We start from the raw sequence: 230,686 nt of genomic DNA, 5'->3' as shown, positions 1-230,686 counted from the left end.
GCCTGGATTGCCGGGTTCTGTTCAAGCAACTGGGGCTCGATTTCGCCGCCCTGGACGATCCTGATGCGCGCTTCCCGCAAGATTCCATGACCCGACTCTGGCAACGGGCGGTCGAGCTGTCGGGCAACCCGGCGATCGGCCTGAACATGGGCAAGGTGGTGCGACCGGCGTCGTTCCATGTCGCCGGTTATGCGCTGATGTCGAGCAACACCCTGGCCGAAGGCTTTCAGCGTCTGGTGCGTTATCAGCGGATCATCGCCGAAAGCGCCGACCTGAGTTTTCGCCTGCTCGAAGAAGGCTATGCGCTGATTCTCACGGTACATGGCGATCACCTGCCGCCGACCCGGCAGAGCGCCGAAGCCTCGCTGGCCTGTGCGCTGGGCCTGTGCGGCTGGTTGACCGGGCGCACCCTGCACCCGGTCAAAATGCTGTTCCAGGGCGACGAGCCCGCGGACCTGCAACCCTACAAACAAGCCTTCCATGCCCCGCTGATGTTCAACGCGCCTTACGATGCGTTGATTTTCGAACGGGCCGACATGGAAGCGCCGCTGCCCACCGCCAACGAAGCCATGGCGCTGTTGCATGACCGGTTTGCCGGAGAATACCTGGCGCGATTCTCTGAAAGTCGCGTGACCCACAAGGCGCGACAAGTGTTGTGCCGCTTGTTGCCCCAGGGTGAACCCAAGCGCGATACCGTGGCGCAGACCCTGCATCTGTCGCAGCGCACCTTGCAGCGGCGCTTGCAGGAGGAGGGCACGAGTTTTCAGCAATTGCTCGATGACACCCGTCGCGAACTGGCCGAACAATACCTGGCGCAGCCAGGCATGACCCTGCTGGAGATTGCTTATCTGCTGGGGTTTGCCGACCCGAGCAACTTCTTCCGCGCGTTCCGCCGCTGGTTCGATACCACGCCCGGCGATTACCGGGCGCGGCTGTTGCAGGCGCCGATCAGTGACGCCAAAAGGCCGGAATACACAGCACAAACACCGTAATGATCTCCAGTCGGCCGAGCAGCATGCCGAACGACAGGATCCACTTGGCCGCATCCGGCAGCGTCGAGAAATTGCCCGCCGGGCCAATGGTCTCGCCCAGCCCCGGGCCGACGCCGGACACGGTACTGGCAGCGCCGGTCAGTGCGGTCATCCAGTCGACGCCGAGCAGCGACAGCAGCAGGGCGATCACGCAGATGGTGATGGCGAAGAAGAACGAAAAGGTCAGGATCGAACGCACGATCTCTTCGTCGAGTCGGTGACCGTTGTACTTCTGCTTGATCACCGCGCGCGGGTGGATCAACTGGTTAAGGTTGGCCTTGAGCAGGATGTAGGCGACCTGGAAGCGAAAGATCTTGATCCCGCCCGCCGTCGAGCCGGAGCAGCCGCCGACAAAACCCAGGTAGAAGAACAGCATCAGCGAGAAGTTGCCCCACAGGCTGTAGTCGCCGAGGGCGAAGCCGGTGGTGGTGACGACCGAGGTCACGTTCAGTGCCACATGCCGCAGCGCGTCCAGCCAATGCAGGTCGGTGGTCCACCAGTACCAGGTGCCGAGTACCAGCCAGGTCACCAGCAACATACCGAGCAGCCCCTGTACCTGCTGATCCTTGATCAGTGCCCGACGGTTGCCGCGCATGGTCGCCACGTACAGCGTGAACGGCAGGCTGCCGAGAATCATCACCACCACCGCGACCCAGTGCACCGCCGGTTGCGTCCACTTCGCCAGGGACTGGTCGGAGGTCGAGAAACCGCCGGTGGAAATCGCCGACATCGCATGATTGATCGCATCGAACGGGCTCATCCCGGCCCACCAGAACGCCAGGCTGCCGAGGATGGTGATGCCGACGTACGCCGCCACGATCAGGCGCGCCACCATGTGCGAGCGCGGCATGACCTTTTCCGAACGGTCGGACGATTCGGTCTGGAACAGGCGCATGCCACCGATACGCAGCAACGGCAGAATCGCCACCGCCATCCCGATGAAGCCGATGCCGCCGAGCCAGTGCAGCAGCGAGCGCCACATCAGAATGCCGGGGGACATGGTGTCCAGACCGCTGAGCACGGTCGAGCCGGTGGCGGTGATGCCGGACATGCTTTCAAAGAACGAGTCGGTGTAGCTGATGTGCTGGGTCAGCAAAAACGGCAGCGCGGCGAAAATGCACACCACCAGCCAACTGCTGACGGTCAGCAGGTACATGTCGCGCGGGCGCAGATGAATGTGTTCGGGGCGACCGGGGATCACCAGCGCGAGGCCGGCGACGAAGGTGATCATGCTCGCCCAGAGGAACGACGGCATATCGCCGGTGCGCTCGAAAATCACCAGGGTGGCCATGGGCACGACCATGGCGATGGCCAGGGTTATCAGGAAGATGCCGATGATGAAACCAATGATCCGTAAGGTCGGCAACGCCATGAAGTCCGCTCGGGCTGATGTAGGAAGGGCGCCATTCTACCCGTGGGGCAGGGCATGTAAACCGGCACCCTGTTGCCGGATACCGCTAGAATAGCCGCACATTTTTCTCTGGAGGTGGCCGATGCAGGCTCTCGACGCTTTGCTCAACCGTGTTTCCGTTCCACGCCTGGTCGAACCGGCCCCTACCGCCGAGCAGCGCGAAGCCCTGTTTGGCGCAGCCCTGCGCGCGCCGGATCACGGCCACTTGCAGCCGTATCGTTTCCTCACCGTCGAAGGTGCGGCGCGCGAGCAGATGGGCGCGTTGCTGGCTGAAGCGGCGCAGATGCAGGAAGGCGAAGTCACTGAAGCGATGATCGACAAGGCGCGCAACGGCCCGCTGCGTGCGCCGCTGGTGGTCGTGGTCATCGCGAAACTGCAGGAACACGTCAAGTATCCGAAGTCCGAGCAGTTGCTGGCGGCGGGTTGTGCGGCGCACGGGATTTTGCTGGCGGCGTATGCGCAGGGAATTGGTGCGGTGTGGCGCACCGGTGATCTGGCGTATTCGGCGCACGTGGCCAAAGGCTTGGGCCTGGTTGAAGGCGAGCAGGTGATTGCCTTCCTGTACCTCGGCACGCCGCAGAAAGAACCGCGCGTGGCGGAGAAGGTTGATCTGGCTGAGTTTGTCAGCGCCTGGCCGGGCAAGGCCTGAGCCTTTGATGTCCATGTGGGAGGGGGCTTGCTCCCGAAAGCGGCGTATCAGACAAAACTATGTTGCCTGACACACTGCCTTCGGGAGCAAGCCCCCTCCCACATTTGTTTTTACGGCTGCACGACGGCGCCCGGCACCAACGGCAATTCCAGACTGGCGACAAACCCGCCGTCTGGATGATTGGCCAGCGTCAGGCTCCCGCCATGCCGCTCTGCCGCGCGCTTGGCAATCGCCAGGCCCAGGCCATGCCCGGCCGCGGTCTGCCCCGGCGCCCGGTAAAAGGGTTCGCCCAACTGGCTCAGATGCTCGGCCTGCACACCCGGCCCGTGGTCGCGCACACTCACCACAATTCGTTCGCCCTGACGCGTGGCTTGCATTTGGATTGCCTGACCCACCGGGTTGAAACGTTGGGCGTTGCGCAGCAAGTTGTCGACGGCGCGCTCGATCATGGTCGGCCAGCCTTTGAGGTTCAGCTGCGGCTCGGCCTCCAGGCGCACCGTCTGCTCTGGCGAGCCAAGCTGCGCATCCTTTTGCAGAGTGCCCAGCAGTGCATTCAGATCCACTTCTTCAGCACTGGCATTGTCGGCATCGACCCGTGCCAGCACCAGAATTTCACTGATCAGCGCTTCCAGGCGATCACATTCGCGGGTCAGGCGTGGCCATAGTTTTTCCCGTTCTTCCGGGTTGGCCCGCTCTGCCAGTGCCAGCGCGATGCGCAGCCGGGCTAAAGGTGAGCGCAATTCGTGGGATACGTCGCGCAGCAACTGGCGCTGACTGCTGATCAGGCTTTGCAGGCGCGCGCCCATGCGGTTGAAGTCGGTGGCCAGTACGCCAAATTCATCGCGACGATTGGCCAGTTTCGCCAGACTGTTCTGCTGATAGGTGGTCTGCCCCAGATCATGCACCGCACCGCGCAAACGGCTGAGCGGGCGGGTGATAGAGAAGGTCACCAGCAGGCTGAACAGGGTCAGCACCACCAGCGCGATGCCCAGTGCACTGAGTGGCCAGAGCAGGCTTTCGCGGTGCCAGGCGTCGAGTTCCGGGTGCGGGATGCGGAAGATGAACAGGTAGGTGTCGCCGGTTTTTTCGCTGGTGAACTCGTCGGTGAGACGACGCCATGGCAGGCGTCGGTCGTCGTTGTTCTGCCGGGCCTCAAATGCCGCGGCGCGACGCGGGAAGGTGCCGCGGACCACCGGGTCGCCGCTTTCGTTGAGTACCTGAACGTCGATGTGATATTGGCGTTTGCGCTGTTCGAGTATGTCCTGCGCGGCGTCTTCGCCCTGTGCTTCGTAGGTTTGCGTCCATTCGGCGGCCAAGGTGTTGAGGCCCGGATGGCGGCTGAGGATCCACGCGTCCTGATTGAGCATGTGCCCGAGCAGAATCGAAAGCCCCGCCACCAGAGCGATGGCCAGCCAGAAACTCGCGAGAATACGCCAGAACAATGAACGCACAGAAAGTCCTCAATCAAACAAAAAACTCAACAATGTGGGAGCGGGCTTGCTCGCGAATGCGGTGTGTCAGTCAACATTTCCTTGTCTGATACACCGCATTCGCGAGCAAGCCCGCTCCCACATTTGGATTGAGTGGCAACAGACCCGACGGCGGTTAGCCGTCGGGTCCGGGTTATCGCATTATTGCGCCTTTTGCGGCTGTTGCGCTTTCCACGCTTTGAACTCGGCCCATTCGGCGCGGCGTTCAGCCTGTTTCTTCTGGATCTCGTCGAATTTCTTCTGTTGATCCGGTTTCAGCAGGTTGCGTACGTCAGCTTCGGCTTTCTTGTGGTTGGCCGCCATCTCGTCCTTCATGGCTTTCTGATCGGCCGGCGAGAGTTTTTCCAGGTACTTCTCGACGACCTGGCGACGCTCATGCATCTGCTCGCCCATGATCTTGCGGATCTGATCACGTTGTTCACGGGACAGGTCGAGTTGGCTGTACGGGCCTTTGCCGTGTTCGCCGTGCATCTGACCGCCGTGGCGTGGGCCGTCGAGCGGGCCACCCATCGGGCCGCCATCCTGTGGCACAGCCATGGCGACGGTTGGCAGAGCGGCAGCGAACATCAGAGCGATAAGAGTCTTGCGCATGGTGTATCTCCTTGTCTCGTTCCCGGTACGTTCCGGATGAGTACAGATTACGGAGATCAAGGTCAGCGGCGGTCAGCGCTGCGTAAAGCTTGGGTAAAGACGCTTCGATCCCGACCTGACAAATATCACTGGCAATCCACCTGTGGCGAGGGAGCTTGCTCCCGCTGGGCAGCGAAGCGGCCCTCGCTTTTCAAATCAAAAACGAGGGACTGCTGCGCAGTCCAGCGGGAGCAAGCTCCCTCGCCACATATAGCATTCAGGCAGGTCTTTCGCGGTTTACAGGCTGTAGTAGTAGCCGCGGCTGCGCAGGGCGACGATGCGTGGGCGGCCGTCGGGGTGCGGGCCGATCTTCTTGCGCAGGTTGCTGACGTGCATGTCGAGGCTGCGGTCGTACAGGGTCAGCTTGCGGCCGAGGGCCAGTTGCGCCAGTTCCTGCTTGTCCAGTGGCTCGCCGGGCTGCTTGAGCAGGGCTTCGAGCAAGCGGCTTTCGGAAACGGTGAGGGTCAGTTCTTTCTCGTCGATGCTGACCACGCCGCGCACCGGGCTGAAGCTCAGGTCGCCAAGCTCGAGTTGGGTCGACACGGCGGCCGGGTGACTGCGGCGCAGCACGGCGCGCAGGCGCGCGGTGAGCTCACGCGGATCGCAGGGTTTGGCCAGATAATCATCGGCGCCCAACTCCAGACCGAGAATGCGATCCAGCGGTTCGCCCCGGGCCGAAAGCATCAGCACCGGCAGATCGGCGTGTTCGCTGCGCAGTTGCTTGAGCAGCTCCAGGCCGCTGCCGTCGGGCAGCATCACGTCCAGCACCACGGCTGCGGGCGCCATCTCGGCCAGCGCCTTGCGCGCACTCTGGCCGTCGTGGCAGGCACGCACCTGGAAGCCTTCCTGGCTCAGCCAGCTACTCAAGAGTTCGCACAACTCCTGGTCATCATCAATCAGTAACAGCTCGCTCATGACTCACTCAATTTAGCCATTGCCGACGTTTTCGGCTTGCTCCACTGGCAAAGATACCGCAGAGCAGCGCCAATAGCGCTACCCCGGCGCCTGTGACGAACCATTGCTGCTGTTCGGTCAACAGACGCGGCAACGGACTGGCCTGGGCTTCCTTGAGTTGCAGCTTCAGGCGCTGATTCTCCTGGCGCAACCGGGCAAGCTGAGCGCTTTCGCGTGCGTTGTCGGCATTTTGCAGTTGTTTGTTCAGTTCTTCTCGCTGCTGCTCACTGGCCTTGAGGCGCTGCTGCAACTCGGTGATCTGGCTGCCGGCACTCAATGACAGCGGCGTGGAATTGCCGCTTTCAGTGGTTTCCTCACCATGGGCGGGCGCCATGATCGACAACGTGACCCACATCAGACACAACGGACCCTTGCGCATCGCGATTCCTGCTTGCAAATGGATATTGGGCAGGTTGTCGGCAGGCAAACGAGAATAATGAGCGATTGAGAGCGGGGAGAAGCGAGAAGGTTCAGTGCCAGAGGCAATGTCGATGGTGAAGGGGGGATATTGGCCCTGTGGCGAGGGAGCTTGCTCCCGCTGGACTGCGTAGCAGTCCCATGCTTTTGAGCTAAAGAGCGGGGCCGCTTCGCACCCCAGCGGGAGCAAGCTCCCTCGCCACAGGGTTGCCTCTTTTTACGGGAGGACTTGCTTGAACGGTTTGACGATCACATTGGCGTACACACCGGCGGCGATGTACGGGTCGGCGTCGGCCCAGGCTTGAGCGGCGCTCAGGGAGTCGAACTCGGCGACGATCAGGCTGCCGGTGAAACCCGCAGCGCCCGGATCATTGCTGTCGACTGCCGGGTGCGGGCCGGCCAGCACGATGCGGCCTTCGCCCTTGAGCACTTGCAGGCGTTCGAGGTGGGCCGGGCGTGCGGCGAGGCGCGCTTCGAGCGAGTTGGCGACGTCGGTGGCAATGATTGCGTAGAGCATGTCAGTCCTCGGTTTTTGGCGTTGTGGTATCGGCGTCGTGCAGGTGGCGGGACAGGTAGATGCCCTGACCGACCAGGAACAGCAAGGTCATGCCCAGGCTGCCGAACACCTTGAAGTCGACCCAGATGCTCTGGAAGGTGAATGCCACGAACAGGTTGGCAGCCCCGCAGAACAGGAAGAAAGCGATCCAGGCGATGTTCAGGCGGGTCCAGACCGGATCCGGCAGGGTCAGCGCGTGGCCCATGATGCGTTTGATCAGCAGGCGGTCACCGATGAAGTGGCTGCCGATGAAGGCCAGGGCGAACAGCCAGTTGACCACCGGGGCTTTCCATTTCAGGAAGGTCTCGCTGTGGAACGCGAGGGTCAGGCTGCCGAAAACCAGACAGGCGATCAGGGTCAGCCACTGGCTCTTTTCCAGCTTGCGCTGTTTGATGAAAAGCGCGCCGTAGACCACCAGGGAGCTGATGATCAGCATCGCGGTGGCGCTGTAAATGCCGCCTACAGTCACTTCATGGCCGGCAACGTCGACGACCCGCGGATCAAGTTTGTAAACGATGAAAAACAGCAGAAGCGGGATGAAATCGATGAATTGTTTCACAGTGAGAGCCAGAAGCTGGATGTGGCGGCATAATAACAAACATATGGGCGCGCGATAGCGCCAGCTGATTTGAGGTTACAACTCCCCGTGAATGTTGATTTGCACTGCCACAGCACGGCCTCCGATGGCGCCCTGGCGCCTGCGGTTCTGGTTGCGCGTGCGTTCGAAAACGGCGTGCGAGTCCTGGCGTTGACCGATCACGACACCCTCGAAGGCCTCGCCGAAGCACGCAGCGCTGCCGAAGAACTGGGCATGCAACTGGTCAATGGTGTCGAACTGTCCTGCACTTGGGGCGGCGCGACCATCCATGTGCTGGGCTACGGTTTCGACGTCAACGCCGCGCCACTGGTCGAGGCCATCGCCCGATTGCACGATGGCCGCTGGCTGCGGTCGGAAGAGATAAGCCGCAAGCTTGGCCTCAAAGGTATGCCCGGTGCCCTCGAAGGCGCCCGGCAGATTCAGCAGGAACTGGGCGACAGCGGCAATGCGCCAGCCCGCCCGCATTTCGCTGACTGGATGGTGCGTGAAGGTTTTGTAAAGGATCGTGCCGAAGCATTCCGCAAATGGCTCGGCGCCGGCAAGCTGGGTGACGTCAAACAGCACTGGCCGACCCTGGAAGACACCGTCGGCACCCTGCGCGCCGCCGGGGCGTGGGTCAGTCTGGCGCATCCGTGGCACTACGATTTCACCCGCAGCAAGCGCCGAAAGCTGATTGCCGACTATATTCAAGCGGGCGGGCATGCAATCGAAGTGGTCAATGGCCATCAGCCCGCGGAACAGGTCGGCAGCCTGGCAATCCTTGCCCGTGAGTTCGGTCTGCTGGTCAGTGCCGGCAGTGATTTCCATGGCCCTGGAGGCTGGTCCGAGATTGGCCAGTACCGGCCGGTTCCCGAGGACCTTCCACCCCTGTGGTGTCGGTTCAAACATGACACAGATATTGCCGCCGTCTGAACAGGTAGAGAATGTGAGTCAATTTTTCCAGATCCATCCGGAAAACCCGCAAGCGCGCCTGATCAAACAGGCGGTCGAGATCATCCGCAAGGGCGGGGTGGTGATTTATCCCACGGACTCTTCCTACGCCATCGGTTGCCAGATCGGCGACAAGACGGCCATCGAGCGTGTGCGACGTCTGCGTCAGCTCGACGAGAAGCACAACTTCGCGCTGATCTGTAGCGACCTGTCGCAACTGGGTAACTACGCCAAGATCGACACCGGCACTTTCCGCATTCTCAAGGCGCATCTGCCGGGGCCTTACACCTTTATTCTCAACGCCACCCGCGAAGTGCCTCGGCTGCTGCTGCACCCGAAAAAACGCACCATCGGCCTGCGGGTGCCGAGCCATCCAATCGCCTTGGCGTTGCTGGCCGAACTCGGCGAGCCGCTGATGAGCGTGACCCTGATCATGCCCGGCGATGAAGACCCGCTGAGCGATCCGTACGAAATGCGCCAATTGCTTGAACATCAGGTCGACCTGATCATCGACGGCGGTTTCGGCGGGATCAAGGCGTCCACCGTGATTGACCTGACCGGCGACGACCCGGAAGTGATCCGCGTCGGTTGCGGCGACCCCGCGCCGTTCATGGTCGAGGCCTGAATGTCCGCAGTGGAAACCGTTGTCGATCCCCAGGCCGGCGCCCAGCAGGAACTGCCGTTTGCCATGGTCTATGGCCAGGCGGTCATGGAAATGCCGCTGGACTTGTACATCCCGCCGGATGCGCTGGAAGTCTTTCTCGAAGCCTTCGAAGGCCCGCTCGACCTGCTGCTGTACCTGATCCGCAAACAGAACATCAACATCCTCGATATTCCGGTGGCGGAAATCACCCGCCAGTACATGGGTTATGTCGAGCTGATGCAGTCGGTGCGCCTGGAGCTGGCCGCCGAATACCTGGTAATGGCCGCGATGCTGGCCGAGATCAAGTCGCGGATGCTCCTGCCGCGCGCCGAAACCGTCGAAGAAGAAGAGGACGACCCGCGCGCCGAGCTGATCCGGCGCTTGCAGGAATACGAGCGCTTCAAGGCTGCCGCCGAAGGTATCGACGGCCTGAGCCGGGTCGGTCGCGACGTGGTGGTGCCCAAGCTTGACGCCCCGGAGGCCCGGGCGCGCAAGCTGTTGCCGGATGTCGCGCTGCAAGAGATCTTGATGTCCATGGCCGAGGTGCTGCGCCGGGGCGACATGTTTGAGAGCCACCAGGTCAGCCGCGAGGCGCTGTCGACCCGCGAGCGCATGAGCGATGTGCTGGAGCGGCTCAAGGGCGGTGGTTTTGTGCCGTTCGTCGAGCTGTTCACTGCCGAGGAAGGTCGCCTCGGTGTGGTGGTGACCTTTATGGCGATCCTTGAACTGGTCAAGGAATCCTTGGTCGAGCTGGTGCAGAATGAGCCGTTCGCCGCGATCCACGTGCGAGCCCGAGCCGAATAACGAGTCGAAACATGAACCTGACTGAACCCCGCGAGCTGGCGCCCCTGCTTGAAGCCTTTCTGTTGGCCTCGGGAAAGCCGCAATCGCTTGAACGCCTTTTCGAACTGTTCGAAGAAGGCGAGCGCCCTGAACCGCCGGTCTTCAAGAAAGCCCTGAGCCTGCTGGCCAAGTCCTGCGAGGGTCGCGCGTTCGAGCTCAAGGAAGTCGCCTCCGGCTACCGCTTGCAGATCCGCGAGAAGTTTTCGCCGTGGGTCGGCCGTCTGTGGGAAGAGCGCCCGCAGCGTTACTCCCGTGCGCTGCTGGAAACCATGGCGCTGATCGCCTATCGCCAGCCGATCACTCGCGGCGAGATCGAAGACGTGCGGGGCGTGGCGGTCAACAGCAACATCGTCAAGACGCTGATCGAGCGCGAGTGGATACGCATCGTCGGATACCGCGACGTGCCGGGCAAACCGGCGATGTTCGCCACCACCAAGGCGTTTCTCGATCACTTCAACCTGAAAAACCTCGAAGACCTGCCACCGCTCGCCGAACTGCGCGAGATGGAAACCGATCCGGTGCTCGAGTTCGACGACGCACCGGTGCCGCAGGGCCTGCAGGAACTGGCCGATGCCAGCGCCGAGCCGGAAGAGCCGAAGGAAGAAACCAGTTTCCACTCGCTGTTGCTGGAACTGGACAGCATGGAGGAGGGGATCAAAACCGACTTCGACGATCTGTTGCGGGATGCCGCGGATGGCGAAGCGCAGCCGCCTGAGCCTGAAACCGAGACCGCCGAGCCGGCGATTGAAGTTGAACTTGAGACCGAGCCTGAAGCCGAACCGCAAGAGGACATTCTTGGCGTTGCCGAAGCCCGGGAAAAGCTCCTGGCCGCCGTCGCCGCCCTCGAACAACCGGCGCCAGAGCCTGAACCCGAGCTGAGCGAAGAAGAAGCCGAGGCCCGCGCGCTGGCGGAAGCCATCGAGGCCGAACGCCGCGAGTTCGAGGACTGATCCCGATCCGCTTAACACCGCCGCCCCCCCTGTAGGAGTGAGCCTGCTCGCGATAGCGGTGTATCTGGCAAAAAGATGTCGACTGACACACCGCTATCGCGAGCAGGCTCACTCCTACAAGGGAGTTGTGTCGTTCTGGAGTAGCTATGAGTTCCACCAAAGACCCCTGCATCAGCCTCTGCAAGTTCACCGACGACATCTGCCTCGGCTGTGGCCGCAGCAAGCGCGAAATCCGCGCCTGGAAGAAACTCGACAAGGAGGACAAGCGCACGGTGCTGGCCGAAGCCGCGCTGCGCCTGATCAAACTTGGTGGCGCCGGTCGGCGGAAAAAGAAATAAGTAGCAAACCATCAGCTAGTCTCTGATGCGCGATGGCGCACATCCGCGTATGATTCGCGACCCTTCGGCGATCCCTTCGCCCGAAAACCAGATTTCAATGCTTCAGGCGCCGCCTGAACAGACCACACCGGGAGGTGCCCAGATGAGTGACATCAATCAGCAAGACGACCAGGAAATCGGCCCAGCAGGCGAAAAACTGCAGAAGGTCCTCGCCCGTATCGGCGTCGGCTCGCGCCGTGACGTCGAAGCCTGGATCAGCCAGGGCCGGATCAAGGTCAATGGCAAAGACGCCACCCTCGGCCTGCGCGTCGACATGCACGACGCGATCACCATCGATGGCAAGGTGATCAAGCGCGAAGAGGCTGCCGAGTCGGTCCGCCGCGTGATCATGTACAACAAGCCCGATGGCGAGATCTGCACCCGTGACGACCCGGAAGGCCGTCCGACCGTGTTCGACAAGCTGCCGCGTCCGAAAGAAGGCCGCTGGATCAACATCGGTCGTCTCGACATCAACACCACCGGTCTGCTGATGTTCACCACCGATGGTGAACTGGCCAACCGTCTGATGCACCCGTCCTACGAGATGGACCGTGAATACGCCGTGCGCGTACGCGGTGAAGTCGACGACGAAATGATCGAGCGCCTGAAGGCGGGCGTGGTGCTGGAAGACGGTCCGGCGCGTTTCACCGATATTCAACAGGCACCGGGCGGCGAAGGCTTCAACCACTGGTATCACTGCGTGGTGATGGAAGGCCGTAACCGTGAGGTTCGTCGTCTGTGGGAATCCCAAGGGCTGGTGGTCAGCCGTCTGAAGCGCGTGCGTTTCGGTCCGGTGTTCCTCAACTCCGACCTGCCGATGGGCCGCTGGCGCGAAATGAGTCAGTACGAAGTCGACGTGCTCAGCGCTGAAGTCGGCCTGACCCCGGTGGCGATGCCGCAACTCAACGCCAAGAGCAAGGACAAGCTGGAGCGGATGCAGCGCAAATCGTCGCGGCCGATGGCCAAGACCGAGCGCGTGCGTACCCTGCGTCCAGCCGCTGGCGCGCCGACCGGTCCGCGTCCGAGCCGTGAGCCGCAGATCGAAGGCGAGCGTCCGGGGCGCAAGCCAGTGGCCCGTGATGGCGAGCGCGCGCCGCGTCCGGCCAACGGTCGCACCGAGCGTGGCGAAGGTCGTGCGCCGGCCGGCCGTGGTACGCCACTGGCGGATCGTCCTGCCGACACCACCAACAAGCGTCCGGCCAAGCCTGCGCCGAAGCGTCCGGGCATCAAGCTGGTCGACGGCGACAAGCCGTCGGGCAAGCGTCGTGGTGCACCGGCCGGTTCCGGTCAGCGTCCGGGTTTCGGTCGCAAGAAGCCGGAGTGATCGGCTTTAGCGCCTGAATGAAAAACGCCAACCGCAGGGTTGGCGTTTTTTTTCGTCTGGCGAAAGTGTTGTGTTGCCTGTGATACCGCCATCGCGAGCAGGCTCACTCCTACAGAGGATCGCATTTCAACTTGTAGGAGTGAGCCTGCTCGCGATAGCGTCGGTGGCCTCAACTCAAATGCTTCAATTTAGAACACAAACCGCCCATCAAACACCGGCTTGTCATCCAGCGCCAACACCCCGCCCGAGAAGATCAGGTCCAGGTGATGACTGCCCTTGGCCCCACCGCCGAGGCCCAGGTGCAGGCCGCAATGGCGTTCCTCGAAACCGGCATTGCGCGCATACAGGTCTTTCACCCCTTCATTGGTACCGATGCCCAACTCCTCGATGCGCCGATTCGACGGGTTGGCGTCCAGGTACTTGTTGAAATCATGCTCCAGCCCCGGCACATCGGTGGCGATGCGGCTGATGGTCGAGTTCTCGATCCACAGTTCCAGCGGCGACTCCAGCACGCCGTACTTGCGCGCAAACGGGATGGTGCTGAGGAACGTGCCCTTGAATTTCACATGACCATTGATCGCTTCGCTGTGGGTGGCGATTTCGCCGGGGGCCAGGTCGAAGTTGCCGACGCCGTTGATGTCGGTCCACTTCTTGATGCTGCTCAGCGGCGTTTCGAACCGCGAGTCATGCTCATCGGTGAAGCTCAGCGTGGTGGCCTGGGACATGCGCTGGATCAAGTGGCTGTTGAGCCCGGCGATGCGCTGCGGGGTGACGCTGAAGGTGTCGTAGAAATAGTCGCCGTAATCCTTGAACAGCAGCGACTTCTTCCAGTTTTCCGCCATCACGCCTTGCAGGGCGCGCACGAACTCCGGGCCGTCGGGGCGCGGGTTGGGCAGGGTGGAAGAGTCGTAGAAGAAAATGTACAGATCGCTGTCGGCGATAGCTGCACTCAGCGTGGCGGTGGATTCCAGATCCAGGCGGCGCGCGCTGAAGTTGAATTTCGGGTGGTCGCCGGCCTGTTCGGCGATGGCGCCGGTCAGGGCTTCGTAATCGGCGGTGTGGCCGAGCAGTACCTTCGCCGAGTCGAGACCGGCAAGGGCAGGGTGATGTTCGAGGTAGTAAAGGAAATGCGAGATCGCGCGGGGCTTATCCATGAGTCCTCCCTGACTGACCGTGAAAAAAGCGGCAGGCACGACCGGCCGGATCGTGCCTGCCCGGGATGTCTTACAGAGGCCACATTGCCGTGCCGAACGGAACCACCGCGTCGGCTTGCATCATTTCCACGGCCGCCTCATGGGTCGGTGCTTCAAACCATTCGTCCAGTTGCAGTTCGGTATCCAAGTCTTTTTCCAGTGCTTGCATGGTCGATCTCCTAGATGACTTTCACGGTTGTGACTGGCCGGTCGAGTTGGCCGACAAGACGTGAAGAACCTAGTTCAGGGTGTTTTGTAATGCAAAAAATTATTTATTTAAAATTTAAATAAACTTTTTATTCTGTTTTTAAAAGACGGTTTTCTTATTTGAAAACAAAAAACTAAACGGCAACTTTCATTAGCAAGCTTGCTACCGTCAATTTGCAGACGTCCTACAGAATTTTCCGAAATGGAAAATATGCGTTACGCATCGTAAAGAAAAGTTTACGAAAACTCCGGTAAAGCCCAGTGGATTTACCCCCTTGCCGACGCTGTAAGGAAAACCTGCCGAAGCCCGGCCACAAAGGCATCGCGCAAGGCTCTGGCGCGCTTGTTTCAGCATCGTTTGCAGGGTGAGATGCGCCTCATGCCTGCCGTGCAGGTGCATAACAAGAAGGAGGCGCAATGAACGCCGTGATTGATCTTCACTTCTCTCCGTGGGGCGATTTTTCGCTCGTCCCCGTCGATGGCCTGCAAAGGCCTGACTCAATTTTTGCAGCCGCCCGAGTCTCTCGAGGCGGACCCACGCAATCCCGGCAAGCGCCACGCTGATCCAGCGGGGTCTGGCAGCAGGGGGTTAGCGGTGTACAATGCGCCGCGTTTTAACTGTGACCCTCTGCGTAATCGCGCAAACCTCAAGGCCATCCGCCTTGTTCACTCCGCCGCGCCACAAGCGTGTCGGGTTCGATTTCGTCACAGATAAAAACAAACAGGTGACGCATGACCGTTGTAAATAAGCTGAACTCCTGGTGCCTGCGCTGGGGTTTGATCGGGGCTGCCTGAAATCGCAACCTTGCAGCAACGTCTACTGAACATCATCAAACCTTGCGTGAGACCTTTTTCATGAGTGGACAACCCTCGCAATCAGGCGAGCTGAAACGCGGCCTGAAAAATCGCCACATTCAACTGATCGCCCTCGGTGGCGCGATCGGTACCGGATTGTTCCTCGGCTCGGCCGGGGTCCTGAAATCCGCCGGCCCGTCGATGATCCTCGGCTACGCCATCTGCGGCTTCATCGCCTTCATGATCATGCGCCAGCTTGGCGAGATGATCGTCGAAGAGCCGGTGGCCGGTTCCTTCAGTCATTTTGCGCACAAGTACTGGGGCGGCTTCGCCGGTTTCCTGTCGGGCTGGAACTGCTGGATTCTGTACATTCTGGTGGGCATGTCGGAGCTGACGGCGGTCGGCAAGTACATCCACTACTGGGCGCCGGACATCCCGACCTGGGTCACCGCCGCTGCATTCTTCGTGCTGATCAATGCGATCAACCTGGCCAACGTCAAGGTCTTCGGTGAAGCCGAATTCTGGTTCGCGATCATCAAGGTCGTGGCGATCGTCGGCATGATCGCGCTGGGCAGCTACCTGCTGGTCAGTGGCCATGGCGGCCCGCAGGCCTCGGTCAGCAACCTGTGGTCGCACGGCGGGTTCTTCCCCAACGGCGTCAGCGGTCTGGTGATGGCGATGGCGATCATCATGTTCTCCTTCGGCGGTCTGGAAATGCTCGGTTTCACCGCCGCTGAAGCGGACAAGCCGAAAACCGTGATCCCGAAAGCGATCAATCAGGTGATCTACCGCATCCTGATTTTCTACATCGGTGCACTGGTGATCCTGCTCTCGCTGACTCCATGGGACAGCCTGCTGGCGACCCTCAATGCTTCTGGCGACTCCTACAGCGGCAGCCCGTTCGTGCAGGTGTTCTCGATGCTCGGCAGCAACACCGCCGCGCACATCCTTAACTTTGTGGTGCTGACCGCGGCGCTGTCGGTGTACAACAGCGGCACCTACTGCAACAGCCGCATGCTGCTGGGCATGGCCGAGCAGGGTGATGCGCCGAAAGGGCTGGCGAAGATCGACAAGCGCGGCGTGCCGGTGCGTTCGATCCTGGCTTCGGCGGCGGTCACTCTGGTGGCGGTGTTGCTCAACTACCTGATCCCGCAACAGGCGCTGGAACTGCTGATGTCGCTGGTGGTGGCAACCCTGGTGATCAACTGGGCGATGATCAGTTTCTCGCACTTCAAGTTCCGCCAGCACATGAACAAGACGCAGCAGACGCCACTGTTCAAGGCGCTGTGGTACCCGTACGGCAACTATGTCTGCCTGGCGTTCGTGGTGTTCATCCTCGGCGTGATGCTGCTGATCCCGGGCATCCAGATCTCGGTGTACGCGATTCCGGTGTGGGTCGTGTTCATGTGGGTCTGCTACTTGATCAAGAACAAGCGCGGTGCGCAGCAGGCGCTGCACGCGGCCAGCGCTTCGAAGTAAGCGCTGAGGCAACAAACGACAAACCCGGCCAATGTGCCGGGTTTGTCGTTTCTGCGGTTTACACAATCCCTTGTAGGAGTGAGCCTGCTCGCGATAGCGGTGTATCAGTCGACGCATATTTATCTGACTTACCGCTATCGCGAGCAGGCTCACTCCTACAGGGGGATCGGAGGTTCGGACAGTTTCGCGGTATCCTGCACCCTCTGAATACGGACGCTTTTCCATGCTGGTGATTTCCAACAACGTGCATCTGCCGGATGCCGAGATCGAACTGACGGCCATCCGCGCGCAAGGCGCCGGTGGGCAGAACGTCAACAAGGTCTCCAGTGCCGTGCACCTGCGTTTCGACATTCCAGCCTCGTCCTTGCCCGAGTTCTACAAGGAACGGCTGCTGGCGCTGCGTGACAGTCGCATCACCATTGATGGCGTGCTGATCATCAAGGCTCAGCAATACCGCACGCAGGAAGCCAACCGTGCCGATGCGCTGGAGCGTCTGACCGAACTGATCCTCAGCGCCACCAAGGTCGAAAAGAAACGCCGCCCGACCAAGCCGACCCTTGGCTCGAAGAAGCGCCGGCTCGAATCCAAGACCAAGCGTGGCAGCATCAAGGCCGGGCGTGGCAAGGTGGATTTCTAGTCTTCGCGGTACTTCGCGGTGTGCTTGTACAGGTACACGCTCAGCGCCAGACCGCTCAGCGAGGCAATGGCGGCAAACAGAAAGATCGAAGCAAAACCGAAGCCCGCGGCAATCGCCCCGGCCAGTGGCCCGGTGATCCCCAGTGACAAGTCGATAAACAGCGAATAGGCGCCGACCGCCGCACCACGGCTGGAGGCTGGCACCAGATTCACCGCTTCCACGCCCAGCGCCGGGAACACCAGCGAGAAACCGAAGCCGCTCAACGCCGCCCCGGCCAGCGCCCAATGTGCATCCGGCGCCAGCCACAGCAGCAACAGGCCGAGGGTTTCCACCGACAGGCAGGCAATCGCTACGCGGAAGCCGCCGAGACGGTTGATCAGGTTGCCGAACAACAGTCGCGCGCCGATGAAGCTGGCGCCGAACAGGCTCAGGCACAACACCGCGTTGTCCCAGTGCCGGGTGGCGTAATACAGGGTGATGAAGGTGGCGATGGTGCCGAACCCGATCGAGCCCAGCGCCAGACCGCAGCCGTGCGGAAACACGCGACCGAGCACATGCATGAACGGCAGGCGCTCACCGGCGACAATCGGCGCAGCGGTTTTCGGCCACGCCAACAGCAGGCCCAGTGCCGCCAGCAGGATGATGCTGACACCCATGCTCCACAGCCCCAGCTGGCCGACCAGCCACACGCCGAACGGCGCGCCGACCGCCAGCGCGCCGTAACTGGCGATGCCATTCCACGAGATCACTTTGGCGGTGTTCGCCGCACCGACGCGACCGATGCCCCAGCCGATCGAACCGGAGCCGACCAGACTTTCCGCGCTGCCCAACACCAGTCGGCCGATCAACAGGCTGATCAGACTGAGCATCGGCAGGTTGGGTGTCCACGCCGAAATCAGCATGAACACACCGCTCAAGCCGCAGCCGGCGAGGCCATACATCACCGCACGTTTGCTGCCCTGGTTGTCGATGATCTTGCCGGCGTATGGACGGCTGAGCAGGGTGGCGAGGTATTGCACGCTGATCACCAGCCCCGCGATCACCGCGCCGAAGCCCAGGTCGCTGTGGACGTAACCCGGCAACACCGCGAGTGGAATGCCGATGTTCAGATAGCCGATGAAGGTGAAGAGGACGATGGAAACGACTTGCAGCGTGACCGCCAGGGGACGCTGGGGTTCTGACATAGAGGACGACATGAGTAACGATCCACGGCAAAGCAGGATTAGATAGGCTGCTTATGATACCGGCGCGAACGAGTCAGGGGCGGGGAAAAGTAAAACTATTTGCCGGGAGGGTGGCTTCAGGGTTTGGCCGGGGCGACTAGTTGTGTAGTGACCAGTGCAGCGAGGGCGTTTTCTTCGCTGCCGAAACGGGCGAGCAGGGCGGCCTGTTTTTCCGGGGAGAGGCGGTTCCAGATCTCGATCATTTTCTCGGTGGCGCCGATCAGGACGGCAGCTTGGCTTTCAGAGAATTCGTCGGTCATGGCGGGCTCGGTTTCAGGCAGTGTGGAAAGCGCATCTTAGCGCTTTCCACACGGTCTGTACGGCGGGTTTTACTCTTCGCTGTCGGCCTGGCGGCTCTCAACGGCTTCTTTCGGCTCGGGCTGTTGGGCACCGGCTTGTTGCGTGGTCGTCTGCTCAGGTACGTGCAGGCTTGGGAAGGGGAGATTAGGAATCTCGTGCATGGTTGCGCTCCTCGCTAAGTCTGTTGATAGATCTGGTAGATCCGCGCTTCTTGAAAGCCTGCGCAGGATACAGCAGGAAAAATGACAATCAGACTTTTAATTCAAATTATTGCGACAAATGGCCGCAGGGGGAGGCGCAATAACAAAGGTCGCCGCAAAAACAACTGTAGTAGTGAGCCTGCTCGCGATGGCGGCGTATCAGTCAACTCATATGCTGGCTGATACGCCGCTATCGCGAGCAGGCTCACTCCTACAGGGGTATTGCGGTGTTACTTGCTGACGTCGGCGATGGCTTGTGCCAGCAGCGCCAGGCGCGTGGCGTCGATCCCGGCGACGTTGGCCCGGCCCGAGCTGACCATGTACACGCTGTGATGCTCACGCAGTTGCTTCACTTGCTCCGGCGATAGCCCGGTGTAAGAGAACATTCCGCGCTGGACGCCAATGTGCGCAAAGCGCTCTCGCAGGCCGTGCGGTTCCAGCGCTTCGACCAGGCCGCTGCGCAATTGGGCGATACGCAAGCGCATGGCTTCCACTTCATCAGCCCAGCGGCTTTTCAGCTCCGGGTCGGCGAGGATGGTCGCGACCACTGCCGCACCGTGATCCGGTGGGGTCGACCACAGGTTGCGGGCGATGTTGGCCAGTTGGCTGCGGATGTCGATCAGCTTGTCGGCGGTTTTCGCGCAGACGATCAGCGCACCGGTACGGTCGCGGTACAGGCCGAAGTTCTTCGAGCAGGAACTGGTGATCAGCAGCTCGGGAACCTCGGCGGCGAACAGCCGGGTCGACCACGCGTCCTGCTCCAGCCCATCGCCAAAGCCTTGGTAGGCAAAGTCGATCAGCGGCAGCAGGTCACGGCGGCGCACCACGTCGAGCACGCGCTGCCAGTCGTCATGATTCAGGTCGAAACCGGTCGGGTTGTGGCAGCACGCATGCAGCAGCACCACGTCGCCGTGCGGCACTTCGTTAAGCACGGCGAGCATCGCATCGACGTCGAGGCGGTTGTCGCTGCCCACGTACGGGTAGTGACTGACCTTGACCCCGGCCGCCGCGAAAATGGTTTCGTGGATCGGCCAGGTCGGGTTGCTCAGCCATACGCCCTTGCCCGGCAGGCACTGAGCGATGAAGTCGGCCGCCAGACGCAGCGCGCCGGTGCCGCCCGGGGTCTGGGTGGCGCCGGCGCGCTGTTCGGTGATCAGCTTCGAGTCGGCGCCAAGCACCAGCTCATTGATGACCTTGCCGAACAGCGGATTGCCGTGACCACCGATGTAGGTCTTGGTGTCCTGGCTTTCGACCAGTCGCGCCTCGGCGATTTTCACCGCTTCGGGGATCGGCGTCAGGCCCTGGGCATCCTTGTAGACGCCAACGCCGAGGTCGAATTTGCGCGGGTTAGTGTCATGCGCATAGGCTTCCATCAAACCGAGGATCGGGTCGCCGGGTACCCGGCCGATGGCGTCGAAGTGCATTACTTGCGTCCTTCTGCGGTCTTGGCCACTTCGTCAGTGCGTGCGGCCATGATGAAGTCGTTGCGGTGCAGCCCCTTGATCGAGTGGCTCCACCAGGTCACGGTGACTTTGCCCCACTCGGTCAGCAGACCCGGGTGGTGACCTTCGGCCTCGGAGATCTCGCCGACGGCGTTGGTGAAGGCCAGCGCATGCTTGAAGTTCTTGAACAGGAAGACCTTCTCCAGCTGCATGATGCTGTCGCGAACTTCGATGTTCCAGTCCGGGATCTGCTTGATCAGGATCGGCAGTTCTTCGTCGCTGACTTGTGGCGCATCGGCACGGCACGCTTCGCAGTGGGCTTGGTTCAAAGTGGACATGGTGTGATTCCTGAAATCGAGTGTGTTTTTTTTATAGAAGCTATCGGCCCGTCAATGCCGTCACGCTAAACCAAAGTGGCGGCGACTGACAGACTCAATTGTCAGTAAAAGACGCGGATCACGCGGCTTTCGGTTTTGGCGGAAACTTCGGAGCGTGCAACCCCAGCTGCATGCCTTGCTTGACCATGGCCATGATGTCTTCATGGGCGACGTCGAACAGGCGCTTGAGATTCGGCAAGACAAAGTACAGCGGCTGCAAAATATCGATGCGATACGGCGTGCGCATCGCTTCCAGCGGATCGAAGGCTTGATGTTCGGGTTCGTCCGACAGCGAGTAAACGGTTTCTTTTGGCGAGGACAGGATGCCGCCGCCGTAGATGCGTTTGCCTTGCGGGGTGTCGACCAGGCCGAACTCGATGGTCATCCAGTACAGACGCGCCAGATACACGCGCTCTTCCTTGGTCGCCTGCAGGCCGAGCTTGCCGTAGGTGTGGGTGAATTCGGCAAACCAGGGGTTGGTCAGCAGCGGGCAGTGACCGAAGATCTCGTGAAAAATGTCCGGCTCTTGCAGGTAGTCCAGTTCTTCGCGGGTGCGAATGAACGTGGCCACCGGAAACTGTTTGCTGGCGAGCAATTCGAAGAACGTTTGAAAGGGGATCAGTGCCGGGACGCGGGCAACCTGCCAACCGGTGGTCTCACCGAGCACCTTGTTGATCTCGCCCAGTTGCGGAATGCGGTCGTGGGGCAGACCGAGTTTTTCGATACCGTCCAGGTACTCCTGGCACGCCCGACCCTCGATCACTTTCAGCTGGCGAGTGATCAGCGTGTTCCACACCGCGTGTTCTTCGGCGGGGTAGTCGATAAAACCTTGCGCATCGGGCTCGCGGGCCACGTACTGCGTCTGCTTCATACTGCTCTCCTGCTAGGGGAATTCGTTCTTGTTATGTCCAGCGATGGGCTCAGGATTACCCGAGTGCGGGGTTGGATGCAGCAGGTTGATCGATCTCTATGTAGGAAAATTCGCCGTATTTCGTAAAAGAATCGTTACGCTTCGGCGGGTATCTCGCATTTGCGGTGATTTGCAGGTTTGAAAAGGGTCGTGGCTGTCACATAATCTTGACAACTATCTGCGCGCCTCGACAGAAAAGTCAGGCCAAACCGCAGCGCAAATCTCTTGTGGGAGCGGGCTTGCTCGCGAAAGCGGTGTGTCAGCTGAATGAATGGCGACTGACACCCCGTCTTCGCGAGCAAGCCCGCTCCCACAGGGATTGTGTTCAACCCCTCATCCTTGTCGGGCCTCTTTATATGCGTATCAAAGTCCACTGCCAAAACCGCATCGGCATCCTGCGCGACATCCTCAACCTGCTGGTGGAGTACGGGATCAACGTTGCACGCGGCGAGGTCGGCGGCGAGCACGGCAACGCGATCTATCTGCACTGCCCGAACCTGATCAACATCCAGTTCCAGGCGCTGCGGCCGAAGTTCGAGGCGATTGCCGGGGTGTTTGGGGTCAAGCGCGTCGGGCTGATGCCCAGCGAGCGGCGGCACATGGAGTTGAACGCGTTGCTCGGCGCGCTGGAGTTCCCGGTGCTATCGATCGACATGGGCGGCTCGATCGTCGCCGCCAACCGCGCGGCGGCGCAGTTGCTCGGGGTGCGGGTGGACGAGGTGCCGGGGATTCCGCTGTCGCGCTATGCCGAGGATTTCGATTTGCCGGAACTGGTGCGCGCCAACAAGTCGCGAATCAACGGCATGCGGGTCAAGGTCAAGGGCGACATCTTCCTCGCCGACATCGCGCCGCTGCAATCGGAGCATGACGACAGTGAAGCCATGGCCGGTGCGGTGCTGACCTTGCACCGCGCCGACCGCGTTGGTGAGCGTATCTATAACGTGCGCAAGCAGGAACTGCGCGGCTTCGACAGTATCTTCCAGAGCTCGAAAGTGATGGCCGCTGTCGTGCGTGAGGCCCGGCGCATGGCGCCGCTGGATGCGCCGCTATTGATAGAAGGCGAAACCGGCACCGGTAAAGAGTTGCTGGCCCGCGCCTGTCACCTCGCCAGCCCGCGCGGGCAGTCGCCGCTGATGGCGCTCAATTGCGCCGGGCTGCCGGAGTCGATGGCCGAGACCGAGCTGTTCGGCTATGGCCCCGGCGCGTTCGAAGGTGCGCGCGCCGAAGGCAAGCTCGGCCTGTTGGAGCTGACGGCGGGCGGTACGCTGTTCCTCGATGGCGTCGGGGAAATGAGCCCGCGCTTGCAGGTGAAACTGCTGCGCTTTCTGCAGGACGGCTGCTTCCGTCGGGTCGGCAGTGATGAAGAGGTGTATCTGGACGTGCGAGTGATCTGCGCGACCCAGGTCGACCTGTCCGAATTGTGCGCGCGCGGCGAGTTTCGTCAGGATCTGTATCACCGCTTGAACGTGCTTTCGCTGCACATCCCGCCGCTGCGCGAATGCCTCGACGGTCTGACCCCGTTGGTCGAGCACTTCCTCGATCAGGCCAGTCGGCAGATCGGCTGTTCGCTGCCGAAACTGGCGCCGGCGGCGATGGATCGGCTCAGTCATTACCACTGGCCGGGCAACGTGCGGCAGCTGGAAAACGTGCTGTTTCAGGCGGTTTCGCTGTGCGAGGGCGGCACGGTCAAGGTCGAACACATTCGCCTGCCGGATTACGGCGTGCGTCAGCCGCTTGGCGATTTCTCGCTGGAGGGCGGGCTGGACGAGATCGTCGGACGCTTCGAGAAAGCGGTGCTGGAACGCCTGTATTCCGAGCACCCGAGCAGTCGGCAACTGGGCAAGCGGTTGGGGGTTTCGCACACCACGATTGCCAATAAGTTGCGTGAGTACGAAGTCGGTAAAGACACAGCCGATTGACCATTGTGGCGAGGGAGCTTGCTCCCGCTGGGTTGCGCAGCAAACCCGAATCCATTCAATAAGGTGAATCAGATATACCGCATTCGCCGGGTTTGCGACTGCTTCGCAGTCGAGCGGGAGCAAGCTCCCTCACCACAGGTTCTTTTTCCATCTGCAACAATCGGGATTGCCGCCTAGCGGCATAACACCGCCGGTTTTTCGACTTCGATACATTTCCAATTTCCCCACAAACCCCCTCAAGTCCTTTGTTTACCGGGCCGCAAGCCGCCAGAAAAAAGTTGGTCTGCAAATTGCTTATGGCTCAGCAGTACAGCGGTGGGCGGCAAACGTCCGGCATGCAGAGGAAAGAGTGTGGACAAGTACCTTTATGTGGCAATGACCGGCGCCAGTCAGAACGCACTGGCGCAAAAGGCCCATGCCAACAACCTGGCGAACATCTCCACCAATGGTTTTCAGCGCGACCTGGAGCAGGCGCGTTCGATGCCGGTGTTCGGTGACAGCTTTCCGGCGCGTGCGTTTGCCATGAGCGAGCGGCCCGCCACCGACTTCACCGCCGGTTCGCTGGTGCAGACCGGGCGTGACCTTGACGTCGCCGTGACCGGCAACGGTTTTATTGCCGTGCAGAACCCCAACGGCGGCGAAAGCTACGTGCGCACCGGCAGCCTCAACATCGACGCCCTCGGCGTATTGCGCGCCGGCAACGGCATGCCGGTATTGGGCAACGGCGGTCCGATCGCCGTGCCGCCGGAGCAGCAGGTCGAAGTCGGTGAAGACGGCACCATCAGTATTCGTGCGATGGGCGAAGGCCCGCGCGTCATGGCGGAAGTCGACCGGATCAAACTGGTCAACCCGGACATCAAGAACCTCAACAAGGGCCTCGATGGCTCGATCTACACCAAGGACGGCCAGCCTGCGCCGGCCGATGCCAACGTCAAACTGGTGTCGGGTTTCCTTGAGTCGAGCAACGTCAATGCCGTGGAAGAAATGACCTCGGTGCTGGCCCTGGCCAAGCAGTTCGAGTTGCACGTCAAGATGATGAACACCGCCAAAGACGACGACCAGGCCATGGCTCGGGTCTTGCAGATCAGCTAATTATCAGAACGTCGCGCCGTAAAACAGGCGCACGAGGAGAATCGAATGCTTCCGGCTCTATGGGTTGCCAAAACCGGTCTGTCCGCCCAGGACACCAACCTGACCACCATTTCCAACAACCTGGCGAACGTCTCGACCACGGGTTTCAAACGTGACCGCGCCGAATTCCAGGACCTGCTGTATCAGATCAAGCGTCAGCCAGGCGCCCAGTCGACCCAGGACAGCGAACTGCCGTCGGGTCTGCAACTGGGTACCGGTGTGCGCATCGTCGGCACGCAGAAAAACTTCACCGCCGGCAGCCTGCAAACCACCGAGCAGCCGCTGGACATGGCCATCGACGGTCGCGGTTTCTTCCAGATCCTGCAGCCGGACGGCACCACGTCCTACACCCGTGACGGTACTTTCCACCTCGACTCCAACGGCCAGATCGTCAACGCCAGCGGTTTCGCCCTGGAGCCGGCCATCGTCATCCCGAACAACGCGCAGAGCTTCACCGTCGGCACCGACGGCACCGTGTCGATCACAGTGCCAGGCAACCCGGCTGCTCAGGTGATCGGCAACCTGCAAACCGCCGACTTCATCAACCCGGCCGGTCTGCAAGCGGTGGGCAACAACCTGTTCCTCGAAACCGCTGCTTCCGGCGCGCCGCAAATCGGCACCCCGGGCCTGAACGGTTTCGGTACCACGCTGCAGAACACCCTGGAAGGTTCCAACGTCAGCACCGTTGAAGAGATGGTCAACATGATCACCACTCAGCGCGCTTACGAGATGAACTCCAAGGTGATCTCCACCGCCGACCAGATGCTCTCGTTCGTAACGCAGAATCTGTAATCAGTCTATGAGGCGGCCATGAGGCCGCCTGCAACACCGTGAGGTAAGGGTCATGAAACGCTTCGTATCTGTTCTGGCATTGGGTGGGGTCGTCTCGCTCGCGGGCTGCGTCGCTCCGCCGCCAAAGCCCAATGACCCTTACTACGCCCCGGTATTGCCGCGTACGCCGTTGCCGGCTGCAGCCAACAATGGCTCGATCTATCAGGCCGGCTTCGAGCAGAACCTCTACAGCGACCGCAAGGCGTTCCGGGTCGGTGACATCATCACCATCACCCTGAACGAGAAGACCCAGGCCAGCAAGAACGCCAACTCCCAAGTGGCCAAGAACAGCAAGACCGGCATCGGCCTGACCTCGCTGTTCGGCGGCAGTGGCACCACCAACAACCCGTTGGGTGGCAATGACCTGAGTCTGGACGTTGGCTACAGCGGCGACCGTGCAACCAAGGGTGACAGCAAGGCGGCGCAGGGCAACACCCTGACCGGTTCGATCACCGTGACCGTGGCCGACGTGCTGCCCAACGGCATCATCGCCGTGCGCGGCGAGAAGTGGATGACCCTCAACACCGGCGACGAGCTGGTGCGGATCGCCGGTCTGGTGCGTGCCGATGACATCGCCACCGACAACACCGTGTCGTCGACCCGTGTCGCCGATGCGCGCATCACCTACTCGGGCACCGGTTCGTTTGCCGATGCGAGTCAGCCAGGCTGGTTCGACCGTTTCTTCCTCAGCCCGCTGTTCCCTTTCTAGGTGGCGACTTTGAACTTCAAACACCTGATGCTGGCTGCGGCATTGATTTCCGCAGCCTTTGGTGCCCACGCCGAGCGGCTGAAAGATATCGCCAGCATTTCCGGCGTGCGCTCCAACCAATTGATCGGTTACGGCCTGGTGGTCGGGCTTAACGGCACCGGCGACCAGACGACGCAAACCCCGTTCACCCTGCAGACCTTCAACAACATGCTCTCGCAGTTCGGCATCAAGGTGCCGCCGGGATCGGGCAACGTGCAGTTGAAAAACGTCGCGGCGGTGTCGGTGAGTGCCGATCTGCCGGCGTTCGCCAAACCGGGGCAGCAGGTCGACATCACCGTGTCTTCGATCGGTAACTCCAAGAGCCTGCGCGGCGGCACCCTGTTGCTGACCCCGCTCAAGGGGATCGACGGCAACGTCTACGCCATCGCTCAGGGCAACCTGGTGGTCGGCGGTTTCGATGCTGAAGGTCGCGACGGTTCGAAGATCACCGTCAACGTTCCGTCGGCCGGTCGCATCCCGGGCGGTGCGTCGGTGGAGCGTTCGGTGCCGAGCGGGTTCAACCAGGGCAACAGCCTGACGCTGAACCTCAACCGTTCCGACTTCACCACCGCCAAGCGCATCGTCGACAAGATCAACGACATGCTCGGCCCTGGCGTGGCGCAAGCCATCGACGGCGGTTCGATTCGTGTGACCGCGCCGCTCGATCCGAGCCAGCGCGTCGACTATCTGTCGATCCTCGAAAACCTCGAAGTCGACCCGGGTCAGGCGGTGGCGAAAGTCATCATCAACTCGCGTACCGGCACCATCGTCATCGGCCAGAACGTGAAAGTCTCGCCGGCCGCCGTGACCCACGGCAGCCTGACCGTGACCATCACCGAAGACCCGATCGTCAGCCAGCCGGGCCCGTTGTCCAATGGGCAGACGGCCGTTGTGCCGCGCTCGCGGGTCAACGCCCAGCAAGAAGCCAAGCCGATGTTCAAATTCGGCCCGGGTACCACCCTCGACGAAATCGTGCGTGCGGTAAACCAGGTTGGCGCGGCACCGGGTGACCTGATGGCAATCCTTGAAGCACTGAAGCAGGCCGGCGCGTTGCAAGCCGACCTGATCGTGATCTGAGGACGGCGACCATGGATATGCGCAAAGGCAGTCTGGTGGGCACTGGCGATTCGGGTTCGTACTCCGACCTCAATCGTCTGAACCAGCTCAAGGTCGGCGACAAGAACAGCGATGCGAACATGCGCAAAGTGGCGCAGGAATTCGAATCGCTGTTCCTCGGCGAAATGCTCAAGTCGATGCGTTCGGCCACTGAGGCGTTGGGTAAAGACAACCCGATGAACACCCCGGCGGCCAAGCAATATCAGGAAATGTACGACCAGCAACTGGCGGTGTCGCTGTCCCGCGAGGGCGGTGGTATCGGTCTGGCCGACGTGCTGATGAAGCAGATGTCGAAGAACAAGCCAATGGCGCCGGGTGAGGCTGCGGCCGCGTCCGCTGCCAAGCAGGAAGCGGCGAAAGCCGCTGCGGTGCAGACGCCGATTGCTGCCGGCACCACCGGCACCGGGCCGCTGTCACGGCTTAATGGCGAGCGCCCGTTGTGGGCCTCGCGTTCGTTGCATGCGCCGAACACTCAATTGGCCCACGCCAACGACATGGAAATGATCAACAAGCGTCGTCTGGCACTGCCGCCGAAACTGGCCGATCGTTTGCTCGCCGGTCTGGTGCCTTCCGCCACGCCGACTGCCGCCAATGCGTTGCCGCAACGTACCGCGACCACGGCCGCTACCGGCGCCGGCCCGCTGTACAACGGCGACTGGCTGAGCCGTGCCGAAGACGCGAAAGCGTCCGGCGGGCAGATGCAGATTTACGGCCGGGCAATGGCGCAGATTCCGCTGGCACCGGCCAAGCGCGCCTTCAGCTCCGCCGACGAATTCGTCAACACCATGCTGCCGATGGCCAAAGAAGCCGCCGCACGTATTGGCGTCGATCCGCGCTACCTGGTGGCGCAAGCCGCACTGGAAACCGGTTGGGGCAAATCGGTCATGCGCGCCCAGGATGGCAGCAGCAGTCACAACCTGTTCGGGATCAAGGCCAGCAGCAACTGGACCGGTGATTCGGCCCGGGCAATTACCAGCGAGTTCCGCAACGGGCAGATGGTCAAGGAGACGGCGCAGTTCCGTTCCTATGCCTCGTACAAGGACAGTTTCCACGATCTGGTGACTTTGTTGCAGACCAACAATCGCTATCAAGATGTGGTGAAGTCGGCCGATAACCCAGAACAGTTTGTACGCGAGTTGCAAAAGGCCGGTTACGCGACCGACCCGAACTACGCGACGAAGATTTCGCAGATAGCCAAGCAGATGAACAGTTTTGAAAACTATGCTGCGGCCGGCGTTTCAACGACGCCTCTATAAACATACGGTAAGGTTTGAATCATGAGTTTGCTCAATATCGGGATGTCGGGGTTGGCCGCGAGTTCTTCCTCTCTGGCGACGACAGGTAACAACATTGCCAACGTCGACACCGCCGGTTATTCACGCCAGCAAACCGTGCAGAGCACCAAGGCCTCGCAGCAGTTCGGCAACGTCTTCATTGGTACGGGTACGACCTTGGCCGACGTGCGCCGGGTCTACAACTCTTACCTCGAAAACCAGCTGCATACCGCCACCTCGCTCAATAGCGAAGCGGCTGCGTACGGTGCCCAGGCCACAGCGCTGGATGCCTCGATGTCCGATACCAACACCGGCCTGACCGGTGTGCTGCAGAAGTTTTTCACCACGATGCAGGGTGTGGCGACCTCGGCCACTGACGACACTTCCCGTCAGTCGGTGCTGACCGGTGCGCAGGCTCTGACTAGCCGTTTCAACGCGCTGGCCAAACAGCTGAACGATCAGAACACCACGATCAACGGCAACCTGGGCGACATGACGTCTCAGGTGAACAAGCTGGCCACTTCGATTGCCAATCTGAACCAGAAGATCGGCGAGATTTCCACCAGCGGCGGCCAGCCGAACGATCTGCTCGACACCCGTAACGAAGCCGTGCGCCAGCTCTCCGAGCTGACCGGTGCACAGGTTGTCGAACGTGGCACCAGTTTTGACGTGTATATCGGTACCGGCCAGCCGCTGGTGATCGGCAACACCACGAACACCCTGAGCACCGTGCCGAGCAAGGATGATCCGACGCGCATGGCCATTCAGCTGGACCGCGGCTCAAGCGTGATCGATATCACGTCGGCCATGAGCGGTGGCGAAATCGGTGGCCTGCTGACCTATCGCAAAGAAGTGCTCGACCCTTCGCTCAATGAGTTGGGGCGTGTCGCGCTGGTAGTGGCCGATCAGGTCAACAGCCAACAAGCCCAGGGCATCGACAAGAACGGTGACTTCGGCGCAGCGATCTTCAACAACATCAACAGTGCCGCTCTGGTCAGTCAGCGCAGCATTGCGCAGTCCACCAATAGCGCCGGCTCGGGCAACCTCGATGTCACCATCAAGGACACCGGCAAGCTGACCACCAGTGATTATCAGGTGACCTTCACCAGCGCCACCAACTATTCGGTCAAGCGCTCCGATGGCACCGACATGGGCTCGTTCAGCACCACGACCACGCCACCGCCGGTGATCGACGGCTTCACCCTGGCCCTCAACGGCGGCGCCCTGAGCGCTGGCGACACCTTCAAGGTGACACCGACCCGTAACGCGGCAAGCACTATTCAGACGGTACTGACCGATCCGAAGAAAATCGCTGCGGCAGCACCGCTGACCGGCGTAGCCAGTGCCAACAATTCCGGCACCTTCACCCAGCCGACCCTGACCGATTCGATCAACATCTACAACCCGGCGTCGCAGACCGAGTTGCAGAATGCGCTCAAATATTCGACGCCGGTCAAATTGGTCTTTGGTGCGGTCGCCAGCGGCAGCCAGTCGTACAACATGGTTGACGCCAAGGGCAACACCATCGGTTCGGGCACCATCGTGCCGGGGCAGGCCAACACCTTGAACCTCAAGGTCGGCATGGTCGACTCCACCGGTGCGCCGGTGATGGACACCACTGTCACGCCGAACGTGCAGAAGACGTTCACCGTACAGACCACCGTGGGCGCGACGCCGAAGTCCGGCGAAACCTTCACCATCAACCTGACCGGCGCGGCCTCTTCGGACAACCGCAACGCACAGGCACTGGTTGGCCTGCAGACCAAGCAGACCGTGGACACCGGCAGCGGCAGCAAAGGCATCAGCCTGACCGACGCCTACAACAAACTGGTGACCAACGTCGGTACCAAGGCTGCGCAGAGCAAGTCCGACAATGACGCCACCTCGGTGATCCTCGATCAGGCCAAGGGCGCGCGCGACTCGTTGTCCCAGGTCAACCTCGATGAAGAGACCGGCAACCTGGTCAAGTATCAGCAGTACTACACAGCGTCTTCGCAGATCATCAAAGCTGCGCAGGAAACTTTCGCCACGCTGATCAACAGTCTTTAAGGAGTCGTAATTCATGCGCATTTCCACCGCCCAGTATTACGCGACGCAAGCTGCTCAATATCAGCGCAACTACAGCAAGACGGTCGCGACCGCCAACGAAGCGAGCAGTCTGCAGCGCATCAACACGGCAGCGGACGATCCGATCGGCGCTGGCCGTCTGCTCAAGCTGGGTCAGCAAAGTGCGATGCTCGACCAGTATCAGGGCAACATCGACACCACCAAGAGTGCGCTGACCGTGCAGGAGTCCACGTTGAACTCCATCACCACGGCTCTGCAGCGCGCCAAGGAAATCGGCCTGGCGGCCAACAACGGTATCGCCACCGACGATAACCGCAAGGCTTATGCCGCGGAGCTGAGCCAGATCCAGCAACAAGTGCTGGGCCTGATGAACTCCAAGGACGCCAACGGCAACTATCTGTTCTCCGGTTCCAAGACCGATACCGCGCCGTACTCGCAAAATGTTGACGGCACCTACACCTACAACGGTGACCAGACCCAGATCAACCTGGGCATTGGCGATGGCATGTCGGTCGCGACCAATACCACCGGTTGGGACGCGTTCCAGCAGACCATCAACACCAGCCGCACCCAGACCACCATGACCGCTCCGGCGGTGGATGACGGTCGTGTAGTGCTGTCCAACGGTACGGTCGGCACCGCGGCGACCTACAACGCCAAGTTCACCGGCGGCCAGCCGTACACCGTCAGCTTTCTCAGCAGCACTCAGTTGAAAATCACTGATGCCCTGGGCAACGACGTGACGTCCGAGGCCAGCCAGAACGGCTTGATCAGCAACAGCAACGGTGCCAACCAGACCGTGAGCTTCCGTGGCGTCGACATGAAGTTGAACATCAACCTCAAGGCCGGCGACACCAACCCGGACGCGGTCATCGCCGGTCACAGCTTCCAGCTGTCGGCCACGCCTGACTCGTTCACCACCGCGCGCAGCCCGGGCAACCCGTCGACCGCGGTTATCACCGGCTCCAGCGTGACCAACCAGGCGGCCTACAGTGCGGCCTTCCCGTCAGGCGGCGGCGCGGTGCTGAAGTTCACCAGCGCCACCGATTTCGACCTGTACGCGGCCCCCGTGACCGCTGACAGCAAGCCAGTGTCGTCGGGCACCATGGTCGGCAGCAACGCCACGGCCGCCGGTGTGACCTTCGCCATTGGCGGTACGCCGGGTGCGGGCGATCAGTTCTCGATTCAGTCCAACAACCACCAGACCCAGAACGTGCTCGACACCCTGGGCCAGATGGTCACCGCGCTGAACCTGCCGGTCGATGGTGATCCGGTGGTCAAACAGCAATTCCAGGGGGCCATGGAGGCGGCGCTGGGCAACATCGACAGCGCCTCCAATCAGATTGGCGCGGCAGTGACCTCGATCGGTGCTCGCGGGCAATCGCTGGATGACCAGGACACCACCAACCAGAGCCTGATCCAGGCCAACACCACGACCCAGGGTTCGATCCGTGATTCGGATCCGGCCGAGGTGATGACCCGCCTGACGTTGCAGCAGACCATGCTGCAAGCCTCGCAACTGGCGTTCAGCAAGATCAGTCAGTTGGGTCTGTTCAACAAGATCTGACGTTGGACGGGCGCCCCGGCGCCCGTTTGTCTCGTCCCTCAGTCATGTTTTTTTGCGGTTTCATGGGCTCGCTTTACCGAGCGGGCTCGTACCGCCTGTGAGCCCGCCGTGAATCCACTTCCTCTCGTCAGTCTGGTCATTCCCGCCTTCAACCCGCGCTTCTTCGAGCGGACCTTGAACAGTGCGGTGAGCCAGACTTATGGCCAACTCGAAATCATTGTGTGCGACGACAGTCGCGGCATCGAGATCGAAGCCATCACAGCGTCTGTGACCGAACAGACGGGTGTGGCCGTACGCTACGTGCGCAATCCACGGACGCTGGGGCTGGTCGACAACCTCAAGGCTTGTCTCGAGCAGGCGCAGGGCGAGTACATCAAGTTTCTGTGCGATGACGATCTGCTCTATTCCGCCTGCATCGAGCAGCAGGCCCATGAGATGCAGCGTGAAGAAGTCAGCCTGGTGGTGGCGCAACGGCTGCTCTGGGACGCAAACGACATCATTCTGCCGGCGCGCATTGAAAACACGCCGTTGTCGCCAGTCAGTGGGTTGCTCAAGGGCGACGACGTACTGGGCATCTTTGAAAAATTCCCGGTCAACGTGCTCGGTGGCTTCAGCAATGCGCTGATGCGTCGTGCCGACGTCGTCGAGCTGTTGCCGGCATTGACCGAGGACGGCGCCTGCTTCGTCGCGACGCTGGATTTTGCCCTGTACGTCTGCCTGCTGCGGCGTGGCAATCTGGCGGTTTCCAACAGCGTACTCAGCGCCGAGCGCCTCTACCCGGAGCGTCTGAGCGCACAGCAACCGATGAAGGATGCTGCGGAAGTCGAACGCGAGTGGATTTCGCAAATGCTCAAGGCGCGCAGCGGTGAATCGGCGCCTGCGCCGGGATGGGTGCGTTATGTTCCGTTGTCCCGGGCGGATGAGTTGCCCCGGGTCTGGCAAGAGTTGCCCCTGAGCCGAACCCTGGGTTCCAAGCAGAGCCGTCAGGAGTGGGGAGTCGGCGTCAACAGCTTCAGCTTCGGCGAACTGTACGCGCAGTGGCTGGCGTGCCGGGTGCTCACCGAGCAGCAGCGCCACTGGTTGCCGGAAACGCTTGCCAGTTGGCCCTGCCAGCCGCGCATTGTGCCGATCATCATTGACGGGCAGGGCAGTCGCGATGGCCTGGAGCGCACATTGGAGGCGCTCGCCGCGCAGGATTATCCGCCAGAGCTGATCCTGGTCCTGTCCGTTTCGTGTGCCGAGGCGCGCCTTGATGGGCGCGTGTTCCACATGCCGTTGCAGGATGACGGGCTGGAGCAGATCAATACGTTGCTGCCGCAGCTCGAAGGGGCCGACTGGTTTTATCTGTTGCAGCCAGGTGATCGTCTGGTGGCGCCGGCGTTGCTGGTCATGGCCGACCGGATCGCGCACACCCCAACCCTGACATGTCTGTACAGCGACGAAGGCAGCCTGCGCAGCGGCGAGTCGGCAGAGCCTGCGTTCAAACCGGATTTCAACCTCGACCTGATGCGCAGTTATCCCTATGTCGGGCGCGCCCTGGCATTCAAGCGCGAGCGATTTCTGGCGCTCGGCGGCTTTGCGCCGACGTTTGCCGAACTGGCACCGCATGATGCGCTGTGGCGGATGGTCGAGAACGACGGCTTGCACGTCGTGGGGCACATCGCTGAAGTGTTGCTGGAGTCCAAATTCGACCTCTCCCAGTGGCTGACCGAGCCAGGTGTCGTGGCGCAAAGCCCGCGGATTCTCGAAGCGCATCTGCAACGCCTGGGGATTGCCCATGACATCCGCCGTGGCGGCAGCGAACTGCTCAATCGCGTGGATTATCTTCATGCTCGACGCCCGCTGGTGTCGGTGGTGATTGTCACTCAAGACCAGACGGCTGCATTGCAGCGCTGTGTTGAAACGCTGCTGGAAAAGACCGCTTACACCGAGTACGAGTTGCTGTTGGTCGACAACGGCAGCGAAAGCGCCGAGGCGCGGGTGTGGCTGGACGGTATGGCGCAACTGGGCAGTGAGCGGATTCGCGTGCTGAGCTATCCGCAAAAGGGCAATGCGGCGGCCGCGCACAACTTTGCGGTCAGCCATGCGCGTGGCGAGTATGTGTTGCTGCTCAATGCTTTCGCGGTGATCACGCAGGCCGACTGGCTCGACGAACTGCTCAATCATGCACAGCGCCCGGAAGTCGGCGTGGTCGGTGCAAAGCTGTTCAATCCGGACGGTGGTGTGTTGCACGCAGGGCTGATTCTCGGGTTGAACGGACCGGTCGGGCTGCCGTTTTATGGCCAGCCCGTGCAATCGGACGGATATATGTTCCGCCTGCAAGCGGTGCATGACCTGAGCGCGGTTGGCGGCGATTGCCTGATGATTCGCAAGTCGGTCTTCGACGTTGCCGGAGGGCTCGACGAACAGGATCTGAAGCAGACGTTGAACGTCGTGGATCTGTGTCTGCGGGTCGGCCGCGAAGGCTATCTGGTGGTGTTGAATCCCTACGCCATGCTTGCAGTGGGCGCACGCCCGAGCGCCGCGGCGACGACTGAAGACGAAGCGCTGTTCGCCGAGGAAAGGGAAACTTTCTACCAGCGCTGGTTGCCGACCATCGCCCGTGATCCGGCCTACAACACTAACCTGACCCTGCAGGGTGTCGGTGCCACCAACTTCAGTCTTGAGCCTGGCCTGCGAACCGGTTGGAGTGCCTTTTCCAAAGCGCAGTTGCCGAATGTGCTGGTGGTGCCGATCAACGCCTCTGCCATCGGCCATTACCGCATGAGTCAGCCGATGATCGAGTTGCAGGCGGCCAACAGAGTCGAGGGGCGCATTTGCTACGGTTTGCCGTCGATCATTGATATCGAGCGCCAGTCGCCTGATGTGATCGTGCTGCAGGGGCGCTATTCGGAACACGCCATCGATGAAATCCCGCCACTGAAAAAATACTTCAATGCGCGACGCATCTTCGAACTCGATGACTACGTCATCGACGTTCCCCATCGCAATGCGCACATCCGCAACATGCCGAGCAAGCAGGACATGGAGCGTATGGTGCGACGTGCCATCGGTCTGTGTGATCGTGTGGTCGTATCGACCCAGCCACTGGCCAACGTGCTGTCCGACATGCACCACGACATTCGTGTCGTACCGAACATGCTGTCCAAGGACTTGTGGAGCCACTTGCGCAGTCAACGCCGCACCTCGAAGAAACCACGGGTCGGTTGGGGCGGCGGGACCAGTCACCACGGTGATCTGGCGGTGATCGCCGATGTGGTGCGCGAACTGGCCAACGAAGTCGATTGGGTCTTCTTCGGCATGTGCCCGGACGATCTGCTGCCGTACATGCATGAGTTCCACGGCGTGATTGATCTGGAGGTCTACCCGGCGAAGCTGGCCAGCCTGAACCTGGACCTGGCCCTGGCGCCGCTGGAGTTCCACGTCTTCAACGACTGCAAGAGCAACCTGCGTCTGCTGGAGTACGGCGCCTGCGGCTATCCGGTGATCTGCACCGACACCGAGGCCTATCGTGGTTATCTGCCGTGCACGCGGATCAAGACCAACAGCACGGACGAGTGGCTGCAAGCGATCCGCATGCACCTGGCCGATCCGGATGCCAGTTACCGCATGGGTGATGAGTTGCGTGAGGTGGTCCTGCGTGACTACGTGTTGCGTGGCGATAACCTGCGGTATTGGGAGTATGGCTGGCTGGCGGATTGATCGATTCGCGCACGGCCCCACTGAAAAAAACAGGCGACTTTCGAGTCGCCTGTTTTTTTTTGCGTGGCGAAAAGTTTTGTATCAAGCCCGATACTTTTTTTGGCGGCGGGCTCAAGCATCGGGATTTTTCTGTCGATACCTTTCCATGCGCTCAATTGGCACGGTCAGCGAAGACCGTCCGGCCAGTGTCTGAGGTGACCGATTTCCGGATTCGACAACAACGCAAGGAAGAAGCAAATGGCAGTAGTAAATGGAACGAGTGAAGCGGATGTCCTGTCGGGCACCGATGGCAATGACGAACTCCATGGACTGGAGTCCGACGATCAACTGCTGGCCAGTGCGGGATCCGACCTGCTCGACGGTGGTGAAGGTTTTGACACGGCGAACTATTACGCAATGGGTTCGGGAGTCAGCGTCGAGTTTGGCACTGGTGCGGCAACGGTCGCAGGGCCTGACGGCAAGGTCGATACGCTGGTGTCGGTGGAGAAGGTGGTCGGCAGTTACCACAACGACACGTTTACCGTTTCGGTGGGCGGGGTGACGCTGGACGGCAGCGGCGGTGATGATCTGTACATCGTCGACGCCGAAGGCGTGACCCTGATTGAAGAAAACTACGGTGGCTACGACGAGCTGCGCACCAGCCTCAACACAATCAAGATGGACCCGTTCATCGAGAAGCTGACCTTCACGGGCACGGGGGATCTCAAGGTTTACGGCAACGCCAGTGATAACGAGATCATCGGCGGCGCGGGCAATGACTGGCTGTGGGGTGGCGCCGGTGCCGACCACTTCGTCGGTGGCGATGGCTACGATACGGTCAGCTACAGCGACAGTCTCGAGGGCGTGCGCGTCGAAGACTTTACCAACTACGACGGACTGACCATTGCCTACGGCGATACCTTTACCGGTATCGAGGCGATTCAGGGCTCGGGGTTCGATGATGTGATTTATCGCCATCAAGGCTCGATGGTCATCGATGGTGCCGACGGTCATGACACCGTGAATTATCGTTACGCGTTCGATGTGGCCAACGTTGTGATCGGCGGTGGCACCAATGCAGCGGGCGATACGTTGCTTGGCGTGGAAGAAGTCATCGGTTCCACCGGTGCTGACCGCTTCACCGTGAACGCCAGCGGTGTGACGGTCGCAGGCGGTCACGGTGATGACGTTTATGTGATCAACAGCGCCGGCGTGACGGTCGAGGAAGACGACGGTTTCATGGGCGGAACCGATCACGTGTTCACCAGCCTTTCGGAACTGAAGCTGAGTGCGTTCGTGGAAAACCTGACCTATACCGGCACTGCCGACTTCACCGGCTACGGTAACGACGAAGCCAACACCATCGTTTCCGGTGCCGGCAATGACGTGTTGCTGGGCGGTGCAGGTGGCGATCGCTTCGAAGGCGGCGCCGGTATCGACACCGTCAGCTACGAAGACAGCACTGAGGGGTTGAGTGTCTCTCTCGGCTGGGGCCCGCAGAGCGGGATCGCTCTTTACGACACGTACATCGACATCGAGAACCTGCGTGGCAGCCATTTCAATGATGTGCTGCAAGGTGATTGGGGCGACAACATTCTGGAGGGCGGTGCGGGCGACGATTTCATTCAGGGTGGCGCAGGTGCGGACATTCTTTATGGAGGCCTGGCATCCGGTCTGGATGGCGAGGCGCCGCAGAACGATACGCTGATTGGTGGCGATGGCGATGACACCTATGTGGTGAATGCCCCAGGCCTGGTATCCATTCAGGATATGGCGAGCAGCTACAACGACACCTTGATCATGAACACCATTGCCAACCTCAGTCAGTTGAGCGTCACGCGCGTCGGCGACGATGCCTACCTGCACGGCGCCAATGACGGCAGCAGTGGTGTGCCGGCCAATGGCGTGAAACTGGTGGACTGGTATGTGGGTGGGTATAACAACATCGAACATCTGCAGACCGCTGACGGCCAGTCCTACGACCTGCCTGCCACGATCGATGGATTCGCGATGTTTGGCTGATCCGTCCGATTCATTGAAGTAGCTGGATGAAAGGGATGATTCCGGAAACGGACTCATCCCTTTTTCATGCCTTGAATTCCCGCCGACGCAGCGCTCGCGGAGCTGGCGCGTTTCCTGCAAGTCCCCCTCAAATCGCCATAAAACGAGCGCTCGCGGTCATCGCAGCGGCGCCGCAGGCGGCAAAAGGGTTAGCCAGACGGCCCGCATCGCTCAAGAAAGCCATGCGCAGCCCGGTGACGAACGAGAGGGGAGACGATGAAGGCAGTTATTTTGGCGGGTGGCCTCGGCACGCGCATCAGTGAAGAGTCGCACCTCAAGCCCAAGCCCATGATCGAGATCGGCGGCAAGCCAATTCTCTGGCACATCATGAAGCAGTATTCCGCTCACGGAATCCACGACTTCGTGATTTGCCTGGGCTACAAGGGCTATGCGATCAAGGACTTCTTCGCCAACTACTTCCTGCACACCTCCGACGTCACTTTCAACATGCGCGAGAACCGCATGGACGTGCATCAGAATTACAGCGAGCCATGGAGCGTCACCCTGATCGACACCGGCGAGGAAACCATGACCGGTGGCCGTCTGCTGCGTGCCGGTCGTTACCTCAAGGATGAAGAGGCGTTCTGCTTCACCTACGGCGACGGCGTTTCCGACATCAACATTGCTCAGCTCGTCGATTACCACAAAGCCCACGGTCGCCTGGCCACCGTCACCGCGGTGCAGCCGCCGGGACGTTACGGCGCCCTCGAGCGCCAGGGCGATCAGGTGCTGGGTTTCACCGAGAAACCGCGCGGCGACGGTGGCTGGATCAACGGCGGCTTTTTCGTGCTGTCGCCCAAAGTCCTGTCCTACATCGCTGGCGATGAAACCACCTGGGAAGCCGAGCCGCTGGCGCGTCTGGCTCAGGAAGAACAGTTGAATGCCTTCGAACACGAAGGCTTCTGGCATCCGATGGACACCCTGCGCGACAAGAACCACCTCGAAGCGCTGTGGCAGAGCGGGGAGGCCCCATGGAAGCAATGGGCCTGAGCGCGGATTTCTGGCGCGGCAAACGTGTGCTGGTCACCGGTCACACCGGTTTCAAGGGCAGTTGGCTGACCCTGTGGCTGCAAAGCCTCGGTGCGCAAGTCAGCGGTTTCTCGCTGGATCCGTCGACCGAACCGAGCCTGTATGAACTGGCGCGGGTTCACGAAGGGATCAACGATCAACGTGGCGATCTGCGCGATCTCGGCGCGTTGCTGGAGATCATCGCCGACACCGAGCCGGAGATCGTCCTGCACCTGGCCGCGCAGCCGCTGGTGCGTGAAGGCTATCGCGATCCGCTGGGCACATACTCCAGCAACGTCATGGGCACGCTGAACCTGCTCGAAGCGATCCGTCAGGTCGGTTGCGTACGCGCCTGCGTGCTGGTGACCACCGACAAGGTTTACGCCAACAAGGAATGGCTGTGGCCGTACCGCGAAGACGAAGCCCTTGGCGGGCACGATCCTTACAGCAGCAGCAAGGCTTGCTGCGAATTGTTGGCACAGTCTTATGCGGCGTCGTTCTTCCCGGCTGACAAGTACGCCGAGCACGGTCTGGCCCTGGCCACCGCGCGCGCGGGCAACGTGCTGGGCGGCGGCGACTTTGCCCCGGAGCGCCTGATTCCCGACGTGCTCAAAGCCTGGACTGCCGACGAGCCGGTGACCCTGCGTTATCCGCAAGCCGTGCGCCCGTGGCAGCACGCGCTGGAACCGCTGGCCGGTTATCTGCAACTGGCGGCGGGGCTCTACGAACAAGGCCCGGAATACGCCGGGGCGTGGAACTTCGGCCCGGGCGAGGCGGACATGTGCAGCGTCGGCGAAGTGGTCGAACTGCTCGCCAGTCGCTGGCCACAGGCACGCGGTTTGCGCATCGAAAAAAGCGAACTGCACGAGGCTGGTCTGTTGCGCCTCGACAGTAGCCGCGCCCGTCAGGTGCTCGGCTGGCAGCCACGCTGGACCTTGCAGCAATGCCTGACCCAGACGCTCGACTGGCATCTGGCGTGGCAGAACGGCGATGACATGCGCAACGTCACTCTCGGTCAACTGAACCTGTACCGAGGCGCGCTGTGAGCGAGTTTTCCTTGAAACAGTTGCCGCTGGCCGGGCTGTTCAGCGTCCAGCACAAACGCTTCGAAGATCAGCGCGGGCATTTCGCCCGGCTGTTCTGCGAAGGCAGCCTGAGCGCGTTCGGCAGCGAATTTCATATCCGCCAGATCAACCATTCCTGCACCCGCGAGAAGGGCAGTGTGCGCGGTCTGCATTATCAAAACGCCAACGCACCGGAAGCCAAGCTGATCACTTGCCTGCGCGGTGAAGTGTGGGACGTGGCGGTGGATCTGCGCCCGGACTCCGAGACTTTTCTGCACTGGCACGCCGAGCATCTGAAGGCCGGCGACGGTCGCAGCCTGTTGATTCCGGCCGGCTTCGCTCATGGCTTTCAGACCCTGACCGACGACGCCGAACTGCTTTATCTGCACAGCGCCGATTACGCGCCGGAGCATGAGGGCGGTCTGTCGGTGAACGATCCACGGCTGGCGATTGCCTGGCCGTTGCCTGTCAATAATTTGTCAGCGCGTGATTCCAGCCATCCCGCGCTCGATCAACACTTTGCCGGAGTGCGTCTATGAACTGCCGTGGGTGCGCCGCACCGCTGAGTCTGCCGCTGATCGACCTCGGCACCTCACCACCGTCCAACGCCTACGTGCACGCCGAGCGCCTGGACCAGGCCGAACAATGGGTGCCGCTGAAGGTCGCTGTGTGCCAGCAATGCTGGCTGGTGCAGACCGAGGATTACACCCGCGCCGACAGCCTGTTCGACGCCGAGTACGCCTACTTCAGTTCGTTCTCCAGCACCTGGCTGGCCCATGCCGAGCGCTATGTCGCCGAGATGGTCGAGCGCTTTGCTCTGAACGCCGACAGCCGTGTGGTCGAAGTGGCGGCCAATGACGGCTATCTGCTGCAGTACGTCGCTGCTCGCGGTATCCCGTGTCTGGGTGTCGAGCCGACCCGCAGCACCGCGCAAGCGGCGCGGGAAAAGGGTCTGCAGATTCGTGAAGTGTTCTTCGGTCGCGACAGTGCAGCACAGTTGAAAGGCGAAGGCTGGGGCGCCGACCTGATGGCCGCCAACAACGTGCTCGCGCATGTGCCGGACATCAATGATTTCCTCGGTGGTTTCGCCACGCTGCTCAAGCCGACCGGCGTCGCCACTTTTGAGTTTCCGCAACTGCTGACGCTGATGGCCGGTGCGCAGTTCGACACGCTGTACCACGAGCACTATTCCTATCTGTCGCTGACCGCTGTGCAGACTCTGTGCGAGCGCAATGGTCTGGAAGTGTTCGACGTCAGCCAACTGCCGACCCACGGCGGTTCGCTGCGGGTGTTCGTGCAACGCCAGGATGGTGAGCGTCGTGCGGTGCAGCCGGCGGTGCAGCAACAGTTGCAGGCCGAGCTCGCTGCCGGGGTGAAAACCCCTGAGTACTACGCGACCCTCGCGCCGGCTGCCGAACGTATCAAGCATGAACTGCTGCGCTTCCTGTTGCAGGCCAAGGCCGACGGCAAGCGTGTGGTCGGTTACGGCGCGGCGGCCAAGGGCAACACTTTGCTCAACTACGCCGGGGTCAAACCGGATCTGCTGGCGTGGGTGGCCGATGCCAACCCGCACAAGCAGGGCAAGTTTCTGCCGGGCAGCCGTATCCCGATTGTCGCGCCGGCGCAGATCGATAGCGAAAAACCGGACTACGTGCTGGTGCTGCCGTGGAACCTGCTGCACGAAGTCAGTCAACAACTGGCGCAGGTGCGTCAGTGGGACGGGCGCTTCGTGATCGCCGTGCCTGAGATGAAAATCCTGTGAAAGTCCTGGTCACCGGGGCCACGGGCTTCGTCGGCCGGCATCTGGTCGCGGCGTTGCTCGCGCGTGGCTGCGCCGTGCGCGCGGTGGCGCGCAATTCAGATACGGCTGCGACCATGCCGTGGATCAACGACGTCGAATTTGTCGCGGCGGATATTCACGCGGCGGATCTGGACATTGCGGCGCTCACCGACGGTATCGACGTCCTCGCGCACCTGGCTTGGCCGGGGTTGCCGAACTATCGGGCGCTGTTCCATTTCGAGCACAACCTGATGGCCGACTACCGCTTTATCAAAGGCACGGTCGAGGCGGGTGTGAAGCAAGTGCTGGTGACTGGCACCTGCTTCGAGTACGGCATGCAAAGCGGCCCGCTCAGCGAAAATGTCGAGCCGAAGCCGAGCAATCCTTACGGTCTGGCCAAACACACGCTGCATCTGTTTTTGCAAAATCTGCAACAGGAAAAACCGTTCACCTTGCAGTGGGCGCGCCTGTTCTACCTGCATGGCGAAGGGCAGAACCCCAACAGTCTGCTGGCGGCGCTGGACCGGGCGATCGATGCCGGGGAGGCGTCGTTCAACATGTCTGGCGGCGAGCAGTTGCGGGACTTTTTGCCGATCGCCAGCGCCGCCGCTTACCTCGCCACGATCGTCCATCAGCGCGATTTCAACGGCGTGATCAATTGCGCCAGCGGTCAGCCGGTATCGGTGCGCGCACTGGTTGAACAACGGCTGCGCGAGCGCGGTGCAGCACTGAATCTGAACCTCGGCCATTACCCGTATCCGAGCCATGAACCGATGGCGTTCTGGGCCGTGACCGAGCGTTTGCAACAGCTACTGGGAGAGCCGCAATGAGGCACGAGTTGTATCGGGTTACCGACCTGCCGGTGTTGCAGAACCGCACCTTCGCCGACTCGGAGTCGGCCAAGGCTTCGGCCAGCGCCGACATGCTGCTGGTGCAGGATGAGCGCAGCGGCCTGATCTTCAACGCCGCGTTCAATGCCGACAAGCTCAGCTATGACGCTGACTATCAGAACGAGCAGGCCCATTCGGGCCAGTTCCAGAAGCACCTGAGCGAGGTCGAAGGCATCATCGCCAGGCACTTCAAGGGCCAGGAGCTGATCGAAGTCGGCTGCGGCAAGGGCTACTTCCTCGAGCTGCTCAAGGGCCTCGGTTATTCGATCACCGGGATCGATCCGGCCTACGAAGGTGAAAACGCCGACGTGATCAAGGCGCCGTTCACCCGTGGCCTCGGCCTGGCGGCGGACGCCATTGTCCTGCGCCATGTGCTGGAACACATCGAAGACCCGGTGAGCTTTCTGGCGGTGATCGCCGAAGCCAATCAGGGCGGGCAGATCTACATCGAAGTGCCGTGCTTCGACTGGATCCTCGAGCACAAGGCCTGGTTCGACCTGTTCTACGAGCACGTCAATTATTTCCGCCTCGATGACCTGCGCCGGATGTTCGGCACCGTACACGAGGCCGGCCACCTGTTCGGTGGCCAGTACCTGTACATCGTCGCCGACCTGTCGACGTTGCGCCTGGCCCCGGAGCAACCGGTGCCACGCCTGTCGCTGCCGGACGGTTTCACGGCGAGCCTTGAGCGCGCGGTGCAGATCATTCAATCCGCACCCGAGCAGGGTTCGGCGATCTGGGGCGCATCGTCCAAAGGCGTGATCTATTCGCTGTTCCTGCAACGCGCGGGTGTCGCGGTGGATCGTGTGGTGGATATCAACCCGGCCAAGCAGGGGCGTTATCTGCCGCTGAGCGGCGCGCGGGTGTCCTCGCCGCAAGAGGCGATGGATGCGCTGCCCGAAGGCGCCAACCTGTTTGTGATGAATTCCAATTACCTCGAAGAAATCAAGCGGATGACCGGTGGACGCTACGTCTATCACGCCGTCGATAGCGCTTCGTTCCAGTGACCATTGAGACTTTGAACATGACCGACAACAGCATCAACCAAGCCTTCGAAGCCGAGTGCCGCGAGCAGATCGCCCAGCAGGGTGACGACCAGAAACTCACTGGCCTGGCCCGTGATTTCTTCAACGAATCGGCCAAACACAAGTACAGCTACCACTTCTCGTGGATGGGCCGCCCGATCATCCAGTTGCCACAAGACATGATGGCGATGCAGGAGATCATCTGGCAGGTCAAGCCGGATCTGGTCATCGAGTGCGGCATCGCCCACGGCGGTTCGATCATCTACTACGCCTCCCTGCTGGAACTGCAAGGTCACGGCGAAGTGCTGGGCATCGACCTCGACATCCGCCCGCACAACCGTGAAGCGATCGAAAGCCACCCGATGGCCAAGCGCATCAAGATGATCGAAGGTTCGAGCATCGACCCGGCCATCGCCGCTCAGGTGCAGGCTGCGGCCAAAGGCAAGAAGGTCATCCTGGTGCTCGACTCCAACCACACCCACGACCACGTACTCGAAGAGCTGCGCCTGTACGCGCCGCTGGTCTCGGTCGACAGCTACTGCGTGGTGATGGACACCGTGGTCGAAGACATGCCGGCCGATTTCTTCCCGGATCGCCCATGGGGCCCGGGTGATAACCCGAAAACAGCGGTGTGGAAGTACCTGGAAGAGAACCAGGATTTCGAGATCGACCAGCAATTGCAGAACAAACTGCTGATCACCGTGGCGCCGGACGGCTATCTGCGTCGCGTTCGTTAATTCGCAACATCACCAAAGCGTTATCTCGGCGAGTCGCCGGTTGTGGAGAGAAGTTATGCAAGGCAAGTACAGTTCTGAACTGGCGCTACCGCTCAACGAGCTGTTGACCGTGGTGCTGATTACTCACAATCGGCCGGCGTTCCTGCGCCGGGCGGTGAAGTATTACAGCAGCTTGCCCTGCCGGATCATGGTGCTCGACTCGACGGTCGAGCGGCCTGAAGGGGATTTTTCCGCCGTCGATTATCACCATGTGCCGCAATTCGCCTACTGGGGCATGCAGGCCAAACTGGCTTACGGTGTGGAGCAGCTGACCACGCCGTATATGGTGCTGGCGGCCGATGATGACTTCATCCTGCACGATTCGCTGACCGAGTCCGTGAACTTCCTGCAGGCGAATCAGGACTACGGCATGTGCCACGGCTATTGCCTGATGTACCTGTCTCTGGCCCATGGCGTGAACTACTACCGTCGTGACAAGAAAGTCCAGGAAGACTATTCGTCCGAGCGGGCGCAGGATCGTGTCATCGATTATATGAGCCAGTACATTCCGCCGTTCTATGCGGTGACCCGTACTGACCTGATGAAAAACTGGCATTCGGTGTTGCCAGCGGGTACCAATTTCCAGTGGCAGGAAATTGGTCACGTCTATTACCTGCTGGCCAGTGCCAAGGCGCGGATCCTGCCGATGCCTTATGTGGTGCGCGAGATCAACTACGGTGTCTCCGAGCACAATACCGATGTGTATCACTCGCTGACCTACGCCGACGGCAAATCGGTCGCCGAGCGAGAAGCCTTTGCCGAGTTTCTTGCCTCCCTGCCAACTGCCATTCAAGGGCTCGACGCCGGACAGCTCAAGGCGTTTGCCCTGCAGAGTTTCGAGGCCATGGCCGACAGCTTGAAGACTGGGCGCGCGCTGACTGCAGAACTGATTTTCGAATCCACCTGGAACCAGAACCTCAGGCATCCTGATCGTCGTTTCGGCCCGTTGCAGTACGTCGAGATGCCGTTTTACAACCAGCCGTTCTTCGATCGTCTGGAGCAGTTCGAATTCATGCTGCACGCCATGCCCGCCGGCCGTATGCAACTGGAAGGACTTGAAGGCATATGGACTCGTCAGGCGCACTTGCTGCAGGCGCGCAACAACGATACCCCGGAAAGTGTGGTGGACCGTTTGTGGCAGGCGCATGACCTCAATGCTTTCAACCGGACCGTCGTCAAACGCCTTGCCGCACATCTCGACACCCTGGGTGAAGACGAAGCCGCCCAGTCGGTGAACGAATGGATTGCTCGACTTGAGGCGCTGACGGTTGAAGATCATCAGGCGGTCTTCGAAAAAATGAAGTCCGGTCGCCTGCTGCAGTGGCTGGCCGCGCGTGAGCCGTCGGCGCAACAGATCGAGTCGATCACTCGACAGCTGTCGGCCCATGACGGTGGCCCGCAGTTCGGCATTTTCCTGCTGGATCTGGATGACCAGATCGACAAGGTGCAGGTCTCGCTCGACAGTCTGCTCGAGGGGCACTGCAAAGCGTTCAAGATTGTGGTGTTCACCACGGGCGAACCGCCGGTAGCGACCACCGCGCAAAACACCCTGCACTTCGTGCGCGTCACCCAGAGCAACTATGTCGACAAGTTGAATCAGAGCGCCCAACAGTCACCGTGCGACTGGCTGCTGCTGGCGCAAGCGGGCGACGAGTTCACCGCTGGCGGCTTGTTGCGGGCCAGTCTGGAACTGATGTCCGCCGAGGGTGTACGCGCTGTTGCCACCGATGAAATCCAGCGCAAGGAAAACGGTGCGCTGGTCGACGTCTTCCGCCCGGGCTTCAATCTGGACCTGCTGCAAAGCATTCCAGCGCTGATGGCGCGTCACTGGTTGATTCGCCGCGAAGTGTTGCTCGAAGCCGGTGGTTATCAAGCGGACTTCAGCAAGGCACTGGAGCTGGATCTGTTGCTGCGCATCATCGAACAGGGCGGCATTGGCGGCCTGGCGCACCTCGACGAGCCACTGCTGATCACCCAGGCCTCGGTGCTGGAAGAGAATGCCCACGAACGTCAGGCGCTGCTGCGTCACCTGACCAATCGCGGATACAAGGCCAGGGTCACCTCGGCGACGCCCGGTACTTATCAGATTGATTACCGTCATGCCGAACAGCCGCTGGTGTCGATCATCGTCCCAGCCATCGACGACCTGCCGGCCCTGCGCCGCTGCCTGGAAGGCGTGTTGCTCAGAACCCGTTACAGCCGTTATGAAGTGCTGATTGCGGCGAATCCGAATCAGTCGGCCGAGGTCAATGACTGGCTGGGCACGCTTCGCAACCCCAAAGTCAATGTGCTGCGTGCCGATCAGCCGCTCGGTGAGACGGCGTTGTACAACGCCGCCAGCGAGCAGGCGCAGGGTGAATATCTGGTGCTGTTGGCGGCTGACAGCGAGGTCGTCAATCCGAACTGGATCGACTCGTTGCTCAATCACGCGCAGCGTCCGGAAGTGGCTATCGTCGGTGCCAAACTCGTCGATCGTGACGGCAAGATCGCTCATGCCGGTTTGATTCTTGGTCTGAACGATGGCGTGGGCTCGCCTTTCATCGGTGAAAAACATGCCGCTGAGGGCTACATGCAACGCCTGGCGGTCGAGCAGAATTATTCCGCGGTGTCGAAAGTGTGCCTGATGATCCGCAAAGAACTGTTCAACGTACTGGGCGGTCTGGACGAAGTGACGTTCGCCGATGGCTTCAGCGATGTCGATCTGTGCCTCAAGGCCGGTGATGCGGGTTACCTCATTGTGTGGACGCCGCTGGTGCAGGTTGTGCATCCGGGCCTCTTGCCGCAAGCGCCATCAGCGCTGGCTGCATTGCGTGAGAAGTGGGGCGGCGCCTTTGCGCAGGACAGTGCCTATAACGCCAACCTGTCCCTCATCGGGAAAGGTTTTGCCTTGGGTGAAAGCACGCCGGTCAACTGGCCACAGTTACTCGCTTGAGTCCGTCGGACAAGGAACAGGAATCAGCACATGTTCAACGGTAAATCGATCTTCATCTCCGGCGGCACCGGGCTGTTCGCCGACACGCCTGCGAAGGGTTCGGAATGATTCCCTACGGTCGGCAAAGCGTCGATGAAGCGGACATCGATGCGGTGGTCGCGCAGCTGCAATCGGACGGGCTGGTCAAGGGTTCGGCGGTGGAGCGTTTCGAGCGGTCGGATATCGATGCTGTGGTTGCAGTGCTGCAGTCGGACTGGTTGACCCAGGGGCCGACCGTCGAGCGTTTCGAGCAGGCAATGGCCGAGCGTTGTCAGGCTGACTTTGCGGTGGCGGTGTGCAATGCCACGGCGGCCCTGCACATCGCCTGCATCGCCGCCGAGCTCGGACCTGGCGATCGCTTGTGGACTACGCCGAATACCTTTCTGGCCTCGGCCAATTGCGGGCGTTATTGCGGTGCCGATGTCGACTTCGTGGACATCGATCCGCTGACCTGGAACCTTGATGCCGAGGTTCTGGCCAGCAAGCTCGAGGCCGCCGAGCAGACGGGAACGTTGCCCAAGGTGCTGGTGGCGGTAGCCTTTTCGGGGCAGAGCTGCGACATGCGGCGAATCGCCGAATTGGCTGAGCGTTACCGCTTCACTGTGATCGAAGATGCCTCACATGCCGTCGGAGCATCCTATGCCGGGCGACCGGTTGGTTGCGGCGAGTTCGCAGCGATGACCGTGTTCAGTTTTCACCCGGTGAAAATCATCACCAGTGCCGAGGGCGGCATGGTTCTGACCAATCGTCCGGAGCTGGCCGAGCGTTTGCAGCGTCTGCGTTGCCATGGCTTGACTCGGGATCCGCAACAGATGATCGGGCCCAGCCATGGCCTTTGGTATTACCAGCAGATCGAGCTGGGTTTCAACTATCGGATCACTGACCTGCAAGCCGCGCTCGGCCTTTCGCAAATGAGCCGGCTGGACGAGTTCGTCAGCCGCCGCCGGGAATTGGCGGCACGCTATGAACGCTTGTTGGCGTATCTGCCGGTGACGCTCCCGAGCGCGCAGGCGGGAGCCGATTCGGCCTGGCACCTGTATGTGATTCGCTTGCAGACCGAGCGTATCGGTCTCAGCCATCGCCAGGTGTTCGAAGGATTGCGCGCGGCCGGTATCGGCGTGAACCTTCACTACATTCCACTGCATTTGCAGCCGTACTATCGCGACCTGGGGTTTGCCGAAGGCGATTTTCCCGAGGCTGAGCGCTATTACGCCGAAGCGATCAGTTTGCCGATGTTTCCGTTGTTGAGTGATGAGCAACAGGATCATGTCGTCGAGCAACTGCGTCGTCTGACCCAATGAATATCGCTGCTATGAATGATGGGAACTTTGCAATGCGTGATCTGAGTGAGCAGGAGAAATTCTGGCAGGGCGAATTCGGCAACCGGTACGTTGACCGTAATGTCGGCCAGCCACTGGTCGCGGCCAACCTGGCGATATTCTCCAGGGTACTGGCGCGTGCCGGGCGGATCGACAGCCTGGTGGAGCTGGGGACCAATGCCGGCAACAATTTGCAGGCGTTGCGTCAATTGCTGCCCGGATGCGAGCTGTTCGGGGTAGAGATCAATGCCAGTGCCTGCGCCAGGGCGCGGGCGCTGGATATCGCGCAGATCTGGCACGGCTCACTGTTCGATTTCCCCCGGGATCGACAATACGACCTGACCCTCAGCAAGGGGGTGCTGATTCACCTGGATCCGTCGTTGCTGCCGATGGCTTATGCGCAGCTGTACGAGTTGAGCAGTCGCTACATCCTGATTGCCGAGTACTACAACCCGGTGCCGGTGGAGGTATCCTATCGCGGTAACAGCGGCAAATTGTTCAAGCGTGATTTCGCCGGTGAGATGCTTGAACGTTATGCTGATCTGCAATTGCTGGATTACGGATTTGTGTACCACCGCGATCCGCAATTTCCGGCGGACGATGTCACTTGGTTCTTACTGGAAAAACGCTCTTGAGCAATGTTGCAATCATCCCTGCGCGCGGTGGCAGCAAACGGATACCGAGCAAGAATCTGAAACTGTTCGACGGTTTGCCGATGATCGTCCACTCGATCCGTACGGCACTCAAATCCGGTTTGTTCGAACAAGTCGTGGTCAGCACCGATGACGCAGAAATTGCCGAAGTGGCGCTGGCGCACGGGGCACAGGTCCCGTTTCTGCGGCCGGCACGTCTAGCCGATGACTTTACCGGCACTGCGGCAGTCATCGTGCATGCGCTGCAACAACTGCCGGACTTCGATTACGCCTGCTGCGTCTACGCCACGGCGCCATTGCTGCAGGCGCGTTTCCTGCGTGAGGGCTTCGAACTGCTCGAGCGTGAACCGGAAAAGTCCTTTACCTTCTCGGTTTGCCGTTTCGGTTTCCCGGTGCAGCGTGCGCTGACGCTGGACGGGCAGGGCGCACTGACCGCGTTGTATCCGGAGTTTCGCAATGCCCGCTCGCAGGATCTGCCCGAGGCCTTTCAGGATGCCGGGCAGTTCTATTGGGGGCGCAGCGCCGCATGGCTCAGAGGTGATGTCCTCTACTCCTCGGCCAGCCTGCCGGTGATTTTGCCGCGGCATCTGGTGCAGGATATTGATAATGCCGAAGACTGGCAGCGTGCCGAATACCTTCACGCTGCACTCAAGGCAGGTGGGGAACTGCAGTGAAAGTCCTGATTCGCGCCGATTCGTCGCCAACCATCGGCAGTGGCCACATTGCTCGTTGCCTGCCGCTGGCGCGGGTGTTGCGCAAGCAGGGCAGTCACGTCGCGTTTGCCTGCCGACGCTTGCCGGGACATCGGCTCGACATGTTGCACGCCGAGGGCTTCGCGACGTTTGCGCTGCCGGATCGCTACGCCGATGAAGATCCGGATCAGGCCATCGAGTCGATGCTGCCGTGGCAGGCGGATATCGATGCACTGGCGACGCAGATGGAAGGACAACCCGGATTTGACTGGGTCATCGTCGATCATTACGGCCTCGACCATCACTGGCAGACCGCTGCCCGACGCTTTGCACCTCGGATTGCCGCCGTCGACGATCTGGCGACCCGGCAGTACAGCGTGGATCTGCTGCTCAATCAGAACCTCTCGGGACTCAGCGAAAACTATCAGCCGCTGCTGCCGGCCGGATGCAGAATGCTGCTCGGTCCACGCTTTGCCATGTTGCGTGAGGAGTTCTGTGGCCCGGCCATCGAGATCAAGCCTGTGGCGCGCCGGGTGCTGGTGAATTTTGGCGGTTTCGATGTGGCGCGCCAGACTCATCACGCGATGCTGGCGCTGGCGGATTTTTCGGCGCTTGAAGTGGATTTCGTCGCCGGTGCCGATAACCCGGCCTGGGCAGAGATGCAGGCACTGGCCGAAACCCGACCCCACTGGCGCCTGCACAGTTTCGTCAGCGATTTCCAGCAACGCATGACTGAGGCCGATCTGTTTATCGGCGCTGGCGGCGGCACCAGTTGGGAGCGTGCAGCCCTCGGCCTGCCGACGATCTGCATTGCGGTATCGAACAATCAGCAGGCCAATGGCGAAGTCATGGCGGCGGCGGGCGCGCATGTGTTCATGGGCGCCCGCGAGCAGGTGAGCGTCGAACAACTGCGCGATGCCGTCGGTTTTGTCGTCGACAATTTTTATCTGCGCCAGAGCCTGGCCGAGCGTTCGCGGCAACTGGTGGATGGGCGCGGTGCGTTGCGCGTGGCGGCGGCGTTGGCCGGTGCGGTGCTCACGCTGCGCGCGGCGACCCTCGATGATGCGCACTTGTTGTTCGACGGGCGCAATGCCGAGGCGGTACGTCGCTGGTCACTGGACACGGCTGCAATCGAGTGGCCGCAGCACCTGAACTGGCTGAATGCGAGCCTGCGCAACCCGCAGCGTCTGCTGCTGATCGCCGAGGCCGATGATGGTCCGGTTGGCGTGTTGCGTTATGACCTGCGCGGCTTTGAGGCCGAAGTGTCGCTGTATCTGCTGGAAGGACGATTCGGTCTGGGGTGGGGCAGGGCGCTGTTGGCGCGAGGCGAGGCGTTCGTTCGCGCGCGCTGGCCGCAGTTGAGCGCGATTACCGCTCAGGTGCTGCCGGACAATCGTCCCTCTTTGAATGTATTTCGTGACGCCGGATTCACCCAGAGTGCCTGCGCGTTCACAAAGGTTTTGAAGGATCACCCTGATGAGTAGTTTCAAGATTGGCGAACGTCTGATCGGCGCCGATGCGCCGCCGTTCATCATCGCCGAAATGAGCGGCAACCATAACCAGTCGCTGGAGGTGGCCCTGCAGATCGTCGAGGCCGCCGCCAAGGCTGGCGCGCATGCCTTGAAGCTGCAGACTTACACCGCGCAGACCATGACCCTCGATCTGGCCGAGGACGAGTTTTTCATCAAGGACCCGAACAGCCTGTGGACCGGGACTTCGCTGTACGACCTGTACGAGAAGGCCCATACCCCGTGGGAGTGGCACGCACCGATTTTCGCCCGGGCCAAAGAGCTGGGCATGCTCGCGTTCTCGACGCCGTTCGATGACACGGCGGTGGACTTTCTCGAAAGCCTCGACGTGCCGGCGTACAAGATCGCCAGTTTCGAAAACACCGATCTGCCGTTGATTCGTCGCGTGGCGGCGACCGGCAAACCGCTGATCATCTCCACCGGCATGGCGAGCATCGCCGAACTCGACGAAACCGTGCGTGCCGCCCGCGAGGCAGGGTGCAAGGATCTGGTGCTGCTCAAATGCACCAGCACTTACCCGGCAACGCCGCTCAACAGCAATCTGCGCACGATTCCGCACCTGCGTGAGCTGTTCGGTTGTGAGGTCGGGCTGTCCGATCACTCCATGGGCGTTGGCGTGTCCGTGGCCGCTGTGGCGCTCGGGGCGACCGTGGTGGAAAAACATTTCACCCTCGACCGTTCGGCAGGTGGGGTGGACGCCAGTTTCTCACTGGAACCTGCGGAGCTGGCCAGTCTGGTGGTCGAAACCGAACGCGCCTGGCAGGCCATGGGCCAGGTGCATTACGGCGTCACCGAAGCCGAGCGCAAGTCGCTGGTTTATCGCCGTTCGCTGTACGTCACCGTCGACATGGCCGCCGGTGAGTCCTTCACCGCCGCCAATCTGCGCGCCATTCGCCCCGGTCTCGGTCTGCCGCCCAAGCACACCGAAGCCGTCCTCGGTCGCTGCGCTCGCCTGGCGATCAAACGCGGCACGCCGCTGGACTGGTCGTTGGTCGAATAACCCGATCTGCACCCGATTCGGCAAAATAGCGTGACCTGCGAGTCATAACGCGCATCTTCACTGTATTGTATTGACCGGGGAGATGGGCGCCTGGCCGTGTATCGGTTCCAGTGATAGCCCTTTGCGCTCCCCGTGGCTGCCCTTTGTGGCGGCCGTTTTCTGTTTGTCGGCGCCCCTCGAATCCTTGCGAGCGGTGGTTTTGGGCTGTTTTTTATTGGGAAGCCGTAATGATTGGCATAAAAAGCATTGCGAGCTACGTTCCTGTAGCCGGCGTGGACAATTACGCACAAGGTGCAAAATTCGAGAAGGATGAAGAATTCATCCTCGGCAAAATCGGTTCGGCCTTCCTGCCGCGCAAAGACGCTGAACAGGAAACCTCCGATCTGTGCGTGGAAGCGGCCAATGCGCTGTTTGCCAGCAACCCTGAACTGAAACGTGAATCGATCGACGCGCTGATCGTCGTCACTCAGAACGGTGACGAAGAAGGCCTGCCGCACACTGCTGCAATCGTCCAGGACAAGCTCGGTCTGCCGACCAATGTCGCGGCGTTCGATATTTCCCTGGGCTGCTCCGGTTACGTCTACGGCATCTACGCGATCAAGGGCTTCATGGAAGCCGCCGGCCTGAAGAACGGTCTGCTGATCACCGCTGACCCGTATTCGAAAATCGTCGACCCCGAAGACCGCAACACCACCATGCTCTTCGGCGATGCCGCCACTGCTACCTGGATGGGCGAAGACCCTTCCTGGGCGCTGGGCAAGGCCAAGTTCGGCACCGACGGTTCCGGCGCACCGCACCTGAAAGTCACCGATGGCGTGTTCTTCATGAACGGGCGTCAGGTGTTCAACTTCGCGCTGCTCAAAGTCCCGGCGCACTTGCACGAATTGCTCGACGACTCCGGTCTGAAGGCTGATGACATCGACGCCTTCTGCATTCACCAGGGCAGTGCGGCGATTGTCGATGCGGTGGCCCGCCGTTTCGAAGGTGAGCCGGAGAAGTTCATCAAGGACATGGTCGAGACCGGCAACACCGTGTCGTCGAGCGTGCCGCTGCTGCTGGAAAAACACGTGCTCGATTCCGACTGGAAGCGCATTGCGATCAGTGGTTTCGGTGTGGGTCTGTCGTGGGGCTCGGCGATCATCTATCGTCCTTGAGTCCGGTCAAAAACGGCGGATACAAAAATAGCGTTCAGGGTTACCCTTGAACGCTATTTTTTTGCCTGAAGGGAGCGCGAGCCGGCATGAGCGAGTTTTTCCAAGCCAACTCCGAGGTTATCCAGCAGCGCTGGCCGGCGTTGTTCGAGCGGCTGATGGCTGAAGACAGTTCAGCGGTTCAAGCCGAGCTGGTGCAGGGTCTGGGTTCAACGCTGAGCGTAAATGGCATTCAACTGACCAGTCGCCATGACCGGGTCCACGAAGCCCGCATTCAGGCCGCCAGTCTGGCGCAAAAGCCGCAGCTGCATGTCTACGGCACTGGCTTGGGTGACCTGCCAACGGTGCTGCTGGAGCGCGCTGGCCTTGAGCGGTTGTACGTGCACATCCTCAATGGCGCGTTGTTCGCTCTGGTGCTGCAGTTGCTGGATCAGCGCCAATGGCTGGAAGACCCGCGCGTGCAGCTGTTCTATGCCGGTGATCTGTCCGACATCTGCACACCGTTTTTCGCCCTGCCGGCCGAGATGCTGCTGGCCGATGACTTCAACGCGAAGATCCGCGATCGACTGGTCAGCGAAGTGCACCTGAGCTTCAACAATCGTGAGTTCGATCCGCAGTTGCCGTTCATCCAGCAGCGTTTGCAGGACTGCTTGCCGGTGCTGTTGGGCGATGACGATGTGGCGCAGCTGTTCGGCACGGTCAGTGACCGGGAAATCTACGTGATTGGCACCGGGCCGACGCTGGAGGGGCATTACCAGCGTCTGGCGGCGGTGTACTCACAGACCGAGCGTCCATTTCTGATGTGCGTCGATACCGCTTACCGGCCACTGCGCGAACACGGGATCGTCCCGGATCTGGTGGTCACGATCGATCAGCGCATCAGCTTTCGGCACTTGCCGTTCGAGGACTCCGATGGCATTGCGCTGGTGTATCTGCCCTTGAGCGATCCAGAGATGCTGCGGGCATGGAAAGGCAAACGCTACGGCGGTTATTCGGCCAGCCCGGTTTATGCCACGTTGCGTGAGCAATACCCGCGCGGACAACTGCATGTGGGCGGCAGTGTGATACATCCGGCGGTGGACCTGGCGGTGAAGATGGGGGCATCGCGCGTTACCCTGTTCGGCGCTGACTTCGCGTTCCCGATGAACAAAACCCATGCCGGCTGGAATGATGGCGATCTGGGGCCCGGCGTCGATCAGGCTCGATATTGGGTACAGAATGGCAACGGCCAGCGGGTCAGCACGCAACTGAATTTTCGTGGCTACCTGTGTGTTCTGGAGCGTTATATCGCCGCACATCCGCAGGTGCAGTTTTTCAACAGCAGTCGGGCAGGCGCACTGATCGCCGGGACGCAGTTCAATCAGGAGTTTGTGCAATGACGACGATTGAGCAGTGCGTCGACGAATGCCGTCAGTGCGCCGGGCTGTTTCGCCTGGGACGTGATGTCGAGGCGGCGCTGGATATGGTCGATGTATTCGAGGGCGCGCAGCAGTTGCTGATCGCTGCGCCTGCGCCGATTCAGCAGGAGTGGGCCTTTGTACTCACGCACATGCTCGACTGTCAGGAGCGTCAGGACTGGTTGGGGCTGGCGGACTGGATGGAGTACGAGCTGATCGAAGTGTTGCAAAAAGCACGATCGGCAAAGTGAGCGACCGCACTGGCCCGCGGCTTTGCTTGAGGGTCGGTTTTATGGCGTCATTTTTTCGCAGGTGGGAGGGCGCTAAGCCCTTGTTTTCTCGGGGGTGGCAGGGTGATGGCAAATTTTTTTCAAAAAGCCCTCAAGCAACTTGCCAACCCGACGATAACTATTACGAAGGTTCTCTAGGCCATTCCAGGCGGTTGCCAGGGCCGGAAGCCGCAGTACCCAACCAACGAGGAATTCGTCATGGCTTTAACAGTAAACACCAACACCACGTCGCTGAACGTTCAAAAGAACCTGAACCGCGCTTCCGACGCTCTGTCGACTTCGATGCAGCGCCTGTCTTCCGGCCTGAAAATCAACAGCGCTAAAGACGACGCTGCTGGCCTGCAGATCTCGAACCGTATGTCTTCGCAGATCCGTGGTAACACCCAAGCCATCCAGAACGCCAACGACGGTATCTCCGTTGCTCAGACCGCTGAAGGCGCTCTGCAAGCTACTACCGACATCCTGCAGCGTATGCGTGAACTGGCTGTTAAAGCACGTAACGGCACCAACGGCACTGCTGACCAGACCGCTACCAACGCTGAATTCGCTCAGATGTCCGACGAGATCACCCGTATCTCGGCTTCGACCAACCTGAACGGCAAAAACCTGCTGGACGGTTCGGCTGGTACTGTGACCCTACAAGTTGGCGCAAACACCGGTTCGGCTAACCACATCGACCTGGTACTGAGCTCCAAGTTCGACGCCGTCAGCCTGTCGGTTGGTAGCGGTACTCTGTCCCTGACCGGTGCTACCGTAACTGGCGCTTCGCAGAACATCGACAACGCGATCACCGCAATCGACGCCGCTATCGCTGCAATCGGTGCAACTCGTGCCAGCCTGGGTGCTTCGCAAAACCGTCTGACCAGCACCATCCAGAACTTGCAGAACATCACCGAGAACACCACTGCTGCACAAGGTCGCGTACAAGATACCGACTTCGCCGCAGAGACTGCTAACCTGACCAAGCAGCAAACCCTGCAACAGGCTTCGACCTCTGTTCTGGCTCAAGCCAACCAACTGCCTTCCGCTGTACTGAAGCTGCTTCAGTAATTTCGGAATGAGTTTGGGCGGGAGGGTGCGCTGGTCGCGCTCTCTCGCTTTTTTACGTTAGGAGGTGATGAGCATGGACATGAGCGTAAAGCTTAACGTGTCTTATCCGGCTCCCAAGCCAGCGACGCCTGTTGCTGATAAGCCGTCGGAGACGCCAAAAGTTGCACCGGCCGACGCTCCGGTCGCTGACAGGAAAAGTCAGCAAACGGATGACGCCAAGTTGAAACTGGCCGTGCAAGAGATCGAGAAGTTCGTTCAATCGATCAAGCGTAACCTGGAGTTCTCGATCGACGAGCACTCTGGCAAGGTCATCGTCAAGGTGATCGCAAGCGAGACGGGTGAGGTCGTACGCCAGATCCCCTCCGCAGAAGCACTCAAGCTCGCAGACAGCCTCGCCAACGCAAGCCATGTGTTGTTCGACGCCAAAGTCTGATAGCTGGCATGAATAGTGTTTGTCTTTCTTGAATGACGCCTGGAAGGGTCAAAAGTCTGGCAACAATCTGAAGGGAGATGCACATGGCAAGTCCAATTCTACCGGGTTCCGGACTGGGTTCCGGCCTGGACATCGGCGCGATCGTGACCGCGCTGGTCAACGCCGACAAGTCGCCGAAGCAGACGCAGATCGATTCCGCGACCAAAACCAATACCCTGAAGATTTCCGGTGTGGGTACGCTCAAGAGTGCGCTGACTGCATTCCAGACCGCGATGACCAACCTGGGCAGCAAGACCAACCCTGCATTTTCCGGTTACACGGCGACCTCGGGCAATCCGACTGTTCTGGGCGTTACTTCGGATAACACCGCGGTCTCGGGTACTTACAGTGTTGTTGTGAATAGTCTGGCTACCGGTTCGAAAGTGGCCAGTTCATCCTTTGCCGGCGGTGCTGCCAGTGCCATTCCGAGTGGTACCCTGAAAATCAGTCAGAATGGCACTGATTACAATGTCACGATCCCGGCCAATGCGACCCTGCAAAGCACGCGTGATGCCATCAACACCGCTCAGGGTGTCAATGGTATTTCTGCCAACATTGTGACGGACAGCACGGGTGCTTCGCGCCTGGTGATCAGTTCGAGCAAGACAGGCGCAGGTTCTGACCTGAGCGTCAGCGGCATTGCCGGTCTGGAAATCGATGGCACCAAAACGATGGGTGCCACGCCGGCGGCGGGTGACTCCGGATCGGTAAATGGACTGGCCAAAGATGCGTCGCTGACCATCGATGGTCTGACAGTGAGCAGCAAGAGCAACACGGTGACCGGCGCCATCAGTGGTTTGACGATGAACCTGCTGACTGTCCCGAATCCGCTGGGCACGCCCGTTGTGGTGAGCGTTGACGCCAACACCAAAGGTCTGCAGACGTCCGTTCAGGCTTTTGTCGATGCCTACAACACTCTGAAGACCACTATCGACACCCTGTCCAAAGCGACGCCGGACGAAGATGGCAAGCTCACCGTTCAGGCCGCTTTCACCGGTGACTCCTTGCCGCGTTCGCTGATTGCCGATATTCGCAGTCAGTTGACCATGCCGAGCGGAAGTTCCACAGGTCCGATGGCCTATCTGTCGCAGTTGGGTGTCATGACCGACAAGCTGACCGGTAACCTGACGTTCGACACCGTTGCATTCAACAAGACCATGTCCACCCCGGGTATGACCGGTCAGGTCCAGCAGATGTTTACCGGTACGAACGATACCAATGGCCTGCTGGCGCGCATGAGCAAGGCGGTGGATCCGTATCTGAAGGCGCCTGCCGGTAGCCCCCCTACTGCCGTTGGCTTGCTCGATCAGCGCATGACCATCCTGAACAACAACACCCGGAATCTGACCAGTCAGCAACTGGCGCTGGATCTGCGTGTTGCCAACCTGACCAAGACGTTGACGGCCAAGTACAACGCCATGGACTTGCTGGTGGGGCAGATGAAAGCGACGGCCAGCAACATCACGTCGTTCTTCAGCTCGCTGAACGCTCAGCAGTCCGCGAAGTAACAGGCAATAACGACAAAAACCCGGCTACGCTTTATCGGCGTGCGCCGGGTTTTTGTCTTTTGATCTAAAGTTCTGTGATTCGTTGGCGATACACTGGTTATACGAGTCATTGTGGCAATGAGGTAGAACATGAACCCAATGTTAGCCCTTCGGCAATATCAGAAAGTCGGCGCGCACGCCCAGACCTCCGAGGCGAGCCCGCACCGTCTGGTGCAAATGCTGATGGAAGGCGGGCTGGCCCGCATCGCTCAGGCCAAGGGTGCCATCGAGCGCAAGGATATTCCTGGCAAGTGCACCTCGATCAGCAAGGCCATTGGCATTGTCAGCGGGCTGCGCGAAGGTCTGGATCTGGAAAAGTGTGCCGATGAATTGGCCGATCTGGACGGGCTGTACATCTACATGATGAAGCGTCTCGCCGAGGCCAACATCAACAGCGATCCGCGCATTCTCGATGAGGTCGCCGGCTTGCTGAGCACGGTAAAAGAAGGCTGGGATGCCATCGCTCCCGAGCCTGCTCCGCAGTTTTAAAGGAGAGCACCATGAGTCTTGTATTGCAGCGAATCGCAGATACCCGTGAAGCGTTGGTCAGCGCGCTGGCCGAACGTAACTGGGAGGCCATTGGCGAGCTGGATCTGGCCTGCCGTTCCTGCATGGAAGACGTCATGGCCGAGGCCTCGCTGGATGAGGAGGCCTTGCGCAATAACCTTGAGGAGCTGCTCCACGTCTACAAGGAGCTTCTTGAGGCGGCGATGGGTGAGCGGCAGGCGATAGCCAACGAGATGTCGCAGATCACCCAAGCGCAGAAGGCGGCAAAGGTTTACCATCTGTTTGGTTAATTAACCTCCAGTTAATCCAGACATGTGCGCCATAAATTTGACTGTGCACGGTTTTTTGACTTAACTAGTGGCTGTTTTCAGATTTCAGGCGTCTACAGGCACAAGGTGTCCTGCAAGCGTCTCGCTTGCCCCATTTTTCGGGCATTGAGTTGACTAGGGAAGTTGCTATTGCATGTGGCGTGAAACCAAAATTCTGCTGATCGATGACGATAGCGTCCGCCGCCGCGACCTGGCGGTGATTTTAAATTTTCTTGGCGAAGAAAATTTACCCTGCGGCAGCCATGACTGGCAGCAGGCCGTCGGCTCTTTGTCATCGAGTCGTGAAGTCATCTGTGTACTGATCGGGACGGTAAATGCTCCGGGTGCACTTTTGGGCCTGTTAAAGACACTCTCGACATGGGATGAGTTCCTTCCGGTTTTGCTGATGGGCGATAATTCTTCCGTCGACCTGCCGGAAGACCAGCGCCGCCGGGTGCTTTCGACCCTTGAAATGCCGCCCAGCTACAGCAAACTGCTCGACTCCCTGCACCGTGCCCAGGTCTATCGCGAGATGTACGACCAGGCCCGCGAGCGCGGCCGTCATCGCGAACCCAATCTGTTCCGCAGCCTCGTCGGCACCAGTCGGGCGATCCAGCACGTCCGGCAGATGATGCAGCAAGTGGCTGATACCGACGCCAGCGTGCTGATCCTCGGCGAGTCCGGCACCGGCAAGGAAGTGGTTGCGCGCAACCTGCATTACCACTCCAAGCGTCGCGACGCGCCATTCGTGCCGGTCAACTGCGGGGCGATCCCGGCAGAGCTGCTGGAAAGCGAACTGTTCGGCCACGAGAAGGGCGCCTTCACCGGTGCGATCACCAGCCGTGCCGGGCGTTTCGAACTGGCCAATGGCGGTACGCTGTTCCTCGACGAAATCGGCGACATGCCGCTGCCGATGCAGGTCAAGCTGCTGCGCGTCCTGCAGGAGCGCACCTTCGAGCGCGTGGGCAGCAACAAGACCCAGAGCGTCGACGTGCGCATCATTGCCGCGACCCACAAGAATCTCGAAAGCATGATCGAGATCGGCACCTTCCGCGAAGACCTCTACTATCGCCTGAACGTGTTCCCGATCGAGATGGCGCCGCTGCGTGAGCGCGTCGAAGACATTCCGCTGCTGATGAACGAACTGATCTCGCGCATGGAACACGAAAAGCGCGGCTCGATCCGTTTCAACTCGGCGGCGATCATGTCGCTGTGCCGTCACGGCTGGCCGGGCAACGTCCGTGAGCTGGCGAACCTGGTCGAGCGCATGGCGATCATGCATCCGTACGGGGTGATCGGCGTGGTCGAGTTGCCGAAGAAATTCCGCTACGTCGACGACGAAGACGAGCAGATGGTCGACAGTCTGCGCAGCGATCTCGAAGAGCGCGTGGCCATCAACGGCCACACCCCGGACTTCACCGCCAACGCGATGCTGCCGCCGGAAGGTCTGGACTTGAAGGACTACCTCGGTGGTCTGGAGCAGGGCCTGATCCAGCAGGCGCTGGACGACGCCAATGGCATCGTGGCGCGTGCCGCCGAACGCCTGCGCATTCGTCGCACCACGCTGGTGGAGAAGATGCGCAAGTACGGCATGAGCCGGCGCGAAGGTGACGAACAGGCGGATGATTGACGCCTGTTTTTCAATGCCTTCATTTATAAGCAGTTTTTTTTAGGCACGGGTATTGCTACATCCCTCGCAACGTTCCGTTTAACTGACGGTCAGCCAAGCGAGAGAACACAATGCCCCACGCCCAGATGTCTTCTGCCTCCAATGCCGAGGGGCAGCCGTCGTCCTTAGAGCAGACGAGCCGCCTGGGTCTTGAGCAGGCGTTCGCGCTGTTCAATCAGATGTCCAGCCAGTTGACCGATTCCTACAGCATGCTTGAAGCCCGGGTCACCGAGCTCAAGGGCGAACTGGCCGTGGTCAGCGCTCAGCGCATGCAGGAGCTGGCAGAAAAAGAACGCTTGGCCAACCGTCTGCAAAACCTCCTTGATCTGTTGCCAGGTGGCGTCATCGTGATTGACGGCCACGGCATGGTTCGCGAAGCCAATCCGGCGGCGATCGACTTGCTCGGGCTGCCACTGGAAGGCGAATTGTGGCGTCACGTCATCGCCCGCTGCTTTGCCCCGCGTGAAGACGACGGTCATGAAATCTCTCTGAAAAACGGTCGACGCCTGTCGATTGCCACGCGCTCGCTGGATGCCGAGCCGGGGCAGTTGGTGTTGCTCAACGACCTGACAGAAACCCGTCATCTGCAGGATCAACTGGCGCGCCATGAGCGTCTGTCGTCGCTGGGGCGGATGGTCGCCTCGCTGGCTCATCAGATCCGTACGCCGCTGTCCGCCGCTTTGCTCTATGCCAGTCATTTGACTGAGCAGGAGCTTCCGGTCGCCACTCAACAGCGCTTTGCCGGCCGCCTCAAAGAGCGCCTGCATGAGCTGGAACATCAGGTGCGCGACATGCTGGTGTTCGCCCGTGGCGAGCTGCCGCTGACCGACCGGATTACTCCGAACGCCCTGATGCAGTCGCTGCAAGCGGCGGCGCTGACCCATGTGCAGGATTTGCCCATTCGTTGGCAGTGCGACAGCCATGCCGGCGAATTGCTGTGCAACCGCGACACGCTGGTCGGGGCGATTCTCAATCTGATCGAAAACGCGATTCAGGCCAGCGATGGCAACGTGCGCCTGAAAGTGCATTGCTACAGCCGCGACAACAGCCTGCGCCTGTGTGTCAGCGACAGTGGCAGCGGTATTGATCCGGCGGTGCTGGAGCGTCTCGGTGAACCATTTTTCACCACCAAAGTGACCGGTACCGGGCTTGGCCTGACCGTGGTCAAGGCCGTGGCGCGGGCACATCAGGGAGAATTGCAGCTGCGCTCGCGAGTCGGGCGCGGCACGTGCGCGCAGGTGATCCTGCCGCTGTTTTCCGCTGTACACGGAGCTGAGTAAACGTCATGGGCATCAAGGTTTTGCTGGTCGAGGATGACCGCTCGTTGCGCGAAGCGCTGGCCGATACGCTGCTGCTGGCGGGGCACGACTACCAGGCGGTCGGCAGTGCCGAAGAGGCGTTGCAGGCGGTCGAGCGCGAGGCGTTCAGTCTGGTGGTCAGCGACGTCAACATGCCTGGCATGGACGGCCATCAACTGCTCGGTTTGCTGCGTGCGCGGCAGCCGCAATTGCCGGTGTTGCTGATGACTGCCCATGGCGCGGTCGAACGCGCCGTGGATGCGATGCGTCAGGGCGCGGCGGATTATCTGGTCAAGCCATTTGAACCCAAGGCCCTGCTGGACCTGGTGTCGCGGCATGCCCTGGGTAGTGTCAGCGTTGCTGACGGTGAAGGTCCGGTGGCGGTCGAGCCGGCCAGTGCGCAGTTGCTCGAACTGGCCGCGCGGGTGGCGCGCAGTGATTCCACGGTGCTGATCTCCGGCGAATCCGGTACAGGCAAAGAAGTGCTGGCGCGCTACATCCACCAGCAATCCCACCGTGCCAGCCAGCCGTTCATTGCGATCAACTGCGCGGCGATTCCCGACAACATGCTTGAAGCGACGCTGTTCGGTCACGAGAAGGGCTCGTTCACCGGCGCCATCGCGGCGCAGGCCGGCAAGTTCGAGCAGGCCGATGGCGGCACCATTCTGCTCGACGAGATTTCCGAAATGCCCTTGGGCCTGCAAGCCAAGTTGCTGCGGGTGTTGCAGGAGCGCGAAGTCGAGCGCGTCGGTGCGCGCAAACCGATCACCCTGGATATTCGCGTGGTCGCCACCACCAACCGTGATCTGGCCGGCGAAGTGGCGGCGGGGCGTTTCCGTGAAGACCTTTTTTACCGTTTGTCGGTTTTCCCCCTGGCGTGGCGTCCACTTCGCGAGCGCACTGCCGATATCTTGCCGCTGGCGGAGCGGTTGCTGAACAAACACGTCAATAAAATGAAGCATGCGGCGGCGAAACTTTCGCCAGAGGCCCAGGCTTGCCTGACCCACTACCCGTGGCCGGGTAACGTGCGTGAGCTGGATAACGCGATTCAACGGGCGCTGATTCTGCAGCAGGGCGGTTTGATCCAGCCGCAGGATTTCTGCCTGACCGGCGCTGTGACGTTTAGCGCAGCGCCGGCCGTAGTGCCGGTGCAACCGTTGGTGCGCGAGATTGAAGTCGAGGCCGAGTCCGCCGGTGCGCTGGGCGATGACCTGCGTCGCCGGGAGTTCCAGATGATCATCGACACCCTGCGCACCGAGCGTGGTCGGCGCAAGGAAGCCGCGGAAAAACTCGGTATCAGCCCGCGTACCCTGCGCTACAAACTGGCGCAAATGCGGGATGCCGGGATGGACGTCGAAGGCTATCTGTTCGCCACCTGAAAATTGTCGCAAGTCAATTGTGGGAGCGGGCTTGCTCGCGAAAGCGCAGGGTCAGTTGCGAAAATATCGACTGACTCTCCCTCTTCGCGAGCAAGCCCGCTCCCACAGTGGTTTCGCGGTGCCTGGACCTGACGCGGTGCCTTGATGGGCTTTTATAGAGTAAGTCCGCCGAGCTGGCACCCTTGTTGCTAATACCTGTGTACCCGCCGAGTGAGTGTCAAAAAATTGCGGGCCGCCCAAGAGAGTAGACCATGAGCCAAGGTATTGAATTTAATCGGTTGATGATGGACATGAAGGCCATGAAAATGGACGCCATGGCCACGCCGAAATCGACTGCCGCCGTCCCTGAACTGGCAGGCAGCAGCTTTTCCGACATGCTCGGTCAGGCCATCAACAAAGTCAGCGATACCCAGCAGGCGTCGACTCAGTTGGCCAACGCATTTGAAATCGGCAAGAGCGGCGTCGATCTGACGGACGTGATGATCGCCTCGCAGAAAGCCAGCGTGTCGTTCCAGGCTCTGACCCAGGTGCGCAACAAGCTGGTTCAGGCTTATCAAGACATCATGCAGATGCCGGTTTAAGGACGAGATTGAGTCATGGCAGAAGCAGTCGCCGATAACGTTCCGGCCAAGGCCACCCCGATAGACGGCAAACCGCCGCTGTTCGGCCTGTCCTTCCTGGAAAACCTCTCCGAGATGACCATGCTGCGTCAGGTGGGCCTGTTGGTCGGCCTGGCTGCGAGCGTGGCGATTGGCTTTGCCGTGGTGCTGTGGTCGCAGCAGCCGGATTACCGTCCGTTGTACGGCAGCCTTGCCGGCATGGACGCCAAGCAGGTCATGGACACCCTGGCCTCCGCCGACATTCCTTACACCGTCGAGCCGAACTCTGGCGCCTTGCTGGTCAAGGCTGACGATCTGTCCCGTGCGCGGATGAAACTCGCGGCCGCTGGTGTCACTCCCAGCGACGGCAACATCGGTTTCGAAATCCTCGACAAGGAACAGGGGCTGGGCACCAGCCAGTTCATGGAAGCGACGCGTTACCGTCGCGGCCTCGAAGGCGAACTGGCACGCACCATCTCCAGCCTGAACAACGTCAAGGGCGCCCGTGTGCACCTGGCGATTCCGAAGAGTTCGGTGTTCGTGCGTGATGAGCGCAAGCCAAGCGCTTCGGTACTGGTCGAGCTGTACTCTGGGCGTTCGCTGGAGCCAGGGCAGGTGGTGGCGATCATCAACCTGGTGGCGACCTCCGTTCCTGAACTGAGCAAATCGCAGATCACCGTCGTCGATCAGAAGGGCAACCTGCTCTCCGATCAGGCGGAAAACTCCGAAATGACCATGGCCGGCAAGCAGTTCGATTACAGCCGCCGCATGGAAAGCATGCTGACCCAGCGCGTGCACAATATTCTGCAACCGGTGCTGGGCAACGATCGCTACAAGGCTGAAGTCTCGGCCGACATCGATTTCAACGCCGTCGAATCGACAGCCGAGCAGTTCAACCCGGATCAACCGGCGTTGCGCAGCGAGCAGTCGGTCAACGAACAACGCACCGCCAGCAATGGCCCGCAAGGTGTACCGGGTGCCCTGAGCAACCAGCCGCCAGCGCCGGCCTCGGCACCGCAGACCACCGGTGGCGCGCAAGCCTCTACCGGCATGATTCAACCCGGTCAGCCACTGGTTGATGCCAACGGTCAGCAGATCATGGACCCGGCCACCGGCCAGCCAATGCTCGCGCCATACCCGGCGGACAAGCGTCAACAATCCACCAAGAACTTCGAACTCGACCGTTCCATCAGCCACACCAAACAGCAGCAGGGTCGCCTGAATCGTCTGTCGGTGTCGGTGGTGGTCGACGATCAGGTCAAGATCAACCCGGCCAACGGGGAAACCACCCGCGCGCCGTGGAGCGCCGATGAACTGGCGCGTTTCACCCGTCTGGTGCAGGACGCGGTCGGCTTCGATGCCAGCCGTGGCGACAGCGTCAGCGTGATCAACATGCCGTTCTCCGCCGAGCGCGGCGAAGTGGTTGCCGATATTCCGTTCTACTCCCAGCCATGGTTCTGGGACATCGTCAAACAAGTGCTGGGTGTGTTGTTCATCCTGGTGCTGGTGTTTGGTGTGCTGCGTCCGGTGTTGAACAACATCACCGGTGGCGGCAAAGGCAAGGAGCTGGCCGGTCTGGGCAGCGACGTGGAACTCGGTGGCATGGGCGGCCTGGACGGCGACCTGGCCAACGACCGCGTGAGCCTCGGTGGTCCGCAGAGCATTCTGTTGCCTAGCCCGAGCGAGGGTTACGACGCACAACTGAATGCAATCAAGAGCTTGGTGGCCGAGGATCCGGGTCGCGTGGCTCAGGTCGTGAAAGAGTGGATTAACGCAGATGAGTGATAACCGAGCCGCAACCGCCAAACTGAACAAGGTCGACAAAGCCGCGATTCTGCTGCTGTCCCTGGGTTCAACCGATGCCGCGCAAGTGCTGCGCCACATGGGCCCGAAAGAGGTTCAGCGTGTCGGTGTGGCCATGGCGCAGATGGGCAACGTCCATCGCGAGCAGGTCGAGCAGGTCATGAGCGAGTTCGTCGACATCGTCGGCGACCAGACCAGCCTCGGCGTCGGCTCCGACGACTACGTGCGCAAAATGCTTACCCAGGCGTTGGGCGAAGACAAGGCCAATGGCCTGATCGACCGTATCCTGCTCGGTGGCAACACCAGCGGCCTCGACAGCCTTAAATGGATGGAGCCGCGCGCCGTTGCCGACGTGATCCGTTACGAACACCCGCAGATCCAGGCCATCGTGGTGGCGTACCTCGACCCGGATCAGGCCGGTGAAGTACTGGGCAACTTCGACCACAAGGTGCGTCTGGACATCATCCTGCGCGTCTCGTCGTTGAACACCGTGCAGCCGGCAGCGCTGAAAGAGCTGAACCAGATTCTCGAGAAGCAGTTCTCCGGCAACTCGAACGCCTCGCGCACCACCCTGGGTGGCATCAAGCGTGCGGCGGACATCATGAACTTCCTCGACAGCTCGATCGAAGGCCAGCTCATGGACTCGATCCGCGAAGTCGACGAAGACCTGTCCGGTCAGATCGAAGACCTCATGTTCGTGTTCAACAACCTGGCCGATGTCGACGACCGCGGCATTCAGGCGCTGTTGCGCGAAGTCTCTTCCGACGTACTGGTACTGGCCCTCAAGGGTTCGGACGAAGGCGTCAAAGAGAAGATCTTCAAGAACATGTCCAAGCGTGCGGCCGAGCTGTTGCGCGACGACCTCGAGGCCAAAGGCCCGGTGCGCGTCAGCGACGTGGAAACCGCGCAGAAAGAAATCCTCACCATTGCCCGTCGTATGGCCGAAGCCGGCGAAATCGTGCTCGGTGGCAAGGGCGGCGAGGAAATGATCTAAGCCCATGGACAAGCATGACGATGTGACGGATCTGATCCGTGCCCGGGATGTCCGTGGTTTCGAATCCTGGGAAATGCCCAGCTTCGACCCGCCGAAACCGGAACCCGAGCCGGAACCGGAGCCCGAACCGCCGGAAATGGAAGAAGTGCCGCTGGAAGAAGTCCAGCCACTGACCCTGGAAGAACTCGAAAGCATCCGTCAGGAGGCTTACAACGAGGGCTTTGGCATCGGCGAGAAGGAAGGTTTTCACAGCGCCACGCTGAAGGTGCGTCAGGAGGCCGAAGTGGCGCTGGCGGCGAAACTCGCCAGCCTCGAGCAACTGATGACCCACCTGTTCGAGCCGATTGCCGAGCAGGACACACAGATCGAAAAGTCGCTGGTCGACCTCGTCCAACACATCACCAAACAAGTGATCAAGCGCGAGCTGGCCATCGACTCCAGCCAGATCGAACAGGTCATGCGCGACGCGCTCAAGCTGTTGCCGTTGGGCGTGGAAAACGTGCGTCTTTACGTCAATCCGCAAGACTTCGAGCAGGCCAAGGCCTTGCGCGAACGTCATGAGGAATCCTGGCGCATCGTCGAAGATGACTCGCTGCTGCCGGGCGGTTGCCGGGTTGAAACCGAGCACAGCCGTATCGACGCCAGCATCGAGACCCGCGTGACCCAGGTCATGGCCAAACTGTTCGACCAGTTACACGAACAGGCCCTGCACCCGGCTGCGCCGGATCTAAGTCTGGACATTCCTGAACAAAGCCAACCGGCGGCTGCGCCTGAAGAGCCGCTCGCGGACACCCCCGATGCGCCTTGAACGCACCAGTTTCGCCAAGCGCCTCAGCACTTATGCTGAAGCCACTGAGATCGCCGGCGCGCCGATTCTCGAAGGCCGCCTGCTGCGTATGGTCGGCCTTACCCTCGAAGCCGAAGGCCTGCGCGCTGCCATGGGCACGCGCTGCCTGGTGATCAATGACGACAGCTATCACCCGTCCCAGGTGGAAGCGGAAGTCATGGGGTTTTCCGGCAACAAAGTCTTTCTGATGCCGGTCGGCAGCGTCGCCGGTATCGCCCCGGGCGCCCGCGTGGTGCCGCTGGCGGAAACCGGTCGTCTGCCAATGGGCATGAGCATGCTCGGTCGCGTACTCGATGGCGCCGGACGCGCGCTGGACGGCAAGGGCGGGATGAAGGCTGAAGACTGGGTGCCGATGGACGGCCCGACCATCAACCCGCTCAACCGCGATCCGATCCACGTCCCGCTGGACGTCGGCATCCGTTGCATCAACGGTTTGCTGACTGTCGGGCGTGGTCAGCGTCTGGGTCTGTTCGCCGGTACCGGTGTCGGTAAATCGGTGCTGCTGGGCATGATGACCCGCTTCACCGAGGCCGACATTATCGTCGTTGGCCTGATCGGTGAGCGGGGTCGAGAAGTTAAAGAGTTCATCGAGCACATTCTCGGTGAAGAAGGCCTCAAGCGTTCGGTGGTGGTCGCCTCGCCGGCGGACGATGCGCCGCTGATGCGTCTGCGCGCGGCGATGTATTGCACGCGAATCGCCGAGTATTTCCGCGACAAGGGCAAGAACGTCCTGCTGCTGATGGATTCTTTGACCCGTTTCGCCCAGGCCCAGCGGGAAATCGCTTTGGCCATTGGCGAGCCGCCAGCAACCAAGGGTTATCCGCCCTCGGTGTTCGCCAAACTGCCGAAACTGGTGGAGCGCGCCGGTAATGCGGAGAAGGGCGGTGGTTCGATCACCGCGTTCTACACCGTGTTGTCCGAAGGCGATGACCAGCAGGACCCGATTGCCGACTCGGCGCGGGGCGTGCTCGACGGCCACATCGTGTTGTCCCGGCGTCTGGCCGAGGAAGGGCACTATCCGGCCATCGACATCGAAGCCTCGATCAGCCGGGTGATGCCGGCCGTGGTTTCGGCGGAGCACATGCAGCGCGCGCAGTACTTCAAGCAATTGTGGTCGCGCTATCAGCAGAGCCGCGACCTGATCAGCGTCGGCGCGTACGTCGCCGGTGGCGACCGCGAGACCGATCTGGCGATCAATCTGCAGCCGCAACTGACCCGCTACCAGCGTCAGGGGCTGAACGACAAGATCAACATGGGCGAGAGCCAGGCTTACCTCGAAACCCTGTTCGCGCCCGCGGCGGGTGGGTAACCGGCCATGGCCGTGAGCCGAGCTGCGCGTCTGGCACCCGTGGTGGAGATGGCCGAACAGGCCGAGAAAACCGCCGTGCAGCGCCTGGGTTACTTTCAGGGCCAGGTCAAAGTGGCCGAAAGCAAACTCGCCGACCTCGACGCCTTTCGTCTGGATTATCAGGAGCAGTGGATCGTGCGCGGCAGCGACGGGGTTTCCGGGCAATGGCTGCTGGGTTATCACGGCTTCCTCGCGCAACTGGACACCGCCATCGACCAGCAGCGCCAGAGCCTGGTCTGGCACCAGAACAACCTGATCAAGGCGCGCGATGCCTGGCAGCAGGCGTTTGCCAAGGTCGAAGGCCTGCGCAAACTGGTGCAGCGCTACCGCGAAGAGGCGCAACGCCTCGAAGACAAGCGTGAGCAGAAGCTGCTGGACGAGTTGTCGCAGCGTTTGCCGCGCCAGAACCCTTTTTAAGTTGTCCCAAACTCCTTGTGGGAGCGGGCTTGCTCGCGAAGGCGTCGTGTCAGTCACCACCTCGGTCAACTGACCGATTGCATTCGCGAGCAAGCCCGCTCCCTCATTTGGTTCTACGTTGCACCTTGCCCCTGGGTCTAGCAGATGCTAAACCTTGTACACGTTCGTCAATGACAAGGAAGCCAGTCAATGTCAGTCGTTACAGAAGTCTCTCCGGATGGTCAAAAACTGACGATTTCGGTCAAGGGGCGGTTCGATTTTGGGCGCCATCAGGAGTTTCGCGACTCCTATGAGCGGCTTAACCAAAAACCCGACTCCATCGTGGTTGATCTGAAAGAAGCCACCTACCTCGACAGCTCCGCGCTGGGCATGCTGCTCCTGCTGCGAGATCATGCCGGCGGCGACAACTCGGATGTGCGCGTGATCAACAGCAACTCCGACGTGCGCAAGATCCTCGCCATCTCCAACTTCGACAAACTGTTCGACATCAGTTGACGGCCATGCAGGCGCAAGAACCGCTGACGATCCTGATCGCCGAAGACAGTGCCGCTGATCGCCTGCTGCTTTCCACTATCGTCCGGCGTCAGGGGCATGAAGTGCTGACGGCGGCCAATGGCGCTGAAGCGGTTGAGGTCTTTCGCCGGCAACAACCGCATCTGGTGCTGATGGATGCGATGATGCCGGTGATGGACGGCTTCGAAGCGGCGCAGCAGATCAAGGCGCTGGCGGGGGAAACCCTGGTGCCGATCATCTTCCTGACCTCGCTGACCGAAAGTGAAGCCCTGGCCCGTTGTCTGGAGGCGGGTGGCGACGACTTTCTGGCGAAGCCCTACAACCAGGTGATCCTTGCCGCCAAAATCAAGGCGATGGACCGCTTGCGCCGCTTGCAGGCCACCGTGCTGCAGCAGCGCGATCTGATCGCCAAACATCACGATTACCTGCTCAACGAACAGCGTGTGGCCAAAGCGGTGTTCGACAAGGTGGCCCACTCGGGCTGCCTGAGTGCGCCGAACATCCGCTATCTGCAATCGCCTTACGCATTGTTCAACGGCGACCTGCTGCTGGCGGCTTACACCCCGGCCGGCGACATGCATGTGCTGCTCGGTGATTTCACCGGTCACGGTCTGCCGGCGGCGGTGGGGGCCATGCCTCTGGCAGAAGTGTTCTATGGCATGACCGCCAAGGGCTACGGCCTGGCTGAAACCCTGCGCGAGATGAACGCCAAGCTCAAGCGCATCCTGCCGGTGGACATGTTCTGCTGCGCGACCATGCTCTGCCTGAGTTTTCAGCGGCGCACGGTGGAGGTGTGGAACGGCGGTATGCCCGACGGTTATCTGCACCGGATTGCCAGCGGCGAGCGCGTGCCGCTGTCGGCGCGGCACTTGCCGCTGGGCGTGCTCAGCCCGCAAGCGTTTGACGACCGGACAGAAGTGCAAACCATGGCGGTGGGGGATCGGGTGTTCCTGCTGTCTGACGGTGTGATCGACACCACTGACGGCGATGACCGGTTGTTCGGTGTCGAGCGTTTGCAGCAGCTGTTTGCTGTCAACCGAGAGCCGGACAACCTGTTTGCCGAGATTGAACAGGCCTTGCTCGAGTTTCGCGGCGAGCCCCGTGACGACGTGAGCATGGTCGAGATCAGTCTGCTCGACGCGGCGCAGGTCATGCCGCCGGCGCCGGTGTATTCCGACAGCGGCCAGTCGTGTCCGCTGGACTGGTCGGTGAGCTTCGAGTTTCGCGGCGCTACACTGAAGCGCTTCAATCCTTTGCCGTATCTGCTGCAGTTGTTGCTGGAGGTACACGGGTTGCGCACCCAGAGCGGGGCGATCTACAGCGTGCTCGCCGAGTTGTACTCCAATGCGCTGGAGCATGGCGTGCTGGGTCTGGATTCCAGCCTCAAGCGCGATGCGGCAGGATTCGCGCGCTACTATGAGCAGCGCAATGCGCGACTCGAAGCCTTGCAGGACGGTTACGTGCGCGTGCATCTGCAGGTCCGGCCGCAAGGTACCGGTGGCTGTCTGGTCATTCGCGTCGAGGACAGCGGCAAGGGTTTTGACGTGGCGCGGGTGATGGAGCGGCCGGTGGACGGTGTCCGTCTGTCGGGGCGCGGGGTCAGTTTGATCCGGCAATTGGGGCATAACGCCAGATGGTCGGACGAAGGTCGCAGTGCTTGCGTAGAGTTTTTCTGGGAGGTTAAGGCATAATCCGCCGATTCTTGATCAAGGAGTGAACAAGTGACTGACCAACATGTGGATCGCGAAGTACTCGATGCGTTGCGCGAAGTGATGGAAGACAGCTATCCGGATTTGCTGGATACCTTCCTGACCGATTCTGAAAGTCGCTTGCATCAACTGCAGAAGACCGCCGATGCCAGGGTGTTGGCCGAGGTCGCCCATAGTTTCAAGGGCAGCGCCAGCAACATGGGGGCCGTTCGGCTGGCGACCCTTTGTCAGGCACTCGAGGCGGACGCCAGAAACAAAAGCCCGGCTGAAATCGTCGATCTGGTGGCGGACATCAGCAGCGAATTCGCCGATGTGCGACCTGTCTACGAAGACGAACGCCAGCACGCCCTGACCCATTGAATCCCGCCGTCCGGCGCTTTTCGCAAGCGCCGGACAAAACTGGCCCGACACTTGCAATAATCCCCGTCAACTGTACCTACGATCCCAGTGCAGCGGAGACCGTGTCATGCCTGCGACCCCCAATGTTCTTCTTCAATCTGCCGCTCAGGCCAAGGCGCAAGCCGCCGCCACGAAAACGCCGGTAATGGCTGCAGACACCGGGGACAAGGCCTCAAGCTTCGCTCAGGTGTTCGCCGATCAGGGCCCGAAAAAGGTCCTTTCGAACTCCGACAGTTCGTTGAAACCCGCGCGCGACAAGGTTGCCGACAACAGCGACAGGAAAGATCTCGGCAAGGATAAGTCTGCCGCCACGCAACAGTCCGTTGCCGATAGCGGCAACGCCTTGCCTGTCGACAAGTCTGCACCGACGACATCCGATGATCAGGCAGCTGCTGACAAGGCCGCCGCCGATGCTGCCGCAGACAACGCGCAGACTCCGGTGGCTGACACCACGCCGGTTGACCCGGCGCTGGATCCGGCGCTGGCGCAAACCGTGCAGCCACTGGTCGCGGCGCCTGTGGTGCCAGCACCGGTGGCTGTAACGCCGGAGCCGGTCAAGGCCGAAACACCGGTCGTGGCCGCAACCGTCGCGCCGGCAGTGGTCAAAGACCCTGCTGCGTCGACCGACAGCGCTTTCGACCCGGCGGCCGATCCGCTCGACTCGTTGCCGGCGGTGCGCATGGCGATGGAGCAGGGCGGGCACATTTCCGCATCCAGCCAGACACAGCCCAAAGCTACGCCGGCCCAGACTCAGGCCGACGGTGAATTGACTTCGGCGCAGAACTTCGCCGCCGGCATGGCCAGCATGCTCGACGTGCAGGCCGACAAGGACAGCACCAGTCAGAATGGTGAAAAAACCTTCAGTGGCCTGATCGACGATGGCCTGAAAGATCTGAAAAGCGCCACCAGTGATACCCGTGTCGATGATTTCGCCAACCGTCTGGCGGCGCTGACTCAGGCAGCCACACCGAAAACCGCGAACGCCGTACCGGTGAATCAGCCGATCGCCATGCACCAGAGCGGCTGGACCGAAGAAATCGTCAACCGGGTCATGTACCTGTCGAGCGCCAATCTGAAGGCGGCGGATATTCAATTGCAACCGGCGGAACTGGGGCGTCTGGATATCCGGGTGAACATGGTTCCCGATCAGCAGACCCAGGTGACGTTCATGAGCGCGCATCCAAGCGTGCGTGAAGCGCTGGACGGGCAGATGCATCGCCTGCGTGACATGTTCACCCAGCAGGGCATGGGCCAGGTCGACGTCAATGTCTCCGACCAGAGCCGCGGCTGGCAGGGTCAGCAGGGCCAGGAACAGGCGCAGCAGGGCCAGAGTGGCCGCACCAGCGCTGCTGGCGGACGTCTGGATTCGGCGGAAGAAGAGCTGACGCCGGCGGCAGTGGCGGAAGCCGCTGCGCAAACCACCAGCGTCATTGGCACCAGCGCCGTCGATTACTACGCCTGACACGACGCTGTATCCCTTGTGGGAGCGGGCTTGCTCGCGAAAGCGGTATGACAGCCAACATAACTGTTGAATGTTAAACCGCTTTCGCGAGCAAGCCCGCTCCCACATTTGTTTTGTGGTGCTCTCCAGATCAATCCTCCGACACTTCTGGCATAACACTTGCTCTTGCCTTGCCGTGCGACTGTGAAAACCCGATTAGTGACGGATTATTGGCATGGCGAAGAGCGAAGCAGCAGCTGTAAAAGACCCCGCGACCAAAGGCAAACTCAAGATGATCATCCTGATCGTGGTGGCTCTGCTGCTGGCGATCGGTGTGTCCGTGGGCGCTACCTGGTACTTCATGCACAGTGCTCAGAGCAAGCCTGCCGCAGCGGCCGAAGCCGCGCCGACCGGCAAGCAGCCAGCGATCTTCGAGCCGATGGCGCCGGCGTTTGTCGCCAACTACAACCAGAACGGCCGTCAGCGCTACATGCAGGTGAGCATCACCATGCTGGCGCGTAACCAGGCCGATCTGGACGCGCTCAAAGTGCACATGCCGGTGATCCGCAACAACCTGGTGATGCTCTTCTCCGGTCAGGATTTCGCCACGCTGGCGACCCCGGTCGGGCAGGAGATGTTGCGCCAGAAGGCCACAGCCAGCGTCCAGGAAGTGGCGCAGAAAGAGCTGGGCAAAGTGGTGATCGAACAGTTGCTTTTCACTAATTTCGTACTGCAGTAGGAACACGACATGGCCGTGCAGGATCTGCTGTCCCAGGATGAAATCGACGCGCTGTTGCATGGCGTCGACGATGGTCTGGTACAGACCGATAACGCTGCCGAACCCGGCAGTGTCAAAAGCTACGACCTGACCAGCCAGGATCGCATCGTCCGTGGACGCATGCCGACTCTGGAAATGATCAACGAGCGTTTTGCCCGTTATACCCGCATCAGCATGTTCAACATGCTGCGTCGCTCGGCGGACGTTGCCGTGGGTGGCGTCCAGGTGATGAAGTTCGGCGAATACGTGCACTCGCTGTACGTGCCGACCAGCCTCAACCTGGTCAAGATCAAACCGTTGCGCGGCACCGCGCTGTTCATCCTCGACGCCAAACTGGTGTTCAAGCTGGTGGACAACTTCTTCGGCGGCGACGGCCGTCACGCCAAGATCGAAGGGCGTGAATTCACCCCGACCGAACTGCGTGTAGTGCGCATGGTGCTGGAGCAGGCCTTCGTCGATCTGAAGGAAGCCTGGCAGGCGATCATGGAAGTCAATTTCGAGTACATCAACTCGGAAGTGAACCCGGCCATGGCCAACATCGTCGGCCCGAGCGAAGCGATCGTGGTCTCCACCTTCCACATCGAACTCGATGGCGGTGGCGGCGACCTGCACGTGACCATGCCGTACTCGATGATCGAGCCGGTGCGCGAGATGCTCGACGCCGGTTTCCAGTCGGACCTCGACGATCAGGACGAGCGCTGGGTCAATGCCCTGCGTCAGGACGTGCTCGATGTCGATGTACCGATCGGCGCCACTGTGGCCCGCCGCCAGTTGAAGCTGCGCGACATCCTGCACATGCAGCCGGGGGACGTGATCCCGGTCGAGATGCCGGAAGACATGATCATGCGCGCCAACGGCGTACCGGCCTTCAAGGTCAAGATGGGCTCGCACAAAGGCAACCTCGCGTTGCAGGTGATCGAGCCGATCGAGCGTCGCTGAAGCGCCGCTCTCACCCCCACGCATTTAACTGAATTGTTGCCCGCCGAGGACAAATGATGAACGACGAAATGAACGCCCAGGACGATCAGGCACTGGCCGACGAATGGGCTGCAGCCCTGGAAGAGACCGGTGATGGCAGCCAGGCCGACATCGACGCGCTGCTCGCGGCCGACGCTGGCGCTGCAAGCTCCAACCGTCTGCCGATGGAAGAGTTCGGCAGCGTGCCGAAAAACAACGATCCGGTGACGCTGGACGGTCCGAACCTGGACGTGATCCTCGACATCCCGGTGTCGATCTCGATGGAAGTCGGCAGCACCGACATCAACATCCGCAACCTGCTGCAACTGAACCAGGGTTCGGTGATCGAGCTCGATCGTCTGGCCGGCGAGCCGCTGGACGTGCTGGTCAACGGCACGCTGATCGCGCACGGCGAAGTGGTGGTGGTCAACGAGAAGTTCGGCATCCGCCTGACCGACGTGATCAGCCCAAGCGAACGCATCAAGAAGCTGCGCTGAGTGAAACGGTTCCTGTGGGCGCTGCTGGCGCTGCCGTTGAGTGTGCTGGCCGCTGAACCGGCCGCCACGTCCGCCGCTGCGGTTGCCGCGCCGGCGATCGGCAGCGGTGTGGCCGGGCAACTGACGCAACTGGTCTTCGGCTTGTTGCTGGTGCTGGGCTTGATCTTCTTCCTCGCCTGGCTGCTGCGCCGGGTGCAGCAGTCCGGGCCGGCAGGCAAGGGACAGGTGATCGAGCTGATCGGCTCCCGGGCACTCGGTCCGCGCGACCGGTTGATGCTGGTGCAGGTCGGCAACGAACAGATTCTGTTGGGCCTCAGCCCTGGCACCATCACCGCGCTGCATGTGCTGAAGGAACCGGTGCCAGTGCCGAGCAGCAGCGAAAAAGCGACCCCGGAATTTGCCCAGCATCTGCTGAAGATTCTCGGCAAGGATCAGAAGGATAAGAAGTAATGGGTGCGCTACGCATCGTCTTGACGCTGGCCTTGATGCTGGCCGCGCCGCTGGCGTTCGCCGCCGATCCGTTGTCGATCCCGGCGATCACGCTGGGCACCAACGCCGATGGCGCGCAGGAGTATTCGGTCAGCCTGCAGATCCTGCTGATCATGACGGCGCTGAGCTTCATTCCGGCGGCCGTGATTCTGATGACCAGTTTCACCCGGATCATCATTGTCTTCTCGATCCTGCGTCAGGCCCTCGGCCTGCAACAGACGCCGTCGAACCAGATCCTTACCGGCATGGCGCTGTTCCTGACCATGTTCATCATGGCCCCGGTGTTTGATCGGGTGAACAACGATGCGCTGCAGCCCTACCTGGCGGAAAAACTCACCGCGCAGCAAGCGGTGGAAAAGGCCCAGGTACCGATCAAGGACTTCATGCTCGCCCAGACCCGCACCAGCGATCTGGAGTTGTTCATGCGCTTGTCCAAGCGTACCGACATCGCCACCCCGGATCAGGCGCCGCTGACCATTCTGGTGCCGGCGTTCGTCACCTCCGAACTGAAAACCGCGTTCCAGATCGGTTTCATGATCTTCATTCCGTTCCTGATCATCGACCTGGTCGTGGCCAGTGTGCTGATGGCGATGGGGATGATGATGCTCTCGCCGCTGATCATTTCGCTGCCGTTCAAGATCATGCTGTTCGTACTGGTGGATGGCTGGGCGCTGATCATCGGCACCCTGGCCAGTAGCTTCGGAGGTGTTTCGCCATGACGCCGGAAGTGGCGGTCGATATCTTTCGGGAAGCGCTGTGGCTGACCACGATGATGGTCGCAATTCTCGTGGTGCCGAGCCTGCTGGTCGGCCTGCTGGTGGCGATGTTTCAGGCCGCCACCCAGATCAACGAACAGACCCTGAGCTTCCTGCCGCGTCTGCTGGTCATGCTGGTCACCCTGATCGTCGCCGGCCCGTGGCTGGTGCAGACGTTCATGGAGTACATCATCCAGCTCTACAAGAACATTCCGATGGTCATCGGCTGAGCCATGCAATCGCTGCTTCAGCTGACCGACACCCAGATCAGTACCTGGGTGGCGTCGTTCATGTTGCCACTGTTTCGCGTCGCCTCGATGCTGATGGTCATGCCGGTGTTCGGCACCACCCTGGTGTCGCGCCGCGTGCGCCTGTATTTCGCCGTGGCCATCACCGTGTGCATTGCCCCGGGGCTGCCGCCGATGCCGGAGGTCAGTCCGCTGGCGCTCAGCGGCTGGTTGCTGATCGCCGAGCAGATTCTGGTCGGTGCGGTGCTCGGGTTTTCCCTGCAACTGTTTTTCCAGGCCTTTGCCGTGGCCGGGCAGATTGTCGCGATCCAGATGGGTATGGGCTTCGCCTCGATGGTCGACCCGGCCAACGGCGTCTCGGTGGCGGTGATCGGGCAGTTCTTCACCATGCTGGTGACCCTGCTGTTCCTGTCGATGAACGGCCATCTGGTGGTCTTCGAAGTGCTCACCGAGAGCTTCACCACGCTGCCGGTGGGCGGCGGGTTGATGACCGCGCAATACTGGGAGCTGGCCGGCAAACTCGGTTGGGTGCTGGGGGCGGCGTTGTTGCTGGTGCTGCCGGCGGTCACTGCGCTGCTGGTGGTCAACATCGCGTTCGGCGTGATGACCCGCGCTGCGCCGCAACTGAACATTTTCTCCATCGGTTTTCCGCTGACCCTGGTGCTGGGGCTGTTCATCGTCTGGGTCGGTCTGGCGGACATTCTCAATCAGTATCAACCGCTGGCCACCGAGGCCTTGCAGTTGCTACGCGAACTGGCACGGGCGCGCTGAGGCATGGCTGAGAGCGAAAGCGGTCAGGACAAAACAGAAGACCCCACGGAGAAACGCAAAAAGGACTCCCGTGAGAAGGGTGAGATTGCCCGTTCCAAAGAGCTCAACACCCTCGCGGTGATGCTCGCCGGTGCCGGCGGCCTGCTGGTGTTCGGCGGCATGTTGGCGCAGGAATTGATGGATCTGATGCGCCTGAATTTCTCGCTGTCACGGGAAGTGATCATGGATGAAAAGTCCATGGGCACGTTCCTGCTGATCTCGGGCAAGATCGCGCTGGTGGCGATTCAGCCGATCATGATCACCCTGTTGCTGGCCGCACTGATCGGGCCGATTTCTCTTGGCGGCTGGCTGTTCGCCGCCGGCTCCATGGCGCCGAAATTCAGCCGGATGAACCCCGGTGCGGGCCTCAAGCGCATGTTCTCGATGAAGGCCGTGATCGAGTTGGTCAAGGCGCTGGCCAAGTTCCTGATCACCCTGTTCGTGGCGCTGATGGTGTTGTCGTCCGACATCGATGACTTCCTGCGCATCGCCCATGAACCGCTGGAGCAGGCGATCATTCACAGCGTGACGCTGGTGGGCTGGAGCTCGCTGTGGCTGGCCTGCGGTTTGATCATCATCGCTGCGGTCGACGTGCCGGTGCAGTTGTGGGAAAGCCACAAGAAACTGCTGATGACCAAGCAGGAAGTGCGCGACGAGCACAAGGATCAGGAAGGCCGGCCAGAGGTCAAACAGCGCATCCGCCAGACTCAGCGCGAGATGTCGCAGCGGCGGATGATGGCGGCGATTCCCGACGCCGACGTGGTCATCACCAACCCGACCCACTACGCCGTCGCGCTCAAGTACGACGCCGAGAAGGGTGGGGCGCCGATGCTGCTGGCCAAGGGCAGCGATTTCCTCGCGCTGAAGATCCGCGAAATCGCCGTCGCCAACAACGTCATGCTCCTCGAGTCGCCGGGGCTGGCGCGCTCGATCTACTACTCCACCGAACTCGACCAGGAAATCCCCGGCGGCCTCTATCTGGCGGTCGCCCAGGTGCTGGCCTACGTCTACCAGATCCGCCAGTACCGCGCCGGCAAGGGCAAACGCCCGGATCCACTCAAGGACGATTTGCCGATCCCACCGGATCTGCGCCGCGATTCCTGACGTTACTGTGATGAAAAAACCGCCGCCCCGATTGAACGGGGTGGCGGTTTTTTTATGCCTGACCCAATGATACTTCGGTTCCTGCCGCAGTCATTGTGGCGAGGGAGCTTGCTCCCGCTGGGCTGCGCAGCAGACCCAAATCCTGTCACTGCGATCTTTCATAAATACCGCGAGCTCAGGTTTTACGACTGCTGCGCAGCCGAGCGGGAGCAAGCTCCCTCGCCACAGGTTCTTGCCTGCCTTCTTAGTCCGGCAACTCCAGATTATCCAGAGCCCGATTCACCGCCAGTTCGCCGAGCATGATCAGTTGTGCGATGCCCAGCAGCGTCCTGCGCTGCGATGCAGGTATGAGGTGGGCGAAGTCATTGGCGATAGTTCTGGCTGAGGCGAGTGTTTCGCAGGCATCGGCCAGCAGTTCCTCGTTTTTGAAGTCGGCGGTCACGGCGTACATCGAGCGGGTTTTACGTTGAATCGGAGTGGCGCCGGGCGCGCAGAGGTAATGGTCGAGGGCGCGGTCGGCCGCTTCGTGGAGTTTTTTTGAATCGAGGGATTCGTAGGGGGAGGTGGTGTCGGTATCGGGTGGGTTGGGTGTTGGTTTGATCATGGTGAAGCTCCTAGAGTCGACGGAGTTGCCACATTTCGCTGCGATACGAAAGGGAGGTGGCAGCTATACGCGGGTCGCAGACCGGGACTCTAGAACCGGCAGACCCAAGGGTCTCCCACGTACAGCCGCCATGAAACGAGGACGGAAGTTGTGCGTCTAGAAATCAGCGGGCTGCGAGACCCGATCGCTGATTCGTCAGCGACCGACCCACAATAGAACCCGCCCCAAAGGCGCACAAGCCGGCGGATTCTGGCGTAGCTGTAGGCAATGGCGCAAGGATGTGTAGCCTCGGAGGCGTGTCTGGAGGTGTCTTTTAAACGCCTGAGTTTAAAAGGCGATTTGCGCTGACTGCACTCGCTCCCACATTTGGATTGCATTTCAATCTGACATTTGGAATGCATTTCCCTGTAGGAGTGAGCCTGCTCGCGATAGCGGTCTGTCTGGTTTGAATGTATTGACTGGAAAATCCCCATCGCGAGCAGGCTCACTCCTACATTGGTCGCGTTCACCTTCCTCTCTATTTCAATCCCCGGCAAAAGTTGGAAGGCTTCTTGCAGTAGCCGCCGTGCGCCTGCTTTGGGCGTCAAAAGTTTGCTTTAAAGGAACGGGGAAAACCGGTGGATCGCTCTCAGTTAATCAACAGCGCACGCTCGAACATTGCCGACCTCAGTCGAGGCAATCTGGGCGTGCCGTTGTTGCTGCTGGTCATGCTGGCCATGATGATGTTGCCGGTGCCGCCGTTCCTGCTGGACGTGTTCTTCACCTTCAACATTGCGCTGTCGATTGTCGTCCTGCTGGTTTGCGTGTATGCGCTGCGGCCGCTGGATTTTGCGGTGTTCCCGACCATTCTGCTGGTGGCGACGCTGCTGCGGCTGGCGTTGAACGTGGCCTCGACGCGGGTGGTGATGCTCCACGGTCAGGACGGCCACGCCGCTGCCGGTAAGGTGATCCAGGCCTTCGGTGAGGTGGTGATCGGCGGTAACTACGTGGTCGGTATCGTGGTGTTCGCGATCCTGATGATCATCAACTTCGTCGTGGTGACCAAGGGTGCCGGGCGGATTTCCGAGGTGAGCGCGCGCTTCACCCTCGATGCAATGCCCGGCAAACAAATGGCGATCGACGCCGACCTCAACGCCGGGCTGATCGACCAGAACCAGGCGAAGCTGCGCCGTCAGGAAGTCGCGCAAGAGGCCGAGTTCTACGGTTCGATGGACGGTGCGAGCAAGTTCGTCCGTGGTGACGCCATCGCCGGCCTGCTGATTCTGTTCATCAACCTCATCGGCGGTATGGCCGTCGGTATCTTCCAGCACAACATGACCTTCGCCGACGCGGGCAAGGTTTACGCCTTGCTGACCATCGGTGACGGTTTGGTGGCGCAATTGCCATCACTGTTGTTATCGACAGCGGCAGCGATCATGGTGACCCGTGCTTCCGGTTCGGAAGACATGGGCAAACAGATCAACCGACAGATGTTCGCCTCGCCCAAAGCCCTGGCGGTGGCCGCCGGATTGATGGCCGTGATGGGCCTCGTCCCGGGCATGCCGCACTTCTCGTTCCTGAGCATGGCCGCGCTGGCTGCCGGTGGCGCCTACCTGTTCTGGAAGAAGCAGAACGTCGCCAAGGTGCAGGCGCTGCAAGAGGTTCAGCGTCAGCAGGAACTGCTGCCGTCGCCGGCCCGCGCCATGGAAACCAAGGAGCTGGGCTGGGATGACGTGACGCCGATCGACATGATCGGTCTGGAAGTCGGCTATCGCCTGATCCCGCTGGTGGATCGCAATCAGGGCGGGCAGTTGCTGGCGCGGATCAAGGGCGTGCGCAAGAAGCTCTCGCAGGATCTGGGCTTCCTGATGCCGACGGTACATATTCGCGACAACCTCGATCTGGCGCCGAGCGCCTATCGCCTGACCCTGATGGGGGTGATCCTCGCCGAAGCCGAGATCTACCCGGATCGCGAACTGGCGATCAACCCGGGGCAGGTCTACGGCACGCTCAACGGCATTACCGCCAAAGATCCGGCTTTTGGTCTGGAAGCGGTGTGGATCGAAGTCAGCCAGCGTGCGCAGGCGCAATCGCTCGGTTACACCGTGGTCGACGCCAGTACCGTGGTCGCGACGCACTTGAACCAGATTCTGTACAAGCACTCCAGCGAGCTGATCGGCCACGAAGAAGTGCAGCAACTCATGCAATTGCTGGCCAAAAGCTCGCCGAAACTGGCTGAAGAGCTGGTGCCGGGGGTGGTGTCGCTGTCGCAGTTGCTCAAAGTGCTGCAGGCGCTGCTGGCCGAACACGTGCCGGTGCGCGATATCCGCAGCATTGCCGAGGCTATCGCCAACAACGCCGCCAAGAGTCAAGATACCGCCGCTTTGGTGGCCGCAGTACGCGTCGGGGTATCCCGCGCCATCGTCCAAAGCATTGTAGGCACTGACTCCGAGCTGCCTGTGATCACCTTGGAACCAAGGTTGGAACAAATATTGCTCAATAGTCTGCAGAAGGCAGGACAAGGCTCTGAAGAGGGCGTTCTGCTGGAGCCAAGCATGGCCGAGAAGCTGCAGCGTTCGCTCATCGAAGCGGCGCAGCGCCAGGAAATGCAAGGTCAACCGGTGATCCTGTTGGTAGCAGGCCCGATACGCGCGATGCTCTCGCGTTTCGGCCGCCTCGCAGTCCCAGGGCTGCACGTGCTGGCCTACCAGGAAATTCCGGACAACAAGCAAGTGACCATCGTTGCGACAGTAGGGCCCAACGGCTGAGGTAGTGGTTTATGCAAGTTAAGCGTTTTTTCGCCGCCGATATGCGTCAGGCCATGAAGCTGGTTCGTGATGAGCTGGGCGCTGATGCCGCCATCATTGGCAACCGCCGCATTGCCGGCGGCGTCGAGCTGACGGCGGCGCTGGATTACAAATTGTCGGCGCTGGCGCCACGAGTTCCGAACATGGAACTCGAGGACGAGCTGCGCAAGACCCAGTCGCGCATCGTTACCGCCCAGGCCGAACTGAGCCTGCGTGGCGAAGCCGACGGCAACACCAATCGCCAGTTGTTCGCCGGGCTGCCGTTGACGGCCGGCCTGCCGCTGACCGCTGCCGAGCCGTTGAGCGAACCGACTTACGCCGCCCCGGCGCGTCCGGCGCCAGCGCCTGCCCAGTCGTCTGCCGGCATCGATCCGCGTGCGCTGGATTCGATGCGTTTCGAATTGAACAGTCTGCGTGAGCTGATGGAAGTGCAGCTCGGCACCCTGGCCTGGAATCAACTGCAAGGCAGCCGTCCGGCACAAGCCAATCTGTATCGCCGTCTGCAACGTATCGGTCTGTCCGGGCCGTTGTCGCGCGACTTGCTGGCGATGATCACCGACATCGAAGAACCGCGTCAGGCCTGGCGCATGCTGCTCGCGCACCTGGCGCGAATGATTGCCGTGCCGGAAGTCGAGCCGCTGGAAGAGGGCGGGGTGATTGCCATGGTCGGCCCGGCCGGCATGGGCAAGACCACCACCCTGGCCAAACTCGCGGCGCGCTACGTGCTCAAGTACGGCGCGCAGAATGTCGCGCTGGTCAGCATGGACAGCTTCCGCATCGGCGCGCAGGAACAACTGAAGACACTGGGGCGGATTCTCAACGTGCCGGTAACGCACGTCGATCCGGGCCAGTCGCTGGTTCAGGCGCTAGATCCATTGCTGCGTAAGCGCGTGGTGCTGATCGATACCGCCGGCCTGCAGGCCAGCGATCCGGCACTGCGCATGCAGCTGGAAAGTCTGGCCGGGCGTGGCATCCGTTCAAAAAATTATCTGGTGCTGGCAACCACCAGCCAGAAACAGGTTCTAACCGCCGCTTATCACAGTTACAAGCGTTGCGGGCTTGCCGGCTGCATCCTGACTAAACTGGATGAGACGGCCAGCCTTGGCGAAGTGTTGAGCCTGGCGATCAGTCATGAACTGCCGGTCGCCTACCTGACCGACGGCCCACGGATTCCGGATGATCTGCATCTGCCGCGCCGTCATCAATTGGTCAGTCGCGCCGTCAGCGTGCAAATGCAGGAAGAACCCAGCGAAGAAGCCATGGCTGACATGTTCGCTGATATCTACCACAGCCCGACCAAGCAGGTTGGCTGAGGTAATGAACAGTTTTTGTACCTACATCGATGGTCTGCCATGCATTGTTCCGGTTGAGAACGCGCAGCCAGTAATGTGGCCTCCGTCTATGCAAGACAAGGTAAAGAAATAACATGGGCAGCATGCATCCCGTACAGGTGATCGCGGTGACCGGCGGCAAAGGTGGCGTCGGCAAGACTAACGTGTCAGTGAACTTGTCTCTGGCGCTGGCAGAGCTTGGCCGTCGGGTCATGCTGCTGGACGCCGATCTGGGGCTGGCGAACGTCGACGTTCTGCTGGGACTGACCCCCAAACGCACTTTGGCCGATGTCATCGAAGGCCGCTGTGAGCTGCGCGACGTGCTGTTGCAGGGCCCCGGCGGGATCCGCATCGTGCCGGCCGCTTCCGGCACCCAGAGCATGGTGCACCTGAGCCCGGCACAACACGCCGGTCTGATTCAGGCCTTCAGCGACATCGGCGACAACCTCGATGTGCTGGTGATCGACACCGCTGCGGGTATTGGTGACTCGGTAGTCAGTTTTGTCCGCGCCGCGCAGGAAGTGTTGCTGGTGGTCTGCGACGAGCCGACCTCGATCACCGACGCCTACGCGCTGATCAAACTGCTCAACCGCGACTACGGCATGAACCGCTTCCGCGTCCTCGCCAACATGGCGCAGAGCCCGCAGGAAGGGCGCAACCTGTTCGCCAAGTTGACCAAGGTCACGGATCGCTTCCTCGACGTCGCCTTACAATACGTCGGCGCGGTGCCGTACGACGAAAGCGTGCGCAAGGCAGTGCAGAAGCAGCGAGCGGTCTATGAAGCCTTTCCGCGTTCCAAGTGCGCGCTGGCGTTCAAGGCGATCGCGCAGAAGGTCGATACCTGGCCGCTGCCTGCCAACCCGCGCGGTCACCTGGAGTTTTTCGTCGAGCGCCTCGTGCAGCAAACGGCAGGGCCTGTGCTATGACCGCCAGCGGTATGAACTACTACAAGAAGTCGGCACGTGACGCGCAGTACGAGTTGATCGAGCGTTACGCGCCACTGGTCAAGCGCATTGCCTATCACCTGCTGGCGCGCTTGCCGGCGAGTGTGCAGGTTGAAGACCTGATTCAGGCCGGGATGATCGGCCTGCTCGAAGTCTCGACCAAATACGACGCCAGCAAAGGCGCCAGTTTCGAAACGTACGCGGGCATCCGGATCCGCGGCGCGATGCTCGACGAAGTACGCAAAGGGGACTGGGCACCGCGCTCGGTTCACCGCAACACCCGTATGGTCAGTGACGCAATTCGCGCAATTGAAGCTAAAACCGGCCGTGACGCTAAAGATCACGAGGTTGCGGCCGAACTCCAATTGAGTCTCGACGATTACTACGGGATTTTGAATGACACCCTGGGCAGCCGCTTGTTCAGTTTCGACGACCTGTTGCAGGACGGCGAACACGAAGGGCTGCACGAGGATGGCGCCAGTGCTCATCTTGAGCCGTCACGCGATCTGGAAGATGAACGCTTCCAGGCGGCGCTGGCGGACGCGATTGCCAATTTGCCGGAGCGTGAGCGACTGGTGTTGGCGCTGTACTACGACGAAGAGCTGAACCTCAAGGAGATCGGTGAAGTCCTTGGCGTCAGTGAATCGCGGGTCAGCCAGTTACACAGCCAGTGCGCGGCCCGTTTGCGGGGGCGTTTGGGGGAGTGGCGAGCGCGCTGAAGGCAGTGTGGGGACACTGCGAACGAGGCTGGTGCGGTGATGAACGGCACCGGTCTTGCTCTGTTGTGCTCCAGACAGTCTTCGAGTGCTGCGCCGATTGATTGAAGTGGCGCGTCCAGGTGCTGGGCGCGTTTAAGACTGCTTGGAGGTCGAATTGAACAAAGACATGAAAATCCTCATCGTTGATGACTTCTCAACGATGCGGCGGATCATCAAGAACCTGCTGCGGGATCTTGGGTTCACCAACACCGTCGAGGCCGACGATGGCACTACCGCCATTCCGGTGCTCAACAGCGGCAGCATCGACTTTCTGGTAACGGACTGGAACATGCCGGGCATGACCGGTATCGACTTGCTGCGCCACGTGCGTGCCGATGAAAAACTCAAGCACCTGCCGGTGCTGATGGTGACCGCTGAAGCCAAGCGCGAGCAGATCATCGAAGCGGCCCAGGCTGGCGTGAACGGCTATGTGGTCAAACCTTTCACGGCTCAGGCGTTGAAAGACAAAATCGAGAAGATTTTCGAACGCATCGGCTGATGAACGCGCGGGGGAGCTATGGAGCATAACGAATCTTCACAGGGCGATTTCGAGTCGACCCTGAAAAAACACGCGGTCGAACTGGTCGAAAGCCTTGAAAAAGGCAGGTTCGGCGACGCTGTGCAACTGATCCATGAGCTCAATCAGACCCGTGACCGCGGCCTGTATCAGGAAGTGGGCAAGCTCACACGCGAACTGCACAGTGCGATCGTCAACTTCCAGATCGATCCGCACATGCCGCAGGCCGAGGAAGTGTCGCAAATCACCGACGCCACCGAACGCCTGGGCTATGTGGTCAAGCTGACCGAAGCCGCGGCCAACCGCACCATGGATCTGGTGGAAAGCGCCACGCCGGTGGTCAATGGCCTGGCTGAAGAAGCTCAGGCCTTGAGCACCGATTGGGGGCGCTTCATGCGTCGCGAAGTCGGGGCTGAAGAGTTCCGCGAACTGGCGCGCCGGGTCGACGGTTTTCTGTCACGCAGCAGCACGGACAACCGTGCGGTGTCGAGCAACCTGAACGACATCCTGCTGGCTCAGGATTATCAGGACCTCACCGGTCAGGTGATCAAGCGTGTGACCCAGTTGGTCACCGAAGTCGAAAGCAATTTGCTCAAACTCGTACTCATGGCCAGTCAGGTGGACCGCTTTGCGGGCATCGAACACGACCGTGCTGCGATGCTTGCAGAAAAAGATCCACAAAAACATCTCTCGCAGGGTGAAGGTCCGCAGATTCATGCCGATAAACGAGAAGACGTTGTGTCCGGTCAGGACGATGTGGACGATTTGTTATCCAGCCTTGGATTTTGAGTTTAGGTTTTTAGACCTGTAGGAGCACCCCATTAATGAGCTTCGGCGCCGATGAAGAGATCCTTCAGGATTTCCTGGTTGAGGCCGGCGAGATTCTTGAGCAACTGTCCGAGCAACTGGTCGAGCTGGAAAGCCGCCCGGATGACGCAGATCTGCTCAACGCAATTTTTCGCGGTTTCCACACTGTAAAAGGGGGCGCCGGCTTCCTTCAGCTCAATGAGCTGGTGGAGTGCTGTCACATCGCCGAAAACGTGTTCGACATCCTGCGCAAGGGTGAGCGTCGCGTTGATGCAGAACTGATGGACGTGGTGCTTGAAGCACTGGACGCGGTGAACAGCATGTTCAGCGAAGTCCGTGAGCGTGCACCGATCACTGCTGCAACCCCGGAACTGTTGGCTGCGCTGGCGCGTCTGGCTGAACCGCAATCGGCGGACGAAGCCCCGGCTTCGCCATTGGCCGAGATGATCGAAGAGCTGGTTGTCGAAGGCGATTCCGGCGACATCACCGATAACGAATTTGAACAGCTGCTGGATTCGCTGAACGCCGTCAAGGCTGAAGCCGAAGCCCCGGCCGCTGCTGCACCTGCGCCAACTGCCGATACGGCAGCGAGCGATGAAATTACCGACGCTGAATTCGAGTCGTTGCTCGATCAGTTGCACGGCAAGGGCCAGTTCGCGCCAGACGCCGTGGCACCGACAGCGGCCGCTCCGGCGGCACCGGCTGCCGGTGACAGCTCGGACATCACCGACGACGAATTCGAAGCACTGCTCGATCAGTTGCATGGCAAGGGCAACTTTGCCGTGGAAGCGCTGGAGTCGGCGATCGCCTCGGCACCGGCTGCGCCAGCCGCTCCGGTGGCTGCGGCTGCCGGCAGTGATCTGATCAGCGATCACGAGTTCGAATCGCTGCTCGACGAGTTGCACGGCAAAGGCAAGTTCACCGATGTCGGCGCTGCTGCTGCTGGCACCGCGTCGACAGTCGCTGCGCCAGCTGCCAAGGCGGCTGCTGCTCCGGCCGCCGCGCCGAAAGCTGCGCCCAAGCCTGAGCCAAAAACTGAAACGCCAAAACCGGCAGCCGCTGCTGCTCCGGCCCCGGCCCGCGCCGCCGCTGCTCCGCCACCGGAAAAACCGGCCAGCGAAGCTGAAACCACTGTTCGTGTCGACACCGCGCGTCTCGACGAAATCATGAACATGGTCGGCGAACTGGTACTGGTGCGTAACCGTCTGGTGCGCCTGGGCCTCAACAGCGGCGACGAAGCAATGTCCAAGGCCGTGTCGAACCTCGACGTGGTCACGGCTGACTTGCAGACCGCAGTGATGAAGACCCGGATGCAGCCGATCAAGAAGGTCTTCGGGCGCTTCCCGCGTCTGGTTCGCGACCTCGCGCGTCAGCTCAAGAAAGAGATCAACCTGGAACTGGTGGGTGAAGAAACCGACCTCGACAAAAACCTTGTCGAGGCCCTGGCCGACCCGTTGGTCCACTTGGTGCGTAACGCGGTCGACCACGGCATCGAATCGCCGGAAGAACGCGAAGCTTCCGGCAAGGCCCGTGGCGGTCGCGTGGTACTGGCCGCCGAGCAGGAAGGTGATCACATCCTGTTGTCGATCTCCGACGACGGCAAGGGCATGGATCCGAACGTGCTGCGTTCGATCGCGGTAAAACGCGGTGTGATGGACAAGGACGCGGCCGATCGCCTGAGCGATACCGAGTGCTACAACCTGATCTTCGCCCCGGGTTTCTCGACCAAGACCGAGATCTCCGACGTGTCCGGCCGCGGTGTCGGCATGGACGTGGTGAAAACCAAGATTTCCCAGCTCAACGGTTCGATCAACATCTACTCGACCAAGGGCCAGGGCTCGAAGATCGTCATCAAGGTGCCGCTGACGCTTGCGATCATGCCGACCCTGATGGTGATGCTCGGCAATCAGGCATTTGCGTTCCCGTTGGTCAACGTCAACGAAATCTTCCACCTCGACCTGTCGACCACCAACGTGGTGGATGGCCAGGAAGTGGTGATCGTGCGGGACAAGGCGCTGCCATTGTTCTACCTCAAGCGCTGGCTGGTCAGCTCCGCCGCTCACGAAGAGCAGCGTGAAGGCCATGTGGTGATCCTTTCGGTGGGCACTCAGCGGATCGGCTTCGTCGTCGATCAACTGGTCGGCCAGGAAGAAGTGGTCATCAAGCCATTGGGCAAAATGCTCCAGGGCACTCCGGGCATGTCCGGCGCCACCATTACCGGTGACGGCCGCATCGCTCTGATCCTCGATGTTCCAAGCATGCTCAAGCGTTACGCCGCACGGCGTATTTGAATCCGGGGCAGCGGGGCGACGACGTCCCGCTGCGCCTAATGGAGTGTTTATGGCAGTCAAAGTCCTGGTGGTGGACGATTCGGGTTTTTTCCGCCGCCGCGTCTCGGAAATTCTTTCAGCGGATCCGAGCATCCAGGTGGTCGGTACGGCCACCAACGGTAAAGAGGCGATCGATCAGGCCCTGGCCCTCAAGCCGGACGTGATCACCATGGACTACGAGATGCCGATGATGGATGGCATCACGGCGGTGCGGCACATCATGCAGCGCTGCCCGACTCCGGTGTTGATGTTCTCCTCGCTGACGCATGAAGGCGCCCGGGTCACTCTGGATGCGCTGGACGCCGGCGCGGTGGATTTCCTGCCGAAGAATTTCGAAGACATCTCGCGCAATCCCGAGAAGGTCAAGCAACTGCTGTGCGAGAAAGTTCACAGCATCTCGCGCAGTAATCGTCGTTTCAGTGCCTACAGTGCGCCGGCTCCAGCCGCTGCACCGACGCCTGCACCCGCTCCGGCGCCAGCGGCTTCGAGTTTCAGCAGCCACAGCGCTGCTGCTCCGACGCGTCCCGCCCCGGCTCCAGCACCTGCTCGCGCGCCGGCTGCCAGCGCTTCGTCGCCGGCACCGAAACGCAAAGCCTACAAACTGGTGGCCATCGGTACTTCGACGGGCGGCCCGGTTGCCCTGCAACGGGTGCTGACCCAGTTGCCGGCGAACTTCCCGGCGCCGATCGTGCTGATCCAGCACATGCCGGCGGCGTTCACCAAGGCGTTTGCCGAGCGCCTGGACAAGCTGTGCCGCATCAGCGTCAAGGAAGCCGAGGATGGCGACATCCTGCGTCCGGGCCTGGCGCTGCTGGCGCCGGGTGGCAAGCAGATGATGATCGACGGCCGTGGTGCGGTGAAAATCCTCCCGGGCGACGAGCGTCTGAATTACAAGCCGTGCGTGGACATCACCTTCGGTTCTGCGGCCAAGTCCTACGGTGACAAAGTTCTGGCGGTGGTCCTCACCGGCATGGGCGCCGACGGCCGCGAAGGCGCGCGTCTGCTCAAGCAGGGCGGCAGCTCGGTATGGGCGCAGGACGAAGCCAGTTGCGTGATCTACGGCATGCCGATGGCCATCGTCAAAGCCGATCTGGCTGACGCGGTCTACGGCCTGGACGACATCGGCAAGCACATCGTCGAGGCGTGTATCTGATGGATGTTCTAAGCCTTATCGGGATCATCATGGCGTTCGTCGCCATCATCGGCGGCAACTACCTTGAAGGCGGTCACCTCGGCGCGCTGGCCAACGGCCCGGCGGCGCTGATCGTCCTTGGTGGCACCATCGGTGCCGCGCTGCTGCAATCGCCGATGAGCGCCTTCAAGCGCGCCATGCAGATCCTCGCCTGGATCCTGTTCCCGCCTCGTGTGGACCTGGCCGGTGGCATCGACCGCGTGGTCAACTGGAGCCTCACCGCACGCAAGGAAGGCCTGCTCGGCCTGGAAGGCGTAGCCGATGCTGAACCAGACAACTACTCGCGCAAGGGCCTGCAACTGCTGGTCGATGGCGCCGAACCGGAAGCGATCCGCAGCATTCTCGAAGTGGATTTCTACACCCAGGAAGCGCGCGACATCGAGGCTGCCAAAGTCTTCGAAAGCATGGGCGGCTACGCGCCGACCATCGGCATCATCGGTGCGGTAATGGGCCTGATTCATGTGATGGGCAACCTCGCTGATCCGACGCAGTTGGGCAGCGGCATTGCCGTGGCCTTCGTCGCGACCATCTACGGCGTGGCCAGTGCCAACCTGGTGTTGCTGCCGGTGGCGGCCAAGCTCAAGTCAATCGCGTTGCGGCAGTCGCGTTATCGCGAAATGTTGTTGGAAGGTATTTTGTCGATCGCCGAAGGTGAAAACCCTCGCTCTATCGAGCTGAAGCTTCAGGGCTTCATGGATTGATGGGGGTAATGGACTATGGCTCGCCGCAGGCATCAGGAAGAACACGTTAATCACGAGCGCTGGCTCGTGTCGTACGCGGATTTCATCACGTTGTTGTTCGCGTTCTTCGTGGTGATGTACTCGATCTCGTCGATCAACGAAGGCAAGTACAAGGTCATTTCCGAAGCGTTGATCGGGGTTTTCACTGACTCCGATCGCTCGCTCAAACCGATCCCGATCGGTGAGGAACGCCCGAAAACCGTGACCCCGGCCAAGCCGTTGGTCAAGGACAGCGAGCAGGTTGATGCCGGTATCGCCGGTGCCAGCGATCCGCTGAAAAGTATTGCCGATGACATCAGTGCCGCGTTCGGCGACTTGATCGCCTCCAACCAGATGACCGTGCGCGGCAACGAGTTGTGGGTCGAGATCGAACTCAATTCCAGCCTGTTGTTCGGCAGCGGCGACGCGATGCCGAGCGATATCGCCTTCAACATCATCGACAAGGTTGCAGCGATCCTCAAACCGTTCGACAACCCGATCCATGTCGAAGGCTTCACCGACGATCAGCCGATCCGCACCGCGCAGTACCCGACCAACTGGGAACTGTCCTCGGCGCGTTCGGCGAGCATCGTGCGCATGCTGGCGATGCAGGGTGTGAACCCTGGTCGTCTGGCCTCGGTGGGTTATGGTGAGTTTCAGCCGGTGGCCAACAATGCCACCGCCGAAGGCCGGGCGAAAAACCGTCGCGTGGTGCTGGTGGTGTCACGCAACCTCGATGTGCGCCGCAGTCTGACCGGTACCGGAACCGCCAATGCGCAACCGGACGCGGCATTGAAGCGCGCTGGCACACAAACTGCACCGACCCCGGTCAAGACGCCGGGACGCGAGAGTGCCGTCAATTCTCCGTCACCCGCATTAATACGCTGAGCTATGTCTCGGTCGAGCATCTCGGCCGGGAGGAACGAACCGAATGAGAGTCTGGGCAGTCGCCAATCAAAAGGGTGGTGTCGGTAAAACCACATCTTCCATCGCTTTAGCCGGATTGCTGGCGGAGGCGGGCAAGCGCGTGGTTGTGGTCGATCTCGACCCGCACGGCTCGATGACCAGCTATTTCGGCTACGACCCCGACAGCCTGGAACACAGCAACTACGACCTGTTTCTGCACAAGGGCAGCGTGCCGCAAGGCTTGCCCGGGCAGTTGCTGCTGTCGACCAGCGACGAACGTATTTCCCTGTTGCCGTCGAGTACCGCACTCGCCACCCTTGAGCGCCAGTCGCCGGGGCAGAGTGGTTTGGGCCTGGTGATCGCCAAGAGTCTGGCGCAGCTGTGGCAGGACTTCGATTACGCGATCATCGACAGCCCGCCGTTGCTCGGCGTGCTGATGGTCAACGCCCTGGCCGCGAGCCAGCAACTGGTGATCCCGGTGCAGACCGAGCACCTGGCCGTCAAAGGCCTGGAACGCATGGTCAACACCCTGGCGATGATCAACCGCTCGCGCAAACAGGCGCTGCCGTTCAGCATCGTGCCGACCCTGTTCGACCGCCGTACGCAGGCGTCGCTGGGTACCTTGCGCGTGCTGCGTGACAAATTCCCCGAAGAGATCTGGCAGGGTTACATCCCGGTCGATACCCGTCTGCGCGACGCCAGCCGGGCCGGTGTCACACCTTCGCAGTTCGACGGCAAGAGCCGTGGCGTGCTGGCTTACCGCGCGCTGCTCAAGCATCTGCTGGCGCAACAACTTGTTCCGCAGGTGGCTTGAGCATGAACCGGCCGATCAAACTGACGTCGCGCCCGCAACTGGCGTTGCAGTCGTACCTGGACAGCTTGCTGCAGGAGATTCCTGACGAGTTGCCGCCAGTGGAGGTGCACGTCGAGGTGCCGGTCGAGGTGGTCGAAAGCGCTGCGGCGCTGGATGAATTCCAGGCGGCGGTGCTTGAAGAGCAGGCGCGTGATGCGCAGAAAGCTGCCAAACCTGCCGCACCGGTGGCTGCGCCTGCCGCCGCGCCAGTGGCCAAGGCACCTGTCGCGTTGATTGAAGAGTCAGCGCCGGTGCGCGCAACAGTTTCGACCCTCGCACCGCTGTTGCAAACCCAATTGCTGAAAACCGCGCCGGAACCGGTCGTGGCCGAACCTGCGCCGGTTGCGCCGGCACCCGTGGAGCAAACGCTGGTGCCGCCGGTTGTAGAAGTGCACCTGCCGCCGAGCAACACGCCGCCACCGGTGGAAACCGATGGCCGTCCGGCCTGGGCTTCGGAAGCCTTCGAATGCCTGTTGTTCGATGTCGCCGGGCTGACCCTGGCCGTGCCGCTGGTGTGCCTGGGTTCGATCTATTCGCTGGCCGGCCACGAGTTGACGCCGCTGTTCGGTCAGCCGGAATGGTTCCTCGGGATTCTGCCGAGCCAGGCCGGCAATCTCAAAGTATTGGATACCGCGCGTTGGGTCATGCCGGATCGCTACCGCGATGACTTCCGTCAGGGCCTGCAGTACGTGATTTCGGTACAAGGTTACGAGTGGGGCCTGGCGGTGCATCAGGTCAGCCGTTCGTTGCGCCTGGACCCGAATGAAATCAAATGGAGAAGTCACCGGGGTCAGCGGCCATGGCTCGCCGGCACGGTGATCGAGCACATGTGTGCATTGCTTGATGTAGCCGCGCTGGCCGAGTTGATCGCCAGCGGCGGGGCAAAGCATTTGGGCGGCCACAAGCCGCTACATAAATCGACATAGCAGCCGACATAACAGTCAGGCGAAGGCATTTTTCAATGCCTCCACACAGAACACACACCGCCCAGTGCGGTTTTTTCGAGGGGTCAGGGTATGAGTAGTCAGGCGACGAATGCAAAAGGTTCTGAAGATCCGATCCTGCAATGGGTGACCTTCAAGCTGGACAACGAAACCTACGGCATCAACGTGATGCGCGTTCAGGAAGTCCTGCGCTACACCGAGATCGCGCCGGTTCCGGGTGCGCCAAGCTACGTGCTGGGCATCATCAACCTGCGCGGTAACGTGGTCACCGTGATCGACACCCGTCAGCGCTTCGGCCTGAACAGCGGCGAGATCAGCGACAACACCCGTATCGTCATCATCGAAGCCGACAAGCAAGTGGTCGGGATCATGGTCGACAGCGTGGCGGAAGTGGTTTACCTGCGTCAGTCGGAAATCGAGACCGCGCCGAACGTCGGCAACGAAGAATCGGCCAAGTTCATCCAGGGCGTGTGCAACAAGAACAACGAGTTGCTGATCCTGGTCGAGCTGGACAAGATGATGAGCGAAGAAGAATGGTCGGAACTGGAGAGCATCTGATTGATTCTCGAGGTAGCGGTCATTGTCCTGTTCCTCTTCTGGGCAGGCACGCTGGCAATGTTTCTGGCGTACATCAAGGCGCAAAAGGTCATCGCTGCGCAGCAGGCCCAGGGCGATGCGCTGCGTGATCAGCGCATCAAGGATCTGGCCAAGCGCGTAGACGATTACCAGAACGGCAACGTGCGCATGGGCGAAGCCCTGCACGAGCTGCGCTCGGTGGTCGGCCCTCTGCCGGACAAGATTGTCGCGCTGGAACAGCGCGACCCGTCGAGCCTGTCGTTCGCCCAGGCGGCGAAACTGGTGGGGATGGGTGCGAGCGTCGATGAGCTGACTCAGTCCTGTGGCTTGACCCAGGCTGAGGCGGAGTTGATGCGCAAGCTGCACAGAAGCTGATTTTTGCTCTAAAGCGGAAATCGCCATTCGCGAGCAAGCCCGCTCCCACATTCGACCGCGATCCTATTGAAGGAATGCGATCAAATGTGGGAGCGGGCTTGCTCGCGAAGGGGCCTTCGAAACCTCAGTAATCATCCCCGCGTTCGGTAACGTCCTTCTCGACCATCGGCGCATCCGGGTCCTGTCCCTCGGGGAATTTCCCCTTCAGGTTCCATGCAAACGCGATGATCTCGGCAATCGTGCGGTACAGCTCCTCGGGAATGCTGTCGCCCAGTTCCATGCGCGCCAACAGCCGCACCAGCTCGGCGTTTTCATAGATCGGCACTTCACAGTCGCGGGCAATGCGCAGGATTTCTTCGGCCAGTTCCTCGTCGCCCTTGGCGGTGAGGGTCGGGGCGTGGTTGCCGTCGTATTGAAGGGCGATGGCCTGGCGTGGAGCAGTGGAATCGTTCATGCGGTTTCGTCGACCCAGCGGTGTTCGAGGCGGGTGTGGTTGCCTTGCGGCGGGGTGCCGAGGTGGCAGTCGAGATCGCCGACATTCAGGCCGCGATCGAGCAGGCGCTGGCGCAGCGCGAACAGATTGGTTTCGATCAGGTCGGCGGTGTACGGGCGTTCGGCCCAGAGCTGGCTCGACAGGCTGCCGGCAATCAACTGTGCCTGAATCTGCATCGGTCCCAGCGGCTCCATGTCAAAGGCCAGATCGACGCGCCACAGCTGTTGTTTGGGCTCGCGCTCGTCACGGCGTTCGTTGGGTTGCGGTTCTCTTTCCGGCGCTTCTTCACGTTGGAACTTGACCTGCAGCGGCACGATGTCCTGCAAGTTGCGCATGGGGATTTCCAGCTGCCAGGTACTGAGCAGGCGACCATCGTCGGTGAGCCCGGTCTGTTCCAGGCTCGACAGTTGATGGCTTTGCAGGCGCGACACGGCTGCCGCGGCGAGACGCAGCAGATGTTCCAGATCGCCTTCGCCGTCGAGGCTTTGCAGCAGGCGGTCGGGCAGCGGGAAACTGCTCGGCAGCGGTTTGGCGCTGACCTGACCGAGGGTGCCGAGGGCGTTGCGCACGAAGCTCGGCAGCGCTTGCGCCAGGGTGTTGGCGGCGATGATCGCGTTGAAACTGGCATTGCCCGGCGCACCCGGTGACAGCTGTGCGATCAGCTTGAGCAAATCGGCTTTCATGTCCGGGGCCAGTGCGGGATTCTGTCCGGTCAGCAGTTTGGCTTCGAGAAAGGCGCCGCTGCCGGCCAGGGCCAGGGCGACGCCTTTGGCGGTGCTCATCTGCTGCACGTCGGGCAGGTTGGCGAGCAGGCGTACGACGGCTGCGCGCAGGTCCTGCGAGGTCTGATCGTCGTCGCTCGGCAGGTTTTGCAAGGCGTTGAGCAAACCGTCCAGCGAACCCTGGCGACTCTGCTGGCCGAGCAGTTGCTGGCTCACCGCCAATTGCTCCTGGCGGCTGCTCAGTGGCACGAACTTGAGGGTTTGCGAGTCTTCCACCAGTGCCGAGAGCAGGGTGCCGATGCGCAACGGCGTCGGGCTGTCGATATCCAGCGTGGCACCGCTCTGCGCGGTGTTGAGCAGGCTCACCAGCGAGCGGTACACCGTCGGCTGCCCCGGCACTTGCGGCAACGTCTGTGAGGTCAGCACCTTGCCTTGCAGCAGCGTGCCGACCGGTAACTGCGCCGTATCAATGCGGGTGAGGGCGGCGACGCTGCTGGCAATCGCCTGCTGCACGGTGATCGCCAGATTGCCCGCCGACGGCTGAGTGACCGCCAGGTTGGTGCCGGTCGGCAGCGGCAGGGTGCTGGTCGCTTGCACGGTGGTCTGCCGGCCGCCGTCGACGGTCACCTTCAGCAGCAGTTGAAAGGTCTGATCCGCCTGCTTGAGTGATAACACCTCGGCCTGCGCGCTTTGCCCGGCGCCGATCAAGCCTTCGACCGGGGTCAGCAGCTTGAGCAATTCACCGCTCATCACCAGCGGACGCGTGTTCGCCGGGGTGGTGGGCGGGAGCGGGAGGATGTTCATTTCACCTGTCATACGCGGACACAACCTGAGGAAATTGCACGCTTGGGAGTAAGGCACGCCATGTATAATGCCGCGCGTCTTGCGCTTCGTTCAGAAAACATAGCAATTGTTTGATCCAGCTCTCTGGTTCGCACCGTCATTGCATTTATCCTGCATCTCTTTAACGGCCGCGCCAGAGCCGACTTGAACCGTATAAGGCCCGTGATCCCTTGACCAGTCCTGTCCTGCAAACCGTTGCCCTTGCCTGTGAGCGAGACCTGCGGCTGCTCTTCGAAAATCTCGAATTGAGACTGGCCAGTGGCGATATGGTGCAGATCAGCGGCCCCAACGGCAGCGGCAAGACCAGTCTGCTGCGCCTGTTGTCCGGGTTGATGCAGCCGACCAGCGGTCAGGTGCTGCTCAACGGCCAGCCCTTGACCGCACAGCCGAGCGAACTGGCGCGCAACCTGTTGTGGATCGGTCACGCCGCCGGAATCAAGGACCTGCTGACCCCCGAAGAGAACCTGTCCTGGCTCTGCGCCCTGCATCGGCCGGCCGAACGCGAGGCGATCTGGCAGGCATTGGCTGCCGTAGGATTGCGCGGTTTCGAAGATGTTCCCTGCCACACCCTGTCTGCCGGTCAGCAACGCCGCGTGGCACTGGCGCGGTTGTATCTGGACAGCCCGCCGCTGTGGATTCTCGACGAGCCATTCACCGCGCTCGACAAACAGGGGGTGGCGCAACTTGAAGAACACTTGGCCGGGCACTGTGAACGCGGCGGTCTGGTGGTGTTGACCACGCACCACACACTGAGCCGGATGCCGGCCGGTTATCGTGATATCGATCTGGGGAACTGGGCAGTATGAGTGTGTTCGGCCTGCTGGTTGCCCGTGAGTCCCGTCTGCTGTTTCGTCGCCCGGCGGAACTGGCCAATCCGCTGATTTTCTTCGCCATTGTCATCGCTTTGTTCCCGCTGGCCGTCGGCCCGGAAACTCAAGTCTTGCAAAACCTGTCCCCGGGGTTAGTCTGGGTGGCCGCGCTGTTGTCGGTCCTGCTCTCGCTGGACGGACTGTTTCGCAGTGATTTCGAAGATGGCTCCCTGGAACAGTGGGTCCTTTCGCCGCATCCGCTGCCCCTATTGGTGCTGGCCAAGGTGCTGGCACACTGGTTGTTCTCGGGACTGGCACTGGTTCTGCTCTCGCCGTTGCTGGCGTTGATGCTCGGTTTGCCGGTCGCCTGCCTGCCGGTGTTGCTGTTGTCGTTGCTGCTGGGTACACCGGTGTTGAGCTTGCTCGGCGCGGTGGGCGCGGCGCTGACGGTCGGTTTGAAACGCGGTGGCCTGTTGCTGGCGCTGCTGATTCTGCCGTTGTACATCCCGGTGTTGATCCTGGGCAGTGGCGCCTTGCAGGCCGCCTTGCAAGGCATGCCGGCGACCGGGTATCTGCTGTGGCTGGGTAGCCTGACCGCCCTGGCGATCACCCTGACACCTTTTGCAATAGCTGCTGGCCTGAAGATCAGCGTCGGCGAATAATGAGGTCTGGTTAAAATTTAACCAGCAAAGACCCTGAGACCGCTCACACCGATGAGCGGCACCCGTGATGGAAACAGTATGAACTGGACCTGGTTTCACAAGCTCGGCTCGCCCAAGTGGTTCTACGGCATCAGCAGCCGGTTTCTGCCGTGGCTGAGCATTGCCGCGTTGCTGTTGATCAGCGTTGGCGTCGTCTGGGGCCTGGCCTTCGCGCCGCCGGATTATCAGCAGGGCAACAGCTTCCGCATCATCTACATCCACGTGCCTGCGGCGATGCTCGCGCAGTCGATCTACGTGATGCTGGCGGTGTGCGGTGTGGTCGGGCTGGTGTGGAAGATGAAACTGGCTGACGTCGCGCTGCAATGCGCCGCGCCGATCGGCGCATGGATGACTGCGGTGGCGCTGGTCACCGGGGCGATCTGGGGCAAGCCGACCTGGGGTTCGTGGTGGGTCTGGGATGCGCGGCTGACGTCGATGCTGATTCTGCTGTTCCTGTATTTCGGGGTGATTGCCCTGGGCAACGCCATCAGCAACCGCGACAGCGCCGCCAAGGCCTGCGCGGTGCTGGCGATCGTCGGGGTGATCAACATTCCGATCATCAAATACTCGGTGGAGTGGTGGAACACCCTGCACCAGGGCGCGACCTTCACCCTCACTGAGAAACCTGCGATGCCCGCCGAAATGTGGCTGCCGCTGCTGCTGACGGTGCTGGGGTTCTATTGCTTCTTCGGTGCGGTGCTGTTGCTGCGTATGCGCCTTGAAGTGCTCAAGCGCGAAGCCCGCGCCAGTTGGGTGAAAGAAGAAGTGCAGAACAGTCTGGAGGCTGCGCGATGAGTTTCGCTTCATTCGGCGACTTCCTCGCCATGGGCCATCACGGCCTGTACGTCTGGTCGGCCTACGGCATCTGTCTGGCGGTGCTGATCCTCAACGTGGTCGCACCGATTGCGGCCCGCAAGCGCTATCTGCAACAAGAGGCGCGTCGTCTGCGCCGGGAGAACGGCAAGTGAATCCGCTGCGCAAAAAACGTCTGATCATCATTCTGGCGATTCTGGTCGGGGTCGGCGCTGCCGTCGGCCTGGCTCTCAGCGCCCTGCAGGAAAACATCAACCTGTTTTACACGCCAACCCAGATCGCCAACGGCGAAGCCCCGCACGACACGCGCATCCGCGCCGGCGGCATGGTCGAGAAGGGTTCGCTGCAACGCTCGCCGGACTCGCTGGACGTCAAGTTCATCGTGACCGACTTCAACAAATCCGTGACCATCACCTACCGCGGCATCCTCCCGGATCTGTTCCGCGAAGGGCAGGGCATCGTCGCCCTGGGCAAACTCAACGCGGACGGCGTAGTGGTGGCCGATGAAGTGCTGGCCAAGCACGACGAGAAGTACATGCCGCCGGAAGTGACCAAAGCGTTGAAAGACAGTGGTCAATCGGCACCGACCCAAGCGAAGGAGGGTTGATCGATGACTTCTGCACTGTTTATTCCTGAACTCGGTCACCTGGCGATGATTCTGGCGCTGTGTTTCGCGCTGGTGCAGGCCGTGGTGCCGTTGCTCGGTGCCTGGCGTGGCGACCGTCTGTGGATGAGCCTGGCCCAGCCGGCAGCGTGGGGCCAGTTCGCGTTCCTGGTGTTTGCCTTTGGCGCGCTGACTTACGCGTTCATGACCGACGATTTCTCGGTTGCCTACGTGGCGATGAACTCCAACAGCGCCTTGCCGTGGTACTACAAGTTCAGCGCGGTATGGGGCGCCCACGAAGGTTCGCTGTTGCTGTGGGCGTTGATCCTCGGTGGCTGGACCTTCGCCGTGTCGGTGTTCTCCCGGCAGTTGCCGCAAGTCATGCTCGCCCGGGTGCTGGCGGTGATGGGCATGATCAGCACCGGTTTCCTGTTGTTTCTGATCCTCACCTCCAACCCGTTCTCGCGGATTCTGCCGCAGATTCCGGCGGATGGTCGTGACCTCAATCCGCTGCTACAGGACATCGGCCTGATTGTGCATCCGCCGATGCTCTACATGGGTTACGTCGGCTTCTCGGTGGCGTTCGCCTTCGCCATCGCTGCACTGCTCGGTGGGCGTCTCGACGCCGCGTGGGCACGCTGGTCGCGGCCGTGGACGATTGTCGCCTGGGCCTTCCTCGGCATCGGCATCACCCTCGGTTCGTGGTGGGCTTACTACGAACTCGGCTGGGGCGGCTGGTGGTTCTGGGACCCGGTGGAAAACGCCTCGTTCATGCCATGGCTGGTCGGCACCGCGTTGATTCACTCGCTGGCGGTCACGGAAAAACGTGGCGTGTTCAAGAGCTGGACGGTGTTGCTGGCGATTGCCGCGTTCTCGCTGAGCCTGCTTGGCACGTTCCTCGTGCGTTCCGGCGTGCTGACTTCGGTGCACGCGTTTGCCTCCGATCCTGAACGCGGTGTGTTCATCCTGATCTTCCTGCTGTTTGTGGTCGGCGGTTCGCTGACGCTGTTTGCGTTGCGCGCACCCGTGGTCAAGAGCCAGGTCGGCTTCAATCTGTGGTCGCGGGAAACCCTGCTGCTGGGCAACAACCTGGTGCTGGTGGTGGCGGCGTCGATGATTCTGCTCGGCACACTCTATCCGCTGATTCTCGATGCCTTGAGCGGCGCCAAACTGTCGGTCGGTCCGCCGTACTTCAACGCGCTGTTCATCCCGCTGATGGCGTTGCTGATGCTGGTGATGGCGGTCGGCGTGATCGTCCGCTGGAAGGACACCCCGGTGAAGTGGCTGGCGAACATGCTGACCCCGGTGCTGCTCGGCAGCGTCGCATTGGCGGTGGTGGCCGGTATCGCTTACGGCGATTTCAACTGGGCGGTGATCGCGACGTTCCTGCTCGCCGCGTGGGTGTTGCTCGCCGGTGTGCGCGACATCTTCGACAAGACTCGCCACAAGGGCCTGATCAAAGGCCTGCCTACCCTGACCCGCAGCTACTGGGGCATGCAGATCGCTCACCTCGGCATCGCCGTATGCGCCCTCGGTGTGGTGCTGTCGAGTCAGAACAGTGCCGAACGCGACCTGCGTCTGGCGCCGGGCGAGTCGATGGATTTGGCCGGTTATCACTTCATCTTCGAAGGCGCCAAGCACTTCGAAGGGCCGAACTTCACCTCCGACAAGGGCACCATCCGGGTGATCCGCGACGGCAAGGAAGTCAGCGTGCTGCACCCGGAAAAACGCCTGTACACCGTGCAGAGTTCGATGATGACCGAGGCCGGGATCGACGCCGGTTTCACTCGCGATCTCTACGTTGCACTGGGCGAGCCGCTGGAAAACGGCGCGTGGGCGGTACGGGTTCACGTCAAACCGTTCGTGCGCTGGATCTGGTTCGGCGGTCTGCTGACCGGTCTGGGCGGATTGCTGGCGGCGCTGGATCGGCGTTATCGAGTCAAGGTCAAAGCCAAGGTGCGTGAAGCCCTCGGCCTGCAAGGAGCGGCTGCATGAGACGTTGGTTGATGCTGGTACCCCTGGCGATTTTCCTGCTGGTGGCGGTGTTTCTGTATCGCGGTCTGTACCTCGATCCGGCGGAGCTGCCGTCGGCGATGATCAACAAGCCATTCCCGGAATTCAGCCTGCCGAACGTGCAGGGCGACAAGACCCTGACCAAGGCTGACATTCTCGGCAAACCGGCGCTGGTCAACGTCTGGGGCACCTGGTGCATTTCCTGCCGGGTCGAGCACCCGGTGCTGAACAAACTGGCCGAGCGCGGTGTGGTGATCTACGGCATCAACTACAAGGACACCAACGTCGACGCGTTGAAGTGGCTGGCCGAATTCCACAACCCGTACCTGCTGGATATCCGTGACGACGAAGGCTCGCTGGGCCTGAACCTCGGCGTGTACGGCGCGCCGGAAACCTTCTTCATCGACGCCAAGGGCATCATCCGCGACAAGTACGTCGGGGTGATCGACGAGCAGGTCTGGCGCGAAAAACTCGCGGCCAAGTATCAGGCGCTGGTCGATGAGGCCAAGCCATGAAGCGCTTTATCGCTGCCGTGGTCTTGGGCCTGAGTCTGGCCGGTGTGGCGCATGCCGCGATCGACACCTACGAGTTCGCCAAGGAAGGCGATCGCGAGCGTTTCCGTGAACTGACCAAGGAACTGCGCTGCCCCAAGTGCCAGAACCAGGACATCGCCGACTCCAACGCGCCGATTGCCGCCGACCTGCGCAAAGAGATTTTCCGCATGCTCGGCGAGGGCAAGGACAATCAGCAGATCATCGATTTCATGGTCGATCGCTACGGTGATTTCGTCCGTTACAAACCGGCGCTCAATGCCAAGACTGCACTGCTGTGGTTCGGCCCGGCCGGCCTGTTGCTCGGCGGTCTGGTGGTGATCGCAGTGATCGTTCGCCGACGCCGCGCACAGCGCACCGAGACCCCGCCATCGCTGTCCACCGAAGAGCGTCAGCGCCTCGACCAACTGTTGGATAAAAACCAAGAATGATTGATTTCTGGCTTGCCGCAGGGCTGTTGCTTCTGGTCGCCCTGAGTTTTCTGCTGATTCCGGTTTTGCGTGGCCGTCGCGCCCAGCGTGAAGAGGATCGAACTGCCTTGAACGTGGCGTTGTATCAGGAACGTGTTGCCGAGCTGCAAGCGCAGCAGGCTGAAGGCGTACTCGATGCGGCGCAAATGGACAGCGGCCGTGCCGAAGCGGCGCGTGAGCTGCTCGCCGATACCGAAGGCGTTGCCGCACCGCGTGTGTCGAAACTGGGCAAGCCGTTGCCGCTGCTGGCAGCGGTGCTGGTGCCGGTATTGGGGCTGGGGCTGTATCTGCATTTCGGTGCTGCCGACAAAGTCGAACTGACCCGCGAATTCGCCCAGGCACCGCAGTCGATGGAAGAGATGACCCGGCGTCTGGAGCGTGCTGTTGCGGCGCAACCGGATTCGGCGGAAGGCCTGTACTTCCTCGGGCGCACCTACATGGCCCAGGATCGTCCGGCGGATGCGGCGAAGATGTTCGAGCGCGCCGCCAACCTGGCCGGTCGCCAGCCGGAACTGCTCGGCCAGTGGGCGCAGGCGCAATACTTTGCTGACGGCAAGAAGTGGTCGGACAAGATCCAGGCTTTAACCGACGAAGCGCTGAAAGCCGATCCGAAAGAAGTCACCAGCCTCGGCCTACTCGGCATCGCCGCGTTCGAGGGTGAGCGTTATCAGCAGGCAATCGACTACTGGAACCGCCTGCTGGCGCAACTGCCGGCGGACGACAACTCCCGCGCCGCGCTGCAAGGCGGGATCGAGCGCGCCACCGAGCGCCTGCAAGCCAGCGGCGGTAAAGTCGCCGCCACGCCGGTCGCCAAGGTTGCCGCACTGCTCAAGGTGCGTGTTGATCTGGCCAGCGAACTCAAAGGCAAGGTGCAACCGGGCGACAGCGTGTTCATCTTCGCCCGCGCCGTTTCCGGCCCACCGGCACCGCTGGCGGCCAAGCGTCTGACCGTGGCCGATCTGCCGGTGACTGTCGAACTGGGCGATGCCGACGCGATGATGCCGCAGTTGAAACTGTCGAACTTTCCTGAAGTCCAACTGGTTGCGCGCATTTCCCGAGCCGGTCAACCGACCGCCGGGGAGTGGGTAGGTCGCAGCGGCCCGCTGGCCAGCAGCACCACCGCGCCGCAAACACTGACCATCGACAGCCCGGACCAATAACCACCGGCACCCACAGGAAAGCACCGCCATGCACAGTCTCGCCCGAATCGCAGTCATCACAATGGCCCTGGGCATGAGCGCCTGTGCGGTGCACCGACCGGAACCGACCACCAGCCTGCCGCCGATCCCGCCGTCGCAACCAAGCCCGACCCCGTCGACCTCGCCGACCCCGGGCAAAAGCATCCCGGCCAAACCGTCCAAGCCAGTCCCACGCACCTCGGCCAGCTTCGCCCCGCCACCGGGCGGCAACAGCCACTGGGATCAGCAACTCGGGGTCTATGTCCTCGACGATCAGCCCAACACCTTCTACCGCCAGCGCACCTACTTCCGCTGGAACAACGGCTGGAGCCGCTCGATCAGCCCCAACGGCCCCTGGGAAGACACCGATATCCACGGCGTGCCGCCGGGGTTGGGCAAACAGTTCGGGCAGTGATGAAAAAACGGCGATCTCTGGATCGCCGTTTTTTATATGTTGTCCGGCAGTATGGATGACCCTGTAGGAGCTGGCGAAGATCTGCGATCTTTTGATTTCGCTGTTTTTCACAATTCGCTGGTCAACAACCCCTGCATATAATCCACAAACGCCCGCGCCTTCGCACTGACCATCCGCCCCGTGGGAAACACTGCCCACAGGTCCTGATCCGGCAATCCCCAATTGCTCATCACCGCCCTGACCGCTCCGCTCGCCAGCTCCGGGGCGAACATCCATTGCGAGGCGATGGCCAGGCCCTGATCGGCCAGCACGGCTGCGCGCAAGCCTTCGGCGGCGCTGACACGCAGGCGGCCGGTCAGGTTTTGCGTTTGCTGTTCGCTGCCTTGGGTGAAGGTCCAGGTGGCACCGCCGCTGAGGTTGTAGACGATGCCTTGGTGCTGATTCAAATCGGCAGGGCAGCTCGGCTCGCCGTGACGGGCGAAGTAAGCCGGGGTGCCGAGCACCACGCGGCGGCAGTCGGCGATCTTGCGGGCGGTGAGGCTGGAGTCGCTGAGCGGGCCCATGCGCAGGGCGACGTCGATGCCTTCTTCGACCAGATTGATGTTGCGATCATCGAGCATCAGGTCGATGTTCAATTGCGGATGCTGCTCGAGAAACGGCCCCAGGTGCGGCACGACGTGCAGGCGACCGAAAGTCACCGCAGCGCTGATGCGCAGGTTGCCGCTTAAACCGCTGGCGCTGCCACGGGCGGCGTTATCGGCTTCGTTGGCTTCGTCGATGGCGCGTCTGGCCCGTTCGAAAAACGCCAGTCCGGCTTCGGTCGGCGTCAGGCCGCGGGTCGAGCGCAGCAACAGGCTGACCGCCAAGCGTTTTTCCAGTTGAGCGATGGTTTTCGACACAGCGGGCTGGCCGATATTCAGGCGTCGGGCGGCGGCGGAAAACGAGCCGGTTTCGACCACGTAGACGAAGGTTTCCATGGCGGCGAGGCGGTCCATCAGTCTTCCTGCAAATCTGAAAGTTGTCGTAGTCCCCTTGTGGGAGCGGGCTTGCTCGCGAAAGCGGTCTGACATTCAGCACAGGTATTGGCTGATCCGACGCCTTCGCGAGCAAGCCCGCTCCCACAGGGAATAGGGTGCTGAGTGTAATCCGCGTCCATTCAATCACATGCTGTAAAACAACCGAACGTCGTTCTGCAGATTTATGTGCTTGAGTAAAGATAACTCTAGAGTTACTTTTATTCGGCCGGAGCAAGGAGGCGGTAGGTGCAAAGCAGGCTATTGATCAAGGAGCTGGAGGAGGCAGGCTGGACGCTGGATCGAGTCACCGGCAGTCATCACATCTTCACTCACCGTTACAACCCTTACACCATTCCCGTTCCCCACCCGAAAAAGGATTTACCGTTGGGGACGGTCAAAAGCATCAGGGGGCGTGCCGGGTTGCACCACCCGCCAGCCAGCAACAAGGGAGATCCATAATGCAATATCCGATCTGCATCGAATGGGGTGACGACAACACCGCCATCGGTATTCAGATACCTGACATTCCCGGCGCCGTCACGGCTGGGGATACCTTCGAGGACGCCTACAACGCAGCCGTTGAAATTGCTCACATCATGCTGCAGGAGATAGCGGCGGACGGGGAATCGATTCCCATGCCGACATCGGCAGCGGCCCATCGCAATAATCCGGAGTTTGCCGATATGGGCTGGGGGATGCTCGAGCTGGATATCTCGCCGTACATGGGCAAGACCGAGAAGGTCAACGTGACGTTGCCAGGTTATGTGATCCAGCGCATCGATCGTTATGTGCGTGAACACAATGTCAAAAGCCGCTCTTCGTTTCTGGCGGATGCGGCGATGGAGAAACTGGTTCGCTATTAAGCGTCATCGCTCCCTCAGGCCCATTGAGCAACCTGTGGGAGCGAGCCTGGATGCTTACGCCGTTGCCAAAGAACCACGCTGCGACGCACTCAGAAACCGTACCAGCGCCAGCAGCGGGAACGCGCTACCGACAATCACGATCCACAACCAGCCACCGTGCTCATACACCGCACTGGCCACCGACGAGCCGAAGGCGCCGCCGATGAAGATGCTGGTCATGTACAAAGCGTTCAGGCGACCGCGGCTTTTGGCATCGAGTGAGTACACCGCGCGCTGGCCGAGGACCATGTTCATCTGTACGCAGAAATCCAGTACCACGCCGGTCACGGCCAGGCCGATCACGCTGTAGGCCGGGTGGATGAAGGCGGGCAGGAAGCTCAGGCTGGCGAACAGCATGGCCAGCAGCGAAGCGATGCGGGTGTGGCCGGCGTCAGCCAGGCGTCCACTGATCGGCGCGGCGATGGCACCGATGGCGCCGACCAGGGCGAAGATCGCGATTTCGCTTTGCGACAGGCCATGGTTGCGCGCCAGTTCCAGCGGCACCGCGGTCCAGAACAGACTGAAGGTGGCGAACATGCAGCCTTGATAAAACGCCCGCTGACGCAGCACCGGTTGCTGGCGCAGCAGCGTCCACAGTGAGCCGAGCAACTGGCCGTAGGACGCGCTGTGATCCGGTTGGCGCTTGGGCACGGTCAGTGCCAGCACCACGCTGATCGCTGCCATCAACGCCGCAGCAATCATGAACATCGCGCGCCAGCCGAAATGGTCAGCCACCACACTCGACACCGGTCGCGCCAGCAGGATGCCCAGCAGCAAACCACCCATGATCCCGCCGACCACCCGGCCACGGGATTCCTCCGGCGCCAGGTGCGCAGCCAGCGGAATCAGGATCTGCACCGACACCGAGCTGAAGCCCACCAGCAACGAGATCAGCAGGAACACGTTGGGCTGACTGGTGAACGCCGCGCCGAGCAGGCTGGCAATCGCCACCACCGTAGTGATGATCATCAACCGACGGTTTTCCAGCAGGTCGCCCAGCGGCACCAGGAAGAACAGGCCCAGCGCATAACCGATCTGCGTCAGCGAGACGATGAAGCTGGCCATGGTGTCGGAGAGGCCGATGTCTGGCGCGATCAGGCCGATGATTGGCTGTGCGTAGTAGATGTTGGCGACGATGGCGCCGCAGCAGAAGGCGAACAGCAGCACCATGCCTCGGGTCATTGCGTGAGTTGTGGCGTTCATAAGGTTTCTCGATCCAGCGAAAGGGAATGCGGTGAGGCTAAGGGACGTACCGAAGCGGCGGTAGAAGCCTTCGATCGATATCAGTTATTCCGTTGCGGAATGATTGGCTTCCAACAGGGTGTCGTCCATCGGCGAACCTTGCGTCCGGCCGGGGAGGGTCGATGATACATTCACTTACATGTTCTTCGATAGCGTGCTTATGTTTACTTCTGCGCTATTACTGTTCATCAACGGAGGATTGCCATGTTGCGTCAGCTGCTGCGTCACACGACTACGATTGCCTTGCTTGGCCTGCTCAGTGCCACTGCGGTGCAGGCCGCCGATGCCCCGGGTACACGTCTCGGCGTGCGCGGCGAGATCACCGGGGTCGGCGCCGACTCGCTGAAAGTCCACGTCAACAGCGGCGAGAATGTGGTGATCCGGTTGAACCCGGACACCAGGATTCGCGCCGTCACCCTGGCCAATATCGAGGACATCAAACCCGGCAGCTACATCGGCTCGGCCGCCATGCCCCAGGAGGACGGAACCCTGAAGGCGCTCGAAGTGCATGTGTTCCCGCCGGAACTGGCCGGCAGCGGCGACGGCCATCGGCCATTCGACCTGGCCAAGGGCAGCAGCATGACCAATGGCAGTGTAGGTGATCTGGTGGTCAGCAATGGCCGCGTGCTGACGGTCAATTACAAGGGCGGGCAGCAGAAGATCCTGGTGCCGGAGGACGTGCCGATCGTCAACCTGACGCCGGGGGATCGCAGCTTGCTCAAGGTCGGGGTGAAGATTGTCAGCTTCGTGACACAGGACGCAGACGGCACGTTGACGGCGCAGTCGATTTCCGCCGGCAAGGATGGCGTCACGCCGCCGATGTAACTGGCTGACAAACAATCCCACAGGGGGGGGGACTGTGTGATTTCCAATGCCCACAAAAAAGGCGACCTGTTGAGGTCGCCTTTTTCGTTATCGCTTAAGCCTTACTGGCCGGAATAAATCTGATCAAAGATTCCGCCATCATTGAAGTGGGTCTTTTGCACCGAACGCCAGTCACCGAAGGTTTTCTCCACCGACAGGAAGTCGACTTTCGGGAAACGGTCGGTGTACTTCGCGAGCACTGCCGGGTCCCGTGGACGCAGGTAGTTGGCAGCGGCGATTTCCTGGCCTTCCGGCGACCACAGGTACTTCAGGTATTCATCGGCAGCGGCGCGGGTGCCTTTCTTGTCGACCACTTTGTCGACCACCGACACGGGTGGCTCGGCTTCGGCGGAGACACTTGGGTAGATCACTTCGAACTGGTCGCGGCCAAACTCGCGGGCGATCATCTCGGCTTCGTTCTCGAAGGTCACCAGCACGTCGCCGATCTGGTTGGTCATGAACGTGGTGGTCGCGGCGCGGCCACCGGTGTCCAGCACCGGCGCTTGTTTGAACAGTTTGCCGACGAACTCCTTGGCCTTGTTCTCGTCACCGCCGTTTTTCAGCACATAGCCCCAGGCCGAGAGGTAGGTGTAGCGGCCGTTGCCCGAAGTTTTCGGGTTCGGCACGATCACCTGCACGCCGTCCTTGAGCAGGTCCGGCCAGTCTTTCAAGGCTTTCGGGTTGCCTTTCCGGACGATGAACACAGTGGCCGAGGTGAACGGCGCGCTGTTGTTCGGCAGGCGGGTCACCCAGTTCTCCGGCACCAGTTTGCCGTTGTCGGCGAGGGCGTTGATGTCGGTCGCCATGTTCATGGTGATGACGTCCGCCGGCAGGCCATCGATCACCGAACGCGCCTGCTTGCTCGAACCGCCGAAGGACATCTGCACGGTGATGTTTTCGTTGTGTTCAGCCTGCCAGTGTTTCTGGAACGCAGTGTTGTAGTCCTTGTAGAAATCGCGCATCACGTCGTAGGAAACGTTCAGCAGAGTCGGAGCCGCCTGAGCGATGTTGCCCAGGGCCAGGCCAGCGGCGAGAAGTGAGGCGCCAAAGAGTTTTTTCACTGCGCATTCCTTGTTGTGTCGGTGATGACGGTAGGGGGTGATACCGTTTTGCCAGCGACTATAGCCGGGGCGACATAGTCGCTTAAAGATTAAAAAGCTCTGTGCTTATTCCATTTTCTTGAACAGGGCATTGCCACACCGCGAGCAGAACGAAGCTTCGTGTTCATGGCTGCTTTTCGAGCACACCGGGCAGTCGTGTTGCTGCTGGCCCCCGCGCATGGCGGTAGCCAGTTCGGCGGTGAAAATCCCGGTCGGCACGGCGATGATCGAGTAACCGGTGATCATCACCAGCGACGAAATGATCTGGCCCAACACCGTTCTGGGCACGATGTCGCCGTAACCCACGGTGGTCAGCGTCACGATAGCCCAATAAATGCCTTTGGGAATGCTGGTGAAGCCGTGTTCCGGACCTTCGACCACGTACATCAAGGTGCCGAACACTGTGACCAGCGTGCAGACGCTGAGCAGGAACACGAGGATTTTCTGCTTGCTGCCGCGCAGGGCGTCGAGCAGGTAGTGGGCCTGTTTCAGGTACGGGCCGAGCTTGAGCACCCGGAAGATCCGCAGCATGCGGATGATCCGGATAATCAGCAGGTACTGCGCGTCGCTGTAATACAGCGCGAGGATCCCGGGCACGATCGCCAGCAAGTCCACCAGCCCGTAAAAACTGAACGCGTAGCGCAGTGGTTTGGGCGAGCAATACAGACGCAGGATGTATTCGCTGAGGAAGATGACGGTGAAGCCCCATTCGATGTACGCCAGCACGTTGGCGTAGTTCTGGTGGACTTCATCGATGCTGTCGAGGATCACCACCACCAGGCTTGCCAGAATGATCAGCAGCAGGGTGCTGTCGAAACGGCGCCCGGCCACGGTGTCGGTCTGGAAAATGATCACGTACAGGCGATTGCGCCACGTGTCGTTGTTGTTCATGCAAGTCGCCCTGGCCATAAAATCAGCGCAGCCTAGGTTGATTCTCCCCATGAGCGCAAGACGGGCTTTCGACAGCGCTGTTGCCGAGCATCTGCGCGCCAGCGCGGATCAGCCAGCAGGCAAGGATAAACGGCGCGGTCAGCGTCGCCAGGCCAATGGCGGCGAACAGCGGGGTGACCAGCAGCGCAAGGACGATGCCCAGCAGCGGCAGCCACGGTTGCTGGCGTTGCGTACTGAAGGCGAGGGCGGCGAGTACTGCGTTGTAGCTGCCCAGCCCGAGTAGCGCGGTGCTGCTTTCGTGGTGCAGCAGACTCGACGCCAGGCCGATGGCCGACGCGAACAATGCCCAGCAAAAGGCGCGGCGATCAGCGATCAACAGGCCAATGGCGATCAATGCGCCGGCCAGTGGATGATCAAGGAACATCACCTGACCCAGTCCACGCAACTCAGCGGCGAGCAAATTCAGCGTGTTCATCTCGATCTGCGCTGTCGGCGCGGACGGCTCGGCGAACAGCAACAGGATCCAGCTGATTGCCACGAACGGCGAGGTATAAGCCGGTATCGATCGACTGCGGTACACGTGTTTGAGCCATTGCTGTGTGACCATCGCACTGAGGCCGCCAGCCGCCAGGATCAGCGGCGGCAACATTGGCGACCAAGGGAAATACAGGCTCAGCAACAAGCCGAGCAGCACGCCGTTGTAACTGAACAATCCGGCCTGACGATCAGCCTTGGCATAGTTACGCCGTTGTGCGGTAAGCAACCCGGCGACCGCACCGAGCAACGCACCGGCAAACAGCACCGGCGCAGTGAGCAGGATCGCCAGCAGGCACAACAGGCCGCACAGCGGATGACGCTGGAGGAATATTTGACTGAAACCGTTGAGCAAAGCCTCGGCCCAGTCGGGGCAGTGGGTGTTGAAATGATTGGCAGGCATGTTGAAAAAATCTGGGCAGTTGGAAAATCAAAAGGTCTTGCCAATAACTGTGGCGAGGGAGCTTGCTCCCGCTGGGTCGCGAAGCGGCCCCAAAATGGGTTAATGCGGTTTTTCTGTGAAAACCGTCATGCCCTAAAAGCGACGACTGCTGCGCAGCCGAGCGGGAGCAAGCTCCCTCGCCACAGGTTTTGTGTCGCTAGTCAGATCAGCGTTTCGATCCGCAGTGAGTTGGTCGATCCCGGCTGCCCGAACGGCACCCCGGCAGTGATCAGCAACGTATCGCCACGCTCGGCCATTCCTTGCGCCTGAGCGATTTCCAGCGCGGTCGAACACACTTCATCGACCTGACGCAGGCGATCGTTGACCACCGAGTGAATACCCCACGCCACGCTCAAGCGGCGCGCGGTCTGCAGGTTCGGCGTCAGGTTGAGGATCGGCGCTTTTGGCCGCTCCCGCGCCGCCCGCAGGCTTGAGCTGCCCGACTCGCTGTAGTTGACCAGCACCGCTACCGGCAGCACGTTGCTGATGCGGCGGATCGCGCAGCTGATGGCATCGGACACCGTTGCCTCGGCTTTCGGTCGGCTGACGTCGAGTTGAGTCTGATAGTCCGGACCGTTCTCCACCTGACGGATGATTTTGCTCATCATCTGCACCGCTTCCAGCGGGTATTCGCCGGACGCGGTTTCGGCCGAGAGCATCACCGCATCCGCGCCTTCAGCCACAGCGTTGGCCACGTCAGTGACTTCAGCACGGGTCGGTGCCGGGGAGAAGCGCATCGATTCGAGCATCTGCGTCGCCACCACCACCGGTTTGCCGAGCTCGCGGCAGGTAGTGATGATGTTTTTCTGGATCTGCGGCACGCTTTCGGCGGGTACTTCGACGCCGAGGTCACCGCGAGCCACCATGATCGCGTCGCTCAGTTCGGCGATTTCGCGCAGTTGTTCAACCGCTGACGGCTTCTCGATTTTCGCCATCAGGAACGCCTTGTCGCCGATCAGTTCGCGGGCCTCGAGAATGTCTTGCGGACGTTGCACGAACGACAGCGCCACCCAGTCCACACCCAGCTCCAGACCGAAGCTCAGGTCGCGGCGATCCTTGGCGGTCAGCGGGCTCAGGTCGAGCACCGCTTGCGGTACGTTGACGCCTTTGCGGTCCGACAGTTCGCCGCCATTGAGCACGGTGGTGTCGATCGCGTCGGAGTATTTGCTGACCACGCGCAGGCGCAGTTTGCCGTCATCCAGTAGCAGATCCATACCGGCTTCGAGCGCGGCAATGATCTCCGGATGCGGCAGGTTCACTCGGCGTTCATCGCCGGGTGTGGCGTCCAGATCGAGGCGGAACGCCTGACCACGATGCAGCTGCACCTTGCCGTCGGCGAACTTGCCGACGCGCAGTTTCGGCCCCTGCAAATCCATCAGGATGCCCAGCGGATAGTTGAGCTGGCGCTCGACTTCGCGGATCCACTGATAGCGCTGGGCGTGGTCGGCGTGATCGCCGTGGCTGAAGTTCAGGCGGAAGATGTTGACCCCGGCCTCGACCAGCTCACGGATGTCGTCGATGCCGTCGACAGCAGGCCCGAGGGTGGCGAGGATTTTGACCTTTTTATCAGGCGTCATGATTTAGAGTTCTCAAGGATCAGAATGGCGCGGAAGTCGTTGACGTTGGTGCGGGTCGGCTCGGTGACGATCAGCGCATCGAGCGCCTCGAAGTAGCCGTAACCGTTGTTGTTATCCAGCTCGTCGCTGGCGCTCAGGCCCAGAGCCGCGGCGCGGGCGTAGCTGTCCGGGGTCATGATCGCGCCGGCGTTGTCTTCCGAGCCGTCGATGCCGTCGGTGTCACCGGCCAGTGCATAAACGCCGGGCTGGCCCTTGAGGCTGTCGGTGAGGCTCAAGAGAAATTCGGCGTTGCGTCCGCCACGGCCATTGCCGCGCACGGTGACGGTGGTTTCGCCGCCGGAGAGAATCACGCACGGCGCCGCCAACGGCTGACCATGGTTGATGATCTGCCGAGCGATGCCGGCGTGGACCTTCGCCACTTCACGTGACTCACCTTCCAGGTCGCCAAGGATCAGCGTGCTGAAACCGGCCTGACGGCATTTCACCGCCGCGGCATCCAGCGATTGCTGCGGGCGGGCGATCAACTGGAAGTGACTGCGGGCCAGGCTCGGATCACCGGGTTTGACGGTTTCCGATTCCGGGCTTTGCAGCCAGTTGCGCACCGAGGCCGGGACTTCAATGCCGTAGCGTTTGAGGATCGCCAGCGCTTCGGCAGAAGTGCTCGGGTCGGCCACGGTCGGGCCGGAAGCGATCACCGTGGCGAGGTCGCCCGGCACATCGGAAATCGCATAGGTGTAGACAGTGGCAGGCCAGCAGGCCTTGCCGAGGCGGCCACCCTTGATCGCCGAGAGGTGCTTGCGCACGCAGTTCATCTCGCCGATGGTCGCGCCGGATTTGAGCAGGGCTTTGTTGATCGACTGCTTGTCGGCCAGGGTAATGCCTTCGGCCGGCAGGGCGAGCAGGGCAGAGCCGCCACCGGAGAGCAGGAAGATCACGCGGTCGTCTTCGCTCAGGTTGCTGACCAGTTCCAGCACGCGTTTGGCCACGGCCAGGCCGGCGGCGTCCGGTACCGGATGCGCGGCTTCGACCACTTCGATTTTTTCGCACGGAGCGCCGTGACCGTATCGGGTCACCACCAGACCGGATACTTCACCCTGCCAGCGGCGCTCGACCACCTGCGCCATGGCAGCTGCGGCTTTGCCGGCACCGATGACGATCACCCGACCGCTGCGATCAGCAGGCAGATGGGCTTCGAGGACTTGGTTCGGATGGGCCGCGTCGATGGCTGTGGCAAACAGCTCGCGCAGCAGTTGTTGCGGATCGACCGACATGGCGGGCTCCCGGAATTCTTGTTATTCGAAAGGGCAACTCGGGTCCATTGTGGGAGCGGGCTTGCTCGCGAAGGCGGTGGGTCAGTCAATCTCCATGTCGACTGAAACGCCCTCTTCGCGAGCAAGCCCGCTCCCACATGGAAAGTGAGGCAAAGGCTTTATTTTTTGTCGCGAATCGAGAAGTTGGCCATGTGTTCCAGACCCTTGATCAGCGCCGAGTGGTCCCAGTTGCTGCCACCGATGGCCGCGCAGGTGCTGAACACTTGCTGGGCGTTGGCGGTGTTCGGCAGGTTGATGTTCAGCTCCTTGGCGCCTTGCAGGGCCAGGTTCAGGTCCTTCTGGTGCAGGCTGATGCGGAAGCCCGGATCGAAGGTGCCCTTGATCATGCGCTCGCCGTGCACTTCGAGGATCTTCGACGAAGCGAAACCGCCCATCAGCGCTTCACGCACCTTGGCCGGATCAGCACCGTTTTTCGAAGCGAACAGCAGGGCTTCAGCCACGGCCTGAATGTTCAGCGCGACGATGATCTGGTTCGCCACTTTGGCGGTCTGACCGTCGCCGTTGCCACCGACCAGAGTGATGTTCTTGCCCATGGCCTGGAACAGCGGCAGTGCGCGTTCGAAGGCATCGGCGTCGCCACCGACCATGATGCTCAGGGTCGCAGCCTTGGCGCCGACTTCACCACCGGATACCGGGGCGTCGAGGTATTGCGCGCCTTTTTCGTTGATCTTCTTGGCGAAAGCCTTGGTGGCGGTCGGCGAGATCGAACTCATGTCGATCACCACTTTGCCTTTGCCGATGCCGGCAGCAACGCCGTCGGCGCGGAACAGCACGTCGTCGACCTGCGGAGTGTCCGGCACCATGACGATGATGAATTCAGCTTCCTGCGCCACTTCGCGCGGGTTGGCCAGAGCGACGGCGCCAGCGGCGACCAGATCGGCCGGAGCGGCGTCGTGATGCGCCGACAGGAACAGGCTGTGACCGGCTTTCTGCAGGTTCGAAGCCATTGGGTGGCCCATGATGCCGGTGCCGATAAATCCGATTTTAGCCATGAGAAAATCCTCTTGTTTTTGTCTTGCTCAAGCGAAATAGGGGGTGTTGCCTTGGGTGGGAGCGGGCTTGCTCGCGAATGCGGTGGAACATTCAATATCCGTGTTGACTGAACCACCGCATTCGCGAGCAAGCCCGCTCCCACAAGGGTTTTGCAGTGTTCTTAAATTGCGTTGTGGCTCTTGAGCCAGCCGAGACCGGCCTCGGTGGTGGTCAGCGGCTTGTATTCACAGCCAACCCAACCCTGGTAACCGATGCGATCCAGGTGTTCGAACAGGAAGCGGTAGTTGATTTCACCGGTGCCCGGCTCGTTGCGCCCCGGGTTGTCCGCGAGCTGCACGTGGTTGATCTCGCCCAGGTGCGATTGCAGGGTGCGGGCCAGATCGCCTTCCATGATTTGCATGTGATAGATGTCGTATTGCAGGAACAGATTGGCGCTGCCGACCTGCTCGCGAATCGACAGGGCTTGCGCCGTGTTGTTCAGGTAGAAACCCGGGATGTCGCGGGTGTTGATCGCTTCCATCACCAGTTTGATACCGGCCGCCTGCAGCTTGTCGGCCGCGTACTTGAGGTTGGCGACGAAGGTTTTCTCCACGGTCACATCATCAATGCCTTGCGGACGGATACCGGCCAGGCAGTTGACCTGGGTATTGCCCAGCACCTGCGCGTAGGCAATCGCCAGATCGACCCCGGCGCGGAATTCTTCAACCCGATCCGGCAGACACGCGATACCGCGCTCGCCCTTGGCCCAGTCACCGGCCGGCAGGTTGAACAGCACTTGGGTCAGACCGTTGGCATCGAGCCTGGCCTTGATTTCGGCAGAGCTGAAATCGTACGGGAACAGGTATTCCACACCACTGAAACCGGCTTTGGCGGCGGCGTCGAAACGGGCAAGGAAATCCTGTTCGGTGAACAGCATGGACAGGTTGGCTGCGAAACGCGGCATGGTGGTCTCCCGTAAATCTTGTGAGGTTCCCCTTGTAGGAGCGAGCCTGTGTGGCGAGGGAGCTTGCTCCCGCTGGGGCGCGCAGCGGCCCCAAAAGCTTTACGACTGCTTCGCAGCCGAGCGGGAGCAAGCTCCCTCGCCACATGGCCCGCTCTCACAGGGAGAGCGGTCAGCAGTTAATCAAGCAACGAAATCGCCGTTGGCGCGTCGTTGCCGACCAGTGCCAGGTCTTCGAATTCGTTGACGGCGTTGATCTCGGTCCCCATGGAGATGTTGGTCACACGCTCCAGGATGATCTCGACAATCACCGGTACCTTGAACTCTTCGATCATCTGTTCGGCCTTGCGCAGGGCAGGGGCGATTTCCGACGGTTCGAACACCCGCAGGGCTTTACAGCCGAGGCCTTCGGCGACTGCGATGTGGTCGACACCGTAACCGTTGAGTTCCGGCGCGTTCAGGTTATCGAAGGACAGCTGCACGCAGTAGTCCATTTCGAACCCGCGCTGGGCCTGACGGATCAGCCCCAGGTACGAGTTGTTCACCACGACGTGGATGTAAGGCAGTTTGAACTGAGCGCCGACCGCCAGCTCCTCGATCATGAACTGGAAGTCATAGTCCCCCGACAGGGCCACGACTTTCCGGCTCGGATCGGCCTTGACCACGCCCAGCGCCGCCGGAATGGTCCAGCCCAACGGGCCGGCCTGACCGCAGTTGATCCAGTGACGCGGCTTGTAGACGTGCAGGAACTGCGCGCCGGCAATCTGCGACAGACCAATGGTGCTGACGTAGCAGGTGTCCTTGCCGAACACCTGGTTCATCTCTTCGTAAACGCGCTGTGGCTTGACCGGCACGTTGTCGAAGTGCGTCTTGCGGTGCAGGCTGGCTTTGCGTTGCTGGCAATCCTGCAGCCAGGCGCTACGGTTTTTCAGCTTGCCGGCGGCTTGCCATTCACGGGCGACTTCGATGAACACGGTCAGCGCGGCAGCAGCGTCGGAGACGATGCCCAGATCCGGAGTGAACACGCGGCCGATCTGCGTGCCTTCGATGTCAACGTGAATGAACTTGCGGCCTTCGGTGTAGACGTCGACCGAACCGGTGTGACGGTTGGCCCAACGGTTACCGATGCCCAGCACCACGTCGGATTTCAGCAGCGTGGCGTTGCCGTAACGGTGCGAGGTCTGCAGACCGACCATGCCGACCATCAACGGGTGATCGTCCGGAATGGTGCCCCAGCCCATCAGGGTCGGGATCACCGGAATACCGGTCAGCTCGGCGAACTCCACCAGCAGATCGCTGGCGTCGGCGTTGATGATGCCGCCGCCGGCCACCAGCAATGGACGCTCGGCCTGATCCAGCAGGGCCAGAGCCTTCTCGACCTGAATGCGGCTCGCGGTTGGCTTGGCCAGCGGCAGCGGCTGGTAGGCGTCGATGTCGAATTCGATTTCAGCCATCTGCACGTCGAACGGCAGGTCGATCAGCACCGGGCCTGGACGGCCGGAGCGCATTTCGTAAAAGGCTTTCTGGAACGCGTAGGGCACCTGGCCCGGCTCCAGAACCGTGGTCGCCCACTTGGTGACGGGCTTGACGATGCTGGTGATGTCGACGGCCTGGAAGTCTTCCTTGTGCATACGGGCGCGGGGTGCCTGGCCGGTGATGCAGAGGATAGGGATCGAGTCGGCCGAGGCGCTGTAGAGCCCGGTGACCATGTCGGTACCGGCAGGGCCGGACGTACCGATGCACACGCCGATGTTGCCGGCCTTGGTGCGGGTGTAACCCTCGGCCATGTGTGACGCGCCTTCGACGTGGCGAGCGAGGACGTGATCGATGCCACCGACTTTCTGCAGGGCGGAGTACAGCGGGTTGATCGCAGCACCCGGAATGCCAAAAGCGGTATCAACCCCTTCACGGCGCATCACCAGAACGGCGGCTTCGATTGCTCTCATTTTGCTCATGGTTTTGTGCCTCTTTACGTTTTGTAATTGTATACAAGTGGCTTTGCGCAGAGTGTATTCACGGCGGACGGCGCAGGTCAATCCATTTTCTCAAGCGTCTGTTTCATTCGTCGGAAGCCGATTTTGCTGTGGCTTTTCGTCGCATGTGGCGCCTTTCGAGAATTATTGTATACAAAAAAATAATTCATTGTGTTCTATTTGTGGCATCGGTCTGCGGCACTTGAGCGCAGCCCCACGACTTTCCCAATAACAAAATGAGGACGGCACCATGAGCGCTTTAACCTTGAAAGTCGCAGTCAACCTGGTCAACCAGGCCATCAGCACCGGACGCGGCATCAACGCCGCGCCGCTGACCATCGCGGTACTCGATACCGGCGGCCATCTGATCACCCTGCAACGCGAAGACGGCGCCAGCCTGCTGCGCCCGAACATCGCCATCGGCAAAGCCTGGGGCGCCATCGCCCTGGGCAAGGGCTCACGCCTGCTGGCGCTGGACGCCCAACAACGCCCGGCGTTCATCGCCGCACTCAACAGCATGGGCCAGGGCAGCGTCGTCCCGGCCCCGGGCGGGGTTTTAATTCGTGATCAGGCAGGCAACGTGCTGGGCGCGATCGGGATCAGCGGCGATCTGTCGGATATTGATGAGCAGGTGGCGATCAAAGCGGTGGAGGCGCTGGATTTGAGGGCGGATGCGGGGGTGGCGGCTTGATCTGTAGCGTCTGATTAACCGCTTTCGCGAGCAGGCTCGCTCCCACATTGGATTTGTGTTTAGACACCAAATGTCTGAATACCCAAGTCCACTGTGGGAGCGAGCCTGCTCGCGAAGGCGATCTTCCGTACACATCCTGCTAAACGTCTGACGCTTGCTCGGAAATTCACTGAACTAGCCTTTTCATAATCAGGACATGAAAAGGCAAAGGAATGCTGGATCTATCTGCTTCAAATCGTTTGCGCATTGGTCGCTACTCCGAACAAAACCGCATCTACTTACTGGCTACCAATACGGCGGGAAGGCAGCCTGTTTTCAGCGACTTTGCACTGGGTCGATTGGTCGTCAGCCAATTTCGCATCGCAGAGGAGATGGGGTTTGCCAATTCGTTGGCCTGGGTCGTCATGCCAGATCATTTTCATTGGCTGATTGAATTGAAGCGTGATTCGCTCAGCGAGTTGATGCAGCGTACAAAATCCCTCAGCACCAAAGCCGTGAATCTCTCGACGGGTCGAAAGACCAGTCTTTGGCAATCTGGCTTTCATGATCGTGCATTGCGCAGAGAAGAAGATCTGGTGAAGTTGGCTCGGTATATCGTGGCCAACCCGTTGCGGGCTGGTCTAGTGGAGAGGCTTGGAGACTATCCGCTGTGGGATGCCATTTGGGTTTGAGCTGATATCGAGTTGCTGCCATTCGCGAGCAGGCTCGCTCCCACATTGGATAGGCGGCGGTTATAAATCTCCTGTGGGAGCGAGCCTGCTCGCGAAGCGCTCAACGAGGTCTATCAGTCCGGCTCACACCCCTTCAACACCAACCGAATGATCGTCTGCGCCGCCGCCTCGTAATCCGCCTCGTCCAGTTTGTCCTTGCCGGTGACCGCAGAGATCTGCCAGTCGAAGTCGGCGTAGGTCTGGGTCGCGGCCCAGATGCTGAACATCAGGTGGTTGGGGTCGATCGGGGCGATCTGGCCGCGGTCGATCCAGCTCTGGATGCAGTCGATGTTGTGCTTGGCCTGGCTGTTGAGCTGCTCGACCAGGTCGGCGCTGAGGTGCGGGGCGCCGTGCATGATTTCGCTGGCGAACACCTTGGAGGCGAAGGGCAGGTCGCGGGAGATGCGGATCTTCGAGCGGATGTAGCCACTGAGCACTTCGCTCGGCACGCCGTCCGGGTTGAACGGAGTCGAGGCCTGCAGGATCGGCACGATGATGCTTTCCAGGACCTCGCGGTAGAGGTTTTCCTTGGACTTGAAGTAGTAGTAGACGTTGGGCTTGGGCAATCCTGCCTTGGCGGCGATGTCGCTGGTTTTGGTCGCAGCGAAGCCTTTGTCGGCAAATTCCTCACTGGCGGCACGCAGGATCAGTTCTTTGTTGCGCTCGCGGATTGTGCTCATAAACCCGGTGGTTCCTTGCCTGTTCTGGCGGTTGCGCATGGTAGCACCGGCCTCGCGCAGCGCTCAAGAATGCCCCGGCAAGGGGGCGGGCGGACTTCGCTGTCTCGGGGCTGAACGAACCTGCAGATCTTTGGGTGAACTCGGGAGGCGCTGCTAGAGTTCAAGGCAGCGATCAAGCCATTGGCCAGGGATTTGCCTTGTATGGCCGGGCTTCACTTTCAATTGCCGTGTGTGATTGTCGGCCTGTTCGAGTGAAATACCGTGGAAAAACGCAGACGCAGCAAAATCGCCTGGGCCATCGTTGTGCTGGGGCTTGTATTGCTGGCAGTGGTGCTGTGGCTGTTCCTCGCGTCGAACCAGCGCAAGCCCAAGCCACCGCCGCCGGCCGAACCCGTGGCAACGGTCGCAGTCAAGTTGCAGGATGTGCCGGTGTACATCGACGCCCTCGGCACCGTCACCCCGACCCGCAGCGTGACAGTGATCACCCAAGTCGACGGAATTTTGAGCTCGGTCGAATTCCAGGAAGGCCAGCAGGTGCGCAAGGGCCAGGTGATCGCCCGCATCGATGACCGCGCACTCAAGGCGCAATTGGCGGTGGCCAAGGGTACGCTGATGCACGATCAGGCGTTGCTTGCCAACGCCGTGCGCGATCTGGCGCGCTATCGCGAGCTGATCAAGGTCGGTTCCACCACCCAGCAAACCCTCGATACCCAGGCCTCCCTGGTGCAGCAACTGCAAGGTACGGTCGCTTCCGATCAGGGCAGCGTGCAGAACCTCGAAGTGCAATTGAGTTATTGCACCATCACCTCGCCGGTGGATGGCGTGGTCGGCCTGCGCCAGGTCGATCCCGGCAACTACGTGACCACCACCAGCACCACCGGGATTGCGGTCATCACCCAGATGACCCCGGCCACGGTGGTGTTCGCCGTGCCCGAAGATGATCTGGGCGCAATCAATCAGGCCATGGCCAAGGGGCCGGTGACGGTGCTGGCCTACGACCGCAACAAGCACAATCTGCTGGCCACTGGCAGTCTGCTGGCGCTGGACAACCAGGTCGATACCAGCACCGGCACGATCAAGGTCAAGGCGCAGTTTGATGATGCGGGCAAGGCGCTGTTTCCCAATCAGTTCGTCAACGCGCGACTCAAGGCCGATACGCTGACCCAGATCAGCGTGGTGCCGACCCGGGCGATCCAGCACGGCAGCAAGGGCGATTTCGTGTTCGTCGTGGTCGATCCGGGCAACAAGGTCAGCCTGCGCAACATCAAGACCGGCCCGGCGACGGGGGACGTCTCGGCAGTGCTCGACAACGGCGTGAAGGCCGGTGAGCAGGTGGTCACCGAGGGCGCCGACAAACTCGACGATGGCTCTGCGGTGAAAGTCGTCGCGCAGTGAGGAGGCGCCCAACATGAACGTCTCGCGCCCCTTCATCGAACGCCCGGTCGCTACCACGCTGTTGATGGTGGCGGTGCTGTTGCTGGGCATGCTCGGTTATCACTTGCTGTCGGTGTCGGCGTTGCCCGAGGTCGATTACCCGACTATCCAGGTCTTCACTCAATACCCCGGCGCGAGTCCCGAGGTGATCAGCTCGTCGATCACCGCGCCGCTGGAGCGTCAGCTCGGCGAGATGCCGGGCCTCAAATCGATGAACTCCACCAGCTCCGACGGCGCCTCGGTGGTGACCCTGCAATTCGATCTGTCGTTGTCGCTGGATGTCGCCGAGCAGGAAGTGCAGGCCGCGATCAACGCCGCCGGCACGTTCCTGCCGGCCAACCTGCCGTACCCGCCGGTGTACAGCAAGGTCAATCCGGCCGACGCGCCGGTGCTGACCCTGTCGCTGAGCTCCGACGTGCTGCCGCTGACCAAGGTTGAAGACCTCGCCGACACGCGGCTGGCGCAGAAAATTTCGCAGATCACCGGCGTCGGCCTGGTCACCATCAGCGGCGGTCAGCGCCCGGCGGTGCGGGTCGAGGCCAACACCTCGGCGCTGAACAATCTCGGTCTGTCCCTCGACGACCTGCGCACCTCGCTGGGCACGGCCAACGTCAATCAGGCCAAGGGCAATATCGACGGCAAATATCAGGCGTATTCGATCGGCACCAACGACCAGTTGCAGTCGGCCGAGGAGTATCGCGACCTGGTGATCGCCTACAAGAACGGCGCGCCGGTCCGTCTGTCGCAGATCGCCAGTTCGACCCAGGGCCCGGAGAATCCACGCCAGGCCGCGTGGACCAATAGCACGCCGTCGATTGTCCTGAATATCCAGCGCCAGCCCGGCGCCAACGTGATCGACGTGGTCGACCGTCTGCAGCAACTGTTGCCCAAGTTGCGCGCCAGTCTGCCGGCGACGCTCAAGGTCAACGTGCTCACCGATCGCACGCAAACCATTCGTGCCTCGGTCACCGACGTGCAGTACGAACTCGGTGTGGCGGTGCTGCTGGTGGTGATCGTGATTTTCCTGTTCCTGCGCAATCTCCCGGCGACGATCATTCCGGCGGTAACCGTGCCGCTGACCCTGGTCGGTACGCTTGCAGTGGCCTATGGGCTGGGCTTTTCGCTGAATAACCTGACGTTGATGGCGCTGACCATCGCCATCGGTTTTGTGGTCGATGACGCCATCGTCATGATCGAAAACATCACCCGCTACATCGAGGCCGGCGACTCGCCGATGGAGGCTGCGCTCAAGGGCTCGGAGCAGATCGGCTTCACGATCATTTCGCTGTCGGTGGCGCTGATCGCGGTGATGATTCCGCTGCTGTTCATGGGCGATGTGGTCGGGCGATTGTTCCGTGAATTTGCCATGACCGTAGCGGTGACCATCGTCATCTCGGCGCTGATCACCCTGACCCTGACGCCAATGATGTGCTCGCGCATGCTCAAGCACAGGCACGAGGAGCGCCGGGTCGATTTCTTCGACCGGATCAACGGCTATTACGTCAAGGGCCTGGACTGGGTGTTGCTGCACCGCGGGCTGACGCTGATTTCCATTGTGTTCACCGGGGCACTGACCCTGCTGATCATCGTGGTGATGCCCAAGGGCTTTTTCCCCGAGCAGGACACCGGGCTGATCCAGGGTATTTCCCAGGCCTCGCCGACAATTTCCTTCCAGCAGATGCAGATCGAACAGCAACGGCTGGCCGCACGAATTCTGAAAGATCCAGCGGTGGCCAGCCTGTCGTCGTTCGTCGGTATCGACCAGACCAACCCGACGATCAATCAGGGCAACCTGCTGATCAACCTCAAGCCCCACGGCGACCGCGACAGCAGCGCGGCAGTGATTCGCCGGCTCTCGGACGCCAACGCCGACGACGCCGGGATTCGCCTGTACCTGCACAGCGTGCAGGACCTGACGCTGGACGCCACGGTCTCGACCACCAGCTACCGCCTCGGCCTGCAGGCCACCGACCCGGATGAGCTGGAGCAGTGGACCAACACATTGCTGGCGGCGATCAAGCAGGACCCGATGTTCACCGATGTGCAGAGTCAGGCGATGCAGTTCGGCAATCAGATCCAGCTCAACTTCGACCGCGCCACCGCTTCACGTCTGGGTATCACCCCGCAGGCCATCGACGATGTGCTGTACGACGCCTTCGGCCAGCGTCAGGTGTCGACCATCTACACCCAGCTCAACCAGTATCACGTGGTGATTGCCACTGATCATCCGCCGCACAATCTGGCCGATTTGCTGACCGGGCTCTACGTCGATATTCCCGGCGGCGGGGTGGCGCCGCTGTCCAGCATGGCGACCATGCAGGTGATTCGCGCGCCGGTGACCATCAACCGCCTCGGGCAATTTCCCTATGCCGACGTGTCGTTCAACCTCGCCCCCGGCCAGACCCTTGGTGCTGCGGTGACCCGGCTCAACGAGATCGAAGCCAAGGCCGGCCTGCCGCTGTCGGTGCAGGCCAATCTGGAGGGGGCGGCGGCGACGTTCGAGGCGTCACTGTCGAATCAGGTGTTTCTGGTGCTGGCGGCGATCATCGTCGTGTACCTGATGCTGGGCATTCTCTACGAGAGCTTCGTGCACCCGGTGACGATTCTTTCGACCTTGCTCTCGGCAGCGCTGGGCGCGCTGCTGGCGTTGCTGGTCACCGGCACGCAGTTCGACATCATCGGCCTGATCGGCATCGTGCTGTTGATCGGGATCGTGATGAAGAACGGCATCATGATGGTCGACTTCGCGCTGGAGCTTGAGCGCGAGGGCGGACTCGATGCGGTGGCGGCGATTCGTCAGGCGGCCGAGCTGCGTTTTCGGCCGATCCTGATGACCAGCATGGCCTCGCTGTTTGGCGCGGTGCCGCTGGCGCTGGGTACGGGGATCGGTTCGGAGCTGCGACATCCGCTGGGCATCGCGATCATCGGCGGGCTGCTGCTCAGTCAGTTGTTGACGCTGTTTTCGACCCCGGTGATTTTCCTCGCCATGCACAGTCTGGAGCAGCGTTTCACTCGGCGCCGGCCAGCGCTGGTCGAGGCCTATCGCGATGAACCTTAGCGCGCCGTTCATCCGGCGCCCGATCGCCACCACGTTGCTGGCGGTGGGGCTGGCGCTGTTCGGCGTGTTGGCGTTCAACCTGCTGCCAGTGGCGCCGCTGCCGGAAGTGGATTTCCCCACCATCAGCGTGCGCGCTTCGTTGCCCGGCGCTGATCCGAGCACTGTCGCATCGTCGGTGGCGACGCCGCTGGAGCGCCAGTTCGGGCAGATCGCCGGGGTCACTGAAATGACCTCGTCGAGTTCGCTGGGGGCGACGCGCATCACCCTGCAGTTCGACCTCAACCGCGACATCGACGGCGCCGCCCGGGACGTGCAGGCGGCGATCAACGCGGCGCGCAGCAATCTGCCGAGCGACCTGTCCGGCAACCCGACCTACCGCAAGGTCAACCCGGCCGACTCGCCGATCCTGATCCTCAGCCTGACCTCCGACACCGCGACACGCGGACAGATGTATGACGTGGCCTCGACCCTGCTTGAGCAACGCCTGTTGCAAACCACCGGGGTCGGCGACGTAACGGTGGGCGGCGCGGCGCTGCCGGCGGTACGCATCGAGCTCAACCCGGATCGGCTCAACCGCTATGGCGTCAGCCTCGAACAGGTGCGCCAGGTGATTCAGGCGTCCAACGTCAATCTGCCCAAGGGTACGGTGGCACTCGGCGCTCAATCCTATGGCCTCAAGGCCAACGACATGCTCTATCAGGGCGCCGATTACGGGCCGTTGGTGGTGAAGAAAAACAATGGCGATCTGGTGCGCATTTCCGATCTGGGCGACGTCACCGAAGACGTCGAAGACCTGCGCAACTTCGGCCTGTCCAACGGCAAACCAGCGGTGCTGCTGGTGGTGTTCAAGCAGCCCGGGGCCAACGTCATCGACACCGTGGATGCGGTGAAGGCCGACCTGCCGTTTCTGCAAAGCTCGATCCCCTCGGCGATCAAGATCAACATCCTGATGGATCGCACCACCACCATTCGTGCGTCGTTGCACGATGTGGAAATGACCCTGCTGATTTCCATCGCACTGGTGACGCTGGTGACGTTCGCGTTCTTCCGCGATTGGCGCAGCACGCTGATCCCGGCCATCGTCGTGCCGTTGTCGCTGCTCGGCACGTTTGGTGCGATGTACTTTCTCGGCTATAGCCTGAACAACCTGTCGTTGATGGCACTGACCATTTCCACCGGGTTTGTGGTGGACGATGCGATCGTGGTGGTCGAGAACATCATGCGCCATCTGGAGAAGGGCGAAAGCCGTGTGCAGGCGGCGTTGGCCGGGGCACGCGAGGTCGGCTTCACGGTGATGACCATCAGTGTGTCGCTGGTGGCGGTGTTCATTCCGTTGCTGCTGATGGGTGGCATAGTCGGGCGACTGTTTCGCGAGTTTTCGATTTCGCTGTCGGTGGCCATCGTGATTTCGATGCTGGTATCACTGACCGTGACGCCGATGCTCGCCAGCGTGCTGCTGCGTACCAATGAGCAGGCTGGGGACGGCGAAGATCACCCGGATTCGCGCTTTCACCGCTTCTATGACCGCACCCTGGGCTGGGTGGTGGAGCATTCGTTCCTGATGGGGTTGCTGACGTTGCTGGTGATCGTGCTGGCGTGCGTCCTGTACGTGATGGTGCCCAAGGGCTTTTTCCCGCAGGAAGACACCGGGCGCATGTCCGGCAGCATCATCGCGGCGCAGAGCATTTCCTTCGGGGCGATCCAGTCGAACTTCAGCGAGATCAACCAGAAGGTGCTGAGCAATCCGAACGTGGCCACCGTCGGTGGTTTTGTCGGCGGTGGCGGCGGGATCGGCGGCGCGGTGAACAGTGCGCAGTTGTTCATAACCCTCAAATCACTGGCCGATCGCAAGGACAGCGCCGATCAGGTCATCGGGCAGATTCGCCGCACCCTGGGCGACATGCCCGGCACGCGCCTGTACCTGCAATCAGCGCAGGACATCACCGTTGGCGGGCGGCAGAGCGGGGCGCAGTATCAGTACACGATGACCGCCGATGACCAGAGCACCCTCGATGAATGGGTGCCCAAAGTCGTGGCGGCGCTGCACACCTTGCCGCAACTGACCGACATCAACACCGATCAGCAGGACAACAGCCTGATGGCCAGCGTCACCGTCAATCGTGATGCGGCGGCGCGACTGGGCGTGAGCATGTCGGCCATCGACCAGACGCTGTACGACGCGTTCGGCCAGCGTCAGGTCTCGACCATCTACCGTTCCGCCAACCAATACCACGTAGTGATGGAAGTTGCGCCGCCGTACTGGGCTGACCCGGCCACCCTGAAAAATGTCTACGTGCCGGTGGGCACGGCGGCCGTCACCACCAAGGGCGCTGCGGCGGCGCCCAACCTCAGCGCCACCGCCTCGCAACCGTTGGTGCCGCTGTCGGCTGTTGCTGATTATTCGGTGGGGCGCACAGCGATTTCGATCAGTCATCAGGGCACCTTTCCAGCGGTGACCGCTTCGTTCAACCTCGCGCCAGGCGTATCCATCGGTCAGGCGACGGCGTTAGTTGAAAACGCCGTGAAGCAATTGCGCATGCCGGCCAGCGTGGTCGGCCAGTTCGCCGGCACCGCGCAGGTGTTCCAGTCTTCGGTGGCCAGTGAACCGCTGCTGATCGTCGCGGCGCTGCTGTCGGTGTATGTCGTGCTGGGGATGCTTTACGAGAGTCTGGTGCATCCGCTGACGATTCTTTCGACCTTGCCCTCGGCCGGGGTCGGCGCCTTGATCGCGTTGCTGCTGACGGGGACTGAGCTGTCGATCATCGCGCTGGTGGGGGTGATTCTGTTGATCGGGATCGTGAAGAAGAACGCGATCATGATGATCGACTTCGCCATCACCGAGCGCCGCGAATTCGGCCTGAGCGCGAAAGAAGCGATTCGCCGCGCCTGTCTGATCCGTTTCCGGCCGATCATGATGACCACGCTGGCGGCAATTCTTGGCGCACTGCCGCTGGTGCTCGGCACCGGCTATGGCTCGGAGTTGCGCCGACCTTTGGGGATTTCGATCATTGGCGGCTTGCTGTTCAGCCAGTTGCTGACGCTGTACACCACGCCGGTGATCTACCTTTGGCTGGATCGGGCGTCGCAGCGCCTGCGCAGGAGTACGCCATGAAACACAAATCCTTTGTAGGAGTGTTGTGTCTGTTGTTGAGTGGCTGCATGGTCGGTCCGGATTATCAGAAACCGGCCATGGAACTGCCGACCTCCTTCAAGGAAGGCACCCAATGGCAGCGCGCCCAGGCCAATCCGCAGGGGGCGCTGAACAGCCAGTGGTGGCGGATTTATCAGGATCCGATACTCAACGATCTGGTCGAACGCTCGGCCAGGGCCAACCCGTCGATCATTGGCGCCGAAGCGGCGTATCGGCTGGCGCAGGCACAAGTGGCGTCGAGCCGCGCCGGGTTGTGGCCGACGGTGGGCGTGGGCTTGTCCGGCGCGCGCGGGGTCGGTGGCGGGGCCAGCGGCAGCACCACCAGCGGCTTGACCGGCACCAGCAGCAGTGGCGGCACCGTCGAGCAATCCGTCAGCGCGACCTTGAGCGCCAGTTGGGAGCCGGATCTGTGGGGCCAGGTGCGGCGCGGCATCGAATCGAGCCAGGCCTCGCTGCAATCGTCCGATGCCTTGCTGGCCGGGGTGCGGCTGTCGATTGGAGCGAGCGTAGCGACCAATTATCTGGGGCTGCGGCAACTGGATATCGACATCGATCTGTTGCAGCAACAGCAGACCATCAACCAGCAACTGCTGACGATGATCCAGGCGCAAACCGTGCAGGGTACGGCGACCAACGATCAATTGCTGGTGGCGCAGGATCAATTGAGCACGGTGATTGCCGCGCTGCAAACCGCGCAGCGTTCACGCGAGCAGGCCGAGCATGCATTGGCGGTGCTGGTGGGCGTGGCGCCGGCGCAGTTCAATCTGCCCAAGGCTGCCGACTATCAGTTCACCACGCCGATGCCGCCGCCGGTGCTGCCGTCGAATCTGCTGTTGCGGCGTCCCGATGTGGTCTCGGCCGAACGCCTGGCAGCAGCGGCCAACGCGCGAATCGGCGTCGCCGAAGCGGCGTTTTTCCCGACCCTTAGCCTGACCGCCGAAGGCGGTTTTCGCGGCACGGCGCTGGGCGGTCTGTTCTCGGTGCCGAACCGCATCTGGACCCTCGGCCCGGCGCTGGCCGAAACGATTTTCGACGGCGGCGCCCGCGAAGCCGCCAAGCAGGAAGCCGAAGCCACCTACGATCAGGACGTGGCGAATTATCGCGGCACGGTGCTCGGTGCGTTGCAGAACGTCGAGGACAACCTGTCGGCGATCAATCACCTGCACACCCAGGCGCAGGCCTACGAGCAGATGTTTCAGCGCAATCAGCAATTGTTCGGCAGCCAGCAGGCGCAGCAGCGCGCGGGCACGGTCAGCCAGCAAGCGGTATTGACTCAGCAATTGGTGCTGTTGCAGGCCGAGCAGAACCTGCGCGACACGCAAGGTTTGCTCAGTCAGGGCAGTGTCGCGCTGTTCCAGAGCCTGGGGGGTGGCTGGCAGGTGCCTTAGCGTCTCGCTCCAGTGAGTGCGGCGCGGTATGCTGCGCGCACTTTTTTCATGTAGGGAAGCCTGACCCATGGCAGGAAGCAGTTTGCTGGTGCTGATCGACGACATCGCTACGGTTCTGGATGACGTGGCGTTGATGAGCAAAATGGCCGCGAAGAAGACCGCCGGGGTGCTCGGTGACGACTTGGCGCTCAATGCCCAGCAAGTCTCCGGCGTGCGCGCCGAGCGGGAAATTCCCGTGGTCTGGGCGGTGGCCAAGGGCTCGTTTCTCAACAAACTGATTCTGGTGCCTTCGGCGTTGGCGATCAGTGCGTTTGTGCCGTGGCTGGTGACGCCGCTGTTAATGGTCGGCGGCGCCTATCTGTGCTTCGAAGGCTTCGAGAAACTCGCGCACAAGTTCCTGCACAGCAAGGCCGAAGATGACGCCGGACATGCGCAATTGACCGAGGCCATGGCCGCGCCGAGCACCGATCTGGTGGCTTACGAGAAGGACAAGATCAAAGGCGCGATCCGCACCGATTTCATCCTTTCGGCGGAAATCATCGCCATCACGCTCGGCACCGTGGCCGACGCTTCGCTGACCCAGCAAGTGATCGTGATGTCCGGCATCGCCATCGTCATGACTGTCGGTGTTTATGGTCTGGTGGCCGGCATCGTTAAACTCGACGACCTCGGCCTGTGGCTGACGCAGAAACCCGGTGCCGCAGCGAAAAGCATCGGCAACGCGATCCTGCGCGCCGCGCCGTACATGATGAAAGGCCTGTCGGTGATCGGCACGGCGGCGATGTTCCTGGTCGGCGGCGGCATCCTCACCCACGGCATTCCTGCGGTGCATCACTGGATTGAAAGTGTGGGGGCGGCGTCCGGTAGTGTCGGGTTTGCAGTCCCGGTGCTGCTCAATGGCGTGGCCGGGATTATTGCCGGGGGCGTGGTGTTGCTCGCGGTGAGCCTGATTGGCAAATTGTGGAAAGCTGTGCGGGCGTAAGGACGCCCGCAGGTGTCATGCCGGGCGATCAGCGCTCTTCAGCAGATGCTTCGACAGGTAGTGCGCGACGGCTTCATCGGTGCATCGGCCGATGATCTCCGCTTCGGGCAGTGCCTGTCTCAACTCGGCATGTGCGTTGCCCATGAGCACGCCTTTGCCGACACTGGCCAGCATGTCGGCGTCGTTCATGGCGTCACCAAACGCGATGCAGGCCTGAATCGGCACGTTGAGGAATTCGGCCAGCTGCTTCAGGGCATTGCCCTTGGAGACGTCTCTGGCCATGACCTCCAGGCACCATGGAAACGTGAATACCGTGCCGATCTGATCGCCCAGCCGTTGTTCCAGCCGCGCCTGCAGCCTGAGCAGGGCGTCATGATCCTTGCTGCGTTGAAAGAAAAACACTTTCTGCACAGCCTGCAGCGGCAGATTCTCGGTCGCGCAGAGTGTCGGCTGGAAGTCCGGGTTCTGGCTGAAGTCCTTCAGGTTTTCGTCTTCTCGACTCATCAGCCAGCCGGATCGGCAGTAAAGGTTGATGGTCAGGTCGGTATCGGCGCGGGCTTCCTCGAGCAATGTCTGAACAACGGCGGTCGATAATTCCGCGCTCAGTGAAAGTCCGCCACAGGCGCTGGAAATGCGCGCGCCATTGGCGGTGATCAGGTGAACCGGCGGTGACTGACTGTCGAGCAATGACTCGACGTCCGTCTGATGCCGACCCGTCGCCAGCACGATGTGATGACCTGCGCGGTTCAGGCTGTGAATCACGCTTTTGGTAAAGGCACCGAAAGTATCGCCTGGCAGCAGCAGCGTGCCATCCAGGTCAGAGGCAATAAGCAAGTACATCATGACTCCTCGGAAGGGATCGCCTGCCCACCCAGTTGACCGGGCGTACGCCGCTGTCTGAAAGACGAATGGCGGCGTCAGTCTTTACCCGGGCGGGCGCAGAAGGGCAGGCATATGAAAAGAATGTCGGGCGTGCAGACGCGCTGACAAGCTCGGCGGGGCCGATGCTTGCCAGCGGTTGGAAGGGTTTACTCGGCAATCTGCAACTTGCGTGACTCGGTGTACACGTAACGGACTTTCTCGTACTCGAACGGCGAGTTCATCTGGCCATAGCGGAAGTTGGTCTGGTAGCGCTTGTCGACCGCGCGCAGGGCCCAGATTTCCGGGTGGTTTTCGCTGACTTTCGACACGTTCAGGTAGTTGATCGCCGATTCGGCGGTGTAGTCGACGGCCAGGCCGGCGGTGTCGCGGATGTTCGACGGGCCGAGGATTGGCAACACGAAGTAGGCGCCGCCCGGTACGCCGTAGAAGCCCAGGGTCTGACCGAAGTCTTCGCTCTGGCGCGGCAGGCCCATGGCGGTGGCCGGGTCCCACAGACCGGCGACGCCGATGGTGGTGTTGAGCAGCAGCCGCGCCGTGGTTTCCATCGAGCGCTTGCCCTTGAACTGCAGCAGGCTGTTGACCAGGTTCGGCACGTCGCCGAGGTTGTTGAAGAAGTTGCTCACCCCGGTACGCAGGAAGCTTGGCGTCACGTAGCGATAACCGTCGACCACTGGCAGGAACACCCATTGGTCGAAGCGGTAGTTGAAGTGGTAGACGCGGCGGTTCCACGACTCCAGCGGGTCGTAAACGTTGAGCGCGTTAAGCGTCGAGCGTTCGAATTCACGCTGGTCCAGACCCGGGTTGAACTTGAGTTTGGACAGCGGTTCCTTGAAGCCGTCGTTGTCGACCACCACGGGCGCGTTGGCTTTGCTGTTGTCGGCCTGGGCCACGCCTGCACTGAGGAGCGCTGCAATCAGCAGGAGATATTTAGCCACGGAAGAACTCCAGCATGGCGTCGCTGTTGACGCGGTAGTTAAGGTTGCCGCAATGGCCGCCGTAAGGATAAACGGTCAGGCGATCGCCGAAGGTCTTGCGCAGGAAACCGAGGTCGCCGGGGCCGAGGATCACATCGTCGGCGTTATGCATGACGGCGATTTTCGGGCTGTCGTGCAGGTAATCCTTGAGCGCGTACAGGCTGACCTGGTCGATCAGTTGCAACAGGCTGCCGCCGTCGGTGCGCGCACGCCACATCGGGATCACCTGTTCGGTCAGGTAGCAGTCGAAGTCGCATTGCAGCGCACGCTTGAGGAATGGCGTGAGGCTGGTGCCTTCGGTGATCGGGAATTTCGGCGGGGTGATCAGGCCGCGACGGTTGATCAGGTCGGAAGTGAAGGCAATGTCGGCCGCCGAGAAACGGAACGAGGTGCCGATCAGCATCGCCATCTGTTCGTTGGTCAGATGCTGTTTCGACTGCTGGAAGTCGTAGAGCAGGGCGTCGTTGAGGTCGATGTAGCCTTTCTGCTGGAAGTAGCGGGTCAGCTTGTTCAGCACCAGTTCATAGAAGGTGGTGCTGTTGTTGATGCCTTTCACCTCGGTCTGCACCAGCTTGTCGAGGTTGGTGATCGAGGTATAGAGGTTGACCGGTGGGTTGAGCAGCAGGACTTTCTTGAAGTTGAAGCTGCGCCGGGTTTCGTCCAGGTGCGCGACGAACGCGGCATCCAGCGCACCGAGGCTGTAGCCGCTGAGGTAGTACTCGGTGACCGGCAGTTTCGGATGTTGCGCGCGCACGGCTTGCATCACCCGGTACATGTCTTCGGCGTCTTCCTTGGTGATGCCCGGGGTGGCGAAGCGTGAGGCGGCGCTGATGAAGTCGAAGCTGGTCGGCGACGACAACTGCACGACGTGGTAGCCGGCCTTGTAATAGAGCTTCTTCAGGTATTCGTTGATCGCGCTGTCATAGCGCGCGCCGGTGCCGGCGATCAGGAAGATCAGCGGCGCCGGTTTGTCCTGCTCGGCGATGCGGTACGTGAGTTTTTTCACTGCCCAGAAATTGTCCGGGAGAATGAATGCCCGTTCCGGGCGCAGGGTAATGCTGTGGTCGGACTGGTTGATCTCGTCGTCCGACGGCAATTCCGGGCGCAGGTCCGGTGGCGTCGTGGCGATGGTCGCCTCGAACGGGTTGGTCAGGGGATAGCCATAACCGGCGGCATCGATATCCACCGCCAGTGCGGACGCACTCAGAATAAGGCCGCAGAAAAGCGCGGCGAAGCGCAAGGAACGGAGCATGACTGGATCCCTTAAAGGAAGGTGCCGAATGAAGTTCGCAGGCTATGACCACCGGGGTTGCGCCAAAGTGCCATGCCTCGGCACCAAACAGGCAGAATTCGGAGTAATAGTAGCTGGACGATACACTTTGCAAGGCGCGGATGACCAGTTAACAGTTGTTAGTACTTGCCAACGGTACAAGTGCGATTAAGCTGGCCGCCGATTTCGTTGATTGGAGAGATTCATGTCCCGCCGCTTGCCCGTGATCCTGTTGCTCGTTCTGTTGCCGCTGTGGCTGGCCGCCAGTTATGGCGCGCGTTATGGCTTTATGGAGGACGGTCGGTGGGTTGGCATCTGCGTCGATGAAGCGAGCCGTTGGGAATGCTCGGTGCGTTCGAACCTGGGGCTGATGATCCACTTCAAGGTACTGGGCTGGACCGCGCTGGGTGCGGCGCTGCTGGGTTTTGTGCTGCCCGGACGGGCAGGGTGGTGGCTGGCGGTGCTGGCGCTGGTGTTCGGGTTGCCGGCGCTGGCGTTGTACAACACCACGCTGGCGGTATTTGCGGTGGTGATTGCCGGGTTGCGGTTGGTCCGGGAATCCCGTAGCGCCTGATAGTCAGCCTTCGCGAGCAAGCCCGCTCCCACATTTAATCGAGTTCCTTCAGTTGGAATGCAATCAAATGTGGGAGCGGGCTTGCTCGCGAAGGGGCAAGACTGGGCTCTGGAGATCAGCCCTTGCGAACCCGCAGGCAGCGCCAAAGTGCCGCCACCAGCAACCCGCTGACCAACGCCCAGCCCCATGCCTGCTGATTCAACAATCCCTCTTCATACAACTGCGGCGCAATGCCGGCGCCGATGATAAAGGTCAGCAGGGCGATTTCCCGACGCGGCACGCTGACCGGTCGGCACACGTAAACCAGCGCCGGCAGGATGAACGCCATGCTGGCAAAGCTGCGATAACGTGCGTCGAAGACCATCTCCAGCATCATCACCGCCGCCGCGAAACCTGCCAGCGCCACCAGCCAGCCGACACGGCGCTCGAGCCGATTGAAGACGCGTTCACGCCAACCCTGGCGGGCGCTCAGGCTCAGCGCGGCATGGGCCAGCACTAACAGATTCAAGACCGTCAGCAAACCGACCCACAGCCATTCGCTGGCAAACCGCGTGGTCACTCGCGCCAGATCACCCCAGGCGCCGATCGAGCAGGCGGCCAGCGCACCGAGCAGCGGCAGGATCAATGCCGATCGGGTGGTGCGCACCCGGCCGCCGAGCAGCAGCGTGCCGAGGAAGATCAGCCCGCCGATGCCCAGCCATTCCTTCCAGTACGGCACGTTGGTCACCGGTCCGGCGAGCACACCCTTGTCCTGGCGATCGGCATCGAACAGGCCCCAGTAACCGCCGACCGCACCTTCGCTGCCACGTTTCCATGGCTGGTCGAACGCCTCGATCAGGTTGTAATGCCAGCCTTCCTTCTCGGCCATCGCGACAAAGCCGCGAATGAACTTGGCCTCGTTGACCCGGCTCGGCAGGGCGGTCTCGCGTTGGCGACCTTCGCTGGGCCAGCCGGTCTCGCCGATCATCACGTCCTTGGGCGCGAACTTGTTGCCGAACACCTGACGCACATCCGCCACATGTTGCAGGGCGACGTCGATGTTCGACGGATCATCTTCCCAGTACGGCAGCAAGTGAATGGTCAGGAAGTCCACCGCCGGCGCAACTTCCGGGTGCTTGAGCCAGAACTCCCAGACATCGGCATAGGTGACTGGTTGCTTGACCTGGCTTTTGACCTTGTTGATCAGTCTGGCCAGTTGCGCGCCGGTGACTTCCTTGCGCAGCAAGGCTTCGTTGCCGACGATCACCGCGCTGACCACATCCGGGTTGGCGTTGGCCGAGGCGATCAACTGGTCGACCTCTTTTTCGGTGTCCACCGGGTTGCTGTTGACCCAGGCACCGATCATCAGCTTCAAACCGTGTTTGCGCGCCAGATCCGGCAGCGCTTCGAGGCCGGTCATCGAGTAGGTGCGGATGCACTCGAAGCGTGTCGCCAGCAGGGCGAGGTCGGCGTCCATGCGCTCCGGGCGCAGTTTGAACGGTACGTCGAACGGCGACTGATCCTTGTCGAACGGCGTGTAGGAGGCGCATTGCAACTTGTGCGTCGGGGTCGCGGCGTCCGGCAGGATCACCGGTTTGCCGAGGCCGTACCAGAAGCCACCGAGGGCAAACAGGCCGAGCAGGCAGGCGAAGAGGTAGGGAAGAAAGGGAAAGCGGGAAGTCGCGGACATGGTCAGGCCGAGTGGCTGCAAAGCGACGCATGTTACCTGCATTTTTCAGCGGTTGGTGACCTGCATGATTTGTCCATGCAAAGTTCGGGCGGATTGTCTGGCGCCATTTATTCGGAGGCGATTAATGGCCTTCTGATGTCGTTTCTCGGTGTATTGAGGTCGCTGACAGAGCAGGTCGCTGCGGGCGTCAGGCCGATGATCGAAAGCGTCAGCACTCCACTGGCGTTCAAGCGAGTTTGCGGTCAGGCGTGATGGGGGCGCTGTGCACCATAACAATACGTTGACGATGCCCGGCATCCGTTGGGCGCAGCATTTCGGGGAAGTAAACGATGAAGATGCGACGACTTTTAGGCGCAGGTGCCGCTCTGGTGCTTGCGATGAGTTCCACATTCGCCAGCGCTGAAAAACAGACCCTGAACATCGGTTACGTTGACGGCTGGTCCGACAGCGTCGCGACCACCCATGTGGCGGCCGAGGTGATCAAGCAGAAACTCGGCTACGACGTGAAGTTGCAAGCCGTCGCCACCGGGATCATGTGGCAGGGTGTGGCCACCGGCAAACTCGATGCGATGCTTTCGGCCTGGCTGCCGGTCACCCACGGCGAATACTGGGCGAAGAACAAGGATCTGGTCGTGGATTACGGCCCGAACTTCAAGGATGCGAAAATCGGCCTGATCGTGCCGGAGTACGTCAAGGCGAAATCGATCGAAGACCTCAAGACCGATGACAGCTTCAAGAACCGCATCGTCGGCATCGACGCCGGTTCAGGCGTAATGCTCAAAACCGATCAGGCGATCAAGGATTACGGCCTGGACAAATATACGCTCAAGGCCAGTTCCGGCGCCGGCATGATTGCCGAGCTGACCCGCGCCGAGAAAAAGAACGAGTCGATTGCGGTCACCGGTTGGGTGCCGCACTGGATGTTCGCCAAGTGGAAACTGCGCTTCCTCGACGACCCGAAAGGCGTGTACGGCGCGGCTGAAACCGTGAACAGCATCGGCAGCAAAGAGCTGGATGCCAAGGCTCCGGAAGTCGCCAAGTTCCTGAAAAACTTCCAGTGGGCGTCGAAAGACGAGATCGGCGAAGTCATGCTGGCCATCCAGGACGGCGCCAAGCCTGAAGCGGCGGCCAAGGATTGGGTCGCCAAGCACCCGGATCGCGTGGCTGACTGGACCAAATAACCCAAACACTGCAATAACCCTGTGGGAGCGGGCTTGCTCGCGAAGGCGCCGTATCAGTCACATTTGCGTTGACTGGCACACCGCCTTCGCGAGCAAGCCCGCTCCCACATTTGTTTCTTGTGCACCCTCCCTTGCAGGGTTTACGGCTGTTTCAAAGCCTCTTTCCATTTCTTTCGGCTAATTACCGTCCGAAAATTGGCGAAAACGTCATGTCGTTCTAATACTAAGGTCGTCTGGAACCCGTTCCGCAGCCGCATACAGTGGATACGTTCCAACAATAATCTGTGCTGCGAGGATAAAAACAATGAACGACAGCATTTACCTCTCGATTCAAAACAGCCCGCGCTTCAAGGAGCTGGTGAGAAAAAGGGAACGATTTGCCTGGATTCTCTCGGCAATCATGCTCGGGCTTTACTCCGCATTCATTCTGCTGATCGCGTACGGGCCGCAAGTGCTCGGGGCGAAGCTCAGTCCGGGATCTTCGATTACCTGGGGCATTCCGATTGGTGTCGGCCTGATTGTCTCGGCCTTCATCCTGACCGCGATCTACGTACGGCGCGCCAATGGCGAGTTTGACGACCTGAACAATGCGATTCTCAAGGAGGCTCAGCAATGATCCGGCGTCTACTGGCTCTTTTGAGCATCGCAGCGTTCGCTCCAGCCGTCTGGGCCGCTGACGCCTTGACCGGCGAAGTCCACAAACAACCGCTCAACGTTTCCGCCATCGCCATGTTCGTGGTGTTCGTCGGTGCGACCTTGTGCATCACCTACTGGGCCTCCAAGCGCAACAAGTCGGCCGCCGACTACTATGCGGCGGGCGGCAAGATCACCGGTTTCCAGAACGGTCTGGCGATTGCCGGTGACTACATGTCGGCGGCGTCCTTTCTGGGGATTTCCGCGCTGGTGTTCACCTCCGGCTACGACGGCCTGATCTACTCGATCGGCTTTCTGGTGGGCTGGCCGATCATTCTGTTCCTGATCGCCGAGCGTCTGCGTAACCTGGGCAAATACACCTTTGCCGACGTGGCGTCCTACCGCCTCGGGCAAACCCAGATCCGCACCCTGTCTGCCTGCGGTTCGCTGGTGGTGGTGGCGTTCTACCTGATCGCGCAAATGGTCGGTGCCGGCAAGCTGATCCAGCTGCTGTTCGGTCTCGACTACTACGTTGCGGTGATTCTGGTCGGTATCCTGATGTGCATGTACGTGCTGTTCGGCGGCATGCTGGCGACCACCTGGGTGCAGATCATCAAGGCTGTGCTGTTGCTGTCCGGTGCCTCGTTCATGGCGCTGATGGTGATGAAACACGTCAACTTCGACTTCAACACACTGTTCTCCGAGGCAATCAAGGTTCACCCGAAAGGTGAAGCGATCATGAGCCCGGGCGGTCTGGTGAAAGATCCGATTTCGGCGTTCTCCCTGGGCCTGGCCCTGATGTTCGGTACCGCTGGTCTGCCGCACATCCTGATGCGCTTCTTCACCGTGAGTGACGCCAAAGAAGCCCGCAAGAGCGTGCTGTACGCCACCGGTTTCATTGGTTACTTCTACATCCTGACCTTCATCATCGGCTTCGGCGCGATTCTGCTGGTCAGCACCAATCCTGACTTCAAGGACGCGGCGGGCGCTCTGCTCGGCGGCAACAACATGGCGGCGGTGCACCTGGCTGACGCAGTGGGCGGCAGCATCTTCCTCGGCTTCATCTCGGCGGTGGCGTTCGCGACCATTCTGGCGGTGGTGGCGGGTCTGACCCTGGCCGGTGCCTCGGCGGTGTCGCACGACCTGTATGCCAGCGTGATCAAGAAGGGCAAGGCCAACGACAAGGATGAGATTCGCGTGTCGAAGATCACCACCATCGCACTGGGTGTGCTGGCGATTGGTCTGGGCATCCTGTTCGAAAGCCAGAACATTGCGTTCATGGTCGGCCTGGCGTTCTCCATCGCGGCGAGCTGCAACTTCCCGGTGCTGTTGCTTTCGATGTACTGGAAGAAGCTGACCACCCGCGGCGCGATGATCGGCGGCTGGTTGGGGCTGATCAGTGCGGTGGGGCTGATGATCCTTGGCCCGACCATCTGGGTGCAGATTCTGCATCACGAGAAGGCGATCTTCCCGTACGAGTATCCGGCGCTGTTCTCGATGGTTATCGCGTTCATCGGGATCTGGTTCTTCTCGATCACCGACAAGTCGGCTGCGGCCGAGAACGAGCGGGCGCTGTTCTTCCCGCAGTTTGTGCGTTCGCAGACGGGGTTGGGGGCGAGTGGGGCGGTTTCGCACTAAGCGCTGATTACGTGGTTTGAGTGAAGTGCCCCGGTTGAGAGATCGGGGCATTTTTTTTGTGGGCGGTTATCGGGCTAGGGCCTTGGTGTTTGGTGGTTATTGAGTACATATCCGTTGCTGCGGTAACGGCTACTTAGGGTTCCGCCCTTACGGCGGGTCACTTTTGGCAAACGCCCCAAAAGTAACCAAAAGGTCTGTGCCCTGACGTTCGGCCCTCGCCTGGGCTCGGGTTCCTTCGCTCCGGGATTCATCCGGGGGGCAGCGCCTCCGGTTTGCTTCGCTGCACCTCCTCTCGCTGTGTTTGGCTGCGCCAAACGGTCGCTGCGCTCCCACCCCCGGATAACTCCCTCCACTCAGCCTGCCGACGGGCCCTCAGATCAAAAGCGGTACTCGAGCTAACGCTCATTGTGTTGAGTGGGGCGGCTTCGCCGCAGGGGCAGCATGCAATCTGAACTGTACCTGCTGGCGATGGCGGCCTATGAGCCGACCGATCTCTAACTGAATGCACTCAATCCAAATGTGGGAGCGGGCTTGCTCGCGAAAGCGGCCTGCCAGTCGACCAATTTCTTAATGAATGTACCCAGTCCCATGTAGGAACTGCCGAAGGCTGTGATCTTTTGATCTGCTTTGGCTTTGGCTTTGGCTTTGGCTTTGGCTTTGGCTTTGGCTTTGGCTTTGGCTTTGGCTTTGGCTTTGGCTTTGGCTTTGGCTCTTGATGTGGCTTTTGATCTTCAGCCCCTTCGGCAGGCCGAGCGTAGGTGTTCATCCGGGGGGTAGGCGCGCAGCGCCATGCGGCGAAGCCGCATCCATCGAGAGGAGGTGCAGCGAAGCAAACCGGAGGCGATGCCCCCGGATGGGCACCGTAGCGAGGGAACACTGAGCCTAAGCGAAGTGCCGTACGCCGGGGCAAAGCCTTTTGGGTTACCTTTTCGGCGTCTGGAAAAGGTGACTCGCTGTAAGAGCGAAACCATAGGAGGCCGTTACCGCAGCAACGGATATACACCCAAAACCCCAAACCCCAAACAAACAAAAACGGCCTCTATATTAAGAGGCCGTTCCCGATACAACTTCAAGACGTTATCGCAAGACAGGTCTTATTTGCGATCTTCCAGCTTGGTGATATCACGCGACTCGTAGCCAGTGTACAACTGGCGCGGACGGCCAATCTTGTACGGGCTGGAGAGCATTTCTTTCCAGTGCGAGATCCAGCCAACGGTACGGGCCAGAGCGAAGATCACGGTGAACATGCTGGTTGGAATGCCGATCGCCTTGAGGATGATCCCCGAGTAGAAGTCGACGTTCGGGTACAGCGAGCGCTCGATGAAGTACGGGTCGGTCAGTGCGATCTCTTCCAGGCGCATGGCCAGTTCGAGTTGCGGATCGTTGTTGATGCCCAGTTCTTTCAGCACTTCGTCGCAGGTCTGCTTCATCACAGTCGCGCGAGGGTCGCGGTTCTTGTAAACCCGGTGACCGAAGCCCATCAGCTTGAACGGATCGTTCTTGTCCTTGGCCTTGGCGATGAACTTGTCGATGTTGGACACATCGCCAATCTCGTCAAGCATGGTCAATACGGCTTCGTTCGCACCGCCGTGGGCAGGGCCCCACAGTGCGGCGATACCGGCGGCGATACAGGCGAACGGGTTGGCACCCGAGGAGCCTGCCAGACGCACGGTGGAGGTCGATGCGTTCTGCTCGTGATCGGCATGGAGAATGAAGATCCGGTCCATGGCCTTGGCGAGTACCGGGCTGATCGGTTTGATCTCGCACGGGGTGTTGAACATCATGTGCAGGAAGTTTTCCGCGTACGTCAGGTCGTTGCGCGGGTACATCATGGGTTGGCCCATGGAGTACTTGTAAACCATCGCTGCCAGGGTCGGCATCTTGGCAACCAGACGGATCGCGGAGATTTCGCGATGCTGCGGGTTATTGATGTCCAGGGAGTCGTGGTAGAAGGCCGAGAGGGCGCCGACTACGCCGCACATGACGGCCATCGGGTGGGCGTCGCGACGGAAGCCGTTGAAGAAGGTTTTCAGCTGCTCGTGAACCATGGTGTGGTTTTTCACGGTGCTGACGAACTGGGCCTTCTGTTCTGCGGTCGGCAGTTCGCCGTTGAGCAGCAGGTAGCAGGTTTCCAGGTAGTCCGACTTTTCAGCCAGCTGTTCGATCGGGTAGCCGCGGTGCAACAGAATGCCGTTGTCGCCGTCGATATAGGTGATCTTCGATTCGCACGAAGCGGTCGACATGAAACCCGGGTCGAAAGTGAAGCGGCCCGTGGCCGTCAGGCCCCGAACATCGATTACATCGGGACCAACGGTGCCGGTTAAAATGGGCAGCTCGACGGGGGCTGCGCCCTCGATGATCAACTGCGCTTTTTTGTCAGCCATGTGGCCTCCTATTTATGCTTGAACCATCAGACAGACCCCCCACGCAGGGCCCGCACCACTATAGTGAGATAAATTCGAATGTCAATTTGCCTAAAGTCTTGCTCCAGAAGGCTTTAAGCGCACTTTTTCCTCGAAATTGACTGCCATTTACGCCTTTTATGCGACTTGTGCAATCAGCTATTGGGGGTAGGTGATTGCGTTGTCATTAGTAGCCTAACTGTCTATACTCGGCCACCGACCGCCAAGGGCTTTTGGGCTTGCTTTCATTGGGGGTCGCATCCCTGGGTGGTGGTTACCTGACCAGTGCACTCCCCAACAACTTTGCCCTGATTGTTAGGGGCTCTTCAGTGTGAAAAAAAAGCCGTGAAAAGCCAACGACCTGTAAACCTAGACCTAAGGACCATCAAACTCCCAGTCACTGCTTACACGTCCATTCTTCACCGTATCTCCGGTGTCATCCTCTTTGTGTGCCTTGCCATCATGCTTTACGCATTGGACAAGTCGCTGAGCTCCGAGGAAGGCTTCGGTCAGGTGAAAGCGTGTCTGACCAGTCCGCTAGCCAAGCTAGTGATTTGGGGCATCCTGTCCGCTCTGCTGTATCACCTGGTTGCCGGTGTGCGCCATTTGATCATGGACATGGGCATCGGTGAGACGCTGGAAGGCGGCAAGCTGGGCTCGAAAATCGTTATCGCCGTTTCCGTGGTGGTAATCGTTCTGGCAGGAGTCTGGATATGGTAACTAACGTCACGAACCTCTCGCGTTCGGGCCTCTATGACTGGATGGCGCAACGTGTGTCGGCGGTCGTTCTCGCGGCTTACTTCATCTTTCTGATCGGATACGTCGTGGCCCACCCAGGCCTCGAGTACGCCCAGTGGCATGAACTGTTTGCCCACAACGGGATGCGTATTTTCAGCCTCCTGGCCCTTGTTGCTCTCGGCGCTCACGCCTGGGTCGGCATGTGGACCATCGCGACTGACTACCTGACGCCAATGGCGTTCGGCAAGTCCGCGACGGCTATACGTTTCCTTTTCCAGGCAGTATGCGGCGTTGCAATGTTCGCTTACTTCGTCTGGGGTGTGCAGATTCTCTGGGGTATCTGAGTCATGGCTAACATTCCAACGATTTCTTTCGACGCCATCATTATTGGTGGTGGCGGTGCCGGCATGCGCGCTGCGCTGCAGCTGGCGCAGGGCGGTCACAAGACTGCGGTGATCACCAAGGTTTTCCCGACCCGTTCGCACACTGTATCCGCCCAGGGCGGCATCACCTGCGCGATCGCGTCCGCTGACCCGAACGATGACTGGCGCTGGCACATGTACGATACCGTCAAGGGTTCCGACTACATCGGTGACCAGGACGCTATCGAATACATGTGTCAGGAAGGCCCGGCTGCCGTTTTCGAGCTGGACCACATGGGTCTGCCGTTCTCGCGTACCGAACAAGGCCGTATCTACCAGCGCCCGTTCGGTGGTCAGTCCAAGGACTACGGTAAAGGCGGCCAGGCTGCCCGTACCTGCGCAGCGTCCGACCGTACCGGTCACGCGCTGCTGCACACCCTTTATCAGGGCAACCTGAAAGCCGGTACCACGTTCCTGAACGAGTACTACGCGGTCGACCTGGTGAAAAACCAGGAAGGCGAGTTTGTCGGTGTGATCGCGATCTGCATCGAAACCGGCGAAACTTCGTACATCCGCGCCAAGGCCACCGTACTTGCAACTGGCGGTGCTGGCCGTATCTACGCCTCCACCACCAACGCCCTGATCAACACCGGTGACGGCGTTGGCATGGCGCTGCGTGCTGGCGTGCCGGTACAAGACATCGAAATGTGGCAGTTCCACCCGACCGGCATCGCCGGCGCCGGTGTCCTGGTGACCGAAGGTTGCCGTGGTGAAGGTGGTTACCTGATCAACAAGCACGGCGAGCGTTTCATGGAGCGTTATGCTCCGAACGCGAAAGACCTCGCTGGTCGTGACGTGGTTGCCCGCTCGATGGTTAAAGAAATCATCGCCGGCAACGGTTGCGGTCCGAATGGCGACCACGTAATGCTCAAACTCGACCACTTGGGCGAGGAAGTGCTGCACAGCCGTCTGCCAGGCATCTGCGAGCTGTCGAAGACTTTCGCACACGTTGACCCGGTGGTTGCTCCGGTTCCGGTTGTTCCGACCTGCCACTACATGATGGGCGGCGTTGCCACCAACATTCATGGTCAGGCGATTACCCAGAACGCCGAAGGCGTGGATCAGATCATTCCTGGTCTGTTCGCCGTAGGTGAAGTGGCTTGCGTATCGGTACACGGTGCCAACCGTCTGGGCGGCAACTCGCTGCTCGACCTGGTGGTATTCGGCCGCGCTGCCGGCCTGCACCTGGAGAAGGCGCTGACCGACGGCATCGAATACGATGACGCTACCGAGTCCGACATCGAAGCAGCCCTGTCGCGTCTGAATGCGCTGAACGGCCGTACCGATGGCGAAGACGTGGCCACCCTGCGTCGCGAGCTGCAAAGCTGCATGCAGAACTACTTCGGTGTGTTCCGTACCGGCGAATACATGCAGAAAGGTATCGCTCAACTGGCCGATCTGCGCAAGCGTATCGCCAACGTGAAGATCAACGATAAGTCGCAGGCGTTCAACACTGCACGTATCGAAGCGCTCGAGCTGCAAAACCTGCTGGAAGTGGCTGAAGCTACCGCCATCGCGGCCGAAGTACGTAAAGAGTCCCGCGGCGCTCACGCCCGTGAAGACTTTGAAGACCGTGACGACGAAAACTGGCTGTGCCACACCCTGTACTTCCCGGGTGAGAAACGCGTCGCCAAGCGTGCCGTTAACTTCTCGCCGAAGACTGTTCCGACTTTCGAACCTAAAGTCCGGACTTATTAAGGGTGATCGCCATGTTGCAAGTCAGTGTTTATCGCTACAACCCTGATCAGGACGCTGCGCCGTTCATGCAGGAATTCCAGGTCGATACCGGTGGTAAAGACCTGATGGTGCTGGACGTGCTGGCCCTGATCAAAGAGCAGGACGAGGGTTTCTCCTATCGTCGCTCTTGCCGTGAAGGCGTCTGCGGCTCCGACGGCATGAACATCAACGGCAAGAACGGTCTGGCGTGCATCACGCCACTGTCCGCCGTTGTAAAAGGCAACAAGTTGATCGTTCGTCCGCTGCCAGGTTTGCCGGTTATCCGTGACCTGGTTGTCGATATGAGCATCTTCTACAAGCAATACGAGAAGGTTAAGCCTTACCTGCAGAACGACACGCCGGCTCCGGCCATCGAGCGTCTGCAGTCCCCTGAAGAGCGTGAAAAGCTCGACGGTCTGTACGAGTGCATCCTGTGCGCCTGCTGCTCGACCTCGTGCCCGTCCTTCTGGTGGAACCCGGACAAGTTCCTGGGTCCAGCTGCCCTGCTGCAAGCGTACCGCTTCCTGGCAGACAGCCGTGACACCAAGACGTCCGAGCGTCTGGCTTCGCTTGATGACCCGTTCAGCGTTTTCCGCTGCCGGGGCATCATGAACTGCGTCAACGTATGTCCGAAAGGCCTGAACCCGACTAAGGCCATCGGTCACATCCGTAACATGCTGCTTTCGAGCGGCGTGTGATTCAGCTGCTGTAACCGTAGAACCGCTGTAACGAAGAGGCTGTGGCGCGGGCTTCAACCCGCGTCATGGCTATAACCAGAGCAGTAGCCACAAGCTGCAGCTCTTATTTTGAAGAAATGAGACAAGCAGGGGCATCCGGGCTGGTACCCGGACTATCAGCGTGATCCTAAGTGGCTTGTTTTGGTCGCTGCATTCGGACTTCTGCAAGTTTGCTCGGTATTGACGCCGATGGTGTTCCCCTAACCGAGGGTGACCAAGCATGCAAGAAAGCGTGATGCAGCGCATGTGGAACAGCGCCTACCTTTCAGGTGGAAACGCTGCCTATGTGGAAGAGCTTTATGAGCTCTACCTGCACGACCCTAACGCTGTGCCAGAAGAGTGGCGCACCTACTTTCAGAAGCTGCCTGCCGACGGCAGCTCTGCCACTGATGTTTCGCACTCCACAATTCGCGATCATTTCGTGCTGCTGGCAAAGAACCAGCGCCGCGCCCAACCGGTTTCCGCCGGTAGCGTGAGCAGTGAGCACGAGAAGAAGCAAGTTGAAGTGCTGCGATTGATCCAGGCCTACCGTATGCGTGGCCACCAGGCAGCCCAGCTGGACCCGCTGGGGCTGTGGCAGCGTCCTGCACCTGCAGACCTGTCGATCAATCATTACGGCTTGACCAATGCCGATCTTGATACGACCTTCCGTGCCGGCGACCTGTTCATCGGCAAAGAGGAAGCGAGCCTACGCGAAATTCACGAAGCGTTGCAGCAGACATATTGCCGCACCATCGGCGCTGAATTTACGCACATCACCGATTCCGAGCAGCGCCACTGGTTCCAGCAGCGTCTGGAAAGCGTGCGTGGTCGTCCGACGTACTCCGCTGACATCAAGAGCCATCTGCTCGAGCGCGTCACTGCCGGTGAAGGCCTGGAAAAATACCTGGGCACCAAATACCCGGGCACCAAGCGTTTCGGTCTGGAAGGCGGCGAAAGCCTGATTCCGATGCTCGACGAACTGATCCAGCGTTCCGGTTCCTACGGCACCAAGGAAGTCGTCATCGGCATGGCCCACCGTGGCCGTCTGAACGTGCTGGTCAACACCTTCGGCAAGAACCCGCGCGAGCTGTTCGACGAGTTCGAAGGCAAGAAGAAGGTCGAGCTGGGTTCCGGTGACGTTAAATACCACCAGGGCTTCTCGTCCAACGTGATGACCGCCGGCGGTGAAGTTCACCTGGCCATGGCGTTCAACCCGTCCCACCTGGAAATCGTTTCCCCGGTGGTAGAAGGTTCGGTTCGCGCCCGTCAGGATCGTCGTAACGACCCGACCGGTGAGAAGGTTCTGCCGATCTCCATCCACGGTGACGCTGCATTCGCAGGTCAGGGCGTGGTCATGGAAACCTTCCAGATGTCGCAGACCCGCGGTTTCAAGACCGGCGGTACCGTGCACATCGTGATCAACAACCAGGTCGGTTTCACCATCAGCAACCCGCTGGACTCGCGTTCCACCGAGTACGCCACCGACGTTGCGAAGATGATTCAGGCGCCGATCCTCCATGTGAATGGCGATGATCCGGAAGCCGTGCTGTTCGTGACCCAGTTGGCCATCGACTACCGCATGCAGTTCAAGCGTGACGTGGTGATCGACCTGGTCTGCTACCGTCGTCGCGGCCACAACGAGGCCGACGAGCCAAGCGGTACCCAGCCGCTGATGTATCAGCAGATCACCAAGCAGCGCACCACCCGTGAGCTGTACGCTGATCGTCTGACCCAGGCCGGCGTACTCGACGCAGAGCGTGTTCAGGCGAAAGTCGACGAATACCGCAACGCGCTGGACAACGGTCTGCACGTCGTGAAATCGCTGGTCAAAGAGCCGAACAAAGAGCTGTTCGTGGACTGGCGTCCGTATCTGGGCCACGCCTGGACTGCGCGTCACGACACGCGTTTCGATCTGAAGACCCTGCAGGAACTGTCCGCCAAGCTGCTGGAGATTCCGGAAGGCTTCGTGGTTCAGCGTCAGGTTGCGAAGATCTACGAAGACCGTCAGAAGATGCAAGCCGGCGGCCTGCCGATCAACTGGGGTTACGCCGAAACCATGGCGTACGCGACCCTGGCGTTCGAAGGTCACCCGATCCGCATGACCGGTCAGGACATCGGCCGCGGTACGTTCTCGCACCGTCACGCTGTGCTGCACAACCAGAAAGATGCTGGCACCTACATTCCGCTGAAACACCTGTACGAAGGTCAGCCACGCTTTGACCTGTACGACTCGTTCCTGTCGGAAGAAGCGGTACTGGCCTTCGAATACGGCTACTCGACCACCACGCCAAACGCGCTGGTGATCTGGGAAGCCCAGTTCGGCGACTTCGCCAACGGTGCACAGGTTGTTATCGACCAGTTCATCACCAGCGGCGAACACAAGTGGGGCCGTCTCTGCGGTCTGACCATGCTGTTGCCGCACGGCTACGAAGGTCAGGGTCCTGAGCACAGCTCGGCTCGTCTTGAGCGTTACCTGCAGCTGTGCGCCGAGCACAACATTCAGGTGTGCATGCCGACCACTCCGGCCCAGATCTACCACTTGCTGCGTCGTCAGGTGATTCGCCCGCTGCGCAAACCTCTGGTAGTGCTGACGCCGAAGTCGCTGCTGCGCCACAAGCTGGCCGTCTCGACCCTGGAAGATCTGGCCGAAGGTTCGTTCCAGACCGTGATCCCGGAAATCGATGCCCTGGACCCGAAAAAGGTCGAGCGCGTTGTTCTGTGTAGCGGCAAGGTCTACTACGACCTGCTGGAAAAACGCCGTGCCGAAGGCCGTGACGATATCGCCATCGTGCGTATCGAGCAGCTGTATCCATTCCCTGAGGACGACTTGAAAGAAGTCCTGGCGCCTTATACCAACGTCAAGCATGCCGTTTGGTGTCAGGAAGAGCCGATGAACCAGGGTGCCTGGTACTGCAGCCAGCATCACCTGCGTCGCAGCATCGGTAACCTCAACAAGTCTCTCGTACTCGAGTACGCGGGCCGTGAGGCTTCTGCTGCCCCAGCATGTGGTTACGCATCGATGCACGCCGAGCAGCAGGAAAAACTGCTGCAAGACGCGTTTACCGTTTAACGCCTTCGCGCACCTGAAACCGAATTTAAGGAACCACAGATAATGGCTATCGAGATCAAAGCCCCCACTTTCCCGGAATCGGTTGCCGATGGCACCGTTGCCACCTGGCACAAAAAACCGGGCGACGCCGTCAAGCGTGACGACCTGATCGTCGACATCGAAACCGACAAAGTCGTACTGGAAGTGCTGGCTACCGCCGACGGCGTGCTGGGCGCAATCGTCAAGAACGAAGGCGACACCGTTCTGTCCGACGAAGTTCTGGGCTCCATCGAAGCGGGCGGCGCTGCTGCCGCTGCTCCAGCCGCCGCTGCTGCTCCGGCCGCTGCTGCTGCCGCACCGGCTGCTGCCGAAGGCGAAGACGATCCTGTTGCTGCTCCTGCTGCGCGCAAGCTGGCTGAAGAGAATGGCATCAACATCGCTTCCGTTGCCGGCACCGGCAAGGGTGGTCGTGTGACCAAGGAAGACGTGGTCGCTGCTGTTGCCGCGAAGAAAGCCGCTCCGGCTGCCGCACCTGCCAAGGCTGCTGCTCCTGCTGCCGCTGCTCCGGTATTCGCTGCCGGTGATCGCGTTGAAAAACGCGTGCCGATGACCCGTCTGCGTGCCAAGGTTGCCGAGCGTCTGGTTGAAGCCCAGTCGAACATGGCGATGCTGACCACGTTCAACGAAGTCGACATGACCGAAGTCATGGCCCTGCGTTCGAAGTACAAGGACCTGTTCGAGAAGTCCCACAACGGCGTACGCCTGGGCTTCATGTCGTTCTTCGTCAAGGCTGCCACCGAAGCGCTGAAACGCTTCCCGGCGGTCAACGCTTCGATCGACGGCGCGGACATCGTTTACCACGGCTACGCCGACATCGGTGTTGCCGTTTCCAGCGACCGTGGTCTGGTCGTACCGGTTCTGCGTAACGCCGAGCTGATGAGCCTGGCTGAAATCGAAGGCGGCATCGCCACTTTCGGCAAGAAAGCCCGTGACGGCAAATTGTCGATGGAAGAGATGACTGGCGGTACCTTCACCATCACCAACGGTGGTACCTTCGGTTCGATGATGTCGACTCCGATCGTCAACCCGCCGCAGGCAGCGATTCTGGGCATGCACAACATCATCCAGCGTCCTATGGCCATCAACGGTCAGGTCGTGATCCGTCCGATGATGTACCTGGCACTGTCCTACGATCACCGTCTGATCGATGGCAAAGAAGCTGTAACCTTCCTGGTGACCATCAAGAACCTGCTGGAAGACCCGGCTCGTCTGTTGCTGGATATCTGATAGAAGCAGCCATGCGCTGCGGGTAGCGTACCGTCGGAAACGGCGGTGCGGCCCGCAGCGCGCGGCTTGAAGCTTTTCGCTCAAGAGGATTTTTTGAATGTCGCAGAAATTTGACGTAGTAGTGATCGGTGCCGGCCCTGGCGGCTATGTTGCTGCCATCAAGGCCGCGCAGCTGGGTCTCACCACTGCCTGCATCGAGAAGTACACCGACGCTGAAGGCAAGCAGGCCCTCGGCGGTACTTGCCTGAACGTCGGCTGCATTCCGTCCAAGGCGCTGCTCGACAGCTCCTGGAAGTACAAGGAAGCCAAAGAGAGCTTCAACGTTCACGGTATCTCGACCGGCGAAGTCAAAATGGACGTCGCTGCGATGGTTGGCCGCAAGGCTGGCATCGTCAAGAACCTGACCGGCGGCGTTGCCACCCTGTTCAAGGCCAACGGCGTTACTTCGATTCAGGGCCACGGCAAGCTGCTGGCTGGCAAGAAAGTCGAAGTCACCAAGCCGGACGGCTCGGTTGAAGTCATCGAAGCCGAAAACGTCATCCTGGCGCCAGGTTCGCGTCCGATCGACATTCCACCGGCTCCGGTCGATCAGAAAGTCATCGTCGATTCGACTGGCGCTCTGGAATTCCAATCCGTACCTAAACGTCTGGGCGTGATCGGTGCTGGCGTGATCGGTCTGGAGCTGGGCTCGGTTTGGTCGCGTCTGGGTGCAGAAGTGACTGTCCTGGAAGCTCTGGACACGTTCCTGATGGCAGCGGACACCGCCGTTTCCAAGGAAGCGCTGAAAACCCTGACCAAGCAGGGTCTGGACATCAAGCTGGGCGCTCGCGTCACCGGTTCCAAAGTCAACGGCGACGAAGTCGTTGTTAACTACACCGATGCCAACGGCGAACAGACCATCACTTTCGACAAGCTGATCGTAGCCGTTGGTCGCCGTCCGGTGACCACTGATCTGCTGGCTGCCGACAGCGGCGTGACCCTGGACGAGCGCGGTTTCGTGCACGTTGACGATCACTGCGCCACCACCGTACCGGGCGTTTACGCCATCGGTGACGTGGTTCGCGGCATGATGCTGGCTCACAAAGCCTCGGAAGAGGGCATCATGGTTGTCGAGCGCATCAAGGGCCACAAAGCCCAGATGAACTATGACCTGATCCCTTCGGTTATTTATACTCACCCGGAAATCGCGTGGGTTGGCAAAACCGAGCAGGCCTTGAAAGCCGAAGGCGTTGAAGTTAACGTCGGCACCTTCCCGTTCGCCGCTTCCGGCCGTGCCATGGCCGCCAACGATACCGGTGGTTTCGTCAAGGTCATCGCTGATGCCAAGACTGACCGCGTATTGGGCGTGCACGTGATTGGCCCAAGCGCTGCAGAACTGGTTCAGCAGGGCGCGATCGGTATGGAATTCGGCACCAGCGCTGAAGACCTGGGCATGATGGTTTTCTCCCATCCGACCCTGTCTGAAGCCTTGCACGAAGCTGCTCTGGCTGTGAATGGCGGCGCCATCCACATCGCCAACCGCAAGAAGCGTTAAGACAATAAGAAACCACGGCGGTAACGGCCCGTCGTGAGCCTTGCGAGCAAGTCTCACCGCGGAATGTCCGCTGGACGCAGTCTTGCGTAGCTGCACCGGGTATCCGGAAAGGCTACGCAAGCAGCAGTCACAGGTGGCGCGGCACTCATCAAGAGCGCAGCGCCGAATGCGCAGTACCTAACGAAGACGGTAAAAAGCATGAATCTTCACGAGTATCAGGGTAAGCAGCTGTTCGCTGAATACGGCCTGCCAGTTTCCACTGGTTATGCAGTAGACACCCCGGAAGCAGCAGCAGAAGCTTGCGACAAAATCGGCGGCAGCGAGTGGGTTGTCAAAGCCCAGGTCCACGCCGGTGGTCGCGGTAAAGCGGGCGGCGTCAAGCTGGTTCGCAACAAAGAAGACGCCAAGGCCTTCGCACAGCAGTGGCTGGGCAAGCGTCTGGTGACTTACCAGACTGACGCCAATGGTCAGCCAGTCACCAAGATCCTGGTTGAATCGTGCACTGATATCGCTAAAGAGCTGTACCTGGGCGCTGTCGTTGACCGTTCGAGCCGTCGCATCGTGTTCATGGCTTCCACCGAAGGTGGCGTGGACATCGAGAAAATCGCTCACGACACTCCAGAAAAAATTCTGAAAGCCACTATCGATCCACTGGTTGGCGCTCAGCCGTTCCAGGGTCGCGAGCTGGCGTTCCAACTGGGTCTGGAAGGCAAGCAAGTTGCCCAGTTCGCCAAGATCTTCGTCGGTCTGGCCAAACTGTTCCAGGATCACGATCTGGCCCTGCTGGAAGTGAACCCGCTGGTGATCAAGGCTGACGGCGATCTGCACTGCCTGGACGCCAAGATCAACATCGACGCCAACGCCATGTACCGTCAGCCTAAGCTGAAGACTTTCCACGATCCGTCGCAAGACGATCCGCGCGAAGCGCACGCTGCCAAGTTCGAACTGAACTACGTAGCGCTGGAAGGCAACATCGGCTGCATGGTCAACGGTGCCGGCCTGGCCATGGGTACCATGGACATCGTCAACCTGCACGGCGGCAAGCCAGCCAACTTCCTCGACGTAGGTGGTGGTGCTACCAAAGAGCGCGTGACCGAAGCCTTCAAGATCATCCTGTCCGACACCAACGTCGCTGCAGTACTGGTCAACATCTTCGGCGGCATCGTTCGCTGCGACATGATTGCCGAAGGCATCATCGGCGCTGTGAAAGAAGTCGGCGTGAAAATCCCGGTTGTTGTTCGCCTTGAAGGCAACAACGCTGAGCTGGGCGCTAAAGTACTGGCAGAAAGCGGTTTGAACATCATCGCTGCTACCAGCCTGACCGACGCTGCTCAACAAGTTGTCAAAGCTGCGGAGGGCAAATAATGAGCGTCCTGATCAATAAAGACACCAAAGTTATCTGCCAGGGTATTACCGGTTCGCAAGGTAGTTTCCACACCCAGCAAGCCATCGAATACGGCACCAAGATGGTTGGCGGCGTAACTCCGGGCAAAGGCGGCACCGAGCACCTGGGTCTGCCAGTGTTCAACACCGTTAAAGACGCAGTTGCTGCCACTGGCGCTACCGCCAGCGTGATCTACGTTCCGGCTCCTTTCTGCAAGGACTCGATCCTGGAAGCAGCGTTCGGCGGCATCAAGCTGATCGTCTGCATCACCGAAGGCATTCCTACCCTGGACATGCTGGACGCTAAAGTTAAGTGCGACGAGCTGGGTGTTACCCTGATCGGCCCTAACTGCCCAGGCGTGATCACCCCAGGCGAATGCAAGATCGGCATCATGCCAGGTCACATTCACTTGCCAGGCAAGGTCGGTATCGTTTCGCGTTCCGGCACCCTGACCTACGAAGCTGTGAAGCAGACCACTGACGCCGGTTTCGGTCAGTCGACTTGCGTCGGCATCGGTGGTGACCCGATCCCGGGTTCGAACTTCATCGACATCCTGAAGCTGTTCCAGGAAGACCCGAAGACCGAAGCGATCGTGATGATCGGCGAGATCGGCGGTTCGGCTGAAGAAGAAGCGGCTGCCTACATCAAGGCACACGTGACCAAGCCGGTTGTTTCCTACATCGCTGGTGTGACTGCTCCTCCGGGCAAGCGCATGGGCCATGCTGGCGCAATCATCTCTGGCGGCAAAGGCACTGCAGACGAGAAATTCGCTGCGCTGCAAGACGCAGGCGTAAAAACCGTGCGTTCGCTGGCAGACATCGGCAAGGCCCTGGCCGAGCTGACCGGTTGGGCCGTCAAGTAAGCCTCGCGCTTAACTGACGCTTCACCAGACAAAGGCCACCTTCGGGTGGCCTTTGTTGTTTCTGGCATATGGGTATTTGAGTGGATTCTTGTGGCGAGGGAGCTTGCTCCCGCTGGGCTGCGAAGCGGCCCTAATGCAATCTTCGGATTCATGAGTGTTTTCGGGATTTGCGCCTGCTGCGCAGTCGAGCGGGAGCAAGCTCCCTCGCCACGGAGTGCTCCGCAGGAAAAATAAATGCGTAAACGCGACACAGACACGTCGTGTATCGGATAGTTCGCCCTCAAACAGTGCGTTTGTCAGACAAATTCGTTAGGCTAGCAGCCATTTTTGCGTCTGCCGCCCACAAGGCATGCAACGCGCTAAACGGGTCAGTCTTATACGGACTGACAGCATTTCCCTAACCCCACAGGGAAATCCCCCTCTAAATTCCGATTCAGTAGTGTGGTATTTCCTTAATGAAAGTTTTGAAAGGTCAGGACATCCTGGCACTGGGCTTTATGACATTTGCCCTGTTCGTCGGGGCCGGCAACATCATTTTCCCGCCTATCGTCGGCCTGCAGTCCGGACCTGACGTCTGGATGGCGGCGCTGGGCTTTCTGATCACGGCAGTCGGTCTGCCGGTGGTCACTGTCGTCGCCCTGGCCAAGGTCGGTGGTGCGATGGATGCGCTGAGCAGCCCGATCGGCAAGATCGCCGGCGGTGTGCTCGCCGCGGCGTGCTACCTGGCGGTCGGCCCGCTGTTCGCCACCCCGCGCACCGCGACCGTGTCGTTCGAAGTGGGTCTGGCGCCACTGACCGGCGAAAGCCCGCTGGCGCTGTTCCTCTACAGCTCGGTGTACTTCCTGCTGGTGTTCTTCATCTCGCTGTATCCGGGGCGTCTGCTCGATACCGTTGGGCGTTTCCTCGCGCCGCTGAAAATCATCGCCCTGGCGGTACTCGGCATCGCCGCGTTCGCCTTGCCGGCCGGTGATATCGGTCAGGCCACGCCTGAATACGTCGCGGCACCGTTCTCCCAGGGCTTCATCAATGGTTACCTGACCATGGATACCCTCGGCGCGCTGGTGTTCGGTATCGTCATCGTCAACGCGATCCGCTCCCGTGGCGTCGAGTCGCCTGCGCTGATCACCCGTTACGCGATCATTGCCGGCCTCATTGCCGGTGTCGGCCTGGCGCTGGTGTACATCAGCCTGTTCCGCCTCGGTTCCGGCAGCCATGAAGTCGCGGCGGGTGCCACCAACGGCGCGGCGGTATTGCACGCTTACGTGCAGCACACCTTCGGTTCGCTGGGCAGCGGTTTCCTTGCGGTGCTGATCTCGCTGGCGTGCCTGGTGACGGCGGTCGGTCTGACCTGCGCCTGCGCTGAATACTTCAGCCGCGTGCTGCCACTGTCCTACAAGACCCTGGTGATCATCCTCGCTGCGTTCTCGCTGCTGGTGTCGAACCTGGGCCTGACCAAGCTGATCGCGTTCTCGATCCCGGTGCTGACCGCGATCTACCCGCCGTGCATCGTTCTGGTGGCCCTGAGCTTCTGCAAAGACTTCTGGCATGAACACGGTCGGATCCTCGGCCCGGTGATGCTGGTGTCGTTCCTGTTCGGCACTATCGACGCCCTCAAGGGCGCCGGTCTGGCTGACTGGATGCCGTCGCAGCTGTCGCACCTTCCGCTGAGCGAGCAGGGCCTGGCGTGGCTGGTGCCATGCGTGATGACCCTGGTGGTCGCCGTGGTTTGCGATCGCCTGCTGGGCAAGCGCAGCGAAGCCGTTGCCTGACGTTGCCTGACCCGCCACAAGCGGGTCTTCAGCGCTTAAACAGAAATGCCCCGTATCAATCGATACGGGGCATTTTTTATGGGTGTCAGGCAGTGTCTTTTTTCGCGAGCTAACGTCGAAGCACTGCACGGATTTTATGTAGGAGTGAGCCTGCTCGCGATGGCGTCGTGTCTGTCAGATCAATGCCGGATGTGCCACCCAATCGCGAGCAGGCTCACTCCCACAGGTAATGCATCCACACTTCACAGGAAAACGAATGTCGTTCATCCAAGCCAACCTGATCCACCTGCTCGCCGCGCTCTGGTTTGTCATCTGCTGGGGCGGCTACACCCGCTATGCGTCCTGGAAGGCCCGCGACACCGCGTGCCTCGCCAGCGTGTTGCACCTGTACCGCGAAGACTGGATGCGCCGCATGCTGCTGCGTGACAACCGTATCGCCGACGCCAGCGTGATCGGCAATCTGGAGCGCAACGCCTCGTTCTTCGCCTCCAGTACCCTGATCATCCTCGCCGGTATTCTCACCGTGCTCGGTGCGTCCGAGCGTGCAGTGTCGTTGCTGGCGGACATCCCGATGGTGCAGCAGGCGTCGCAGGGTATGTCGGAGATCAAGTTGCTGTGCCTGGCGCTGGTGTTCGTCTATGCGTTCTTCACGTTCAGCTGGTGCATGCGTCAGTACAACTTTGCGGCGGTGCTGGTCGGTTCAGCGCCGATGATCGGTGAGCGTCAGGTCTCGGAGCAGGAGCGCAAGGCATTCGCACTGCGGGCGGCGCGGGTGATTTCGATGGCGGCCAACCAGTTCAACTTCGGCCTGCGCTCTTATTACTTCGGCATGAGCATGCTGGCCTGGTTTGTCAGCCCATGGTTGTTCATGTTGATGAGTGCTGGAGTCGTGCTGGTGTTGTACCGCCGCGAGTTTCATTCCGACGTTCTCGACGTGATGGTCTATACCCCTACAGAGGCGCCGTTGCCCGAAACCAATAAAGAGGCCGCTTGATGAGTATTCCGTTCTGGTGTGTGTTTATCAGTGCACTGTTGATTTACATCGCGCGTATGCCGGTGGGCAAGGCCATGAAAGAGCAGGGCGGTTACAACAACCATCTGCCGCGCCAGCAACAAGCGCAACTGACCGGCTATGGCGCGCGGGCACTGGCGGCGCACCAGAACAGCATCGAAGCGTTCATCCTGTTTGCCGTCGGTGTGCTGATGGCGCACACCACGCAGACACAAGGCTGGTTGATCGATGCCTTGGCGATCATCTTCGTGATCGCACGGATTCTCTACTTGTGGTTGTACCTCGCTGATAAACCATCCTTGCGCAGCCTGGTCTGGCTGGTCGGCCTGATATGTTCTTTGTTGCTGATGATTAGTCCGACTTTTAGAACCGTCTTGCTCTAAGCGGCACTAGCGAAAAATTACAGGCAAAAGAAAACCCGCACTTGGCGGGTTTTCTTTTTCTGCATCAAGTCGCAATTATTGCTTCTTGGCAGCTTCTTCCTGAGCAGCCTGATTCGATTCAGCCTGATCTTTGGCGGCTTCAGCGTTTTCTTTCGCTGCGTCGTTCACTTTATCCTGAGCTTCGTTCATTTTCTGCTGAGCTTGTTCAGCATGTTGGTTGGCATCTTGAGCTTTGTCCTCGGATTTTTTATCGCAGGCAGCGAGACCGAGGGAAGCGGTCAACATCAAGGCAATAGCTAAAGTCTTACGCATGGGGTGTTTCTCCTTATGGAAAATAACTACTGGCCTTAAGAACGTTGCCCCCAACGTTAAGTTCCTCATTTCTTTCAGATATATAAGTTTGTTTTTCAGTGGAACTTTTGCGTTATTTCCTACTACTGGCACAAGGCTCTGACGAGAGTAATTATCAAATGGCTGAAAACCCCGTTTTTGAGCGCGCAACGCGATTTCTCTCGGCCCTGCGCCATTGTCAGGTGCTCGGTTTGACGGTGCACAGCGCCAGCAGCGAAGGGCTGACGGTAAAGCTGCCGTACAGCGCGCAAATCGTCGGCAATCCGCAGACCGGGGTCATCCACGGCGGTGCCATTACCTCGCTGATGGACACGGCGTGCGGCATGTCCACGTTGTGCGTGCTGCCGGAATTCGAAGTCTGCCCGACCCTGGACCTGCGCATCGACTACATGCACGCCGCCGAACCGAACAAGGATGTCTACGGCTTTGCCCAGTGTTACCGGGTCACCACCGACGTAATCTTTGCCCGCGGCTTTGCCTATCAGGACGACCCGCAGCAACCCATCGCTCACGTCGTCGGTACCTTCATGCGCATGGGCAAGGGTCTGAAGGGTACCCAGGGGTTTGGTGGCAAGATCAAAGGAGAAAGCCGATGAGCGATGACTGGAAGCAACAACTGCAGCAGGCTCACGCTCAGGGTGACTACGCGCCGCTGCTGCAGCTCATTCCTTACGCCGGATTGATCGGCGTCGAATGCTCTCGGGTCGGTGATGAGTTGCTGTTCAAGCTGCCGGCGAACAAGGACAACATTGGTAACCCTTTATTGCCGGCGATCCATGGCGGGGTGATTGCCGGGTTCATGGAGCTGGCAGCCGCGTTGCATTTGTTGATCTTCACCGGTTCGCCCGGGGTGCCGAAGATCATCGACTTTTCCCTGGATTACCTGCGTGCCGGGCAGTTTCGCGACACCTGGGCCAAATGTCAGGTCTGCCGCCAGGGCCGGCGCGTGGCCAACGTCGCCATCACCGCCTGGCAAAGTACCGAAAGCGAACCGATTGCCACCGCTCGTGCACACTTCAAAATTGATGAGCCCTTGAAATCCTGAACGCTGCCCCCAACTCAGTGAACAACCCGCCGCCGACCATCTGGGTCGCGGCCAATGCCATCTGATTGGAGTTTGATGACCATGAGTGTGGAAACTCAAAAGGAAACCCTGGGCTTCCAGACCGAGGTAAAGCAGCTGCTGCACCTCATGATCCATTCGCTGTATTCCAACAAGGAAATCTTCCTTCGCGAATTGATCTCGAACGCCTCTGACGCTGTCGACAAGCTACGCTTCGAAGCCCTGGCCAAGCCTGAGTTGCTCGAAGGTGGTGCTGAACTGAAAATCCGTGTGAGCTTCGACAAGGACGCCAAGACCGTCACGCTCGAAGACAACGGTATCGGCATGAACCGTGACGATGTGATCACCCACCTGGGGACCATCGCCAAGTCGGGCACCGCCGATTTCATGAAGAATCTCTCGGGCGATCAGAAGAAAGATTCGCACCTGATCGGCCAGTTCGGTGTCGGCTTCTACTCGGCTTTCATCGTCGCTGACAAAGTTGACGTGTACAGCCGTCGTGCCGGCACTCCTGCCAGCGAAGGCGTGCACTGGTCGTCGAAAGGCGAGGGCGAGTTCGAAGTCGCCACCATCGACAAGCCAGAGCGCGGCACCCGCATCGTCCTGCACCTGAAAGCCGCAGAAGACGAGTTCGCCGATGGCTGGCGCCTGCGCAACATCATCAAGAAATACTCCGACCACATCGCGCTGCCGATCGAGCTGCCGAAAGAAGTCACTGCCACCGAAGGCGAAGAGAAGCCAGCCGTTGAATGGGAAACCGTCAACCGCGCCAGCGCCCTGTGGACCCGTCCGCGCACTGAAGTGAAGGACGAGGAATACCAGGAGTTCTACAAGCACATCGCTCACGACTTCGAAAACCCGCTGGCCTGGAGCCACAACAAGGTCGAAGGCAAGCTCGAGTACAGCTCGCTGCTGTACGTGCCGGCCCGCGCGCCGTTCGATCTGTACCAGCGTGAAGCGCCGAAAGGCCTGAAGCTCTACGTGCAGCGCGTGTTCGTGATGGATCAGGCCGAGTCGTTCCTGCCGCTGTACCTGCGCTTCATCAAGGGCGTGGTCGATTCCAACGACCTGTCGCTGAACGTGTCGCGGGAAATCCTGCAGAAAGACCCGATCATCGACTCGATGAAGTCGGCGCTGACCAAGCGCGTGCTGGACATGCTGGAAAAACTGGCGAAGAACGAGCCTGAGCAATACAAGGGCTTCTGGAAAAACTTCGGTCAGGTCATGAAAGAAGGCCCGGCAGAAGACTTCGCCAACAAGGAAAAAATTGCCGGTCTGCTGCGTTTCGCATCGACCCAAGGCGACGACGGCGAGCAGATCGTCGGTCTGGCCGACTACCTGGCGCGAGCCAAGGAAGGTCAGGACAAGATCTACTACCTCACCGGCGAAACCTACGCGCAGGTCAAGAACAGCCCGCACCTGGAAGTCTTCCGCAAGAAAGGCATCGAAGTACTGCTGCTGACCGACCGTATCGACGAGTGGCTGATGAGCTACCTCAGCGAATTCGACGGCAAGACCTTTGTCGACGTGGCACGCGGTGACCTTGATCTGGGCAACCTTGACTCGGAAGAGGACAAGAAAGCTGCAGAAGAAGTCGCCAAGTCCAAGGAAGGTCTGGTCGAGCGCCTGAAAACCGCGCTGGGCGATTCCGTTGCCGAGGTTCGCGTCTCTCACCGTCTGACCGATTCGCCAGCCATTCTGGCGATCGGCGAACAGGACCTGGGCCTGCAAATGCGCCAGATCCTCGAAGCCAGCGGGCAGAAAGTACCGGACTCGAAGCCGATCTTCGAATTCAACCCGAGCCACCCGCTGATCGAGAAACTCGACGGCGAGCAGAACGAAGAGCGTTTTGGCGACCTGTCGCACATCCTCTTCGATCAGGCAGCCCTGGCTGCCGGCGACAGCTTGAAAGACCCGGCCGCTTATGTGCGCCGTCTGAACAAGCTGCTGGTTGAACTGTCGGTTTAATCACGTTGCAGAAAAACCCGCTTCGGCGGGTTTTTTCATTCTGGTGTTTAACATTCAGGAGTCAGAAATGAGCCAAGTCACTGTACGTTCCGTGGTCTATCAGCTGGATGGCCAGCCTTATGAAGGTCGTCTGGCGTTCGACGCCGAGCACAAGGGCGCGCGCCCGGGCCTGTTGATGGCGCCGAACTGGATGGGCGTCAGCGCCGGTGCCGAGGAGATCGCCAAGTCGGTCGCGGCCAAGGGCTACGTGGTGTTGATTGCTGACGTGTACGGCCAGGCTGTGCGTCCGCAGAACGGTGATCAGGCCGGTGCGGCGATGATGCCGCTGAAAAATGATCGCGCTCTGCTGCGCAAGCGCATGCAAGCGGCGTTCGAGCAATTGCAGACGCAGGGTGAAGCGGCGGTCGATACCTCGAAACTGGCGGTGTTCGGGTTCTGCTTCGGTGGTTGCTGTGCGCTGGATCTGGCGCGGACCGGTGCGCCAGTGAAGGCCGCCGTATCATTCCACGGCACGCTCGACTCGCCGAACCCGGCCGATGCGCAGAACATCAAGGGCTCGGTGCTGGTGTTGCACGGTGCCTCCGACCCGTTGGTGCCGAAAGAGCAGCTGCCGGCGTTTGAAGATGAGATGAACGCGGCGAAGGTCGATTGGCAGTTGCTCAGCTACGGCGGTGCGGTGCACTCGTTTACCGATCCGCATGCCAATGTGCCAGGCAAGATGATGTACGACGCGAAGACCGCCAAGCGTGCGTTCAAGTCGATGCATGACTTGCTGGAAGAAGTGTTCAAGGGCTGATTTTTCGGCGCTTTTACTGGCCTCTTCGCGAGCAAGCCCGCTCCCACATTGGGATTGTGGTGTGTATAAGTTCTGAGTACACCACAAGTCCCCTGTGGGAGCGGGCTTGCTCGCGAAGGCTTACTAACCCGCGACACAACACTCAGGGCAGTTCGATTCGCTCAACTTCCCCCGGCACCGTCGGCCAATCCCCGGCCGCCCATTTACGCCGCGCCTCATCAATTGTTGCCGGATCGCTCGCAACAAAATTCCAGTTGATCCGTCGTGGTCCGTCCAGCGGTGCGCCACCGAACACCACTGCGTGCACATCACTCTCGGCAGACAGGCTCAGCTCTTCCCCGGCGGGCAATACCACCAGTGCATGTGGCTCAATCGCCTCGCCATTCAACTGTGCCTCCCCACTCAACACATAAATCGCGCGTTCCGCATGCTCGGTCGGAATCAGCAAAGTGGTCGCGGTCTGCATCTTCACTTCCGCGTACAGCGTAGGAGAAAGCACTGGCACCGGCGATTCCAGGCAAAAGCCTGACCCGGCGATCATCCGAATCTGCACGCCAAGGTTATCGCTGACCGGCAGGGTTGCCGCCGGGTGATGGCTGTAATGTCCGTGGCCTTGCTCGTGATCCTTGGGCGAGGCCAGCCAGATCTGCAGGCCGTGCATCGTGAAGCTTTGCTCCCACAACGGCTCGGGCGTGCGCTCGACGTGGGCAATCGCACTGCCGGCGGTCATCCAGCTGACATCGCCGGCGCTGACCACCTGATCGGAGCCAAGGCTGTCCTTGTGCTGGATCTGTCCTTCGAACAGGTAGGTCAGGGTCGATAGACCAATGTGCGGATGCTGTCGGATGTTCATGCCTTTGCCCGTCGGATAAACCGTCTCGAGCATGTGGTCGAAAAACACAAAAGGCCCGACGCTGCGACATTTGGCTGACGGCAGCGGGCGCAGGATCGGCTGGCCTTCGACGTCTTCGGCGCGCGGGCGGATGATCAGTGGTTGCGTATCCATGGTGCATTCCAGGCTGAGCGGGTGATGCCAGAAGCATAACCCGCCGCTGGCGTGAGGGAGATTACTGGCTGTCGAAGCCCTGTGGGGCGTGGGTCTCGATACTGACTTCGCTGGTGGTCATCAGTTTATGGATCGGGCAGCGATCGGCGACGCGCAGCAGTTCTTCACGCTGGGCATCGGTGAGGACGCCTTTAAGGGTGAGCGTCACGTGCAGAACGTATTTGCCTTTCTGCTCTTCGCTGTTGTCGCGTTTGACCTCGACACCCACGCCGGTCAGCGGGATGTCTTTCTTCTTTGCGTACATCTTCAGGGTCAGGGCCTTGCAGGCGCCGAGTGCGGCGTCGAAGTAGTCGTGTGGCTCGGGTGCCGAGCCTTCGCCGCCGGCAGATTTCGGTACGTCGGCAAACAATTGGTGGTCATCGATCTTTACGGTGTGACGAAAACCTTCGGCGGAGACGGTATTGACGGTAACAGTCATGGCAACCTCACTGGCAGTAGGAAAAAGTCGTGCGATCAAAAAAGACCTTGCAGTTATAGAGCATTCCTACGGATGCGCGTTCCACTTTCCTGCAGGATGAACCCTTGTCATCGGCTCAAGGTCTAGGCTATGCCTACCTGCCGGAGATTACTTGTGTCCTTGTTTCGTTTGAGTCTTGCCTGCCTGCTGGCCTTTGCCGGCCCCGCCAGCGCCCGCGATTACACCTACAGCGATGCGCACCTGCACTACGTGGATTTCTTCCAGGAAACCGCTGGCATGGCGAAATTGCTCACGGCCATGCAGGACAATTCCATCGACCATGTGATGATTTCCGGTATTCCCGTGGCGAAGAAGTGGCACGAGGACGAACCCAAGCGTCCGCGCTATTACGCCGGCGATGATGCCGATGCCTACTGGTACAGCGCCACCGATGTGATCGTTGCCGATGCGGTGCAAAAGCTGACTGCGGAGCAGCGTCAGCACTTTCATCCGTTCCTGTCGGGCTTCAACCCCAATGACAAGAACTCCGCCGCGCACATCCAGCGCATGCTCGACCTGTATCCGGGGCTGTGGCAGGGCATTGGCGAGGTGTTCACCCGCCATGATGACCTGACGGCGCTGACCGCCGGCGACACACCTCGGGCCAATAACGAAGCGATGAAGCGGATTTATCACCTGGCAGCCGAAAATGATCTGCCAGTGATGCTGCATTCCAATATCACCTCCAAGCGTGAGAGAAATCCGCTGTATCTGAAGGAAATCGAGGAGCCGCTGCGTATTCACCCGCACACGCGTTTCATCTGGGCTCACGCCGGTACCAGCGCCGAGATTCATCGGCACCAGACGCAGCTGAAATTCCTCCTGCCCACCGTGAGCCGGATGCTTGAGGCCTACCCGAACCTGTTCATTGATCTGTCGTGGAGCATGCTCAGCCCTTATTTGCTGGACGAGCAGGGCAGGCCGCGAGCGGAATGGCTGGCGTTGGTGGAAAAATACCCTGAGCGCTTCATGGTCGGTTCGGATGTTGTCGGCCGATTCAACAAGCTCGGTCAGGAAATGCACAGTTTCACCCCGTTCCTTGATGCCTTGCCCGAGGATGTCGCCCGTAAAGTGGCCCGGGACAACTTCCTGGCAATATTGCCGCGAACAGCGGCAAAGTCCGAGAAAGCGCGCTGAATCGTTAATGCCAAGCGTTGGAAGTATCAAGGCCTTTTGATATCAGCTTTTCGTCTTACGCAATTCTTCGCCGGGCCGATACCTTCTAAGGCAACCAGCTGCAGGGTTGATGCAGCGCTTTTGGAAGGAACCAAAGTAATGAGCATCCGTAGTCTCAATATCGCGCCGCGTGCCGGCCTGGGTTTTGGTGTACTGGCGCTGATGGTATTTGCCTTGGGGGCGTTCGCCCTGCTGCAAATGTCGAACATGCGCGCCCAGTCTGATGAGGTCGACAACAACTGGCTGCCGAGCGTGATGGCGGTCGGCGAGATGAGTCAGGACATGCTGCGCCTGCGCGCGCTGACCATGCGCCTGCTGCTCAATCGCGATCCGCAGGCGCTGGAGCAGAACGTTACCAAGATCAATGAGCTGCGCGGTGTTTTGAGCGAGGCGCAGCAGCGCTATGACGTGCTGATCGTATTGCCCGAGGAGCGAACGTTGTTCGATCGCTTCAAGGTCGCCGAGCACAAGTATCTGGAGCTGCAGGCGCAGGTCATGCAGTTGTCTGCACAGAATCGTGTCGAGGAGGCCGCAACGATCCTCAACGGTCAGATGAGCCCTTTGGCTGACGACATGGCGGTGACCCTGAAGGAGCTGGTCGAGCTGAACAAGCACAACGCCAACCTCGCTACTGAAGCCGCACGGCTGGTGTTTATCAATTCGCGAGTGTGGGTCGGGGTGATGATCGGTATTACGGCGCTGATCACCATCGGTCTGGCGTTGCTGTTGACCCGCAGCATCGTTCTGCCTCTGGCACAGTCGCTGGGCGTGGCTGAAGTGGTGGCCGGCGGCGATCTGACCGGCGATATCAGTATTTCCGGGAAGGACGAGCCGGCGCGGCTGCTGCAGGCGCTGAAAAGCATGCAGCACAACCTGCGCGACACCATCCGGCAGATTTCCGAGTCGTCCAGCCAGCTGGCTTCGGCGTCGGAAGAGCTGAGCTGCGTCACCGAGGACGCTACGCGCGGGCTGCATCAGCAAAGCCTGGAGATCGAGCAGGCCGCCACGGCGGTCAATCAGATGACTGCCGCCGTGGAAGAGGTGGCGAGCAACGCCGTGGCGACTTCCGAAGCATCACGCGAGTCTGACCGCATTGCCCAGCATGGGCGCGAGCAGGTCCGGCAGACCGTGACTTCAATCGAATCGCTGGCCGAGGATGTCACGTCCAACGCAACGCAGGTCGAGGATCTGGCGCAGAAGGTTCACAGCATCAGCAAGGTGCTCGATGTGATCCGCTCGATTGCCGAACAGACCAATCTGCTGGCGTTGAACGCGGCGATCGAGGCGGCACGGGCCGGTGATGCTGGTCGCGGGTTCGCAGTGGTCGCTGATGAAGTGCGGGCGCTGGCGCATCGCACTCAGCAATCGACTCAGGAAATCGAACAAATGATCGGTGGCATTCAGCAGGGTACCGATTCGGCGGTGAGCTCCATGCAGCAGAGCAACATCCGTGCGCATTCGACCCTTGAGCTGGCCAAGGCTGCGGGTGTGGCGTTGGAGGAGATCGCCTCAGCGTTCACCTTGATCAACGAACGCAACCTGGTGATCGCCAGTGCCTCGGAGGAGCAGGCGGCGGTGGCGCGGGAGGTGGATCGCAATCTGATGAACATCCGCGATCTGGCGATGCAGACGTCGGCGGGGGCGAATCAAACCAGTGCGGCGAGCCAGGAGCTGTCGCGGCTTGCGGTGGATTTGAACAATATGGTGGCCAAGTTTTCGGTCTGAGCTGACCCTTGATGATTGCACTCACCCCCTGTGGGAGCGGGCTTGCTCGCGAAGGCGTTGTATCAGATACATCTTCGTTAGCTGGCAGACCGCTTTCGCGAGCAAGCCCGCTCCCACAGTGATTGTGTGTCACTTGGGAATCGCACGCACAAAAAAGCCCCGCATCTGCGGGGCTTTTCGTTGTAGCGGCGGATCAGCTGCCTTTGACTGGCTTGCCGTTGACCGTACCGTCCTGGAGCATGATGTTGTACTCCTTGCCGTCGGTTTCGACCTGTTGCAGGCGGACCAGCAGGTAATCCCAGTCCTTGGCGAACCACAGGACAGTGATGCGCTTGCTTTGTGTCGGGTCGCGCACGCGCTCGACTTTGATCGCATCGATCTGGCCGGCCTTGGTGTCGACTTTCTCGGCACCCAGTACACGGAAGTCATAGGTATCGACATCGCTGCCATCGACCACTTGATAGCTCATGGTCTTTTTGCCGGCGGCCAGGTCGTGCTGCAGTGCCAACTGGTAGGTGGATTTGTCGACCATGCCACGGTTCAGTGCAACCTTGATAGGATCGCCGCGATCGGTGCCGGTGACCATCTTGGCATTCCAGTCGAAGTCCAGATCCATTTTCTTGGTTTTGCCCAGACCACCACGTTCGAAGTGGTAGGACTGTGGCAGCAGGGTGTCCTTGTCCAGAGTCAGGGTGCTTTCTTCGGTCAGGCTGGCGATCATCATCGACGCCTTGAAGCTGAGTTTCCAGACGCCGTTGGCTTCCTTGGTCAGGCTGCGTTCGGCGGTGCCGCTCATGGGCAACTGTTTCCAGTCGGCGGTGTAGCTGGCGGAGAACGGTTGAAGGTCTGCCGCCTGCGCGAAGGGCAGGGCGAACAGAGCGCAAGCGAAGAGCAGGGCGCGACGCATAAAATCTCCTAGTGTCGAATCAAGTGGCCGCTGGCCGCGAGTAACTGGCCATCCAGTAAAGCACCTTGTTCACCAAGTGCCAGCCGGCCTTCGGCAAACCAGCGCACGGCCATCGGGTAGATCAGGTGTTCCTGGACATGCACTCGCTGCGCAAGTGTCTGCGGCGTGTCGTGCAACTCTACCGGTATTACTGCCTGTACGACCAGTGGTCCACCATCGAGTTCCTCGGTGACGAAGTGCACGGAGCAGCCGTGCTCGGCATCGCCGGCCTCCAGCGCGCGCTGATGAGTGTGTAACCCTTTGTATTTGGGCAGCAGCGACGGGTGGATATTGAGCAGGCGACCCTGGTAGTGACGCACGAAATCAGCGCTGAGAATGCGCATGAAGCCGGCCAGTACCACGAGTTTCGGTTTGAATTCGTCGATCAGTTCGATCAGGGCAGCATCGAAGGCCTCGCGACCTTCGAAAGCCTTGTGATCCAGCGAGCGGGTGGCGATACCCGCGTCACTGGCGCGTTGCAGGCCGTAGGCGTCGGCGCGGTTGGAAATCACCGCAGCGATGCGAACCGGGCTGTCGCCGGTTCGCGTGCTGTCGATCAGAGCCTGCAAGTTACTGCCGGTGCCGGACAACAGCACCACGACATCACAGGTAGGCATTAGTGAGCCTTGAGGTTTTTCAGCTCGACCTGTGCAGCGCCTTCGGCAGCGGCAGCGATCTGGCCGATGACCCAAGGCTGTTCGCCGGCGTCACGCAGGGTGTTCAGGGCCACTTCAACGTGCTCCTGAGCCACGCAGATCACCATGCCCACGCCGCAGTTCAGCACGCGGTGCATTTCGGTCTCGTCGACATTGCCTTTCTCTTGCAGCCAGTCGAAGACCGCCGGGCGAGTCCAGCTGGCCACGTCAACCACGGCCTGAGCGCCTTTTGGCAGAACGCGCGGGATGTTGTCCAGCAGGCCGCCACCGGTGATGTGAGCCATGGCTTTGACCGCGCCGGTGTCTTTGATCAGCTTGAGCAGTGGCTTCACGTAGATGCGGGTCGGAGCCATCAGCAGGTCGGTCAGCGGTTTGCCGTCGAGCTGGATGTTTTCGATGTCAGCGCCGGACACTTCGATGATCTTGCGGATCAGCGAGTAGCCGTTGGAGTGCGGGCCGGACGATGGCAGGGCGATCAGTGCGTCACCGGTGGCGACTTTCGAACCGTCGATGATTTCAGCCTTTTCCACGACGCCGACGCAGAAGCCGGCCAGGTCGTAGTCTTCGCCTTCGTACATGCCAGGCATTTCAGCGGTTTCGCCGCCGACCAGCGAGCAACCGGACAGTTCGCAGCCGGCGCCGATGCCGGTTACAACCTGGGCGGCGGTGTCGACGTTGAGCTTGCCGGTGGCGTAGTAGTCAAGGAAGAACAGTGGCTCTGCACCGCAAACGACGAGGTCGTTGACGCACATGGCGACCAGATCGATGCCGATGCTGTCGTGCTTGTTCAGGTTCAGCGCCAGGCGCAGCTTGGTGCCAACGCCGTCGGTGCCGGAAACCAGTACAGGCTGCTTGTAGCCGGCCGGGATTTCGCAGAGGGCGCCGAAACCGCCCAGGCCGCCCATGACTTCCGGGCGCGCAGTGCGCTTGGCGACGCTCTTGATGCGTTCGACCAATGCTTCACCGGCGTCGATGTCTACACCGGCGTCCTTGTAGCTCAGGGAGGGTTGCTTGCTCATGATCCAGGCCTTTAGGGGAGGGGATTCAGGGGTAACGACCGAGTTCAGCGGGAACATCGAAATCGAGAGGGCGATGGCCTCACGCGAATTTCGGGGTGCCCGGCTGTTGCCGGTCTGCGAAGGCGCGCGATTTTATCAGGCTTGAGGGGCAGCGGCCATCCTCGTGCCGACGGGCAGGGGCATAATCGGTGGAAATTTTTTGCAATTGTGCCGGGTGGCTGCCTGTATAAGGTGTGGCAATTAACCGTCTATCGTTATCACTGTGCAAAAACTTACCGCTGCCGTGTGAATGTTTTGCGATGGCAGATTGTCACAGCCTTGCTTAACCGGTTCACGCGGCCTGTTCCAGCCGCTCCTGTCGACGGGAATTTTCCATGCGTTTTTGTAAATTGTTGGTTGTGGGTTGTTTGTCGGTCGTCAGCCTGGCGAGTCATGCCGAAAACCTCAAAGGTCTTTATCAAGTACGTCAGCCGGTGAGCAGTCAGGCCCCGGAAGAGCGTGATCGCGCCACGCAGGCGGCGCTCGATACGCTGGTGTTGCGTCTGACCGGTGACCCCAAGGCCCCGCAGAATCCGGGGCTGGCGGCGATTCGCAAGGACCCGCAGCAGATCATCAGCCAGTTCGGTTTCGATGCCGGGCCGCCGGAGGTGCTGAAAGTCGATTTCGATCCGGCCACCACCGAGCAGGCGCTGCGTCGGGCCGGGCTTTCGTTGTGGGGGGCGAGTCGCCCGTCGATTCTGAGCTGGTGGCTGAACGATTCGACTGAAGGCTCGAGTCTGGTCGGCGACGGTCAGGCTGCGGCTGCACCGCTGCGTTCTGCGGCTCAGCATCGTGGCTTGCCGCTGCGTTTGCCGCTGGCGGATCTGAGTGAGCAATTGGTGGCCACGGCGCCGGTGCTCGATGGCACCGATCCCGCGCCTTTGCGTGGGGCCTCGGAACGTTACGGTGCGGATGCCTTGCTGGCGGTGCATGCGCACGAACAGGGCGGGCAGTGGCAAGCCAGCTGGCATCTATGGCTGGGCGATCAGAAAGAGGCCGGTAGTGTGCAGGGCGCCGATCAGGCCGCGGTGGCCGATGCGGTGATGCTGGCGGTGGCCGAGCGTCTGGCGCCGCGATTTGTCGCCAAGCCTGGCGCTTCGGGTCAACAGACGCTGGAAGTGCAGGGCATGAATCTTGAGCATTACGCCACGCTGCTGCGGTTACTCGAACCGTTCGGTGTGCGTCTGCAAAGTGTCGAGGGTGATCGCATCGTGTATCGGGTCAACGGCAGTGCCGATCAGTTGCGTTCGCAATTGTCGCTGGCGAAGTTGCAGGAGTTGCCGGCCGAAGCACCGACGCCAGTGGCAGCGCCGCAGCCAGTCGTCGCAGGTGCGGCGCCTGTTGCGGCTCAGGCGCCTGCACCTGTAGCGCCTTCGTTGCGGTTTCGCTGGTAAGTCTTTCCTTATATAGAAGCAGGAGTGATACATGGCCGATTCGCGGCGTTGGTTCTGGCTCGGTGGGGTAGTCCTGCTTTGCGCGTTTGTCTGGTTGCTGCATCCGATCCTCACACCGTTCCTGGTGGCGCTGCTGCTGGCGTATCTGTTCGATCCGCTGGTGGATCGTCTGGAACGTCTCGGCATGTCACGCACCTGGGGCGTGATCGCGGTGTTTGCGTTGTTCACTCTGATCGTCACGACGTTGCTCTTGGTGCTGGTGCCGATGCTCGCCAAGCAGTTGGTGCGCTTGTACGAACTGGCACCGCAGATGCTCGACTGGCTGCAGCACACTGCACTGCCGTGGGCGCAGTCGAAGCTTGGGTTGTCGGACGGCTTCTGGAAGTTCGACAAGGTCAAGGCAGCGATCAGCGAGCACATGGGCCAGACGACCGACATCGTCGGTGTGGTGTTGAGTCAGGCGACGGCCTCGAGTCTGGCGTTGATCGGCTGGCTGGCGAATCTTGTGCTGATTCCGGTGGTGAGTTTCTACCTGCTGCGCGACTGGGATGTGATGATGGCCAAGATCCGCAGCCTGCTGCCGCGTGATCGTGAAGAAACCATCGTCTCGCTGGCGGGTGAATGCCACGAGGTGCTCGGCGCGTTTGTGCGCGGACAGTTGCTGGTGATGCTGGCGCTGGGCGTGATCTACGCCGCGGGCCTGATGATTGTTGGTCTGGAGCTTGGGCTGTTGATCGGCCTGATTGCAGGCCTCGCGGCAATCGTGCCGTACATGGGCTTTGTGATCGGCATTGGCGCAGCGCTGATTGCCGGGCTGTTCCAGTTCGGTGGCGATCTGTATCCGATGATCGGGATCGTCGCGGTGTTCATGGTCGGCCAAGCCCTGGAAGGCATGGTCCTGACGCCGCTGCTGGTGGGCGACCGGATCGGCCTGCATCCGGTGGCGGTGATCTTTGCGATCCTGGCCGGTGGCGAGCTGTTCGGCTTTACCGGCGTCCTGCTGGCACTGCCGGTGGCGGCGGTGATCATGGTGCTGGTGCGTCACGTGCACGATTTGTACAAGGACTCGGATATCTACAGCGGGACAGATGAGCCCGAGTTGTAATCCGATCACGGGCGGCCCGGCATTGCGCCGGGTTGGCCTGCGTTTTGCGCAGGGTTCGCACGGCAGCGCGTCAGAGAAACTGTCATAAAACCAGCGCATTAACGCAAACCTTTGATTTTGCTTGGGGTCTGTCGCATTGTGCGCTCCGCTTCACGGGTATAAACTTCGCAAACTTTACACAGAGGCCACTAACGGTTCCTTGAGAACTGTTCAGTCAGCATGAAACCGATTCAGCTGCCCCTAGGTGTGCGTCTGCGTGACGACGCCACCTTCATCAACTACTACCCAGGCGCCAATGCCGCTGCACTCGGCTATGTCGAGCGCCTATGCGAAGCCGACGCCGGCTGGACCGAAAGCCTGATCTACCTGTGGGGCAAGCATGGGGTAGGGCGTACGCATCTGTTGCAGGCGGCTTGCCTGCGTTTCGAGCAGATGGGTGAGCCCGCGGTGTATCTGCCACTGGCCGAGCTGATGGATCGTGGTATCGAAATCCTCGACAACCTTGAGCAGTACGAACTGGTCTGCCTGGATGACTTGCAGGTGATTGCCGGCAAGGCAGACTGGGAAGAGGCGATGTTTCATCTGTTCAACCGTCTGCGTGATAGCGGTCGGCGCTTGCTGATTGCTGCTTCAACCTCGCCACGCGAGTTGCCGGTGAAACTGGCCGACCTCAAATCGCGCCTGACCCTGGCGCTGATCTTCCAGATGCGCCCGCTTTCCGATGAAGACAAATTGCGTGCCCTGCAATTGCGCGCTTCGCGTCGCGGTCTGCACCTGACTGATGAAGTCGGACACTTTATTCTGACCCGCGGCACCCGCAGCATGAGTGCATTGTTCGACCTGCTCGAACAGCTGGATCAGGCCTCGTTGCAGGCGCAACGCAAGCTGACGATTCCGTTCCTGAAAGAAACCCTCGGCTGGTAGCCAGCCCTTGAAATACGCGGGCTGGAGCACGTTTCGGCATATTTCAGGCGCCAGAAAATCCGCTTTTCCACACCGTGTGCAGACCGCGTATCGATTCAAATGGGCTTAAGCGCTTAGATGTAAACGAGAAACCGGGAAGTCACAAAAAGATCGATTGAATTTGCAAATGAGGCCGATAGCGGGCATAGTCTCGGCTTCTTTACAACTTCAGCCACGGTCGTGCCCATGCTAAATCGCTTCGCACCCCTCGTGCCTCTCGCACTCGTCACCCTGTTGTTCGGTTGCGCTGCTCATTCTCCAGTTCAAGAGCAGCCTCAACAGGTTAAAAATTCTGCCACTGCCCAGTCTTCCGTTATTTACCAGGAAGAGCTGGACACCGAAAAAGAACTCTCGGACTTCAACAAGAAGCCGTACGAGCTCCCGGTTCTGGCCGACAGCATCCTCGAACGCGGCATGTCCCTGATCGGTACCCGTTACCGTTTCGGCGGTACCTCTGAAGCCGGTTTCGATTGCAGCGGTTTCATCGGCTATCTGTTCCGCGAAGAAGCCGGCATGAATCTGCCGCGCTCCACCCGCGAGATGATCAACGTGGACGCCCCTCTGGTCTCGCGCAGCAACCTTGAGCCGGGCGATCTGCTGTTCTTTGCCACCAATGGTCGTCGCGGTCGTGTGAGTCACGCCGGGATCTACCTGGGTGACAACCAGTTCATTCACTCCAGCAGTCGTCGCAGCGGCGGTGTTCGCATCGACAGCCTGGGTGACAGCTACTGGAGCAAGACCTTCATCGAAGCCAAGCGCGCCCTCGCGATGGCACCGACCGTGGTCACCGCTCGCAAGTAATTCCCCCGTTGTCGCCACGTCCGTGGCGACAAAAACGGTGCCCGGCAAGGGAGTAGACCTAGACTTTACAAGGTGAAGTTAAAGTCTTACTTGAAGTTTGCCGCGTAGCCGCTAGAATCCTGTATCTATATTGATGGCAAACCGCCTGCGTGCTCCGCAGGCGGTTTTGTTTCTGTCCATTCGGCAGAGAAAGCCGCAGCCAGATCAGGATGTTCTGCTTATGACGATGTCGGCCCGCCTCACAGTGATCTTCTTCGCAGCGCTGCTCAGTGCCTGCGCCAGCCGCACTCCGCCGCCTGCGCCCGTCGTACGCGCCCCGGTGGTGTTCGGGCCTTCCCAAGCTTTTTCGCCTGCTGCTGAAGACGTGCTGTTTCGCGCGCTGGGCCTGGTCGGCACGCCTTATCGCTGGGGCGGCAACACACCAGACTCCGGGTTTGATTGCAGTGGCCTGATCGGTTTCGTCTACCGCGATGCCGCCGGTATCTCCTTGCCGCGCTCCACCCGAGAGATGATCGTGATGCAGGCGCCGAATGTCGGCAAAGAAGGGTTGCAGACCGGCGACCTGATCTTCTTTGCCACCAATGGCGGCTCGCAGGTCAGCCATGCGGGGATCTACGTCGGGGAAGGGCGTTTCGTGCATGCGCCGGCGACGGGCGGCACGGTGAAGCTGGACAGCCTGTCAAAGGCGTACTGGCAGAAGGCGTATCTGAGTGCCAAGCGGGTGTTGCAGCCGGAGCATCTGGCGCATAACCCGTAAACGCTGAAAATCTAAATGTGGGAGCGGGCTTGCTCGCGAATGCGGTGTGTCATTCACCCATGATGTTGAATGACCTGACGCTTTCGCGAGCAAGCCCGCTCCCACATTTGTTATGTGTCGGGCCCTGATTTATTTAGCGGACGACACCCGCCAAACCTTGTTCCCCACATCATCCGCCACCAGCAAACCACCTTGCTGGTCAATCACCACACCCACCGGGCGGCCCAAGGCGTTCTCATCCTTGTCGAGGAACCCGGTCAGCACATCCACCGGTGCTCCGTTCGGCTTGCCGGCGGCGAACGGTACGAAAATCACTTTGTAGCCACTGTGCGGTTTGCGGTTCCACGAGCCGTGCTGGCCGACGAAGGCGCCGTCCTTGAATTGCGCCGGCAGGCTGTTGCCATCGGCGAACGTCAGGCCCAGCGAGGCGGTGTGCGGGCCCACGGCGTAGTCCGGAGCGATGGCTTTGGCCACCAGATCCGGATTCTGCGGTTTTACTCGCACATCCACGTGTTGACCGTAATAGCTGAATGGCCAGCCGTAAAAACCGCCGTCCTTGACCGAGGTGATGTAGTCCGGCACCAGGTCGCTGCCGATTTCGTCACGCTCATTCACCGCTGTCCACAGCGCACCCGTGGTCGGTTCCCAGGCAAGACCGTTGGGGTTGCGGATGCCCGAGGCGAAAATCCGGTGGTTGCCGGTGGCGCGATCGACTTCCCAAATCGCTGCGCGACCTTCTTCTTTATCCAGACCATTCTCGCCGACGTTGCTGTTCGAGCCGACGGTGACGTACAGCTTGCTGCCGTCCTTGCTGGCGATGACGTTCTTGGTCCAGTGGTGGTTCAGCGTGCCGCCCGGCAGGTCGGTGACCTTGATCGGCTGCGTCTTGATCTCGGTCGCGCCGGGTTCGTAGTGGAAGCGCAGCAGGCGATCGGTGTCAGCGACGTACAGGTCATTGCCGACCAGGGTCATGCCAAACGGCGAATTGAGGTTTTGCAGAAACACCGTGCGCGTTTCGGCCACGCCATCGTGGTCGGCGTCGCGCAGCAGGGTGATGCGGTTCGGGCTCGGCACGCCAGCACCGGCCTTGCCCATGACTTTCTTCATCACCCAGCCACGAATGCCGGCGCTGTCATCGGGTTTCGGTGGGGCGTTGGTTTCCGCCACCAGCACGTCGCCGTTGGGCAGGACATAGAGCCAGCGCGGATGGTCGAGGCCTTCGGCAAACGCTGCCACTTGCGTGCCGGCTGCAGCGGTCGGTTTGCCGCCGGCGGGCCAGCCGATCGCCGGGGCGATGTTCACCGTCGGGATCAGGGTTTTGTTCGGTTCAGGCAGTTTCGGTGACGGGCCGGTGCCGTCGGAAACTTGCAGGCTGGAGGATTCACCACAGGCGGCGAGCCCTCCGGCGAGGGCGATGACGAGAGCGAGTTGGGTTTTGCGCATTACTGATCTTCCCTATGAATGCATGCCTAATCATAGAGGAGTGTGCGCACCCGATGGTTCAACCGCTCAACCGCGGGCCTCTTTGAACAGCACGGCGATGCCCGGGTGATAGTTGCCCGCTTCGCTGCGCAACTTGCGGTAGGCGTAGGGGAAATACCAGGCTACTGCGCAGCAGTGTTCCTTTTGCAGGTCGTCGACCATGTCCTGCAACTCTTCGGGGCTGGCGCTGTGCTGGGCCTTCTGCGGGGCGACGAACAGGCAGCCGAGCTTGAGGTCGCTGGCAAAACTGATGCGTTTGGCGTCGCTGGTGATCTCCAGCAGAGCCTGGGTCAGGTTGAGGTTGTTGACTCGCGGCCAGCGCTGGGTCGCCTGAAGGTAGGCGCGGTCTTCGGCCCCGGCGATGAACAGGTCGGCGCGGGCGTTGCGTTCGCCGTCCTCGTTCTGTTTGCGCGTGGCGGTATCGCAAAGAGTCACCAGCTCGGCCATCCATGCCGCCGCGGAGAGCAGTCCGAGATTGGCTTTCTCGTCATGCCAGTAAGGGGTGTCGTTGTCGCCGCGTACAGCGTTGTAGCGGTCGATACAGTCAAACCAGCGTTCAAGCATCGGGCGCAGGAATTCCAGGCGCGGGTTGCTGATGATCATGCCTTGCATCGTCATCATCCTTATTGTTGTGATGTGCTTTTTCAACCAAAAGCATGGCTCTTTGATATCATTTGTCTCAGTGTGGCACAAGATTGGCGTCAGATAATTGATCGGCGGCAGTTATTCGCCCGACGGCCCCCTCTTTAATTGACGCTCCCCCCCCCAACCCTCTAACCTTCGCGGCTTGTTTCAGGTGCTCTGTGACCTGTGTCGACAGAGTGAAACAGGGAAGCCGGTGAGGGTTGTCTTCAGGCGAAGAACGATCACGATCCCGGCGCTGCCCCCGCAACGGTAAATGAGTGAAAACTGTGCATTGAGCCACTGTGTCGACGACGCGGGAAGGCGCGCAGTCAGGCGATTCGCCGCTCATGAGCCCGGAGACCGGCCTGATCCATCCAGCGGCATCACGGTGGGCGATGCCAGGCTTTTTGCCGTCTATTCTTGTGCCTGCCCGCCGTTATCCAGCCTCAACGGAGAGCTCCCCCATGACCGATTCCCCCGAGCGCGACGAACGCCATCTGGCGCGTATGCAGCGCAAAAAAGCCGTGATCGACGAACGCATCGCCAATTCCCCTGACGAATGCGGCCTGGTGCTGGTGTTGACCGGCAATGGCAAAGGCAAAAGCAGCTCGGCGTTCGGCATGCTCGCCCGCGCCATGGGCCACGGCATGCAGTGCGGCGTGGTGCAGTTCATCAAGGGCCGCAACAGCACAGGCGAAGAACTGTTCTTCCGCCGTTTCCCCGAGCAAGTGCGCTTTCACGTGATGGGCGAGGGCTTCACCTGGGAAACTCAGGACCGCCAGCGCGACATCGCTGCCGCCGAAGCCGCGTGGGCCGTTTCCCGCGAGTTGCTGCGCGATCCGTCGATTGGCCTGGTGGTGCTGGACGAGCTGAACATCGCGCTCAAGCACGGCTACCTCGATCTGGATCAGGTGCTCAGTGACTTGCAGGCGCGTCCGCCGATGCAACACGTGATCGTCACCGGTCGCGCGGCCAAGCCGGAAATGATCGAGATGGGCGATACCGTCACCGAAATGGGCATGCTCAAACACGCCTTCCAGGCCGGCATCAAAGCGCAGAAAGGCGTCGAACTTTGAATCAACCACGTCACTGCCCGGCGGTACTGATTGCCGCGCCGGCCTCCGGTCAGGGCAAGACCACCGTCACCGCCGCGCTCGCTCGCTTGCATCGCAACCAGGGGCGCAAGGTGCGCGTGTTCAAGTGCGGCCCGGACTTTCTCGACCCGATGATTCTCGAGCGCGCCAGTGGTGCGCCGGTGTATCAACTGGACATGTGGATGGTCGGCGAGCAGGAAAGCCGCCGTCTGTTGTGGGAAGCCGCCGCCGAAGCCGATCTGATCCTGATCGAAGGCGTGATGGGCCTGTTCGACGGCACGCCATCCAGCGCCGATCTGGCGCGGCATTTCGGCGTGCCGGTGCTCGGCGTGATCGACGGTACCGCGATGGCCCAGACCTTTGGCGCGTTGGCGCTGGGGCTGGCGCGTTATCAGCCGGATCTGCCGTTCGCTGGCGTGCTGGCCAACCGTGTCGGCACTTTGCGTCATGCGCAATTGCTCGAAGGCAGCCTCACCGAAGGTTTGCGCTGGTACGGCGCATTGTCCCGGGAAACCGGGATCGAGTTGCCGAGCCGCCATCTCGGCCTGGTGCAGGCCAGTGAACTGAATGATCTGGATCTGCGTCTCGACGCCGCCGCCGAAGCCTTGGCCAGCAGTTGCGAGGTAGCGCTGCCACCGGCCGTGGCATTCGCCGCGCCCGAAGTGATCCCTGCTGAACCGCTGCTCGACGGCGTGCGCATTGCTGTCGCTCGCGATGAGGCTTTTGCCTTCACCTACGGCGCCAGTCTCGATCTGCTGCGGGCGATGGGCGCCGAGTTGAGCTTCTTCTCGCCGATCCGCGATACCCAACTGCCTGCGGCCGACAGTCTGTATCTGCCCGGCGGTTATCCGGAATTGCACCATGTCGCGCTGGCGCAAAACACCGCGATGCTCGACGCGATCCGTGCGCACCACGCCGCCGGCAAGCCGTTGCTCGCCGAGTGCGGCGGCATGCTCTATCTGCTCGACGCGTTGACCGACGTTGACGGCACCCGCGCCGAACTGGTCGGGCTGCTGCGCGGTGAGGCGGTGATGCAAAAGCGTCTGGCGGCACTGGCACTGCAAGCGGTGGATTTGCCGGAAGGTTCGTTGCGCGGTCACACCTATCACCATTCCCTGACCAGTACCGAGCTGACGCCGATTGCCCGAGGCCTGAGTCCGAATGGCGGGCGTGGGGCGGAGGCGGTTTATCGGGAGGGGCGGATGACGGCGTCGTACGTGCATTTCTACTTTCCGTCGAATCCTGCGGCTATCGCGGCACTATTTGCACCAGATATCGAGGCCGCTTTCGCGAGCAAGCCCGCTCCCACATTGGATCACCTAACCCCTGTGGGAGCGGGCTTGCTCGCGAAGAGGCCATGAACGACAACGCATTCACTGAGGCCGAGCGCACAGCGATCTATAAAGCCATCGCCGAACGCCGCGACATGCGCCACTTCACCGGCGGCACGGTCGAACCGGAGCTGCTGCGCCGCCTGCTCGAAGCCGCGCATCAGGCGCCCAGCGTCGGCCTGATGCAGCCGTGGCGTTTCATCCGCATCAGCGATCGCGCCTTGCGCGGGCAGATTCAGCACCTCGTCGAAGAAGAGCGCATCCGCACCGCCGAAGCCCTCGGCGAGCGCAGCGATGAGTTCATGAAACTCAAGGTCGAAGGCATCAACGACTGCGCCGAAGTGCTGGTCGCAGCGCTGATGGATGATCGCGAAAAACACATTTTCGGTCGTCGTACGCTGCCGGAAATGGACATGGCGTCGCTGTCCTGCGCGATTCAGAATCTGTGGCTGGCGTCTCGTGCCGAAGGGCTGGGCATGGGCTGGGTGTCGCTGTTCGAACCGCAGGCACTGGCCGACCTGCTGCAGTTGCCGGCCGGGGCCAAGCCGCTGGCAGTGTTGTGCCTGGGCCCGGTCAAGGAATTCTATCCGGCGCCGATGCTGGTACTCGAAGGGTGGGCGCAGTCGCGCCCGCTCAATGAGTTGCTGTACGAAAATTATTGGGGAGTGAGTCAATGAGTGTGGCGTTGTTGAGTGTCGCCGCGGTCGCGCTGGATGCGCTGCTGGGTGAACCGAAACGCTGGCATCCGCTGGTGGCGTTCGGCAATTTTGCCGGGCGCATCGAGCGCCGTTTCAATGCGGGCGGGCGTGGCTGGCGCAGTCACGGGGTCACTGCGTGGGTGATCGCCGTGTTGCCGCTGACCTTGCTCGCCACTGCGTTTTCCTGGGCACCGTACGTGGGCTGGATCGTCGAGATCCTGGCGCTGTATTGCGCCCTCGGCATGCTCAGCCTCGGTGAGCATGTCGCGCCGGTAGCCGCGGCCTTGCGCGCTGATGATCTGCAAGAGGCGCGCAAACGCGTCGGCTATCTGGTCAGTCGCCAGACCAGCGAACTGGACAGCACCGCCGTCGCTCGCGCCGCGACTGAATCGGTGCTGGAAAACGGCAGTGACGCGGTGTTCGCCGCGCTGTTCTGGTTTGTCGTGGCTGGCGCGCCGGGGGTGGTGCTCTATCGCCTGAGCAATACCCTCGACGCGATGTGGGGCTATCGCAACGAACGCTTCGAGCGCTTCGGCTGGTGCGCGGCAAAAATCGACGACGTGCTCAACTACATTCCGGCCCGGCTGGTGGCGCTGACCTACGCGCTGCTGGGCAACACCCGGCTTGCCTGGAAATGCTGGCGCACTCAGGGGCCGCAATGGGACAGCCCTAACGCCGGTCCGGTGATGGCGGCCGGTGCCGGTGCGCTGGGTGTCGAACTGGGCGGGCCGGCGATCTATCACGGCGAACTGCATCAGCGTCCACAACTGGGTGAAGGTCCGCCAGCCGATGCCGATTCGATTGATCGCGGCTGGCAATTGGTCCAGCGCGGGGTATGGTTATGGCTGCTGATTCTCTGCGTGGGGGCTGAATTCTATGCTTGAGCACGGTGGCCGGCTGCGCAAGGCTGCACTCGATTACGGGATTGCCGAGGCTGACTGGCTCGACTTGTCCAGCGGCCTCGCGCCGTGGCCGTTTGCGGTGCCGGAGATTCCGATGCGCGCCTGGGCACGCTTGCCGGAAACCGATGACGGACTGGAGCAGGCCGCGTGCGATTACTACGGCGCCTCGCAGGTGCTGCCGGTGGCCGGTTCGCAAATGGCGATCCAGTTGCTGCCGCGTTTGCGCCGCGCCGGCAAGGTCGGCGTGTTGTCGCCGTGTTATGCCGAGCACGCCGAAGCCTGGCGCCGCAGCGGTTACATCGTGCGCGAAGTGCTGGAGCAGGAAGTCGAATTCTTTCTCGACAGCCTCGACGTGCTGGTGGTGGTCAATCCGAACAACCCGACAGGCCTGAGCCTGACCCCGGCGCGGCTGCTCGATTGGCACGCGCGGCTGGCTCAGCGTGGCGGCTGGCTGGTGGTCGATGAAGCGTTCATGGATAACACGCCGCAGCTGAGTCTGGCGCCGCATACCCACCAGATCGGTTTGATTGTGCTGCGCTCGTTCGGCAAGTTTTTCGGTCTGGCCGGAGTGCGTCTGGGCTTTGTGCTGGCCGAGCGCAAATTGCTCAGATTGCTCGCCGAACAGGTCGGACCTTGGGCGGTCAGCGGGCCGACACGGGTGCTCGGTCAGGCCTGTCTGCAAGACACCGAAGCGCACACCCGGCAACGCATTCGCAGCGATGAGGCCAGTGAGCGTCTGGCGCTGCTGCTGGAGCGCTACGGCTTCAAACCCCACGGCGGTTGCGCGTTGTTTCAGTGGCTGATCACCGAGCACGCGGCGGCGCTGCACGAATTCATGGCCCGGCGCGGCATCCTCCTGCGCATCTTCGTTCACAACAGCAGTCTGCGTTTCGGTCTGCCCGCCAACGCCGCTGAAGAAGCGCGTCTCGAAAACGCGCTGCAAGCCTTTGCCAAGGAAATGAAATGACCACCCTGATGGTGCAAGGCACCACTTCCGACGCCGGTAAAAGCACGCTGGTGACGGCGCTGTGCCGCTGGGCCACCCGTCAGGGCGTGGCGGTGGTGCCGTTCAAGCCGCAAAACATGGCGCTCAACAGTGCAGTGACCGCCGACGGCGGCGAGATCGGTCGAGCGCAGGCGGTGCAGGCGCAAGCGGCGCACCTCGAACCGCACACCGACATGAATCCGGTGCTGCTCAAGCCCAACAGCGACACCGGCGCGCAGGTAATCATCCATGGCCGCGCGGTCACCAGCATGAACGCGGTGGCGTATCACGACTACAAAGCCATCGCCATGCAAGCGGTGCTCGCGTCGCACCAGCGACTCAGCGCGGCATATCCGCTGGTGATGGTCGAAGGCGCTGGCTCGCCGGCCGAGATAAATCTGCGTGCCGGTGACATCGCCAACATGGGCTTTGCCGAAGCGGTGGATTGCCCGGTGCTGCTGATCGCCGACATCAATCGCGGCGGGGTTTTCGCTCATCTGGTCGGCACGCTTGAACTGCTGTCGCCGAGCGAGCAGGCGCGGGTCAAGGGCTTCATCATCAACCGTTTTCGCGGTGACATCGCCTTGCTGCAACCAGGCCTCGACTGGCTGGAACAGCGCACCGGCAAACCGGTGGTCGGCGTGCTGCCGTACGTGATGGATCTGCACCTGGAAGCCGAGGACGGCATCGACCAGCGCCAGACCGACAAGGCCGAGCAAGTGCTGAAAGTGGTGGTGCCGGTGCTGCCGCGCATCAGCAATCACACTGACTTTGATCCGCTGCGTTTGCATCCGCAGGTCGATCTGCAATTCATCGGCCCGGGGCAGGCGATTCCGGCTGCCGACTTGATCATCCTGCCCGGCTCGAAAAGCGTGCGCAGCGACCTCGCGTATCTGCGCGCCAATGGCTGGGATGCGGCAATCAATCGGCACTTGCGTTATGGCGGCAAGTTGCTGGGGATTTGTGGTGGTCTGCAAATGCTTGGCGAACAAGTACACGATCCGCTGGGCCTGGAAGGCGCGCCGGGTTCCAGTGCCGGACTGGGTTTGCTGGCGTTCGAAACCACGCTGGAAGCCGAGAAGCAATTGCGCAATGTGCGCGGGCATCTGGCGCTGGAAAACGCCGAGGTCAGTGGCTATGAAATCCATGCGGGCGTGACGGTGGGGCCGGCGCTGGAGAGCGCGGCGGTGCATCTGGATGACGGCCGTTGCGATGGCGCGCAGAGTCTGGACGGTCAGGTGTTCGGTACCTATCTGCACGGCTTGTTCGAATCACCGCAAGCCAGTGCCGCGATGCTGCGCTGGGCCGGGTTGAGCGATGTGCAGGAGGTGGATTACCACGGCTTGCGCGAGCGCGATATCGAGCGGCTGGCGGATCTGGTGGAGAAGCATCTGGATACCGGGCTACTGCGTCAGCTCTGTGGGATTTGAGGTGGATTCATCGCGAGCAGGCTCACTCCTACAGGAGATCGCGAACAATTCACTGTAGGAGTGAGCCTGCTCGCGATGACTGAAGTCGGTACACCGCCAATTTGAAGGAATGAACCATGCTCCAACTGATCCTCGGCGGCGCCCGCTCCGGCAAAAGTCGCCTGGCGGAAAAACTCGCCAGCGCCAGCCATCTGGCGGTCACTTACATCGCTACCAGCCAGCCGCTGGACGGCGAGATGAACGAACGCGTCGCCCATCACCGCGCGCGGCGTCCGGCCGAATGGGCGCTGATCGAAGAGCCGCTGCAACTGGCCCGCGTCCTGCGTGAAAACGCCAGTGCCGAGCGTTGCCTGCTGGTGGATTGCCTGACCCTGTGGCTGACCAATCTGCTGATGCTCGATGACGCCGCGCGTCTCGCTGCCGAGCGCGAAGCCCTGCTGGACTGCCTGGCGTCATTGCCGGGAGAAATCATTTTTGTCAGCAACGAGACCGGAATGGGTGTCGTGCCGCTGGGCGAATTGACTCGCCGCTACGTCGATGAAGCCGGTTGGCTGCATCAAGCTCTGGCCGAGCGTTGTCAGCGAGTCGTCCTGACCGTCGCCGGCCTGCCCCTGACCCTGAAAGGACCTGCGTTATGACCCAAGCGTGGTGGTTGAACCCGTGCCAATCCGTAAATGCCGAGATCGTTGAACAGGCGGCGGCGCGCCAACAGCAACTGACCAAACCGGCCGGCTCCCTCGGTCGCCTCGAAACCGTGGCGGTGCAACTGGCCGGATTGCAGGGGCAGATCAAACCGACGCTGGAGCAGGTGTGGATCGCGATTTTTGCCGGCGATCACGGGGTGGTCGCGGAAGGCGTTTCCGCGTTCCCGCAGGAAGTCACCGGGCAGATGTTGCTCAACTTCGTCAGCGGCGGTGCGGCAATCAGCGTGCTGGCGCGGCAGCTCGATGCGCGTCTGGAAGTGGTCGATCTGGGTACCGTGACGCCGACGTTGAATCTGCCGGGCGTACTGCATCTGAACATCGGCCCGGGCACAGCGAACTTCGCCAAGGGCGCGGCGATGACCCGGACGCAGGGCGAACTCGCGTTGCAGGCCGGTCGTGACAGCGTGCTGCGGGCCAAAGCCGCTGGCGCTGAGTTGTTCATCGGTGGCGAAATGGGCATCGGCAACACCACCGCCGCCAGTGCGCTGGCCTGTGCCTTGCTCGACTGTCCGGTGGTGCACTTGACCGGTCCCGGTACCGGGTTGAATGCCGAGGGCGTCAGCCATAAAGCGCAAGTGATCGAGCGCGCACTGGCGCTGCACGCGGCGCAACGTGGCGATGCGCTGCAAACCCTGTTCAACCTCGGCGGTTTTGAAATCGCCGCACTGGTCGGCGCGTATCTGGCCTGCGCGCAGGAAGGCGTCGCGGTGCTGGTCGACGGGTTTATCTGCACGGTCGCTGCGCTGGTGGCGGTGCGGCTGAATCCGGCCTGCCGCGAGTGGCTGCTGTTCGGCCACCGTGGCGCCGAGCCGGGCCATCGCCACGTGCTGGAAACCCTCAACGCTGAACCGCTGCTGGAGCTTGGCTTGCGTCTGGGTGAGGGCAGTGGCGCGGCGTTGGCCGTGCCGTTGTTGCGTCTGGCCTGCGACCTGCACGGGCAAATGGCGACGTTCGCCGAAGCCGCGGTGGCGGATCGTCCGGCATGACGTTGCGTCTGGACCTGCTGCGCCACGGTGAGACTGAATTGGGCGGCGGTTTGCGCGGCAGCCTCGATGATGCGTTGACTGAAAAAGGCTGGGCGCAGATGCGTGCCGCCGTGGTGGCGGGTGGGCCGTGGGATCGGCTGGTCAGTTCGCCGCTGCAGCGGTGTGCGCGGTTTGCTGCCGAGTTGGGCGAGCAATTGAATCTGCCGGTTCATTTGGACAAGGATCTGCAAGAACTGCATTTCGGTGCCTGGGAAGGGCAGAGCGCAGCGGCGTTGATGGCGACTGATGCCGAGGCGCTGGGGCTGTTCTGGGCCGATCCGTATTCGTTCACGCCGCCGCAGGGCGAACCGGTCAGTGATTTTGCGGCTCGCGTGCTCGGCGCGGTGGCACGTTTGCATCAGGCCTATGCCGGCGAGCGCGTGTTGCTGATCAGTCATGGCGGCGTGATGCGCCTGCTGCTGGCGCAGGCGCGTGGTTTGCCGCGAGAGCAGTTGCTCAATGTCGAGGTCGCGCATGCTGCGCTGTTTGCGCTCAGCGTCGAAGCCGATGGCGCGCTGAAGGAAGGTCACTGAGATGCTGCCACTGTGGATCGCCCTGCAATTTCTCAGCAGTTTGCCAATTCGTCTGCCGGGGATGCCGCAGCCGCAACAGCTCGGGCGTTCGCTGCTGTTTTATCCGCTGGTGGGGTTGCTGTTCGGGGTGATCCTCTGGTTGTTGAACCTGGCATTGAGCGGTGCGCCATTGCTGCTGCATGCGGCGCTGTTGCTGACGGTGTGGGTGCTGCTCAGCGGGGCGCTGCACCTCGATGGTCTGGCTGACAGCGCCGATGCCTGGCTCGGTGGCTTCGGTGATCGCGAGCGCACGCTGACGATCATGAAAGATCCGCGCAGCGGGCCGATTGCGGTGGTGACGCTGGTGTTGGTGTTGCTGCTGAAGTTCTGCGCGTTGCTGGCGCTGCTCGAGCAGGGGCACGGGTTTGTGCTGATCATCGTGCCGTTGCTGGGACGTGCGGCGTTGCTGGGGCTGTTTCTGACCACGCCGTATGTGCGGGCGGGTGGGTTGGGGCAGGCGTTGGCTGATCATTTGCCGCGCCGGGCCGGTTGGTGGGTGCTAGGGGCGAGTGCGCTGGCCTGCTTGCTGATTGCCGGGGTGACAGCGATCATTGCGCTGGTTGTCGCGTTCGTTGGGTTTGTCTGGCTGCGGCAGGTGATGATGCGGCGGTTGGGCGGGACTACGGGCGATACGGCGGGGGCGTTGCTGGAATTGCTGGAAATGGCGGTGTTGGTTGGAGTGGTGTTGGTCTGAGATATTTCTATGACAGTACCGGCCTCTTCGCGAGCAAGCCCGCTCCCACATTTGGAATGCATTCCCCTGTGGGAGCGGGCTTGCTCGCGAAGTCGGTGTGTCAGACGCCACAAAGCTTATTGATAAACTCATGTGTAACTTGATTTAACACAGTCGCGGGTATATACACGCATCATGCTTCCTTCTCAGTGTTTGTGCACCAACCTGCGTCGCGCCGCTCGTGGCGTCAGCAGGCATTACGACGGCGCTCTCGACGGCTTCGGGATCAACGTTGCCCAGTATTCTTTGCTGTGCAATCTGCAGCGTCTGGATCAACCGAGCATCTCGGAACTGGCCGAAGCCATGGGCCTGGATCGCAGCACCCTGGGGCGCAATCTGCGGGTGCTCGAAGGTGAAGGGCTGGTGGCGCTGGCCGAGGGCGAGGACATGCGTAATCGCATCGTCCGGCTCACCGAAACCGGTGCACAGCGCCTTGCGGCGGCCCTGCCGGCCTGGGAAGCGGCGCAACAGCGATTGATCGATCGGCTGGGTGCCGAGAAGCGTGAAACCTTGCTGCGACTGTTGGACGAACTGGCCTGAAGGCCGGTTTTTCCGGTTTTAAGCGGGTATATACCCGCGAACGGAGAATAACAATGACATCGATGTGGCGTACGTGCGGTTGGGTGTTGCTGGGAAGTGCGCTGATTCTGGCGTTGTCGTTGGGCGTGCGGCACGGCTTCGGTCTGTTCCTGTCGCCGATGAGTGCGCAGTTCGGCTGGGGGCGCGAAGTGTTCGCCTTCGCCATCGCCCTGCAGAACCTGATCTGGGGCCTGGCGCAGCCGTTCACGGGCGCGCTGGCTGACCGCTTCGGCGCGGCGAAAGTGGTGCTGGTCGGCGGCGTGCTGTATGCCGCGGGCCTGGTGTGCATGGGCTTGTCCGATTCAGCGCTGACCCTGTCGCTGAGTGCCGGTCTGTTGATCGGTATCGGCCTGTCTGGCACCTCGTTCTCGGTGATTCTCGGTGTGGTTGGGCGTGCGGTGCCGCCGGAAAAACGCAGCATGGGCATGGGCATCGCCAGTGCTGCCGGTTCGTTCGGCCAGTTTGCGATGTTGCCGGGCACGCTGGGTTTGATCGGCTGGCTCGGCTGGTCGGCGGCGCTGCTGGTGCTTGGCCTGCTGGTGGCGCTGATCGTGCCGCTGGTGAGCATGCTCAAGGACAAGCCGCTGCCGGTGCTGGGCCACGAGCAAACCCTGTCCGAAGCGTTACGTGAGGCCTGCTCGCACTCGGGGTTCTGGTTATTGGCGTTCGGCTTCTTCGTCTGCGGTTTTCAGGTGGTGTTCATTGGCGTGCATTTGCCGGCCTATCTGGTTGATCAGCATCTGCCCGCCACGGTTGGCACCACGGTGCTGGCGCTGATCGGTCTGTTCAATATCTTCGGCACTTACACTGCCGGCTGGCTCGGCGGGCGCATGTCCAAGCCGCGTCTGCTGACGGCGTTGTACCTTTTGCGGGCGGTGGTGATCGTGCTGTTTCTGTGGCTTCCGGTGACGACGACCTCGGCGTACTTGTTCGGCATGGCCATGGGCTTCCTGTGGCTGTCGACGGTGCCATTGACCAACGGCACGGTGGCGACCTTGTTTGGCGTGCGTAACCTGTCCATGCTCGGCGGTATCGTGTTCCTGTTCCATCAGCTCGGCTCGTTCCTCGGCGGCTGGCTGGGTGGGGTGGTGTATGACCGTACCGGGAGTTATGACTTGATCTGGCAAGTGGCGATTCTCTTGAGCCTGCTGGCGGCCGCGCTGAACTGGCCGGTGCGCGAGCGTCCGGTGGCGCGTCTGCAACCGGCTGTCGGCGCCGTATGAAGCGTTCCTGGCCGCGAATCGCCTTCATCGCACTCGGCGCGCTGTTGCTGGCGCTGGTGTGGTGGGGCTGGCATCAGGGCGGCCTGGCGTTGATGCAGTTGGGCATGGGCGCTTGCTTGTAGGCTTGGAGGGCGAGTAACGTCGATGTCTGATAACCGCATCAAGGATGCCCGACATGTTCATGCGCTGGTGTGCTGTACCCGCGTTGTTGATGGCGTTGACCGGACTGGCCCAGGCCGCTGATTGTCCGGAGGCGCTGCAAGGTTCGTTGCCCAGGTTGCGCGCCAAGGAATCCGTCGATCTGTGCCAGCGTTACGCTGGCAAACCGCTGGTGGTGGTCAATACCGCCAGTTTCTGCGGCTTCGCCCCACAGTTCGAGGGCCTCGAGGCGCTCAATCAGCACTACAAGGCGCAAGGCCTGGAAATGCTCGGCGTACCCTCCAATGACTTCAAGCAGGAGTCCAAGGACAGCGCCGAAACCGCCAAGGTCTGCTACGCCAACTACGGCGTGACCTTCACCATGACCGAACCGCAGAAAGTCCGTGGCGACGATGCTACTCACCTGTTCAAGGTGCTGGCCGAGCAGAGCAGCGCGCCGAAGTGGAATTTCTACAAGTACGTGATTGATCGTCAGGGCAAGGTGATCGCGAATTTCTCCAGTCTGACCAAACCGGATGATCCGGAGTTTATTGCGGCGGTTGAAAAGGCCATCGCCTCAAAACCTCTCAACTGATAACACACGCTTTTTGTGGGAGCGGGCTTGCTCGCGAAGGCTGCGGATCATTCAGCACTTGTTCTGGATGTCAGACCGCATTCGCGAGCAAGCCCGCTCCCACATTTGATCTGTGGTGTTTGAACAGGCGCAAAAAAGCCCCGCTTTCTGCAAAGAGAGCGGGGCTTTTCAATGGGCGAGGGGTTAGCCTCGCCGTGCAGCATCAGAAGCGGTAAGTAGCGCCGACACCGAAGCCGTTTGCCGAGTTTTCATACTTGGCGTCGTAGGTCTGGCCACGATCGTTCTGGTTGCGGATATTGACCGCCTCTTCCTTCAGGTACGAGTAAGCGACGTCGATGGTCAGGTCTTCGGTCGGGCTCCAGCCGGCACCGATGCTGAAAATGGTCCGGTCGCCGGTAGGAATGCGCGGCGAACGGTCGACGTTGTTGGTTGGCGACTGGTCGAAGGTCAGACCGGTACGCAGTACCCATTCCTTGTTCAGCTGGTACGAAGTACCGACGGCGTAGGCCCAGGAGTCGTGCCAGTTCTGTTCTTCGGTGATCTCGCCGAACTGACCGGCCAGCAGCGGCTGCACGCCGGAGTTTTCAACGGTGATCTTCTTCAGCTGGCTCCAGCGGGTCCAGGTCGAACCGGCGTAGACGTTCCAGCGGTCGTTGATCGCTTGAGTAACCGAGAAGTCCACGGATTCAGGTGTGGTGATCTTCAGCGAAGCGTCGTACTTCTGGCTGGCACCCAGACCGACTGCAGCCAGTGCGCCGTAGTTGACCTTGGTGTTGCCTTCGAGCTTGTAGTCGACTTTCGAGTGGTAGGTCAGACCCAGGCGAGTGGTGTCGGTGGCCTGTACCAGTACGCCGATGTTGTAGCCCAGCGCGGTGTCGTCACCCTTGATCTTGACCTTGCCGTCCGGCGCCAGCTGAGTCACCGAGAGGTTCGACTCGAGGGTGCCGTCGATGCGGTTGATGGTCGGACCGAAACCTACCGAGACCACGTCGTTGAACTTATAGCTGACAGTCGGCTGGAAGGTGATGACTTGTACTTCGGACTTGCTGCCGAAGTAGCGGCCGGCAAAGCCTTTTTCGTAGTCGGTAATCAGGCCGAACGGCACGTACACGCCGAGGCCGAATGCCCAATGCTCGTCGATCGGTTTGACGTAGAAGCCCATAGGTACGGAGGTGAAGGGCACCATGTCGCCTTTGTTGCTGCCGCCGTTAGGGCTGGAGCTGGCGTCGCTGATATCGGTTTTGGCATCGAGGAATGCCACACCGCCGGTGACTTGTTCGCGCGTGAGGCGCGACATGCCGGCAGGGTTGCCATAAACAGTGCTTGCGTCGTCGGCAGAAGAAGATCGCCCAGCGTAACCAGTGCCCATCCCGCTGATGCTGTGTTCGTTGATGGCAAAGCCAGCTGCGAAGATCTGGGTGGATGCCATGGTAACGGCGAGGCTAAGGGTGGTTTTGAGCATGACTTTTTTCATTATTAGAACTCCTGGTGATCACCGGGGCGAAAATTACCAACATTTTCGTCCCAGCGCTATAGTCCGTATAGGCTGAGTTAGAGCGGTTTTGTAGGACAATCAGACCAAAATCCTGACCTGTTGGCCGATCTTTGGAAACTGCAGGGTCAACATGCGACCTGATTCACAGGTGAAACACAGGTGTGCCAGGCGAAAGTAAAGTCGCGCAGGCGGCCTTGGGGCTGGAAGGTCTGGCGCCAGATTCGCGCCATGCCCAGCAGGTCATCGGCGTCGGGGAGCTGAGTGTTTTGTTCTTCGACCAGCAGCCAGGCAATGGCAGTGGCGTAACGCAGGTTGACGGTCAGTTCGAGGTGCGGGCCGCTCAAAAAAGCATGTTGGCTGGCGAGGCCGCGAACCAGGCTTGCGCGTTCCGGATCGAGTGCCAGGTAATGGTCCCAGAGAGCCTGATGGCGGTGCTCGGCAATCCGGTAGAGGCCGTGGCCACGGCGGTCATGCAGGGCGGAGCCGAGGGCGGATTGGCTGGCGGCGATCCCCAGTAGCAGGGATTCGGCGGTTGCGCAGTGGCGTCCCAGATAGATCAGTGTGGGACGGATCACATAGCGGCACAGTTCGCTGGCAGCGATACCCATAATGCCCTCGATTCTTGTAATTGGGCGGCGATACCTGAAGGGGCCTTGGCAGCGGTGGATCGAATCAGGCTCGCCGAAAGCGGATCAAGCCGCTTGAGTTGAAGTGTAGTGTCATATTCGCGACGTAAAGGCCTGTTTTTAAAATATTTCCAGCCGCGAGCCAAAAGCGTTATATCCGATGGTGCTTAGGCGCGAAGGGCTAAAAGCGAAACATCGGGCAATAAAAAGCCCCGCATTTTGTGCGGGGCTTTTGCTTTTGCAGCCTTTTCGGCTCTCAGGCAACCAGTGCCTGACGTGTACGATCGATCACGGCCTGCAGCGGTTCGGCGCTGGAGTATTGATCGGGGTACAGACGCTCGCTGTGGCGAGCGATCCCGTGTTCATTGACCACGGTGAAGCTGAAGCAGCCTTTGCGAGCGGCCATGATCAGGCAGTTCATTGGGGCAAAAGCGTTGGTTAGGGTGCGAATGGCATCCTGAGTATGGATTTGAGTAGACATAGTTATTAGGTGTTCCTACAAATGACACGGATAAGAACCGTGCAACGTTAAAACGTTCCAGTAATGTCGACCACCGTTGGTCGAACAAAGAACCCGACTGGAACAAAGCAGCCAGTTTGAAGCGCTATTAAGTTGGCGCGCTTGGGCTGGCAGGTAGGTACTTAGGAGGACAGGCAACACATCAAGGGCAAAGGTTCTGGGCCCGGGGTGAAGATCCTGATCAATTTGCAGGCTGGTTCGGTCAGAGTAAGTGGTCTTCGCAACACCCTTTGCATTCATTCAAAGGCAGTGTCGGCGCAAGATTTACCTGGAAACCATCGAGGGGTCGTTCCCGCTTTTTCGGTGAAGGGCTTCTTGGAAGAAGGTTGACCGTGGGGATGTGTTCGACCGGAATTGACTTTCAGCTTGGTACTAACGCCGCGGATAGTAACGGAACGTCTTGGGCAATGCAAACCCCCAGCGCAAAAAAGATTTCGTGAGCTGCCAGGCATTGACGTGACATTACCGGCCCTTTCGCGAGCAAGCCCGCTCCCACATGGAAACCCTCTCCAGTATGGGAGCAGGCTTGCTCGCGAAGGGATCACCCTGATCAACCGCCGGTCGCCACAAAAGCGTGCAGCCATCCCCATCACCAACCCGCTTATCCCCAGCCCGATGCGCAAAACGACCCGAAAAAGCGCATCGATATAACCGGGTAACAGGTACTTGTGCACATTAGTTGCGCAGACCGTAACCCCACTGTCATATCAATCCTGACCCCGGTAGCTGCCTGCATCAAAAGTTTAAGTCAATGAAAAATATCGTCTTTTTTTGTTGGTGAAAAAATCGTCAGTTTGACTGCGGGCCCCATTCCACAAGGCTTTGCGCGAGTTCGGGAGCGGTTGTCCACTGAGTTATCCACAGCTTCTGTGGATTGTCCCTAGCGCTTGCTCTAGGACGGGCGTGCCGGGTTTTTTTCGACTTTACCTGTACGAAAAAGAGAGTAGAGTGGCGCGCCTTCCGATCTGTCCCACAGTGTTTTATGAAGTTTCGCTCAGTATCAGGCTCTGTTACCTCCGAACACCCTCGTGTTACCTCTCCCAAGCGATTTTCCGTGCGTGTGGCCGAATGGCTGCTCGACAGCCCGCGTCTGGGCGATAGCCGCAATGCCAAGCATCTGGCGGGGCGTCTGCTCAAGCAACCGGCACGCGAAGGCGTGGTTGCGGCGCAAAGTCGTCTCGGTCAGTTGATGTGCCGCGAGTGCGGCAATGCCCGGGATCGGCGCATCGGTCAGGATCTGTTGCGTCAGGCCGCCCGCGCCGGTGACCGGCGTGCACAACAGGAACTCGGTCTGCTCGAAGACTGAGCTGTCCAACGTCCCACGCCTTGGTTAACCTTCAGGCTTTATCGGATCGGCAGGAGTGGCTATGGCTATGGACTTGACCAGCGTATTGCTGGGTCTGGCGGGCGCGGGACTGCCGTTGCTGGCGCTGGCCTGGCAACTGCAACGCCGGGCCAGCGACCGGCAAGCCGAAGTCGCCTTGCTCGAAGAACGTCTGACCATGGCGCAACTGGCGCAGGACGGGCTCAACGTCCAGCTTGAGGCCAGCCGCGATGAAATCGTCGACCTCGGCCAGGCCAATGCCGCCAAGCAGGCTGAACTGGCTGCACTGCGCCGCGAAGTCGAGCTGCTGCAGATCGAACGTGATGACGCCCGTGACGCTTCGCACGCCTGGAACATCGAGCGCGCCAACAAAGAAGCCGAATTGCGTCGCCTCGACGCGCAGGCCGCGTCGCTCAACGCCGAATTGCGCGAGCAACAGGAAAGCCATCAGCAACGCCTCAACGACCTGCAAGGCTCGCGCGATGAGCTGCGCGCGCAGTTCGCCGAACTTGCCGGGAAGATCTTCGATGAGCGTGAACAGCGCTTTGCCGAGACCAGTCAGCAGCGCCTCGGCCAGTTGCTCGATCCGCTGAAAGAGCGAATCCAGTCCTTCGAAAAACGCGTGGAAGAGAGCTATCAGGCCGAGGCTCGCGAGCGCTTCTCGCTGGCCAAGGAGCTGGAGCGTCTGCAGCAATTGAACCTGCGCCTGAGTGACGAAGCGACCAACCTGACCCGCGCCCTCAAAGGCCAGAAGACCCAGGGCAACTGGGGTGAACTGATTCTTGAGCGGGTGCTCGAACACGCGGGTCTGGAGAAGGGCCGCGAGTACCAGACCCAGGTCAACCTCAAGGGGCCGGATGGCGAGCGCTTCCAGCCGGACGTGATCATTTACCTGCCGGGCGACAAGCAGGTGGTGGTCGACTCCAAGGTCAGCCTCACGGCGTATCAGCAGTACGTCGCCGCTGAAGACGACACCCTCGGCCAGATCGCGATCAAGCAGCACGTGCTGTCGCTGCGCAGCCATGTCAAAGGCCTCGCAGGTAAGGACTACAAGCGTCTGGAAGGTCTGCACAGCCTCGATTTCGTCTTGCTGTTCGTGCCGATCGAAGCGGCATTTTCCGCCGCCTTGCAAGCTGAGCCGACGCTGTTCCAGGAGGCCTTCGACCGCAATATCGTGATCGTCAGCCCGACCACGTTGCTGGCAACGTTGCGGGTGATCGACAGCCTGTGGAAGCAGGAACGGCAGAGCCAGAACGCGCGGGAAATCGCTGAGCGTGCCGGCTGGCTGTACGACAAATTCGTGCTGTTCATTCAGGATCTGGACGAAGTCGGCAATCGCCTGCAACAGCTGGACAAGGCTTACAGCTCGGCGCGCAACAAACTCACGGAAGGGCGCGGCAACCTGGTCAGCCGCAGTGAGCAGCTCAAATTGCTCGGCGCGCGGGCCAGCAAGAGTTTGCCGGCGGATCTGCTGGAGCGGGCGATGACCGATGTCGATGGGCTGGTCGAACTCCCGGAATAACCCGAAGAGCTTCGCGAGCAGGCTCGCTCCCATAGTGAAATGCATTCCAAAGGTGGGAGCGGGCTTGCTCGCGAAGGCGTCAGCGGTAGCGCTGCAACACTCAAGTCGAACGGTTACAACGGCACATACCGACTCAACAACGCCCGCAACGCCGCCGGTTTCACCGGTTTGGCCAGATAATCCAGCCCCGCCGCATGCACCTGCGCCACCGTCTCCGGTCGCCCATCGGCGCTGATCACCACGCCCGGTACCGGCTCACCCAGCGTCGTGCGCAACCACGCCATCAGCTCGGTCCCGGTATCGCCGTGATCGAGGTGATAGTCGACCAGTGCCAGTTGCGGTCGCACACCCTCGTTCAGCAACGCCGCGCATTCCTCGCGATTGCGCGCCGTCCATACCTGACAGCCCCAACGGGTCAGCAGGCTGTTCATGCCAATCAGAATGCTGTCTTCATTGTCGATGCACAGTACCTGCGCGCCGCTGAGCAGCTTGCCGTTCAACTCCACCGCAGTTTTCTGTGGCAGCGATTGCGCCCGGGCCAGCGGCACACTGACACTGAACACACTACCGCGCCCCGGCCACGAACGTACGCGCAGGGTGTGGCCGAGCACGCGACACAAACCGTCGGCAATCGCCAGGCCCAGACCCAGGCCCTTCTCGGCGCGGGTCTGATGGCTGTCGAGGCGTTTGAATTCCTCGAAAATCACTTGTTGTTTGTCTTCCGGAATCCCCGGCCCGCGATCCCACACTTCCAGACACAGCTCGCCATCGCGTCGCCGCACGCCCAGCAGCACCGGGCCCTTGGCATAGCGGAAGGCGTTGGTGAGGAAGTTCTGCAGAATCCGTCGCAGCAGCTTGATGTCGCTGTCGATGCGCAACTGGCTGCCGCGCACACGGAACTTCAGGCCTTGTTCCTGCGCCAGCGCCTTGAATTCGGCGCCGAGCGTATCGAACAACTCATTGAGCGCGAACGGCTTGCGATCGGGGTTGATCTTGCCGTTTTCCAGGCGGGAAATATCCAGCAGGTCGCTGATCAGGTCTTCTGCCGAACGCAGCGAACTGTCGAGGTGTTGCACCAGTTTCTGCGCCTCGCTGCTCAAGCCGTCGTCCTGATGGGAGAGGGCGGCAGAGAACAAGCGAGCGGCGTTCAACGGCTGCATCAGGTCATGGCTGACAGCGGCGAGGAAGCGAGTTTTCGACTGGTTCGCCGCCTCGGCATGGCCCTTGGCTTCGGTCAGTGCGACGTTGAGTTGCGACAGCTCCTGCGTGCGCTCGCTGACCCGTTGTTCCAGGCCTTCGTTGGCCTCGGTCAGCGCCTGCTCGGCTTCGCGGAACGCGGTAATGTCAGTGAAACTCATGACGAAACCGCCACCGGGCATTGGGTTGCCGATCAGCTCGATCACCCGGCCGTTGGGGAACAAACGTTCGGAAGTGTGCGCGCGGCCCTGACGCATCCAGTGCAGGCGCCGGGCGACGTGGACTTCCGCCTCGCCGGGGCCGCACAAGCCACGTTCGGCGTTGTAGCGAATGATGTCGGCAATCGGCCGGCCGACGCTGATCAAGCCGTCCGGGTAGTTGAACAGCTCCAGATAGCGGCGGTTCCAGGCCACCAGTTTCAGCGATTGGTCGACCACGCTGATGCCCTGGGTGATGTTCTCGATCGCGCCTTGCAGCAGCGCGCGGTTGAACTGCAGCACTTCCGAGGCTTCGTCAGCGATACGGACGACGTCCTCCAGCTGCATTTCCCGACCTTCGATGGCGGCTTTTACTACGGCGCGCGTCGAAGAAGCACCGAGCACGCCGGCCAGCAAGCGTTCGGTGTGGGCGATCCATTCGCCATCGGCGTTCTGGTTCGGGTTGAAGCCCTTGCCCTGGCGGTAGGCGAAACGAATGAAGCTCTGCCGCGCACGTTCTTCGCCGACAAAGCGCGCCGCCAGTTGCAGCAAGTCATCGATCTGCACCGCCAGCATCGAACGTGCACTCGGCCGCGCGCTGATTTCCTGGCCAATGAAGCGCCCGGCCTGCCAGTGCTCCGAAACCCGCGTGCGCGACAGCACCGAGACCCAGGCGAACAACGTGAAGTTGCCCGCCAGCGACAGCACCACGCCTTGCGTCAGCGGGGTGATCGGCAGGTTCAGCGGGTTGCTGTGCAGCCACGCCAGACCGGGAAAAGTGCTCAGCGACCAGCCGAGGCTGTGGGCGGCAATCGGCAGGATCAATGTGTAAAACCAGAGGAACGTGCCCGCCGCGAGACCGGCGAACACCCCACGACGGTTGGCCTGTTTCCAGTACAGCGCGCCGAGCATCGCCGGGGCCAGTTGGGTGACAGCGGCGAAGGCGATCTGACCGATGGTCGCCAGGCTCGCGGTGGAGCCGAGCAAGCGGTAGCTGACGTAGGCCAGCAGCAGAATCAACACGATGCTCACCCGGCGTACCGAGAGCATCCACTGGCGGAACACTTCGAACGGGCGCTCGGCGTTGTTGCGCCGCAGCAACCACGGCAACAGCATGTCGTTGGAGACCATGGTCGACAGCGCCACGCTGGCCACGATCACCATGCCGGTGGCCGCCGACGCACCACCAATAAACGCCAGCAACGCCAGGGCCGGATGGGCCTGGGCCAGCGGCAGGCTGATCACGAAAGAGTCGGGCAGTACGTGGCTCGGCAGCATCATCTGCCCGGCGAGGGCGATCGGCACCACGAACAGCGCGGCCAGCGCCAGATAGGCCGGGAACACCCACTTGGCCAGACGCAGATCCTGCGGGTCAATGTTCTCCACCACTGTGACGTGAAACTGCCGCGGCAGGCAGATGATCGCCATCATCGCCACCCCGGTTTGCACCACCATCGACGGCCAGTTAATCGTTTCCTTCCAGTACTCCTCGAGGCGCGGCGCGAGCATCGCCTGATTGAACAGGTCGTCAAAACCGTCGTACAGCCCGTAGGTCACGAACGCGCCGACGGCGAGAAAGGCGAACAGCTTGACCAGCGATTCAAACGCAATCGCCAGCACCATGCCCCGGTGGTGCTCGGTGGCATCGAGGTTGCGCGTACCGAAGACGATGGTGAACAGCGCCAGTACCAGCGACACGATCAGTGCGGTGTCCTGGGCGCGGGTGCCCATGGCGTCGGCACCGGCGCCGATCAGCAGGTTTACACCAAGGACGATGCCTTTGAGTTGCAGGGCGATATAAGGCAGGACGCCGACCAGACAGATCAGCGCTACCACCACCGCCAGCGATTGCGATTTGCCGTAGCGCGCGGCGATGAAGTCGGCAATCGAGGTGATGTTCTCCTGCTTGCTGATCATCACCATTTTCTGCAGAACCCACGGTGCGCCCAGCAACAGCAGGATCGGCCCGAGGTAGATCGGCAGGAATGACCACAGCTGTTCGGCCGCCTGTCCGACCGCGCCGAAGAACGTCCAACTGGTGCAATAAACCGCCAGCGACAGGCTGTACACCCACGCGCGCATCCGCGGCGGCAATGGCGCGCTGCGACGGTCGCCGTAGAAGGCGATGGCGAACATGATGGCCATATAGGCGAGGGCGACGGCGGCGATCAGCCCGGTGGACAACGACATGCAACACTCCCGACAGAAGACTCCCCGGCAGTCCTGCCCGGGCGGACAGTCTCGCATGAGTGCGGCGGTTAGTCAGTGTCGACCAAGGTCGTGGCGTGGCGGGGTGTCGCAGGTTTGAAACCGGGTGGTTCTGAGGTGACTGGTCGGGCCTCTTCGCGAGCAGGCTCACTCCTACAGGTGGAACGCATTCCAATTGTAGGAGTGAGCCTGCTCGCGATAGCGTCAGTCCTGTTTCAACGCCATATCGATCAATCGATGCAGTTCATCCACCTCCAGCGCCGCCGCCGCAAACAGAATCCGGAACACCACCGGTGCCACCACCAGATTGATCAACCGATCAACGCTCGGCGCCGGCTCGTCGGGGTGACGCTCGATGATGGTCTGCAACTGCGCGCCAATGATCGTCACGCAATACCCCGGCGTGGCGCTGGCTTGCACGTCGCGCATCATGTTGCGCCCCGGCTCCGAACTCATTTCGTCCAGATACTGCTCGGCCCAGGCGCGGATATCACCGCGCAGATCACCGGTCACCGCCGGTTCACTGTCGGGGCGCATGCGGGCGAGGGCGACGTCCGCCAGCAACGCCGTCAGATCGCCCCAGCGCCGATAGATCGTCGAAGGCGTGACCCCGGCCCGCGCAGCGATTTGCGGGACGGTCACGGTGCTGCGCTCCTGTTCTTGCAGAAGCGCGCGGACTGCCGAATGAATCGACTCTTGCACCCGGGCACTGCGGCCGCCGGGGCGTAAACCTTCTTTAATAGCCATGCGTCAGACCTTAACACAAAGAATTTGCTTTAAGCCAAAGCCGAGAGCACACTCCGCAAAAGCAAAAAATTAGCTTTTGCGGAGTGTGCCCATGACCAGCCTTGCTTCCAACCGTGCCAGCCTGATTTTTCTGGCGATCACCTTGTTGAGTTTTCTCGCCGCCTCCACGGCGCCGACGCCGCTGTATCACCTGTATCAGGATCAGCTGCACTTTTCGGCAGCGGTGCTGACCCTGATTTTCGGCGTGTATGCCTTAAGCCTGCTGGCGGCGCTGCTGACGGTCGGTTCGTTGTCCGATCATCTGGGGCGCAAACCGGTGATTTTCACCGCGGTGCTGCTAAATGCCCTGGCGATGCTGCTGTTCATCCACGCCGACAGCGTCGCCTGGCTGATCAGCGCCCGCGTGCTGCAAGGTTTTGCCACCGGCATGGCCACCGCTGTTCTGAGCGCGACGCTGCTCGACACCGACCGCCAGCAGGGGCCGTTGATCAACAGTGTGGCACCGTTGCTCGGCATGGCGCTGGGCAGCATGGGCTGTGGCTTGCTGGCCGAATTCGCCCCGGCGCCGTTGCAACTGACTTACTGGTTGTTGCTGGCGTTGTTTGTGTTGCAGGCGGTTTATGTCTGGCGTCTGCCGGAAAGCGTCACCCCGCAAGCCGGGGCCTGGGCGTCACTGCGGCCGACCCTGCATGTGCCGGTTCAGGCGCGTTCGACCTTGTGGCGTGTGCTGCCGCTGAACACCGCAACCTGGGCCCTCGGCGGCTTTTTTGCCTCGCTGGCGCCGTCGCTGGTGCGTACCGCCACCGGTTCGACTTCCAACCTGATCGGCGGTGCGACCGTCTCGGCGCTGACGGTGACGGGCGCGCTGATGATTTTCACGTTGCGCAATCGGCCTGCGACCCGGGCCCTGCAACTGGGCGCCAGTCTGCTGCCGATCGGTGTGCTGCTGATTCTGCTCGGCGTGCACAGCGCCAGTCTGGGGCTGTTTTTCCTCGGCACGCTGGTCGCCGGTTGTGGCTTTGGTTCGGGGTTTCTCGGGGCGGTGCGCAGCCTGGTGCCGTTGGCCTTGCCGCATGAGCGAGCGGGGCTGATGTCGGCGTATTACGCGCTGAGTTATCTGGCGTTCTGCTTGCCGGCACTGCTCGCCGGGCACTTGACCCGCACCTATGGCTTGCTCGCGACCACCGACGGTTACGTCGCCGCATTGATCGTGCTGGCAGTCGCCGCGCTCCTGCTCAGCTTGCGTGCGCAAGCGGCCAAGGTTTGCAGCGCTCCATAAGTGTGGCGGTTTCAGTTAGCCTTGGGCGGCCCTTCTTTGCATGGATCGACCGATGAAGATTATCCGCAGCAAGTCGTTCACCGCCGAGCGTGCCTGGGGTGCGCTGGACATCGCCAACATGAATGGCATCACCACGCGTCTGCACTGGACCGATCAGCCGTACAAATGGCACGTCAACGATGGTGAAGAAGTGTTCGTGGTGCTCGATGGTCAGGTGCAGATGCGCTATCGCGAACAGGGCGAAGAACAGCGAGTCATGCTAGAGGTCGGGGATATCTTCTACGCCTCGGTCGGCACCGAGCACATGGCGCATCCGCAGGGAGCGGCGCGGATTCTGGTGATTGAAAGCGAAGGCAGTGTCTAGACGCTTATCTGTAAAGTAGATAACAGATAGAGAAATTACCCGTTATATAGATATTCGATTCGGTTCTACCATGGACTCAACCTCACCTGAGGACAGGAGTTCATGATGACTTGCCCCAACATAGCCAAACCCGGCATCAAGCCGTTCAGCCAGCTTCAGCATCCGCGTGAAGTGATCCGTCAATTCACCCCGAACTGGTTCGCCGCGACCATGGGCACCGGTGTGCTGGCCCTGGCCCTGGCGCAACTGCCGGTGGCGATCCCAGGGTTGCACGCGGTGGCCGAAGGTTTGTGGCTGTTCAACATTCTGTTGTTCACCCTGTTTACCTTCGCCTATGCCGCGCGCTGGATTTTATTTTTCGATGAAGCGCGGCGGATCTTCGGCCATTCCACCGTTTCGATGTTCTTCGGCACCATCCCCATGGGCCTGGCGACCATCATTAACGGCTTTCTGCTGTTCGGCCTGCCACGCTGGGGCGAAGGCGTGATTCATTTGGCCGAAGTGCTGTGGTGGCTCGACGTGGCGATGTCGCTGGCCTGTGGCGTGTTGATCCCCTACATGATGTTTACCCGCCAGGAACACAGCATCGATCAGATGACGGCGGTCTGGCTGTTGCCGGTGGTGGCGGCGGAAGTGGCGGCGGCCAGCGGCGGCTTGCTCGCGCCGCATCTGGCCGATGCCCACGCGCAACTGGTGGTGCTGACGACAAGCTACGTGCTCTGGGCATTTTCCCTGCCGGTGGCGTTCAGCATTCTGACCATCCTGTTGCTGCGCATGGCGCTGCACAAACTGCCCCACGAAAACATGGCCGCCTCGAGCTGGCTGGCCCTCGGTCCGATCGGCACCGGCGCGTTGGGCATGCTGCTGCTGGGCGCTGATGCACCGGCGATCTTCGCCGCCAATGGCCTGCCGGGCATCGGTGAAATCGCTGCGGGCCTGGGGCTGGTCGCCGGCATCACCTTGTGGGGCTTCGGCTTGTGGTGGATGTTGATGGCGCTGCTGATCACCGCGCGTTACCTGCGCGACGGCATCCCGTTCAACCTCGGCTGGTGGGGTTTCACCTTCCCGCTGGGCGTGTATTCGCTGGCGACCCTCAAGCTCGCCAGCACGCTGAACCTCGGTTTTTTCAGCGTGATGGGCTGTGTGCTGGTGAGCCTGCTGGCAGTGATGTGGCTGATCGTCGGTAAACGCACCGTGCAAGGCGCGTGGCGCGGCGAGCTGTTTGTCTCACCTTGTATTGCAGGGTTGAAGAAATAACCTGAAAAGTTTAGGTAATGTGTGGCCTGGATCGCCGATCGAGATTCCAATAAGCAGATCCAGGCCATTCTCTACCGACCTCAGGGAAACACGGAAGATGAGTCACCCCTCACAGTTCAACCTGCTTCGCACCCGGCGCTTTCTGCCGTTTTTCATCACGCAGTCGCTGGGCGCGTTCAACGACAACGTGTTCAAGCAGTCGCTGATCCTCGCCATTCTGTATCGGCTGGCCATCGAAGGTGACCGTTCGATCTGGGTCAACCTGTGTGCGCTGCTGTTTATCCTGCCGTTCTTTCTGTTCTCGGCGCTGGCCGGGCAGTTCGGGGAAAAATTCGCCAAGGACGCGCTGATCCGTCTGATCAAACTCGCGGAAATCGCGATCATGGCCGTAGGATCGATCGGCTTCCTGTTCGATCACCTGTCGCTGATGCTGGTGGCACTGTTCGCCATGGGCACGCATTCGGCGCTGTTCGGGCCGGTCAAGTATTCGATCCTGCCGCAGGCGTTGCGTGAGGATGAACTGGTCGGCGGCAACGGACTGGTGGAGATGGGCACGTTCCTGGCGATCCTTGCCGGGACCATCGGCGCCGGCGTCATCATGTCTTCGACGCATTACGCGCCACTGGTGTCGACCGCGATTGTCGGGATTGCGGTGCTGGGCTATCTCGCCAGTCGCAGCATTCCGCGCGCGGCGGCGGCTTCGCCGGAAATGCGCCTGAACTGGAACATCTTCAGCCAATCCTGGGCCACGCTGAAACTCGGTCTGGGCCAGACGCCCGCGGTGTCGCGCTCGATTGTCGGCAACTCGTGGTTCTGGTTTGTCGGGGCGATTTATCTGACGCAGATCCCGGCCTACGCCAAGGAGTGGATGCACGGCGACGAAACCGTGGTAACGCTGATTCTCACGGTGTTCTCGGTGGGGATTGCGCTGGGTTCGATGCTCTGCGAGAAGCTTTCCGGGCGCAAGGTCGAGATCGGACTGGTGCCGTTCGGTTCGTTCGGTCTGACCGTGTTTGGCCTGCTGCTGTGGTGGCATTCCGGCGGAATCCCGGAGAGCGTCACCGGCCATAGCTGGGTCGAAGTGCTGGGCTTTGCCCATACCTGGGCGGTGCTGGTCGATATTCTCGGCCTCGGTATTTTTGGCGGCTTCTATATCGTGCCGCTGTACGCGCTGATCCAGTCGCGTACCGCCGAGAACGAGCGGGCGCGGGTGATCGCGGCCAACAACATTCTCAACGCGCTGTTTATGGTGGTGTCGGCGATCGTTTCGATCGTGTTGCTGAGCGTGGTCAAGCTGTCGATTCCACAGCTGTTTTTGGTGGTGTCGCTGCTGAACATCGGCGTCAACGCCTACATCTTCAAGATCGTCCCCGAGTTCAGCATGCGTTTCATGATCTGGCTGCTGAGCCATTCCATGTACCGCGTCGAACACCGTAACCTCGAAGCGATTCCGGACGAGGGCGCGGCATTGCTGGTGTGCAACCACGTGTCGTTCGTCGATGCCTTGCTGATTGGCGGCGCGGTGCGTCGGCCGATTCGCTTTGTCATGTACTACAAGATCTACAACCTGCCGGTGCTGAACTTTATCTTCCGCACGGCGGGGACGATTCCGATTGCCGGACGCAACGAAGACATCCAGATCTACGAAAAAGCCTTCACCCGGATTGCCCAGTACCTGAAGGACGGTGAGCTGGTGTGCATCTTCCCGGAAGGCAAGTTGACCACCGATGGCGAGATCAACGAGTTCAAGGGCGGGCTGACGCGGATTCTCGAAGAAACCCCGGTGCCGGTAATTCCGCTGGCGCTGCAGGGATTGTGGGGGAGTTTCTTCAGTCGCGATCCGAACAAGGGCCTGTTCAAGCGGTTGTGGTCGCGGGTGACGTTGGTGGCGGGTTCGGCGGTGGCGGTGGAAGCGGCGCAGCCGGCGAAATTGCAGGGGTTGGTGGGGGCGTTGCGCGGGGCTGTCAGGTAGTTGTTACCTGATATGGCCCCATCGCGAGCAGGCTCACTCCTACATTTGAAGCGCGTACCCCTTGTAGGAGTGAGCCTGCTCGCGATAGAGGCCAGTGGCCTAAGCGCTGACCTTGAGGCCGATCAAACCGGTAATGATCAACGCCACGCTGGCCAGGCGAATCAACGCCATCGACTCGCCAAACAGAATGATCCCGGCAATCACCGTGCCCACGGCGCCGACCCCGGTCCAGATCGCATAAGCCGTACCCAGTGGTAATTCCTTCATCGCCAGGCCCAGCAGGCCGAGGCTGATTGCCATTGCTGCGACGGTCAGTACGGTGGGGAGCGGGCGGGTGAAACCGTCGGTGTATTTCAGGCCGACGGCCCAGCCGACTTCGAACAGGCCGGCGAAAAACAGAATGATCCAGGACATGAAAGACCTCCATCGATTGACGGGGCCGTCCCCAGATTGATAACTCGATCGAGCCGCAGGGTCGTCCCCGCGTAGCGCAACAGTCTGCCGAGCATTAATCCGGGGATCAAGTTTCCCGCTCAGTCGGCCTGGTGCTGCGCCAGCGCCTCACGGTCTTCTTTCTCGCTCATGCGCCGGAAGTAGGTCGAGAGCAACGCCCCGGAAATGTTGTGCCAGACGCTGAACAACGCGCTCGGCACCGCCGCCAGCGGCGAAAAGTGCGCGCTGGCCAATGCCGCGCCCAACCCCGAATTCTGCATGCCGACTTCCAGCGCCAGCGACTTGCGCTGCGCCAGTGGCAACTTGAACAGGCGCCCGGTGAAGTAGCCCAGCAAGTAGCCGAAGCTGTTATGCAGCATCACCACCGCCATGATCAGCAGCCCGGATTCGGCAATCTTCGCCTGACTGGCGGCCACCACGGCGGTGACGATGATGACGATGCTGACCACCGACACCAGAGGCAACACCTCCACCGCGTGCCGCACTCTATCGCCGAGCAAACGTTGCGCGACCACGCCGAGCACGATCGGCAGCAGCACCACTTGCAGGATCGACCAGAACAATTCCATGAACGACACCGGCAACCACGCCGAAGCCAGCAGCCAGATCAGCGCCGGGGTCAGCAACGGGGCGAGGAGGGTGGTGACGGCAGCAATCGCCACCGACAGTGCCAGGTCGCCCCGGGCCAGCCAGGTCATGACGTTGGAAGAGGTGCCACTTGGGCAGCAGCCGACCAGAATCACCCCGACGGCGATTTCCGGCGGCAGGTGGAAGATCTGGCAGAGCAACCACGCCACACCGGGCATGATCACGAAATGTGCGACCACGCCCAAAGCCACGCGCCACGGATGGCGGGCGACGGCGGCGAAGTCATCGAGTTTGAGGGTCAGGCCCATGCCGAACATCACCAGCCCCAGCAGTGGCACGATTGCGCCTTTGAGGCCGAGGAACCACGCCGGTTGCAGGAACGCGATCACCGCGAAAATCAGGACCCAGTAAGCGAAGGTATTGCCGACAAAGCGACTCAGTGCAGCCAGTGCGCGCATGGCCTGTTCCTTGTTATTAAAAATGAACACCACAAAACAACTGTAGGAGTGAGCCTGCTCGCGATAGCGGTTGTTCAGTCAACATTTGCGTTGAATGTCAGTTCCTCATCGCGAGCAGGCTCACTCCTACATTTTGTACATCACAGGTATTTAGATCCCCTGCGGCGTCTCTTCACCGCCCAACGCTTCCACCAGCGCCGGCAGGAAGTCGCCGAAGGTCAGCATCATCAGGGTGAAGCTGGCGTCCAGTTGGCCCAGGGCCTCGTCGCCACCGTCCTGTTCCGCCTGATCCTGCAGCAGGTCTTCGAACTTCAGGCGTTTGACGGTCATCTTGTCATCGAGCATGAACGACAGTTTGTCCTGCCAGGCCAGCGACAACTGAGTCACGACTTTACCGGTGCTCAGGTGCAGCTGGATTTCTTCGCTGGTCAGGTCCTGACGCTTGCAACGCACGATGCCGCCGTCTTCGTGGGTGTCGCGCAGCTCGCACTCGTCCAGAACGAAGAAGTCCGGGGCCGCTTGCTGGGTGGTGACCCACTCGGTCATCACGGCGGTCGGCGCGGTTTTTACGGTCAGCGGACGGACGGGCAGGGTACCGAGTACTTCACGCATTGTGGAGAGCAGGTCTTCGGCGCGTTTCGGGCTGGCCGAGTTGACCAGGATCAGGCCCTGTTTCGGCGCGATGGCGGCGAAGGTCGACGAGCGACGGATAAAGGCGCGCGGCAGGAACGCCTGGATGATTTCATCCTTGATCTGATCGCGTTCCTTCTTATAGACCTTGCGCATCTGCTCGGCTTCGATCTCTTCGACCTTTTCCTTGACCGCGTCGCGCACGACGCTGCCCGGCAGAATGCGTTCTTCTTTACGCGCAGCGATCAGCAGGAAGTCACCGCTGACGTGTACCAGTGGAGCATCTTCGCCTTTGCCGAATGGCGCGACGAAACCGTAGGTGGTCAACTCCTGGCTTGCACATGGACGCGCCAGTTTGGTGGCCAGTGCAGTTTCCAGCGCCTCGGCATCGACAGGCAGGTCTTGGGTCAGGCGATAGATAAGCAGGTTTTTGAACCACATGGGGTGAGTCTCTCCTTTATACAAAGGGGGGCATTATTGTCTTCGCCGGGTCATAGGCCAACCCTTCTCTAAGCCTTTGGAAGGCCTGAGAAAATTAATTAAAAAAGTGCTTGCCAGAGGTTGGGTCGCTCCGTAGAATGCGCGCCACACCGAAGCGAAGGGTGATTAGCTCAGCTGGGAGAGCGTCTGCCTTACAAGCAGAATGTCGGCGGTTCGATCCCGTCATCACCCACCATTCGTTTCAAGTGTTTAGCGCAGCGGTAGTTCAGTCGGTTAGAATACCGGCCTGTCACGCCGGGGGTCGCGGGTTCGAGTCCCGTCCGCTGCGCCATATTCGGTAACCTGGACCACTGAACGCCAGGTCACCACGGAAAAACCCGCTGAAGCGGGTTTTTTTCTGTCTCACGTTTGTACCTTGTTCCATCGGGTTGTGTCGTTTCACCGGTTTTCGGATTTTTTTGAAAAAAACATCAATTAAATCAACACTTTACGAAAACTTGTGGCATAATGCGCCCCGTAACGAAGCGAAGGGTGATTAGCTCAGCTGGGAGAGCGTCTGCCTTACAAGCAGAATGTCGGCGGTTCGATCCCGTCATCACCCACCATTCGTTTCAAGCGTTTCGCGCAGCGGTAGTTCAGTCGGTTAGAATACCGGCCTGTCACGCCGGGGGTCGCGGGTTCGAGTCCCGTCCGCTGCGCCATATTCGGTCACCTGGACCCACTGAACGCCAGGTCACCACAGAAAGCCCGCCTAGTGCGGGCTTTTTGCTGTCTGCGATTTGATAATTTCTGCATTGCAGCTGTGGTGAGGGGATAAATCCCCTCACCACAGGTACTTTTTACTGTTCGGCATTGCGGCTATGCCGGTAGTCACTCACCGCCTCATACACCGCTTTGCGCAAGCGGTTGATTCCGCCAATCGGCCGATGCGCCTCAATACCAAACCACGGGTTGAACGACAGGTTGTCGCATTCTAGATTCAAGGCCGGCGTGTCGAAGTCCTGCGCAGGCAGGGTAATCCGCGCCACGCTTTCAAACGGTGAATCCTGCTCGCGCCATTCGATGCTGGTGTCCTCGATCGGCATGTAACTGTTCGCATCCTGGCGCTGAATCTGCAGCACAAAACACGTCGGCACCCGATCCGTCGACAATTGCTGATTCAAGGCACTGCGCAGGAAGTTCGGCAGGTCATGGTTTTGCGGGGGCAGGGCATACGCCGGGCAATTATCAGGATCCGGTGCTACCCGAAACTTCGCATTGGCCTCACCGAATTTGTAGGGGGATACCGAAAAGTAAGTCGTCCCTGTCGGGCTGTCCGGTGGCGGCGACAGTGTTGCCAGCGCGATGAACAAGTGGCGGGTCTGCCAGGTGCGCGGATCCCAGCCGGGGAAAAATGCCATGATCTTTTTGCCATCAGCCTGAGCCGCTACATTCTGACGATACTCGGCGACATCGCTGACAAAGAAATTCGCATGGCTGAACATCACAAAGTCTTGTTCGTGGCGCTCTTGACGGTCGCCTAGCAGCTGTTTCCCGGGAACATCGAGCAGTTTGATCGCCATGCCCCGGGCGTCGCGGATGCTGTCGAACTGTGGATAGGCGTTGCCATTGGACAGGCGAATCATCGCCTGCCAGGTTTTACCCGGCTCGCTGAATACGCCTTGGCGCAACGCTGGCGCCAGTTCCTGCAGCACCGTCACTTCGGCCTTCACGCAACCGTGGGCCTTGGCATGCGCGTCGCGCAGGTAGCGAGTGCCTTCGCGGTGTTGATCGACGATGCGCACCGCCGTCTGGATCACATCCTGAGTCATCGCCGCTTCACCGGCGGGAATCTGTTCTTGCGCCGACACCGGGCCGCGGTGTTGCCAGGCGAACCATGCGCTCGCGATGGCCCAGCCCAGCAGGCCGATAATCAGCAATGCCAGCAGGGTTTTGCCGAGCAGGCGTCCCAGCCACAACCAGAGGCGGGCGAGCATGGACGGTCTTTTGTACGAATTGATCATCATGGCAATTGAGCCTCCAGCGGTCCGCCCAGTACTTTCAGGTACTCCAGCAATGCCCAGCGTTCCTGCGGTTGCAGCAGTCGGCCGATGACGCCATTGCCACGCTCGCCGGCGCGGAATTCATGACCGCTGTTGTGGTTGCCGCTAATCCGGGTGTCGAACAGAAAGCCGTTGGTAAAGGCCTCGGTGCGATACCCCAAATGGCGCGGGTCGTACTCGAGAGTGCCTTTATAGAAGGTGGTGGCGCGTTCATCCTGGGGCGACAGCAATTGATAAAGACTCGGTACCGAACCGTTGTGCAGAAATGGCGCGGTGGCCCAAACCCCGGCCAGTGGTCTGGCCTTGTAAGCGACTTTTTCGCGCACGCCGATCGGCAGACCGAAGCCATCAAGTTGTGGCTTTTCCTGAGGGCTGACACCAGCCTCGCGATAAGCGCGGTTTTCGACGAATGCGGTGACGTAAGCCAGGCCCTTGGCCACCGATAGCTGGCTCAGGTCCAATGGCTCTTTGGGCGTTGGATGCAGCTTCACATCCATCTGCTCAAGCTCCTTCAGATCCCATTGCAGCGTCGTCAGGTCGAAACGGTGGTTGGCAATGTTGGTCGCTGCATTCGGATCGGTGCCGATCACCTCCACCGGCAGCATGTGCAAATGCTGCACCCAGCGTTCGCCCTCCTGAGCCTCGCGTGGCACGTGGCAACCGGCGCAGTTCTCGGCAAACAGCGCGCGGCCCTTGGCAGCCAGTGGTTTGTCCACCGCACCCAAGACATCTTCCGGCCAGGCGGGTGGTTGCAGGTGTTGCAGGGTTTCTTCGATTTTGTGCAGATCACGCACGCGGACACTGGAGGCGTAACGGGCATCGCCCTGCAGCGGCTGGCCATTGCTGTCGAAGAAATTCAACGTGGCGCCGACACCCAGTGCCTCCCCGATATTGCGCGCCATCGGTTGCTGTGCCGAACCGTTCCATTGCACCCAGTCGAACGTCCACATGTCCCACAGTTGCGGGTAGTCCACCGGGGCGTTGGCCACCCGGTAGTTGGTGGGGGAGATCGCGTCGCCGAAGGTGGCGTTGGCGATGCGGCCGAACGCATCGGTGCGTCCCGGGCCTTCTTCGGTGGGGTAGAGGCCGCGGTGAGTGTCGTTCCAGGCGACTTTCAGGAACGTGTTCAGAGACGCCTTGAAGTCTTTGCGCAGTTGCTCGTGGCGCGCCTCATAGTCATTGCCCAGCACATTGCGGGCGAAACGCTCGAATTTCCATGGGTTGTAGTAAGTCGAGGTCAGACTGGCGACCAATGCCTGTCCGAAACTGCCGCCGCGCAATGTCGGAACGCTGGAAGGCAAGACATGCTGCGCCGAACCGCCGTCAATTCGCACGGCCTGGTCCTTGAAGCGTAATTCGCCGGTGTGGCAAGCGGCGCAGGTGATATCGAGATATTGCTCGTTACCGCCGGGATTTCGATGGCGGGCGAAACCCACCGGCAGATTGCCAGGGTTGTTCGGTTTGGCTTTCTGTTGCGGATCAACCAGAAAACCGAAGCGTGCGAGGTATTCCGGGGACGCGAAACGCTGCTGCGAGAAGGGCAATTCCAGCGCCTCGAACCATTCATAACGCAGGCCTTTGACCTGTGTGCCCTGCGGGGTGAAGTAGTAGGTCTGGCGTTCTTCTTCACTCCACTGGTTGAGGTAATGCACCTTTTGGACGGGGGAGTAGAACGGTAATTTCGGGTTGGCGACGTAGTACAAAACCACGGCCAGGCCCAGGCCCAGCAGCACGATGATCAGGGTCAGCACACGGTAGAAGAGGCGCAAGATAAACATCCTTGTCGAGTTGTTGCGCTGTTATGCCTCACCTGTTGCGGGTGCGGCAAGTGGCCATTACGCCAACTGTTGTAGGAAGTCTCTTCAGTCTCTATCGGGCCAAGATGACAGAAGCTTCATCGTCCCTTTTCCCGAATGCGTTTTAATCCCTGAACTTATCGGACGTTTCCTGCTCTCATGCCGGTAGCCATTGGTCGTGGCGGCCTGATAAGCTCGCGGCTTTACTCGATTGCCCTTTCGGCGCATGAACAAGGAAATAGCATGAAACAGCATCGGTTGGCGGCGGCGGTAGCCCTGGTTAGCCTGGTCCTCGCGGGTTGTGATTCGCAGACCAGCGTAGAGCTGAAAACCCCGGCGCAAAAAGCTTCCTACGGTATCGGCCTGAACATGGGCAAGAGCCTTGCTCAGGAAGGCATGGATGATCTGGACTCCAAAGCGGTAGCCCAGGGCATCGAAGATGCCGTCGGCAAGAAAGAACAGAAGCTGAAAGACGAAGAACTGGTCGAAGCCTTTGCCGCGCTGCAGAAGCGTGCTGAAGAGCGCATGGCCAAGATGAGCGAAGAGTCGGCAGCTGCCGGCAAGAAATTCCTCGAAGAAAACGGCAAGAAGGCCGGCGTGACCACTACTGCATCCGGTCTGCAGTACGAAGTGATCAAGAAAGCCGACGGCCCACAGCCTAAGCCTACCGACGTAGTGACCGTTCACTACACCGGCAAGCTGACCAACGGCACCGTGTTCGACAGCTCCGTTGAACGTGGCAGCCCGATCGATCTGCCGGTCAGCGGCGTGATCCCGGGTTGGGTTGAAGGTCTGCAACTGATGCACGTTGGCGAGAAGTACAAGCTGTACATCCCTAGCGATCTGGCTTACGGCGCGCAATCGCCAAGCCCGGCGATCCCGGCCAACTCGGTCCTGGTCTTTGACCTGGAACTGCTGGCCATCAAGGATCCAGCCAAAGAAGACGCCGCTGCTGCCAAGTAACAGGCATCATTAACGGCTTCGCCAACAACGCCTCGCTTATGCGGGGCGTTGTTGCATCTGGACGAAGCTGGCGGTAAACAGAGCGAACGGATGGCGCTCGCAGCAGTCCTAGAGATTGAGGCCGCCAGCGCTAGACGCCCTGAGCTGCCAAGTCAATGAAATATTGGGTTTTTTTATGTGAGTAAAAAACGCCCGATCTGAGCGCGGCCCTTATAAAACGGGGCTTTCAGCGCTGAAATGCAGCTCTGTTCACAAGGTTATCCACAATTTGTGTGGATAACATTTCAACGGGAGAAATAGATGAAAGCGCCGTGGAATTTCGCCCGATTTCTGCCCCTGGCCGGTCGATTGCTGGCGCGTGGGCGTCTGCCGACTCTGTTGTTCGCGGTGGCGAGCAAAGGTGCCGCGCAAGGCAATCGCCTTGGCAAACTCAAGGATGATCTGCGTCTGCTCCAGGCACTGTGCCTGGCCTACTGGCGTGGCGAGTATCGGGCCATCAGCCCGAAAGCCATGGTTTCGGTGGTAGCGGGGCTGATGTACTTCCTCAGTCCGGTGGATGCGATCCCGGATTTCATCCCGGTGTTCGGCATGCTCGATGACATCGCGGTTCTGGCTTGGGTGATGAAAACCCTCGACGATGAGCTCAATGCTTTCCGGCTCTGGCGCAGCCGGCAGCGGCCGGAAAAGCTCGCGGTGGTCGAGCGCCTGCCTGATACCCCAGAGCAACTTCAGCTGCAGGGCCCGAAAAAGCCCTGATTCACTTCGCCCGGATACAGATAGATACCCCCCGCGACCTTGGCCGCTGTTAGGATTACACTTCTAGGGAAAAGTGCCGACTCGCTAAGTGTTGTTGTCCTACGGGGTAGTCATGGATATTCAGATAATTGCACGCGATGGCGAACCCGAATATGCGGTTCTGCCATGGGTTCAGTATCAGGCTCTACTGAAAGCAGCAGGCATCAACGAAACACCGCAGCAGCAGGCGCCAGCGCCGGCCGCCGCAACGCCGGACCCGATTCTTCCAGGTCTGGATCAACTACGCAGTTTGCGCGAAGGGAAGGGCATCGCCATCGAGGCGCTGGCCCGCACGGTAGGCATCAGCCCGTCTTATCTGGCCATGATCGAAAGCGGCGAGCGTCAACCTGACGCCGCGATTCGTCGCAGCCTGGCCTGGGAATTGACGGTGCCGGGTTGGAGGGATGAATCGTGAGCGTACGCATCAGTCGTCAACATTGGGACGGATTGCTCGGGGAGCTGGATCAGGCGCGCAGGCAGCGCCATCTGTTGACCTATCGAGCCTTGCTCGAACGTTTGCAACTGCCGACGCCGGCAATGCAGACGCTGACCGCGGCACTTGAGCATCTGGCCGCACTGGACGCCAAGGCCGAGCAGCCATTGCGCAGCTCGCTGGTGATCAGCCAGGGTGCCAGCCGTTTGCCACGTACCGGTTTTTTTGAATGCGTCGAGCGTCTGGGGCGCTTTTCCGGGCCATCCGATGGCGTCGCGGCTGCTTCCTGGCATGCGTCGGAAGTGGTCAGGGTTTTCGAATACGAGTACCCGGAATCGGCGGAGGCCTGAGTGTTCTTACGACTCAAGGCGTCGGCCAGTTACTGGTTGGCCCGTAGGCTGTTTCACTGGTCGTGGTTCGTCCGCCAGCCCAGAGGCTGGCGCTGGCTCGAAGGGCAGTTTGCGCGCATGGCCAATCTTGGCGATGTTGGCGCGCAAAGCTTTTATGGGCACATTCTGACGTTTCGCGGGGTTGGCCTGGGTGCCCGCGAAGAGGGTGTGCGGCTATTGCGTCTGGCGGCACTCGCCGGCGATGGCAAAGCGGCCTATCAGGTCGGCGTGATCTGCCTTGCAGGTACCCCGAGCAAGGGGCCGGATCCAGCAGAGGCTGCGCGCTGGTGGACTTTGGCCGCCAAGGCCGGCCACCCTTTGGCCGAACTCAAACTCAAAGAATTGAGCGCTCGCGATTAAACCCAGTAAATCCATTTGTGTCGGCCCGATAAACGTGGCGTGAGGGAAACCTCACGCCACGTTTACGTTTATAGCTATACGTTTTGTAGTAACTGGTTTTTTACAGATTAGTCCTACAGCAAACGCCTACTCGCCTGACTTCTTTCCTGGCTGATCCCCCGCAAAGTCCTCGCGCCTAATTTCTGCGCGAGGGAACGCTCATGTTTGACCCGGTTTTTCATTCCACCCCGCATCGTCGTGTGCGTTGATGGACGCCGTCAGCCGCATCGAGCAGGAACTCGACAGCTTCCCCGAACACCCTCGACCTCTATCGCCAACAACTTGAGCATTGGTTGAGTCGCGCGGCCGACCAGGTCAGCCACGCGGCCGACCTGCCGTCGCTGATGGGCATGGAGCGGATCATTCGCTTCGGCGATCGCGTCACCGCCGTCAGCACCGGCGACAGTGAGTTTTCCTCCAGCGTCGTGCAGTGCCCGAAGAGCGGAGTGCTGGCGATCGAGAGCAAGTTCGAGTCGGTGTACGACATTCCGCTGGGCGACATCGTGGTGGATGTGGTGGCGGTGGATGATGGAAAAACCTCCCCCGTGGCACTGGATGCGCAAGGCCGGGGCACCTTCACCGGTACGCCAGGCAAGTTCTATCGCGTGCAGGTGCACAGCGAGGTTACCCCGGAGCAGATCAAGGCGCTGTTCAAGTCCTACGACGGCTTGACCGGTGAGCTGGATGGCTGGCTGCGCAGCGAGTGGCAGGGGTTCAAGCCGCAGTGGTCGCAGTCGGTGGCGACAGCCGCGAGCAACGGCATGCTCGCCGGGAGTTGGGCGGCGATCGAGGGGGTGTGGGACAGCATCGGAATGCTGTCGGACATTCTCAAGGATCCAGGCGCATTTGCCGAGCGGCTGGGAAGCGGCGCGGCTGATCTGATCCGGCTCGCAGAATCAGCTCCGGATGTCATGCAGAAACTGCAGTTGCTGGTCAGTGATGAAGCGGCGCTGTGTTTGCTGTTGCGTGCGGCGAGCCTCTGGTTCGAGATGCTGCCGCCCAGCCAGATCGCCGGCAAAACCGCTGAAACGGCGTCGATGATGATCGTGCAGGTGCTGATCGATGTGCTGATCGGCGTTGTGTTGACATTCGTCGGGGCTGGTGCAGGGATCGCTTATCTGACCCTGCGCCTGGCGGATCGCGCGGCCCAGTTGCTGTCGGTTGTAAAGCGCCTGGTCAAGGCGATTTTCGGCATCGTCAACACGTTCATCCATTACGTCGACCAGTACAAAACCGTTGCCGCGCGGGGTATTGCCGCCGGCGTGAAAAAGGGGCGCATGCAATTGCGCTGGGATGCGAAGCGCAATGCCGCCCTGAAGAAAAACGAGCACCACGATAACGCTCCCGATCAAGCGAAAAACCCCAACGGCGACAGCGCCGATTGCGCGCCGCTGACCTGCACCAACGGCTGTCCGGTGTCGATGGTCACCGGCGAAGAACTGCTGACCCTGAGCGATGGCACGCTCGATGGTTTGCTGCCGTTCGAGTTCACCCGGTTGTACCGCACCAGCGCGGTGGAGATCGATGTCGGGCTGGGGTTTGGCTGGAGTCATTCGCTGGCGCATCGGCTGGAGTTTGATGGCGATGTGGTGGTCTGGGTCGATCACGAGAACCGCCGCACGCGGTTTCCGTTGCCCAGCGTTGAACGGCCGCAGATTCACAACAGCCTGTCGCGGGCGGCGATTTTTCTCGGGAATGAGCCGGAGGAACTGATCCTCGCGCTGGCGGGGGAAACGGCGCGGTTTTATCACTTTCGGGCTGGGCGGCTGACGGCGGTCAGTGATGCGTATGGCAATCGTCTGACCGTGCATCGCGATTATTCCGACCGTGTGCAGCGCCTGGATAACGGCGCAGGTCGCTCGCTGTTTTTGCGCTACGACCAGGCGCATCTGGTAGCGGTGGATTACCAGGTGCTTGGGGGCGATGGCTGGCGCACCGAGCAAACGTTGGTCAGTTATTGCTACGACGCCCGCCAGCGTTTGTTGGCCGCGACCAACGCGGTCGGTGACAGCGAGCGTTACGACTACGACGATCAGCACGTCATCCTGCAGCGGCAACTGACCGGCGGCGCAAGCTTTTTCTGGGAGTGGGAGCGTGCCGGCAAAGCTTCGCGCTGCGTGCGGCACTGGGCGTCGTTCTCGCAGATGGACACGCGGTATGTCTGGGACGACGACGGCCGTGTCGCGGTGCATTACGTCGATGGCACCGAAGAGGTTTACGTCCACGATGACAGCGCACGGCTGGTGCGCAAGGTCGAGGCCGATGGCGGTGAGCACCTCAAGGCCTATGACGATCAGGGCCGGCTGATCGCCGAGCAGGACGCGCTCGGTGCGGTCACCGAATACCGCTACGACGACGTCGGACGGCTGATCGCGCTGCTTCCGCCGGAAGACGAGCCAACGTCCTACGAGTACCGCAACGGTTTCCTGCACAGCCGTTCTCGCGGTGAGGCGGTGTGGACATTCCGGCGCAACGCTGAAGGGGATGTCACCGAAGCGGTCGATCCCGACGGCCAGGTCACCCATTACTACTACAACGTTCGCGGGCAGTTGCTGTCGATCCGCTATCCGGACACCAGTCGGCACATTTTTGTCTGGAACGACCTCGGCCAACTGATCGAAGAAACCCTGCCCGCTGGCGGTGTGCGGCGTTTTTCCTACGATGCGCTGGGACGGCGGACGACCTCTAGCGACGAACACGGCGCGATTACCCGTCAGCAGTGGGATGCGGCTGGCCGACTGGTTCAGACGACCTTTCCTACAGGTGCCACCCGCGCCTACAGCTACGGCGCTTATGGCCAGATCACCGCCGAGCGCGACGAACTCGGGCGCATCACCCGCTACGAGTATGACGACGACCTGCACCTGGTCTCGCGCAAGATCAATCCCGACGGCACGCGGGTGCAGTACCGCTACGACCATGCGCAACTGCTGCTGACGGAAATCGAGAACGAGTCCGGGGAAAAGTACCGACTGGACTACACGCCGAGCGGATTGATCCGACAGGAAACCGGCTTCGACGGCCGGCGCACCGCCTACGCCTACGATCGTAATGGGCACCTGCTGGAGAAGACCGAGTTCGGCGATGACGGCTCAACGCTGGTCACCGCTTACCAGCGTGATGCGGCCGGGCGGCTGCTGCTCAAGACTCTGCCCGACGGGGTTCAGGTGGCTTACCGTTACGATCGCCTGGGGCGGTTGATCGGTGTCGATGACGGCCAGGAACATCCACTGGCCTTCGCATACGATCTGCAAGACCGGCTGATCACCGAGCATCAGGGCTGGGGCACTTTGCGGTATGCCTATGACGCCTGCGGCCAGCTCAAGCGCCAGCGTCTGCCGGACAACAGCAAGCTCGATTATCACTACGCCAAGGGCGGTGCGCTGACCGCCATCGACCTTAATGGCGCACGGCTGACCAGCCATGTCTACCAGTGCGGTCGCGAACAACAACGCCAGCAAGGCCTGCTGCTCAGCGACTATGCCTACGACGATCAGGGCCGTTTGCTGGCCCACGCTGTAGGCCATCAGCACGACTCGCTGTATCGCCGTGATTATGCCTACAGCGCCAACGGCAATCTGGAGCACATTGCCGACAGCCGTCACGGCCAGCGCACCTACGCCTACGACGCCCTCGACCGCTTGATCCGCGTGCGCCACTCGCGTGACGAACTGCCCGAGTCCTTCGCCCACGACCCGGCCGGCAACCTGCTGATGCAGGACCGCCCCGGTCCCACCCGGATCAAGGGCAACCGCCTGTCGATGCAAGGCGACCGACACTACGACTACGACGCCTTTGGTAACCTGATCCGCGAGCGTCGTGGCCGCGACCAGCAACTCGTTACCGAGTACCGCTACGACTGCCAACACCGCCTGATCAGCCTGACCCGCCCCGACGGCCAAACCGCGACCTATCAATACGACGCCTTCGGCCGACGCATCCGCAAAACCGTCGATGGGCAGAGCACTGAGTTCTTCTGGCAAGGCGACCACCTCGTCGCCGAGAGCAGCAAAACCCACCACCGCAGCTACGTCTACGAACCCGGCACCTTCCGCCCGCTGGCGTTGCTCGACGGCAAAGGCCCGAAACGCGCCTGCCCGTTCTACTACCAACTCGACCACCTCGGCACCCCGCAGGAACTCACTGACTACAGCGGCGAAATCGTCTGGTCCGCGCAGTACGACGCCTACGGCAAAGTCGCGGCGATCACCCTCGCCGGCGAGGACTATCTCGACCAGCCGCTGCGGTTTCAGGGGCAGTATTTCGACGCGGAAAGTGGGCTGCATTACAACCGGCATCGGTATTACGACCCGCGGTTGGGGCGGTATCTGACGCCGGATCCGGTGAAGCTCGCAGGTGGGTTGAACCAATACCAGTACACGCCGAATCCCACGGGGTGGGTGGATCCGTTGGGGTTGAGCTGCAGTTGTCCGCCGACGAATCCGCGTCGTCCGATGCGGTACGAGGCTGGTCGCGTAGTTGTCGAAGAAGGTGCGCCCCCTCTGCCAAAGATGACAGCGCAGGAGCGGCGGGCGAGGCTTGATGAAGTGGCTGAGGAAAACGCGAAGCGTCGGGTACATGAATATGAAGATCTTTATGGTATGCATACCGTAAAAAAACACAGTTCGGAAATTTCCGACCCGGCACTTAAGCAACGCGGCATCAATGGAGCAGATCCTCACACCGGGAACGTCCCAAGAGGTGCCAGAGGAAATCTCAGCTCTCAGTTCCATAACTGGCGAATGCATTTGGGTGCGTTGAATAAAGCGATGACGAAGGACAAAAATGGCCTAATAATGCACACAGGGAAAGACCAAAACCACGCTCCAATAGTTAGATTGGAACTGCCTGGTGCAGGGCGTGGATATAGACCGAATAGACAGGATCAGCAAAATCCAACGCTTAATGAGAACTTGAATTGGTTTGAAGTTAAATTTGATCAGATAAATACGCAGGAACCATTCACAGGCTTCCCGGCGGAGGGCAGGTAATGTTGAAGGATCCGTTTTTGAAAAAGCATTTCGAGCCGAGCTTGACATGGTTTATTGGCATGTTTGATGTTTATGATCGAGAGGAAACTCGAGGCGTAGAACTTGGTGTTTATAACCCTGATGATCCAGTTGATAGGGAAATTCTTGTCAGAAAATATTGTTTGGATTTGCCATATCTCTCGTATAGACATAAATATGTATTATTTGAGTTTTTAGAGAGGGTGCTCAAAGATTCGAATTATGATTTTCAAAGCCCGTTTGAAATCGATGAGTGCGAAGCGATTAGTTGGCCGCGAGAGGAGTGGTATTCGTTGAGCGATCCACGCAGTTTTTTTCAGAGTATCTATCAATTGGCACAGGAAGTTTGGAAAGAAGATCTCTTGAAGGCTTCTGGCGAAGATAAAACTACATGGTGATCTTTTTGAAGAATCGAATTGTGCGCGAAAATTTTATTTAAACCTTTAAGGCCGTGCCCCTTCGCGAGCAAGCCCGCTCCCACAGGGATCTGTGTCGTCTATGGAATCAGCGTTGGCCGATCAGTTGCGGTTGATGAAGGTCGGCAGCCGTGAGGCTATCAATCACATGCACGCTATACCCCGGAACATTCTTCGCGTGATGCTTGGCTTGTGAGGCCATTTCTGCGAGTTGGCTGGCATCCAGTTCTACGCAGGCCGCAGGATGCAGGTGGACGACACCGATGGACAGTGACAACAACGGAAACTCCTGCCGCATCCCCTGCCGATTCGGTGCGATGAAGCAGCCGGCTTCCAGGTGTTCCGGGCGATAGAAGCGGCGGCATTGGCTTTGGAAGTCGTCGAGCAACTGGTTTAGGCGTTTGCGCCAGTCTTCCGGGCCGAGCACCAGCAGGAAGTCGTCACCGCCGATGTGGCCGACGAAGTCGCGGGACGGGTCGACGCGTTCGTTGAGGCATTGCGCCAGGCACAGCAGGACTTCGTCGCCACGGCCGTAGCCGTAGATGTCGTTGAAGGGTTTGAAGCTGTCGATGTCGACGTAGCAGATGATCGATTCGCGGCCCTGTTGCAGCAGGCGGGTCAGGCATTGCTGGATCGGCACGTTGCCGGGCAGCAGGGTCAGTGGATTGGCGTAGCGGGCCTGTTGGATTTTCAGTTCGGTGATCAGCTTGAGGACGTCAATCACCCGACCGAGGCCGAGATAACCACCGTTGAGGGTGATGATGAAATCTTCTTCGATGCGTTGCCGGGCGCGGCTGGTGATCAGACGGCTGACCTGTTGCAGCGACTGGCTCATCTCCACGGCGAGGAAGTCGTCGTTCATCAGGCGGCTGATCGGCTTGCGGGCGAACAGGTCGGTGGCAAACGGCTTGAGCAAGGCGTCGGACAGCGAATGGCGATGGACGATGCCGCACGGCTGGCCCTGTTCATCGAGCACCGCCAGTGAGTTCAGATTGGCCTGGCGGCGGAAGGCTTCCAGTACGGTAGCGGTCGGTGTGTCGCGATGCACCGCCGGTTGGTCGTTGAGCAGGGCGCTGAGGTCGCTGCCCTCGTCGTTCAGCGCCACGGCGCTGCTGTCGTGTTTGGGCATCAGGGCCCGGGCATCGCGGGGTGGATGCTCCTGAGGGCGAGCGAGCAGGTAACCCTGTACCAGATCGACGCCCATCTCGGTCAGCACCGCCAGTTCCTCTGGCAACTCGATCCCCTCGGCAATCACCTGTGCCCGTGACGCTTTGGCGATTTGCAGGATCGAGCCGACAAACTCGCGTTTCAATGCGTCCTGATGGATGCCGTCGATGAAGTGACGGTCGATCTTCACGTAATCCGGGCGCAGCTCCGACCATAGACGCAAGCTCGAATAGCCGGCACCCAAGTCATCCAGTGCAATCGAAAAGCCCATCGCCCGATAGTGATGCAGCGCGGTTTGCAGCAACTGGAAATCGTCGATCGGCGTCTGTTCGGTGAGTTCGATCACCACCTGGCTTGGTGGAATACCGAAGTCCTGCAGCAGTTGCAGGGTCCGCCCCGGTTGGTGCGCGGCTTCAAGCAGGGATTCCGGTGAAACGTTGAGGAACAACTTGCCCGGCAATTGCTGCTCGTTGAAACGACGGCAGGCAGACTGGCGGCAGGCAATTTCCAGTTCGCTCAAACGACCGGCCTGACGGGCCACGGCGAACAGCGCGATAGGCGAGTGCAGAGGGCTGTTGGACGGGCCACGGGTGAGGGCTTCGTAACCGAGAATACGACGTTCGGAAAGACAAATGATCGGCTGGAACAGACTGTGCAAACCGCTTTGAGTCAGGATCGAGCTCAAGGCACCCAGCTGTTCGGTCGTGGTCATGGCTATCTCTGGCGATAAAAAAAGGACCGGGAGCGCTCTTGCTTGAAGAGACGCTCCCAGTCCTTTATTTCACGACAGAATGATGACTGTTTGATGACGTTCCGAGGAGCGCCAACACTAAATTGCCATCATCTTACTTTTTAGCCACCTGATTACTCAGTTTCAGATAATCCAGCAGCACGCGCCCGGTTTCGGCCAGGTAGGCGTCGTCCTCTGGTTTGACCTTGTCCGGCTCGGCTGCCGCGAGGGCGTCGTCGTCTTCTTTCTTCAGCTCTTTCAGCGGTTCTTCGCCTTTGGCTTTGCGACGGATGTTTTCCATCGCCAGTTGCTTGGCATCGATGTCCGCGTGCTGGGCACGGCGCTCGGCTTCGTTGAGGCTGACGGTTTTCTCTTCCATCAGCTTCTGCGCCAGGGCCAGCTTGTCGCGAATGAACACGAACTCGGCGTCTTTGGCGCTGCGTGCGTCATGCTCGGACTTGAGCTGCGCCAGGTACGGCTTGAACGGATCGACCGCAGGCTTGATCGCTGCCTTGATGGTGTCCCACGGCATGGCTTCCGGCAGGGCGCTTTCGCCGATTTCCTTGGTGTCGATGATCGACGGATAATCGATGTCTGGCAGCACGCCCTGATGCTGGGTGCTCTGCCCGGAAACCCGGTAGAACTTGGCCAGGGTCAGTTTCAGTTCGCCGTGGTTCAGCGGCTGAATGGTCTGCACGGTGCCTTTGCCGAAGGTCTGGCCACCGATGATCAGTGCACGATGGTAGTCCTGCATGGCGCCGGCAAAAATCTCCGAAGCCGAGGCGGACAGGCGATTGACCAACAGCGCCATCGGACCTTTGTAGAACGCGCCCGGGTTTTCATCTTCAAGCACATCGACGCGGCCATCGGCATTACGCACAAGTACGGTCGGGCCCTTGTCGATGAACAGGCTGGTCAGCTCGGTAGCTTCCTGCAGGGAACCGCCGCCGTTATTGCGCAGGTCGATGACCACGCCGTCGACTTTCTCTTTCTGCAGTTCGGTCAGCAGTTTCTTGACGTCACGGGTGGTGCTCTTGTAGTCCGGATCACCGGCACGGAACGCCTTGAAGTCGAGGTAGAAGGCCGGGATCTCGATGATGCCGAGCTTGTAGTCCTTGCCATCCTGTTTCAGGCTGAGGATCGATTTCTTCACCGCCTGATCTTCAAGCTTCACCGATTCGCGAGTGATCGGCACGATCTTGCTGGTCTGGTCGTTCGGCGCATTGCTGGCCGGAATCACTTCCAGACGCACCACGGTGCCTTTCGGGCCGCGGATCAGCTTGACCACTTCGTCCAGGCGCCAGCCCACCACGTCGACCATCTCTTTGTTGCCCTGGGCAACGCCGATGATCTTGTCCGCCGGTGCAACCTGCTTGGTCTTGTCGGCCGGGCCTGCCGGCACCAGACGCACGACTTTCACCTGATCGTTGTCGCTCTGCAACACGGCGCCGATGCCCTCGAGGGACAGGCTCATGTTGATGTCGAAGTTCTCCGCGCTATCCGGCGACAGATAGTTGGTGTGCGGGTCGTAGGACATGGCGAAGGTGTTGATGTACGCCTGGAAGATGTCTTCCGCGCGTGTCTGATCGAGGCGCGCCAATTGGTTCTTGTAGCGCTTGGTCAGGGTGTCCTGAATCTGCTTGGAATCCTTGCCGGCGATCTTCTGCCGCAGCACTTCGTCCTTGACGCGTTTGCGCCACAGGTCGTCCAGTTCAGCCGTGGATTTGAGCCAAGGGGCGTCCTTGCGATCGATCAGCAAGGTCTCCTTGGTGGTGAAGTCCATCTTGTCGACGCCCTTGTTCAGCTCCGCAATGGCGAAGTCCAGACGCGCCTTGACGCGGTCCAGATAGCGTTTGTAGATGGTGAACCCGGCGTTGAGGTCGCCGCTTTTGAGGAAGTCGTCGAACTGGGTCTTCCACTTGTCGAATTCGGCGATGTCGCTGGCCAGGAAGTAGCTGCGCGACGGGTCCAGCAGCTTGATGTAGCTGTCGTAGATGATCACCGAGCGCGCATCGTCGAGCGGCGGCTTGCTGTAGTGGTGACGCTTGAGCAACTCGACGACATTGAGACTGGCGATGACTTCGTCGCGATCAGGCTGCAAGTTGTCCCAGCTGTTGGCTGCGAATGTGTTGCCCGACATCGGCAACAAACCGATACCGATGAAAAGAGCGAGGGCGGTGCTGGGGAGCAAATGCTTCATGCTGATTCGACGCGGGGACAATTGATAACGCATATTAGGCCGTCTTTGAAGTCGCCGGTTCTACGAGAGCCGGTCGCATAATGCAAAAAGCCCGGCGCTACAGCTTCGGGCTCAGTCCAGACTCACTATGGAGGCACTGTGAAGGCATTGCAAGGCGTTGAAGGGCAAGTGGCATGGGTTGAAGAGCCGAGTCCGGCATGTGATGTAGGACAAGTGCGCATCCGCGTGGCGGCTGCCGGCCTCAATCGCGCCGATTTATTACAGAAAGCCGGGCTTTATCCACCGCCGCCTGGCGCCAGTCAGGTGCTCGGTCTGGAGTGCTCCGGGGTGATCAGCGAGGTCGGCGCCGGCTCGTCCTGGCAGGTCGGCGACCGGGTCTGCGCCCTGCTGGCCGGGGGCGCAATGGCTGAAGAGGTGGTCGTCGACGGACGGCACGTGCTGCCGGTGCCCGAGGGCGTTTCGTTGATCGAGGCCGCGGCATTACCCGAGGTTTATGCAACGGTCTGGCTGAACGTATTTCAGCTCGCAGCGCTGAAACCCGGTGAAAAGGTTCTCCTGCATGCCGGCGCAAGTGGAATTGGTTCAGCCGCCATTCAGCTGTGCAAGGCGTTCGGCAATCCATGCTGGGTCAGCGTCGGGTCTGCCGAGCGATTGGCCTACTGCGAGGCGCTGGGGGCCCAGGGTGGGGTGGTGCGCACCGATGATCTGGAGAGCCTGCGCGACCTCGGGCCGTTTGACGTGATTCTTGATCCGGTCGGCGGCAATTATGCGGCGCTGAACCTCAAGTTGACGGCGCTGGACGGGCGCTGGGTGCTGATCGGTTTGATGGGCGGACGAGAAGCGAAGCTGGATCTGGCACAGGTGCTGGCCAAGCGCGTGCAGTTGCTCGGTTCGACGTTGCGCAGTCGCGATGATCAGTTCAAGGCCGACTTGTTGAGTGACCTGAGCCAGCATGTGTGGCCGTTGTTTGCCGAAGGGCGGTTGAGTCCGCAACTGGCGAAAACCTTCCAGGTGAAGGATGCCGAAGCGGCGTTTGCCGAGCTGGCGAGTAATACGGTTTCGGGGAAGGTGGTGTTGGTGATTGACGACAGCCTGAGCTGAGGACTCTGAAAAATCTGTGTGGGAGCGGGCTTGCTCGCGAAAGCGGTGAATCAGACACGAATTTATCGACTGACACTCCGCCTTCGCGAGCAAGCCCGCTCCCACAGTTGGATCTATGTTTATTTCCAGAGATGAATCGGCCAGCCTGCTTTTTCGGCATGCTCCAGCAGCACCGGATCCGGATTTACCACATGCGGGAAATCCACCTTCAGCAGCAACGGCAAATCGTTGCGTGAGTCGGAGTAGAAACTTGCGCCTTCCAGATTCTCTTCCTCGGCATCCAGCCATTCCAGCAGGCGGGTGATCTTGCCTTCGCGGTAGGTCAGCGTGCCGACGGTCTGGCCGCTGTAAACGCCGTGCGCGACTTCAAGTTCGATGCCCAGAATCTCGTCGATGCCCAAACGATCGGCGATCGGTTTGACCAGGTGTGTACCCGAGGCCGAGATCACCAGAATCCGGTCGCCGGCCTTGCGGTGGGCCGCGATGGTTTTGGTCGCGTCGCTGAAGATGATCGGTTCGATGAAATCTTCGACCCACGGGCCGACCAGGTGCTCGACTTCTTCCGGGGTGCGGCCGATCAGCGGTTCGAGGCTGAACGTCATGAATTCTTCCATGCGCAATTTGCCATGGCTGTAGGCGTCCATCAGCTCGTTGTTCTTGCGCATGAACGACTCGCGATCGACCCAGCCCAGGCGCCCCATCTGTTCGCTCCAGAGGGTGGCGCAGTCGCCGTGGATCAGGGTTTCGTCCAGATCAAAAATTGCCAGGGCCATCAGTGCAGTTCTCTCTTCAACGTCAGCAAAGTCATCAGGCTACCTCACACAGGGCCGTCGGATCGATGGAAAGCGCCAGACGCTGACCGTCGGGATGCAGATCCGCCGCCGAGCGGTTGAGCACGTCCACCACCAGTTCCACGCCGCGCGCTTCGACGCGGTAGCGGATCACGTTGCCGAGCAGGCTGTGGCTGCGGATCTGCGCATCGAGCTCGCCATTGAGGCTCAGCTCGATGGCTTCCGGGCGAATTGCGATACGGTGGTTGATCGGCCGTTGCAACAGCTTCGAGGCGCTGTCGGCGTCAAGCAAGTTGTAGTTGCCGATGAAGCCTGCGGCGAATATGTCCACTGGTGCGGTGTAGAGGGTTTCGGCATCGCCGCTCTGCACGATCTTCCCTTGGTTCATCAGGAAAATCCGGTCGGACATGGTCAGCGCTTCTTCCTGGTCGTGGGTGACGAAAATCGTCGTCAGGCCGAGTTCGCGCTGGATCTGCCGGATCTGCTCGCGCAAGTGTTTGCGAATTCGTGCATCCAGCGCCGACAGCGGTTCATCCAGCAGCAACAGGCGTGGGCGAGTGACCAGCGAGCGGGCGAGGGCAACGCGCTGGCACTGACCGCCGGAAAGCTGATGCGGATAACGACTGGCGAAGTCGTTGAGCTCGACCAGTTTCAACACCTCGGCGACACGTTTGTGGCTGTCGTCGGCATTGACCTTTTGCATGCGCAAGCCGAAGGCGACGTTCTGCTCGACGGTCATGTTGGGGAACAGCGCGTAGCTCTGGAACACCATGCCGATCCCGCGCTTTTGCGGACTCAGCGGCACAATATCGACGCCATCGAGCAGGATCTTGCCGCCATCCACCGGCGTCAGCCCGGCAATGCAGCGCAGCAGGGTGGACTTGCCGCAACCGGAGGGGCCGAGCAAGGTGACGAATTCGCCCTTGTTGATCTCGCAGTTGATGTCGCTGAACACCGTAGTGCCCGCGTAGTTTTTCTGCAGGTGTTGGACGCTGACATAGCTCATTCGCTTTTGTCCTTGTTCAAGATGTTGGCGATCCAGGTCAGGACCAGCACGAAAAAGAAGTACGAGATCACCAGCGCACTGGTGAAGTGGCCGCTGCTGTTGCGCATGTTGTTCAGATACACCTGCAGGGTTTCGTAGCGTGTGCCGACGAGGATGTTGGCGAACACGAACTCACCGAACAGGAACGAGAACGACAGCAGCAGCGCGACCATCAGGCCTTTGCGCAGGTTCGGCAGCACCACCAGGAACGCCGCCTGAAAGGTGCTGGCGCCAAGCAGCTGCGCGGCGTCCATCAGGTCGCGCAGGTTGATCGCCTGCAGGTTGTTGGTGATCGCCCGGTACATGAACGGCAGCGCCACGGTGAAGTAGCAACCGATCAGGATCCACGGCGTACCGACCATCGCCAGCGGCCCGGAACCATAGAGTTGCAACAGCCCGACCGACGACACCACTGGTGGCACCGCGAAGGGCAACAGGATCAGGATGTTCATCAGCGCATCGAGTTTCGGGAAGTGGTAATGCACCACGAACAGCAGAGGCAGGATCAGCACTACCGACAGCACCAGCGCACCGACGCACACCAGCAGCGACTGGCCGAAGGCATGCAGGAAGCGCGGATCGCTCCACAGCTGGATGTACCACTTGAAGGTGAAGCCGCTGGGCAGGATGGTCGCCGACCAGCTGCTGGCGATCGAGTAGATCAGCGTGCCCACCAGCGGCAGCAGCAGGATCGCGAACAGCAGATACACCACGACGCGGTGGTAGATGCCGGCCGGGCCGGATTCAGCGCGAGACATGGTAGCTCCTCTTCAGCAGCAGTTGATGCACGACGGTGACGATAGTCATCAACGCCACCAGCACCACGGCCAAGGCACTGGCGAGATTCGGGTCGAGGGAAATGTCCCCGGAAACCATCGCCGCGATGCGGATCGGCAGTACGTTGAAGTTGCCGGTGGTCAAGGCGTACACCGTGGCGTAGGCGCCGAGGGCGTTGGCCAGCAGGATCACGAAAGTACCGAGCAGCGCCGGGGTCAGCACCGGCAGACCGATGTGCCGCCAGAATTGCCAGCCGTTGGCGCCAAGCAACGCGGCGGATTCGCGCCAGTCTTCACGCAAGGCGTCGAAGGCCGGGTAGAGCAGCAGCACGCCGAGGGGAATCTGGAAGTAGGTGTAGAGGATGATCAGACCGGTTTTCGAGTACAGGTTGAAGTCCTGAATGATCCCGGCCTGCTTGAGCATGATGGTGATGCTGCCGTTGAAACCGAGCAGGATGATGAACGCGAAAGCCAGGGGCACACCGGCGAAGTTGCTGGTCATGTTGGCGAAGGCATTCACGAAGTTGCGCAGTTTCGAGTCGACCCGGCGCAATGAATATGCACCAAGCACGGCGATGATGATGCCGAACACGCTCGACCAGAAACTGATCTCGAGGCTGTACTGGATCGCCTGTAAATAGAACTTCGAGCTGAAGATCTTGCTGAAGTTGGCGAAGCCCCAGCCGAACTCTTCCGATTGCAGGCTGTTGATCATCACCCAGACCAGCGGGGCGATTTCGAACACGATAAAGAACAGCGCGAACGGCACCAGACACAGGGCCGCGAGCCATTTGCCGCGAGTCATGGCGTTCACTTGAGCAGCTCCCGGCACACAGGTTTGTCATGGGGCACGCCGAGCAGTGCGCAGACCGTGCCGCAGATGTCGGTCTGCTTCGGCGCGGCATCAGCATTGAGGCTGAAGGCGTCACCGAGGACGAACAGCGGCACCTGGCGCTCTTCCGGTAGCAAGCCGTTGTGCGAGCGATCGTTGTTCATGCCGTGATCCGCGGTCACCAGCACCTGATAGCCAGCGTCGAGCCAGCCTTGCAGGTAGTCGGCGAGGATGATGTCCGCCGAGCGCGCGCTGTTGCGGTATTGCGCGGAATCGAGGCCGTGCTTGTGGCCGGCGTCGTCGATGTTCATCGGGTGGATCAGCAGGAAATTCGGCGCATGACGCAGGCGCAGGTTTTCCGCGTCGGCGAACAGGTGCGAATCCGGGTAGTGGTCACTCCAGTAGAAGTGCCCGTGCTGGATCGGCAGCGACAGATTGTCGGTATGCCGGTCGCGGGCCGCCACAAACGGCGAGCGGTTGTACAGCTCGCTGACCCAGTGGTAGGCCGCCGCAGCGGTTTTCAGACCGGCGTCGCGGGCGTAGTGATAGATGCTGCGCTGATTGGACAGCCGAGCAACGTTGTTGTGGACGATGCCGCTGTCGATCGGCGGCACACCGGTGAGGATGCATTCGTAAAGCGGTCGGGACAGGGCCGGCAACTCGCACTCCAACTGATAGAGCGCGGCGCGTCCTGCGCCAACGTAAGCCTGCAGATGCCCCATGGCGTGACGCGCGACCTCGTAGTTGAGACCGTCGAGCACGACAAGGATGACGTTGTGCTTCATAGGGGCAAAAACTCCGCGAAATTCAAATAGCTCGAAATCAACTCGACCCCCTGTGGGAGCGGGCTTGCTCGCGAAGGCGTCGGGTCAGTCAACATCATCGTTGAATGACTCACCGCCTTCGCGAGCAAGCCCGCTCCCACATTTGGATCTCCAATGGATCCAGCAGTGGGGATTTACAGGATTACTTCATCTCTACGATGACTTCTTCGTTCCACTTCTGCGGCAAGGCCTTGGAGGTTTTTTCCCAGGCGTCGGCGTCCTTGATCGGCGTGACCTTTTTGTACTGCTCGTTCGGCAGCAGCTTGGCTTTCACGTCCTCCGGCAGTTGCAGGTGATCGGCACGGATCGGACGGGCGTTGCCGCGCGCCAGGTTGGTCTGGCCGGCGTCGCTGAAGATGTATTCGCGGGTCAACTTGGCGGCGTTCGGGTTTTTCGCGTACTTGTTGATGATGGTGGTGTAGCCGGAAATCACCGAGCCATCGGACGGGATCAGCACCACGTAGTCATCCGGGTTGGCCATCTTGGCCTTGTAGCTGAGGCCGTTGAAGTCCCAGACCACGCCGACTTCGATCTCGCCTTTTTCCATGGTGGCGATGGTCGGGTTGGCCATCGACAGGCGACCTTGCTTGGCGATGTCTGCAAACAGCAGCAGGGCCGGCTGGATGTTCTTCTCGTCGCCACCGTTGGCCAGGGCAGCGGCGAGTACGCCGTTGGCGGCTTGCGCGGCGGTGCTCACGTCACCGATGGATACCTTGTATTTGCCGCCCTTGAGGTCAGCCCATTTGGTTGGCACTTCGGAGCCGTGCAGCAGCTTCTTGTTGACGATGAAGGCGATGGTGCCGGTGTAGGCCAGTGCCCAGTTGCCGTCCTTGTCCTTGGCCCAGTCCGGGACTTGATCCCAGGTGCTTGGCTTGTACGGTTGCACCACGCCCTGCTTGACCGCGATCGGGCCGAAGGCGGCACCGACGTCGCCGATGTCGGCGGTGGCATTGTCTTTCTCGGCGGCGAACTTGGCGATTTCCTGGGCCGAGCTCATGTCGGTGTCGATGTGTTTCAGGCCATAGGTCTTGGCCAGATCTTCCCAGGTGCCTTTCCAGTTGGCCCAGTCATCGGGCATGCCGACGCTGTTGACGGCGCCTTCCGCTTTCGCAGCGGCTTCGAGGGTTTTCAAATCGGTACCCGCCGCCATGGCGGAGGTGCACATTGCAATGGTCGAGCCTAACAGTGTTGCCAGGAAAAGCTGTTTCATTCCGAAGCTCCTTGGTCGTGTTCAACGCTGCGATTGCGGTTTGTGTTGGTCTAGGTCAGCAATACCTGAGCCAATTTAAGGGGGCTGGATGACACTTTGATGTCGGCGGTCGCCCGGCAGGCCTTTTATTTGCCCGGTTTCGGCGCTTGCCCGCTAAGCGTAGACCAAGGTCAAAGCCCCGGCAGACAAGGGACTTGGCCGATGTATTGCAAGTCATGAGGGCGACCGTCGGGCAGGTTTGTCATCTCTCGGTCATCTGCACTGCCTAGGCTTGCAACACATGGAAACGGCTTGCAGGCCGTACGGTTTTTGCCCCGAAACAGTGCTGGTCTAGTCCAGATAGGTAACGTTGATGCGCGATGAGGCAACAAAAGCGGTGACAGCGATTGGTCAGGTGTTGCAGGAGCAACTTGATCACGGCCTGCTCGCGCCCGGGAGCAAGTTGCCGGCCGAGCGCAAGCTCAGTGAGTTGTTCGGCACTACGCGCATTACTGTGCGTGAGGCGTTGTTGCAGCTGGAGGCGCAGGGGCAGATTTATCGCGAGGAGCGCCGTGGCTGGTTCGTTTCGCCGCCACGTCTGGCGTACAACCTGATGCAGCGCAGTCACTTTCACGCGATGGTCAGTGCGCAGGGGCGGGTGCCGTCGACCGAGGTGATTTCGGCGCGCTTGCAGCCGGCGTCGGTGGCGGTGTGTGCGTTGTTGCAGTTACCTGCTTTGTCGAGCGTGATTCAGATTTGTCGGTCGCGGCGGATTGATGGGCGGCTGGTGTTGTATGTGGAGCATTATCTGAACCCGCAGTATTTTCCGGGGATTCTGGGGTTTGATTTGAATCAGTCGATGACCGAGTTGTATGCGCGGCATTACGATTTGCACTATGGGCGGGTGCGGTTCGAGATTGTGCCGACGTCGTTGTCGGTGGATGCAGCGGCGGCTTTGCGTGTTTCTGTGGGGAGTCCGGGGTTAAGGATTGCTCGGGTCAATTATGATCAGCATGAGCGGTTGATTGATTGTGATCTGGAGTTTTGGCGGCATGATGCGATTCATGTCGGTGTGGATGTTGTTTGATCGTTTTGGGTGAATATCCGTTGCTGCGGTAACGGCTGCTTAGGGTTTCGCCCTTACGGCGAGTCACTTTTCCAGACGCCGAAAAGTAACCAAAAGGCTTGGCCCCGGCGTTCGGCCCTCGCTTAGGCTCGGGTACCTTCGTTGCGGGATTCATCCGGGTGCATCGCCTCCGGTTTGCTTCGCTGCACCTCCTCTCGATGTGTTTGGCTGCGCCAAACGGTCGCTGCGCTCCCACCCCCGGATAAACCCCTCCACTCAGCCTGCCGATGGGGCCGGCACGGCAAGATCAAGAGCTGCAGCCGAGCTTGCGCTCATCCTGTTGAGTGGTGAAAAGCATGTGGTCGGCTTTTGCTTTTCTGTAGGAGTGAGCCTGCTCGCGATGGCGGCCTGACAGCCGACCAATCCCTCGCTGAATGAACCCAATCCACCTGTGGGAGCGGGCTTGCTCGCGAAGTCGCCCGCACAATCACCCCATCTCTATCTGGCAGACTCAGCATTCCCATACAAATAATCCGTCGCCAGTGACGCCATCGTCCTCACCCCAACCACCAGCGCCGATTCATCCACAAAGAATCCCGGATTGTGATTGGGCGCAGCTTTGCTCATGTCCTGATCCCGTGGCGTCACCCCGAGAAACACAAACAGCCCCGGCACTTCCTTGGCAAAGAACGAGAAGTCTTCCGCGCCGCCCACCAGCGGTGCATTGACCACGTCATTCTTGGCCGCCCACTTCAACGTCGGCAGCATTTTCTCCGTCAGTGCCGGGTTGTTAATCGTGGGGTCGTATTTTTCGATGATGGTCACGTCGGCTTTCGCGCCGCCGCTTTCGGCGATTTTTTCGATGGTCTGGCGAACGTCGCTGTGCAGTTTCTGGCGGATGCCGTAGTCGTAGGAGCGGATGGTGCCGCTCATGTCGACAGACTCAGGAATGATGTTGTAGCGGGTGCCGCCATTGATGGTGCCGATGCTGACCACCGACGGGTAGGACGAAATGTCGGTGCGCCGGCTGACCACTGTTTGCAGGCCGACGATGGTTTGTGCGCCGACGGTGATCGGGTCGATGCCGTCCCACGGGCGGCCGGCGTGGGTTTGTTTGCCGAGGATTTTGATGCGCAGGTCGTCGGAGCTGGCCAGGGTCGGGCCGGGGCGGTAGGCGATCTGGCCGGCGGGGACGCCGGCCCAGACGTGCAGGCCGAACACGGCGTCGGGTTTGGGGGATTTCATCACGCCTTCCTCGACCATCATTTTCGCACCCCAGGTGTTTTTGCCGTCGGGGATGAAGTCGCTCGGGCCTTCTTCGGCGGGCTGGAAGTAGAACACCACGGTGCCGGGGAGGGTGTCGCGCATGCCTGTGAGAATTTTCGCCGTGCTCAGCAGGATCGCGGTGTGGGCGTCGTGGCCGCAGGCGTGCATCACGTCGACTTCTTTGTCCAGATAAGTGCCTTTGGCTTTCGAGGCGAAGGGCAGGTCGGCGACTTCCTTGACCGGCAGCGCGTCCATGTCGGCGCGCAGGGCGACGGTCGGGCCGGGCAGGGCGCCCTTGAGGATCGCGACCACGCCGGTGCGGGCGACGTTGGTTTTGACTTCCAGGCCCATGGCCTTCAGTTGTCTGGCGACCAGTTCCGCAGTGCGTTTCTCGGTGTTGCCCAGTTCCGGGTGCGCGTGGATGTCGCGGCGGGTTTCCAGCAGTTCCGGTTCAAGTGCCTTGGCTTGTGTGGCGATCTGTTCGCGGGTGCTGTCCAGGGTGGCGGCGCTGGCGGTGCCGGCCAGCAGGGTGAGCAGAACGGTCTGGGCGATACGTGTCAGCTGCATCGGATTTCTCCATGGTTATTGTTTTTCTGGCTTCCCTGCCTGTGACAAAAAAACCGGTGGGTAAGTTTAGGGGCAACGGAGTATCGCGCGTGAAGTTTTCGAAAGTGTGCATGTTCATTAATTGGGTCGGGAATTTTCCTACTGCCTTATCGGCTTGGTCTGGCGTGACAGAAAAATAAAAAGCAATAACTATATACCGCACGCCGCAGCATTTATTTCAATAAATTTCTCCGCAGTCCAGGCGATGTGGTCGACAAGTTGTCGATTTCGTTTGCCTGGAAACGACGGCGCGAATAATCCAGGGAGGATATATAAATGCTGCGTAATGGAATAACGCTTCCAGTGTCAGAGGTGAACCCGGATAAACAAGATGTATATATACATTACTTAGGGAGGGGTGATGGTTCGGGGCGAAATGTTGATTTCGCCCCGCTTGATGAAATTCTGGATATGGAAAGTGCTTACAAGTCTTTTTCCGAAAGCCTTGCTGAAGTACTTGAAGTTGAACTTGCGAATGTCA

215 protein-coding genes, 4 tRNA genes, 1 pseudogene and 1 riboswitch (2 of these 221 cut by a window edge) are annotated in these 230,686 nt (G+C 60.6%); of the genes and pseudogenes, 159 read left to right on the top strand and 61 right to left on the bottom strand.

What is annotated here, in order from left to right:
- A protein-coding gene (locus tag LCH64_RS13220) for an AraC family transcriptional regulator (RefSeq protein ID WP_198286794.1) crosses the window boundary here: on the top strand, positions 1–992 show its 3' portion. Its footprint begins 64 nt before the window's first position; 992 of the gene's 1,056 nt are visible here — the last part of the coding sequence; its start codon lies beyond the left edge, outside the window; it ends in the stop codon at positions 990–992.
- Here the strand turns inward: LCH64_RS13220 and LCH64_RS13215 are convergent.
- Positions 949–2,403, bottom strand: a complete 1,455-nt coding sequence (locus tag LCH64_RS13215) for a TrkH family potassium uptake protein (RefSeq protein ID WP_226500470.1) — start codon at positions 2,401–2,403, stop codon at positions 949–951. The genes LCH64_RS13220 and LCH64_RS13215 overlap by 44 nt on opposite strands.
- 121 nt (positions 2,404–2,524) lie before the next feature.
- On the opposite strand from LCH64_RS13215, the gene LCH64_RS13210 reads away from it, so the two are divergent.
- Positions 2,525–3,091, top strand: a complete 567-nt coding sequence (locus LCH64_RS13210; protein WP_226500469.1) for a nitroreductase family protein — start codon at positions 2,525–2,527, stop codon at positions 3,089–3,091.
- Positions 3,092–3,201: 110 nt separating this feature from the next.
- Here the strand turns inward: LCH64_RS13210 and LCH64_RS13205 are convergent, their stop codons facing one another.
- The 6 genes from LCH64_RS13205 to LCH64_RS13180 form a co-directional block, all read right to left on the bottom strand.
- Positions 3,202–4,542, bottom strand: a complete 1,341-nt coding sequence (locus LCH64_RS13205) for a HAMP domain-containing sensor histidine kinase (RefSeq protein WP_003222754.1) — start codon at positions 4,540–4,542, stop codon at positions 3,202–3,204.
- 180 nt (positions 4,543–4,722) lie between these two features.
- A complete protein-coding gene (locus LCH64_RS13200; protein WP_027613977.1) occupies positions 4,723–5,172 on the bottom strand; it encodes an LTXXQ domain protein in 450 nt (149 codons plus the stop codon).
- Between the two features lie 276 nt (positions 5,173–5,448).
- Positions 5,449–6,126, bottom strand: coding sequence for a response regulator transcription factor (locus LCH64_RS13195; protein WP_003222757.1), 678 nt, complete (start codon positions 6,124–6,126; stop codon positions 5,449–5,451).
- A 7-nt stretch (positions 6,127–6,133) separates the two neighbouring features.
- On the bottom strand, positions 6,134–6,544 hold the full coding sequence (locus LCH64_RS13190) for a hypothetical protein (protein ID WP_003222759.1): 411 nt from the start codon (positions 6,542–6,544) through the stop codon (positions 6,134–6,136).
- Positions 6,545–6,799: 255 nt separating this feature from the next.
- Positions 6,800–7,099, bottom strand: coding sequence for a YciI family protein (locus LCH64_RS13185; RefSeq protein ID WP_007966019.1), 300 nt, complete (start codon positions 7,097–7,099; stop codon positions 6,800–6,802).
- 1 nt (position 7,100) lies between these two features.
- On the bottom strand, positions 7,101–7,697 hold the full coding sequence (locus LCH64_RS13180) for a septation protein A (protein ID WP_003222764.1): 597 nt from the start codon (positions 7,695–7,697) through the stop codon (positions 7,101–7,103).
- Between the two features lie 87 nt (positions 7,698–7,784).
- Between LCH64_RS13180 and LCH64_RS13175 the strand changes: the two genes are divergently transcribed.
- The 6 genes from LCH64_RS13175 to rluB all read left to right on the top strand — a co-directional run bounded on the left by LCH64_RS13175 (position 7,785) and on the right by rluB (position 12,803).
- On the top strand, positions 7,785–8,648 hold the full coding sequence (locus LCH64_RS13175) for a PHP domain-containing protein (RefSeq protein WP_003222765.1): 864 nt from the start codon (positions 7,785–7,787) through the stop codon (positions 8,646–8,648).
- 13 nt (positions 8,649–8,661) lie between these two features.
- A complete protein-coding gene (locus tag LCH64_RS13170) occupies positions 8,662–9,291 on the top strand; it encodes an L-threonylcarbamoyladenylate synthase (RefSeq protein WP_007966016.1) in 630 nt (209 codons plus the stop codon).
- Between the two features lie 123 nt (positions 9,292–9,414).
- Positions 9,415–10,113, top strand: coding sequence for a ScpA family protein (locus LCH64_RS13165; RefSeq protein WP_177434745.1), 699 nt, complete (start codon positions 9,415–9,417; stop codon positions 10,111–10,113).
- Between the two features lie 11 nt (positions 10,114–10,124).
- Positions 10,125–11,102, top strand: coding sequence for an SMC-Scp complex subunit ScpB (gene scpB / locus LCH64_RS13160; RefSeq protein ID WP_226500468.1), 978 nt, complete (start codon positions 10,125–10,127; stop codon positions 11,100–11,102).
- 146 nt (positions 11,103–11,248) lie between these two features.
- Entirely contained in the window at positions 11,249–11,440 is a 192-nt protein-coding gene (locus LCH64_RS13155) for a DUF1289 domain-containing protein (RefSeq protein WP_226500467.1), read from the top strand.
- A gap of 142 nt (positions 11,441–11,582) precedes the next feature.
- Positions 11,583–12,803: a 23S rRNA pseudouridine(2605) synthase RluB gene (rluB, locus tag LCH64_RS13150; RefSeq protein ID WP_226500466.1), complete on the top strand. Its 1,221-nt coding sequence runs from the start codon at positions 11,583–11,585 to the stop codon at positions 12,801–12,803.
- Between the two features lie 188 nt (positions 12,804–12,991).
- Here the strand turns inward: rluB and LCH64_RS13145 are convergent, their stop codons facing one another.
- Together LCH64_RS13145 and LCH64_RS13140 are read right to left on the bottom strand one after the other, a co-directional pair.
- Positions 12,992–13,957, bottom strand: a complete 966-nt coding sequence (locus tag LCH64_RS13145) for a leucyl aminopeptidase (protein ID WP_226500465.1) — start codon at positions 13,955–13,957, stop codon at positions 12,992–12,994.
- Between the two features lie 70 nt (positions 13,958–14,027).
- Entirely contained in the window at positions 14,028–14,165 is a 138-nt protein-coding gene (locus LCH64_RS13140) for a hypothetical protein (protein ID WP_003222780.1), read from the bottom strand.
- Between the two features lie 893 nt (positions 14,166–15,058).
- Between LCH64_RS13140 and LCH64_RS13135 the strand changes: the two genes are divergently transcribed.
- A complete protein-coding gene (locus tag LCH64_RS13135) occupies positions 15,059–16,477 on the top strand; it encodes an amino acid permease (protein ID WP_226500464.1) in 1,419 nt (472 codons plus the stop codon).
- A gap of 223 nt (positions 16,478–16,700) precedes the next feature.
- Positions 16,701–17,114, top strand: coding sequence for an alternative ribosome rescue aminoacyl-tRNA hydrolase ArfB (arfB, locus tag LCH64_RS13130; RefSeq protein WP_226500463.1), 414 nt, complete (start codon positions 16,701–16,703; stop codon positions 17,112–17,114).
- Here the strand turns inward: arfB and LCH64_RS13125 are convergent.
- The 6 genes from LCH64_RS13125 to phhA form a co-directional block, all read right to left on the bottom strand.
- Positions 17,111–18,298, bottom strand: a complete 1,188-nt coding sequence (locus LCH64_RS13125) for an MFS transporter (RefSeq protein WP_226500462.1) — start codon at positions 18,296–18,298, stop codon at positions 17,111–17,113. The genes arfB and LCH64_RS13125 overlap by 4 nt on opposite strands.
- 116 nt (positions 18,299–18,414) lie before the next feature.
- Positions 18,415–18,597, bottom strand: coding sequence for a hypothetical protein (locus LCH64_RS13120; protein ID WP_003222790.1), 183 nt, complete (start codon positions 18,595–18,597; stop codon positions 18,415–18,417).
- A gap of 69 nt (positions 18,598–18,666) precedes the next feature.
- Positions 18,667–18,798 (bottom strand): hypothetical protein, encoded by a 132-nt coding sequence (locus tag LCH64_RS28265; protein WP_256214475.1) that lies wholly within the window; start codon positions 18,796–18,798, stop codon positions 18,667–18,669.
- Positions 18,799–19,067: 269 nt separating this feature from the next.
- Positions 19,068–20,261, bottom strand: a complete 1,194-nt coding sequence (locus tag LCH64_RS13115; protein ID WP_226500461.1) for an amino acid aminotransferase — start codon at positions 20,259–20,261, stop codon at positions 19,068–19,070.
- Entirely contained in the window at positions 20,261–20,617 is a 357-nt protein-coding gene (locus tag LCH64_RS13110) for a 4a-hydroxytetrahydrobiopterin dehydratase (protein ID WP_003222798.1), read from the bottom strand. Before LCH64_RS13110 ends, LCH64_RS13115 begins: the two co-directional genes overlap by 1 nt.
- A gap of 118 nt (positions 20,618–20,735) precedes the next feature.
- Positions 20,736–21,527 (bottom strand): phenylalanine 4-monooxygenase, encoded by a 792-nt coding sequence (gene phhA / locus LCH64_RS13105; protein ID WP_003222800.1) that lies wholly within the window; start codon positions 21,525–21,527, stop codon positions 20,736–20,738.
- 395 nt (positions 21,528–21,922) lie between these two features.
- On the opposite strand from phhA, the gene LCH64_RS13100 reads away from it, so the two are divergent.
- The 52 genes from LCH64_RS13100 (at position 21,923) to flhB (ending at position 79,444) form a co-directional block, all read left to right on the top strand.
- Positions 21,923–23,485: a sigma-54-dependent transcriptional regulator gene (locus tag LCH64_RS13100; RefSeq protein ID WP_226500460.1), complete on the top strand. Its 1,563-nt coding sequence runs from the start codon at positions 21,923–21,925 to the stop codon at positions 23,483–23,485.
- Between the two features lie 351 nt (positions 23,486–23,836).
- Positions 23,837–24,577 (top strand): flagellar basal body rod protein FlgF, encoded by a 741-nt coding sequence (locus LCH64_RS13095; RefSeq protein WP_007965507.1) that lies wholly within the window; start codon positions 23,837–23,839, stop codon positions 24,575–24,577.
- 45 nt (positions 24,578–24,622) lie between these two features.
- A complete protein-coding gene (gene flgG / locus LCH64_RS13090; protein WP_003222804.1) occupies positions 24,623–25,408 on the top strand; it encodes a flagellar basal-body rod protein FlgG in 786 nt (261 codons plus the stop codon).
- Between the two features lie 52 nt (positions 25,409–25,460).
- Positions 25,461–26,156 (top strand): flagellar basal body L-ring protein FlgH, encoded by a 696-nt coding sequence (gene flgH / locus LCH64_RS13085; RefSeq protein WP_103521185.1) that lies wholly within the window; start codon positions 25,461–25,463, stop codon positions 26,154–26,156.
- A gap of 27 nt (positions 26,157–26,183) precedes the next feature.
- On the top strand, positions 26,184–27,272 hold the full coding sequence (locus LCH64_RS13080) for a flagellar basal body P-ring protein FlgI (RefSeq protein WP_226500488.1): 1,089 nt from the start codon (positions 26,184–26,186) through the stop codon (positions 27,270–27,272).
- 11 nt (positions 27,273–27,283) lie between these two features.
- Entirely contained in the window at positions 27,284–28,567 is a 1,284-nt protein-coding gene (gene flgJ, locus LCH64_RS13075) for a flagellar assembly peptidoglycan hydrolase FlgJ (protein WP_226500459.1), read from the top strand.
- A 21-nt stretch (positions 28,568–28,588) separates the two neighbouring features.
- On the top strand, positions 28,589–30,634 hold the full coding sequence (flgK, locus tag LCH64_RS13070; RefSeq protein WP_226500458.1) for a flagellar hook-associated protein FlgK: 2,046 nt from the start codon (positions 28,589–28,591) through the stop codon (positions 30,632–30,634).
- A gap of 13 nt (positions 30,635–30,647) precedes the next feature.
- Positions 30,648–32,219, top strand: a complete 1,572-nt coding sequence (locus tag LCH64_RS13065; protein WP_226500457.1) for a flagellar hook-associated protein 3 — start codon at positions 30,648–30,650, stop codon at positions 32,217–32,219.
- Between the two features lie 108 nt (positions 32,220–32,327).
- Complete coding sequence (locus LCH64_RS13060) at positions 32,328–35,921, top strand: glycosyltransferase (RefSeq protein ID WP_226500456.1); 3,594 nt, start codon at positions 32,328–32,330, stop codon at positions 35,919–35,921.
- A 237-nt stretch (positions 35,922–36,158) separates the two neighbouring features.
- Positions 36,159–37,922: a calcium-binding protein gene (locus LCH64_RS13055; RefSeq protein WP_226500455.1), complete on the top strand. Its 1,764-nt coding sequence runs from the start codon at positions 36,159–36,161 to the stop codon at positions 37,920–37,922.
- A 255-nt stretch (positions 37,923–38,177) separates the two neighbouring features.
- Entirely contained in the window at positions 38,178–38,951 is a 774-nt protein-coding gene (rfbF, locus tag LCH64_RS13050; protein WP_103483904.1) for a glucose-1-phosphate cytidylyltransferase, read from the top strand.
- Entirely contained in the window at positions 38,933–40,015 is a 1,083-nt protein-coding gene (gene rfbG / locus LCH64_RS13045) for a CDP-glucose 4,6-dehydratase (RefSeq protein WP_003222822.1), read from the top strand. Before rfbF ends, rfbG begins: the two co-directional genes overlap by 19 nt.
- Positions 40,012–40,572 (top strand): dTDP-4-dehydrorhamnose 3,5-epimerase, encoded by a 561-nt coding sequence (gene rfbC / locus LCH64_RS13040; protein ID WP_166495459.1) that lies wholly within the window; start codon positions 40,012–40,014, stop codon positions 40,570–40,572. The genes rfbG and rfbC overlap by 4 nt, the downstream gene beginning before the upstream one ends.
- A complete protein-coding gene (locus LCH64_RS13035; protein WP_226500454.1) occupies positions 40,569–41,795 on the top strand; it encodes a class I SAM-dependent methyltransferase in 1,227 nt (408 codons plus the stop codon). Before rfbC ends, LCH64_RS13035 begins: the two co-directional genes overlap by 4 nt.
- A complete protein-coding gene (locus LCH64_RS13030; RefSeq protein ID WP_226500453.1) occupies positions 41,792–42,643 on the top strand; it encodes an NAD(P)-dependent oxidoreductase in 852 nt (283 codons plus the stop codon). Before LCH64_RS13035 ends, LCH64_RS13030 begins: the two co-directional genes overlap by 4 nt.
- Positions 42,640–43,710, top strand: coding sequence for a class I SAM-dependent methyltransferase (locus tag LCH64_RS13025; protein ID WP_226500452.1), 1,071 nt, complete (start codon positions 42,640–42,642; stop codon positions 43,708–43,710). The genes LCH64_RS13030 and LCH64_RS13025 overlap by 4 nt, the downstream gene beginning before the upstream one ends.
- Positions 43,711–43,727: 17 nt before the next feature.
- On the top strand, positions 43,728–44,465 hold the full coding sequence (locus tag LCH64_RS13020) for a cephalosporin hydroxylase family protein (RefSeq protein ID WP_027614220.1): 738 nt from the start codon (positions 43,728–43,730) through the stop codon (positions 44,463–44,465).
- A 55-nt stretch (positions 44,466–44,520) separates the two neighbouring features.
- Complete coding sequence (locus LCH64_RS13015; protein ID WP_226500451.1) at positions 44,521–47,436, top strand: TIGR00180 family glycosyltransferase; 2,916 nt, start codon at positions 44,521–44,523, stop codon at positions 47,434–47,436.
- A gap of 104 nt (positions 47,437–47,540) precedes the next feature.
- Complete coding sequence (pseC, locus tag LCH64_RS13010; RefSeq protein ID WP_226500450.1) at positions 47,541–48,776, top strand: UDP-4-amino-4,6-dideoxy-N-acetyl-beta-L-altrosamine transaminase; 1,236 nt, start codon at positions 47,541–47,543, stop codon at positions 48,774–48,776.
- 32 nt (positions 48,777–48,808) lie between these two features.
- Complete coding sequence (locus LCH64_RS13005) at positions 48,809–49,429, top strand: pseudaminic acid biosynthesis-associated methylase (protein WP_226500449.1); 621 nt, start codon at positions 48,809–48,811, stop codon at positions 49,427–49,429.
- Positions 49,426–50,121: a pseudaminic acid cytidylyltransferase gene (gene pseF, locus LCH64_RS13000; RefSeq protein WP_226500448.1), complete on the top strand. Its 696-nt coding sequence runs from the start codon at positions 49,426–49,428 to the stop codon at positions 50,119–50,121. The genes LCH64_RS13005 and pseF overlap by 4 nt, the downstream gene beginning before the upstream one ends.
- Positions 50,118–51,623 carry a UDP-2,4-diacetamido-2,4,6-trideoxy-beta-L-altropyranose hydrolase gene (pseG, locus tag LCH64_RS12995; RefSeq protein WP_226500447.1) on the top strand — a complete coding sequence of 502 codons (1,506 nt, stop codon included), beginning with the start codon at positions 50,118–50,120 and terminating at the stop codon, positions 51,621–51,623. Before pseF ends, pseG begins: the two co-directional genes overlap by 4 nt.
- Entirely contained in the window at positions 51,616–52,668 is a 1,053-nt protein-coding gene (gene pseI / locus LCH64_RS12990; RefSeq protein ID WP_226500446.1) for a pseudaminic acid synthase, read from the top strand. Before pseG ends, pseI begins: the two co-directional genes overlap by 8 nt.
- Positions 52,669–52,895: 227 nt before the next feature.
- Positions 52,896–53,822 (top strand): ketoacyl-ACP synthase III, encoded by a 927-nt coding sequence (locus LCH64_RS12985; RefSeq protein ID WP_103521344.1) that lies wholly within the window; start codon positions 52,896–52,898, stop codon positions 53,820–53,822.
- 86 nt (positions 53,823–53,908) lie between these two features.
- Complete coding sequence (locus LCH64_RS12980) at positions 53,909–55,198, top strand: 6-hydroxymethylpterin diphosphokinase MptE-like protein (protein WP_226500445.1); 1,290 nt, start codon at positions 53,909–53,911, stop codon at positions 55,196–55,198.
- Positions 55,195–55,467, top strand: coding sequence for a hypothetical protein (locus LCH64_RS12975; RefSeq protein ID WP_096796270.1), 273 nt, complete (start codon positions 55,195–55,197; stop codon positions 55,465–55,467). Before LCH64_RS12980 ends, LCH64_RS12975 begins: the two co-directional genes overlap by 4 nt.
- Before the next feature lie 237 nt (positions 55,468–55,704).
- Positions 55,705–56,556 carry a flagellin domain-containing protein gene (locus tag LCH64_RS12970; RefSeq protein ID WP_007920059.1) on the top strand — a complete coding sequence of 284 codons (852 nt, stop codon included), beginning with the start codon at positions 55,705–55,707 and terminating at the stop codon, positions 56,554–56,556.
- 73 nt (positions 56,557–56,629) lie between these two features.
- Positions 56,630–56,989 carry a flagellar protein FlaG gene (locus LCH64_RS12965; RefSeq protein ID WP_027614231.1) on the top strand — a complete coding sequence of 120 codons (360 nt, stop codon included), beginning with the start codon at positions 56,630–56,632 and terminating at the stop codon, positions 56,987–56,989.
- An 83-nt stretch (positions 56,990–57,072) separates the two neighbouring features.
- Positions 57,073–58,536 carry a flagellar filament capping protein FliD gene (gene fliD / locus LCH64_RS12960; protein ID WP_226500444.1) on the top strand — a complete coding sequence of 488 codons (1,464 nt, stop codon included), beginning with the start codon at positions 57,073–57,075 and terminating at the stop codon, positions 58,534–58,536.
- A 129-nt stretch (positions 58,537–58,665) separates the two neighbouring features.
- Positions 58,666–59,064: a flagellar export chaperone FliS gene (fliS, locus tag LCH64_RS12955; protein ID WP_027614233.1), complete on the top strand. Its 399-nt coding sequence runs from the start codon at positions 58,666–58,668 to the stop codon at positions 59,062–59,064.
- A gap of 11 nt (positions 59,065–59,075) precedes the next feature.
- Positions 59,076–59,372, top strand: coding sequence for a hypothetical protein (locus LCH64_RS12950; protein WP_003222861.1), 297 nt, complete (start codon positions 59,076–59,078; stop codon positions 59,370–59,372).
- Positions 59,373–59,544: 172 nt separating this feature from the next.
- Positions 59,545–61,020 (top strand): sigma-54 dependent transcriptional regulator, encoded by a 1,476-nt coding sequence (locus LCH64_RS12945; RefSeq protein ID WP_003222863.1) that lies wholly within the window; start codon positions 59,545–59,547, stop codon positions 61,018–61,020.
- A 125-nt stretch (positions 61,021–61,145) separates the two neighbouring features.
- Positions 61,146–62,339, top strand: a complete 1,194-nt coding sequence (locus LCH64_RS12940; protein WP_226500487.1) for an ATP-binding protein — start codon at positions 61,146–61,148, stop codon at positions 62,337–62,339.
- Positions 62,340–62,344: 5 nt separating this feature from the next.
- A complete protein-coding gene (locus tag LCH64_RS12935) occupies positions 62,345–63,736 on the top strand; it encodes a sigma-54 dependent transcriptional regulator (RefSeq protein WP_226500443.1) in 1,392 nt (463 codons plus the stop codon).
- Positions 63,737–63,987: 251 nt separating this feature from the next.
- Complete coding sequence (gene fliE, locus LCH64_RS12930; RefSeq protein WP_003222869.1) at positions 63,988–64,317, top strand: flagellar hook-basal body complex protein FliE; 330 nt, start codon at positions 63,988–63,990, stop codon at positions 64,315–64,317.
- A 15-nt stretch (positions 64,318–64,332) separates the two neighbouring features.
- Positions 64,333–66,120 (top strand): flagellar basal-body MS-ring/collar protein FliF, encoded by a 1,788-nt coding sequence (gene fliF / locus LCH64_RS12925; RefSeq protein ID WP_003222871.1) that lies wholly within the window; start codon positions 64,333–64,335, stop codon positions 66,118–66,120.
- Positions 66,113–67,132, top strand: a complete 1,020-nt coding sequence (gene fliG, locus LCH64_RS12920; protein WP_003222873.1) for a flagellar motor switch protein FliG — start codon at positions 66,113–66,115, stop codon at positions 67,130–67,132. The genes fliF and fliG overlap by 8 nt, the downstream gene beginning before the upstream one ends.
- Before the next feature lie 4 nt (positions 67,133–67,136).
- Positions 67,137–67,940, top strand: coding sequence for a flagellar assembly protein FliH (gene fliH / locus LCH64_RS12915; protein ID WP_226500442.1), 804 nt, complete (start codon positions 67,137–67,139; stop codon positions 67,938–67,940).
- Positions 67,930–69,288, top strand: a complete 1,359-nt coding sequence (gene fliI / locus LCH64_RS12910; protein WP_003222877.1) for a flagellar protein export ATPase FliI — start codon at positions 67,930–67,932, stop codon at positions 69,286–69,288. The genes fliH and fliI overlap by 11 nt, the downstream gene beginning before the upstream one ends.
- 6 nt (positions 69,289–69,294) lie before the next feature.
- Entirely contained in the window at positions 69,295–69,744 is a 450-nt protein-coding gene (gene fliJ / locus LCH64_RS12905) for a flagellar export protein FliJ (protein WP_003222878.1), read from the top strand.
- Positions 69,745–69,933: 189 nt separating this feature from the next.
- Complete coding sequence (locus LCH64_RS12900) at positions 69,934–70,239, top strand: STAS domain-containing protein (protein ID WP_226500441.1); 306 nt, start codon at positions 69,934–69,936, stop codon at positions 70,237–70,239.
- 5 nt (positions 70,240–70,244) lie between these two features.
- The gene (locus LCH64_RS12895) at positions 70,245–71,948 is read left to right on the top strand and encodes a fused response regulator/phosphatase (RefSeq protein WP_226500440.1); all 1,704 of its coding nucleotides are present in this window, start codon (positions 70,245–70,247) and stop codon (positions 71,946–71,948) included.
- 30 nt (positions 71,949–71,978) lie between these two features.
- On the top strand, positions 71,979–72,326 hold the full coding sequence (locus LCH64_RS12890; RefSeq protein ID WP_103483928.1) for an Hpt domain-containing protein: 348 nt from the start codon (positions 71,979–71,981) through the stop codon (positions 72,324–72,326).
- A gap of 106 nt (positions 72,327–72,432) precedes the next feature.
- Positions 72,433–73,827 carry a flagellar hook-length control protein FliK gene (locus LCH64_RS12885; protein ID WP_226500439.1) on the top strand — a complete coding sequence of 465 codons (1,395 nt, stop codon included), beginning with the start codon at positions 72,433–72,435 and terminating at the stop codon, positions 73,825–73,827.
- 214 nt (positions 73,828–74,041) lie between these two features.
- Positions 74,042–74,545, top strand: a complete 504-nt coding sequence (gene fliL / locus LCH64_RS12880) for a flagellar basal body-associated protein FliL (protein ID WP_003222887.1) — start codon at positions 74,042–74,044, stop codon at positions 74,543–74,545.
- Between the two features lie 9 nt (positions 74,546–74,554).
- Positions 74,555–75,523 (top strand): flagellar motor switch protein FliM, encoded by a 969-nt coding sequence (gene fliM / locus LCH64_RS12875; RefSeq protein ID WP_003222890.1) that lies wholly within the window; start codon positions 74,555–74,557, stop codon positions 75,521–75,523.
- A 53-nt stretch (positions 75,524–75,576) separates the two neighbouring features.
- Positions 75,577–76,038, top strand: a complete 462-nt coding sequence (gene fliN, locus LCH64_RS12870) for a flagellar motor switch protein FliN (RefSeq protein WP_164747895.1) — start codon at positions 75,577–75,579, stop codon at positions 76,036–76,038.
- Positions 76,039–76,488 (top strand): flagellar biosynthetic protein FliO, encoded by a 450-nt coding sequence (fliO, locus tag LCH64_RS12865; protein WP_003222893.1) that lies wholly within the window; start codon positions 76,039–76,041, stop codon positions 76,486–76,488. It abuts the gene before it with no gap.
- Entirely contained in the window at positions 76,488–77,246 is a 759-nt protein-coding gene (fliP, locus tag LCH64_RS12860; RefSeq protein ID WP_003222895.1) for a flagellar type III secretion system pore protein FliP, read from the top strand. The genes fliO and fliP overlap by 1 nt, the downstream gene beginning before the upstream one ends.
- Positions 77,243–77,512, top strand: coding sequence for a flagellar biosynthesis protein FliQ (gene fliQ / locus LCH64_RS12855; RefSeq protein ID WP_003222897.1), 270 nt, complete (start codon positions 77,243–77,245; stop codon positions 77,510–77,512). The genes fliP and fliQ overlap by 4 nt, the downstream gene beginning before the upstream one ends.
- A gap of 3 nt (positions 77,513–77,515) precedes the next feature.
- Positions 77,516–78,301: a flagellar biosynthetic protein FliR gene (gene fliR, locus LCH64_RS12850; RefSeq protein WP_003222899.1), complete on the top strand. Its 786-nt coding sequence runs from the start codon at positions 77,516–77,518 to the stop codon at positions 78,299–78,301.
- 3 nt (positions 78,302–78,304) lie between these two features.
- Positions 78,305–79,444, top strand: coding sequence for a flagellar biosynthesis protein FlhB (gene flhB, locus LCH64_RS12845; protein ID WP_226500438.1), 1,140 nt, complete (start codon positions 78,305–78,307; stop codon positions 79,442–79,444).
- A gap of 244 nt (positions 79,445–79,688) precedes the next feature.
- On the opposite strand, the gene LCH64_RS12840 is transcribed toward flhB, so the two are convergent.
- Positions 79,689–80,048 carry a hypothetical protein gene (locus LCH64_RS12840; protein WP_226500437.1) on the bottom strand — a complete coding sequence of 120 codons (360 nt, stop codon included), beginning with the start codon at positions 80,046–80,048 and terminating at the stop codon, positions 79,689–79,691.
- A 617-nt stretch (positions 80,049–80,665) separates the two neighbouring features.
- Between LCH64_RS12840 and flhA the strand changes: the two genes are divergently transcribed.
- From flhA to LCH64_RS12770, 14 genes are all read left to right on the top strand, one after another.
- Positions 80,666–82,795, top strand: coding sequence for a flagellar biosynthesis protein FlhA (flhA, locus tag LCH64_RS12835; protein WP_003222912.1), 2,130 nt, complete (start codon positions 80,666–80,668; stop codon positions 82,793–82,795).
- Between the two features lie 11 nt (positions 82,796–82,806).
- Positions 82,807–84,147, top strand: coding sequence for a flagellar biosynthesis protein FlhF (gene flhF / locus LCH64_RS12830; protein WP_003222914.1), 1,341 nt, complete (start codon positions 82,807–82,809; stop codon positions 84,145–84,147).
- Positions 84,148–84,260: 113 nt separating this feature from the next.
- Positions 84,261–85,091 carry a flagellar synthesis regulator FleN gene (gene fleN, locus LCH64_RS12825; protein ID WP_003222917.1) on the top strand — a complete coding sequence of 277 codons (831 nt, stop codon included), beginning with the start codon at positions 84,261–84,263 and terminating at the stop codon, positions 85,089–85,091.
- On the top strand, positions 85,088–85,828 hold the full coding sequence (gene fliA, locus LCH64_RS12820) for an RNA polymerase sigma factor FliA (RefSeq protein ID WP_003222919.1): 741 nt from the start codon (positions 85,088–85,090) through the stop codon (positions 85,826–85,828). The genes fleN and fliA overlap by 4 nt, the downstream gene beginning before the upstream one ends.
- 166 nt (positions 85,829–85,994) lie before the next feature.
- Complete coding sequence (locus tag LCH64_RS12815; RefSeq protein ID WP_024012118.1) at positions 85,995–86,366, top strand: chemotaxis response regulator CheY; 372 nt, start codon at positions 85,995–85,997, stop codon at positions 86,364–86,366.
- Positions 86,367–86,384: 18 nt separating this feature from the next.
- Positions 86,385–87,173, top strand: a complete 789-nt coding sequence (locus LCH64_RS12810) for a protein phosphatase CheZ (protein WP_027613919.1) — start codon at positions 86,385–86,387, stop codon at positions 87,171–87,173.
- 35 nt (positions 87,174–87,208) lie between these two features.
- Entirely contained in the window at positions 87,209–89,482 is a 2,274-nt protein-coding gene (locus LCH64_RS12805; protein ID WP_226500436.1) for a chemotaxis protein CheA, read from the top strand.
- 49 nt (positions 89,483–89,531) lie between these two features.
- The gene (locus LCH64_RS12800) at positions 89,532–90,674 is read left to right on the top strand and encodes a chemotaxis response regulator protein-glutamate methylesterase (RefSeq protein WP_003222928.1); all 1,143 of its coding nucleotides are present in this window, start codon (positions 89,532–89,534) and stop codon (positions 90,672–90,674) included.
- Positions 90,674–91,414: a flagellar motor protein gene (locus tag LCH64_RS12795; protein WP_003222929.1), complete on the top strand. Its 741-nt coding sequence runs from the start codon at positions 90,674–90,676 to the stop codon at positions 91,412–91,414. The genes LCH64_RS12800 and LCH64_RS12795 overlap by 1 nt, the downstream gene beginning before the upstream one ends.
- A gap of 15 nt (positions 91,415–91,429) precedes the next feature.
- Complete coding sequence (gene motD, locus LCH64_RS12790; protein ID WP_003222931.1) at positions 91,430–92,320, top strand: flagellar motor protein MotD; 891 nt, start codon at positions 91,430–91,432, stop codon at positions 92,318–92,320.
- Positions 92,321–92,363: 43 nt separating this feature from the next.
- A complete protein-coding gene (locus LCH64_RS12785; RefSeq protein ID WP_003222933.1) occupies positions 92,364–93,152 on the top strand; it encodes a ParA family protein in 789 nt (262 codons plus the stop codon).
- A gap of 2 nt (positions 93,153–93,154) precedes the next feature.
- Positions 93,155–94,117 carry a CheW domain-containing protein gene (locus tag LCH64_RS12780; protein ID WP_226500435.1) on the top strand — a complete coding sequence of 321 codons (963 nt, stop codon included), beginning with the start codon at positions 93,155–93,157 and terminating at the stop codon, positions 94,115–94,117.
- A 90-nt stretch (positions 94,118–94,207) separates the two neighbouring features.
- Positions 94,208–94,693 carry a chemotaxis protein CheW gene (locus LCH64_RS12775; protein WP_003222936.1) on the top strand — a complete coding sequence of 162 codons (486 nt, stop codon included), beginning with the start codon at positions 94,208–94,210 and terminating at the stop codon, positions 94,691–94,693.
- The gene (locus tag LCH64_RS12770) at positions 94,694–95,086 is read left to right on the top strand and encodes a DUF2802 domain-containing protein (protein ID WP_003222938.1); all 393 of its coding nucleotides are present in this window, start codon (positions 94,694–94,696) and stop codon (positions 95,084–95,086) included. It begins immediately after the preceding gene.
- A 124-nt stretch (positions 95,087–95,210) separates the two neighbouring features.
- Here LCH64_RS12770 and LCH64_RS12765 read toward each other — a convergent pair whose 3' ends face one another.
- Positions 95,211–95,540, bottom strand: a complete 330-nt coding sequence (locus LCH64_RS12765) for an EscU/YscU/HrcU family type III secretion system export apparatus switch protein (protein ID WP_226500434.1) — start codon at positions 95,538–95,540, stop codon at positions 95,211–95,213.
- On the bottom strand, positions 95,537–97,117 hold the full coding sequence (locus LCH64_RS12760) for a flagellar hook-length control protein FliK (RefSeq protein ID WP_226500433.1): 1,581 nt from the start codon (positions 97,115–97,117) through the stop codon (positions 95,537–95,539). The genes LCH64_RS12765 and LCH64_RS12760 overlap by 4 nt, the downstream gene beginning before the upstream one ends.
- A 197-nt stretch (positions 97,118–97,314) precedes the next feature.
- Between LCH64_RS12760 and ccmA the strand changes: the two genes are divergently transcribed.
- The 10 genes from ccmA to LCH64_RS12710 all read left to right on the top strand — a co-directional run bounded on the left by ccmA (position 97,315) and on the right by LCH64_RS12710 (position 104,698).
- Positions 97,315–97,950 carry a cytochrome c biogenesis heme-transporting ATPase CcmA gene (gene ccmA / locus LCH64_RS12755; protein ID WP_045122041.1) on the top strand — a complete coding sequence of 212 codons (636 nt, stop codon included), beginning with the start codon at positions 97,315–97,317 and terminating at the stop codon, positions 97,948–97,950.
- Positions 97,947–98,615 (top strand): heme exporter protein CcmB, encoded by a 669-nt coding sequence (ccmB, locus tag LCH64_RS12750; RefSeq protein ID WP_003222942.1) that lies wholly within the window; start codon positions 97,947–97,949, stop codon positions 98,613–98,615. The genes ccmA and ccmB overlap by 4 nt, the downstream gene beginning before the upstream one ends.
- A gap of 78 nt (positions 98,616–98,693) precedes the next feature.
- A complete protein-coding gene (locus LCH64_RS12745) occupies positions 98,694–99,449 on the top strand; it encodes a heme ABC transporter permease (RefSeq protein WP_003222943.1) in 756 nt (251 codons plus the stop codon).
- The gene (ccmD, locus tag LCH64_RS12740; RefSeq protein WP_003222944.1) at positions 99,446–99,622 is read left to right on the top strand and encodes a heme exporter protein CcmD; all 177 of its coding nucleotides are present in this window, start codon (positions 99,446–99,448) and stop codon (positions 99,620–99,622) included. Before LCH64_RS12745 ends, ccmD begins: the two co-directional genes overlap by 4 nt.
- Positions 99,619–100,074, top strand: a complete 456-nt coding sequence (gene ccmE, locus LCH64_RS12735) for a cytochrome c maturation protein CcmE (protein ID WP_003222945.1) — start codon at positions 99,619–99,621, stop codon at positions 100,072–100,074. Before ccmD ends, ccmE begins: the two co-directional genes overlap by 4 nt.
- A gap of 3 nt (positions 100,075–100,077) precedes the next feature.
- Complete coding sequence (locus LCH64_RS12730) at positions 100,078–102,066, top strand: heme lyase CcmF/NrfE family subunit (RefSeq protein ID WP_003222946.1); 1,989 nt, start codon at positions 100,078–100,080, stop codon at positions 102,064–102,066.
- Positions 102,063–102,599, top strand: a complete 537-nt coding sequence (locus LCH64_RS12725; protein WP_226500432.1) for a DsbE family thiol:disulfide interchange protein — start codon at positions 102,063–102,065, stop codon at positions 102,597–102,599. The genes LCH64_RS12730 and LCH64_RS12725 overlap by 4 nt, the downstream gene beginning before the upstream one ends.
- Entirely contained in the window at positions 102,596–103,066 is a 471-nt protein-coding gene (locus LCH64_RS12720) for a cytochrome c-type biogenesis protein (protein ID WP_226500431.1), read from the top strand. Before LCH64_RS12725 ends, LCH64_RS12720 begins: the two co-directional genes overlap by 4 nt.
- The gene (ccmI, locus tag LCH64_RS12715) at positions 103,063–104,265 is read left to right on the top strand and encodes a c-type cytochrome biogenesis protein CcmI (protein ID WP_226500430.1); all 1,203 of its coding nucleotides are present in this window, start codon (positions 103,063–103,065) and stop codon (positions 104,263–104,265) included. Before LCH64_RS12720 ends, ccmI begins: the two co-directional genes overlap by 4 nt.
- Positions 104,266–104,293: 28 nt before the next feature.
- Positions 104,294–104,698 carry a hypothetical protein gene (locus tag LCH64_RS12710; protein ID WP_003222950.1) on the top strand — a complete coding sequence of 135 codons (405 nt, stop codon included), beginning with the start codon at positions 104,294–104,296 and terminating at the stop codon, positions 104,696–104,698.
- A 107-nt stretch (positions 104,699–104,805) separates the two neighbouring features.
- Here LCH64_RS12710 and LCH64_RS12705 read toward each other — a convergent pair whose 3' ends face one another.
- A complete protein-coding gene (locus LCH64_RS12705; RefSeq protein ID WP_226500429.1) occupies positions 104,806–105,693 on the bottom strand; it encodes a LysR family transcriptional regulator in 888 nt (295 codons plus the stop codon).
- Positions 105,694–105,960: 267 nt separating this feature from the next.
- Between LCH64_RS12705 and LCH64_RS12700 the strand changes: the two genes are divergently transcribed.
- Positions 105,961–106,173 (top strand): type II toxin-antitoxin system HicA family toxin, encoded by a 213-nt coding sequence (locus tag LCH64_RS12700; RefSeq protein WP_226500428.1) that lies wholly within the window; start codon positions 105,961–105,963, stop codon positions 106,171–106,173.
- Positions 106,173–106,577: a type II toxin-antitoxin system HicB family antitoxin gene (locus LCH64_RS12695; RefSeq protein WP_003222952.1), complete on the top strand. Its 405-nt coding sequence runs from the start codon at positions 106,173–106,175 to the stop codon at positions 106,575–106,577. Before LCH64_RS12700 ends, LCH64_RS12695 begins: the two co-directional genes overlap by 1 nt.
- Before the next feature lie 54 nt (positions 106,578–106,631).
- Here LCH64_RS12695 and LCH64_RS12690 read toward each other — a convergent pair whose 3' ends face one another.
- On the bottom strand, positions 106,632–107,819 hold the full coding sequence (locus LCH64_RS12690) for an MFS transporter (RefSeq protein WP_226500427.1): 1,188 nt from the start codon (positions 107,817–107,819) through the stop codon (positions 106,632–106,634).
- A 243-nt stretch (positions 107,820–108,062) separates the two neighbouring features.
- Between LCH64_RS12690 and LCH64_RS12685 the strand changes: the two genes are divergently transcribed.
- Positions 108,063–108,683, top strand: a complete 621-nt coding sequence (locus LCH64_RS12685) for a DUF5666 domain-containing protein (RefSeq protein ID WP_003222954.1) — start codon at positions 108,063–108,065, stop codon at positions 108,681–108,683.
- A 101-nt stretch (positions 108,684–108,784) separates the two neighbouring features.
- Here LCH64_RS12685 and LCH64_RS12680 read toward each other — a convergent pair whose 3' ends face one another.
- From LCH64_RS12680 to gcl, 8 genes are all read right to left on the bottom strand, one after another.
- A complete protein-coding gene (locus tag LCH64_RS12680; RefSeq protein ID WP_003222955.1) occupies positions 108,785–109,783 on the bottom strand; it encodes a sulfate ABC transporter substrate-binding protein in 999 nt (332 codons plus the stop codon).
- A gap of 105 nt (positions 109,784–109,888) precedes the next feature.
- Positions 109,889–110,713: an ion transporter gene (locus LCH64_RS12675; RefSeq protein ID WP_003222956.1), complete on the bottom strand. Its 825-nt coding sequence runs from the start codon at positions 110,711–110,713 to the stop codon at positions 109,889–109,891.
- Between the two features lie 22 nt (positions 110,714–110,735).
- On the bottom strand, positions 110,736–111,650 hold the full coding sequence (locus LCH64_RS12670) for an urea transporter (RefSeq protein ID WP_226500426.1): 915 nt from the start codon (positions 111,648–111,650) through the stop codon (positions 110,736–110,738).
- Between the two features lie 200 nt (positions 111,651–111,850).
- On the bottom strand, positions 111,851–113,266 hold the full coding sequence (gene pyk, locus LCH64_RS12665; RefSeq protein ID WP_003222958.1) for a pyruvate kinase: 1,416 nt from the start codon (positions 113,264–113,266) through the stop codon (positions 111,851–111,853).
- Positions 113,263–114,537 (bottom strand): glycerate kinase, encoded by a 1,275-nt coding sequence (locus LCH64_RS12660; RefSeq protein WP_226500425.1) that lies wholly within the window; start codon positions 114,535–114,537, stop codon positions 113,263–113,265. Before LCH64_RS12660 ends, pyk begins: the two co-directional genes overlap by 4 nt.
- 158 nt (positions 114,538–114,695) lie before the next feature.
- Positions 114,696–115,589, bottom strand: a complete 894-nt coding sequence (locus LCH64_RS12655) for a 2-hydroxy-3-oxopropionate reductase (protein ID WP_003222962.1) — start codon at positions 115,587–115,589, stop codon at positions 114,696–114,698.
- Between the two features lie 161 nt (positions 115,590–115,750).
- Positions 115,751–116,533, bottom strand: coding sequence for a hydroxypyruvate isomerase (hyi, locus tag LCH64_RS12650; protein WP_003222964.1), 783 nt, complete (start codon positions 116,531–116,533; stop codon positions 115,751–115,753).
- A 176-nt stretch (positions 116,534–116,709) separates the two neighbouring features.
- Positions 116,710–118,485, bottom strand: coding sequence for a glyoxylate carboligase (gene gcl, locus LCH64_RS12645; RefSeq protein ID WP_103486058.1), 1,776 nt, complete (start codon positions 118,483–118,485; stop codon positions 116,710–116,712).
- Between the two features lie 268 nt (positions 118,486–118,753).
- Here gcl and LCH64_RS12640 point away from each other — a divergent pair, with 268 nt between their 5' ends.
- Positions 118,754–119,194 (top strand): heme-binding protein, encoded by a 441-nt coding sequence (locus LCH64_RS12640; protein ID WP_003222968.1) that lies wholly within the window; start codon positions 118,754–118,756, stop codon positions 119,192–119,194.
- A gap of 212 nt (positions 119,195–119,406) precedes the next feature.
- Positions 119,407–119,865, top strand: a complete 459-nt coding sequence (locus LCH64_RS12635; protein ID WP_226500424.1) for a transposase — start codon at positions 119,407–119,409, stop codon at positions 119,863–119,865.
- Positions 119,866–119,978: 113 nt separating this feature from the next.
- Here LCH64_RS12635 and LCH64_RS12630 read toward each other — a convergent pair whose 3' ends face one another.
- A complete protein-coding gene (locus LCH64_RS12630; RefSeq protein WP_007969638.1) occupies positions 119,979–120,584 on the bottom strand; it encodes a TetR/AcrR family transcriptional regulator in 606 nt (201 codons plus the stop codon).
- 261 nt (positions 120,585–120,845) lie between these two features.
- On the opposite strand from LCH64_RS12630, the gene LCH64_RS12625 reads away from it, so the two are divergent.
- The 5 genes from LCH64_RS12625 (at position 120,846) to LCH64_RS12605 (ending at position 130,597) form a co-directional block, all read left to right on the top strand.
- Positions 120,846–121,979: an efflux RND transporter periplasmic adaptor subunit gene (locus LCH64_RS12625; RefSeq protein WP_003222969.1), complete on the top strand. Its 1,134-nt coding sequence runs from the start codon at positions 120,846–120,848 to the stop codon at positions 121,977–121,979.
- Positions 121,980–121,992: 13 nt separating this feature from the next.
- Positions 121,993–125,076, top strand: a complete 3,084-nt coding sequence (locus LCH64_RS12620; protein ID WP_226500423.1) for an efflux RND transporter permease subunit — start codon at positions 121,993–121,995, stop codon at positions 125,074–125,076.
- The gene (locus tag LCH64_RS12615; RefSeq protein ID WP_226500422.1) at positions 125,066–128,188 is read left to right on the top strand and encodes an efflux RND transporter permease subunit; all 3,123 of its coding nucleotides are present in this window, start codon (positions 125,066–125,068) and stop codon (positions 128,186–128,188) included. The genes LCH64_RS12620 and LCH64_RS12615 overlap by 11 nt, the downstream gene beginning before the upstream one ends.
- Positions 128,185–129,615: an efflux transporter outer membrane subunit gene (locus LCH64_RS12610; protein ID WP_226500421.1), complete on the top strand. Its 1,431-nt coding sequence runs from the start codon at positions 128,185–128,187 to the stop codon at positions 129,613–129,615. Before LCH64_RS12615 ends, LCH64_RS12610 begins: the two co-directional genes overlap by 4 nt.
- A 67-nt stretch (positions 129,616–129,682) precedes the next feature.
- A complete protein-coding gene (locus LCH64_RS12605) occupies positions 129,683–130,597 on the top strand; it encodes a DUF808 domain-containing protein (RefSeq protein WP_226500420.1) in 915 nt (304 codons plus the stop codon).
- Positions 130,598–130,612: 15 nt separating this feature from the next.
- Here the strand turns inward: LCH64_RS12605 and LCH64_RS12600 are convergent, their stop codons facing one another.
- From LCH64_RS12600 to LCH64_RS12590, 3 genes are all read right to left on the bottom strand, one after another.
- Positions 130,613–131,437: a Cof-type HAD-IIB family hydrolase gene (locus LCH64_RS12600; protein WP_226500419.1), complete on the bottom strand. Its 825-nt coding sequence runs from the start codon at positions 131,435–131,437 to the stop codon at positions 130,613–130,615.
- Positions 131,438–131,625: 188 nt separating this feature from the next.
- Complete coding sequence (locus LCH64_RS12595; RefSeq protein WP_003222981.1) at positions 131,626–132,414, bottom strand: VacJ family lipoprotein; 789 nt, start codon at positions 132,412–132,414, stop codon at positions 131,626–131,628.
- Entirely contained in the window at positions 132,407–133,705 is a 1,299-nt protein-coding gene (locus LCH64_RS12590; protein WP_003222983.1) for a hypothetical protein, read from the bottom strand. Before LCH64_RS12590 ends, LCH64_RS12595 begins: the two co-directional genes overlap by 8 nt.
- A gap of 223 nt (positions 133,706–133,928) precedes the next feature.
- On the opposite strand from LCH64_RS12590, the gene LCH64_RS12585 reads away from it, so the two are divergent.
- Positions 133,929–134,297 (top strand): hypothetical protein, encoded by a 369-nt coding sequence (locus LCH64_RS12585; RefSeq protein ID WP_003222985.1) that lies wholly within the window; start codon positions 133,929–133,931, stop codon positions 134,295–134,297.
- 115 nt (positions 134,298–134,412) lie between these two features.
- Here the strand turns inward: LCH64_RS12585 and LCH64_RS12580 are convergent, their stop codons facing one another.
- Entirely contained in the window at positions 134,413–136,008 is a 1,596-nt protein-coding gene (locus LCH64_RS12580; RefSeq protein ID WP_226500418.1) for a beta (1-6) glucans synthase, read from the bottom strand.
- A 287-nt stretch (positions 136,009–136,295) separates the two neighbouring features.
- Here LCH64_RS12580 and LCH64_RS12575 point away from each other — a divergent pair, with 287 nt between their 5' ends.
- The 3 genes from LCH64_RS12575 (at position 136,296) to LCH64_RS12565 (ending at position 139,418) form a co-directional block, all read left to right on the top strand.
- Entirely contained in the window at positions 136,296–137,147 is an 852-nt protein-coding gene (locus tag LCH64_RS12575; RefSeq protein WP_003222989.1) for a glycine betaine ABC transporter substrate-binding protein, read from the top strand.
- A gap of 304 nt (positions 137,148–137,451) precedes the next feature.
- A complete protein-coding gene (locus tag LCH64_RS12570) occupies positions 137,452–137,763 on the top strand; it encodes a DUF485 domain-containing protein (protein WP_003222991.1) in 312 nt (103 codons plus the stop codon).
- On the top strand, positions 137,760–139,418 hold the full coding sequence (locus LCH64_RS12565) for a cation acetate symporter (protein WP_103522381.1): 1,659 nt from the start codon (positions 137,760–137,762) through the stop codon (positions 139,416–139,418). The genes LCH64_RS12570 and LCH64_RS12565 overlap by 4 nt, the downstream gene beginning before the upstream one ends.
- 1,094 nt (positions 139,419–140,512) lie before the next feature.
- Here the strand turns inward: LCH64_RS12565 and gltA are convergent.
- Positions 140,513–141,802, bottom strand: a complete 1,290-nt coding sequence (gene gltA, locus LCH64_RS12560; RefSeq protein ID WP_003222994.1) for a citrate synthase — start codon at positions 141,800–141,802, stop codon at positions 140,513–140,515.
- 363 nt (positions 141,803–142,165) lie between these two features.
- Here gltA and sdhC point away from each other — a divergent pair, with 363 nt between their 5' ends.
- The 12 genes from sdhC to LCH64_RS12500 all read left to right on the top strand — a co-directional run bounded on the left by sdhC (position 142,166) and on the right by LCH64_RS12500 (position 156,695).
- Positions 142,166–142,540 carry a succinate dehydrogenase, cytochrome b556 subunit gene (gene sdhC, locus LCH64_RS12555; RefSeq protein WP_016773673.1) on the top strand — a complete coding sequence of 125 codons (375 nt, stop codon included), beginning with the start codon at positions 142,166–142,168 and terminating at the stop codon, positions 142,538–142,540.
- Positions 142,534–142,902 (top strand): succinate dehydrogenase, hydrophobic membrane anchor protein, encoded by a 369-nt coding sequence (gene sdhD / locus LCH64_RS12550; RefSeq protein ID WP_003222999.1) that lies wholly within the window; start codon positions 142,534–142,536, stop codon positions 142,900–142,902. The genes sdhC and sdhD overlap by 7 nt, the downstream gene beginning before the upstream one ends.
- Before the next feature lie 3 nt (positions 142,903–142,905).
- On the top strand, positions 142,906–144,678 hold the full coding sequence (gene sdhA / locus LCH64_RS12545) for a succinate dehydrogenase flavoprotein subunit (RefSeq protein WP_003223001.1): 1,773 nt from the start codon (positions 142,906–142,908) through the stop codon (positions 144,676–144,678).
- Between the two features lie 11 nt (positions 144,679–144,689).
- Positions 144,690–145,394 (top strand): succinate dehydrogenase iron-sulfur subunit, encoded by a 705-nt coding sequence (locus LCH64_RS12540; RefSeq protein WP_003223007.1) that lies wholly within the window; start codon positions 144,690–144,692, stop codon positions 145,392–145,394.
- A 259-nt stretch (positions 145,395–145,653) separates the two neighbouring features.
- Complete coding sequence (locus tag LCH64_RS12535; RefSeq protein ID WP_003223009.1) at positions 145,654–148,485, top strand: 2-oxoglutarate dehydrogenase E1 component; 2,832 nt, start codon at positions 145,654–145,656, stop codon at positions 148,483–148,485.
- 42 nt (positions 148,486–148,527) lie between these two features.
- Positions 148,528–149,751: a 2-oxoglutarate dehydrogenase complex dihydrolipoyllysine-residue succinyltransferase gene (gene odhB / locus LCH64_RS12530; RefSeq protein ID WP_003223011.1), complete on the top strand. Its 1,224-nt coding sequence runs from the start codon at positions 148,528–148,530 to the stop codon at positions 149,749–149,751.
- Positions 149,752–149,848: 97 nt separating this feature from the next.
- Positions 149,849–151,285 (top strand): dihydrolipoyl dehydrogenase, encoded by a 1,437-nt coding sequence (gene lpdA, locus LCH64_RS12525; protein ID WP_003223013.1) that lies wholly within the window; start codon positions 149,849–149,851, stop codon positions 151,283–151,285.
- Positions 151,286–151,483: 198 nt separating this feature from the next.
- Entirely contained in the window at positions 151,484–152,650 is a 1,167-nt protein-coding gene (gene sucC / locus LCH64_RS12520) for an ADP-forming succinate--CoA ligase subunit beta (RefSeq protein WP_003223015.1), read from the top strand.
- Positions 152,650–153,531, top strand: coding sequence for a succinate--CoA ligase subunit alpha (sucD, locus tag LCH64_RS12515; protein ID WP_003223019.1), 882 nt, complete (start codon positions 152,650–152,652; stop codon positions 153,529–153,531). The genes sucC and sucD overlap by 1 nt, the downstream gene beginning before the upstream one ends.
- Positions 153,532–153,986: 455 nt before the next feature.
- Positions 153,987–155,300, top strand: coding sequence for a branched-chain amino acid transport system II carrier protein (gene brnQ / locus LCH64_RS12510; protein WP_003223020.1), 1,314 nt, complete (start codon positions 153,987–153,989; stop codon positions 155,298–155,300).
- Between the two features lie 256 nt (positions 155,301–155,556).
- On the top strand, positions 155,557–156,294 hold the full coding sequence (locus LCH64_RS12505) for a DUF599 family protein (protein ID WP_003223022.1): 738 nt from the start codon (positions 155,557–155,559) through the stop codon (positions 156,292–156,294).
- Positions 156,294–156,695 carry an MAPEG family protein gene (locus LCH64_RS12500; RefSeq protein ID WP_003223023.1) on the top strand — a complete coding sequence of 134 codons (402 nt, stop codon included), beginning with the start codon at positions 156,294–156,296 and terminating at the stop codon, positions 156,693–156,695. Before LCH64_RS12505 ends, LCH64_RS12500 begins: the two co-directional genes overlap by 1 nt.
- Before the next feature lie 75 nt (positions 156,696–156,770).
- Here LCH64_RS12500 and LCH64_RS12495 read toward each other — a convergent pair whose 3' ends face one another.
- Complete coding sequence (locus LCH64_RS12495; RefSeq protein WP_003223025.1) at positions 156,771–157,007, bottom strand: hypothetical protein; 237 nt, start codon at positions 157,005–157,007, stop codon at positions 156,771–156,773.
- A gap of 158 nt (positions 157,008–157,165) precedes the next feature.
- Between LCH64_RS12495 and LCH64_RS12490 the strand changes: the two genes are divergently transcribed.
- From LCH64_RS12490 to LCH64_RS12475, 4 genes are all read left to right on the top strand, one after another.
- A complete protein-coding gene (locus tag LCH64_RS12490) occupies positions 157,166–157,642 on the top strand; it encodes a PaaI family thioesterase (RefSeq protein WP_103521563.1) in 477 nt (158 codons plus the stop codon).
- Positions 157,639–158,091, top strand: coding sequence for a PaaI family thioesterase (locus LCH64_RS12485; protein WP_226500417.1), 453 nt, complete (start codon positions 157,639–157,641; stop codon positions 158,089–158,091). The genes LCH64_RS12490 and LCH64_RS12485 overlap by 4 nt, the downstream gene beginning before the upstream one ends.
- 81 nt (positions 158,092–158,172) lie before the next feature.
- Entirely contained in the window at positions 158,173–160,077 is a 1,905-nt protein-coding gene (htpG, locus tag LCH64_RS12480; protein WP_103485448.1) for a molecular chaperone HtpG, read from the top strand.
- Positions 160,078–160,144: 67 nt separating this feature from the next.
- Complete coding sequence (locus tag LCH64_RS12475) at positions 160,145–160,873, top strand: dienelactone hydrolase family protein (protein WP_103485432.1); 729 nt, start codon at positions 160,145–160,147, stop codon at positions 160,871–160,873.
- A 142-nt stretch (positions 160,874–161,015) separates the two neighbouring features.
- Here the strand turns inward: LCH64_RS12475 and LCH64_RS12470 are convergent, their stop codons facing one another.
- The gene (locus LCH64_RS12470) at positions 161,016–161,879 is read right to left on the bottom strand and encodes a pirin family protein (RefSeq protein WP_226500416.1); all 864 of its coding nucleotides are present in this window, start codon (positions 161,877–161,879) and stop codon (positions 161,016–161,018) included.
- 61 nt (positions 161,880–161,940) lie between these two features.
- On the bottom strand, positions 161,941–162,357 hold the full coding sequence (locus LCH64_RS12465) for an OsmC family protein (RefSeq protein ID WP_226500415.1): 417 nt from the start codon (positions 162,355–162,357) through the stop codon (positions 161,941–161,943).
- Positions 162,358–162,486: 129 nt separating this feature from the next.
- Here LCH64_RS12465 and LCH64_RS12460 point away from each other — a divergent pair, with 129 nt between their 5' ends.
- Complete coding sequence (locus LCH64_RS12460) at positions 162,487–163,533, top strand: amidohydrolase family protein (protein WP_226500414.1); 1,047 nt, start codon at positions 162,487–162,489, stop codon at positions 163,531–163,533.
- A 138-nt stretch (positions 163,534–163,671) separates the two neighbouring features.
- On the top strand, positions 163,672–165,297 hold the full coding sequence (locus LCH64_RS12455) for a methyl-accepting chemotaxis protein (RefSeq protein WP_226500413.1): 1,626 nt from the start codon (positions 163,672–163,674) through the stop codon (positions 165,295–165,297).
- A 193-nt stretch (positions 165,298–165,490) separates the two neighbouring features.
- Here LCH64_RS12455 and LCH64_RS12450 read toward each other — a convergent pair whose 3' ends face one another.
- The 3 genes from LCH64_RS12450 to purM are packed head-to-tail and all read right to left on the bottom strand — an operon-like array spanning position 165,491 to position 167,918.
- A complete protein-coding gene (locus tag LCH64_RS12450; RefSeq protein ID WP_103521559.1) occupies positions 165,491–166,204 on the bottom strand; it encodes a DUF3108 domain-containing protein in 714 nt (237 codons plus the stop codon).
- 8 nt (positions 166,205–166,212) lie between these two features.
- On the bottom strand, positions 166,213–166,860 hold the full coding sequence (purN, locus tag LCH64_RS12445) for a phosphoribosylglycinamide formyltransferase (protein ID WP_003223038.1): 648 nt from the start codon (positions 166,858–166,860) through the stop codon (positions 166,213–166,215).
- On the bottom strand, positions 166,860–167,918 hold the full coding sequence (gene purM, locus LCH64_RS12440; protein WP_003223039.1) for a phosphoribosylformylglycinamidine cyclo-ligase: 1,059 nt from the start codon (positions 167,916–167,918) through the stop codon (positions 166,860–166,862). The genes purN and purM overlap by 1 nt, the downstream gene beginning before the upstream one ends.
- Positions 167,919–168,292: 374 nt before the next feature.
- Between purM and LCH64_RS12435 the strand changes: the two genes are divergently transcribed.
- From LCH64_RS12435 to LCH64_RS12415, 5 genes are all read left to right on the top strand, one after another.
- A complete protein-coding gene (locus LCH64_RS12435) occupies positions 168,293–169,351 on the top strand; it encodes a DUF2066 domain-containing protein (protein WP_103521558.1) in 1,059 nt (352 codons plus the stop codon).
- Positions 169,352–169,382: 31 nt separating this feature from the next.
- On the top strand, positions 169,383–170,456 hold the full coding sequence (locus LCH64_RS12430) for an AI-2E family transporter (protein WP_003223041.1): 1,074 nt from the start codon (positions 169,383–169,385) through the stop codon (positions 170,454–170,456).
- Positions 170,457–170,675: 219 nt separating this feature from the next.
- Positions 170,676–171,380, top strand: a complete 705-nt coding sequence (gene hda / locus LCH64_RS12425; protein WP_003223042.1) for a DnaA regulatory inactivator Hda — start codon at positions 170,676–170,678, stop codon at positions 171,378–171,380.
- 225 nt (positions 171,381–171,605) lie between these two features.
- Entirely contained in the window at positions 171,606–172,220 is a 615-nt protein-coding gene (locus LCH64_RS12420) for an NlpC/P60 family protein (protein WP_103485436.1), read from the top strand.
- A 220-nt stretch (positions 172,221–172,440) separates the two neighbouring features.
- Positions 172,441–172,977 (top strand): C40 family peptidase, encoded by a 537-nt coding sequence (locus LCH64_RS12415; RefSeq protein WP_027614054.1) that lies wholly within the window; start codon positions 172,441–172,443, stop codon positions 172,975–172,977.
- A 129-nt stretch (positions 172,978–173,106) separates the two neighbouring features.
- On the opposite strand, the gene LCH64_RS12410 is transcribed toward LCH64_RS12415, so the two are convergent.
- Together LCH64_RS12410 and LCH64_RS12405 are read right to left on the bottom strand one after the other, a co-directional pair.
- A complete protein-coding gene (locus tag LCH64_RS12410) occupies positions 173,107–174,420 on the bottom strand; it encodes a sorbosone dehydrogenase family protein (protein WP_226500412.1) in 1,314 nt (437 codons plus the stop codon).
- A 66-nt stretch (positions 174,421–174,486) separates the two neighbouring features.
- A complete protein-coding gene (locus LCH64_RS12405) occupies positions 174,487–175,071 on the bottom strand; it encodes a hypothetical protein (RefSeq protein ID WP_103485439.1) in 585 nt (194 codons plus the stop codon).
- Between the two features lie 165 nt (positions 175,072–175,236).
- A riboswitch (cobalamin riboswitch) is annotated at positions 175,237–175,467 on the top strand.
- Positions 175,468–175,547: 80 nt separating this feature from the next.
- Between LCH64_RS12405 and cobO the strand changes: the two genes are divergently transcribed.
- From cobO to LCH64_RS12340, 14 genes are all read left to right on the top strand, one after another.
- A complete protein-coding gene (gene cobO, locus LCH64_RS12400; protein WP_003223053.1) occupies positions 175,548–176,159 on the top strand; it encodes a cob(I)yrinic acid a,c-diamide adenosyltransferase in 612 nt (203 codons plus the stop codon).
- The gene (locus tag LCH64_RS12395; protein WP_226500411.1) at positions 176,156–177,538 is read left to right on the top strand and encodes a cobyrinate a,c-diamide synthase; all 1,383 of its coding nucleotides are present in this window, start codon (positions 176,156–176,158) and stop codon (positions 177,536–177,538) included. Before cobO ends, LCH64_RS12395 begins: the two co-directional genes overlap by 4 nt.
- On the top strand, positions 177,535–178,185 hold the full coding sequence (bluB, locus tag LCH64_RS12390; RefSeq protein ID WP_226500410.1) for a 5,6-dimethylbenzimidazole synthase: 651 nt from the start codon (positions 177,535–177,537) through the stop codon (positions 178,183–178,185). The genes LCH64_RS12395 and bluB overlap by 4 nt, the downstream gene beginning before the upstream one ends.
- A complete protein-coding gene (cbiB, locus tag LCH64_RS12385) occupies positions 178,182–179,090 on the top strand; it encodes an adenosylcobinamide-phosphate synthase CbiB (RefSeq protein WP_226500409.1) in 909 nt (302 codons plus the stop codon). The genes bluB and cbiB overlap by 4 nt, the downstream gene beginning before the upstream one ends.
- On the top strand, positions 179,083–180,075 hold the full coding sequence (cobD, locus tag LCH64_RS12380; protein WP_226500408.1) for a threonine-phosphate decarboxylase CobD: 993 nt from the start codon (positions 179,083–179,085) through the stop codon (positions 180,073–180,075). Before cbiB ends, cobD begins: the two co-directional genes overlap by 8 nt.
- Positions 180,072–181,523 carry a cobyric acid synthase gene (locus LCH64_RS12375; RefSeq protein WP_226500407.1) on the top strand — a complete coding sequence of 484 codons (1,452 nt, stop codon included), beginning with the start codon at positions 180,072–180,074 and terminating at the stop codon, positions 181,521–181,523. The genes cobD and LCH64_RS12375 overlap by 4 nt, the downstream gene beginning before the upstream one ends.
- Positions 181,524–181,639: 116 nt before the next feature.
- On the top strand, positions 181,640–182,161 hold the full coding sequence (gene cobU / locus LCH64_RS12370; protein ID WP_226500406.1) for a bifunctional adenosylcobinamide kinase/adenosylcobinamide-phosphate guanylyltransferase: 522 nt from the start codon (positions 181,640–181,642) through the stop codon (positions 182,159–182,161).
- Entirely contained in the window at positions 182,158–183,213 is a 1,056-nt protein-coding gene (gene cobT / locus LCH64_RS12365) for a nicotinate-nucleotide--dimethylbenzimidazole phosphoribosyltransferase (protein WP_226500405.1), read from the top strand. The genes cobU and cobT overlap by 4 nt, the downstream gene beginning before the upstream one ends.
- A complete protein-coding gene (cobC, locus tag LCH64_RS12360) occupies positions 183,210–183,785 on the top strand; it encodes an alpha-ribazole phosphatase family protein (RefSeq protein ID WP_226500404.1) in 576 nt (191 codons plus the stop codon). The genes cobT and cobC overlap by 4 nt, the downstream gene beginning before the upstream one ends.
- 1 nt (position 183,786) lies before the next feature.
- A complete protein-coding gene (locus tag LCH64_RS12355; protein ID WP_226500403.1) occupies positions 183,787–184,518 on the top strand; it encodes an adenosylcobinamide-GDP ribazoletransferase in 732 nt (243 codons plus the stop codon).
- 174 nt (positions 184,519–184,692) lie between these two features.
- Positions 184,693–185,097, top strand: a complete 405-nt coding sequence (locus LCH64_RS12350; RefSeq protein ID WP_007950413.1) for a MarR family transcriptional regulator — start codon at positions 184,693–184,695, stop codon at positions 185,095–185,097.
- Between the two features lie 53 nt (positions 185,098–185,150).
- The gene (locus tag LCH64_RS12345) at positions 185,151–186,359 is read left to right on the top strand and encodes an MFS transporter (protein WP_103486115.1); all 1,209 of its coding nucleotides are present in this window, start codon (positions 185,151–185,153) and stop codon (positions 186,357–186,359) included.
- Positions 186,356–186,481 carry a hypothetical protein gene (locus tag LCH64_RS28260; RefSeq protein ID WP_256616859.1) on the top strand — a complete coding sequence of 42 codons (126 nt, stop codon included), beginning with the start codon at positions 186,356–186,358 and terminating at the stop codon, positions 186,479–186,481. Before LCH64_RS12345 ends, LCH64_RS28260 begins: the two co-directional genes overlap by 4 nt.
- A 53-nt stretch (positions 186,482–186,534) precedes the next feature.
- Positions 186,535–187,092 carry a glutathione peroxidase gene (locus LCH64_RS12340; protein ID WP_226500402.1) on the top strand — a complete coding sequence of 186 codons (558 nt, stop codon included), beginning with the start codon at positions 186,535–186,537 and terminating at the stop codon, positions 187,090–187,092.
- A 202-nt stretch (positions 187,093–187,294) separates the two neighbouring features.
- On the opposite strand, the gene LCH64_RS12335 is transcribed toward LCH64_RS12340, so the two are convergent.
- From LCH64_RS12335 to LCH64_RS12325, 3 genes are all read right to left on the bottom strand, one after another.
- Complete coding sequence (locus LCH64_RS12335) at positions 187,295–188,566, bottom strand: outer membrane protein transport protein (RefSeq protein WP_226500401.1); 1,272 nt, start codon at positions 188,564–188,566, stop codon at positions 187,295–187,297.
- Between the two features lie 146 nt (positions 188,567–188,712).
- Positions 188,713–189,195: a hypothetical protein gene (locus LCH64_RS12330; protein ID WP_103486114.1), complete on the bottom strand. Its 483-nt coding sequence runs from the start codon at positions 189,193–189,195 to the stop codon at positions 188,713–188,715.
- Between the two features lie 274 nt (positions 189,196–189,469).
- Entirely contained in the window at positions 189,470–189,694 is a 225-nt protein-coding gene (locus LCH64_RS12325) for a hypothetical protein (RefSeq protein ID WP_064586664.1), read from the bottom strand.
- A 1,021-nt stretch (positions 189,695–190,715) separates the two neighbouring features.
- On the opposite strand from LCH64_RS12325, the gene LCH64_RS12320 reads away from it, so the two are divergent.
- The gene (locus LCH64_RS12320; protein ID WP_080593230.1) at positions 190,716–191,039 is read left to right on the top strand and encodes a hypothetical protein; all 324 of its coding nucleotides are present in this window, start codon (positions 190,716–190,718) and stop codon (positions 191,037–191,039) included.
- 175 nt (positions 191,040–191,214) lie between these two features.
- Entirely contained in the window at positions 191,215–192,579 is a 1,365-nt protein-coding gene (gene rmuC / locus LCH64_RS12315) for a DNA recombination protein RmuC (protein ID WP_226500486.1), read from the top strand.
- A gap of 113 nt (positions 192,580–192,692) precedes the next feature.
- On the opposite strand, the gene LCH64_RS12310 is transcribed toward rmuC, so the two are convergent.
- On the bottom strand, positions 192,693–196,163 hold the full coding sequence (locus LCH64_RS12310; RefSeq protein ID WP_226500400.1) for a PAS domain-containing hybrid sensor histidine kinase/response regulator: 3,471 nt from the start codon (positions 196,161–196,163) through the stop codon (positions 192,693–192,695).
- Positions 196,164–196,385: 222 nt separating this feature from the next.
- A complete protein-coding gene (locus tag LCH64_RS12305; protein WP_003223085.1) occupies positions 196,386–196,928 on the bottom strand; it encodes a TetR/AcrR family transcriptional regulator in 543 nt (180 codons plus the stop codon).
- Positions 196,929–197,019: 91 nt separating this feature from the next.
- On the opposite strand from LCH64_RS12305, the gene LCH64_RS12300 reads away from it, so the two are divergent.
- The 4 genes from LCH64_RS12300 (at position 197,020) to LCH64_RS12285 (ending at position 201,800) form a co-directional block, all read left to right on the top strand.
- On the top strand, positions 197,020–198,207 hold the full coding sequence (locus tag LCH64_RS12300; protein ID WP_226500399.1) for an MFS transporter: 1,188 nt from the start codon (positions 197,020–197,022) through the stop codon (positions 198,205–198,207).
- A gap of 52 nt (positions 198,208–198,259) precedes the next feature.
- The gene (locus LCH64_RS12295; RefSeq protein ID WP_226500398.1) at positions 198,260–198,571 is read left to right on the top strand and encodes a cupin domain-containing protein; all 312 of its coding nucleotides are present in this window, start codon (positions 198,260–198,262) and stop codon (positions 198,569–198,571) included.
- Positions 198,572–198,676: 105 nt separating this feature from the next.
- The gene (locus tag LCH64_RS12290) at positions 198,677–199,828 is read left to right on the top strand and encodes a TDT family transporter (protein ID WP_226500397.1); all 1,152 of its coding nucleotides are present in this window, start codon (positions 198,677–198,679) and stop codon (positions 199,826–199,828) included.
- Between the two features lie 97 nt (positions 199,829–199,925).
- Positions 199,926–201,800 carry an MFS transporter gene (locus LCH64_RS12285; protein ID WP_226500396.1) on the top strand — a complete coding sequence of 625 codons (1,875 nt, stop codon included), beginning with the start codon at positions 199,926–199,928 and terminating at the stop codon, positions 201,798–201,800.
- Positions 201,801–201,899: 99 nt separating this feature from the next.
- Here LCH64_RS12285 and sugE read toward each other — a convergent pair whose 3' ends face one another.
- From sugE to rdgC, 3 genes are all read right to left on the bottom strand, one after another.
- On the bottom strand, positions 201,900–202,214 hold the full coding sequence (gene sugE, locus LCH64_RS12280; RefSeq protein ID WP_003223093.1) for a quaternary ammonium compound efflux SMR transporter SugE: 315 nt from the start codon (positions 202,212–202,214) through the stop codon (positions 201,900–201,902).
- Between the two features lie 119 nt (positions 202,215–202,333).
- The gene (locus LCH64_RS12275) at positions 202,334–203,299 is read right to left on the bottom strand and encodes a bile acid:sodium symporter family protein (protein WP_226500395.1); all 966 of its coding nucleotides are present in this window, start codon (positions 203,297–203,299) and stop codon (positions 202,334–202,336) included.
- Positions 203,300–203,449: 150 nt separating this feature from the next.
- Entirely contained in the window at positions 203,450–204,370 is a 921-nt protein-coding gene (gene rdgC, locus LCH64_RS12270; protein ID WP_003223096.1) for a recombination-associated protein RdgC, read from the bottom strand.
- 159 nt (positions 204,371–204,529) lie between these two features.
- Here rdgC and LCH64_RS12265 point away from each other — a divergent pair.
- From LCH64_RS12265 to LCH64_RS12250, 4 genes are all read left to right on the top strand, one after another.
- Positions 204,530–204,605: transfer RNA gene (locus LCH64_RS12265), tRNA-Val, on the top strand.
- Between the two features lie 19 nt (positions 204,606–204,624).
- A tRNA-Asp gene (locus LCH64_RS12260) sits at positions 204,625–204,701 on the top strand.
- 198 nt (positions 204,702–204,899) lie between these two features.
- Positions 204,900–204,975: transfer RNA gene (locus LCH64_RS12255), tRNA-Val, on the top strand.
- Between the two features lie 19 nt (positions 204,976–204,994).
- Positions 204,995–205,071: transfer RNA gene (locus LCH64_RS12250), tRNA-Asp, on the top strand.
- Between the two features lie 138 nt (positions 205,072–205,209).
- Here LCH64_RS12250 and LCH64_RS12245 read toward each other — a convergent pair.
- A complete protein-coding gene (locus tag LCH64_RS12245) occupies positions 205,210–206,346 on the bottom strand; it encodes a catalase family protein (protein WP_226500394.1) in 1,137 nt (378 codons plus the stop codon).
- A 26-nt stretch (positions 206,347–206,372) separates the two neighbouring features.
- Positions 206,373–208,181 carry a di-heme-cytochrome C peroxidase gene (locus LCH64_RS12240; protein ID WP_226500393.1) on the bottom strand — a complete coding sequence of 603 codons (1,809 nt, stop codon included), beginning with the start codon at positions 208,179–208,181 and terminating at the stop codon, positions 206,373–206,375.
- A gap of 270 nt (positions 208,182–208,451) precedes the next feature.
- Between LCH64_RS12240 and LCH64_RS12235 the strand changes: the two genes are divergently transcribed.
- From LCH64_RS12235 to LCH64_RS12205, 9 genes and pseudogenes are all read left to right on the top strand, one after another.
- Positions 208,452–209,171 carry an FKBP-type peptidyl-prolyl cis-trans isomerase gene (locus tag LCH64_RS12235; RefSeq protein ID WP_003223103.1) on the top strand — a complete coding sequence of 240 codons (720 nt, stop codon included), beginning with the start codon at positions 208,452–208,454 and terminating at the stop codon, positions 209,169–209,171.
- Between the two features lie 300 nt (positions 209,172–209,471).
- On the top strand, positions 209,472–209,927 hold the full coding sequence (locus tag LCH64_RS12230; protein WP_226500392.1) for a YkvA family protein: 456 nt from the start codon (positions 209,472–209,474) through the stop codon (positions 209,925–209,927).
- 112 nt (positions 209,928–210,039) lie between these two features.
- Entirely contained in the window at positions 210,040–210,381 is a 342-nt protein-coding gene (locus LCH64_RS12225; RefSeq protein WP_027613366.1) for a helix-turn-helix transcriptional regulator, read from the top strand.
- Positions 210,378–210,749 (top strand): hypothetical protein, encoded by a 372-nt coding sequence (locus tag LCH64_RS12220; RefSeq protein ID WP_003223109.1) that lies wholly within the window; start codon positions 210,378–210,380, stop codon positions 210,747–210,749. The genes LCH64_RS12225 and LCH64_RS12220 overlap by 4 nt, the downstream gene beginning before the upstream one ends.
- Positions 210,750–211,148, top strand: a complete 399-nt coding sequence (locus tag LCH64_RS12215) for a sel1 repeat family protein (protein WP_103483772.1) — start codon at positions 210,750–210,752, stop codon at positions 211,146–211,148.
- Between the two features lie 383 nt (positions 211,149–211,531).
- Positions 211,532–213,907 (top strand): annotated as a pseudogene (locus LCH64_RS28355) (DUF6531 domain-containing protein); the annotation flags it as partial.
- Entirely contained in the window at positions 213,907–214,038 is a 132-nt protein-coding gene (locus LCH64_RS28350; RefSeq protein ID WP_346269178.1) for a hypothetical protein, read from the top strand. The pseudogene LCH64_RS28355 and the gene LCH64_RS28350, both read left to right, overlap by 1 nt.
- The gene (locus LCH64_RS28345) at positions 213,989–216,178 is read left to right on the top strand and encodes an RHS repeat-associated core domain-containing protein (protein WP_346269177.1); all 2,190 of its coding nucleotides are present in this window, start codon (positions 213,989–213,991) and stop codon (positions 216,176–216,178) included. The genes LCH64_RS28350 and LCH64_RS28345 overlap by 50 nt, the downstream gene beginning before the upstream one ends.
- Positions 216,178–216,594, top strand: a complete 417-nt coding sequence (locus tag LCH64_RS12205) for a hypothetical protein (RefSeq protein WP_226500391.1) — start codon at positions 216,178–216,180, stop codon at positions 216,592–216,594. The genes LCH64_RS28345 and LCH64_RS12205 overlap by 1 nt, the downstream gene beginning before the upstream one ends.
- 106 nt (positions 216,595–216,700) lie before the next feature.
- Here the strand turns inward: LCH64_RS12205 and LCH64_RS12200 are convergent, their stop codons facing one another.
- Together LCH64_RS12200 and LCH64_RS12195 are read right to left on the bottom strand one after the other, a co-directional pair.
- The gene (locus LCH64_RS12200; protein WP_226500390.1) at positions 216,701–218,491 is read right to left on the bottom strand and encodes a bifunctional diguanylate cyclase/phosphodiesterase; all 1,791 of its coding nucleotides are present in this window, start codon (positions 218,489–218,491) and stop codon (positions 216,701–216,703) included.
- A 133-nt stretch (positions 218,492–218,624) separates the two neighbouring features.
- Positions 218,625–220,709 (bottom strand): carboxy terminal-processing peptidase, encoded by a 2,085-nt coding sequence (locus LCH64_RS12195; protein ID WP_226500389.1) that lies wholly within the window; start codon positions 220,707–220,709, stop codon positions 218,625–218,627.
- A 138-nt stretch (positions 220,710–220,847) separates the two neighbouring features.
- On the opposite strand from LCH64_RS12195, the gene LCH64_RS12190 reads away from it, so the two are divergent.
- Positions 220,848–221,810 (top strand): zinc-binding dehydrogenase, encoded by a 963-nt coding sequence (locus LCH64_RS12190; RefSeq protein WP_226500388.1) that lies wholly within the window; start codon positions 220,848–220,850, stop codon positions 221,808–221,810.
- 119 nt (positions 221,811–221,929) lie between these two features.
- Here the strand turns inward: LCH64_RS12190 and LCH64_RS12185 are convergent, their stop codons facing one another.
- The 6 genes from LCH64_RS12185 to LCH64_RS12160 all read right to left on the bottom strand — a co-directional run bounded on the left by LCH64_RS12185 (position 221,930) and on the right by LCH64_RS12160 (position 227,288).
- A complete protein-coding gene (locus tag LCH64_RS12185) occupies positions 221,930–222,583 on the bottom strand; it encodes an HAD family hydrolase (protein ID WP_226500387.1) in 654 nt (217 codons plus the stop codon).
- 34 nt (positions 222,584–222,617) lie between these two features.
- Positions 222,618–223,607 (bottom strand): ABC transporter ATP-binding protein, encoded by a 990-nt coding sequence (locus LCH64_RS12180; RefSeq protein ID WP_003223124.1) that lies wholly within the window; start codon positions 223,605–223,607, stop codon positions 222,618–222,620.
- Positions 223,604–224,404, bottom strand: coding sequence for an ABC transporter permease (locus LCH64_RS12175; RefSeq protein WP_226500386.1), 801 nt, complete (start codon positions 224,402–224,404; stop codon positions 223,604–223,606). Before LCH64_RS12175 ends, LCH64_RS12180 begins: the two co-directional genes overlap by 4 nt.
- Complete coding sequence (locus LCH64_RS12170; RefSeq protein WP_163005303.1) at positions 224,391–225,227, bottom strand: ABC transporter permease subunit; 837 nt, start codon at positions 225,225–225,227, stop codon at positions 224,391–224,393. Before LCH64_RS12170 ends, LCH64_RS12175 begins: the two co-directional genes overlap by 14 nt.
- A gap of 5 nt (positions 225,228–225,232) precedes the next feature.
- Positions 225,233–226,039: an alkaline phosphatase family protein gene (locus tag LCH64_RS12165; protein WP_003223127.1), complete on the bottom strand. Its 807-nt coding sequence runs from the start codon at positions 226,037–226,039 to the stop codon at positions 225,233–225,235.
- 181 nt (positions 226,040–226,220) lie between these two features.
- Positions 226,221–227,288, bottom strand: coding sequence for an ABC transporter substrate-binding protein (locus LCH64_RS12160; protein ID WP_003223128.1), 1,068 nt, complete (start codon positions 227,286–227,288; stop codon positions 226,221–226,223).
- Positions 227,289–227,640: 352 nt separating this feature from the next.
- Between LCH64_RS12160 and LCH64_RS12155 the strand changes: the two genes are divergently transcribed.
- On the top strand, positions 227,641–228,354 hold the full coding sequence (locus tag LCH64_RS12155) for a UTRA domain-containing protein (protein WP_025113378.1): 714 nt from the start codon (positions 227,641–227,643) through the stop codon (positions 228,352–228,354).
- 477 nt (positions 228,355–228,831) lie between these two features.
- On the opposite strand, the gene LCH64_RS12150 is transcribed toward LCH64_RS12155, so the two are convergent.
- Positions 228,832–230,166, bottom strand: a complete 1,335-nt coding sequence (locus tag LCH64_RS12150; protein ID WP_226500385.1) for an amidohydrolase — start codon at positions 230,164–230,166, stop codon at positions 228,832–228,834.
- 315 nt (positions 230,167–230,481) lie between these two features.
- On the opposite strand from LCH64_RS12150, the gene LCH64_RS12145 reads away from it, so the two are divergent.
- On the top strand, positions 230,482–230,686 hold the 5' end (the start) of the coding sequence (locus tag LCH64_RS12145; RefSeq protein ID WP_226500384.1) for an S-type pyocin domain-containing protein. It continues 1,742 nt past the right edge of the window; 205 of the gene's 1,947 nt are visible here — the first part of the coding sequence; it begins with the start codon at positions 230,482–230,484; its stop codon lies beyond the right edge, outside the window.

Source organism: Pseudomonas sp. MWU16-30322, from assembly GCF_020515535.1.
GTDB lineage: Bacteria > Pseudomonadota > Gammaproteobacteria > Pseudomonadales > Pseudomonadaceae > Aquipseudomonas > Aquipseudomonas fluorescens_H.
The sequence above is the reverse complement of the archived record's forward strand: the minus strand, read 5'-3'. Positions and strand labels throughout refer to the sequence as shown.

Bases quoted from the DNA above. Each gene is read 5' to 3' on its own strand.
- LCH64_RS13215 (WP_226500470.1), bottom strand. From the start codon at position 2,403: ATGGCGTTGCCGACCTTACGGATCATTGGTTTCATCATCGGCATCTTC.
- LCH64_RS13210 (WP_226500469.1), top strand. From the start codon at position 2,525: ATGCAGGCTCTCGACGCTTTGCTCAACCGTGTTTCCGTTCCACGCCTG.
- LCH64_RS13200 (WP_027613977.1), bottom strand. From the start codon at position 5,172: ATGCGCAAGACTCTTATCGCTCTGATGTTCGCTGCCGCTCTGCCAACC.
- LCH64_RS13195 (WP_003222757.1), bottom strand. From the start codon at position 6,126: ATGAGCGAGCTGTTACTGATTGATGATGACCAGGAGTTGTGCGAACTC.
- LCH64_RS13190 (WP_003222759.1), bottom strand. From the start codon at position 6,544: ATGCGCAAGGGTCCGTTGTGTCTGATGTGGGTCACGTTGTCGATCATG.
- LCH64_RS13185 (WP_007966019.1), bottom strand. From the start codon at position 7,099: ATGCTCTACGCAATCATTGCCACCGACGTCGCCAACTCGCTCGAAGCG.
- scpB (WP_226500468.1), top strand. From the start codon at position 10,125: ATGAACCTGACTGAACCCCGCGAGCTGGCGCCCCTGCTTGAAGCCTTT.
- LCH64_RS13155 (WP_226500467.1), top strand. From the start codon at position 11,249: ATGAGTTCCACCAAAGACCCCTGCATCAGCCTCTGCAAGTTCACCGAC.
- rluB (WP_226500466.1), top strand. From the start codon at position 11,583: ATGAGTGACATCAATCAGCAAGACGACCAGGAAATCGGCCCAGCAGGC.
- LCH64_RS13145 (WP_226500465.1), bottom strand. From the start codon at position 13,957: ATGGATAAGCCCCGCGCGATCTCGCATTTCCTTTACTACCTCGAACAT.
- LCH64_RS13140 (WP_003222780.1), bottom strand. From the start codon at position 14,165: ATGCAAGCACTGGAAAAAGACTTGGATACCGAACTGCAACTGGACGAA.
- LCH64_RS13135 (WP_226500464.1), top strand. From the start codon at position 15,059: ATGAGTGGACAACCCTCGCAATCAGGCGAGCTGAAACGCGGCCTGAAA.
- arfB (WP_226500463.1), top strand. From the start codon at position 16,701: ATGCTGGTGATTTCCAACAACGTGCATCTGCCGGATGCCGAGATCGAA.
- LCH64_RS13125 (WP_226500462.1), bottom strand. From the start codon at position 18,298: ATGTCAGAACCCCAGCGTCCCCTGGCGGTCACGCTGCAAGTCGTTTCC.
- LCH64_RS13120 (WP_003222790.1), bottom strand. From the start codon at position 18,597: ATGACCGACGAATTCTCTGAAAGCCAAGCTGCCGTCCTGATCGGCGCC.
- LCH64_RS28265 (WP_256214475.1), bottom strand. From the start codon at position 18,798: ATGCACGAGATTCCTAATCTCCCCTTCCCAAGCCTGCACGTACCTGAG.
- LCH64_RS13115 (WP_226500461.1), bottom strand. From the start codon at position 20,261: ATGCACTTCGACGCCATCGGCCGGGTACCCGGCGACCCGATCCTCGGT.
- LCH64_RS13110 (WP_003222798.1), bottom strand. From the start codon at position 20,617: ATGTCCACTTTGAACCAAGCCCACTGCGAAGCGTGCCGTGCCGATGCG.
- phhA (WP_003222800.1), bottom strand. From the start codon at position 21,527: ATGAAGCAGACGCAGTACGTGGCCCGCGAGCCCGATGCGCAAGGTTTT.
- LCH64_RS13100 (WP_226500460.1), top strand. From the start codon at position 21,923: ATGCGTATCAAAGTCCACTGCCAAAACCGCATCGGCATCCTGCGCGAC.
- flgG (WP_003222804.1), top strand. From the start codon at position 24,623: ATGCTTCCGGCTCTATGGGTTGCCAAAACCGGTCTGTCCGCCCAGGAC.
- flgH (WP_103521185.1), top strand. From the start codon at position 25,461: ATGAAACGCTTCGTATCTGTTCTGGCATTGGGTGGGGTCGTCTCGCTC.
- LCH64_RS13080 (WP_226500488.1), top strand. From the start codon at position 26,184: ATGCTGGCTGCGGCATTGATTTCCGCAGCCTTTGGTGCCCACGCCGAG.
- flgJ (WP_226500459.1), top strand. From the start codon at position 27,284: ATGGATATGCGCAAAGGCAGTCTGGTGGGCACTGGCGATTCGGGTTCG.
- flgK (WP_226500458.1), top strand. From the start codon at position 28,589: ATGAGTTTGCTCAATATCGGGATGTCGGGGTTGGCCGCGAGTTCTTCC.
- LCH64_RS13065 (WP_226500457.1), top strand. From the start codon at position 30,648: ATGCGCATTTCCACCGCCCAGTATTACGCGACGCAAGCTGCTCAATAT.
- LCH64_RS13055 (WP_226500455.1), top strand. From the start codon at position 36,159: ATGGCAGTAGTAAATGGAACGAGTGAAGCGGATGTCCTGTCGGGCACC.
- rfbF (WP_103483904.1), top strand. From the start codon at position 38,178: ATGAAGGCAGTTATTTTGGCGGGTGGCCTCGGCACGCGCATCAGTGAA.
- rfbG (WP_003222822.1), top strand. From the start codon at position 38,933: ATGGAAGCAATGGGCCTGAGCGCGGATTTCTGGCGCGGCAAACGTGTG.
- LCH64_RS13035 (WP_226500454.1), top strand. From the start codon at position 40,569: ATGAACTGCCGTGGGTGCGCCGCACCGCTGAGTCTGCCGCTGATCGAC.
- LCH64_RS13025 (WP_226500452.1), top strand. From the start codon at position 42,640: ATGAGGCACGAGTTGTATCGGGTTACCGACCTGCCGGTGTTGCAGAAC.
- LCH64_RS13020 (WP_027614220.1), top strand. From the start codon at position 43,728: ATGACCGACAACAGCATCAACCAAGCCTTCGAAGCCGAGTGCCGCGAG.
- LCH64_RS13015 (WP_226500451.1), top strand. From the start codon at position 44,521: ATGCAAGGCAAGTACAGTTCTGAACTGGCGCTACCGCTCAACGAGCTG.
- pseC (WP_226500450.1), top strand. From the start codon at position 47,541: ATGATTCCCTACGGTCGGCAAAGCGTCGATGAAGCGGACATCGATGCG.
- LCH64_RS13005 (WP_226500449.1), top strand. From the start codon at position 48,809: ATGCGTGATCTGAGTGAGCAGGAGAAATTCTGGCAGGGCGAATTCGGC.
- pseI (WP_226500446.1), top strand. From the start codon at position 51,616: ATGAGTAGTTTCAAGATTGGCGAACGTCTGATCGGCGCCGATGCGCCG.
- LCH64_RS12985 (WP_103521344.1), top strand. From the start codon at position 52,896: ATGATTGGCATAAAAAGCATTGCGAGCTACGTTCCTGTAGCCGGCGTG.
- LCH64_RS12980 (WP_226500445.1), top strand. From the start codon at position 53,909: ATGAGCGAGTTTTTCCAAGCCAACTCCGAGGTTATCCAGCAGCGCTGG.
- LCH64_RS12975 (WP_096796270.1), top strand. From the start codon at position 55,195: ATGACGACGATTGAGCAGTGCGTCGACGAATGCCGTCAGTGCGCCGGG.
- LCH64_RS12970 (WP_007920059.1), top strand. From the start codon at position 55,705: ATGGCTTTAACAGTAAACACCAACACCACGTCGCTGAACGTTCAAAAG.
- LCH64_RS12965 (WP_027614231.1), top strand. From the start codon at position 56,630: ATGGACATGAGCGTAAAGCTTAACGTGTCTTATCCGGCTCCCAAGCCA.
- fliD (WP_226500444.1), top strand. From the start codon at position 57,073: ATGGCAAGTCCAATTCTACCGGGTTCCGGACTGGGTTCCGGCCTGGAC.
- fliS (WP_027614233.1), top strand. From the start codon at position 58,666: ATGAACCCAATGTTAGCCCTTCGGCAATATCAGAAAGTCGGCGCGCAC.
- LCH64_RS12950 (WP_003222861.1), top strand. From the start codon at position 59,076: ATGAGTCTTGTATTGCAGCGAATCGCAGATACCCGTGAAGCGTTGGTC.
- LCH64_RS12945 (WP_003222863.1), top strand. From the start codon at position 59,545: ATGTGGCGTGAAACCAAAATTCTGCTGATCGATGACGATAGCGTCCGC.
- LCH64_RS12940 (WP_226500487.1), top strand. From the start codon at position 61,146: ATGTCTTCTGCCTCCAATGCCGAGGGGCAGCCGTCGTCCTTAGAGCAG.
- LCH64_RS12935 (WP_226500443.1), top strand. From the start codon at position 62,345: ATGGGCATCAAGGTTTTGCTGGTCGAGGATGACCGCTCGTTGCGCGAA.
- fliE (WP_003222869.1), top strand. From the start codon at position 63,988: ATGAGCCAAGGTATTGAATTTAATCGGTTGATGATGGACATGAAGGCC.
- fliF (WP_003222871.1), top strand. From the start codon at position 64,333: ATGGCAGAAGCAGTCGCCGATAACGTTCCGGCCAAGGCCACCCCGATA.
- fliG (WP_003222873.1), top strand. From the start codon at position 66,113: ATGAGTGATAACCGAGCCGCAACCGCCAAACTGAACAAGGTCGACAAA.
- fliH (WP_226500442.1), top strand. From the start codon at position 67,137: ATGGACAAGCATGACGATGTGACGGATCTGATCCGTGCCCGGGATGTC.
- fliI (WP_003222877.1), top strand. From the start codon at position 67,930: ATGCGCCTTGAACGCACCAGTTTCGCCAAGCGCCTCAGCACTTATGCT.
- fliJ (WP_003222878.1), top strand. From the start codon at position 69,295: ATGGCCGTGAGCCGAGCTGCGCGTCTGGCACCCGTGGTGGAGATGGCC.
- LCH64_RS12900 (WP_226500441.1), top strand. From the start codon at position 69,934: ATGTCAGTCGTTACAGAAGTCTCTCCGGATGGTCAAAAACTGACGATT.
- LCH64_RS12895 (WP_226500440.1), top strand. From the start codon at position 70,245: ATGCAGGCGCAAGAACCGCTGACGATCCTGATCGCCGAAGACAGTGCC.
- LCH64_RS12885 (WP_226500439.1), top strand. From the start codon at position 72,433: ATGCCTGCGACCCCCAATGTTCTTCTTCAATCTGCCGCTCAGGCCAAG.
- fliL (WP_003222887.1), top strand. From the start codon at position 74,042: ATGGCGAAGAGCGAAGCAGCAGCTGTAAAAGACCCCGCGACCAAAGGC.
- fliM (WP_003222890.1), top strand. From the start codon at position 74,555: ATGGCCGTGCAGGATCTGCTGTCCCAGGATGAAATCGACGCGCTGTTG.
- fliN (WP_164747895.1), top strand. From the start codon at position 75,577: ATGATGAACGACGAAATGAACGCCCAGGACGATCAGGCACTGGCCGAC.
- fliP (WP_003222895.1), top strand. From the start codon at position 76,488: ATGGGTGCGCTACGCATCGTCTTGACGCTGGCCTTGATGCTGGCCGCG.
- fliQ (WP_003222897.1), top strand. From the start codon at position 77,243: ATGACGCCGGAAGTGGCGGTCGATATCTTTCGGGAAGCGCTGTGGCTG.
- fliR (WP_003222899.1), top strand. From the start codon at position 77,516: ATGCAATCGCTGCTTCAGCTGACCGACACCCAGATCAGTACCTGGGTG.
- flhB (WP_226500438.1), top strand. From the start codon at position 78,305: ATGGCTGAGAGCGAAAGCGGTCAGGACAAAACAGAAGACCCCACGGAG.
- LCH64_RS12840 (WP_226500437.1), bottom strand. From the start codon at position 80,048: ATGATCAAACCAACACCCAACCCACCCGATACCGACACCACCTCCCCC.
- flhF (WP_003222914.1), top strand. From the start codon at position 82,807: ATGCAAGTTAAGCGTTTTTTCGCCGCCGATATGCGTCAGGCCATGAAG.
- fleN (WP_003222917.1), top strand. From the start codon at position 84,261: ATGGGCAGCATGCATCCCGTACAGGTGATCGCGGTGACCGGCGGCAAA.
- fliA (WP_003222919.1), top strand. From the start codon at position 85,088: ATGACCGCCAGCGGTATGAACTACTACAAGAAGTCGGCACGTGACGCG.
- LCH64_RS12815 (WP_024012118.1), top strand. From the start codon at position 85,995: ATGAAAATCCTCATCGTTGATGACTTCTCAACGATGCGGCGGATCATC.
- LCH64_RS12810 (WP_027613919.1), top strand. From the start codon at position 86,385: ATGGAGCATAACGAATCTTCACAGGGCGATTTCGAGTCGACCCTGAAA.
- LCH64_RS12805 (WP_226500436.1), top strand. From the start codon at position 87,209: ATGAGCTTCGGCGCCGATGAAGAGATCCTTCAGGATTTCCTGGTTGAG.
- LCH64_RS12800 (WP_003222928.1), top strand. From the start codon at position 89,532: ATGGCAGTCAAAGTCCTGGTGGTGGACGATTCGGGTTTTTTCCGCCGC.
- LCH64_RS12795 (WP_003222929.1), top strand. From the start codon at position 90,674: ATGGATGTTCTAAGCCTTATCGGGATCATCATGGCGTTCGTCGCCATC.
- motD (WP_003222931.1), top strand. From the start codon at position 91,430: ATGGCTCGCCGCAGGCATCAGGAAGAACACGTTAATCACGAGCGCTGG.
- LCH64_RS12785 (WP_003222933.1), top strand. From the start codon at position 92,364: ATGAGAGTCTGGGCAGTCGCCAATCAAAAGGGTGGTGTCGGTAAAACC.
- LCH64_RS12780 (WP_226500435.1), top strand. From the start codon at position 93,155: ATGAACCGGCCGATCAAACTGACGTCGCGCCCGCAACTGGCGTTGCAG.
- LCH64_RS12775 (WP_003222936.1), top strand. From the start codon at position 94,208: ATGAGTAGTCAGGCGACGAATGCAAAAGGTTCTGAAGATCCGATCCTG.
- LCH64_RS12765 (WP_226500434.1), bottom strand. From the start codon at position 95,540: ATGAACGATTCCACTGCTCCACGCCAGGCCATCGCCCTTCAATACGAC.
- LCH64_RS12760 (WP_226500433.1), bottom strand. From the start codon at position 97,117: ATGACAGGTGAAATGAACATCCTCCCGCTCCCGCCCACCACCCCGGCG.
- ccmB (WP_003222942.1), top strand. From the start codon at position 97,947: ATGAGTGTGTTCGGCCTGCTGGTTGCCCGTGAGTCCCGTCTGCTGTTT.
- LCH64_RS12745 (WP_003222943.1), top strand. From the start codon at position 98,694: ATGAACTGGACCTGGTTTCACAAGCTCGGCTCGCCCAAGTGGTTCTAC.
- ccmD (WP_003222944.1), top strand. From the start codon at position 99,446: ATGAGTTTCGCTTCATTCGGCGACTTCCTCGCCATGGGCCATCACGGC.
- LCH64_RS12730 (WP_003222946.1), top strand. From the start codon at position 100,078: ATGACTTCTGCACTGTTTATTCCTGAACTCGGTCACCTGGCGATGATT.
- LCH64_RS12725 (WP_226500432.1), top strand. From the start codon at position 102,063: ATGAGACGTTGGTTGATGCTGGTACCCCTGGCGATTTTCCTGCTGGTG.
- LCH64_RS12720 (WP_226500431.1), top strand. From the start codon at position 102,596: ATGAAGCGCTTTATCGCTGCCGTGGTCTTGGGCCTGAGTCTGGCCGGT.
- ccmI (WP_226500430.1), top strand. From the start codon at position 103,063: ATGATTGATTTCTGGCTTGCCGCAGGGCTGTTGCTTCTGGTCGCCCTG.
- LCH64_RS12710 (WP_003222950.1), top strand. From the start codon at position 104,294: ATGCACAGTCTCGCCCGAATCGCAGTCATCACAATGGCCCTGGGCATG.
- LCH64_RS12705 (WP_226500429.1), bottom strand. From the start codon at position 105,693: ATGGACCGCCTCGCCGCCATGGAAACCTTCGTCTACGTGGTCGAAACC.
- LCH64_RS12695 (WP_003222952.1), top strand. From the start codon at position 106,173: ATGCAATATCCGATCTGCATCGAATGGGGTGACGACAACACCGCCATC.
- LCH64_RS12690 (WP_226500427.1), bottom strand. From the start codon at position 107,819: ATGAACGCCACAACTCACGCAATGACCCGAGGCATGGTGCTGCTGTTC.
- LCH64_RS12685 (WP_003222954.1), top strand. From the start codon at position 108,063: ATGTTGCGTCAGCTGCTGCGTCACACGACTACGATTGCCTTGCTTGGC.
- LCH64_RS12675 (WP_003222956.1), bottom strand. From the start codon at position 110,713: ATGAACAACAACGACACGTGGCGCAATCGCCTGTACGTGATCATTTTC.
- LCH64_RS12670 (WP_226500426.1), bottom strand. From the start codon at position 111,650: ATGCCTGCCAATCATTTCAACACCCACTGCCCCGACTGGGCCGAGGCT.
- pyk (WP_003222958.1), bottom strand. From the start codon at position 113,266: ATGACGCCTGATAAAAAGGTCAAAATCCTCGCCACCCTCGGGCCTGCT.
- LCH64_RS12660 (WP_226500425.1), bottom strand. From the start codon at position 114,537: ATGTCGGTCGATCCGCAACAACTGCTGCGCGAGCTGTTTGCCACAGCC.
- LCH64_RS12655 (WP_003222962.1), bottom strand. From the start codon at position 115,589: ATGGCTAAAATCGGATTTATCGGCACCGGCATCATGGGCCACCCAATG.
- hyi (WP_003222964.1), bottom strand. From the start codon at position 116,533: ATGCCGCGTTTCGCAGCCAACCTGTCCATGCTGTTCACCGAACAGGAT.
- gcl (WP_103486058.1), bottom strand. From the start codon at position 118,485: ATGAGCAAAATGAGAGCAATCGAAGCCGCCGTTCTGGTGATGCGCCGT.
- LCH64_RS12640 (WP_003222968.1), top strand. From the start codon at position 118,754: ATGAGCGCTTTAACCTTGAAAGTCGCAGTCAACCTGGTCAACCAGGCC.
- LCH64_RS12635 (WP_226500424.1), top strand. From the start codon at position 119,407: ATGCTGGATCTATCTGCTTCAAATCGTTTGCGCATTGGTCGCTACTCC.
- LCH64_RS12630 (WP_007969638.1), bottom strand. From the start codon at position 120,584: ATGAGCACAATCCGCGAGCGCAACAAAGAACTGATCCTGCGTGCCGCC.
- LCH64_RS12620 (WP_226500423.1), top strand. From the start codon at position 121,993: ATGAACGTCTCGCGCCCCTTCATCGAACGCCCGGTCGCTACCACGCTG.
- LCH64_RS12615 (WP_226500422.1), top strand. From the start codon at position 125,066: ATGAACCTTAGCGCGCCGTTCATCCGGCGCCCGATCGCCACCACGTTG.
- LCH64_RS12610 (WP_226500421.1), top strand. From the start codon at position 128,185: ATGAAACACAAATCCTTTGTAGGAGTGTTGTGTCTGTTGTTGAGTGGC.
- LCH64_RS12605 (WP_226500420.1), top strand. From the start codon at position 129,683: ATGGCAGGAAGCAGTTTGCTGGTGCTGATCGACGACATCGCTACGGTT.
- LCH64_RS12600 (WP_226500419.1), bottom strand. From the start codon at position 131,437: ATGTACTTGCTTATTGCCTCTGACCTGGATGGCACGCTGCTGCTGCCA.
- LCH64_RS12590 (WP_003222983.1), bottom strand. From the start codon at position 133,705: ATGCTCCGTTCCTTGCGCTTCGCCGCGCTTTTCTGCGGCCTTATTCTG.
- LCH64_RS12585 (WP_003222985.1), top strand. From the start codon at position 133,929: ATGTCCCGCCGCTTGCCCGTGATCCTGTTGCTCGTTCTGTTGCCGCTG.
- LCH64_RS12580 (WP_226500418.1), bottom strand. From the start codon at position 136,008: ATGCAGGTAACATGCGTCGCTTTGCAGCCACTCGGCCTGACCATGTCC.
- LCH64_RS12575 (WP_003222989.1), top strand. From the start codon at position 136,296: ATGAAGATGCGACGACTTTTAGGCGCAGGTGCCGCTCTGGTGCTTGCG.
- LCH64_RS12570 (WP_003222991.1), top strand. From the start codon at position 137,452: ATGAACGACAGCATTTACCTCTCGATTCAAAACAGCCCGCGCTTCAAG.
- LCH64_RS12565 (WP_103522381.1), top strand. From the start codon at position 137,760: ATGATCCGGCGTCTACTGGCTCTTTTGAGCATCGCAGCGTTCGCTCCA.
- gltA (WP_003222994.1), bottom strand. From the start codon at position 141,802: ATGGCTGACAAAAAAGCGCAGTTGATCATCGAGGGCGCAGCCCCCGTC.
- sdhD (WP_003222999.1), top strand. From the start codon at position 142,534: ATGGTAACTAACGTCACGAACCTCTCGCGTTCGGGCCTCTATGACTGG.
- sdhA (WP_003223001.1), top strand. From the start codon at position 142,906: ATGGCTAACATTCCAACGATTTCTTTCGACGCCATCATTATTGGTGGT.
- LCH64_RS12540 (WP_003223007.1), top strand. From the start codon at position 144,690: ATGTTGCAAGTCAGTGTTTATCGCTACAACCCTGATCAGGACGCTGCG.
- LCH64_RS12535 (WP_003223009.1), top strand. From the start codon at position 145,654: ATGCAAGAAAGCGTGATGCAGCGCATGTGGAACAGCGCCTACCTTTCA.
- odhB (WP_003223011.1), top strand. From the start codon at position 148,528: ATGGCTATCGAGATCAAAGCCCCCACTTTCCCGGAATCGGTTGCCGAT.
- lpdA (WP_003223013.1), top strand. From the start codon at position 149,849: ATGTCGCAGAAATTTGACGTAGTAGTGATCGGTGCCGGCCCTGGCGGC.
- sucC (WP_003223015.1), top strand. From the start codon at position 151,484: ATGAATCTTCACGAGTATCAGGGTAAGCAGCTGTTCGCTGAATACGGC.
- sucD (WP_003223019.1), top strand. From the start codon at position 152,650: ATGAGCGTCCTGATCAATAAAGACACCAAAGTTATCTGCCAGGGTATT.
- brnQ (WP_003223020.1), top strand. From the start codon at position 153,987: ATGAAAGTTTTGAAAGGTCAGGACATCCTGGCACTGGGCTTTATGACA.
- LCH64_RS12505 (WP_003223022.1), top strand. From the start codon at position 155,557: ATGTCGTTCATCCAAGCCAACCTGATCCACCTGCTCGCCGCGCTCTGG.
- LCH64_RS12500 (WP_003223023.1), top strand. From the start codon at position 156,294: ATGAGTATTCCGTTCTGGTGTGTGTTTATCAGTGCACTGTTGATTTAC.
- LCH64_RS12495 (WP_003223025.1), bottom strand. From the start codon at position 157,007: ATGCGTAAGACTTTAGCTATTGCCTTGATGTTGACCGCTTCCCTCGGT.
- LCH64_RS12490 (WP_103521563.1), top strand. From the start codon at position 157,166: ATGGCTGAAAACCCCGTTTTTGAGCGCGCAACGCGATTTCTCTCGGCC.
- LCH64_RS12485 (WP_226500417.1), top strand. From the start codon at position 157,639: ATGAGCGATGACTGGAAGCAACAACTGCAGCAGGCTCACGCTCAGGGT.
- htpG (WP_103485448.1), top strand. From the start codon at position 158,173: ATGAGTGTGGAAACTCAAAAGGAAACCCTGGGCTTCCAGACCGAGGTA.
- LCH64_RS12475 (WP_103485432.1), top strand. From the start codon at position 160,145: ATGAGCCAAGTCACTGTACGTTCCGTGGTCTATCAGCTGGATGGCCAG.
- LCH64_RS12470 (WP_226500416.1), bottom strand. From the start codon at position 161,879: ATGGATACGCAACCACTGATCATCCGCCCGCGCGCCGAAGACGTCGAA.
- LCH64_RS12465 (WP_226500415.1), bottom strand. From the start codon at position 162,357: ATGACTGTTACCGTCAATACCGTCTCCGCCGAAGGTTTTCGTCACACC.
- LCH64_RS12460 (WP_226500414.1), top strand. From the start codon at position 162,487: ATGCCTACCTGCCGGAGATTACTTGTGTCCTTGTTTCGTTTGAGTCTT.
- LCH64_RS12455 (WP_226500413.1), top strand. From the start codon at position 163,672: ATGAGCATCCGTAGTCTCAATATCGCGCCGCGTGCCGGCCTGGGTTTT.
- LCH64_RS12450 (WP_103521559.1), bottom strand. From the start codon at position 166,204: ATGCGTCGCGCCCTGCTCTTCGCTTGCGCTCTGTTCGCCCTGCCCTTC.
- purN (WP_003223038.1), bottom strand. From the start codon at position 166,860: ATGCCTACCTGTGATGTCGTGGTGCTGTTGTCCGGCACCGGCAGTAAC.
- purM (WP_003223039.1), bottom strand. From the start codon at position 167,918: ATGAGCAAGCAACCCTCCCTGAGCTACAAGGACGCCGGTGTAGACATC.
- LCH64_RS12435 (WP_103521558.1), top strand. From the start codon at position 168,293: ATGCGTTTTTGTAAATTGTTGGTTGTGGGTTGTTTGTCGGTCGTCAGC.
- LCH64_RS12430 (WP_003223041.1), top strand. From the start codon at position 169,383: ATGGCCGATTCGCGGCGTTGGTTCTGGCTCGGTGGGGTAGTCCTGCTT.
- hda (WP_003223042.1), top strand. From the start codon at position 170,676: ATGAAACCGATTCAGCTGCCCCTAGGTGTGCGTCTGCGTGACGACGCC.
- LCH64_RS12420 (WP_103485436.1), top strand. From the start codon at position 171,606: ATGCTAAATCGCTTCGCACCCCTCGTGCCTCTCGCACTCGTCACCCTG.
- LCH64_RS12415 (WP_027614054.1), top strand. From the start codon at position 172,441: ATGACGATGTCGGCCCGCCTCACAGTGATCTTCTTCGCAGCGCTGCTC.
- LCH64_RS12410 (WP_226500412.1), bottom strand. From the start codon at position 174,420: ATGCGCAAAACCCAACTCGCTCTCGTCATCGCCCTCGCCGGAGGGCTC.
- LCH64_RS12405 (WP_103485439.1), bottom strand. From the start codon at position 175,071: ATGCAAGGCATGATCATCAGCAACCCGCGCCTGGAATTCCTGCGCCCG.
- cobO (WP_003223053.1), top strand. From the start codon at position 175,548: ATGACCGATTCCCCCGAGCGCGACGAACGCCATCTGGCGCGTATGCAG.
- bluB (WP_226500410.1), top strand. From the start codon at position 177,535: ATGAACGACAACGCATTCACTGAGGCCGAGCGCACAGCGATCTATAAA.
- cbiB (WP_226500409.1), top strand. From the start codon at position 178,182: ATGAGTGTGGCGTTGTTGAGTGTCGCCGCGGTCGCGCTGGATGCGCTG.
- cobD (WP_226500408.1), top strand. From the start codon at position 179,083: ATGCTTGAGCACGGTGGCCGGCTGCGCAAGGCTGCACTCGATTACGGG.
- LCH64_RS12375 (WP_226500407.1), top strand. From the start codon at position 180,072: ATGACCACCCTGATGGTGCAAGGCACCACTTCCGACGCCGGTAAAAGC.
- cobU (WP_226500406.1), top strand. From the start codon at position 181,640: ATGCTCCAACTGATCCTCGGCGGCGCCCGCTCCGGCAAAAGTCGCCTG.
- cobT (WP_226500405.1), top strand. From the start codon at position 182,158: ATGACCCAAGCGTGGTGGTTGAACCCGTGCCAATCCGTAAATGCCGAG.
- cobC (WP_226500404.1), top strand. From the start codon at position 183,210: ATGACGTTGCGTCTGGACCTGCTGCGCCACGGTGAGACTGAATTGGGC.
- LCH64_RS12355 (WP_226500403.1), top strand. From the start codon at position 183,787: ATGCTGCCACTGTGGATCGCCCTGCAATTTCTCAGCAGTTTGCCAATT.
- LCH64_RS12350 (WP_007950413.1), top strand. From the start codon at position 184,693: ATGCTTCCTTCTCAGTGTTTGTGCACCAACCTGCGTCGCGCCGCTCGT.
- LCH64_RS12345 (WP_103486115.1), top strand. From the start codon at position 185,151: ATGACATCGATGTGGCGTACGTGCGGTTGGGTGTTGCTGGGAAGTGCG.
- LCH64_RS28260 (WP_256616859.1), top strand. From the start codon at position 186,356: ATGAAGCGTTCCTGGCCGCGAATCGCCTTCATCGCACTCGGCGCGCTG.
- LCH64_RS12340 (WP_226500402.1), top strand. From the start codon at position 186,535: ATGTTCATGCGCTGGTGTGCTGTACCCGCGTTGTTGATGGCGTTGACC.
- LCH64_RS12335 (WP_226500401.1), bottom strand. From the start codon at position 188,566: ATGAAAAAAGTCATGCTCAAAACCACCCTTAGCCTCGCCGTTACCATG.
- LCH64_RS12330 (WP_103486114.1), bottom strand. From the start codon at position 189,195: ATGGGTATCGCTGCCAGCGAACTGTGCCGCTATGTGATCCGTCCCACA.
- LCH64_RS12325 (WP_064586664.1), bottom strand. From the start codon at position 189,694: ATGTCTACTCAAATCCATACTCAGGATGCCATTCGCACCCTAACCAAC.
- LCH64_RS12320 (WP_080593230.1), top strand. From the start codon at position 190,716: ATGAAGTTTCGCTCAGTATCAGGCTCTGTTACCTCCGAACACCCTCGT.
- LCH64_RS12310 (WP_226500400.1), bottom strand. From the start codon at position 196,163: ATGTCGTTGTCCACCGGGCTGATCGCCGCCGTCGCCCTCGCCTATATG.
- LCH64_RS12305 (WP_003223085.1), bottom strand. From the start codon at position 196,928: ATGGCTATTAAAGAAGGTTTACGCCCCGGCGGCCGCAGTGCCCGGGTG.
- LCH64_RS12300 (WP_226500399.1), top strand. From the start codon at position 197,020: ATGACCAGCCTTGCTTCCAACCGTGCCAGCCTGATTTTTCTGGCGATC.
- LCH64_RS12295 (WP_226500398.1), top strand. From the start codon at position 198,260: ATGAAGATTATCCGCAGCAAGTCGTTCACCGCCGAGCGTGCCTGGGGT.
- LCH64_RS12290 (WP_226500397.1), top strand. From the start codon at position 198,677: ATGACTTGCCCCAACATAGCCAAACCCGGCATCAAGCCGTTCAGCCAG.
- LCH64_RS12285 (WP_226500396.1), top strand. From the start codon at position 199,926: ATGAGTCACCCCTCACAGTTCAACCTGCTTCGCACCCGGCGCTTTCTG.
- sugE (WP_003223093.1), bottom strand. From the start codon at position 202,214: ATGTCCTGGATCATTCTGTTTTTCGCCGGCCTGTTCGAAGTCGGCTGG.
- LCH64_RS12275 (WP_226500395.1), bottom strand. From the start codon at position 203,299: ATGCGCGCACTGGCTGCACTGAGTCGCTTTGTCGGCAATACCTTCGCT.
- rdgC (WP_003223096.1), bottom strand. From the start codon at position 204,370: ATGTGGTTCAAAAACCTGCTTATCTATCGCCTGACCCAAGACCTGCCT.
- LCH64_RS12245 (WP_226500394.1), bottom strand. From the start codon at position 206,346: ATGCTCGCCCGCCTCTGGTTGTGGCTGGGACGCCTGCTCGGCAAAACC.
- LCH64_RS12235 (WP_003223103.1), top strand. From the start codon at position 208,452: ATGAAACAGCATCGGTTGGCGGCGGCGGTAGCCCTGGTTAGCCTGGTC.
- LCH64_RS12230 (WP_226500392.1), top strand. From the start codon at position 209,472: ATGAAAGCGCCGTGGAATTTCGCCCGATTTCTGCCCCTGGCCGGTCGA.
- LCH64_RS12225 (WP_027613366.1), top strand. From the start codon at position 210,040: ATGGATATTCAGATAATTGCACGCGATGGCGAACCCGAATATGCGGTT.
- LCH64_RS12205 (WP_226500391.1), top strand. From the start codon at position 216,178: ATGTTGAAGGATCCGTTTTTGAAAAAGCATTTCGAGCCGAGCTTGACA.
- LCH64_RS12200 (WP_226500390.1), bottom strand. From the start codon at position 218,491: ATGACCACGACCGAACAGCTGGGTGCCTTGAGCTCGATCCTGACTCAA.
- LCH64_RS12195 (WP_226500389.1), bottom strand. From the start codon at position 220,709: ATGAAGCATTTGCTCCCCAGCACCGCCCTCGCTCTTTTCATCGGTATC.
- LCH64_RS12185 (WP_226500387.1), bottom strand. From the start codon at position 222,583: ATGGCCCTGGCAATTTTTGATCTGGACGAAACCCTGATCCACGGCGAC.
- LCH64_RS12180 (WP_003223124.1), bottom strand. From the start codon at position 223,607: ATGAGCTATGTCAGCGTCCAACACCTGCAGAAAAACTACGCGGGCACT.
- LCH64_RS12175 (WP_226500386.1), bottom strand. From the start codon at position 224,404: ATGTCTCGCGCTGAATCCGGCCCGGCCGGCATCTACCACCGCGTCGTG.
- LCH64_RS12170 (WP_163005303.1), bottom strand. From the start codon at position 225,227: ATGACTCGCGGCAAATGGCTCGCGGCCCTGTGTCTGGTGCCGTTCGCG.
- LCH64_RS12165 (WP_003223127.1), bottom strand. From the start codon at position 226,039: ATGAAGCACAACGTCATCCTTGTCGTGCTCGACGGTCTCAACTACGAG.
- LCH64_RS12160 (WP_003223128.1), bottom strand. From the start codon at position 227,288: ATGAAACAGCTTTTCCTGGCAACACTGTTAGGCTCGACCATTGCAATG.
- LCH64_RS12155 (WP_025113378.1), top strand. From the start codon at position 227,641: ATGCGCGATGAGGCAACAAAAGCGGTGACAGCGATTGGTCAGGTGTTG.
- LCH64_RS12150 (WP_226500385.1), bottom strand. From the start codon at position 230,166: ATGCAGCTGACACGTATCGCCCAGACCGTTCTGCTCACCCTGCTGGCC.